We start from the raw sequence: 179,947 nt of genomic DNA, 5'->3' as shown, positions 1-179,947 counted from the left end.
AAGCGCTTGCACCCCTTGTCCGCGTTGTGTCGCTCGACACAACGATTGAACACAGCGCGTGGAAGACCCTTTAAAAGCGCCTGGAAAGTGGTTATCGTAGACATGGTTGCAGGTTTAGGTTGTGAGCATGAGAACTCAGGGTTTTAGTACCCTTAACCTTTACCTGCAACTCCTTTCCGATGGTCTACTACCAGCTCAACTGTCAATTATCTTGGACAGCAGTGCGCCTTCGCGGGAATGACGGCGGGGTTCACATCATTGCCGCATTCCGCACAGCCTCCCACGCCGCCCCGGCCAGCGCCGTCTCGACGCGGTTCCGCCCACCCTCCTTGGCCGCATACATGGCCCGGTCGGCGCACACGAACAGCTGCTCGATCTTGTCCAGCTGGGTCGGCACGATGGTCGCCACGCCCACCGAGACCGTGATCCACGGCGAGGTCGGCGAGCGCGGGTTCGGCAGCTGCAGGGCTTCCACCGTGGTGCGGATCGCTTCCGCCAGGCGGCTGGCGGCGATGCCCGGGGTCTCGCCGAACAGCAGCACGAATTCCTCGCCGCCGTAGCGCGCCGCCAGGTCGGTCGGGCGCAGCGCGTGCGCTTCGAGGGCCTGGGCCACCTTCTGCAGGCAGAGGTCGCCGGCGGCGTGGCCGAGGGTGTCGTTGTACAGCTTGAAGTGGTCGACGTCGAGCACCACCAGCGACAGCGGCTGGGCGTTGCGGATCGCGCGCTGCCATTCCTTTTCCATGAAGGCGTCGAAGTGGCGGCGGTTGGCGATGCGGGTCAGCGGATCCAGCATGGCGGCGCGCTGCAGCGCATCCTCGGACTGCTTGTGGTGGGTGATGTCATGCAGCAGGGCGACGAACTGGCCGTTGGCCGCGTGCATCGGCGTCATCGTCAGGTCCATCGCGCGCAGGCCGCCGTCGCGGTGGCGGATCAGCACTTCGCGGGTGCCGTTGCCGAACGCTTCCATCGCCGCGCAGCCGTCCTGGTGCGTGTCCTGGGCCACCAGCTCGGCCAGCGAGCGGCCCACCAGTTCATCGGTCGCGTAACCCAGGTAGCGGTCGCAGGCCGGGTTCGCGTACTGGATGCGGCCGCAGCGCTCGACGATCAGCAGGCCCTGGTCCATGCTGTCGACGATCATGCGCAGGCGGTCCGCCTGTTCCTTCTGGGCGTCGCTGCCGCTGGACAGGCGCAGCTGGGCGCGCACGCGGGCGCACACTTCCTCCATGCGCAGCGGCTTGGGGATGTAGTCGGCGGCGCCGATGTCGAAGCCGGCCACGATGTCGTCGGTCTCGCCGCGCGCGCTCATGAAGATCACGGGGATGCGCGCGGTCAGCGGGTGGGCCTTCATGCGGCGGCAGGTTTCCAGGCCGTCCAGGCCGGGCATGACGACGTCGAGCAGCACCAGGTCGGGCTGGATGCGCAGGGCGATCTCGAGGGCGCGTTCGCCGGAAGTGGCGACGAAAGTCTGATAACCCTGGCGCAGCATCATCGTGCGCAGCAGGGCAAGATTGTCCGGCGCGTCGTCGACGATCAGAATGGCAGGCTTGCGGGGCGCGGAAAGCCCCACGCTGGCTAGGTTGGTCATACTGTGCCTTATCAGGCTACGCAATGGGTACGTTCAAAATCATACCTTGTTGCGCACCATCAATGGGCAAGTATTGCTTGTTTGACAGAAAAATCTGTGACTTTGACGCAACTTCTGGTTGTCTAGGACAACCAGAAGTTACAGTGCAACCAGAGGATTACAGCTGGTCCTTGATCAGCTTGCCCAGCACGGCGATGCCTTCACGAATACGTTCCGGCGGCACGGTCACGAAGGACAGGCGTAGGGTATTGGTGGACGGATCGTTGGCGTAGAAGGGCGCGCCCGGCACGAAGGCGACGCGGGCGGCGATGGCCTGGTCGAGCAGCTTGGTGGCGTCGATGTGCTTCGGCAGGTCGACCCAGATGAACATGCCGCCTTCCGGACGGGTCCAGGTCACTTCTTTCGGGAACTGCTCGTCCATCGCGTCCAGCATTGCCTGGCACTGGTTGGCATACAGGGTGCGAATGGTCGGGATGTGCTCGTCCAGGAAGCCGTCCTTGACCACTTCGTGCACGACCATCTGGGTCAGCTGGGCGGTGTGGAGGTCGGCGGCCTGCTTGGCCAGCTCGAGGCGGCGCACCAGCGGCAGCGGGGCGCACACGTAGCCGAGGCGGATGCCCGGGGTCAGCACCTTCGAGAAGGAACCCATGTAGATCACGCCGTCCGGGTTCATGTTCAGCATGCGCGGCATCGGCTCGCCCTTGTACGACAGCGCGCCGTAAGGATCGTCTTCGATCAGCGGCAGGCCCAGGCGGGCGCAAGTTTCAACTAATTCGCGCCGACGTTCCAGCGACAGCGAGCGGCCAGTCGGGTTCTGGAAGTTCGGCAGCGCGTACAGCAGGCGCGCGCCCTCGGCCAGGCCTTCGAGCGAGGACGGCACCAGGCCGTGCTCGTCGGTCTCGACCGAGTGGAAATCGGGGCGGTAGACCGAGAACGCCTGCAGGGCGCCAAGGTAGCTCGGGGTCTCGACCAGCACTTTGCTGCCTTCGTCGATCAGCACCTTGCCCAGCAGGTCGAGCGCCTGCTGCGAGCCGGACACCATCAGGATCTGCTCGGGCAGGATCTTGCAGTCGGGCGTGGACAGGTATCCCGCAATCCAATCACGCAGCGGGGCGTAGCCGTCGGTCGGGCCGTATTGCAGGGCCTGTTTGCCGGTTTCCGACAATACCTTGTCGTAAGCGGCTTTCATGCGCTCGACCGGGAAGGTGGCGGGCGACGGCAGGCCGCCGGCGAAGGAGATGATCTCCGGACGCTGGGTAATCTTCAGGATTTCGCGGATCGCCGAGCTTTGCAGCTGCTGCGCGCGTTCCGAAAACTGCCACTGGATGGGATTGGGATTTTCGATTTTCATACTGATCTCACAGGAAGGACGGCGATTGGTGCGTCGGCCATTATAAAGCAGCTGGATGAGCCGCTTCGTTAAATGAGGCGTGCCTTGTGGGTTTGCCTCGGAACTTGCATTGGTGGGCACCCCGTGCCCACGTCATTGTTACGCGACTTCTACGATCATTTCGATTTCGACACAAGTGCCGCGCGGCAGCGAAGCCACGCCAAACGCCGAGCGCGCATGCTTGCCGGCATCGCCGAACACTTCGCCCAGCAGTTCCGAGCAGCCGTTCGTGACCAGGTGCTGTTCGTTGTATTCCGGGGTCGAAGCGACCAGGCTCATCACCTTGACGATGCGCTTCACGCGGCCCAGGTCGCCGCCTACAGCTTCCTGCAGGGTGCCCATCAGGTCGATCGCGACCGAGCGCGCGGCGGCCTGGCCTTCGGCGGTGGTCTTGTTCTTGCCCAGCAGGCCGGCGTTCGGCGAGCCGTCGGCGTTCTTGGCGATATGGCCGGAGATGAAGACCAGGTTGCCGGTCTGCACGTACATGACGTAGGCCGCGGCCGGGGCTGCCGGCGAGGCGAGGGTGATGTTCAGTTCTTTGAGTTTGTCGTAAACAGACATGGGGTCTCCAGGCTTACATAGATAAGAGCCGGTATTGTACGACTTGCCAATGCCTGAGGCTACCGCCGCACCTGCATCCGGCGCCCAAGGGCCACCACGGCAATCACCGCCAACGCAAAGCCGCAGTTCGCCACCGTGAGCGGCTCGCCCAGCAAGACCCAGGCCCCGCCCAGGGAAAGAAAAGGCTGCACCAGCTGCACCTGGCCGACCCGCGCCACCCCGCCCAGCGCCAGGCCGCGGTACCAGAAAAAGAAGCCGACGATGGTCGAGAACACGGTCGTGTAGCCCAGCCCCAGCCAGGCGCGCGGTCCGACCGCGCCGAGCCGTCCGAATTGTCCGGGGTCGAGTACGGCCAGCAGCAGGGCGCTGGGCAGCGCGGCCAGCACCAGCGCCCAGCTGATGGTCTCCTGGCCGCCCATGCTGCGCGCCAGCCTGCCGCCTTCTGCGTAACCGACCGCCGCCGACAGCACCGCTGCGAACATCAGGAAGTCGGCCGGCGCGAAATGGCCGCCGCCCTGGTCCAGCGCAAAGGCCACCACCAGGCTTGAACCGAGCAGGGCCAGGGCCCAGAAGCCGCGCGAGGGCCGCTCGTGGCCGCGCAGCGCCGAATACAGGGCCGTGCAGAGCGGCAGCGCGCCCACCAGCACCGCGCCGTGCGAGGCCGGCAGGGATTGCATGGCGATCGAGGTCAGCAGCGGAAAGCCGAGGATGCAGCCGAGGGCCACCATGGCCAGGGGCAGCAGCGCTGCACGCGGCGGCAAGGGCGCGCGGGACCAGCGCAGCCAGGCGCCGGCGATGACGGCCGCGCCCACCGCGCGCGCCAGGGCGACGAACAGCGGATCGAGTTCCGCCACCGCCATGCGCGTCATCGGCAGGGTCAGGCTGAACAGGGCGACCCCGGCCAGGCCGAGCAGCATGCCGCGCGATTCGCGCCGGCTGTCGGCTGGCGCCGCGGGCAGGGAAGAAGCGAGTGTCTGTGTCATGCGGGCTCCTGTGGTCTGGTCGTTGCGTCACTACTCCGTTGGCGCTATCCTAGCCCTCATTAGCAGTACAGTACCTATACACTTTTCCGCATAAACCCTCGCACTGTCATGGCGATATGACCAACACAGTTATCCAGGCGACGATTTCGCGCGATTCCGGCGAGCCGCTGGCCGACCAGATCGTGCGCGCGGTGGCCGCCCGCATCGACGACAAGCACCTGCGCGCCGGCGCGCGCATGCCCTCGATCCGCCAGTTCGCGGGCTTTCACGGCGTCTCGCCCTTCACGGTAGTGGCCAGCTACGACCGCCTGGTGGCCCAGGGCTACCTGGAGTCGCGGCGCGGCGCCGGCTTTTTCGTACGCGAGCGTTCGTCCCTGAACGCCGGCCTGCAGGCGAAACTTGCGCCCGATCCAGGCGAAGCGCCGAAGCTGGACGTGGTCTGGCTGATCCGCAACCTGTTCCGCCAGGCGCCAGGCCAGGCCAGTTCGGCGGCCGGCGTGCTGCCGGCGGAATGGCTGGATGGTCCCGGCATCGCCGGCGCACTGCGCGCGATCGGCCGCCAGCCGGGCGCCATGCTGCTCAACTACGGCAATCCCCACGGCTACCTGCCGCTGCGCCAGCAGCTGCAGCGCAAGCTGGCCGAGCTCGAGATCGAGGCGGCGCCGGAACAGATCGTGACCACGGTCGGCGTGACCCAGGCCCTGGACCTGGTGGCGCGCGAGCTGTGCCGCCCCGGCGACACGGTGTTCGTCGACGACCCGGCCTGGTTCCTGATGTTCGGCTCCTTCGCCGCCCTGGGCTTGAAGGTGGTCGGTATTCCGCGCCTGGCGGACGGGCCGGACCTGGCGCAGCTGGCCGACATGGCCGCGCTGCACAAGCCGCGGCTGTACGTCGTCAACTCGGTGCTGCACAACCCCAGTTCGACCTCGCTGTCGGCGGCCAAGGCCTTCCAGGTGCTGCGCATCGCCGGGGAGCACGACATCACCATCGTCGAGGACGATATCTATTGCGACCTGCATCCGGGACAGGCGGCGCAGCCGGCCACGCGCATGGCGCCGCTCGACCAGCTGCGCCGCGTGATCTACCTGGGGGGATTTTCGAAATCGCTGGCGGCCAGCCTGCGGGTCGGTTTCATCGCCGCCTCGCCCGAGCTGGCGCAGCGCCTCGCCGACCGCAAGATGCTGGGCACGCTCACCACCAGCGAGCTGGGGGAACGGGTAGTTTATAAAATTCTGTCGGAGGGCGTGTACCGCAAGCACCTGGAGCGCATCCGCGCGCGCCTGGATGGCGCCCGGCCGCAAGCCATCCGCCGTGTCGAGACGCTGGGACTGAGGCTGGAAAGCCTGCCCACGGCCGGCATGTTCCTGTGGGTCGACGCCGGCCGCGACACCAGCGTGCTGGCGGCGCAGGCGATGGAGCAGGGACTGCTGCTGGCGCCGGGCAGTTTGTTCTCCCCCAGCCAGTTGCCGTCCACGCGCATGCGGCTGAACGTGGCGGCTTTCGAGGATGCGCGGCTGTGGGACTTCCTGGCTAGCCTTCCCAGTTGAATTCCCCGTGCAGGGGCACGGCGCTGCCTTCGCAATATTGCTCGAAGCGTCCGTGCACCGCGCCCAGGCGGCCGTTGGTATAGCTGACCTTGTCGAGCACCATCCAGCCCAGCGAGCTGTTGCAGCCGAGCGCATAACTGCTGACCGACAGGCCGCCGAATGCGGTGTTGTGGGTGCCGTAGCGCAGCAGGTGGTCGTAGAAGCCCGGCTGCAGCTGGGCGAGCGAGCGCATGGCCTGGAAGTCGAACCTGAACTGGCCGCTGGCCCAGTTGCCCGAGTCGGCATCGAAGTTCAGATAGCCGCCGCTGCCCTGCGGGCCGGTGTCCGCAGACTGCAGTCGCAGCGCGGCATTGGCCGGCGTCAGCAGATACGTCTTGCCGCCGGCGATCGGTTCGCCGGCCGCCGCTTCCACATACAGGTAGTTGCCGCTGGCCGGCAGGGCGCCCGCCGGCGCCTTCCACAGCGTCGCCGGCACCGCCGTGCGCGGCCCCGCCGGCTGGCGCGTATCGCTGGCCAGCCAGTGGATCTCGCCGCGCAGGGCGCCCGGCGCGTCTTCGCAGTGCTGCTCGAAGCGCATCGTCAGCTCACTGAGCTGGCCGCCGGCATAGACCGCCTTGTCGACCACGACGCCCGAGCTGGAGGTATTACAGCCGCGTCCGTCGCCGAACCAGCTGAAGCCGCCGCGCGCGGGCCTCCATGAACCCTGGCCGAGGCCGGCGTAGTAGCCGGGCAGGATGGCGCCGGTATTGCTCATGGTCTGGAACGCGGCCTGCCAGCGGGTGTCGCCGTTGACCGTCAGGTCGAGCTTGCCGTCCTTTTCGGTCAGCGTGATCGCGGAATCGAGCGGGGTGAACAGGGCGTCGCCGTTGCCGATGAAATCGGAGCGGTCGCTGGACAGGTAGACGTAAGTGCCCGCCGGCATGGCTGTGCCTGGGCGCCAGAACAGTTCGGGCACGGCCGCCGGGCCCGGGAAGGCGGCGGGCTGGTCGGCGCGCCAATGCAGCTGACCGTGCAGCACTCCTTGCGGCGGGGAGATCCCATTCATGCAGATGATTTCGAAGCGCAGGTCGAGCGCAGCCAGCCTGCCGTCGGCGTAGCTGGCGTTGTCGACCGTGACCCAGCCCTGCTGCGTGCGGCAGGTGCCGTTGTCCACGCTGGCGTTGAGCACCGCTTCGGTGGGCGTGTTATTTGGCCAGGCCGTCACGTTTGTGTAGTTGCCCGCTACGATCCGGGAATAGACGGACGGCGCCTGGAAGCGGATGTCCCACAGGTGGTTGCCCTTGCCGCTGATGTCGAGGATATTGCCGAGGCTGGCGACCTCGATGGCGGCATTGGCGGAGGTCTGGAGCTCGGTCCGGCCGTGTGCCAGCACATCGCTCGCATTGCTCTCGATGTAAAGGAAATTGCCGGCAGCGGGCAGCGCGGCGGCAGGCGCGCGCCAGGAGCCGGGCGCGGACACGCTCACGCTGCCGGAATCGGCTGGCGTCCTGTCGTAGTGAATCGCGCCGTGCAGGGGCGCGGCGCGGCCTTCGCAATGCTGCTCGAAGCGCATGTCCAGACGTTTCACGAGGCCGCTGGTTTCGTATTCGATCGCATCGACGACGTACCAGCCCGTGGACGTGGAGCAGCCGCGGCCGGCGCCGGTCCAGCTCATGCCGCCCTTGACCGGATTGTGGAAGCGCGCGCCCTTGACGTCCGCGTAATAGCCCGGCGCCAGGCGGTTCATGGCGTCCACGCCTTCGATTTCCGCACGCCAGATGTCGTCGCCCGCGACCCGGATATTCAGGTGCGCGCCGGCGCCGTCCACCGTGACGAGCGCCGAGCGGCGGTCGAACAGCCAGGTCTTGCCCAGGCCGACATAGTCGCCGGGCGCGCTCTCGAAATAGGCGTAATTGCCGGCGCTGGCGGCCACCGATGCCGGCGGGCGCCACAGATCGCCGGTCGGGCTGGAGGGCAGGGGTGCGGTCGTCTTGTCGTTGACCGTATAGTTGACCGTGCCGCGCAGCGCGGCCGTGGCGCCGTTGCAGTTGCGCTGGAAACGCAGCGTAATGGCTTGCAGAAAGCCGTTAGCGTAGGCGACGTTGTCGATGATGATCGATCCCGTCGACGAAGTGCAGGTGCGGCCGTTGCCCCACCAGGTCAGGCCGCTCGCGCTGGCGTCCATGTTGTCGCGGTAGAGAGGGACGGCGGTGTATTCGCCGATCTTCAGTTCGGTCGCGTTGCCGCCGGTCTGGAACACGCCGGTCCATTGCTCGTCGCCCTTGACCTCGACCACCAGGCGGTTCTTGACGGCGGTGACCGTGATGACGGCATTGCTTGCCGAGTATTGGTAGGACTTGCCCTGGCCGATCGTGTCGCCTTGCTCGCTTTGCAGGGTGATCGACGTCGCGGTCGGCAGCGGGGGCGGCGCCACAGGGGGCGTTCCCACCGGCGGCGTGCTGCCGCCAACGGCCGCGCCACCGCTTCCGCCGCCCCCGCAGGCGGCAAGGAAAAGGAGGAAAACGGACAGCGGGAAGAGTCGGCGCAGGAAGGTAGTCATGGCAAGCCTGGAAAGGGTTTGCCGATTCTAGCTTCCTTTAAGACAACTATTTATTGAACTTAACAATCCGACTATTGAACTGTTGTGCTAACGCCGCAGTTTGCCCTGCGGCGCACGCACTACGCGCTCGATGAGTTCCGGCTCCAGCCGCATGCCCCTCATGAAAGCGCGCGCCGCGCCGGCACCCAGCAGGCGCAGGATGACTTGCGCCTTGTAGATGACGCGGGCCGTGACCGGGTCGCGGCGGATGTAGGACATCCCGTCCGTGCTGGCATGCCTGGGATGGTTCATTCGACCAGTCCGCGTGCGAGCGCCACCTGGCCGCGATAGGCGTCGAAGATGTGGCGCAGCGCGTCGGCCATGCTGGTGGTCGGCGCCCAGCCCAGATCGTTTTTCGTGTTCTCGATCTTCGGCACGCGGTTCTGCACATCCTGGTAGCCGGCGCCGTAGTAGGCGCCCGAGCTGGTCTCGACGATCTGCACCCTGGCGGCGCCGTCGGCGTATTCCGGATAGTCGGCGGCGAGCTTCAGCATCATGCCGGCCAGTTCGCGGATCGAATAGTTGTTGACCGGGTTGCCGATGTTGTAGATCTGGCCGCTGGCCTTGCCGTCCCTGTTCTCGATGATCTTCATGAGGGCCTCGATGCCGTCATCGATGTAGGTGAAGGCGCGCTTCTGATGGCCGCCGTCGACCAGGGAGATGGTCTCGCCGCGTACGATGTGGCCGAAGAACTGGGTCAGCACGCGCGAGCTGCCTTCCTTGGGCGTGTGGATCGAGTCCAGCCCGGCGCCGACCCAGTTGAAGGGGCGGAACAGGGTGAAGTTCAGGCCTTCCATGCCGTAGCCCCAGATCACACGGTCCATCAGCTGCTTGGAGCAGGCATAGATCCAGCGCGGCTTGTTGATCGGGCCGTAGACCAGTTCCGAGTTTTCCGGGTCGAATTCGTCGTCGTGGCTCATGCCGTAGACTTCCGAGGTCGACGGGAACACCAGGTGCTTCTTGTACTTGGCGGCCGAGCGGACGATAGGCAGATTCGCCTCGAAGTCCAGTTCGAACACCTTCAGCGGCTGCTGCACATAAGTCGACGGTGTCGCAATCGCCACCAGCGGCAGGATCACGTCGCACTTCTTGACGTGGTACTCGACCCATTCCTTGTTGATCGTGATATCGCCTTCGAAGAAGTGCATGCGCGGATGAGCCAGCAGGTCGGCGATGCGGTCCGTGCTCATGTCCATGCCATACACCTCCCAATCGGTGCTTTCGAGGATGCGCTTGGACAGGTGGTGGCCGATGAAGCCGTTGACGCCGAGGATGAGGACTTTTTTCATGTGCTAGCTTTCAGATTGTCGCGGTGGTGCGGTCATCCGGGGCGCCATTCAGGGCGGGCGCGCCGGGGCCGTCATGGTAGACAATCGGCCGTGAAGCCAGCGTCAAGAAAACGTGAAGTTTTCGTGAAGTGCCGGCTCAGTGCGGCGCCAGACCGAGCAGGATGCGGGTTCCCGCGCCGGCGCCGCTTTCGACGGCGATATGCCATCCATAGTGGTCGCAGATCCGCTTGACGATCGCCAGGCCGATGCCGAAGCCGTCCTCGCGGCCGCCCGGCGCCCGGTAAAAGCGTTCGAACACGCGCGGCAGGACGTCCGGCGCGATGCCCGAGCCGGTGTCTTCGATGGCGAGGATGCCGTCCTGCCAGCCGAAGCGGATCTCGCCGCCCTGGGTGTGGCGCAGCGCGTTGTCGACCAGGTTGGACAGGACGATGCCGAGTGCCGAGGCATTCGCCAGCACGCGCACGCCGGCGGGAATGTCGACCCTGGCCCGCACCGATTGCCGTTCCAGGCGGTCGGCGTAGCGTTCGACGATGGCGGCGACCGTCCCGCCCAGATCCGCAGGCATGGCTTCCGCCGCCGATTCCTCGCGCGCCAGCGCCAGCAGGCATTCGATCAGGGTGTGCATCTCCTCGGCCGACTGCTCGATCTGCAGCAGGCGCTGGCGCGACTTGGGGTCGAGCGCGGCGGCGGCCGGTTCCAGCAGCTCGCAGCTGGTGCGGATGCGGGTCAGCGGGGTGCGCAGTTCGTGGCTGACATTGGCGGTGAATTCCTTTTCGCGCTCGACCATGGCGGCCATGCGGACGTGGTAGTCGTTGACGGCGTTGGCCAGCTCGGCCACTTCGCGCTCGTCGTAGCGGCGCGGATCGATGGCGGAGGCGGCGCCCGAACGCAGGGCCCGGACCTGGCGCGCGAGGCCACGCACCTGGCGCACCAGCAGGCCTGAGAGCCAATACGCCAGCCAGATCGAGGGCAGCACGAAGATGGCGGTGACGATCAGGATGGTGTCCATGCCGTCCCGGAATTTCTTCTCGAAGGCGCTGTAATCGTAGCTGCGGTAGATCCGTTCGGCGCCGAAGCGCGCGACAGCCACATGCATCTCGCGGCCATCGATATCGACTTCATGCACGCCGACGGGCAGCCTGGCCAGCGAGGGCGGCAGCGCGAACCATTGACCGCCTTCCTGCGAGACGCGGGCGCCCATCACCGGGTCCATCGGCGGCAGGGTGTCCGGCTCCTCGCGCCAGGCCTGCAGCAGGTTGCGCATGTCGTCCTCGATGATGGCGCGGATCAGGCGTTCTTCCTGGGCTTCGGCCAGCGAGCGCACCCCGGCCGCCTGCGCGGCCAGCAGCACGATGGCGGCCACGAACAGGGCCAGCGCCGCCTTCAGGCGCAGGCTAGGGCGCATTGCTCAGTGCATTTATTCGGTAGCCGATCCCGTGCACGGTCTCGATCGGGTTGGCGCCGCCGTCCGCTGTGAGGGCGCGGCGCAGGGTGTGCATGTGCGAGCGCAGGGTGTCGCTGTCCGGCAGCGGCTCGCCCCAGACCGCGGTTTCGAGTTCGGCGCGGCGCAGCACCTGGCCGGGCGAAGACATCAGCAACTGCAGCAGGTGCAGGCATTTGCGCGGCAGGCGTATTACCTTGCCGGCACGGTCGACGTCCAGGGTGCGCGGGTCCATGCTGATGTCGCCGACGCGCAGGGCGCCCGGCACTACCTGGCCCTGGTGGCGCTTGATCAGGGCCGCGAGGCGCGCTCCGACTTCCTTGAGCGAGAACGGCTTGACCAGGTAATCGTCGGCGCCGTGGCCGAAGCCGGCCAGCTTGTCGTCCAGCGTGTCTTTCGCGGTCAGCATCAGGACCGGGGTGTCCTTGCGGGCTTCCTCGCGCAGCTTGCGGCACACCGTGAAGCCGTCCATGCCGGGCAGCGAGACGTCGAGCAGGATCGCGCTCCACTGCGCGCTGACCGCGCGGTGCAGGCCGGTGACGCCGTCGGCCGTGTGTTCCGGCACATAGCCGGCGGCTTCGAGGTAATCGTAGAGATTGGCCGCGATGGCGGGGTCGTCTTCAATGATAAGGATGCGCATGGAGGAATTATGCCAGCCGGCGCCCTTGAGCGCAGGCTTCGATCAGCTTCGCCAGGCGTGCCGCGCGCGTCTCCGGCTTTTTGGCGCTGGCGATCAGGTGCAGCGTGACGCGCCGGTAGCCGGGCGGGCAGGATTCGAACCAGGCCCAGGCGGCGGGCTGGGCCTGGAAGCGCGCCAGGTCTTCGGGCGCCAGCTCGGCCGGGACTTCGCGTTCGTGCGCATACACGCGCGAGCGCGCTTCGGTACGGCGCGCGTAAGCGGCTTCGCCGGCCGGCGTCATCAGGCCCTGTTCGCGCAGCGCCGCGATCTTTTCGATGTTCAGCGCGCTCCAGATCGAGCCGGTCTTGCGCGGCGTGAAGCGGATCGTGTAGCGCTCGTCGTCGACGCGCTTGCGCACACCGTCGATCCAGCCGTAGCACAGGGCCTGGTCGACCGACTCGGACCAGCTCATGGACGGGCGGCCGCTGCCGACTTTATGAAAGCCCACCAGCAGTTCGGTATCACTATGCGCATGCGCGGCCAGCCAGGCGCGGAAGGCGGCGGCATCCTCGAAGTAGGTCGGCTCAGCCATGCGTCAGGGCCTTCTGCTCATGCGCGCGCGCCAGCAGCAGGGTGCGTTCGCGTTCGTTCTGCGTGAGGCCGGCGGCGCGCTCGAACTCGGCCCGCGCCTCGGCGTGGCGGCCCAGCCTGGCCAGCAGGTCGCCGCGCACGCTGGGCAGCAGGTGATAATTGCGCAGCACCGGCAGGTCGAGCAGCTGGTCCACCAGCGCCAGGCCTTCGGCGGGGCCGTAGGCCATGCCCAGCGCCACCGCGCGGTTCAGTTCGACGATGGGCGAGGGCTTCAGCTGGGACAGGGCATCGTAGAGCGCGGCGATGCGCGCCCAGTCGGTTGCGCCGGGGTGGAGGGCGCGGGCATGGCAGGCGGCGATCGCGGCCTGCAGCGCGTAGGGGCCGAGGCTGCCGCAGCCGGCGGCGCGGTCGAGGGCGGCCAGTCCGCGCCGGATCAGCAGCTGGTCCCAGCGGCTGCGGTCCTGGTCCAGCAGCAGCACCGGTTCGCCATTCGGCCCGGTGCGGGCGCGCTCGCGCGAGGACTGGATTTCCATCAGCGCCACCAGGCCGTGCACCTCGCCTTCTTCCGGCGCCAGCTCGGCCAGCACGCGGCCCAGGCGCAAGGCCTCGCGGCACAGGCCGGGGCGCAGCCAGTCGGCGCCGGCGCTGGCGGAATAGCCTTCGTTGTAGATCAGGTAGATCACCTGCAGCACCGAGGCCAGGCGCGGCTTGCGTTCCTCGCCGCGCGGCACCTCGAAGGGCACCTTGGCCTCGGCCAGGGTGCGCTTGGCGCGCACGATGCGCTGGGCCACCGTGGCTTCCGGCACCAGGAAGGCGCGCGCGATCTCGGGCGTGGCCAGGCCGCCCACCAGTTTCAGGGTGAGCGCCGCGCGCGCCTCGTTCGAGAGCACCGGGTGGCAGGCCACGAACATCAGGCGCAGCACGTCGTCGTCGATGCCTCCCTCGGCCAGTTGCGCCAGCTCGGCCAGTTCGTCGGGCCGGCGCTGGCCGGATTGGTCCCGGAGCTGCTCGTCCATCTCCCAGGATAGCTCGCCTTCCTTGTTCGCATGCATGCTGGCGTGGCGCAGGTGATCCAGCGCCCTGTGCTTCGCCACCTGCATCAGCCAGGCGCCCGGGCGGTCCGGCACGCCGGTGTCGGGAAAAAGGCGGGGCCAGCTTTCCAGCGCCTGCAGCATGGCGTCCTGCGCCAGCTCCTCGGCGACGCCGACGTCGCGCAGCATGCGCGTCAAGGCGCCGGTGATGCGCGCGGACTCCATCCGCCAGACCGCTTCGACGGTCCGGCCGATGTCGCCTGCCTTGGCGGCTGCCGTCATGCCTCGACGTTCACCCGGCGCAGGGCCGCATCCAGCTGCTCGGCGCGCAGGCTGGCGTCGAGCTGGCGCTGGGCCGCGTCGATGGCGGGCTGCACATCGGCCATCGTCATCGCTTCGCGGATTTCGACTTCGACGCAGGGACCGGTCGGATAGGGCAGGGTGCGCGCCCACGAAACCGCGTCCGCCATCGAGCCGGCGCGGATCATCCAGAAGCCGGCGATCAGCTCCTTGGCCTCCGCGAAGGGGCCGTCGATCACGCTGGCCTCGCCGCCGGCCAGCTTCCTGACGCGCGCGCCGCGGGCGCTCGCCTTCAGGCCGTCGCCGGCCAGCAGCCTGCCTTGCGCCGCCTGCTCGGCGTTGAAGGCATTCAACGCATCCAGCATGGCTTGCGGCGGGATGCGGTCGGCTTCCGTGCCTTCGTCGGAACGCAGCAGGATCAGGTAGCGCGCATCCTCGCCGGCGGCGGCCGGCGGGACCTGGGCGCAGCCGCCCGGGCAGCCGGTCTCGCGCAGTTCGAGCACGGCTTCGCCGGTGGCATCCGCATCGCTGGCCGGCCACTGCTTCAGCAGCGCGATTGCATGTTCCTTCGAGTCCGCCTCGAAGACCGTGAAGCCGGCGATCAGCTCCTTGGCTTCCGCGAACGGGCCGTCGGTGAGGCTCTCGCCGCCCGGCCACAGCTTCAGGCGCACCGCGCGGCTGCTCGGGCGCAGGCCCAGGGCCAGGCCGACGCCCCCCGCTTCGGCCAGCTTTTCGTGGAACTGTCCCATGTCCTCGAACACGGCGGGCGCCGGCAGCCTGCCGGCTTCGGTGGCCTCGTCGGCCCTTCGCATGACCATGAATTGCATCGCCGTCTCCTTTACAGTGCGCCGGCCTGTGCGCGGCGGCGTTCTTCCTGTTCGCGCAGCTCGGGCGTGAGCGCGTCGCCGAAGTCTTCCGCGGCGAAGATCTGGCGGATCTCGATGTCGCCACGGCCGCCGTTGTAGGGATTCGGGCAGCGCCGCATCCATTCGATCGCTTCCTGCTTCGAGCTGACCTCGATGATCCAGAAGCCGGCAATCAGCTCCTTCGATTCGGTGAAGGGGCCGTCGACCACGCTGCGGCTGTCGCTGTCGAAGACGATGCGCGCGCCGCGGCTGGTCGGGTGCAGGCCTTCGCCGGCCAGCAGCACGCCGGCCTTGACCAGCTCCTCGTTGAACTGGCCCATCTCGGCAAGTTGCTGCTGGGTGGGCATGACGCCGGCTTCGGAGTCGGCAGTGGCTTTGACGATCATCATGAATTTCATTGCTGGCCTCCCGCGCAGTCCGGTTGCTGCTGCATCATCTGCTGCATGCCTTCCTGCATCTGCTCCATGGTCAGGTCGCGCTTGTGGGTGGCGATTGACCAGCGGTGCCCGAAGGGGTCTTCAACCTGGCCGTAGCGGTCGCCCCAGAACATGTCGGCCAGCGCCATGACGGGCTTGGCGCCGGCATCCACCGCCTGCTGGAAGACGGCGTCGGCATCCTCCACGTAGAGGTGGATGAACACCGGCGTGCCCTTCAGGGCCAGCGGACCGTTGCTGCCATAATCGGGGAAATCGTCGGCCAGCATGATCCGCGAGTCGCCGATGCGCATCTCGGCATGGCCGAGCTTGCCACCCGGCATGGGCATGCGGCCGACTTCGACGGCGCCGAAAGCCCTCTTGTAGAACTCGATGGCCTCGGCGGCGCCGGCGCACACGAGGTGCGGGGTGACGGTGTGGAAGCCTTCGGGGATGGCGCGTACCTGTTCCTGCATGATGATCTCCTTATCCGGTTGTTTTGGGGCTGCTATGGTGACGACGAACGGCGCATCCCGGTTTCGACATCGGCGCGCGTAAATATTTTTGGTTTTTCGTTACGGTATGACGGCTGTCGTGCGAAGTCGAGAAAAAGATGACTTTCTGCAAAAATAGTCTCTTGAAATCCCGCTTGCCACCCCTATATTCGCCCGGTCTGTTTAACCCTTGAACCTACACGAGGACTTAGAAATGGCTGTTGCCGAAAAAGAAACCCTTGGCTTCCAAGCAGAAGTAAAACAGCTGCTGCAACTGATGATCCACTCCTTGTACTCGAACAAGGAGATCTTCCTGCGCGAACTGATCTCGAACGCCTCCGACGCCGCCGACAAGATGCGCTTCGAAGCGATCAACAACGACGCCCTGTACGGCAACGACCATGAACTGAAGATCAAGGTCCTGTTCGACAAGGATGCGAAAACCATCACCATTTCCGACAACGGCATCGGCATGAGCCGCGACGAGGTGATCTCGCACCTGGGCACCATCGCCAAGTCGGGCACCAAGGAATTCTTCAGCAAGCTGTCCGGCGACCAGCAGGCCGACGCCGCCCTGATCGGCCAGTTCGGCGTGGGCTTCTACTCGGCCTTCATCGTCGCCGACCGCGTGACCGTCGAGACCCGCCGCGCAGGCAGCGAGCCATCGAGCGCCGTGCGCTGGGAGTCGACCGGCGAAGGCGACTACACCATCGAACCGATCGAGAAAGCCAGCCGCGGCACCGACATCATCCTGCACCTGCGCGAAGGCGAGGACGAGCTGCTGTCTTCGTGGAAGCTGAAGTCCATCATCCGCAAGTACTCCGACCACATCTCCCTGCCTATCGTGATGAAGAAGGAAGAGTGGGACGAGGAGAAGAAGGAAAACGTCGTCAAGGACGAACTCGAAACGGTCAACCAGGCATCCGCGCTCTGGGCCCGCTCGAAGTCGGACATCACGAAGGAACAGTACGAAGAGTTCTACAAGCACGTCTCGCACGACTTCCAGGCGCCGCTGGCCTACACCCACAACCGCGTGGAAGGCCGCAGCGAATACACCCAGCTGCTGTACGTGCCTGGCCACGCCCCGTTCGACCTGTGGGACCGCAACAAGCGCGGCGGGATCAAGTTATATGTAAAACGCGTCTTCATCATGGACGACGCCGAGCAGCTGATGCCGGTCTACCTGCGCTTCGTGAAGGGCGTGATCGACTCGAACGACCTGCCGCTGAACGTCTCGCGCGAAATCCTGCAGGAGTCGCGCGACGTGCGCGTGATCCGCGAAGGCTCGACCAAGCGCGTCCTGGGCATGCTGGAAGAGATGGCCAACTCGGACGAGCAGGAAGGCAAGGACAAGTACAGCACCTTCTGGAAGGAATTTGGCCAGGTGCTGAAGGAAGGCATCGGCGAGGACGCGACCAACAAGGACCGCATTGCCAAGCTGCTGCGCTTCGCCTCGACCCAGAACGATTCGGCCGAGCAGACCGTTTCCTTCGCCGACTACGTGGCGCGCATGAAGGAAGGCCAGGAGAAGATCTACTACGTCACGGCCGACAGTTACACCGCGGCCAAGAACAGCCCGCACCTGGAAATCTTCCGCAAGAAGGGCGTCGAAGTGCTGCTGCTGACCGACCGCGTCGACGAATGGATGCTGTCCTTCCTGAACGACTTCGACGGCAAGGAACTGGTGTCGGTGGCCAAGGGCGGCCTGGACTTGGGCAAGCTGGAAGACGAGGCCGAGAAGAAGGAGCACGAAGAGACCGAAGGCCAGTACAAGGACCTGGTCGAGAAGATGAAGGGCGCGCTGCTTGACAAAGCCAAGGACGTGCGCGTGACCTTCCGCCTGACCGATTCGCCGGCCTGCCTGGTGGCGGACGAGCATGAGCTGTCGGCCAACCTGGTGCGCATGCTGAAGGCGGCCGGTCAGGATGCGCCGGAATCCAAGCCCATCCTCGAGATCAACCCGAACCACCCGCTGGTGACGCGCCTGAAATACGAAGACGCGGACCAAGCGCGCTTCGGCGACTGGGCCAACATCCTGTTCGACCAGGCCATGCTGGCCGAGGGCGGCAGCCTGGCGGATCCGGCGGCTTTCGTGAAGCGCTTGAACGAGATGCTGCTGGCGACGGCGAAGTAAGCGCCGCGGCTTCAAATGAAACGGCCGGTGCAGCGATGCCCGGCCGTTTTCTTATCGGCGCAGCCGCCGCTGCAGGACTTCCGTGAACGGCTGCAGCACCGCGGCGGCCAGCATGATCGTTAGCGTGAGTCCCAGCAGGACGGCCGGGTCGCCGCGGCGGAAGGTAATCAGGGCCTGGCAGGCGCAGATCACGATGCTGTGCGAGAGATAGAGGGTAAACGTATGCGCGGACAGGACCCGGATCGGCCGCGCCGCGCGCAGCAAGAGGCCAAAGCCGGCATGGCGCGCGCAGGCGAAGTTGGCCAGCACCAGGATGGCGACGAGGTAGTCGGCCAGCACGCGGTCGGCGCTGCCCATGCGCATGCCACTGAAGGGCCAGGCGGCCAGCGCGAGCTTGCGCAGCGCCGGTTCCGGGTCGTACCAGGCCCAGATCGCCAGCAGCACCAGGGTCGCGGTCCAGCCGGCGCGGGCTGCGGACTGGCCGATGCGATGGGTCTTCTGCCAGCGGTACAGGAACACGCCCGACACCCACAGCGGCAGCAGCAGCCACAGCTTGGGTCCCATCAGGGCGAACACCGCCACGCCCAGCAGGCGCATGCGCCCCTTCAGGTAGCACACGGCGCCGAACAGCACGTAGTACCAGGCCTCGTAGTTCAGCGACCAGTAGGGCAGCAGCCAGGGCGGCGATTCAACGAAGCTCCACAGCTCCCCCAGGAACAGCAGATGGAAGGGAATGTAGAGCCAGGGCTTGTGCAACTGGTAGCCGTCGCTCACCTGCGTGCCGAGGGCGCCGGCCGCCAGGGCTGCCAGTACGAAGGCCAGCAGCAGCATCGGCAGCGCCACCGAATACAGGCGTGCGCAGCGCGCCGACACGTAGTCGCGCAGGGTGGGGTTGCGCTGCTCGGCGCTGTAGGCGATCACGAAGCCGGACAGCACGAAGAAGGCGATCACGGCTTCGCGCCCGAGGTCGGCGATGCGCGCGATCTGGCTGTCGTCGAAGATGCGGAAATAGCCGAAGTGCGCCATCACGACCGCGCAGGCGGCCGCGATGCGGACCAGGTCGAGGTAGAGCGAGAAGGGCTTGTCCAGCCCGGCCTTGGCGGCCGCCGGATTGGCCTCGACCGCGCTCAGGGCTGCAGTGTCGAGCAGAACGCCTCCAGCATCCGCTCGCCCTCCGGCCACGGACCGTAGCCGGTATCGGCGTTGATATGGCCGGCGTCGCCGATCTCGATCAGTTTGCTGCCCCAGGCCTGGGCGAAGGCGCGCGAGCGCCCGATCTCCGCGTAGGGATCGTCGGTGCTGGCCACCACCACCGAGGGGAAGGGCAGCTTCGCCATCGGCACCGGCCTGAAGCCGCCGGCATCGATAGGGTAGGAGGGCGCGTCGACGTCGCTCGGCGCCACCAGGAAGGCGCCCGCCACGTTCAGGTGCGAGCCGGCCTGCGCCCACTGCGCCACCAGCATGCAGCCGAGGCTGTGCGCGACCAGGATGGGCCGGCCATCGCAGGCGGCGATCGCTGCATCCAGTTCGGCCACCCATTCGTCGCGATCCGGCGCATGCCAGTCGCGGTGCGCCACCCTTTCCCACTTCGAGTACTTGGCTTCCCAGTGGGTCTGCCAGTGCTGCGGACCGGAGTTCCACAGGCCGGCCACGATCAGGATGTCGCATTTCATAACGCAGTCCTCAGGGCGAACAGTTCCGGGAACAGTACCACGTCCAGCATCTTGCGCAGGTAGCTGACGCCCGCGGTACCGCCGGTGCCGGTCTTGAAGCCGATGATGCGCTCCACCGTCGACACGTGGCGGAAGCGCCAGGTGCGGAAGGCGGTCTCCATGTCGACCAGCTTCTCGGCCAGCTCGTACAGCGCCCAATGGTGCTCGGGATCGCGGTAGACCTCGAGCCAGGCGGCCAGCACGGAATCGTCGTGGACGGTCGGCTTGGTCGGGTCGGCGTTCAGGCGTGCTTCGGAGACGGGCAGCCCCGAACGCGCCAGCAGGCGCACCGCCTCGTCGTACAGCGAGGGCGCGTGCAGCTCGCGTTCGAGCAGGGCGTGGTGCTCGGGCGTGACCTGGTGCACGGCCAGCATGTTGGCGTTCTTGTTCCCGAGGATGAATTCGAGCTCGCGGTACTGGAAGGACTGGAAGCCGGACGACGCGCCCAGGTAGGGGCGGATCGCCGTGTATTCGGGCGGGGTCATGGTCGCCAGCACGTCCCAGGCGTGCACCAGCTGGTCCATGATGCGGGCCACCCGGGCCAGCATCTTGAAGGCCGGCGGCAGCTCGTCCTTGCGGATCTGTTCACGCACCGCCTGCAGCTCGTGCAGCATCAGCTTGATCCACAGCTCGCTGGTCTGGTGCTGGATGATGAACAGCAGCTCGTTATGGTTCGGCGAGAGCGGGTGCTGGGCCGTCAGGATCTGGTCCAGGCCCAGGTAGTCGCCGTAGCTCATCGACTCCTTGAAGTCCATCTTGGCGCCGTGCCACTCGGCCGCTTTCTTTTCATCGTTCATATCGCCTCCTTCAGGTCACCGCGCTGCGCTCGGCATGCGCATCGTAGCTGCCGCTGTCGAGGATGTCGCGCAGGATCTCGACCGCGTCCCAGACGTCGGCAAAGCTGGTGTAGAGCGGCGTGAAGCCGAAGCGCATGATCTCGGGCTCGCGGTAGTCGCCGATCACGCCGCGTTCGATCAGGGCCTGCATCACCGCATAGCCGTGCGGGTGGGTGAAGCTGACCTGGCTGCCGCGCTGCGCATGCTCGCGCGGCGTGACCAGGCCCAGCGGATGCGCCTTGCAGCGCGCTTCGACCAGGGCGATGAAGAGGTCGGTCAGGGCCAGCGACTTGGTCCGGATCGCCTGCATGTCGGTCTCTTCGAAGATCTCCAGCCCGCATTCGACCATCGCCAGCGAGACCACCGGCTGGGTACCGCACAGGGCGCGGCCGATGCCGTCGGCCGCCTTGAAGCCGTGCGACATCGCAAACGGCGCTGCATGGCTCCACCAGCCGGTGAGCGGGTGGCTGAAGGCCGCCTGGTGCTTTTCCGGCACCCAGATGAAGGCCGGGGCGCCGGGGCCGCCGTTCAGGTATTTATAGGTGCAGCCGACGGCGAAGTCGGCGTCCGCCCCATGCAGGTCGAGCGGCACGGCGCCGGCCGAGTGGGCCAGGTCCCACAGCGCCAGCGCGCCGGCTTCGTGGGCGTGGCGGGTCAGCGCCGCCATGTCGTGCTGCCAGCCGGTGCGGTAGTTCACGTGGGTCAGCATCAGGACCGCGCAATCGGCGTCCACGGCGGCCGGCAGTTCCTCGACACTGTCGACCAGGCGAATCGAATAGCCGCGGTCGAGCCAGCGCGCCAGGCCGTCCGCCATATAGATATCGGTGGGGAAGTTGCTGCGCTCGGTGACGATCACCTTGCGTTCGGGCGCCTTGTGGCGCTGGATCTCCAGGGCGGCGGCCAGGGCCTTGAACAGGTTCAGGGAGGTAGTGTCGGTGACGACCACTTCGCCGGGACGGGCGCCGACGATGGGGGCGAGGCGGTCGCCAAGGCGCTTGGGCAACGCGAACCAGCCGGCCGTGTTCCAGCTCTTGATCAGGTCCTGGCCCCATTCCATGGCCACCACTTCATGGGCACGCGCCAGCGATGCGCGCGGGCGTGCGCCGAGCGAGTTCCCGTCCAGGTAGATCACGCCTTCGGGCAGTTCGAAGCGGTCGCGCAGCACGCTCAGCGGATCTTGTTCGTCGAGGGCGGCGCAATCGGCGCGCGAGGTGATGGTGACTTTGATACTCATAGTGCTTCCTTCGGCAGGGCGCGCAGGATCGCGCGGACCGGGCTGGCGTCCATGCCGGCCAGTTTCAGGGGCAGGGCGATCAGTTCGTAATCGCCGGGCGGAACTTCGTCCAGCACGATGCCTTCCAGGATCGCCAGGCCGTGGCGGCGCACCGCATGGTGGGCGTCCAGGGTTTTGGAATCCTGCGGGTCGAGCGAGGCGGCGTCGGTGCCGATCAGGATCACGCCTTTGGCCGCCAGCAGGGCGATGGTCTCGGCGGCGATGGCGGGAAAGGCCGGGTCCCAGGCCTGCTGTGGCGCGCGCGCGTAAGTACGCAGCAGGACCCGCGGCGGCGTGCATTCTATATAGGGTGCGATGTCCTCGGGGCGAACCGTGCCGGCGCCGACGCAGTGGATCACGCGGCAGGGCCCGAGGTAGGGCGCCAGGCCGACGGCGTCGATGGCGAGACCAGCCGGATCGTAGTGCGATGGGGCGTCGGTATGGGCGCCGAGGTGGGTGCTCATGGTCATGCGGCTGACATGGACCGGGCAGCCATCCTTGATCTCCCAGGTCGGACTGGCCTCGAACGGGGTGTCGCCGGGCCAGACCGGGATAGCGGCCGAGATCGTCGGGCTGATATCCCAGAGTGTTGGAGCGTGCATGCTGGTATGGATGAATGAAGGCGTGAAGCCGGCAGTGTAGCAAGAAATGCATGCCCAAAAAAATTTTTGCGGAAACCCTAAAGTTCCCGAAATCCCGTCCGATAACCCATCCAGATGACCGGGATTGGGTCAAAAATTTTTGCGAACAGCCCTAAAGTTTGCGAAAAGCGATCCGATAACGAGTCAGAAGGGCATGACAGGGGCAGCAAAAAAAATCGAAAAATATTTCGATTCGACCCTAAAGTTCCAAAATCGGTTGACGTTAACCAACACAGACGCAGATTCTTGTCGGCGTCGCCGGGCCCCAGAAGCCCCACAATTCGATCATCTCCTTCCGCCCGTTTTCATAGGGGCGCGACCACGATTCGGCAGGGTTTGTCAGACAAACTTCTACGGATCGACTTCGTCTTTGCCGGACGAAAAATACAGACACTCTCCAATAGTCCAAAAGTTTCCTCACAGTCAGAATCTATCTCATCGGCAACACACAAACGCCGCCGAACAGATCACAACGGAGAGATGGAAATGACTGCGAACGACATGATGGCTGAAATTCGTGATGCGAACCTGAGCTACCTGATGCTGGCTCAGCAGATGATTCGCGCCGACAAGGTCACCGCAATCTTCCGTCTCGGCATCTCGGCCGACATCGCCGACCTGATCGAAGGCATGAGCAACGCACAGATCCTGAAGCTCGCCGGCGGCAACATGATGCTGGCCCGCTTCCGCTTCGACGACACCGCCATCCTGTCGATGCTCACCAGCCACAGCAAGGACCGCGCCCTGGCGCAGTCGCACGCCGCCATCCTGATGGCCGGCCAGCCTGCAGAAGAAATCGCCTGATTCCAGATGGGGTCAGAGCCCACCCGGGAAATTCGGGCTCTGACCCCATGAAATGATTTTCAAAATTCGGGGTCAGACCCCGTTTTTGGGAACTTGTTTTTAGGGCATTGATCCCTAATTCAGAGATAGCGATCTCGACATCAGGTCTGTGGAGTGAAAAATGAGCAAGAAAAGCGTCGTCTCTGAAGCCCTGGAAATCCAGCTGGCCATCGAACTGATCCAGCTTGGCGCCCGCCTGCAGTTGCTGGAAAGCGAAGTCTCCCTGTCGCGCGAGCGCCTGCTCAAGCTGTACAAGGAGCTGAAGGGCGTGTCGCCGCCAAAGGGCATGCTGCCGTTCTCGACCGACTGGTTCCTGACCTGGCAGCCGAACATCCACTCCTCGCTGTATATCAATATCTATAAGTTCCTGGTCGAGCACGCCGGCGCCACCGGCATCCAGGCCGTCATGAAGGCCTACAAGCTCTACCTCGAGCAGATGCCGCCGGAGCCGGGCGAAGAGCCGCTGCTGTCGCTGACCCGCGCCTGGACCCTGGTGCGCTTCTTCCAGGGCGGCATGCTGCAGCTGGCGCCTTGCTCGAAATGCAAGGGCAAGTACGTCGTCAACGCGCTCGACCTGAACAACGATTATCAGTGCGGCCTTTGCCACATGCCTTCGCGCGCCGGCAAGACCCGCAAGGCCAAGGACGCTGCCGCACTCGCCGGCAACTGATCCTTGATCAGCGTGAGCGCCGCTGCCCCGCGCCGCATCTGGCGGGCGCCCGCCGTCCGTGCGCTGCTCCTGCAAATCCTCGCTTTTCCCCTGACCCTGGCCACGGTGTGGCTGCTGGCGCGCGCCGGCCTGCTGCAATCCTTGAATACCCGGTCCTGGCTGCTCGTGACCCTGGTGCAGGGCGCCTGGGCCGCGGGCCTGTCCTGGCGCGCCGGCCTGGCCAGCTGGTGGCGCGCGATCCAGTTCCTGTTCCCGCCGGTGCTGTTCCTGGCGCGCGAAAGCGCCGATGCCTTGTCCCTGCCGCCGGCCGCCTTCCTGGCCATCTTCCTGTTCCTCCTGCTCTTGTATTGGTCGACCTTCCGCACCCAGGTCCCGTACTACCCGTCCGGCCGCCGCGTCTGGGAAGAGGTCGCGCGCCAGCTGCCGCAGGACCGGCCGCTGCGCATCATTGACATCGGCAGCGGCCTGGGCGGCCTGGTGCTGGACCTGGCGCGGCGCCGTCCCGATTGCGAGGTCAGCGGCATCGAGCTCGCCCCCTTGCCCTGGCTGGCCAGCAGCCTGCGCGCCAGGCTGGCGGGAGGCCGCGCCCGTTTCCTGCGCGGCGATTATGAAAACCTCAATTTCGGTAATTACGAGGTGGTGTTCGCCTACCTCTCGCCGGCCGCAATGGGCGGGCTGTGGCGCAAGGCCGCGGCCGAGATGCGTCCCGGCAGTGTACTTCTCAGTTACGAATTTGCCATCGCAGAGCGTGAGCCCGATGAGCGCGTTGTAACTATCGATAGCAGGAAAATTCTCTACATTTGGCACTTTTGAGCCACATTCCGGGCAGTTTTACTTGCCCGTAGTCCATTCTCAAGCTAATCTAGTTCCCTACGTAAATATTTCAACCGGGTATGTTCCCGGTCTCATAGATCGGGAGTCCCGTGTTTGTCATTATTGGTTACATCGTCGTCGTTGCGTCCGTAATTGGCGGTTTCGTGCTGAGCGGTGGCCACGTGGCCGCGCTCATGCAGCCGCTGGAGGTGCTGATGATCGGCGGCGCCGCGGTCGGCGCCTTCTTTGTCGGCAATACGCCGAAGGCGGTCAAGGCGACCATCGGCGCGCTGCCGAGCCTGTTCAAGGGCTCGAAGTACACGCGCGAGATGTACATGGAGCTGATGTCGCTGATGTTCGACGTCCTGTCCAAGGTCCGCAAGGAGGGCCTGATGTCGATCGAGGGCGATATCGAAAGTCCGGAGCAGAGCCCGGTGTTCTCGAAATACCCGATGGTGCTGGCTGACCACCATGTGGTCGAATTCATCACCGATTACCTGCGTTTGATGGTTTCCGGCAACATGGATGCCTTCCAGATCGAAAACCTGATGGACAACGAGATCGAGACCCACCATCATGAGGGCCACGTCCCGGCGCAGTGCATCGCCAAGCTGGGCGATGGCCTGCCGGCATTCGGCATCGTGGCCGCGGTGATGGGCGTGGTGCACACCATGGAATCGGTCGGCGCGCCGCCGGCCGAGCTGGGCATGCTGATCGCGCACGCGCTGGTCGGTACCTTCCTCGGCATCCTGCTGGCCTACGGCTTCGTCGGCCCGCTGGCCAGCCTGCTGGAGCAGAAACTGGAGGAATCGACCAAGATGTTCCAGACCGTGAAAGTCACGCTGCTGGCAAGCCTGAACGGCTACGCGCCGGCGCTGGCGGTCGAATTCGGGCGCAAGGTCCTGTACTCGACCGAGCGCCCGACCTTCGCCGAACTCGAAGACCACATCAAGAAAGCGAAGAGCAAGTAATGGCTGATGAAGGCCAGCGGCCGATTATCGTCAAGAAGATCAAGAAGGGCGGCCATGGACACCATGGCGGCGCCTGGAAGATCGCGTATGCCGACTTCGTGACGGCGATGATGGCCTTCTTCCTGCTCATGTGGCTGCTCGGTTCGACCACCAAGGGCGACATGGAAGGCATCGCCAACTACTTCAAGACGCCGCTGAAGGTGGCCATGCAGGGCGGTTCGGGCAGCGGCGACAGCGCCTCGATCCTGCAGGGCGGCGGCCAGGACCTGACGCGCCGTAACGGCCAGGTCAAGAAGGGCGATACCCCGGCGGACAAGAAAACCTACGACCTGAAAGCGGCGCGCGCAGCCCTCGAGCACGAAGAAGCCGAGCGCCTGGCGAAGCTGAAGCAGAAGATCGAGTCGACCATCGAGGCCAATCCGCAGCTGAAGAAGTACAAGAACCAGCTGCTGCTCGACGTCACCAGCGAAGGCCTGCGCATCCAGATCGTCGACGAGAAGAACCGCCCGATGTTCGAGAGCGCCAGGGCCGAGCTGCAGCCCTATACCCGCGACATCCTCGACGTGCTGGCGCTGGTGCTGAACGACGTGCCGAACAAACTGAGCCTGTCGGGCCATACCGATTCGACGCCTTACATGACGGCGAGCGGCTACACCAACTGGGAACTGTCGGCCGACCGCGCCAACGCCTCGCGCCGCGAACTGGTGCGCGGCGGCCTGGCCGACGACAAGATCCTGCGCGTGGTGGGCCTGGCGGCCGCCAACCACCTGGACCGCAAGGATCCGTTCAATCCGGTCAACCGCCGCATCAGCATCCTGGTGATGAACAAGCGCACCGAGGAAGCGGTGCTGCGCGACGGCGGCAGCGGCAGCAATTCGCTCGACGTCCCGGCCGATGCCGACGGCGCGGTGAAAGCGGTGGCGGCTGCAACCGGTGGCGGCCTGGCCGCGCCGGAGCAGGAAGCGGCGAAGTAGGGCGTGCGATAGTTCTGGAGGACTCAATGACAAGAAAAAAGATTTTAGGGTCGCACGTGAAGCGCCTGCTGTCGGGCGTTTCCGACCACGGCCGGCGCCACCTGAACGAGGTCGAGACCGACCTGGTGCAGACCACGCTGCTGCTCGAGGAAGCCGTCGAAAAGCTGACCTCCAGTTTCATGGCGATCCACCAGGCGGTGGATGCGCGCCAGCAGAGCATCAACCGCCTGCTGGCGGGCGAGGCGCCGTCGGCCGAGGAAAGCGAGAAGCTGACCGGCATGTCGGGCGAGATCGGCCTGCACGTGAACACGGCCATCACCAGCATGCAGTTCCAGGACATGACCAGCCAGCTGCTCGACCGCACGCTGCGCCGGGTGAGCGGCCTGCGCGAATTCCTGACCACGCTCAGCGAGCACGGCGCCGACATCGCGCCGGACAGCCACAGCGAGGAAATCGTCGAGCGCCTGGGCAAGGTGAGCATGGCGCTGGCGATCCAGTCGCTGGAGCTGCGCAGCATGCTGAGGAAGTCGGTGGAGCAGCGGCATCTCGAGAGTGGTGATGTCGAGCTGTTCTGATTTCGTCTGACTAAATAAACGCTAACTAACTAAAACCGGGGTCAGAGCCCCTTTTAAAAGAAGAACCGGGCTCTGACCCCTCTGGAGCACACATAACATGGCTAAAACGATTCTTGCGGTTGACGATTCCAGTTCCCTGCGCCAGATGGTGGCGTTCAGCCTGAAGGCCGCCGGCTACCAGGTGATCGAGGCGGTCGATGGCCAGGATGGCCTCGACAAGGCCAAGCAGCAGGCCGTCGACCTGGTCCTGACCGACCAGAACATGCCGAAGATGGATGGACTCACCCTGATCAAGTCGCTGCGCGGCCTGCCGACCTATGCCAAGGTGCCGATCCTGATGCTCACCACCGAATCGTCGGACGAGATGAAATCGAAGGGCCGTGCCGCCGGCGCGAATGGCTGGCTGGTCAAGCCCTTCGATCCGCAGCGCCTGATCGAGGTGGTCAAGAAAGTCATCGGCTAAGCCGATCAGCGACAAGCGATAAGCGACAATCATGACCATCGACATCAGCCAGTTCTACCAGGTCTTTTTCGACGAGGCGGAAGAGCTCCTCGCCGAGAAGGAGCGTCTGCTGCTGGCCGTCGATATCGCCGCGCCGGACGCGGAAGACCTGAACGCGATCTTCCGCACCGCCCATTCCATCAAGGGCGGGGCGTCGACCTTCGGCCTGAACGACATGAGCGAAGTGACCCACGTGCTGGAGTCGCTGCTGGACCGCATCCGCAAGGGCGAGATGTCCCTGACGGCGCAGCACGTGGACGCCTTCCTGGCGGCCAAGGATATCCTCAAGATGCAGCTCGACGGCCACCGCAACGGCGCGACGGTCGACCAGGAAGCCGTGGCCAACGTGCGCATGATGCTGCACGATCTGTCCGAAGGCGTCATCGTGGCCACGCACCAGCCGACCGTGCCATCCTTCCTGCACGCCGAGCAGAAGCAGGAAGTGCAGGAGGGCGCGCACCGCTACAAGATCGAGTTGCCGGACATCCCGCAGCGCGACGTGAATGCGCTGGTCGACGAACTCGGCCTGCTGGGCCGCGTGTCGGTCACGCCGCTGGCCGGCGGCCGCAGCGCCCTGATCATCATGACCCACGAGGGCCTGGATGACATCGTCGCGATCTGCTCCTTCGTGCTGGATCCCGATGACCTGAAGATTTTCGAAGCGCCGCCGCTCACCCCCGAGCAGCGCGCCATCGAGGCCGCAGAGCGTGCCCGCATCGAGGACGAGCAGGGCTACGGCTTCTTTGACCCGAACGAACCGGCCGAGGGTGAACAAGCCGAGCAGTCCGACGACGAGCGCGGCTACGGCTTCTTCCAGCCGATCGAACAGATCCGCCGCGAGGCCGGCATCGTGGCCGAAACGGCGAAGCCGGTCGTGGTGGAGAACCGCCCGGAAGCGCTGGAAGTGACCGAGGTCGCTGCCGAGAAGAAGGCCGCCAGGAAAAACATCGAGGGGGCGCCTGCAGGCTCCGAATCGAGCTCGATCCGCGTCTCGATCGAGAAGGTCGACCAGCTGATCAACCTGGTCGGCGAACTGGTGATCACCCAGGCCATGATCGAGCAGCGCAGCGACGGCCTCGATCCGATGGTCCACCAGCGCCTGCTGGCGTCGGTGTCCCAGTTGACCCGCAATACCCGCGACCTGCAGGAAGCGGTGATGTCGATCCGCATGATGCCGATGGACTTCGTGTTCTCGCGCTTCCCGCGCATGGTGCGCGACCTGGCCTCCAAGCTGGGCAAGAAGGTCGACTTCATCACCAACGGCGCGGCGACGGAACTGGACAAGGGCCTGATCGAGCGCATTGTCGATCCGCTGACCCACCTGGTGCGCAATTCGATCGACCACGGCATCGAGATGCCGGCCGCCCGCGTGGCCGCCGGCAAGTCGGAGTCGGGCCGCCTGTTCCTGTCCGCAGCCCACCAGGGCGGCAATATCGTGATCGAAGTCGCCGACGACGGCGGTGGCCTGAATCGCGAGCGCATCCTGGCCAAGGCGAAGCAGAACGGCCTGCCGGTTTCCGAGAACATGAGCGACGCCGATGTCTGGCAGCTGATCTTCGCGCCTGGCTTTTCGACCGCGGAAATCGTCACCGACGTGTCCGGACGCGGGGTCGGCATGGACGTCGTCAAGCGTAACATCACGCAGATGGGCGGCACCATCGACATCCGCTCGGCCAAGGGCTTCGGCACCACCATCCTGATTTCGCTGCCGCTGACGCTGGCGATCCTGGACGGCATGTCGATCCGCTCCGGCGAGGAGATCTACATCCTGCCGCTCGGCTTCGTGGTCGAGTCGCTGCAGCCGGCGAGAAGCGACGTCAAGGAGATCGCCGGCCAGGGCCGCGTGGTCAAGGTGCGCGGCGAGTACCTGCCCCTGATTCCGCTGTACCAGATGTTCAACATCGAGCCGCGCATCGTCGATCCGGCCGAAGGCATCCTCGTGATCCTCGAAGCGGAAGGGCGCAAGGCCGCGCTGTTCGTCGACGAACTGGTGGGGCAGCAGCAGGTCGTGGTGAAGAACCTCGAATCGAACTACCGCAAGGTGGCCGGGATCTCCGGCGCCACCATCCTCGGCGATGGCGGCGTGGCGCTGATCCTCGACGTGGCGGCGCTGCTGCGCTCTTCGCGTCAGCTGACGGACGATACCGTCGTCTCATAACATTGAAATCAACCTGAACTTAGGAACCGCCATGTCCAATCAACAGACCACCAAGCCCGCCGACGCGCGCGACGGCAGCGGCAGCGAATACCTCGCCTTCACCCTCGGCTCCGAGGAATACGGCATCGACATCCTGAAGGTGCAGGAGATCCGCGGCTACGAAGCCGTGACCCGCATCGCCAATGCCCCCGAATTCATCAAGGGCGTGATCAATCTGCGTGGCATCATCATTCCGGTGGTCGACATGCGCATCAAGTTCAACCTCGGCACCCCGACCTACGACCAGTTCACCGTCGTGATCATCCTGAACATCGGCGGCCGCATCATGGGCATGGTCGTGGACAGCGTGTCGGACGTCACCACCCTGACGCCGGACCAGATCAAGCCGGCGCCGGAAATGGGCACCGCCTTCAATTCCGACTACCTGATGGGCCTCGGCACCGTCGACGAGCGCATGCTGATCCTGATCGACATCGACCGTCTGATGTCGTCCAGCGAGATGGGCCTGATCGACAAGATGGCAGCGTAAGAACCGGAATCGCGGCGCAGGGCTGGCTTCATTTTTCACACCCAAGGGTAATAACGTGCCGCTTCATACCAAGCAGGAAACCGGCAAGGAATTCGAGTTCACGCGCGGCGACTTCGAGCGCGTGCGCGGGCTGATCTACCAGCGCGCCGGCATTTCGCTCGCCGACAGCAAGCAGGAAATGGTCTACAGCCGTCTCGCGCGCCGCCTGCGCGCGACCGGCATCGAGTCCTTCGTGCGCTATCTGGACGGCCTCGAAGCCGGAAAGATGCCGGCCGAGTGGGAATCCTTCACGAATGCGCTGACCACCAACCTGACCTCGTTCTTCCGCGAGGCCCATCACTTCCCGCTGCTGGCCGAGCATGCGCTCAAGGCGCGCCGCCAGCATCCGGGCACGCCGCTGACGATCTGGTGTTCCGCCAGCTCGACCGGCGAGGAACCCTACTCGATCGCGATGACCCTGTGCGAGGCGTTCAATACGCTGACGCCCCCGGTCTCCATCATCGCGACCGACATCGACACCAATGTGCTGGCGACCGCCAGCGCCGGCGTCTATCCGATCGAACGCCTCGACAAGCTCGAGGTCGAGCGCAAGCGCCGCTTTTTCCTGAAGGGGAAGGGCGCCCAGGAGGGACTGGTGCGGATTCGCCCCGAGCTGCGCAGCCTGGTCACTTTCCGCCAGCTCAACCTGCTGGCCGACGGCTGGGACCTGAAAGGTCCGTTCGACACGATCTTCTGCCGCAACGTGATGATCTACTTCGACAAGGCCACCCAGCGCAAGATCCTGTCGCGCTTCGTGCCCCTGATGAAGCCGGACGCACTGCTGTTCGCGGGCCATTCCGAGAATTTCCTGTATGTGTCCGACTCGCTGCGCCTGCGCGGCAAGACCGTGTACGAATTAGGTTAAAAGAAGCACCGCCATGGATACGAACAGCCAATTCGCCACCAACGTCTACTACGACCGCACCTTCGACTGCGACGCCGCCAAGATCCTGCCGGGCGAGTACTACTACACGCCCAAGGACATGCTGATCGTGACCGTGCTGGGCTCCTGCGTCTCGGCCTGCATCCGCGACCGCGTGAAAGGCCTGGGCGGCATGAACCACTTCATGCTGCCGGACGGCGGCGACCCGAACAATCCGGTCTCGGCCTCGATGCGCTACGGGACCTATGCGATGGAAGTGCTGATCAACGATCTGCTGAAGGCCGGCGCGCGCCGCGAGCACCTGGAAGCGAAAGTGTTCGGCGGCGGCGCCGTGCTGCGCGGCTTCTCGGCCATGAACGTGGGCGAGCGCAATGCCGCCTTCGTGATGCAGTTCCTGAAGACGGAACGCATTCCGGTGCTGGCCGAAGACCTGAACGACATCTACCCGCGCAAGGTGTACTTCTTCCCGCGCACCGGCAAGGTGCTGGTCAAGAAGCTGATGCAAACCCATAACGACACGCTGGCGAAGCGCGAGCTCGATTACGCCAGCCGCCTCAAGGTCGCCCCGGTGGGCGGCGACATCGACCTGTTCTGACGAAAGGGCCCGCCATGTTGGCAACTACGAACAACAAGATCAAGGTCGTGATCGTCGACGATTCCGCCCTGATCCGCAGCGTGATGACCGAGATCGTCAACTCGCAGCCGGACATGGAAGTGGTCGGCGTCGCGCCCGATCCGCTGGTTGCGCGCGACCTGATCAAGCGCACCAATCCCGACGTGCTCACGCTCGACGTCGAGATGCCGAAGATGGACGGCCTCGACTTCCTCGAAAAGCTGATGCGCCTGCGCCCGATGCCGGTGCTGATGGTGTCCTCGCTGACCGAGCGCGGCTCCGAGATCACCATGCGCGCGCTGGAACTGGGCGCCGTCGACTTCGTGACCAAGCCGAAGATCTCGATCCAGACCGGGATGCGCGAGTACACGGAACTCATCGCCGACAAGATCCGCGGCGCCGCCCGCGCGCGCCTGAAGCCGCGCACCCTGCACGCGCCGGCGCCCAGCGCCCAGCTGCCGCAGCTGCGCAGCCCGCTGACTTCGTCGGAAAAACTGATCATCATCGGCGCCTCCACCGGCGGCACCGAGGCGATCCGCGAATTCCTGATGCAGATGCCGTCCGACTGCCCGGGCATCCTGATCGCCCAGCACATGCCGGAAGGGTTCACGAGCTCCTTCGCCAAGCGTCTCGATTCGCTGTGCAAGATCAGCGTCAGCGAAGCCCAGGGCAACGAGCGCGTCCTGCCGGGCCACGCCTACATCGCGCCCGGCCATTCGCATCTGCTGCTGACCCGCTCCGGCGCCAACTACATGACCCGGATCGAGCAGACCGACCCGGTCAACCGCCACCGTCCTTCGGTGGACGTGCTGTTCCGTTCGGCTGCGCAGGCAGCCGGTAAAAATGCGGTCGGGGTGATCCTGACGGGCATGGGAAAAGACGGCGCACAGGGTATGCTGGAGATGAAGGGGGCGGGGGCTTACAATTTCGCCCAGGACGAGGCGTCCTGCGTCGTGTTCGGCATGCCGCGCGAGGCGATTGCGGTCGGCGCCACGCACGAAGTAGGCGCGCTGACAGCCTTGCCGGGTATGGTCCTTGGCCATCTTGCAACACACGGCGGCCGCGCGTTGCGCGTTTGATCCGCGAATACCGCTTTACCCTCGGTTTTATCGCCGCAGAGCAACAAAAATGCTATGCTTAGGCCTGCTTTCGCAGTGTCGAAGTCCAACCAACATACAGATAAAGTAACACGGAGTTTTTCATGGCTGATCCAAAGATGCGTTTTTTAGTTGTTGACGATTTCTCGACGATGCGTCGCATCGTGCGGAATCTGTTGAAGGAACTGGGTTACGCCAACGTTGACGAAGCCGAAGACGGCGTGATGGCCCTGGCCAAGCTGCGCAGCGAGCAGTTCGACTTCGTGGTGTCGGACTGGAACATGCCGAACATGGACGGCCTGACCATGCTGCAGAACATCCGTGCCGATCCCGCGCTGGCCGGCCTGCCGGTGCTGATGGTGACCGCCGAAGCGAAGAAGGAAAACATCATCGCGGCCGCGCAAGCGGGCGCCAATGGCTATGTGGTGAAGCCCTTCACCGCCGCCACCCTCGACGAAAAGCTGAACAAGATTTTCGAAAAGATGGGGAAGTAAAATGACTGAGCACACGGCCGACTCGGGCTCGAACGACGAGGTCCTGAGCCGGATCGGGCACATGACCCGCGCGCTCCACGAGAGCCTGCGCGGACTGGGCCTGGACAAGCTGATCGAAAAGGCTGCCAGCGACATCCCGGATGCGCGCGACCGCCTCGACTACGTGGCGCGCCTGTCGGAAGATGCCGCCAAGCGGGTGCTGGACGCGACCGACGCCGCGTCGCCGCTGCAGGACGGGATCGATGCTTCGGCCGTGGAACTGTCGGCTTCCTGGCAGTCGCTGCTGGACAGCGGCGAGGGCAGCGCCGAGTGGCGCGCGCTGGCCGAACGCACCATTGCATCGCTGGACGAATCGCGCAGCGCGGTCGGCGCCACCAAGGGCCACCTGATGGACATCATGATGGCCCAGGACTTCCAGGATCTGACCGGCCAGGTGATCAAGCGTATCACCGGCATCGCCCAGAACCTGGAAAAGCAGCTGGTGCAGATGCTGGTCGATTTCGCGCCGGCCGAGGTCAAGCGCGAGTTCGACAACAGCCTGCTGAACGGCCCGCAGATCAACCCCGAAGGCAATACCGAAGTAGTGGCCGACCAGGGCCAGGTCGACGACCTGCTCGACAGCCTCGGGTTCTGAGTTCCCCTGATGCGCCAGCGGACGGCGCATCATCCCCTGTTTTACCGGCGATTGTTATCAAATGCATCAGACCAACTTCATCGTCCGTGAACCTCTGCTCGATCCCAAGCAGCGTGTAATTGGTTATGAACTCTGCTGGCAGCAGCAGAACGGCAGGGAAGTGGGCCCGGCCGACCTTGAATCGCTGGTCGGTTTCGTCGCCGAGCACCTGGTCGACGCAGACCAGAACTGGCTGCTGCGCGACAAGCTGCTGTTCATCGACGCCGTCCCGGCCATGCTCTCGACCGACGCCCTGCACGCGCTGCCGCCGGAGCGCACCGTGCTGTCGATGAGCACCCGCGAACTCGCGAACAACGACACCCGCGCCGCCGTGCAGGCCCTGCGCGCCGGCGGCGTCGGCATCTCCCTGCGCGGCGCCAACCTGGACCTGCTGGGCAAGAACCTGTCCCCCGTCGCCTCCTACGCCGAAGTGCGCTTCACCGGCGCCGACGTCGCCACCCAGGCCCGCACCTATGCCGCGGCCAAGGCCTCGACCCTGCGCATGGTGGGCCGGCCGGTGGCCACCTGGGCCGACTTCGACGCCTGCGCCGCGCTCGGCCTGGACGCCTTCGTCGGCAAGCTGCACCTGACCCCGCGCGACGGCGGCAATACCAAGGGCATGAACCCGGCCCAGGCCATCATCCTGCAGCTGATGCAGATGGTGCAGAACAACGAGGACGTGCCCAAGATCGAGGCCGTGCTCAAGCGCGACCCGGCGCTGATCTACAAGCTCCTGCGCTTCATCAATTCCGCCGGCTTCGGCGCCGGCCGCCAGATCGAGTCGCTGCGCCAGGCGATCGCCATGCTCGGCTACGCGCCGCTGTACCGCTGGCTGGTGCTGCTGCTGGCCACCGCCAGCTCGAGCGGCTACTCGCCGGTGCTGATGGAAACCGCGGTCGTGCGCGCCCGCCTGTGCGAACTGCTGGGCCAGAAATTCCTGCCGCGCGCCGAAGGCGAATACCTGTTCGTGGCCGGCATGTTCTCGCTGCTGGACCGCCTGCTGGGCCTGCCGATGAAGGAAGTGCTGGACACCATCCAGCTGCCGGACGAGGTGGTGCGCGCGCTGCTGACGCGGGGCGGGGTCTATGGGCCTTACCTGGCGCTGGCCGAGGCTTGCGAGCTGAATTCGCAGCTGGTGGCGTCGATGGCGGCGTCGCTGGATATCAGCCCGCTTGACGTGAACAAGGCGCATTTGAGTGCGCTTGCCTGGGCGCAGAATGTGACGACCTGACTACCCGGTTGAGGTAGCAGCGAACAAAAGGCCAGTCAGCTGAATCGACTGGCCTTTTGTTTTGGGACTGGCGCGCTTACTTCCCCACGCTTACATCCCAAGCATCCAGACAAGGGCATAGGTCAGGAGCCCCACGCCCAGCAGCGCCAGCACGAAGACCGCGGCCAGCTTGCCGGCAGCGCCCAGGACCGCGCGCTTCTCCTTCCCCTTCTTCATCTCCTGGTCGTAATGCCACTTGATAGCGAAGAACATGCCCGTGCCTAGCACGAGTGCCTTGAAGGTAACGAAGACTACAGGGATCCAGTCCATGAATTTGCCGAATGCAGATGAGTGAGGAGAAAAACCAGGCGACTGCCATGCAAGGATGGTGTTGCTGCAGCTTCTGAGGCATTCTACCTAGAAGCAATATCCATACATCGAGACAAAATGTCCCAGTTGAGAACCATACAAGATGATCTGTTGCCCATCTGGTTGCCGCGATTGGCCAGGAACAAAGGGCCTCGCTTCTTGCAGATTGCGGATGCCTTGCAGGCGGCGGTGGCGGACGGATCGCTGAAACCGGGCGACCGTCTGCCTCCGCAGCGTCAGTTGGCGGCGCAGTTGGACGTCGACCTGACGACGATCACGCGCGCCTACGACGAAGCCAGGCGCCGCAACTTGCTGGAGGGCCGCGGCGCTCGAGGCACCTATGTCGCGGCGCCGAAAGCCGAATTGACCGCTGTCCTCGACCTGAGCATGAATACTCCGCCACCGCCGGACGGCGTGGACTTCGACGACATGCTGAAACAAGGTTTGTCGCAGGTACTGATGAGGGCAGACAATGCCTCGCTGATGACTTATCACCTGGGCGGGGGCAGCGACACCGACCGTCAGGCAGGCGCCGAGTGGCTGGCGCCGATGTTTGGAAAGCTGGATGCCGCGCAACTACTTGTCTGTCCGGGCGCGCAAGCCGCGATCGCCGCCTTGATGCTCGCGCTGACGGCGCCCGGCGACGTGATTCTGGCGGAGCCCATGACTTATCCCGGCCTGCGCGCGGCAGCGGCCCAATTCGGCCGGCGCCTCGTTGCGGTGGAGACGGACAAACACGGGATGCTGCCCGGGATGCTCGAGGAGGCCTGCCGCCGGCACAGGCCCGGGCTGGTCTACCTCAATCCGACCTTGCAGAATCCGACCGCCGGCACCATGCCGGAACGGCGGCGCAAGGAGCTCGCCGGCATCGCGAAGCGCTGCAATGTGCGCATCGTCGAGGACGATCCCTACTGGCTGCTTGCCGATGCCCCGCCGCCGCCCATTGCCAGGTTTGCCCCGGAACAGGTGGTCTACATCTCGACCCTGTCGAAATGCCTGACGCCCGGCTTGCGGGTCGCCTTCGTGCTCCTACGCGACCCGCGCGAACGCGAACGCTTCCTGGTCGCGCTCCGGTCGTTTGCGCTGATAGCCGCGCCCTTGAGCGCCGCACTCGCCACGCAGTGGATCCTCGACGGTTCGGCCGAGGGATTACTGGCAGGCGTACGCAAGGAGGCGCGCCTGCGGCAGCGGATGGCGCGAGATATTCTGGCGGGGCGGTACAACGGCTCGAATGACGGGCTGCATGTATGGCTCGCGTTGCCGGCGTACTGGACCGCCCCGCAGCTCGCGCGTGCAGCCGATCTCGAGGGCATCGCAGTCACGCCGGCCGAGGCATTCGCCACCAGCAGCGGCGCCGTGAATGCAATCCGGATCTCCTTGGGCAGCATCCAGGACCGTGGTCGCTTGCAGGCCGGTCTTCAACGGCTGTCGCAGCTGCTTGCGCGGCGGCCCGAGCCGTTCGAAAAACTCAGCGCTTCATCTGCACCTTGCTGACGGCGCGCTCCAGCCGCTGCTTCATCTGCATCGAAATATTCGAAATCCGGCACCCGACCTGCACCTGCTTCCCGAGAAGGAAGGTGTGGAAGGGCCGCAGCAGGCGCACTTCGAGGTCGGCGGTGATCGTCAGCGACGGTCCCAGCTCCAGTTCCACGCCTTCGATCTTCTTGCCGACATAGAACTCGTAGGACTGGTCCACTGTGGCGCGCAGGCCGACGCCGCTCAGCGAAAAATCATACAGCGGCAGTTCGAAGGGCTTCCCGAGCAGGCTGAAGCGGGCGCCGTAGCTGCCGCCCAGTGGGGATTCCAGGCGCGCCTCCGCGCGGCGGTTCAGGACCTGGCAGACCTCCGGCAGCGGCAGCTCGACGACCTGGACGCGGTCCGGCACGATGCTCCAGTTGGCGTCGAGCTCGAACTGGATCTTGGCGTTGCCGCCCAGCGAGGCGGCGAACACGGTCTTGCCTTCGGCGAGGAGGACGTCATAGGCCAGTTCGAGCCGGAAGGAACGGCGATCCGGATCGACGGCATCGATGCGCGCCATCACGAAGTCCTGGCCCATCGGGTAGACGGTGATGGCCTCGCCGGTCTGCGCCAGGGTCGACAAGGTGTCGAAGATCTGGAAGGCATCGGTCATGGTGTGCGAAGCCGCATTCGCCGGAATGCGGGCAACGGCGTCGGACATCTTGGGCACACCCTTCCGGATCTGCGTCGTGGCCAGGTCGGTCAAAATACTACTCCTTGAATCTTTTTACGTGATTTGGGTAAAAAGGCTTGCCCGGTAGATTCTAGCAAAGCAAGTTGCCAATATCTACAAGACAATTTCAAAAAAGAAAGTAGTGTGGCTTAGTTGAGCTCAAATCTCCAGATTATCGATCAACCGGGTATTGCCCAGCTTGGCGGCGCTCAGGACTACCAGTTGCTCACCGGCAAGATACTCCTCGCGCGTCGGCGGCTGCAGGTTCATGCGCCTGCGGATCGACACGTAATCCGGCTTCCAGCCGCGCGCTGCGAGGCGGTCCATCGCGTCCTGTTCCAGCGCCAGCAGGTCGGCGTGGCCACCGCGGGTCTGCTCGGCCACGTAGTTGAGCGTCTGGTAGAGGAAAGGCGCCTCGGCGCGTTCTTCCGTCGACAGGTAGCCATTACGCGAGGACAGGGCCAGGCCGTCCTCGGCGCGGAAGGTCTCGGCGCCGATGATCTCGGTCGGCATCGCGAGCTGGCGCGCCATGTTACGGATGATCATGAGTTGCTGGTAATCCTTCTTGCCGAACACGGCCACGCGCGGCTGCACGCAGGAGAACAGCTTGGTCACCACCGTGCACACGCCCGGGAACATCGCGGGACGGAACTCGCCTTCGAGGATATTGCCGAGGTCGTCAGGCGGCAAGACGCGGTATTCCTGCGGCTCCGGATAAAGATCCTTTTCGGTCGGCGCGAACAGTACATAGACGCCTTCCTTTTCCAGCTTCTCGACGTCGGCCTGGAAGGTGCGCGGGTATTTGTCGAAGTCCTCGTTCGGGCCGAACTGCAGGCGGTTGACGAAGATCGAGGCGACCACCGGGTCGCCGTGGCGGCGCGCCAGGCGCATCAGCGAGAGGTGGCCTTCATGCAGGTTGCCCATGGTCGGAACGAAGGCGGTGCGCAGTTGTCCGCGCAGCTGGTCGCGCAGTTCGTCGATGGTGGAGATGATTTTCATGGTGTCTTTGTAAAGCTCAGGCCGGCGAATAGGCCAACCGGACATAGATGGGCGCGAATGGTTCGGCCTGGGTAATTTCGATCAGGGTTTCCTTGGCCAGCTCGAGCATGGCCACGAAGTGCACGACCACGACAGGCACGCTGGCTTGTCCATGGAACAGTTCCGAGAATTCAATGAAGCGGTTCGATTGCAGTGTACGCAGGATCGCCGACATGTGCTCGCGCACCGACAGTTCCTCGCGGCCGATCCGGTGATGCTGGGTCAGCTTCGCGCGGCGCAGCACGTCCATCCAGGCGCGCTGCAAATCGTGCGGGTTGACGTGCGGCCAGCTAGGGGCCAAACCCTGTTCGACCGGCAGCGAGGGACGCTGGAAGTCGCGGTCGAGCTGGGGCAGGGAGCCAACTTGCTGGGCCGCCAGCTTGATCTGCTCGTATTCCAGCAGGCGCCGCACCAGTTCCGCGCGCGGGTCCCCTGCGTCCTCGATCAGCTCGTCCTGGCGCTTGGGGAGCAGCATGCGCGACTTGATCTCGATGAGCATGGCCGCCATCAGCAGGTACTCGGCCGCCAGTTCCAGGTTGCTCTTGCGGATCTGCTCGACGTATTCCAGGTATTGCAGGGTCACCTGCGCCATCGGGATGTCGAGGATGTTGAAGTTCTGCTTGCGGATCAGGTAGAGCAGCAGGTCCAGCGGACCTTCGAAGGCGTCGAGGAAGACTTCGAGCGCGTCGGGCGGGATGTACAGGTCGTTCGGCAGGCGCAGCAGCGGCTCGCCGTAGAGACGGGCGATGGCGGCCTCGGCCGCATCATGCGCCTCGAGGGAGGACTGCAGCTCGGCGTCAAGGATGGCGCCGTCGTCCGGCGTGGGATCGGCGCCTCCCTCGGGAGACGCCTGCTCGGGCACCATCGTCGTCAGCCTCTGCCGCCTGCTTTGCTCAGACCTTGGTCTGGTACGGATAAGCCTGCTGGCGCAGGCGCGATTCGGCGATGCGGCGCTGCTCGTCCAGCGACAGCGGCGACTTGTCCCACAGCAGGGAACGGCCTTCCACCTGGCGCTGGTCCATGCCCGGGGTTTTCTCTTTCAGGTCCTTGATGAACTTGGTGTGGTCGGATTCGTAATTCGAGTGTTTCGTGAACAGGCCCATGGTGCTCTTTACTTAAAGGAATAGGTGCAAACCTGAAATTCTAACGCTTACTTGTGCAGCGCGTTCAGCTGGCGGGCGATGATGTCGTGGTTGAGCCACAGCACCGGCGCAATCTTCTCGGCCGCGCCGTGGAACATCAGCGGGCCGGTGCCTTCCAGCACCAGCGAGGACAGGTGGTCGGTGATCAAGGCCTTCTTGTCCTGGTGCAGCGAAGTGATTTCATCCGAGGTGCCGATCATGAGGTCGGCCAGCTCCGGCGAGTTGTCCATCGGCCAGGCTTCGAAGTTGCGGAAGCCGGCGCTGGTCTCGGTCTGCAGATAGCTTTCCAGCTTGTCCAGGATGCCCTGCACCGTCTCGCCCTCGTTCAGCAGGGCCTGGCAGGCATCCCACTGCTGCTGGGCCCATGCGCCGCCGCCTTCCTTCTTGAGTGCGGTCAGCAGCGGGAACAGCGACAGTTCCACGCCGACGAAGATGTCCGACGAATTGGTGCGGATTTCCGGGCAGTTGAACACGGTCGCGGCCACGCCCTGTTTCCAGGCGGCTTCTGCGATCGACTCCAGGCGCATCTTGGCGTAGCCCTGGGTGTAGTTGGTGTAGGTCTGCCATTTGTATTCGTCGCCGATCAGCACTTCGGTGCCGTGGTAGCCGTAGGCGGTGTAGCGGACCTGGCCGCCCTTCGACTCGACGCGGGCGCGGATCGAGCTCGATGCGTCGATCAGGTACTTCAGCGTATTCGCCGAGACTTCGTCGAAGTTCATCAGGATCAGCTTGCCCAGGTCGCTGTCCAGCAGGGCGCGCGAGGACATAAAGCGGTCGCCGCGGCCTTTGTAGATGCGGTTGGCAATGGCCAGGAAAGCCTTGATGCGCGGAATGCCGCCGGCCATGGTGTGAGCGAAGAAGACGTTGGCGCCGTCCGGGATCAGCTTGTCGATCTCGGCCATCGACTGGCGGGCCGATTCCGTGAAGCGGGCCACGCCGGCCTGGCGGCAGAGTTCGATCTTGTCCCAGTCCAGCTTGTCTTCCTGCCAGCTCTTGAGGGTAATGCCGGACAGCATCTCGGTCGGGTTCTGTTCGCCCGCCGGTGCATCCATGTCGAAACCGGCCATCAGCGGCACATTGATGATGCGGCCGCCCAGCTTGTCTTCCGCTTCCGCATGCTCTTCCGCCGTCAGGGCGCGCAGGGTGCCGTCGTCGTTGCGGCGGCCCACGGTGATGCCCACGATGGTCATGCCGGCCTTGCGCGCTTCGTCGATCAGGCCGTTCGCGTAGCCACGGCCGAACAGCTCGCCGAACAGCACGAAGACGTCGCCTTGGCGGAACAGGTTCGCTTGCGGGATGTGTCGAAGGGCTTTGTATTCGGTCATTTTATTTTTCTACCACTCAAAAGTAAGAAACAGCGCATTATATGCCAGCGCTGCGCCCAGATTAATAGTCGATTAACGAATACGCATGCCAGGCTTGGCACCCGACACCGGCTCCAGCACATACAGGCCCGGATCGGCCTTCTCATCCTTGGCCGAAGCGCACAGCACCATCCCTTCCGAGATACCGAACTTCATCTTGCGCGGCGCCAGGTTGGCGACCATCACGGTCAGCTTGCCGATCAATTGCTCTGGCTGGTAGGCCGACTTGATGCCCGAGAAGACATTACGGTAGCGGCCTTCACCCAGGTCGAGCGTGAGGCGCAGCAGCTTGCTCGAACCTTCGACGTGCTCACAATTGACGATTTTCGCCACGCGCAGATCGATCCTGGTGAAGTCGTCGATCGAGATTTCCGGGGCCAGTTCTTCGATATCGCCGGCTTCGGCTGCCGGCAGGTCGGCTGCGGGGGCCGCTGCGGCTGGCTTTTCGGCAGCGGCCGGGGCTGCTGCCGGAGCGGCAACGGCAGGCGTAGCGACGCCCGGCTTGTCGAACAGGTCCTCGACCATCTTCGCGTCCACGCGCTGCATCAGGTGGCTGTAGGCGCCGATGGTGCGGCCCAGCATGCTGTTGTAGACCTTCTCGCCCTGGGTGTCTTCCCAAGTGAAGGCGGCATCGCCCAGGAATTCCTGCACGCGCGCGGCAACGTGCGGCAGCACCGGCGACATCATGATGCTCAGCTGGCGGAACAGGATCAGGGCGGTGGTGCAGACTTCGTGCAGCTCTTCGACCCTGGATTCATCCTTGGCCAGCAGCCAGGGCTTGTTTTCGTCGACGTACTGGTTGGCCACGTCGGCGATGGCCATGATTTCGCGCAGCGCCTTGCCGAACTCGCGCGCTTCGTAGCTGGCGGCAATCGTCGCCTGGCGCTCGCCGTGTTCGCCGTTCAGGGCGCGGGCAATCCACTGCTGGGCGTTATCGGACAGCGAAGCGGCCAGCTTGCCGTCGAACTTCTTGGCGATGAAGCCGGCGCAGCGGCTGGCGATGTTCACGTACTTGCCGATCAGGTCGCTGTTCACGCGGGCGACGAAGTCTTCGCCGGTGAAGTCCAGGTCTTCGACCTTGCTGTTCAGCTTGAATGCCAGGTAGTAGCGCAGCCACTCCGGATTCATCTTCAGTTCCAGGTAGCGCAGCGGCGAAATGCCGGTGCCGCGCGACTTCGACATCTTTTCGTTGTTCACGGTCAGGTGGCCGTGGACATTGACCTTCAGCTTGTCGATGACCGGGTGCTGCGAGAAATTCAGCATCGCCGGCCAGAACAGCAGGTGGAAGGAGACGATGTCCTTGCCGATGAAGTGGACCTGCTCGGCGGCCGGATCGTTCAGGAAGGCTTCGTAGTCGAGGCCTTTCTTTTCGAAGTAATTCTTCAGCGAGGCCAGGTAGCCGACCGGCGCGTCCAGCCAGACGTAGAAGAACTTGCCCGGCGCATCGGGAATCGGGATGCCGAAGTAGGGCGCGTCGCGGGAGATGTCCCAGTCGGCCAGCTTTTCGCCGTTCTCGCCCAGCCACTCGGACACTTTATTGACCATTTCCGGCTGCAGGCGGCCCGGGGTGTTCAGCCACTCCTTGAGGAACTGGAAGCAGCGCGGGTCGGACAGCTTGAAGAAGTACTGCTCGGACGGCTTCAGGATCGGGGTCGAGCCGGTGAACACCGAGTACGGATTGATCAGTTCGGTCGGCTGGTAGGCGGCGCCGCAGACTTCGCAGTTGTCGCCGTACTGGTCCTTGGCGTGGCAGACCGGGCACTCGCCCTTGATGTTGCGGTCGGCCAGGAACATGCCCTTGGTCGGGTCGTAGAAACGGTCGACGGTCTTGGTATAGATGAGGCCGGCATCACGCAGTTTGCAGTAGATGCCCTGCGACAGCTCGACGTTTTCCGGCGAATCGGTCGAATACCAGTTGTCGAAGGCGATGTGGAAGCCGTCCAGGTACTGGGCGCGGCCGGCGGCGATGCGGGCCACGAATTCCTGCGGCGTCACGCCTTCCTTCTCGGCGGCGATCATGATCGGGGTGCCGTGGGTATCGTCGGCGCCGACGAAGTGCACCGTGCGCTGTTGGCCATCGTCCTTCTGCATTCGCTGGAAGCGGACCCAGATGTCGGCCTGGATGTATTCCATCATGTGGCCGATGTGGAAGGCGGCGTTGGCGTAGGGCAGGGCGGTGGTGACGAACAGCTTGCGTGTCATGGTCGGAGAAAGGGGACGTTATATGAAAAAAGGCATTTTACCAGCGGATGACCCTGAACGCGCAGGGGGTAATCATGCACTTTGCCACTTGTACAAGCGTCGTTGCCCTGATTTACGCTAAACTCTTGCGCATCACATCCGGAGAATTCCATGAGCATCACTGCAGAAGACGTCAAAGCCGCACTGGCCGCCGTCATCGACCCGAATACCAATAAAGATTACGTCAGCACCCGTTCCGTCAAGAATATCCAGCTCGACGGCGGCAATGTCTCCCTCGACATCGAACTCGGCTACCCGGGCAAGAGCCAGGTCGGCCTGGTCCGCAACGCCGTCATCGAGGCGCTGCGCCAGCTGCCGGGCGTGCAGAATGTCAGCGTCAACGTCAGCTCGAAGATCATCTCGCACACCGTGCAGCGTGGCCTGAAGGTGATGCCGAACGTGAAGAACATCATCGCGGTCGCCTCGGGCAAGGGCGGCGTCGGCAAGTCGACCACCGCCGTCAACCTGGCGCTGGCCCTGGCCGCCGAGGGCGCCAGCGTCGGCGTGCTGGATGCCGACATCTACGGCCCTTCGCAGCCAACCATGTTGGGCATCAATGGCCGCCCGCAAAGCCTGGACGGCAAGACCATGGAGCCGCTGGAGAACCACGGCGTGCAGGTGTCTTCGATCGGTTTCCTCATCGATCCGGACGAGCCCATGGTCTGGCGCGGCCCGATGGTCACCCAGGCCCTGCAGCAGCTGCTGGAGCAGACCAACTGGCGCGAGCTGGACTACCTGATCGTCGACATGCCCCCGGGCACCGGCGACATCCAGCTGACCCTGTCGCAGAAAGTGCCGGTCACGGGCGCCGTGATCGTCACCACCCCGCAGGACATCGCCCTGCTGGATGCGCGCAAAGGTTTGAAAATGTTCGAGAAGGTCGGAATTCCGATCCTCGGCGTGGTCGAGAACATGAGCATGCACATCTGCTCGAACTGCGGCCATCACGAGGCGATCTTCGGCGAAGGCGGCGGCGAAAAGATGTGCGCCGACTTCGGCGTCGATTTCCTGGGACGTCTGCCGCTGCAGCTGTCGATTCGCGAGCAGGCGGATTCGGGCACGCCGACCGTGGTGGCGGAGCCGGATGGCGCCGTGGCCAATATTTATAAGGCGATTGCGCGCAAGGTGGCGGTGAAGGTGGCGGAGAAGGCGAAGGATATGAGTGCCAAGTTTCCGACTATCGTCGTCAAGAACGACTGATTGGCCGAACCGTCATCCTCGCGAAAGCGGGGATCCATACTGAGGTGATGTTGCACGCGACGTATGGATTCCCGCTTCCGCGGGAATGACGTGCAACAAATGCGCATCGACTCCCTCCGCACCCAACTCCGCACCCTCGGCGCCCTCCCGCTCCACGAAGACCGCATCCTGCGCGACTGGGTCAGGAACAGCGGGCACGAGCACGGCCGCCGACGCCCCGGCGACTTCCTGCCGAAACCGCTGCGCCAAGCCCTTCCCGACATCGACGCCCAGCTCGACGGCCTCGCCCGCATCCTCAGCACCCACCCGGCCGAAGACGGCTCCGCCCGCCTGCTGGTCGGCCTGCAGGACGGCCAGACGGTGGAATCGGTGCTGCTGCCGCGCGACGGCGTCTGCGTGTCGAGCCAGGTCGGTTGCGCGGTCGGCTGCCAGTTCTGCATGACGGGGCAGGGCGGCCTGGTGCGGCAGGTGACGAGCGGCGAGATCGTCGCCCAGGTGGTGCTGGCGCGCCGGCAGCGGCCCGTGAAAAAAGTCGTCTTCATGGGTATGGGCGAGCCGGCGCACAATCTCGACAACGTGATGGAAGCGATCGAGCTGCTGGGCGTTGAGGGGAATATCGCGCACAAGAATCTGGTGTTCTCGACCGTCGGCGACCCGCGCGTGTTCGAGCGCCTGCCGGCGGGACGCGTGAAGCCGGCGCTGGCGCTGTCGCTGCACACGACCAAACCCGCGCTGCGCGAACGCCTGCTGCCGCGTGCGCCGCGCCTGACGCCACAAGAACTGGTGGACGAGGGCGAGCGCTATGCGCGCCTGACCGGCTACCCGATCCAGTACCAGTGGACTTTACTGGAAGGCGTGAACGACGGCCAGGACGAGCTGGAGGCCCTCGCCGAACTCCTGCGCGGCAAGTACGCCGTGCTCAACATGATTCCGTATAACGCCAACGAAGGCTTGCCTTTCCAGCGGCCCGGCTGGGACAAGGCGGAGCGGATCGCGGCCTGGCTGTTCGAGCGCGGCATCCTCACCAAGCTGCGCGATTCGGCGGGGCAGGATGTCGATGGCGGTTGCGGGCAGTTGCGGGCGCGGGCTGCGCAGCCGGTCAAAGTTCATCGGCCAGCGTAATTACGCCACCCGCCCCACCTTCTCGACCCGCTGCCCCAACTGCTTCGCCCGCACCTGGTTGCGTCCCGCGTGCTTGGCCTCGTACATCAACTGGTCGGCCAGCGCGATCATGCCTTGCGGCGTGACGGCATGGCTGCCGCCGAACTCGGCGCCGACCACGCCGAAGCTGGCCGTGGTGCCCAGCGAGAGTCCGCCCTCGAGCTCGACGCGCTGGGCGGCGAAGGCGGCGCGCACGCGCTCGGCCAGTTCGAGGGCGCCGTCCAGGCGCGTCTCCGGAAGGATGATCAGGAATTCCTCGCCGCCGTAGCGCACCACCGTGTCGATGGCATCGCGCGTCATCGCCTGCACCAAGGTCGCGAAGCTGCGCAGCAGTTCGTCGCCGGCGTGGTGGCCATGGGTGTCGTTGATCTTCTTGAAGCCGTCGAGGTCGCACATGATCAGCGACAGGCTGAGGCGGTAGCGGCGGGCGCGCGCGATCTCGCCGTCGAGGAGGCCGGCGTTCAGGTGGCGGCGGTTGTACGAGCCGGTGAGCGGGTCGCGGATCGACAGGTTGGTCAGCACCTGCTGCGCCCAGTACTGTTCGCGCCACATGCGCGCATGGCGCTGGGCCACGGTCAGGCCGAACACGTTGGCGCCCACCAGCAGCATGGTCAGCGAGCTCAGGGCGCGCGTCTCGACCGCGTGCTGGGTCCAGGCCAGGGCGATGAAGGCCAGGCTGGCGCTGACCGTGATCGCGGCCGCGTGCAGCAGCCGGTTCGGGATCAGCACATGGATCACCATCGCCATCACCGCCCAGGCCATGGCGTGCAGCAGGATGTCGGCGGGGCGGTACCAGATCACGAGGAAATAACTGGCGGCCCAGCACAGTGTGAAGGCGCTGGCCGCGTGGCCGGTGGCCCGCACGGAGGCCGTGGGGCGGCGTGCGTAGAACAGGCAGGCGGCCGCGACGAAGGGAATCGCCAGGCGTGACAGCAGCGGTACGATGGCCTTGTCCAAGCCCAGCGCCGCGATGTCGGTGGCGCCGAACACGAGATAGAACAGCGAGCACAGCAGCAGCCCGCGGCGCAGGTCGCGCAGGATCGTGGCCGCCTGCTGGTGCAGGAAACCGGCTTCCGTGGCGGCATCGGAGAATTCTCCGCGCAGGGGCGCGATGGGAGCGATGCTCGGGTCGTTCGACATGAAGGGGCTTACGTCAGGACCAAACCAGAAAGGGTAGCTAAAAACTTAATTTCTGTAAAGTAATTACATGCAGGATGCGTAGCGGGGGCGGCGACTACGCCGGCGTCATGGCAAGGCTGTAAAATAGTCCCTTTAGCACATCGACTTTTTCACACCATGACCGTTCGCACCCGTTTCGCTCCCAGCCCGACCGGCTATCTCCACCTCGGCGGCGCCCGCACCGCGCTGTATTCGTGGGCCTATGCCCGCCACTTCGGCGGCACCTTCATCCTGCGCATCGAAGACACCGACCTGGAGCGTTCGACCCCGGAGGCGGTGCAGGCGATCCTGGACGGCATGAAGTGGCTGGGCCTGGAGCACGACGAAGGCCCGTTCTACCAGATGCAGCGCATGGACCGCTACCGCGAGGTCATCAAGACCATGCTGGACGCCGGCACCGCCTACCTGTGCTACTGCACCCCGGAAGAAGTCGAGGCGATGCGCGAGCGCATGCGCGCGGCCGGCGAGAAGCCGCGCTACGACGGCACCTGGCGTCCGGAAGAGGGCAAGCAGCTCCCGGAAGTTCCGGCGGACATCAAGCCGGTGGTCCGTTTCAAGAACCCGGAGGGCGGCGAAGTCACCTGGCACGACGTGGTCAAGGGTCCCATCACCATCGGCAACAAGGAACTCGACGACCTGATCATCGCGCGCGGCGACGGCACCCCGACCTACAACTTCTGCGTTGCGGTGGATGACTGGGACATGAAGATCACCCACGTGCTGCGCGGCGACGATCACGTGAACAACACGCCGCGCCAGATCAACATCCTGCGCGCGCTGGGCGCGGAACTGCCGCAGTACGGCCACCTGCCGATGATTCTCGGTCCGGACGGCCAGAAACTGTCGAAGCGTCACGGCGCAGTCAGCGTGATGCAGTATCCGGAGCAGGGCTTCCTGCCGGAGGCGATGCTGAATTACCTGGCGCGCCTGGGCTGGAGCCACGGCGACGACGAGATCTTCTCGATGCAGCAGTTCACCGAGTGGTTCAACCTCGAGCACCTGACCGCGTCGGCGGCCCAGTTCAACCCGGAAAAGCTGGCCTGGCTGAACAGCCACTATATCAAGCAGTCCGACAACGAGCGTCTGGCCGCGCTGGCGCGTCCGATCATGGAGCGCGAGGGCGCCCAGTTCGACGGCGCGCCCGATCTGGGCACGGTGCTGGGCCTGATGAAGGAACGCACCAACACCATCAACGAACTCGCCGATGCGGCGATGCTGTTCTTCCGCACGCCGAATCCCGATGCTGCGCTGCTGGCCCAGCACCTGACCGACGCCGTGCGCCCGGCGCTGGCGCAGTTCGCGGAGAAGCTGCAGACGGTGGAGTGGAGCAAGCCGGCGCTGTCCGCGGCGATGAAGGAAGTGCTGGCGGCGCACGGCCTGAAGATGCCGCAGCTGGCCATGCCGCTGCGCCTGCTGGTGACCGGCCAGTTGCAGACCCCGGCCATCGACGCGGTGCTGGAACTGTTCGGCCGCGACACCGTGCTGGCACGCCTGCAAAAAGGTCTGTAATCACCCTTGTTGGCTATTTGCGAAATGCAAGTCCCTCCGCTATAATGCTCGCACTTCAGCACTGCGGGGGTATAGCTCAGCTGGGAGAGCGCTTGCATGGCATGCAAGAGGTCAGCGGTTCGATCCCGCTTACCTCCACCAAGTTCTGAAGTATAGTTAGACGAGGTCAGACCCCACCCGTGAAAATCGGGATCTGACCCCGTAGAACGAATAGTCCAGGGTCCCCATCGTCTAGAGGCCTAGGACATCACCCTTTCACGGTGAGTACCGGGGTTCGAATCCCCGTGGGGACGCCAAGGTTGTGGCAGTATCGCAAAAACGATGCTGTGAGAAGTAAACGCAGTGTGTTATGATGCTGCGTTCCCGAAACGGGGGTATAGCTCAGCTGGGAGAGCGCTTGCATGGCATGCAAGAGGTCAGCGGTTCGATCCCGCTTACCTCCACCAAGTTTCAGGAAACGGTAGTAAAGCAGTCCAGGGTCCCCATCGTCTAGAGGCCTAGGACATCACCCTTTCACGGTGAGTACCGGGGTTCGAATCCCCGTGGGGACGCCAAAGATAATTGGATGGGGTCAGATCCCACCCGAGAAATTCGGGATCTGACCCCATGAAATAAGATGGATGCACACCCAGCAGTGCGCCATCGAGGCAGTAAAAGTAGTACAAACAGTTTTAGGTCCCCATCGTCTAGAGGCCTAGGACATCACCCTTTCACGGTGAGTACCGGGGTTCGAATCCCCGTGGGGACGCCAGCATCGCAAGGAGCCGCCTTGAGCGGCTCTTTTGTTGAGTGAGGCAGTAGTAGCGCCGCACTTTTGGGGGGTATAGCTCAGCTGGGAGAGCGCTTGCATGGCATGCAAGAGGTCAGCGGTTCGATCCCGCTTACCTCCACCAAGAATTAGCAGGAAAATAGTTTTAGGTCCCCATCGTCTAGAGGCCTAGGACATCACCCTTTCACGGTGAGTACCGGGGTTCGAATCCCCGTGGGGACGCCAGTCAAAAAACCGGAGCAGACCGTCCGCGCATGCGGAAAGGTGCTCCGGTTTTTCTATTCGGCCGTATCCTTTTCAAACGATCATGCCCGCCCAATTCCCCCGCACTCTCGCGATCTTTTGCAAAGTCGTCGACAACTACGGCGACATCGGCATTTGCTGGCGCCTCGCGCGTCAATTCCACGCCGAGCATGGCATCGCGGTCACTTTATGGGTCGACGACCTCGCGAGCTTCCGCCGCATCTGGCCGCAAGTCGATACGACGGCCGAGCTGCAGGACATCGGCGGCGTCACGGTGCGCCACTGGGCCGGCCAGGACGGGCAATTCGTCCCCGCCGATATTCCGGACGTTGTGATCGAATTCTTCGGCGTCGATATCCCGCCCGGCTATATCGAGGCAATGGCCCAGTGCCAGCCGCGCCCGGTCTGGATCAATTACGAAGGCTTGAGCGCCGAGGAGTGGGTCGAAGGCTGCCACCGGCTGCCGTCCATGCATCCGCGGCTGAAACTGACGAAGCACTTCTTCTTCCCGGGTTTTAACAAGAAGACCGGCGGCCTGCTGCGCGAGCGCGGCCTGGTCGAGGAATGCGCGCGTTTCCAGGCGGATCCGGCGGCAATGGCGGCATTCCTCGGGCGTTTCGGCGTGACGGAAGAGGAAATGGCATCGCTTAAAGTCAGCCTGTTCTGTTATCCGCATGCGCCGGTCAGCGAATTGTTCACCGTGTGGGAGCAGGGCGGAACAAAGGTGACCTGCCTGGTGCCGGAAGGGGTGGCGCGCGACAAGGTGCAGGCTTTCATCGGCGCCGAGGCGCATGCCGGTGCCCGTGCGACCCGCGGCGCGCTGACGGTGCGCGTGATTCCCTTCATGCCGCAAACGGATTACGATCGCCTGCTTTGGGCCTGCGATGTCAATGTCGTGCGCGGCGAGGACTCCTGGGTGCGCGCCCAATGGGCGGCCGGGCCCTTTGTCTGGCACATTTATCCGCAAGACGAAAACTTGCATCATGTTAAACTCCGCGCGTTCCTGCAAAAGTATGCGGTGGACGCACAGAGCCTGGTCGACTTTTCCCTGCGCTGGAACGATGCGCGCGAAGGACACATGGACGGCCTGTGGACGTCCCTGCAAGCCGAACTGCCAAGCTTGACGCGCCGTGCCCGTGAGTGGGAAACGCAGATGTTGGCGAACGGCGATTTAGTGAGCAATCTGCTGAATTTCGCCCGGTCGCTAAGGGTGAGTACTTAGTTAGGCGGCCGGAAAATAACGTGGTATGATGCTCGGTTACTGCAACTCCTTTTTTGGTTAAATAATACCTATGAAACCCGCAAAAGAAATTCGTGTCGGCAACATCATCATGGTCGATGCCAAGCCTTTCATCGTGCTGCGCTCTGACGTCAACGGCTCGAGCCGCACGGGCTTCACCTACAAATGGAAGATGAAGAATCTTCTGACCAACGCTCCGCTGGAAAACGTGTTCCGCGGCGACGACAAGTTCGACGTGGTCGTGCTGGACAAGAAGCCGGTGACCTACTCGTACTTCGCCGACCCGCTGTACGTCTTCATGGACGAAGAGTACAACCAGTACGAAATCGAAGAAGAGAACCTGGGCGAGGCCATCAACTACCTGAAAGACGGTATGGAATGCGAAGCCGTGTTCTATGACGGCAAGGCGATCTCGGTCGAACTGCCGATCACCATCGCTCGCCAGATCGTCTACACCGAGCCGGCCGTCAAGGGCAACACCTCGGGTAACGTGATGAAGGAAGCCCGCCTGGAAAACGCCATCGAGTCGAAGCAGTTCACCATCCAGGTGCCGCTGTTCGTCAACCAGGACGACACCATCGAAATCGATACCCGTACCGCCGAGTACAAGAAAGTCGTGCGTAACTAAGCACTGCTTCTCGAAAAAAACGCTGCTTCGGCAGCGTTTTTTTTTGCCTGGTTTTTTTATTCAAGCGCGGCAGCGCAGGCCATCCACCAGCAGGCCCACCATCTTGCGCGTCAGGGCCGTGTCTTCGTCGGGATTCGCCTTGCACAGCGTGGCCGCCGCGCGCAGCAGTTCGTCCGCCTCGAAGCCGGGACGGATCACATTCTGCTCGACCGCCGCCTGCAGCAGGGAGGATAGGGCGGGGCGCAGGCGCGCATAGAAATAATCCGGCAGCGCCGCATAGGCCGCGTGGTCCGAATGCAGCGCATTCGACAGCCCGCGCTTGGTCAGGATGAAGTCGACGTAGCGCTGCATCCAGCGCGCCAGCGCCTCGCCAGGCTCGTGCTCGGCCGCGATACTGGCCGCGGCATCCGCGCAATCGTCGATCTGGGATTTCATCACGGCGACGATCAGGTCGGCGCGCTGCGGAAAGTGGCGGTAGACCGTGCCGACGCCGACCCCGGCCCGCTCGGCGATTTCGCGCACCGGGGCATCGACGCCCGATTGCGCGAACACTTCCATGGCTGCCTGCAGCAGCGAACGCAGATTGCGCTGGGCGTCGACCCGCTTGGCGCGCGGCGCCTCGTCCGCCGGCGATGCGGCTTCTTCCTCGTTTGACTTCGTATTCATAAAAAATATCTATCAACCGGAACGACGTTCCGGTTATAATTCGGAATCGTGTTCCGCTTTAAGGGGATGATACCATGAACCAACCGCAAGTATGCATGTTCTGCCGCTATAGAAGAAGCCGCGGCGCCGGCCAGGAGGCCTGCTGCCCGGGCGAGGAACTGTCGCGCCAGACCAAAGACGCCGCCCGCACGCCGCAAGGGATGGGCCGGGCGATTCCAGAACGCCTCCGCTCGCCGAACCTGCCGCAACATCCGGCGCGCTAGCGCTATCTAATGCCGTGTCACATGAGCAACTTTACTGTTATGCTCATGCATTATCTGACATGGAGGCTTGTATGAAGCGCAGGGATTTCGTTCGGCTGGGTGTAGGGGCGGGTGTGGCGGCAAGTGTTGCGCCGGTGGCGGGTGCGGCAAACAGCCGGGGCGGCGCGAATTCCAGTATCCTGGACGTCGGCGTCCAGGAGCAGCAGGCCCAGATGGCGTCCGGCAAGCTGAGCTCGAAATCCCTGGTGCAGCAATACCTGGCGCGCATCGCCGCCGTCGACAAGGCCGGTCCGCGCATCAACGCTGTCATCGAACTGAATCCCGACGCCCTCGCCATCGCCGAGGAACTCGACCGCGAACGCAAAGCCGGCAAGCTGCGCGGCCCGCTGCACGGTATCCCTGTCCTCATCAAGGACAATATCGCCACCGCGGACAAGATGAGCACCACGGCCGGCTCGCTCGCCCTGGCCGGGGTCCGCGCCGGCAAGGACGCCTTCGTCGCCCGGAAGCTGCGCGAAGCGGGCGCCGTCATCATCGGCAAGACCAATCTGTCCGAGTGGGCCAACATGCGCTCCACGCATTCGGTCAGCGGCTGGAGCGGCCGCGGCGGCCAGACCCGCAATCCCTATGCGCTGGACCGCAACACCAGCGGCTCCAGTTCGGGCTCGGGCGCGGCCATGGCCGCCGGGCTGGCGACGCTGGCGATCGGCACCGAGACCGACGGCTCCATCGTTTCGCCCTCGTCGACCTGCGGCATCGTCGGCATCAAGCCGACCCTGGGCCTGGTCAGCCGCAGCGGCATCATCCCGATCGCGCACTCGCAGGACACGGCAGGCCCGATGACGCGCAGCGTGGCGGATGCGGCGCTGCTGCTGGGCGCGATCGCCGGCGTCGACGCCGACGATGCGGCCACCGGCGACGGCCAGGGCAGGGCAGCCGACTACGCCGCCGCCTTGCGCGCCGATGGCTTGAAGGGCAAGCGCATCGGCGTGGCCCGCAACTTCTTCGGCAGTAGCCCGGCCATCGACGCCGTGATCGAGAAGGAGCTGGCGGTCCTGAAGGCGCAGGGCGCGATCCTGGTCGATGTGCAGGTGCCGAACGTCGACAAGTACGGCGACAGCGAGCTCGAAGTGCTGCTGGCCGAGTTCCGCCCGGACCTCGAAGCGTATTTGCGCGACTATGCGCCGCATGCGCCGGTGAAAACCATGGCAGACATCATCGCCTTCAACGAGAAGAACGCCGGCCGCGAGCTGCAGCACTTCGGCCAGGAGCACCTGGTGGCGGCGCAAAAGAAGCCCGGCCTCGACGACAAGGCCTACCGCGAAGCCCTGGCCAACAACCACCGCTATTCGCGCGAAGAGGGCATCGACAAGATCCTCAAGGACGAGAAGCTCGACGCCCTGGTCGCGCCCACCGGCGGCACCGCCTGGCTGACCGACTACATCAACGGCGACCATTACGGCGGCAGCTTCTCCTCGCCGGCCGCGGTGGCGGGCTACCCGCACGTGACGGTGCCGGCCGGTTATGTGGCCGGCCTGCCGGTCGGGATCTCCTTCGTCGGCACCGCCTGGACCGAGGCCAGCCTGATCGGCATGGCCTACGCTTACGAGCAGGCCAGCCAGCGCCGCCGCGCGCCAAGCTTCCCTGCGACGGTCAACGTCAAGGCCTGAATGGAGTGAACAATGACTGACACGAAACTAAAGCAAGCCGCCGTCGACTTCCTGCAAATGACCGCCGCCGGCCAGGTCGAGCAAGCCTTCGAGCGCCACGCCGGCCCGCAGTTCCGCCATCACAATCCCTATTTCGCGAGCGACGCGGCCTCGATCAAGGCCGGCATGCTGGAGAATGCGGGGCGCTTCCCGGAGATGGTGTTCGAGGTGCAGCGCGCCATCGCCGACGGCGCCCTGGTGGCCGTCCATTCGCGCGCGCGGATGACGCAGGACGGTCTTGATGTCGCCATCGTCCACATTCTGCGCTTCGAAGACGGACGCATCGCCGAGATGTGGGATATCGGCCAGGCCCAGCCTGAGACGATGCCCAACGAACTCGGGATGTTTTAGCTAGGGTGGGCTAGGCGCGGACCCGGCTCAGCTGCTTGCCGAGCCGCTTGCCCAGCGCCAGCAGGGTGAGCGTGGGCGGCAGGCCCCAGGGTTCCGGGATCACCGAAGCGTCGCAGACGTAGAGGCCGGGCGTGGATGTCGCCAGGCCGGCGTCCACCTGCTCGCCGATGCGCAGGCTGCCGCCCGGGTGGGCCGCGAAGTGATGGCTGGCGAAGACGTGGTGCGCGCCTGCGCGGTCGAGGATGCTGCGCGCGATCGCGATGCCACGGTCGAACTTTTCGCGGTCGGCCGGCTGCAGGGTCTTGTCGACCCAGCGCTGGCCCACGCTGCCGCCGATCCCGTCGCGGATCTTGACCATGATGCTGAGCGTGCGTCGATGCGCCAGCAGGCGGTCGACACGGCCGGCCTGCAGCGCGAAGGCCTGGTACATGGCTTGCGGCAGGGTCAGGTCGGCCAGCGCGATGCCGTCCGCGTGCCAGCTGGCGCCGGCCGCCATCGGCACTTCGGCGCCGCCGATTTCGTCTGCACTGAGGTCATCCACGCTGCCCATCACCGCCACCACGGGATCGCTGAAGAAGGCGGCCGGTTTCAAAAGCAAACCCGAAGCGCGCAGCAGGCGCGGGCTGCCGATGCCGCCGGCGGCCAGCACCACGCGGCCGGCGCGCAGTCGCTGCGTTTCGCCATCCACCACCGCTTCCACGCCGATCGCGCGGCCTTCCTCGACCAGCACCCGCGTCACGCGCGCACGCTCGCGCAGGACGGCGCCGTGGCGCAGGGCTTCGTCGACGAAATCCCGCGCCGTCCACTTGGCGCCGTAAGGGCAGCCGGTCACGCAGCGCCAGCAGCCGCTGCGGCAGGATTCGGGCCGGATAAGTTTATCGAGCCTGGCCCAGGGCAGGGCAAGGCCACGCGCGGCCGCCATGATGCGGGCCGCCATCGGGCCGACCAGATTGTCGGGCAGCGGCGCCATCGGCAGCTCGGCGCGCAATTCTGCCAGCGCCGGATCGAGGTCGATGCCATGGGCGGCGAACATCGCCTTCGGCGGCGGCGCCGCGGTGGCGAAATTGATGGTGGAGGTGCCGCCCAGCGTGATCGCGCGCACCAGCAGCGAGGCGTCGCGGTGGATGAAGGCGCCCTTGCCGGGCACGGCGGCCATTGCCGCCATCTGGCCCAGGCTGCCGCGCAGCGGGGCGGCGCTGCCCTGTTCGAGCATGGCCACCCTGGCGCCGCCGCGCGCCAGTTCACGCGCGACGCTGGCTCCGCCGGGGCCGGTGCCGACGACGATCGCATCGAAGGAAGAGCGGGGAGTGTTGGACATGCGGCATGCTAACACCGCCTATGGTCCTTGTGCGGGCAGTAACCGCCGGGTGTAAATACTGTAAATACCGACAGAAACATTTGCTTACAAATGAATTGCTAGATTTACATGTGGTCGTTCGTACCGGCTTTGTTCAGGATTTATGCTGAAGGGAATTTAACAAAAATTCTCCCATGCAATCCTCTCTCAGCTTTCGTCCCCTGAGCGCTCCGCTGCCCGACAAGGTCTTGCTGGCCTTCCGCAAGGATGCCGGCTGGAGCAACCGCGACACCTCCGCCACCAGGGACGCCGGCCAGCCGGGCAGCCTGGTCCAGTGGGTTACGGTCGAGTCGGGCAAGAAGCGCATCGCCATCGCCCGCCTGGAACTGGCGCCGCCGCAATTCTGTTTCGTTTCGGATTTGATCGTGCTGCGCGAGTGCCGTGGCCGCGGCGTCGGTGAATGGTTCATGAAGGAGATCGAGCATCACTGCCTCGACCGGGGCATCCCGCGCGTGCTGCTGCAGCCGATGGCGGACAACCGTGCTTTCTACGAAAAGCTCGACTTCGTCGCCGACCCGCTGGTCGCCGGCTTCCTGAAGAAGGAAATCCGCCCGCGCCAGCGCCGCATGCTGCCTTTCTGAGACGCCGGCTTCAGCGCTGTCCGGCAGCCTGCTTGGCCTTGGTGAAGACCGGGCCCCACAATGGGTGACCGTGTTCGCCGGGCGCCAGGTCGAAGGACGGATCGAGGCGCAGTGCGCGGTCGAAGGCCTGGCGGCAGGGCGCCGGGCGCGAAGTGACGCAATAGCTGAAGGCCAGGTACTTCAGGGCAGTCAGGCGGGTATTCATCGGCCCGCTGTTGACGTCGCGCGCGGACAGGCGCCGGATCGCGCCATTGAAATCGCCCTCGTTGTACAGGCGGATGCCTTCGCGCAGGCCGCTTTCCTTTTGCCCGTCGGGGATACCGTCTCCGTCGCGGTCGCGCGGACGGCTGGCGGCCTCGCGCGGCGGGGACACTTCGCGCTCGACCTGCGGCGCGGGCCGCGGCGCCGACGCCTTCGGATGCGAGGGCGTGCGCGGGGCCTTCTGGTCGAAAATGGGAAGCTCGGCGCAGCCGCCCAGCAGCAGGGCGCCGGCGGCGGCAAGGACAAGGATGTGGTTTCGCTGCTTGGTCATGGAATGTGGCGTGCTCACCGTCGTTCGTCGCTGAAATCGACGGCGATCTGGCCGCCGCCGCCGCTGGTGTCGACTTCGAGCACGCGGTCGTGGAAATTCGGATTGGCGATGCGGATCGTATGCTTGCCGGGCGCCAGCACGAGGCGCTTGACCGGCGGGCTGACGCCGCGGTCGACGCCGTCGACGTAGACGACGCCCCAGGGCTGGATCTGCAGGCGGTAGGTGGCGGACGGGGCGACGCCCCGACGCGTAGGCGCGGAGACGGGGCCGCGGACGGGCGCCCCCGGCATGGCGGCGGCTTGCGGGACGGCTTCCCCGGAGCCGGCTGAGGCCAGCGGTCCGGCGCTATTGCCTGGCAGCGCCGCAGCGGATGCGGACGCCTGTAGCTCGGCCTGGGCCAGCGGCGGCGGCGCCGATGCCGCGTCGCTTCTGGCCTGCTCGCCGGACTGCGGCAGGGTCAGCACGATATGGTCGTAGGAGCCGGAGTCGCGCAGCTCGGCGAACAGGGCCAGCGCGACGGCCAGCAGCAGCGCACCGCCGCCCGCCGCAATGGCCCAGCGCTGCCAGCGCGACAGGCCGCCGATGCGCGCGCTGGATGGGGCCGGCTCGCGCATGAAGGACGGCATGGCGTCGCCGGTGGCCGCGAAAGGCGAGGGCGCCTTGACGGGTATCGGCGTCGGCGTCGGCATAGACGTCGGCATTGGTGCCGGGACCGGCACCGGCATCGGGATCGACATGTCTGCACCGGCTGCCGGCACGGTCGCCGACATGACTTTTACGCCCTGTGCGGCGGTAGCGAACGGTGCGTCCAGCGGCACCGGCGTCGGGCTCGGGGCAGGCGGCGGAGTCCGAACCGGGGCCGGAATCGGCAGCGGTACGATGGCCGGCGCCACCGGCCCCAGCGACACGATGCCGAGGATGTCGCGCAGCTCGTCTATGGTCTGCGGGCGCTCGGCCGGATCGCCGGCCATGCAGCGGTCGACCGCGGTGACCAGGGAATCGCTGTAGCCTTCGAGCTTGCGGCCGCGCAGCGGGCCGGCCGGTATCAGTTCGCGGGTGATCGCAAAATGCACGACCCGCGCCAGCGCCGTCATGTCGGCCGCTTCGTCGTGCGCGCTGTCGGCGAGCTCGGTCGGCAGCATCTTGGGTTCGCCATTGCCGTGGAAGACCACGGTGTCCGGCGTGATGGCCTGGCGCGGCGCGTGCACCGCGTACTGCAGTTCGAGCGACTGCAGGATCTGGCGGAAAATCTTGCGGCACCAGACTTCGTTGACCTGCGCGGGATCGTGTTCGACGATGTCCCTGACTGTGCGGCCTTCGAGGCCCTGCTGCTCGGGTCCGATGATGAGTGTGCTGGTCATTTTGCTAACCTATATTTGTAGCAAATCATGCCAGATTTACGGGGCCGGTGCCCCGCAGTGGTCTCAACCGTGCGCGCCTGTTACGCACGGTTACAACTCAGCAGTATTAGACGTCAATAAAGCGCATCTTGAAGTTGCGGCCCTTGACCGTGCCGAACTCCGGACCGAGCGGATTGCCGCCGTTCAGGCGTTCGAAGGCCTGTTCCGCCACGCGCCGGTCCAGCGCCACGTAGCTGAAGAATTCGCCGATCTGGATCTTGCCGACCTGGTCCTTGTGCAGGCCGGCGTCGCCGGTGAGGGCGCCCAGCAGGTCGCCGGGGCGCAGCTTGTCTTTCTTGCCGCCGGCAATCGACAGGGTCATCATCGGCGCCGGGCCGTCGGGATAGCTGTCTTCGCCCAGTTCCGCCAGCGGATGCCATTCGGCCGGCGCCTGCTGGTAGTCCTCGATCAGCTTCACCCATTTCTTCTCGTTGGGCGCGGCAAGGGTCAGCGCCTGGCCACTCTCGCCGGCGCGCCCGGTGCGGCCGATGCGGTGAACGTGCACTTCCGGGTCCTTGGAAACGTCGACGTTGATCACGGCTTCCATGCCGGCGACGTCGATGCCGCGCGCGGCGACGTCGGTGGCGCACAGCACGGTGCAGCTGCGGTTGGCGAACAGGGCCAGGGTCTCGTCGCGGTCGCGCTGCTCCATCTCGCCGTACAGCGCGCGCGCCGACCAGCCGTGCTCGCGCAGGTAGTCGGCCAGTTCCTTGCAGCGTGCCTTGGTATTGCAGAACAGGATCGCGGAGGCGGGACGGAAGTGGACCAGCAGGCGCGCAGCGGCCTCGAAACGGTTGTCGAAGCCGATTTCATAGAACTGCTGGGCGATGCGGGTCGGCTCGTGACGGGTCTCGACCGCGACTTCTTCCGGATTGTTCAGGAAGCGCCCGGTGGCTTCGCGGATATCGTCCGGATAGGTGGCCGAGAACAGCAGGGTCTGGCGGTGCGAGGGGCATTCGCGCACGATGGCCGCGATGTCGTCGTAGAAGCCCATGTCGGTCATGCGGTCGGCTTCGTCCAGCACCAGGGTGCGCAGGCGCGCCAGGTCGAGGGTGCGCTTGCCGATGTGATCCTGGATGCGGCCCGGCGTGCCGACCACGATGTGGGCGCCGAATTCGAGCGAGGCGATCTGCGGGCGCATCGGCATGCCGCCGGTGAGGGTCACGATCTTGACGTTGCCGATCCCGCGCGCCAGGCGCCGCAGCTCGTTCGCCACCTGGTCGGCCAGTTCGCGCGTCGGACACAGCACCATGCCCTGCACCGCGAACAGCGCCTGGTTCAGGCGCAGCAGCATGCCGATGCCGAAAGCGGCGGTCTTGCCGCTGCCGGTCTTCGCCTGCGCAATCAGGTCGCGCCCGCCCAGTGCCAGCGGCAGGGTCGCGGCCTGGACCGGGGTCATGTCGTGGTAGCCGAGCTGGGTCAGGTTGGCGAGGAAGGGGGCGGGGAGCTGGAGGGTGGCGAAGGAGGTGTCGGACATAAGGAGACCGTGGAGTGAAGTGTGGACATAAGCACGTCGTCCCCGCGCAGGCGGGGACCCAAGTTGACTTTCGTGGCGACTCGCCGAACTTGGATTCCCGCCTGCGCGGGAACGACGATGTAGTGGTATAGCTTACGCCGCCGGCTTCCAAACCGGCAAGCCGGTCAAATCCAGATCCGGATCCGACTTCCATACCGGCAGGCCGGAGGCGTCGGTCTCGTTCAAATCCAGCAGAGGAATCTGTTCCTGCTTGAGGGTGCTGCGGCGGGTGCGCTGGGCGGGGCGCTTCGGTTCGGGAGCAAGCGCCTCGTCCGCTGCGGCCGGCTCGAAGCCCGGCAGGTCGAAGGTGGCGTTGTCTTTCTTGTCTCTCATGCGCTGCGCTGGCCCAGAAAACAAAAGCCCGGCTCAAGAGTCGGGCTTCTGTCGTACAGTATTTGGTTGCGGGGACAGGATTTGAACCTGTGACCTTCGGGTTATGAGCCCGACGAGCTGCCAGACTGCTCCACCCCGCGTCTGAGAACGCTATTGTATCGCGTCCGGGCCTGAAGTGCAAATCAGGCTATTTGTTCAGCCGATGCGGAGCCGCCACAGCGAGGTCACTTCCTGCATGCGCGCCGCCGCCAGCGGGTCGTCCGGATCGGACGCCTTCGGATGCACGGGGCGGATATCGTGGCGTCCCGCGACCGCCAGTCCGGCGCCGGCGATCCAGCCCAGCAGCTGCTCGCGCGACCGCAGGCCCAGGTGCTCGGCTAGGTCGGACAGGATCAGCCAGCCCTCGCCTCCAATCAGCAGGTGCTCCTTCAGGCCGGCCAGGAAGCCGCGCAGCATGCGGCTGTCCGGATCGTAGACCGCGTACTCGATGGCGGAACTCGGCTTGCCCGGCAGCCAGGGCGGATTGCAGACCACCAGCCCGGCGCGGCCTTCCGGGAACAGGTCGGCCTTCACCACCTCGACCTGGCCCTGCAGGCCCAGGCGCTCGATGTTCGCGCGTGCGCAGCCGAGCGCGCGCTCGTCCATATCGGTTGCAATGAGCTTTTCCACCCCGCGATGCGCCAGCACCGCCGACAACACACCGGTACCGGCGCCGATGTCGAAGGCCAGTTTGTTCGATGCGCCGGCGGGCAGGGGCGCCTGCGCGACCAGTTCCACGTATTCGCCGCGCACCGGCGAGAACACGCCGTACCACGGGTGGATGCGCTCATCCAGCACAGGAATGAAGACGCCCTTGCGGCGCCACTCGTGCGCGCCGATCACGCCCAGCAGTTCGCGCAGCGAGGCGACGAAGGTTTCCGCGCCGGGGCCATAGGCCTCAAGGCAGGCTTCGCCGACCTCGGGCGCACGGCGCAGCGGGATCGTGTAGTCGGCCTCGAAGGGAATCAGCAGCATCGCCAGCGTGCGGGCCCGCTGCAGCTGGGCCAGGCGGTGGCGGTGGAACTGTTCGGTCAGGGTCGCCGGCTTTGCCGCTGCCTTGGCGCGCCTGGCGCGTCCGCCCTTGTGCTCGATGCGGCGCACCAGCGCCTGCAGCAGCTGGCGCGCGTTCTGGAAGTCGCCGCGCCACAGCAGGCCGGTGCCTTCCAGCGCCAGGCGGTAGGCGGTGTCGGCATTCATGGTGTCGTCTGCCAGCACGACTTTCTTCGGCGCCGGCCAGCCGCTTTCCGAGCGCCAGGCCGCCGAGCGTTCCTCGCCGTTCTCGATCCAGTGGATGCGTTCGATGTTCACGGACGCCCGATCAATGGTGGTGGTGCCAGTGGAGCTCGTTCGACTCGACGTAGGACTTCACGGCCTCCGGATTGCCGGTGGCGTGACGCTTGATCTCGCCGCATTCGCAGATGCCCTGGTAGGGCTGGATGTGCGAGCAGGCTGAGACTTTCTGCAGGGTGACCTTGACCGGCTTGGTGCATTTGGCGCACTTGAAGGTCAGGAAACGGGCGGGTTTGTTCATGGTTGGATGTGATATTGGTTACGTCGTCCCCGCGGAGGCGGGGACCCAAGTTGCACGCACGTCGGTAACGCATGCAGAACTTGGGTTCCCGCCTGCGCGGGAACGACGGGAAGGCGGGCATTTTAGCACTGGGGATACTATTGAACCGTGATCGCGCTACTCCCCCCACCAGCCGGCCGCACCAAGACCTTGGTCGAAATCCGCTCCGTCATCTCCTGCACGTGCGAAATGACGCCGACCTTGCGGCCCAGCGATTGCAGCGCGTCCAGCGCATCCATGGCCACGCCCAGCGTGTCGCTATCGAGGCTGCCGAAGCCTTCGTCGATGAACAGCGACTCGACCTTGACCCGGTTCGAAGACAGCGACGCCAGGCCCAGCGCCAGGGCCAGCGAGACCAGGAAGGATTCGCCGCCCGACAGCGAGTTCACCGAGCGGATTTCGCCGCCCATGTCCTGGTCGCGCACCATCAGCGCCAGCGAGGGGCCGGCCTGGCTGGCCACGCGCTCCAGGCGGTAGCGGCGCGCCAGCTGGGCCAGGTGGATGTTGGCGTAGCCGAGCAGGACGTCCAGCGTGAACTGCTGGGCGTAGTTGCGGAATTTCTTGCCGTCGGCGGAACCGATCAGCTCCGCCATCCTGGCCCAGCGCTCCTCGATGGCGCGCTGGCGCTCGATCTCGTCCATCATCGAACGTGCGCGTTCGCGCCGCTGCTCGTCCTCGCGGATGCGCACGGCCAGGCTGGCGGCCGTCTCGTGCACCGTGCGGCGCTCGGCCTGCACGCTGTCGAGCAGGCGCGCGACGCTGTCGGCATTCGCCGGGGCCTCGGCCTCTTCTATCTCTGAAATAGCGGGCAGGGTAGCCTGCTGGCGCTCGTGCTGCTCACGCTGTCCGCGCCGCTCGGCCAGCACCGCGGACGCATGGCGCACGCGGCCGTCCAGTTCCAGCAAGGCTTCGCGCTCCTGGACGATGCGCGCCGCGCCCACCGCCAGCAGGCTGGCCAGCTGCTGCTCGTTCTCGACCGGTTCGAGCTCCGGGTCGCTGCCGGCAAAGTCCTCGATCCACTGCGCCAGGCGGGTCGCCGCATCGGCGGACGCGCCCTGCAGGTCGGCGATGCGGCCCAGCGCCTGGGCTTGCGCAGCGCGCACCCGCGCTTCCAGCTGGGCCGACTGCAGGCTCGCCGCCTGGCAGGCTGCCACCGACTGGCGCGCGGACGCCACCGCGGCGCCCAGCGCCTGCTCGACCTCGACCGCCTTGCGGCCCTCGAACAGGACGGCGCGTTCCTCGCGGCGTTCACGCAGGTCCGCATCGATGCGCTCGAAGTCCTGGCGGGCGGCATCACGCTGGCGCAGGGCTTGCGCAACACGCTCGTCCAGGGCCGACTGGCCGGCGGCCAGGGTGTCGATATTCGCGGCCAGGCGGGCCTGGAGCGCAGAGCGTTCCTGCCATTCGCGGGCCTGGGCTGCGCGTGCGCCGCGCCAGGCGGCCGGGTCCTGTTGCCAGGCGCGCTGCCAGCCGTCGCCACAGGCATCGCTCAGCACCGGGTCGAGTTCGGCCTGCAGCGCGGCCAGGCTGCCTGCCGCGGCATCACGGCGCGCGGACAGGCCGGCGATGTCGGCGTCCAGCTTCGCCAGCTGGCCCTGGGCGTTCTGCGCGCTTTGCAGCAGGCGCGCGTGTTCGGCGTTGACTTGGTCCCAGGCCTGCTGGGCGGCGTCGCGGGCCAGCCGGGCGCGGCCCAGGCCCTGGTCGCGCGCATCCAGCGCATCGAGGTCGGCGCGCAGGCGGGCGGCCTGGCCGGCGAACCAGGCCTGGCGTCCGGCTTCCGCGGGAGCATCCGCCGCCAGTTCACTGTCCTGCCATTCCTGTTCCAGCTGCTGAAGATCGGCGGCCAAGGCTTCGCGTTCGCGGCCGAGCTGCGCCAGCTTCTCGGCGGCGGTATCGAAAGCCGCGCGCTGTTCCGCCTGCAGGTTCAGGTTGTCGCGCTGCTCGCGGCGGCGCGCCGCCAGTTCCTCGGCCAGGCTCGCCAGCACCGCGTGCAGGCGTTCGTCCTGGTGGCGGTAGGGGTGGTCCTCGGCGCCGCAGACCGGGCAGGGATCGCCGTCGACCAGGGTCGCGCGCAGGCTTTCGACGCCGTCGGCGCAGGCCAGCTGGGCGCCCTTGAGCAGGCGCTCGGCCTGGACTGCCTGGGCGTCCAGCGCGATGCCGGCGGCGCGCGCGGCGTCCAGCGCTTCCTGCGCGGCCTTGCCGGCGGCAGTCGCCTGCTGCGCGCCGGCGTCCAGTTCTGCCAGGCGCTGGCGGGCGGTGCGCAAGACCTTCCAGGTCTGTTCCAGCGAAGCCAGGCGCTCGCGGCGCGCGTCCAGCTGGCGGCGTTCGCCGCGCAAGGCGTCGTCGTCGATCGCGGCCAGCGCTTCGCTCGCGGCGCGGCGGGCTTCGTCGCGGGTGGCCAGCAGCGCGGTTGCGGATTCGAGGGCCACGGCGGTGCGCTGGGCGGCATTGGCCGCCTGTTCGGCGCCGGCCCTGGCCTCGTTCAGGGCGGCCGCGGATCGGGCATCCTGGCGCGCTGCTTCCTCGGCCTGCACCAGGCGCTGTTCCCAGCGCGCCCACTGGCCGGCCAGGCCCTCGAGCGCGCGCTGGCGGTCCAGCCAGGCGATCGTGGCCTGCAGCGATTCGCGGGCGGCGGCCAGTTCACGGGCCTGGGCCTGCTGCGCCGCCTCCGCCTTCAGCGCTTCATCCAGGGCTTCGTCGCGCGCCGCACGCGCCTTGGCGTGCGCGGGCACCAAGGTGTCCAGGGTCGCATCCAGGGCCTTGGCGCGGTCCAGCTGCGGGCCGGCGGCGCGCAGGGATTCCTCGGCCGCTTCGAGCTTGCGCTCGGCCTCGATCTGGCCGCGCAGCGCTTCCTGCTGGGCAGCCAGCGCGCGCGCCAGTTCTTGCTCGCCGGCCGCCAGCTGGGACTGGGCCTGGCGCTGCTCGTCGGCCAGGCGCGCGAGGTCGGCCATCAGCGGCCGCGCCGGCTGCACGGCGTCCAAGGTCGCGAGGCGGCGGCGACGTTCGGCGGCGGCGTCCAGATCAGTCTTCGCGGCAGTCAGCGCAGCTTCGGCGCCGGTCTCCGCCGATTTCAGGCGCGCCAGCTCCTGGTGCCAGCGCAGGCGTTCTTCCAGCGCGGCGCGGCAGGCATCGACGGCCGCCAGCTGGGCGTTTGCCTGCGCATGCTGGGCTTCGAGTTCATCACGCTCGGCGGGCGACAGCGGCGCCTGGTCCTGCAGGCGCGAAGTCAGGCGCCGCATCGCTTCCTGTTCCTGGCGCCAGCGCTCGAAGGCGCGGCGCGAGATGTCGCTGTAGACCGCGCTGCCGGTCAGGGTCTCTAATAGTTCGCCGCGCTCGTTCTCGTCGGTGCGGAGAAAAGCCGAAAACTCGTTCTGCGCCAGCAGCACCGAGCGCGTGAACTGTTCGAAGGAGAGGCCGATGCGGCGCTCGATCTCGCCCAGCACCTCGGTCTTGGTCGCGCCGATCGGGTTCAGGTCCGGCAGGCGGTGCAGGCTCATGGTGACCGGCTGCAGGGCGCCGCCGGCGCGGTTGCGCGAGCGCCGCACGCTCCAGCGCGCGCGGTAGCGGCCCTCGTCGTTGCCGACGAAGTCGACTTCCGCATGGGCCTCGGCGGTGCCGCGCCGCAGCAGGGTGCGGCGGTCCTGCACCGACAGCATGTCGTCGCCGACGTCGGGCAGGAAGTTGCCGGCGCGCGGACCCTTGAGCAGGCGCGGGGTGGCGTCGTACAGGGCCAGGCAGAGGGCGTCGAGCAGGGTGCTCTTGCCGGCGCCGGTGGGGCCGCTGATGGCGAACAGGCCGCTCGACACCAGCGGCTCCTTCTCGAAGTCGACTTCGAACTCGCCGGCCAGCGAAGCCAGGTTTTTACCGCCGATGCGCAGGATCTTCACAGTTCCCCCCGCTCGCCTGCAATGAGCAATTCGGCAAAGGCGGCCAGCTGATCGTCCGGCGCATCCTCGCCGAAGCGCTGCTGCCACAGGCGGCGGAAGATGTCGTCCGGCTGCAGCTGGGCCAGCTGGTCGAGGCTCAGGGCGGTATCGACGCCCGGCATGGTGACGACTTTGCGGGTCGGCTCGATCTTCGCCAGGCGCACCGGCTTGCCCTCCAGCGCCGCCTCGACCTGGGCGCGCAGGCTGGGCTCGGGGCCGTCCAGCAGCACCCGCACTTCGAGATAGGGCTGTTCGTGCAACGGCGCTTCCGGCAGGTCCAGGCCCACCAGCTCGGCAATCACCTGTTTCAGGGGTGCCGGCTGGGCCGGCACGCGCAGCAGGTCGACCGCGCGCGGCACCTGCAGCGGCACGATCTCCTTCGCTTTGCCGCCGTCGAGGTCGATGCGCAGCACCTGGTGCTGGTAATTGATCTCGGCGAAGGACAGCGGCAGCGGGCTGCCGCAATAGCGCAGGTGCTCCTGCTTGCCGACCTTTTGCGCCAGGTGCAGGTGGCCCAGCGCGGCATAGGCGATGCCCGGATCGAACATCGACGAGGGCAGGGCTTCGGTGCCGCCGATCAGGATGCGGCGCTCGGAGTCCGGCGAGGCATCGCCGCCCACCATGTGGCAGTGGCCCATCGCGAGGATCGCTTCGCCATTCGCGCAGCGCGAGCGTGCCAGGTCATAGGCCTGCTGGTAGAGCAGGGCGATGCCGGACAGGTAGGCGTCGATAGCCGCATTTTCGGCCTCACTGCCCGCGTCGACGCGCGGCACGTCGCCGGGACGCAGGAAGGGAATCGCCACGCACCAGGCCTTCACCGCGCCGTCGCGGCCCGTCAGCGGCACCACCATGCGTTCGATGTCGATGGCGCCTTCCGCATCGCGCACCACGTGGCCGACCACACGGGTGCCGTGGGCTTCGAGCAGCGGCCCGGGCGCTTCCAGGCGGCCCGGCGAATCGTGGTTGCCGGCGACGATCACGATGTCCAGCTGCGGCATGCTTGCGCGCGCCTGCTGCAGGAAACGGTAGAGCTGGCGCTGCGAGGCCGCCGACGGGTTCGAGTTGTCGAAGATGTCACCCGCGATCAGCACGGCATCGGCCTGCTCGGCCACGATGGTCTCGAGCAGCCAGTCGAGGAAGCGCTGGTGTTCGTAGGTCCGGTCGAAATTGTGCAGGGTCTGGCCGAGATGCCAGTCGGAGGTGTGCAGCAGCCGCATGGGTTTCTTACAGGAGGTGGGATGAGTCAGGGCGCTCACTATAGCGCAGACCACAGGCCGCTGACAAAAGTTCTCGGACAGATGAGCAAGGTGGCAATACCTCTAATAAAATGAGCAAATGAGCGAACTCACCCTTAGCCTCGGCGCCGCGCGCGCCCTGCACCTGGCGGCCCAGGGCATGCTGCAGCCGCGCCGCGCCCGCGCTACCAAAGACGATGTGCTGGCCACGATCCAGCGCATGGGTGTGCTGCAGATCGACACCATCAGCGTGGTCGCGCGCAGCCCATACTTCGTGCTGTGGAGCCGGCTCGGCGATTACGAGCCGGCCTGGCTCGAGCAGCTGCTGGCCGAGGGCAGGCTGTTCGAATACTGGGCGCACGAGGCCTGCTTCGTCCCCGTCGAGGATTACGGCCTGTACCGCCACCGCATGCTGGACACCCACGCGATGGGCTGGAAGTCCGGCTCGTCCTGGATGAAGAGCCATGCCGGGCAGGTCGAGCGGGTGCTCGAGCACATCCGCGTGAATGGGCCGACCCGCGCGGCCGACTTCGAGCGCACCGATGGCAAGAGCGGCGGCTGGTGGGAGTGGAAGCCGGAGAAGCGCTCGCTGGAGGCGCTGTTTACGGCCGGCAAGGTCATGGTGGCGCGACGCCAGAATTTCCACCGCGTCTATGACCTGGCCGAGCGCGTGCTGCCCTGGGACGATGCGCAGACCCCATCCATGGACGAGGTCCGGCGCGAATTCGCACTGCGAGCGGTCAAGGCGCTGGGGCTGGCGAAGGCGGCCTGGATTCCGGATTACCACCGCACCCGGCCGCCGCATCTGCCGCTCGAAGCGCTGATCGAGGAAGGCCTGCTGCTGCGCGCCCGCGTCGAGGGCTGGAAAGAGCCGGTGTTCGTGCATGCCGACCATGCCGGCCTGCTGGAGCAGGCGGTAGAGGGGCGCCTGAATCCGACCGTGACCACGCTGCTGTCGCCCTTCGACCCCATCGTCTGGGACCGCCGCCGCGCGCTCGAGCTGTTCGGCTCCGATTACCGCCTGGAGTGCTACACCCCGGCCGAAAAGCGGCAGTATGGCTATTTCACGCTGCCGGTGCTGCGCCGCGGCCAGCTCATCGGACGGGTCGACGCCAAGGCGCACCGCGCGGCCGGGCTGTTCGAACTGAAATCCGTCGCTTTCGAGCCCGCGGTCCGGCGCTCCGGGGTGCGGCCCAGCGAGCGCCTGCTGCGCGACCTGGCGGCGGCGGTGGCGCGCTGCGCACGCTGGCACGGCTGCCCCGTGGTCGAGGTGGCGCGCACCGATCCCGCGGGCTTTGCCGCGCCTCTGCGAGACCTGCTTTCCATTCCGCAACAGGCTACCGCCTGATCGACATTCTCCACCCCCCACCCATGGGGGGAGGAGGCTTTGCGGTTTGTGCCAGATCAAACCCGCCCCCAGGACCCGTCCGTACACTAGGTGCTCTTTCAGGCCGATGACAACCACTACAGGGTCCCAGCCCTTCCTCAGGCCTGTTCAAAACATACGCCTCCCATCCAGGTTCCCGCCCCGACCATGCCGGTCAGGCTGAACTTTGTGTTGGCGAAAAACTGAGCGGAGACCGAATGCTGACGTCAACTTACACTCTCGTTGCCCTGTCCGTCGAACAGACCACCGTGCGCTCGGCGCTGCAGTCGCTGGTACACGCGCTGCATGCCCTGCCGGACGAGGATGGCGTCCTGGCGCCGGGCCAGGCGGCCCGGCTGTGCGCGGAACTGCGGCAAGTGGTCGACGATTGCCACTGGCGCAAGCTGGACAAGTTCCTGGTGCCGGCCCTGCGCCGCAATACCGAAGCGGCCGATGGCCTGCTGCACGATCTCGAACAGTTCAGCCGCGCCGCCGCCGATGCGCTGGCGGCGGCCGAGGCCTGCGTCGATGCAGGCCTGCGCGGCGTCGACCGCGACAGCTTCCAGGAGGCCATCGAGCGCTGCGCCGACGCCTTGCGCTGCCGTCTGGAGCGCGAGGAGCACGAGCTGTTTCCGCTGGCGCGCAGCCTGGTGCGCGGCGAAGCCTGGTTCGCGATCGCCAACCAGATGCTGGCCCACGACGCCGTGGCCCGCGAGCGGCGCGGGGCAGGGCGGCGCGGCTGCGTCGAGCCCATCGAGCCGCGCCGTGGACGCTTCGAGCCTCACGGCCATGGCCAGGGGCACGATCCGGCCGGCGCCGAATTCGGGCGGCGCTACGCCACGCTTTCCCTACTGCACTGATGCGCTGTCCGCACGCGCCAGTCCGGCGGCGCGAGGCCATCAGGTTTCTTGTTATGATGGCGATTTTGGAAGTGCGATTTCATCATGTTCGAGTTCCTATTCAAGCGGCCGGGCGACAACAAGCCCGGCGACAAGCAGCCGGCCGGACAGGAGGCGCAAGCGGAACAGGCCGCCTCCACGGGCGCAGCTGTTCCGGGCGCCGCCGCGACGCCGCAGCGCGCGCTGCAGGCCGAGAAGCTGAGCCAGATCCAGGGCGACGAGGCCGCCGCGGTGGAATTCGTCCTCCAATGCGAATTTTCCGAGCTGCGCCTGACCGCAGCCGAATTCATCCAGAGTCCCGAGCTGCTCGAGCGCGTCCATACCGCGATGCGCAATACCGACCGCCGCGTCGCCAAGCTGATGCAGTCGCGCCTGGACGCCCACCGGCACCGCGAAGCCGAGCGCCGGCGCGGCGAGACCATGCTCGAACAGGCGCGCTCGCTGCTCAAGGATGAGCTGCTGACGCCCAACCATGTTGCCGACCTCGACCGCAAGTGGGCGGTGATCGCCGCCCCTGAGCTGCAGGAAGAATTCGGTACCGTGCGGGCCGCGCTGGCCCAGCGCCTGGAAGCCCAGGTGCAGCTGCAGCGCGCCATGATCGACCGCCTGGCCGCGTTGCGCCGGCTGCCGTCCGAACCGCTGCCGGCCGCCGAGCTGGCGGCCAGGCTGGAGGCGCTCACGCAGGAACAGGCCCAGGCCCTGCAGGCCCCCGAGCACACCTCGCTGCCGCGCGGCCTGGTGGCCGAAGTCGGCCTGGAAGCCCAGAAGCTGCAGGCCAGCCTGCACGAAATCGAAGCCGGCCAGGCCGCGCTGGCGGCGCGCGAAGCCTTCCTTGCCGCCCAGCAGGAAAAACCCGCCGCCGAGCAGAACCCGGACGTGCTGCGCAAGGAATGGCAGCGCCTGCCGCAAGCCCGGCAGGGCGCGCAGGGGGAGGCCATGGCCGCGCTGCAGCAGCGCTTCGACGCCTTGCTGGCCAGCCTGCCGCAGCCGGAAGCGCGCAAGCCGCGCGAACCGAAAGAAACCCCGGCCGCCAAGCCGAAAGGCCAGGGCAAGGGCGAGGCCAGGAGCGAAGGCAGGGCGCGCGGCGCCGACCAGCATTTCCTCGACACCATGGATGCGATGGAAGCGGCCCTGCAGCAGGGTTCGCTGGGCACCGCCGCCGAACTCGACAAGGGGCTGAAGGAAGCGCGCGAGAAGAACATGCGGGGCATGCACCTGACGCCGGCCCAGTCCGACCGCCTGGCCCATGTGCGCGCCGAGCTCAAGCGCCTGTCCGACTGGGCGCGCTGGGGTGGCAACGTCTCGCGTGAGGAGCTGATCAAGAGCGTGGAAGCGCTGCCGACCCAGAACCTGACGATGAGCGAGCTGGCCAAGAAGGTCGGCACCATGCGCGAGCGCTGGAAGGCGCTCGACAGCCTGTCCGGCGCGGCCCCGAAAAGCCTGTGGGAGCGCTTCGACGCCGCATGCAGCGCGGCCTATGCGCCGGCGGCCGCCCACTTCCGCCACCTGGCCGACGAACGCCACGCCAACGCCGCGCGCGGCCAGGCCCTGATCGACGAAGCCAACGCCGAGATCGCGCGCCTGCAGTCCGGCGAAGCCGAATGGAAGCACGTGGCCGGCACCGTGCAGCGACTGCGCCTGGCCTGGAGCCACCTGGGCGCCATCGACCGCAAGGAAAAGAAACGTCTCGATTCGCTGTTCACCGACGCCCTGAACACCCTGCAAGGGCCGCTGGAAGAACAGCGCAAGGGCGAGATGGCGGAACGCGAGGAAATCATCGAGGCCGCCGCCGCGATCGACCCGCACGACCGCCACGCGCTCGACACCATGCGCGCCCTGCAGCAGCGCTGGCAGGAGCATGCGCGCGCGCTGCCGCTCGAGCGCAAGAGCGAACAGGCGCTGTGGCAGCGCTTCCGCGCAGTCTGTGACGAAGTGTTCCAGCGCCGCAAGGAAAGCATGCACGAGGCCGACATCGAGCGCCGCGCCCATGAAGCCGCCAAGGAAGCGATCAGCGCGCGACTCGAAGCCGCGGCCGCGGATGTGACCCCGGCCAGCGCCGGCAAGCTGCTGCGCGACGCCGCGGCCGAATGGCAGGCGATCGGCCCGGTGCCGCGCGCCCACGAGGCGCGGGTCGAGAAGCGCTACCACGCCGCGGTGGCCCAGATTCAGCACCAGCTGGAAGCCGCCCGGCGCGCCGCCAGCCTGGCCCAGGCCAGCCAGCTGCGCGACAAGCTGCGCCTGGTGCAGGCGCTGGAGCAGCAGGTTGCGAGCGGAGGCGGCGCCGGCGACGCCGATTGGGAAGCGCGCTGGAGCGCCTTGCCGCCGCTGGACGCCGACATGGAGCGCACCCTGCGTGCCCGCTTCGACGCGGCCTTGGGCGCGCTGCCGGAAGGCCGCGACGGCTATGCCCAGCTGCTGGAGCGCAACCGCGGCGCCTTGCTGAACGAGCTGCTGCGCGCAGAGATCCGCGCCGGCATCGACAGCGGCCCCGAGTTCGCGCGCGAGCGCCTGAAGCTGCAGGTCGAGGTGCTGCAGTCCTCGCTGAAGTCGGGTCACGGCGCGGGTCACGGCGCCGGCCACAGGGATGGCCAGAAGGGTGGGCAAGCGGGCGGCAGCGCCCAGCTGCGCGAACTGGCGGCGCTGCCGGCCCTGGTCGACGCCCGCACCGCGTCGCGCATCGAGCAGCTGTTCATGCGCCTGGCCCGGGAGGGCAAATGAGCGCGGGCTTTACGCAGTTCTTCAATGAAGTCAGGGTACAGCAGGACGATTTCGACCTCGGCGCGGAAGTGGCGCGGATGCGTGCGGGCGACCCGCGCATCGGCGCCGTCGTGTCCTTCATCGGCACGGTGCGCGACCTGAACGAGGGCGCCAGGGTCGCCGAGCTTGAGCTGGAGCACTATCCGAAAATGACGGAACGCGCGCTGCAGGACATCGTCGAACAGGCGCGCGCGCGCTGGCCCCTGTACGGCGCGCTGGTCGTGCACCGCGTCGGCCCGATGGCGCCGATGGAGCAGATCGTGCTGGTGGCGGTTAGCAGTGCCCACCGCGGCGAAGCCTTCGCGGCCTGCGAATTCATCATGGATTACCTGAAGACCGAGGCGCCGTTCTGGAAGAAGGAACAGACCCCGGCAGGCGCACGCTGGGTCGATGCCCGCGTCAGTGACGATGCCGCCCGGGCGAAGTGGGCTGCAGGTCGATCTGTGAAGCGTGCCGAACGATGAGCTGGCTTGCGGTTGGCGTTGGCGCCATGCTGGGCGCCTGGCTTCGGTGGGGCCTGAGCGTTGCACTTGGGCAATTGCACTCGCACATACAGCTTGGCACCCTGGTGGCCAATCTGGTCGGCGGCTACCTGATTGGACTGGCGCTGGGCTTCTTCGGTTCGTATCCCGGCCTGTCGCCCGAGTGGCGGCTGTTCGCGATCACCGGCTTCCTCGGCGGCCTGACCACCTTCTCCAGCTTTTCCGGTGAAGCCATGGTGCTGCTGCAACGGGGTGATTACGGCTGGGCGCTGGGGCATGCCGGCGCGCATTTGCTGGGCTCGATTGCCTGCTGCATCGCGGGATTCGCTACCTGGCGTGCCATCGCCTGATACCGAAAGGCTATTTACTCGCGCTCAAAGCGCGGCGATTGCAATCTGGCAAAGTCCATTTTTTCTTTGACCGGAGAACGCCATGCACCAGCACTCGACTGCTCGCCCCAGCAACGCTTTTGTCGGCGCCTCCTGGGGCGCCATGATCGTCGGCATGATCGCTTACCTGATCGGCCTGTGGAACGCGCAGATGCAGCTGAACGAGAAGGGTTATTACTTCACGATCCTGCTGTACGGCTGCTTTGCCGCCGTGTCCCTGCAGAAGACGCTGCGCGACCGTGCCGAAGGCCTGCCCGTGACCGGCATGTATGTCGGCATGTGCTGGGTGTCGCTGGGTGCGTCCGTCCTGCTGCTGAGCGTGGGCTTGTGGAACGCCACCCTGCTGCTGAGCGAAAAAGGCTTTTATGCCATGGCTTTCGTGTTGGTCCTGTTCGCTATCGTCGCGGTGCAGAAGAACGTTCGCGACCTGGCATTGACGGAACCGGCTCCGGCGCAGCTGAGGGAGTAAGGGCTTGGTTCATGGTTTTGTTGCGCACGCCGACACGTCCTGCTGCGTTTCCTTCAGCGACACGACCACGCCCTTTTCCACGACGAGCTCTTGGGTGACGGCATACAGGTCCTGCGTTTTTTGCGTATAGCAGCGGTAATCGAGCCTCGTCTTGAAGGTGCCGGTCAGCCATTCGGCAAGCACCGGCGCTTTCATGTCGGGATAAATCATTTGCAAAGGGATTTTGCCGCTGCACTTCATCAGGCCGGTCAGCCACAGCTTCCCGTGCTCGAGCTTGAACTCGCCGACCGGGCCGCCGATAGCGGAACAGCCGAACTCCTTTCGCCTGATTTCCCAGATCCTGTCGTTGGACGGCAGTTCGACCCAGCAGCAACTGGACGGAAAGATATGGCCGGTGCGCGCGCCATCGGCGTATTGATCGTGCAGCGGCTCAGTGGCCGCGGCGGGGGCAGCGGCCACCAGGCAGACAACAAGCAACAACAGGCGCCACATCCTTTCAAGGAAAGTTGGAATCTGCATCGGCGTGTCCGTTCTATTGAGTAGAACGCCGAGTCTAGCTGCAATCTTGCATTGACGACAAGCGCACATTCAAGGTGCATGAGGACAGCTCTCGATTCCGCATCTTGAAATATCGTTGCCGCATCCCTAACTTGGTTCCAACTCGAGAACCACCCAACCACTAAGGGATAAGAACATGCGGCAAGACAAATTGACGACCAAGCTCCAGGAAGCGCTGGCGGATGCCCAGAGCCTGGCGGTCGGCAACGACAACCAATACATCGAACCGGCGCACCTGCTGAGCGCCTTGCTGAACCAGGACGACGGCAGTGCGCGTTCGCTGCTGCAGCGCGCCGGCGTCAATGTCGGCGCGCTGTCGACCGCGCTGCGCAATGCGCTGGAGCGCCTGCCGAAGGTGTCCGGCACCGGCGGTGACGTCCAGGTCGGGCGCGAGCTGGTGCAGCTGCTGAACCTGGCCGACCGCGAGTCGCAGAAGCGCGGCGACCAGTTCCTGTCCAGCGAAATAATCCTGCTGGCGCTGCTGGAGGACAAGTCGGATGCCGGGCGCCTGGCGCGCGAGCATGGCCTGACGAAGAAGGCGCTGGAATCGGCCATCGCCGCCGTGCGCGGCAGCGACGCCTCGGTGAATTCCCAGGATGCCGAAGGCCAGCGTGAAGCGCTGAAAAAATACACCCTCGACCTGACCGAGCGCGCCCGCATGGGCAAGCTGGACCCGGTCATCGGCCGCGACGACGAGATCCGCCGCGCGATCCAGGTGCTGCAGCGCCGGACCAAGAACAACCCGGTGCTGATCGGCGAACCGGGCGTGGGCAAGACCGCGATCGTCGAGGGCCTGGCCCAGCGCATCGTGAATGGCGAAGTGCCCGATTCGCTGAAGGGCAAGCGCGTGCTCTCGCTCGACATGGCGGCGCTGCTGGCCGGCGCCAAGTTCCGCGGCGAGTTCGAGGAGCGCCTGAAGTCCGTGCTGAAGGAGCTCGCGCATGACGAAGGCATGACCATCGTCTTCATCGACGAGATCCACACCATGGTCGGCGCCGGCAAGGCCGAAGGCGCGATGGACGCGGGTAACATGCTCAAGCCGGCGCTGGCGCGCGGCGAGCTGCATTGCATCGGCGCGACCACCCTCGACGAGTACCGCAAGTACGTCGAGAAGGATGCCGCGCTGGAGCGCCGCTTCCAGAAGATCATGGTCGACGAGCCGAGCGTGGAGGCGACCATCGCCATCCTGCGCGGCTTGCAGGAGAAGTACGAGCTGCACCACAAGGTCGAGATAACCGACCCGGCGATCATCGCCGCGGCCGAGCTGTCGCACCGGTATATCACTGACCGCTTCCTGCCCGACAAGGCGATCGACCTGATCGACGAAGCGGCCTCGAAGATCAAGATCGAGATCGACTCCAAGCCGGAAGTGATGGACAAGCTGGACCGCCGCCTGATCCAGCTGAAGATCGAGCGTGAAGCCGTCAAGAAGGAAACCGACGAAGCATCGCAGCGCCGCCTCGAACTGATCAACGACGAGATCGCGCGCCTCGAGCGCGAGTACAACGACTTCGAAGAGATCCTGAAGGCCGAGAAGGCCGCGGTGCAGGGCACCACCCATATCAAGGAAGAGATCGAGCAGATCCGCCTGCAGATGGAGGAAGCCAAGCGCCAGTCCAACTGGCAGAAGGTCTCGGAGCTGCAGTACGGCCGCCTGCCGGAACTGGAGCGCCAGCTGAAGGATGCGGAAGCCGCGAGCGAGCAGGCCGACGGCGAAGCCGAGAAGCCGCGCCTGCTGCGCACCCAGGTCGGCGCCGAGGAGATCGCCGAAGTGGTCTCGCGCGCGACCGGCATTCCGGTGGCGCGCATGATGCAGGGCGAGCGCGACAAGCTGCTGCACATCGAGGAGAAGCTGCACGAGCGCGTGGTGGGCCAGGACGAGGCGATCGAAGCCGTGTCCGATGCGATCCGCCGTTCGCGCGCCGGCCTGGCCGATCCGAACCGTCCGTACGGCTCCTTCATGTTCCTGGGCCCGACCGGCGTCGGCAAGACGGAATTGTGCAAGGCGCTGGCCGCCTTCCTGTTCGATACCGAGGAGGCGCTGATCCGCATCGACATGAGCGAGTTCATGGAGAAGCATTCGGTGGCCAGGCTGATCGGCGCGCCGCCGGGCTATGTCGGCTATGAGGAGGGCGGCTACCTGACCGAAGCCGTGCGCCGCAAGCCCTACAGCGTGATCCTGCTCGACGAGATCGAGAAGGCCCACCCGGACGTCTTCAACGTCCTGCTGCAGGCGCTCGACGACGGCCGCATGACCGATGGCCAGGGCCGCACGGTGGACTTCAAGAACACGGTGATCGTCATGACCTCGAACCTGGGTTCGCACAAGATCCAGGCGATGGAGACCGACGAGCCGGCAGTGGTCAAGATGGCCGTGATGGCCGAGGTGCGCGGCCACTTCCGCCCCGAGTTCATCAACCGCATCGACGAGATCGTGGTCTTCCATGCGCTCGACGAGAAGAACATCGGCGACATCGCCCGCATCCAGCTGCGCAACCTGGAGCAGCGCCTCGAGAAGATGGAGATGAAGCTCGACCTGACCGACGCCGCCCTGCAGAAGATCGCGGAAGCCGGCTTCGACCCGGTCTACGGCGCCCGCCCGCTCAAGCGCGCGATTCAGCAGCAGATCGAGAATCCGCTGTCCAAGGCGATCCTGTCCGGGCGCTTCGGGCCGAAGGATACGATCCACGTGGGCGTCAATGGCAGCGAGCTGACGTTCGGCGCGGAGGCGGCGGTGGATCTGGCCAAGTAATATCTAGCGCAATATGTAGAAGCGCCCTGTCCGGGAAACCGGGCAGGGCGCTTTTTTGTTAACCCGTCGTCCCCGCGCAGGCGGGGATCCAAGTTGACTTTACTTCCGAGCCCGTGGCCGCTTCACCATACCACCCAACAGCGCCAACCCACCCAGCAACATCGCATAAGTCGACGGCTCCGGCACCGGCGCCAGCGGAATATTCTCCGACAGCAGGCTGCCGACCTTGCGTCCGCCGTCGCCGTCGAAGAAGTTGACCTTCAGGTGAGGCGAGGAGAAGTCGGTGGCGCCGCCGCCGAAGGTGAACTTGAAGACCATGTCGTCGGACAGCGCGATGTGCTGGCCCGAGAAGCACAGGCCGGAGCCGACATGGGCGCCGCCGCCGCAACCGTTCGCGTTCAGCTCATTGCTCGACAGCGTCCAGTTGGCCGCGCCGCCCGGCGCGGAGCTCAGGGTCACGTTGTCGAAGCTGCCGATGTCCTTCAGCTGCAGGGCGCCAATGGTGGTCGCCCCGGCCCAGTCTCCGGTGCGGTGGGCGGCGTCGATTTCGAGGGTCAGCACATTGCCCGTCCAGGACGATGTGAAGGTCACGCCCTGGAACTCCAGGGTGCCGGCCTGGGCCGAGGCCATGGCGCCGAGCGCCAGCAGCGATGCGAGCAAGGTCTTTCGGATCGTCGTTTTCACTTCCTTCTCCTTTTCTTTGAGTCTCGGGTGCCGGCCCTTCGCGTCCTGCGAACGGACCGGCGATACGGATGAGTCCGCGAACACAGGGTAGGGGTGGGAAGGCGATGCTCTCTGTTAAGTGGCTAACTCAGCCTTTGTAACAAATATATTGACGCCCGGAAGGAAGTTGAGGGCTCAAGGCACTGGGTCAAAGAAGGCAGGCTGCGTAGCGGCATGATGGGAAGGTTTCATGATGCGGAATAGAGTTCGCGGATATGAAAATTGCACAAAAAGGGCAGGCTCACCCATTTCCATTCTGAGAAATAATCTCCCGCATCATGAAAATGAGGGTGCAAGTCATTGAAAAAAAAGAAAATAAAAATAATCCTATGTCTTATATAAGAATATTTGTGCTGCGCACAACCCGGCTTAAGATATTCCCAAGGCCGCTTCCTTCCAACACAGCTTTCATCATTCATCATCAGGAGAATCAGCATGGCAACTCGTGAACAGCAAATCGCCGCCCTGCAGCAAGACTGGGACACCAATCCGCGCTGGAAGGGCGTGACCCGCAACTACACGGCGGAGGACGTCGTCCGCCTGCGCGGCTCGATCCAGGTCGAGCACACCATCGCCCGCCGCGGCGCCGAGAAGCTGTGGGACCTGGTCAATAACGAAGCCTACGTCAATGCCCTGGGCGCGCTGACCGGCAACCAGGCCATGCAGCAGGTGAAGGCCGGCCTGAAGGCGATCTACCTGTCGGGCTGGCAGGTCGCCGGCGACGCCAACCTGGCCGGCGAAATGTATCCGGACCAGTCGCTGTATCCGGCCAACTCGGTGCCGATGGTCGTCAAGCGCATCAACAATACCTTCCAGCGCGCCGACCAGATCCAGTGGTCAGAAGGCAAGGACGACGTCGACTTCTTCGCACCCATCGTGGCCGATGCGGAAGCCGGTTTCGGCGGCGTGCTGAACGCCTTCGAGCTGATGAAGTCCATGATCGATGCCGGCGCCGCCGGCGTCCACTTCGAAGACCAGCTGGCCTCCGTCAAGAAGTGCGGCCACATGGGCGGCAAGGTGCTGGTGCCGAGCCGCGAGCAGGTCGAGAAGCTGACCGCGGCCCGCCTGGCGGCCGACGTCATGGGCACGCCGACCCTGGTGATCGCCCGTACCGACGCTGAAGCGGCCGACCTGCTGACCTCGGACGTCGATCCGATCGACCAGCCTTTCTGCACCGGCGAGCGCACCGTCGAGGGCTTCTACCGGGTGCGTCCGGGCGTCGAGCAGGCGATTTCACGCGGCCTGGCCTATGCGCCTTTCGCTGACCTGGTCTGGTGCGAGACCGGCAAGCCGGACCTGGCCTTCGCCAAGCGCTTCGCCGAAGCCATCCACGAAAAATTCCCGGGCAAGATGCTGGCCTATAACTGCTCGCCTTCGTTCAACTGGAAGAAGAACCTGGACGACGCCACCATTGCCAGGTTCCAGAAGGAGTTGGGCGCGATGGGCTACAAGTTCCAGTTCATCACCCTGGCCGGCTTCCACTCCCTGAACTACGGCATGTTCAACCTGGCGCACGGCTATGCGCGCCGCGGCATGTCGGCCTTCGTCGAGCTGCAGGAAGCGGAATTCGCGGCCGCCGAGAAGGGCTTCACTGCGGTCAAGCACCAGCGCGAAGTCGGCACCGGCTACTTCGACGCCGTGACCCAGACCATCCAGCAGAACCAGAGCTCGACCACGGCGCTGCATGGCTCGACGGAAGATGAGCAATTCTTCGACGAGAAGAAGGTCGCGTAAGAAACGCTAGCTAAAAAGTTTTTCCCTCCGTTGTTCGCGGTGGCAGCCGCAGCGGTCAAAAGCCGCTGCGGCTTTTTTGTTGCCGGTTCATCTTTTCTTTTCGTAAGTAATTGATTTAATAAGGAAATTTTTTTTAAAAAAGATTGAACTAAGGAAGTTTCCTACGCTCAAAGGGGTACATTCTCTTTTTGCTGCTAGGAACTTTCTCATGAAAAAACTCGTTACTTTTGCTTCGGATATCCGTGTCAACGCCCTGCTGTGCGCCAGCGTCACCGTTCTCCTGACCGCCTGTGGCGGCGGCATGACCGACGCCGGCCAGCAAGCGCAGACTGCCGCTGCCGTCACCTCCAGCGCCGACACCACCGTCGCAAACAGTGCCGCCACCACGCCGAACGCTGCCGACGCAGCCGGCGCCCAGGCGACCGAAGCCGCTGCAGCCGGCAGCTTCGAACTGAGCGGTTACGATGGCAACCCGGCCTCGACCGGCGCCGCCTCGACTGAAGCGGCAGCACCGGCCGATGGCGCGCCGCGCCTGCTGGCGTCGATCTCGGCATCGAGCCCGACCATGAGCGCCGCGACCACCACCCCGGCCACCACCTATAACTATTATGTGTCGCCGACCGGCAACGACAGCGCCGCCGGCACCAAGGCAGCGCCGTTCAAGACCCTGGCGAAGGCAGCGAAGATGGCAACCAAGGCCGGCACCACCGTCTGGGTTGCTCCGGGCACCTACGCCGGCGGCATCAAGACCACCGCCAACGGCACCGCCGCGGCACGCATCTACTGGGTCTCGACCACCAAGTGGGGCGCGAAAGTCGTGCCGCCGTCGAGCTCCTCGAACAACAATGCCTGGGACAACCGCGGCAACTACGTCAGCATCATCGGCTTCGACGTCGACGGCACCAACTCGGGTTCGGGCACCAAGTGGACCCACGGCATCTACACCGGCGGTTCCTACGGCATGATCCAGGATAACCACATCCACCACCTGGCCCGCAGCGTCGCCTGCACCAGCGCCGGCGGCTCGGCCATCGGCGTGGACAGCTACTACCACGGCGTCAAGACCGACATCGTCAGCAACGTCGTCAACGACATCGGCCCGGCCGGCTGCACCTATGTCCAGGGTATCTACGTGAGCACCTCGGGCACGATCAAGAACAACCTGATCTATCGCGTGGGCGCGGTCGGTATCCACCTGTGGCACGACGCCACCGACGTGGTCATCACCAACAACACCGTGACGAGCTCGAACTTCGGCATGGTGGTGGGCGGCGGCGACTTCTATTACACGACGGCCGGCGCGAACAATGTCTATGTCGCCAACAACATCATTTACGACAACAAGTACGGTATTTCGGAACAGGGCAAGACCGGCACCGCCAACAAGTATGTCAACAACCTGGTGTTCCAGAACCCGACCTACGACATCTCGCTGCGCAACGGCTTGAAGGCCACCGGCACCGTCAGCTCGAACCCGCTGTTCAAGGCCTACTCGCGCACTGCGGCAACGCCGGACTATCACCTGACGACCAGTTCGCCGGCCATCGGCCGCGGCACCGCGACCAATGCCTACGCAACCGACCTGGACGGCAAGCCGCGTAACGCCTCGACCGGCTACGACATCGGCGCCTATCAGCATTAAACCCGAGCACTCACCGTCTCAGTTTTGCGCTCCCGGCCGGTTCTCTGGCTAGCCGGGTTTCAGCCCGCATGCCGCAAGGTGTGCGGGCTTTTTACATGAGCGCATGCATCTGGAGGATAATGGCGCCTTTCTTGCCTCATCCTTGGAATTACCATGTTCAGCTACCGCCACGCCTATCACGCGGGTAACCACGCCGATGTCCTGAAGCACTTCGTGCAGGTGCAATTGCACCAGTACATGAACCAGAAGGACGTGGCCTATACCTATATCGACACCCATTCCGGTGCCGGCGTGTACGCGCTCGACAGTGCGCAGGCGGTGAAGAGCGGGGAGTACCTGGAGGGCATTGCGCGCCTGTGGGAACGCGACGACCTGCCGGCGGCGCTGGCGGACTACGTCAAGCTGGTGCGCGGCATGAATCCTTCCGGCCGCCTGCGCTACTACCCGGGCTCGCCCTATGTTGCCGAGCAGGTGGCGCGTCCAGAAGACCGCCTGCGCCTGTTCGAGCTGCATCCGGCCGACACCAGGCTGCTGGTGGAGAATTTCCGCAAGCTGGAGGCGCACAAGGCGGAGCAGGGCGAGCGTGCGCGCGGACGGCGCATCCTCATTGATCATGCCGACGGTTTCCAGGGCCTGAAATCCCTGCTGCCGCCGCCTTCGCGCCGCGCGCTGGTGCTGATCGACCCGCCGTATGAAGTGAAACTCGACTACAAGCATGTGCGCGATGCGCTCGAGGAAGCGCTCGGTCGTTTCCCGTCGGGCATTTACGCGGTCTGGTATCCGGTGCTGCAGCGCATGGAGTCGCGCCAGTTTGCCGACCGCCTGAAGCGCCTGCCGGCCAAGGAGTGGCTGCACGTCACGCTGACGGTGGCGACGCCCGGCCCGGACGGCACCGGCATGCACAGCAGCGGCATGTTCATCCTGAATCCGCCTTACACGCTGGAAGCGACGCTGCGCGAAACCATGCCCTACCTGGTGCAGGTGCTGGGGCAGGATAGCGGCGCCACCTTCCGCATCGAAAAAGGCACCCAGGTCTCGGGGACGGCCAGCCCGCGCACCCTCGACACCGGCCCGCGCAAGCCGATCGGCAACGCGCGCCGCGCCAGCCCGCTGTCCGGCGCCGGCAGTCTGCGCCTGCCGGGCCAGCCCTTCGGCGACGGTCCGCGCAAGCGCCCGGGCCAGGGCGAGGCTGAAGGCTCCGCAGCGCCGGCCGCAGCACCGGCAAAGAAGCGTACCCCCGGTTTCCGCTACGCCGACCAGGCAAAACAGGCGACTGCCCCCGCACGCGGTCCCAAGCGCAAGGCGCCCGGCCGCGGCTGAACCATCCCGAACGTGGTCCCGGCGCAGCATCGTAACGATTTGATACGATGTCGAAATGTAAAGACTTCGAGTCTGTAGTATAGTCGAAGTGGTGCCAGGCCACGGTCTCGCCCCGGTTCGCACGTTTGCGGGCCGAAATTGTTTCTCAGGAGTTTTTACGATGCACGCGGATGCAACGGCAGTCACGTCCATGCCGTCCGAAGAATTTTTTCTGGCGCGCCAGCCCATACTCGGGCGCGACCAGAAGCTGGTGGCGTTCGAGCTGCTGTTTCGCGCCGCCCCGGAGCACGAGGACGCGCAACTGACCGACTACGCCGCCGCAACCGCCACCGTCATTTCCCACGCTTCGCAGCTGGGCATGGAACAGGTGGTGGGGGATCAGCTCGCCTTCGTCAATGTCGACGAAGTCGTGTTGATGAGCGATTTTGTCCGTTTCCTGCCGCCGGACCGGGTGATCCTCGAGATCCTGGAAACCGTGCTGCCGACCGAGGCCGTGCTGGCGCGTGTCCGGGAGCTGAAGGAGCTCGGCTTCAAGTTCGCCCTCGACGATGTTATAGGCCATTCCGAGCAGGTTAGCAAGCTGATCGACCTGGTGGATGTGATCAAGATCGACCTCAAGGGTGTCACTGTCGACGAGCTCACCCGCCTGGCCACCAGCCTGCGCGGCGCCCGCCAGAAACTGCTGGCGGAAAAGGTCGAGACGGTGGAGGAATTCCGCCTCTGCCTCGAGCTCGGCTTCGAATATTTCCAGGGCTATTATTTCGCGCGCCCGGCAATTTTGTCGGGCAAGAAGATCTCGCCCTCCGAACTGGTGGTGCTGCGCCTGCTCGAGCTGATCGGTTCGAACGCCGACAGTGCCGCCATCGAGGCTGCGGTCAAGCGCGATGCCTTGCTGAGCCTGAATCTGCTGCGCCTGGTGAACAGCCGCGCCGCCGGCCCCGACCGCCATATCGAATCGGTGTCGCAGGCTTTGGTGCAACTGGGGCGCAGCCAGCTGCAGCGCTGGCTGCAGATTCTGCTGTACAGCACGCCGGACGGCCGGGTCGAACTGAATTCGCCGCTGCTGCAGATGGCCACCACGCGCGGCCGCCTGCTCGAGCTGATGAGCCAGGCGCTGCGCCCGGGCGACATCGCCAGCGCCGAAACTGCCTTCACGATCGGCATGATGTCGCTGATGGATGCGCTGCTGGCGATCCCGATGGCGGCCATTCTCGACCGCGTCGACGTCTCGCAGGACGTGAAGGCCGCGCTGCTGGACCGCGCCGGCGATTACGGCGCGATGCTGAGCGTGGCCGAGGAGCTGGAAGGCAAGCAGGGCGGGCGCAGCCTGGCGCGCGCGCTGGACAAGCTGGGCCTGTCCGTCAAGCAGATCCGCGAGATCGAACTCGCGGCTTTCGATTGGGTGCGGGGCCTCGGCGCCGGTTCAAGGACGCATTAAGGGTTGAGGTGGGCACTTTGTGGCGCGGGCATTTAGCCCGCCCTACTGCCCACGCGCTCGTTATTGTCCCAGCAGCAGGAACACGGTCGGCTTCTTGTGGAAGTCCGGCCCCTTGTTCGCCGCCAGCGCCGCTTTCCACTTCGCCGCCGTCAGGGTGCGCACCGATTCGCTGGCCAGCGACAGGTCGGTGGCCACGCACATCAGCGTGCCCGGCTGGCAGGCGTTCACCAAGGCTTCCAGCATGGCCGCATTGCGGTAGGGCGTCTCGATCAGCAGCTGGGTTTGCTTCTCGGCGCGCGAGCGCTGTTCCAGTTGCTGGATGCGCTTGGTGCGCTGGGCCGGGTCGGTCGGCAGGTAGCCGTTGAAGGCGAAGCTCTGTCCGTTCAGGCCGCTTGCCATCACAGCCAGCAGCAGCGAGGACGGTCCGACCAGCGGTCGCACGGTAATGCCGTGCTGATGCGCCAGGCGCACCAGGTCGGCGCCCGGATCGGCTACCGCCGGCACCCCGGCTTCCGAGACCAGGCCGGCGTCATGTCCTTCCAGCAGCGGCGCCAGCAGGGCCGACAGGGCGGCGGGCGGCGTGTTCACGTTGAGTTCCGAGATCCTGATTTCCTGCAGAGGGCGCGCCAGCGGATGATCGACGGCGACCATTTTCAGGAAGGCGCGCGCAGTCTTGGCGTTCTCGGCCACGAAGTATTCCAGCTTCGAGGTGATTTCCTGCACCTGTGCCGGGAGGATGTTGGACAGGGCGTTCGGCGCCGCTTCGGTAGGGCCGAGGGTATTCGGGATCAGGTAGAGAGTGCCTGGCATGTTGTTGGTAGATTCTTGTTATTCGAAAAAGCGGACGCCCGCGCGGCGCAGCATGCCCGTCAGGGCGATCAGCGGCAGGCCGGTAAGGGCGGTCGGGTCGGTGCTATCGATGCGTTCGAGGATGGCGATGCCCAGTCCCTCGTTCTTGGCGCTGCCGGCGCAATCGTAGGGCTGCTCGATGCGCAGGTAGGCGTCGAGTTCCTGGTCGGACAGGTCACGGAAGGAAACGAAGGCCTGCACGTTCTCGACCTGGCAGGAGGCGTCGCGGCCGTCCCACAGGCATAGCGCCGTATGAAAAGTCACGCGGCGCCCGCGCATCTTCCGCAGCTGGGCCAGGGCCTTCGCATGGTCGCCGGGTTTGCCGATCTGTTCGCCGTCCAGCGTGGCGACCTGGTCCGAGCCGATCACGAGCGCGCCAGGGTGCTTGTCCGCGATCGCGGCGGCCTTTTCGCGCGCCAGGCGCAGGGCGGTCGCCTCGGGCGCTTCGCCGGGCAGCGGGGATTCGTCGATGTGGGGTGCGATCGCCTCGAAGGGCAGGCCAAGCCGGGACAGCAGTTCACGCCGGTAGGCGGAACTCGATGCCAGGATCAGGCGCAAGGATGTGCCGGCTGCGGCGGAACTTGGTATCATGTCGGCCAGTCCAATATTCATAAGCAAAACAAATAGATAGGCCTTCCCGGCAAGACAATCCGATGGTCCAGGCGGCCATGCCGGCGCCCGTGCGGACAGGAGGCCACAAAATACACGGATTCTTTGACTGAGCGGGAAGAAGCCTGTTATTATCGCAGGTTTTCCGGGGAAGCTTTTCCAAATGAGCGCTTTTGTCATCGACGCTTTTGAATTTTGTCGGAACAACGGCTATAAGGAAGGCGTCACGCCGGTGGCAGAGATGTCCCGCCTGGCAGCCGAGTGCGCCGACCCGTCCGGCCAGATCGCCTGGGCGATACAGGGAGGCCAGACCAGGCAGGGTTACCCGTCGATGACGCTGTCCGTCTCCGGCACCGTGCAGCTGGTCTGCCAGCGTTGCCTGGCTCCTTTCGGCTATGCGCTCGATTCGTCGACCATGCTGGTGCTGGGAAAGAACGACGAAGATGCGGACGAGATCGAGGAAATCCTCGACGATGAAAGTATCGACGTGATCGTCGGCAGCCAAAGCTGCGACGTCATGCAGTTGCTGGAAGATGAAGCCCTGCTGGCCCTGCCGCAGGCACCGAAGCATGAGGTGTGCCCCGATACCAAGCTGATGGACTCCCTCAAGTCCGAAAAGGTATCGCCGTTCGCGGCACTGAAGAGCCTCAAATCAGAATAAAATAGCGGAATTAACAGGATGTTGCGTCATGGGCACCGCAAGCGGGTCCCATGACGCTCAAAAAAACGTGTCAAACGCGTGCAGCAGTCGAGTATGACAGTGGCAGTGAGCAGTAAGCAGCGTTAAACATGTCGGCAATGAAGTAATTGCCGCTGGGATACTCGATAAGCATGGTATTGCAAGTCGATTGTGTTAGAATTTTAGAACTTATGTTTAGGAGTCATCATGGCAGTTCAGCAGAATAAGAAGTCCCCGTCGAAGCGCGGCATGCACCGTTCGCACGATTTCCTGGTTGCACCGAATCTGGCCGTCGAGCCGACCACCGGTGAAACCCACCTGCGTCACCACATCAGCCCGAACGGTTTCTACCGTGGTCGCAAAGTGATCAAGACCAAGAACGACGAATAATCGTCGCCTTGCTGTTTTGTTCGATGAAAGCGGTGCAACGTATGTACAGTGCGTGGCGCCGCTTTCTCTTTTGCGATATTGATACCGGTTGCACGTCCGTGTATGCCGTCGTTTTCGATTCCGCCAGGTCCGGCCGGCAACCCGCCGTGCGAGGACATGCCGCCGCCCAATCCTGAGGCAGCGCGGTTCATTCCGAAAAATGACAATTACAATCTCCATTGACTGCATGGGCGGCGATCACGGCCCCTCAGTTACCATTCCTGGTGCGCTCGCCTTCCTCAAGCAACAGCCACAAGCCCAGCTGATCCTCGTCGGACTGGAAGAGCAGGTGCGCGCCGAACTCAAGAAGCACCACGCCGACAACAATCCGCGCCTGAGCGTCAAGCACGCCAGCGAAGTGGTGGCGATGGACGATCCGATCGAAGTGGCCCTGCGCCGCAAGAAGGATTCGTCGATGCGCGTGGCGATCGAACTGGTCAAGGATGGCCAGGCCGATGTCTGCGTCTCCGCCGGCAATACCGGCGCGCTGATGGCGATCTCGCGCTACGTCCTCAAGACCATGGCCGACGTCGACCGCCCGGCAATCTGCTCGATCCTGCCGAACCAGAAGGGCGGCCCGACCTATATGCTGGACCTGGGCGCCAACGTCGATTGCGAACCCCATCACCTGCACCAGTTCGCGATCATGGGCGCCGTGCTGTTCCAGGCCATGGAAAGGCGTCGCCCGAGCATCGGCCTGCTGAACGTCGGCACCGAGGAAATCAAGGGCAATGAAGTCGTGAAGGCGACCGCGCCTCTGCTGCGCGCCGATCACGAGCGCGGCGTGCTGAATTTCCACGGCAACGTCGAGGGCAACGACATCTTCAAGGGCACGGTCGACGTCGTCGTTTGCGACGGTTTCGTCGGCAACGTGACCCTGAAGGCGATCGAGGGCCTGTCGCGCTTCGTCAAGCAGACCCTGACCGAAAACCTGCTGTCCAAGCTGGGGGCGCTGCTGGCGATCAAATCGCTGAAAAAGCTGAATCCGGAAGCCTATAACGGTGCCGGCCTGCTGGGCCTGAAAGGCCTGGTGTTCAAGAGCCACGGCGGTGCGAATGCATTCGCTTTCGAGTGGGCAATTAAACGCGCCTATAATGCGGCACAATACAATGTGCAGGAGCAGCTGTCGGCCATGATTACCGAGCTGATGCCCCGCACACCTGACCCGCAAGCGCCAGGCTCAACCATTCAGCAGGGCTAAGTAATGACTGTGTACAGCAAAATCATCGGCACCGGCAGCTATCTGCCGGCCCAGCGCGTGACCAACGCCGACCTCGCGGCCCAGCTCGCGGCCAAGGGCATCGAGACCTCGGACGAGTGGATCGTGACCCGCAGCGGCATCCAGGCCCGGCACTACGCCGCGTCCGACGAGAGCGCCTCCGACCTGGCCGTCAAGGCGGCCGACAAGGCGCTCGAGGCCGCCGGCCTGAGCGCCGAGCAGATCGACCTGATCATCGTCGCCACATCGACCCCCGATTTCTACGGCAACTTCCCGAGCACCGCCTGCATCGTGCAGAACAAGCTGGGCATCCGCAACAACGGCGCCGCCTTCGACGTGGCCGCCGTCTGCAGCGGCTTCGTCTACGCGCTGTCGACCGCCGACGCCTTTATTAAAGCCGGGAATGCGAAGAACGTGCTGGTGATCGGCACCGAAGTGTTCTCGCGCATCCTCGACTTCAACGATCGCGGCACCTGCGTGCTGTTCGGCGACGGCGCCGGCGCGGTGGTGATGAGCGCCTCGAACGAGCCGGGCGTGCTGGCAGTGAAACTGCACGCCGACGGCAGCCATGGCGACATCCTGTGCGGCCCGAGCAACCCGACCAATGCCGCCATCTCCGGCCAGAAATTCCTGTACATGGATGGCCAGGCGGTGTTCAAGCTCGCGGTGACGGTGCTGGAAAAGGTCGCCAACGAAGCCCTGGAGCATGCGAAGATGCCGGCTTCCGATATCGACTGGCTGATCCCGCACCAGGCGAATATCCGCATCATGAACGGCACCGCTAAAAAGCTCGGCCTGCCGCCCGAGAAGATGGTCGTGACCGTCAACGAACATGGCAATACCTCGGCCGCATCGATCCCGCTGGCGCTCGACCAGGCGGTGCGCGACGGCCGCATCAAGCCCGGCCAGAACATCCTGATGGAAGGCGTGGGCGGCGGCTTTACCTGGGGCGCAGTTTTGGCGCGCATGTAATCTGAAAGGGGGATCGCAAACCTACTGCGCGTCGAATTTTCGCCCTGCGATGCTCGCCGTACCGTAAGTACGGCTGCGCTTCTCGGACGAAACTTCTTCCGCTCGCTACGGTTTTCGATTCCCCCTGATACTGTAAGGAGTATAAAAACAATGAGCAAATTTGCATTTCTCTTTACCGGCCAGGGCGCCCAGGCCGTCGGCATGCTGAACGGCTTCGCCGGCAACCCGGTCGTCGCACAAACCGTGGCCGAAGCCTCGGAAGCGCTGGGCCAGGACCTCGGCAAGCTGATCGCCGAAGGTCCGAAGGAAGACCTGGACCTGACCACCAACACCCAGCCGGTGATGCTGACCGCGGCCGTGGCCGTGTACCGCGCCTGGATCGCCGCCGGCGGTCCCAAGCCCGCCGTCGTCGCCGGCCACAGCCTGGGCGAATATTCGGCCCTGGTCGCCGCCGGCGTGATCGACTTCAAGGACGCGGTGCCGCTGGTGCGCTTCCGCGCCCAGTCCATGCAGGACGCGGTGCCGGTCGGGCAGGGCGGCATGGCCGTCATCCTGGGCCTGCAGGCCGATGCCGTGCGCGAGGTCTGCCTTGAAGCCGCCCAGGGTGAGATCGTCGAAGCCGTCAACTTCAACGAGCCGACCCAGATCGTGATCGCCGGCCATACCGCCGCAGTCGAGCGCGCCTGCGAAGTCGCCAAGGCCAAGGGCGCCAAGCGCGCCATGAAGCTGGCGGTGTCGGCGCCTTTCCACTCCTCGCTGCTGAAGCCGGCGTCGGACCGCCTGCGCGACTACATGGCCGGCCTGACTTTCCACTCGCCGCAGATCGACTTGATCAATAACGTCGACGTCGCTATCCTGCACGATCCGGCCGCGATCAAGGACGCCCTGGTGCGCCAGGCCGCAGGCGCGGTGCGCTGGGTCGAGACCATGCAGAAGATGGCCGCGGATGGCGTCACCCAGGTGATCGAATGCGCGCCCAGCAAGACCCTGATCGGCATGGCCAAGCGCATCGACCCGGTGCTGGTCGGCGAAGCCCTGGTCGACCAGGAGTCGCTCGAGCGCGTGCTGGCCTCCCTTTCCATGGGGTCAGACACCGGTGTCCAGGGTGGGGTCTGACCTCATCTGACTATAATAACAACTAACGTCAAGGATTAGCATGAACCTGCAAAACCAAGTCGCCCTCGTCACCGGCGCATCGCGCGGCATCGGCAAGGCCATCGCGCTCGAACTGGCCCGCCAGGGCGCCAAAGTGGTCGGCACCGCCACCACCGACGCCGGCGCCGAAGCCATCACCGCCTACCTCGCCGAATTCGGCGGCAAGGGCATGGTGCTGAACGTGACCGACGCCGCCCAGTGCGCGGCCACCATCGACGGCATCACCAGGGACGTCGGCAGCATCGGCATCCTGGTCAACAATGCCGGTATCACCCAGGACCAGCTGGCGATGCGCATGAAGGACGAAGAGTGGGACAGCGTGATCGCCACCAACCTGAGCGCCGTCGGCCGCCTGTCGCGCGCCGTGCTGCGCGGGATGATGAAGGCGAAGCAGGGGCGTATCATCAACATCACCTCGGTGGTGGCCTCGAGCGGCAACCCGGGCCAGATGAACTACGCGGCCGCCAAGGCGGGCGTGGAGGGCATGGGCCGCGCGCTGGCGCGCGAGATCGGCAGCCGCAACATCACCGTCAACTCGGTGGCGCCGGGCTTCATCGATACCGACATGACCAAGGCCCTGGGCGACAGCCAGCACGAAGCACTGCTGGGCCAGATTCCGCTGGGCCGCCTGGGCAAACCGGAAGACATCGCCCATGCAGTGGCCTTCCTGGCCGGTCCGCAGGCCGCCTACATCACGGGCACGACGCTGCACGTGAACGGCGGCATGTACATGAATTAAACCAGATCTCAGCTTTTAGCAGTAGTTTCGGCAGAAATAGCGTCAAACGCTGAAAATAGTTTTTCAACGCGCAAACCCTGATAAAATGCGCGCACTTTCCGCAACACATACCTAATGGAGCCATAACATGTCGGATATCGAACAACGCGTTAAAAAAATCGTCGCTGAGCAACTGGGCGTTGCGGAAGCAGACATCAAAATCGATTCCTCGTTCGTTGACGACCTCGGCGCTGATTCGCTGGACACCGTTGAACTGGTGATGGCACTGGAAGACGAATTCGAAATGGAAATCCCGGACGAGCAGGCCGAGAAGATCACCACCGTTCGTCAAGCCATCGAGTACGCACAAGCGCACGTCAAGGCCTAAGCTTTTAGTAATTCAGGAGAAACGCTTGAGTTCACGCAACCGTCGTGTCGTCGTAACTGGCCTGGGTTGCATTTCCCCGATCGGTAACACCATTGCCGAAGCGTGGGAAAGCGCCCTGGCGGGTAAATCGGGTATCGCCAACATCACCCGTTTCGACGCCTCGCAATTTTCGACCCGTTTCGCTGGCGAAGTGAAGAACTTCGTCGTCGAGGACTACCTGCCCGGCAAGGAAGGCCGCCATATGGATACCTTTATCCATTTCGGCATGGCTGCGGGCATCCAGGCCTTGCAGGATTCGGCCATCGAAGTCACCGAACAGAATGCCGACCGTATCGGCGTGATGATCGGTTCCGGCATCGGCGGTCTGCCGATGATCGAAGCGACCAAGGAAGAGTACGACGGCCGCGGCCCGCGCCGCATTTCGCCGTTCTTCGTCCCGGCCTCGATCATCAACATGATCTCGGGCGACCTGTCGATCAAGTTCGGCCTGCGCGGACCGAACCTGGCGATCGTCACCGCCTGCACCACCGGCCTCCACTGCATCGGCGCGGCGGCGCGCCTGATCGAGTACGGCGATGCCGACGTGATGATCGCCGGCGGCGCCGAGTCGACCGTCTCGCCGCTGGGCCTGGGCGGCTTCGCTTCGGCGCGTGCGCTGTCCGCGCGCAACGACGATCCGGCCACGGCTTCGCGTCCCTGGGACCGCGACCGCGACGGCTTCGTGCTGGGCGAGGGCGCCGGTGTGATGGTGCTCGAAGAGTACGAACACGCCAAGGCGCGCGGCGCCAAGATCTATGCGGAAGTCGTCGGCTTCGGCATGAGCGCGGATGCCAACCACATCACCGCTCCGCTGGAAGACGGTAGCGGCGCCTCGCGCTGCATGGTGTCGGCAATGCAGTACGCCGGCATCAACCCGGACCAGGTGCACTACGTGAATGCGCACGGCACCTCGACCCCGGTCGGCGACGTCGCTGAAGTGAAGGGCATCAAGCGCACGTTCGGCGACCACGCCGGCAAGCTGGTGGTCAACTCGACCAAGTCGATGACCGGCCACCTGCTGGGCGGCGCCGGCGGCCTCGAGTCCGTGTTCACCGTGCTTGCGATCCACAACCAGGTGTCGCCGCCGACGATCAACATCTTCAACCAGGATCCGGAATGCGACCTGGACTTCTGCGCCAACACGGCGCGGGACATGAAGATCGATTACGCGGTGAAGAACTCCTTCGGTTTCGGTGGCACCAACGGGACGCTGGTCTTCGCAAAGGTCTGACAGACTCCATCGAGCCTGAACCAAAAACGCCCATCTCTGTCTAAGGAGGTGGGCGTTTTGTTTTTTAACTTCACTTCTTTCCGATAGCCCATGTCGATAGCGGTTTCCGCCATCGTCGGGCCGTCGCGCATCCATCGATGCCTGCTCGCCGGCGCCGGCCTGTCCTTGTTTGCCGCCGCGTTCGCGGTAGGCGTGTCCGCATTCGCGCGTTTCCATTTCGGCCTCTTGCAGGCCCTGTTTCTGGCCGCCGCCGGCGCCGCGCTGATGCATGCCGGGTCGGGCAGGGCAAAGACGCACCGGATTGATATTTCTGGAACCGGCGAGGTGGTCCTGACGGTACAACAAGGGCTGCGCGAACGAAGTGCGGCCGCCGTGACCCTGTTGCCGGGTTCCGTCGTCTGGCCGCCGCTGATGCTGCTGCGGCTGGGCGCTTCAGGGACGGGCGGACGCGGCGGACGCGTGCTGGTGCTGCCGGTGTGGCGCGACAGCGTGGCGTCCGGCGCCTGGCGGGCGCTGGCGGTCGCGGTGCTGGCGCTCGGGCGGCGGGACATGAATCAGGGTTAGCGGGCCAAATTCAAGCAACAAGGACGTTCAGTGACAACCGAGCGCGAGTGTGATCAACTGCTGGTAGAGCGCGTCCAGGCTGGCGATCGCCGGGCGTTCGACCTGCTGGTGTCGAAATATCAGCGCCGGCTGATGCGGCTGGTGTCGCGGCTCGTGCACGACCCGGCCGAGGCGGAAGACGTGGTGCAGGAAACCTTTATCAAGGCTTTTCGCGCCTTGCGCCATTTCCGCGGCGATTCCGCGTTCTATACCTGGCTGTACCGGATCGGCATCAACACGGCGAAGAATTTTCTCGTCACGCAAGGCCGGCGTGCGCCGACCTCGACGGAAGCCGATGCGGAGCGCGCGGAAGGATTTGACGACGCCGACAGCTTGCGAGACATTAATACGCCAGAGTCCGTTTTGGCGAGCAAGCAGATTGCGTTCACGGTCAACGCAGCAATGGAGGCGCTGCCGCTGGAATTGCGGACCGCGATCGTCCTGCGCGAAATAGAAGGCTTAAGCTACGAGGAAATCTCCGAGGTGATGGCGTGTCCAATCGGTACGGTGCGCAGCAGGATATTCCGGGCGCGCGAAGTGATTGCCGAGAAATTGAGGCCCTTGCTCGATATTCCGGCTGACAAACGTCGGTAGCTGACAAAATAGAAGAGCGCTCCAAATGTGGAATTTTGCACCGGCGTAGGAACCCCGATGGACACGAACAAAAAAAACCGCGAATACATCTCGCTCCTGTTGGATGGCGAGATACCCGATACCGACCTGGAGCTGGCCATGGCCGCGCTCGACGGCCCGGAAGGCCAGCAGGCCTGGGATGCCTTCCACCATATCGGCGACGTTTTGCGCGCCGAGGCCACCGCCGAGCTGTCGCCGGACTTCGGCGCGCGGCTGGCCGCCCGGCTGGCGGACGAGCCCATGCCGACCAAGCGCGCGGCCGGCGCCGCCGAGCCGGCGGCGAGTCCGGCCATCGCCGGGCCGCGCTAGGGCCGGCCCGGGGCGGCCCGCTTCACGGCCGCCTTCCACTGCGCCGATTTCGCCCGGTCCATACCGTGGCGACAACGTTGGTATTTTGGCTTACCATTACATTAATTCAAGCCCGAACGCCCATAACCCCCATGACCAGCAAAACCGGAAACGCGATCCTCTCGGCCCTCATGTTTGCGGGCGCGAGTCTGCTATTCTCTCCCGCGGCCTTCGCCGCTCCCGCCGCCGCTGCCGCCGCAGCCCCTGTCGTCACCGCGCCGGTGATGGGGCTGCCCGATTTTGCCGACCTGGTCGACAAGGCCGGTCCGGCCGTGGTCAACATCCGCACCACCGAGCGCGTGAAGCTGGGGCAGGGCGGCGGGGCGGACGAGGAGATGCAGGAATTCCTGCGCCGCTTCTTCGGCGGCCAGATGCCGCCGCGCGGCGGGCGTGGCGGCCGCGGCACGCCGCAGCAGCCGCAGGAAGAGCAGGTCCAGCGCGGCGTCGGCTCCGGCTTCATCATTTCCGACGACGGCTATGTGATGACCAATGCGCACGTGGTCGAGGGCGCCGACGAAGTCACCGTCACGCTCACCGACCGCCGCGAATTCAAGGCCAAGGTGCTGGGCGCGGATACCCGCAGCGACGTCGCCCTGCTGAAAGTCGAGGCGCGCAACCTGCCTTCGCTGCGCATCGGCGATTCGAACAAGATCCGCGTGGGCGAGTGGGTGATCGCGATCGGCTCGCCGTTCAACCTGGAAAACACCGTCACCGCCGGCATCATCTCGGCCAAGGCGCGCGATACCGGCGAGTACCTGCCCCTGATCCAGAGCGACGTGGCGGTCAATCCCGGCAACTCGGGCGGTCCGCTGATCAATATGCGCGGCGAAGTCATCGGCATCAACTCGCAGATCGCGACCCTGTCCGGCGCCTATAACGGCATCTCCTTTGCCGTGCCGATCGACGAGGTGATGCGGGTTGCCGACCAGATCAAGAAAACCGGCAAGGTCACGCGCGGGCGCCTGGGGGTGCAGATCAGCGAAGTCACGCGCGACGTCGCCGAATCCCTGGGCCTGGGCCGCGCGCGCGGCGCCGAGGTGGCCATGGTCGAGCCGGGCGGACCGGCGGAAAAGGCCGGCGTCAAGGTCGGCGACATCATCCTGAAATTCAACGGCAAGGACATCGAGAAGAGCTCGGACCTGCCGCGCCAGGTCGGCGGCACCGCGGTCGGCAGCCGCGCCACCGTCAGCGTCTGGCGCCGCGGCCAGCAGCTCGACCTGCCGGTCACCATCGTCGAGCTGCAGGACGAGCAGGCGGCCGGCGCCAAGCCGCAGCCGAAGAAGAAGGCGCCGGAGCAGAGCACCAATGCGCTGGGCCTGCAGGTGTCCGACCTGACCGCGGCCGAAAAGCGCGAGCTGAAGATCGAGTCCGGCGTGCAGGTCGACTTCGCCGACGGCCGCGCCGCCGGCGCCGGCATCCAGGCCGGCGACCTGATCCTGCAGATCGACAATACCGAGGTGAACAGCGCAGCCCAGTTCAACGGCCTGGTGGCCAAGCGCGATCCGAAAAAGCCGGTGGCCCTGCTGGTGCGGCGCGAGAACGTCACGCGCTATGTCGTGATCAAGCCGCGCCAGTAAGGTTTATCGATGAGCCAGGCGATCCGTTTTACCCTGTACTCGCGCAGCTGGTGCCACCTCTGCGAGGACATGCTGGCGGCTCTGCGCGCCTTCATGGCGCACGAAGGGCTGCCCTTCAGCGTGGACGTGATCGACATCGACGCCAGCCCCGATCCGAGCCTGGTGGCGCGTTTCGACGAGCTGGTGCCGGTGCTGTTCGGCGAGGACCTCGATGCGCCGGAGCTGTGCCACTACTTCCTGGATGAAGCGACGCTGCGCCGTCACTTGGGGCTGACGCAGCCGGCCTGAACGCCAATCAGGCGGCGAGGGCGGGCGCGCCGGCTTCCTCGACGCCCAGCATGCATTCCATGAAGCGCCGCTTCACGAGGCTGCGCGGGCCTTCCCAGAACCCCTCCAAGCGCGCCACCGCCTGGCCGCCGGCCAGCACATCCAACGCAAGCGGCTGGCCCAGCAGCTCGCGGTGCACATAACTCGCGAAGCACTCCGCAAAATCGTCGTAGGGATTGGTCGCGCCGTACAGGCTGGCGAAATCGCTCTGCTCGAGGTCGGCGCAGGCGGCGACCAGGGCGTCGCCGCCGAGCTTGCGCTGTCCATAGAAATCCACCACGCCGCGGTATTCGAAGTCCGATTCCGGATGCGGCAGAAAGCGGCCATCCAGAACGCGCCAGCTCAGGTCCAGCCAGGAAAAGGCCTGCGCCGGCACCGGCGCCCACCACGCCGGCAGGAAGGAATAGCCCGCCGTCAGCACATGGCCGAATTCATGCAGCAGCAGGTATTGCATGGCGCCGGCGCGGGTGTCGCGTGCGGGCGTGGCGATCGTCGCCGAGAGCGTATAGTCGCCGTCAGGCAGGAAGGGGAGATTCTCTTTCCAGCTGGCCCAGGAATTCGCGCCATGCGGCGCTAGCATGCCGATGTCGAGCAGCACCACGCAGCCCAGGATCCGGCCCTCGGCGTCGGCGACGATGTCGGTGATGCCGGAGGAGCCCAGGCCATGGCCCAGGCAGACGCCGAGCAGCAGCGGTTCGATCAGTTCCAGCACGCTGGCCGGCATGCCGCAGATCGCCTCGCCCAGCTCCCGGCGCAGCGAAGGCGTAACCACCGCCGGCACCGGCACCGCATCGAGGCCGGAAGCCAGGTTCACCTTGTGCACGAGTTCGCACACTTCCGGCGGCAGCGCCAGGATGCGTTCGTGCAGAGGCAGGCGCTGGCGCGCTTTCCAGGTCTGCGGGTCAGGGGCGATAATCATGGCCGGCGCCTCGGGCAAGTAGAAGTTAAGGGTCTTGCATGCTTAACGGCTGCGCCGATAAATACTTGATGGCAGGCAATCCGGGCTTTCTGACCTGAAATCCGGTAAAATGCAGGGTTCGCTTTTTTAGACTGCCGCAGCGCCTGTTCAAGAGGCCTCGCCGCACTTTTTGGTTCTGAGTTTTGTTAATGAAAAACATACGTAACTTTTCCATCATTGCCCACATCGATCACGGTAAATCGACGCTGGCGGACCGCATCATCCAGTTGTGCGGCGGCCTGTCGGACCGCGAGATGGATGCGCAGGTGCTCGACTCGATGGACCTGGAGCGCGAGCGCGGCATTACCATCAAGGCCCAGACCGCGGCGCTGCAATACAAGGCGCGCGACGGCCAGACCTACAACCTGAACCTGATCGACACCCCGGGTCACGTCGACTTCTCCTACGAAGTCTCGCGCTCGCTGTCGGCTTGCGAAGGCGCGCTGCTGGTGGTCGACGCCTCGCAGGGCGTGGAAGCCCAGACCGTGGCCAACTGCTACACCGCGCTCGACCTGGGCGTGGAAGTGGTGCCCATCCTGAACAAGATCGACCTGCCGCACGCCGATCCGGACAACGCCAAGAAAGAAATCGAGGACGTGATCGGCATCGATGCGTCCGACGCCACCGTGTGCTCGGCCAAGACCGGCCTGGGCGTGGAAGACGTGCTGGAAACCCTGATCGCCAAGGTCCCGCCGCCGCAAGGCGATCCGGACGCGCCGCTGCAGGCATTGATCGTCGACTCCTGGTACGACCCCTATGTGGGCGTGGTGATGCTGGTGCGCGTGGTCAACGGCACCCTGCGTCCGAAGGAAAAGATCCTCTTGATGGCGACCGAATCGGTGAACCTGGTCGAGAACATCGGTATCTTCACGCCGCGCTCGGTCTCGCTGCCGGAACTGTCGGCCGGCCAGGTGGGCTTCATCATTGCCGGCATCAAGGAACTGACCGCCGCCAAGGTGGGCGACACCGTCACCCACGCCGCCAAGCCGGCGCCAAGCCCGCTGCCCGGCTTCAAGGAAGTCCAGCCGCAGGTGTTCGCCGGCCTGTTCCCGGTCGAGGCCAACCAGTACGACGCGCTGCGCGACTCGCTGGAAAAGCTGAAGCTGAACGACGCTGCCCTGATGTACGAGCCGGAGGTATCGCAGGCGCTGGGCTTCGGCTTCCGCTGTGGCTTCCTCGGCCTGCTGCACATGGAGATCGTGCAGGAGCGCCTGGAGCGCGAATTCGACATGGACCTGATCACCACGGCGCCGACCGTGGTCTACGAGGTCGAGATGCGCGACGGCACCATCATCCGCGTCGATAACCCGTCGAAGATGCCGGAACCGTCCAAGATCAACGAAGTGCGCGAGCCGATCGTCGACGTCAACCTGTACATGCCGCAGGAGTATGTCGGTTCGGTGATGACCCTGTGTAACGGCAAGCGCGGCATCCAGATGGACATGGCCTACCACGGCCGCCAGGTCAAGCTGCACTACGAAATCCCGATGGCCGAGATCGTGCTGGACTTCTTCGACCGCCTGAAGTCGACCTCGCGCGGCTATGCCTCGATGGACTACGAGTTCAAGGAAAACCGCGCCGCCGACGTCGTGAAAGTCGATATGCTGATCAACAGCGAGAAGGTCGATGCGCTGGCAATCATCGTGCACCGCGCCAACGCGCCTTACCGCGGCCGCCAGGTTGCAGCAAAAATGCGCGAACTGATCCCGCGCCAGATGTTCGACGTGGCGATCCAGGCCGCGATCGGCGCGACCATCATCTCGCGCGAAAACGTCAAGGCGCTGCGCAAGAACGTGCTGGCCAAGTGCTACGGCGGCGACGTCTCGCGCAAGAAGAAGCTGCTGGAAAAACAGAAGGCCGGCAAGAAGCGCATGAAGCAGGTCGGCTCGGTGGAGATCCCGCAAGAGGCCTTCCTGGCCATCCTGCAGGTGGAAGACAAATAAGAATACGGGAAGAATAACTCGCGATGAATCTGCAACCGATCCTCGGTAATTTTGCGTTGATCCTGTTCGTGGCCATGGTGGTCACGGGCGTCATCTGGTTCCTCGATGTGTTCGTGCTGTCCAGGCAGCGCCGTGCGAAAGCCGACGCCGCCCTGGCCGAGTACGACGCCCACCGCTCCAAGCTGACCGCGGACGGCATCAAGGTCGACAGCGGCAACCGCGCGGCGCTGGAAGCCTCGATCCTGCGCCAGCCGACCTGGGTCGAGTACTCGGGCAGCTTCTTCCCGGTCATCGCCCTGGTCTTCTTCCTGCGCTCCTTCCTGTTCGAGCCTTTCAAGATCCCGTCCTCGTCGATGGTGCCGACCCTGCTGGTGGGCGACCTGATCCTGGTGAACAAGTTCGACTACGGCATCCGCCTGCCGGTGATCAACAAGAAGATCGTCGACGTCGGCAACCCGCAGCGCGGCGACGTCATGGTGTTCAAATACCCGAAGGACATGAGCCAGGACTACATCAAGCGCGTCATTGGCGTCCCCGGTGATAAAATCACCTACGAGAACAAGCGCCTGACCGTGAACGGGGTACCGGTCCAGTACGAAGCCATGGACGACTACCTCGACGACGAGCGCCCCGTGTACCACAAGCAGTTCGTGGAAAAGCTGGCGAACGCGCCGCACCGTATCCTGAACATGGAAGGGCAGCGCACGATCAACCTGGCTGCGGTCGATCCGGACTTCCCGCATCACGAAAATTGCACCTATTCCTACGATAAATTTACCTGTATCGTACCGGAGGGCAATTATTTCATGATGGGCGATAACCGCGACAACAGCGCAGACAGCCGCTACTGGGGCTTCGTGCCTGACAAGAACATCGTCGGCAAGGCTGTGTTTGTCTGGATGAACTTCGGTAACCTGAAGCGCATCGGCGGTATCCACTGATCTTTCGGGGGCGCAGATGCGACAAGTAAAGTTGGGTAAGGAGGCCGGGTTTTCGCTGTCCGGCCTGATCGTGGTGCTGGTAGTGCTGGGTTTCCTGGCGGTGCTGGCGATGAAGGTGTTCCCGGCCTGGGCCGAATACCGCTCGATCAAGAATGCCATCGCGGCGGCCAAGGCGGCCGGCGGCGGCACCCACGAGATCCAGCAGGCCTTCGCCCGCAATGCCGAGATCAACAACATCACGGCGATTTCGCCCAAGGACCTGGTGATCACCCGCGACAATGGCCAGGCGGAAGTCAGCTTCGCCTACGAGAAGCGGATTCCCGTGGCTGGCAACCTCAGCCTGCTGTTCGATTTCGCCGGCACCACCGACCCGAGCGGCGAGGTGGCCGCCAAGGCCGAACCGGCCGCCAAGTAACAAACCGGGCAGGGCCCGGCTACATGAAATGACAATGAATCTTCAGTTATTGCAAACTCGCCTCGGTTATACGTTCCGGGACCCCAGCCTGCTCCAGCAGGCGCTGACCCACCGTAGCCACAGCAGCCTGCATAACGAACGCCTGGAGTTCCTTGGAGATTCGATCCTCAACTGCGTGGTCGCCTCGATCCTGTACGAGCGCTTCAAGGACCTGGCCGAGGGCGACCTGTCGCGCCTGCGCGCCAACCTGGTCAAGCAGCAGTCGCTGTACGAGATCGCGCAAAAGCTCGAGCTCTCGCAATTCCTGCGCCTCGGCGAGGGCGAACTGAAATCCGGCGGCTTTCGCCGTCCCTCGATCCTGGCCGACACGCTGGAAGCCCTGCTGGGCGCGATCTTCCTGGACAGCGGCTTCGACAGCGCGCGCGACGTGATCCGCGCCTTCTACATCCCGCTGCTGGACTCGGTCGACCCGCGCACCCTGGGCAAGGATGCCAAGACCCTGCTGCAGGAATTCCTGCAGAGCAAAAAGATCTCGCTGCCGACCTATAACGTGGTCGCGACCCATGGCGCCGCCCACAGCCAGGAATTCGAGATCGAGTGCCTGGTGCCCAAGCTCGGCATCCAGGTCTTCGGCCGCGGCGGCAGCCGTCGCGCCGGCGAGCAGGCGGCAGCCAGGCTGGCGCTCGAAGTCGCCGAGCAGGCGATGCAGAAGGCCCCCGGCGGCGCCCGCAAGAGCCGTCCGCGCTCGGCCCAACTGAAGCTGGCCGGCATTGCCACCGACCAGAGCGCCGAGCAGGCCGGCGCCCGGGGCGAACGCCCGCATTGATCGAATCACTTAGGAAACAAGCAGCATGAACACCGAGACCCACACCCCGCCAGGCTTCCGTTGCGGCTACATTGCCATCGTCGGCCGCCCGAACGTGGGCAAGTCGACCCTGATGAACGTGCTGATCGGCGCCAAGGTGTCGATCACCTCGCGCAAGGCCCAGACCACGCGCCACCGCATCACCGGCATCCAGACGCATGACGACGCCCAGTTCATCTACGTGGATACGCCCGGTTTCCAGACCCGCCATGCCAACGCGCTGAACAAGACGCTCAACAAGACCGTCTCGAACACCCTGACGGCCTCCGACGTGGTCCTGTTCCTGGTCGAAGCCGGCACCTTCGGCCCGGCCGACCAGCAGGTGCTGGACCTGCTGCCGAAGAATGTCCCGGTGATCCTGGTGATCAATAAATCGGATCGCATGAAGGACAAGGCCGAGCTGATGCCTTTCGCCGCGAAAGTGGCCGGCCTGCGCGACTTCACCGCCATCGTGCCGGTGTCCGCGAAGCTGCGTTTCCAGGTCGACTCGCTGGAAAAAGAGATCCAGCGCCACCTGCCGGAAAACCCGCCGATCTTCGGCGCCGACGACATCACCGACCGCAGCGAGAAATTCCTGGCCGCCGAGATCGTGCGCGAAAAAGTGTTCCGCCTGGTGGGCGACGAATTGCCCTACACCAGCACGGTGCTGATCGAGAAGTTCGAGCAGGAAGGCAACCTGCGCCGCATCTTCGCCGCCATCCTGGTCGAACGCGATACCCACAAGGCCATGCTCATCGGTAACAAGGGCGCGCGCCTGAAAGAGATCTCGACCCAGTCGCGCCTGGACATGGAAAAGCTGTTCGACGGCCCCGTGTACCTGGAAATCTGGGTCAAGGTGAAGTCCGGCTGGGCCGACAACGAAGCCGGCCTGCGCGCCTACGGCTACGAGTAAGCCGGTTCCCCACCGCATGGCCGGCCAGGACGAGCAGAACGGCACCACCCCCGCCCAGGCGCAGGAGGCTGCGGCTGTTTATGTCGTGCCCGCCCCCAAGGCCGAACGCCGCCGCGCTCCGGCGCGCGACGCCCGCGTGCTGGGCCAGCCTGGCTTCGTGCTGCACAGCTATCCCTACAAGGAAACCAGCCTCATCGTCGACATGTTTACGCGCGACCATGGGCGCATCGGCGTGGTGGCGAAGGGCGCCAAGCGGCCGTTCTCGAAGCTGCGCGGCGTGCTGCAGACTTTCCAGCCGCTGTCGATTTCCTTTTCCGGCAAGTCCGAACTGCGCACCCTGATCGACGCCGACTGGGTCGGCGGCATGCTGCCGGTGGAGAAGACCGCGCTGCTGTGCGGGTTCTACCTGAACGAACTGCTGGTCAAGCTGCTGGCGCGCGACGACCCGCATCCGAAGCTGTTCGACCACTACGTGGCGACGCTCAACGAATTGGCGCACAATGAACCTGTGCAGATCGTCTTGCGAAAGTTCGAAAGGGCCTTACTTAAGGAGACCGGGGTTGCCGCCGACCTGACGCGCGACACCGGGACCCGCGCGCGGGTCGAGCCGGACGGCGCCTATGTCGTCGATCCGGAGCGCGGTGCGCGCCGGGCGCAGGCGGGAGATGCCTGGCCTGTGGTCGCGGGCAAGACCCTGCTCGACATGGAAAACGAACACTACGGCGACCCGCAGACCCAGGCGCAAAGCAAGCAGTTGATGCGCTTCCTGCTGGCCTACCACCTCGGTGGCGCGCCCTTGAACACGCGCCAGATCCTTATCGACTTGATGCAATTATAAAAAACATGAGCTTCCTGCACCCGACCGGCCAGGTCATCGACCTCGGCGTCAACATCGACCACGTCGCCACCGTCCGCAATGCGCGCGGCACCGTGTACCCGGACCCGCTGCGCGCGGCCCTGCTGGCCGAGCAGGCCGGCGCCGACCTGATCACGCTGCACCTGCGCGAAGACCGCCGCCACATCAAGGATGCCGACGTGCTGGCGATCCGCCCGCAGCTGCTGACGCGCATGAACCTGGAAGCGGCGGTGACCCAGGAGATGATCGACTTCGCCTGCCAGGTCAGGCCGCAGGACGTCTGCCTGGTGCCCGAGCGCCGCGAAGAGGTGACCACCGAGGGCGGCCTGGACGTGATCCGCTACTACAAGGACGTCGAAGCCGCGGTGAAGCAGCTGGCCGGCGAGGGCATCCGTGTCTCGCTGTTCATCGACGCCGACGAACAGCAGATCGCCGCCGCCGCCGCGGTGGGCGCGCCCGTCATCGAGCTGCACACCGGCCGCTATGCCGAGGCCGAAGAGGAAGAAGAAATCGCGCGCGAGATCGCCCGCATCAAGCTGGGCGTGCGCGCCGGCGTGAAACATGGCCTGCGCGTGAACGCCGGCCACGGCCTGCACTACACCAACGTGCAGCCGATCGCCGCCATCCCCGAGATCCACGAGCTGAACATCGGCCACGCGATCGTCGCGCATGCGCTGTTCGTCGGCTGGGAGCACGCGGTGCGCGAGATGAAGGCCATCATGGTCGACGCGCGTCTTGGCGTCGCGCTCGGCAATCCGTCGGCGGAGACCTGAAAAGGGAGACCGCATGATCTACGGGATCGGCACCGACATCGTCCAGATCTCGCGCATCGAGGCTGCCCTCGCGCGCAACGGCGAACGCTTCGCCGAGAAGATCCTCGGACCGCAGGAAATGCAAAAATACCTCGCCCGCCGCGCCAAGCACGAAGTGCGCGGGCTGCGCTTCCTGGCCACGCGCTTTTCGGCCAAGGAGGCGTTCTCGAAGGCGATCGGGCTGGGCATGCACATGCCCATGACCTGGCGCTCGGCCCAGATGCTGAATGCGCCCAGCGGTAAACCCGTCATCGTCTGCAGCGGCGCGCTCGAAGAATTCATGCGCGAGAACCGTCTCTCGGCCCAGGTGACGATCAGCGACGAAGCCGAATATGGCGTCGCCTTCGTGATCGTGACCCAGGCGCCGGAGCACAAGGACTGATACTCAAGTGACCAAGGAAGTTCGATCAGATGAGCAGCCGGACCTGCCGGCCGCTGACGAAGTACATGAAGCCCCCGACGTGCGCGAGGCGCACGTCGCGTATGTCGCCGCCGGCGGCGCCGCGATGCCGGTCCACCCGGCCGAGCCGGAAGCGCCCTCGAAGCGTGCCCGCGCCGTGAAGAACCGCGCGAAAGCCGAAGGCCAGCCAGAGGGCTCGCCGCGCGCCCGGCCGGATGGCTGGCAGGCGATGAAGGAAGAGCTGAATGCCACGATCAGCAAGGATGCCGTCAGCAGCAAACCGGGCGCGGAGGTTCGCGAGCAGGTGCTGGCCACGGTCTCGAAGCTGCCTGGCCTGCCGGGCGTGTACCGCTATTTCGACGCCGAGGACAAGGTCCTCTACGTCGGCAAGGCGCGCAACCTGAAGAACCGCGTGTCGAGTTACTTCCAGAAGAACCTGTCCAGCCCGCGCATCGCGATGATGGTCTCGCAGATCGCGCGCCTGGAGACCACCGTCACGCACAGCGAGGCCGAGGCCCTGATCCTGGAAAACAACCTGATCAAGACCCTCAAGCCGCGCTACAACATCCTGTTCAGGGACGATAAAAGCTATCCCTACCTGAAGATCACGGGCGGCGAGGCCCCGCGCATGGCCTATTACCGCGGCGCGCTCGACAAGAAGAACCAGTACTTCGGTCCCTTCCCGAGCGCCTGGGCGGTCAAGGAATCGATGCAGCTGCTGCAGAAGGTGTTCAAGCTGCGCACCTGCGAGGACAGCGTCTTCCACAACCGCACGCGTCCCTGCCTGCTGCACCAGATCGGCCGCTGCAGCGGCCCCTGCGTGGATCTGATCGCGCCCGAGGACTACAGGCGCGACGTCGACAACGCCGCCAAGTTCCTGCGCGGGCGCCAGACCGAGGTGCTGGAAGACCTGAACGCGAAGATGCTCAGCTTTGCCGAGAACCTGAAGTTCGAGCAGGCGGCCTCGGTGCGCAACCAGATCCAGGCGCTGTCGAAGGTGCTGCACGCCCAGAGCATGGAGACGGTGGGCGACGCCGACGTCGACATCATCGCCGTGGTGGTGCAGGGCGGCCGCGCCTGCGTCAACCTGGCGATGGTGCGCGGCGGCCGCCATCTCGGCGACCGCGCCTACTTCCCGACCCAGGTCGGCGAGGCGCTCGAAGAGAGTTCGATCGAAGTCGAAGTGCTGGCCGCCTTCCTGGCCCAGCACTACGGCGACAAGTTCATCCCCGGCACCTTCATCCTCAACACTTTCTTCGACATGCCGGAGCTGATCGCCGCGCTGACCGAGCAGTGCGGCCACCGCATCAACCTGGTGTTCCAGCCGCAGGGCCAGCGCCGCCAGTGGCTGGAGCTGGCGCAGAAGGGCGCCGAGATCTCGCTGGCGCGCCTGCTGTCCGAGCAGGGCTCGCAGCAGGCCCGCACGCGCGCGCTGGCGGACGCGCTGGGCCTGGAGTCCGACGACTTGGACGAGTTGCGCATCGAGTGCTTCGACATCAGCCACACGGCCGGCGAGGCGACCCAGGCCTCCTGCGTGGTCTTCCATCACCACCAGATGCAGAACGGCGAATACCGCCGCTACAACATCAACGACATCACGCCGGGCGACGATTACGCCGCCATGCGCCAGGTGCTGATGCGGCGCTACGAGAAGGTCGCGGGCGGCGAGGGCGTGATGCCGGACATCGCCCTGATCGACGGCGGCAAGGGCCAGGTCGAGATGGCGCGCCAGGTATTCTCGGAACTGGGGCTGGACGTCGGTAATATCGTCGGCGTTGCGAAAGGAGAAGGGCGTCGGGTCGGCCTCGAGACCCTGATCTTCGCCGACGGCCGCGACCCGCAGGAACTGGGCAAGGAGTCGGCGGCGCTGATGCTGGTGGCGATGATCCGCGACGAAGCCCACCGCTTCGCCATCACCGGCATGCGCGCCAAGCGCGCCAAGGCCCGCCAGGCCTCGCGCCTGGAGGAGATCGAGGGCATCGGCGCCAAGCGCCGCCAGAAGCTGCTGGCGCGCTTCGGCGGCCTGCGCGGGGTGATCGACGCAAGTGTCGAGGACCTGATGTCGGTCGAGGGGATTTCGAGTACCTTGGCGGAAGAGATTTATCGGCAGCTGCACTAATCGTCGTTCCCGCGCTTCCACCGTCGTTCCCGCGCTTCCACCGTCGTCCCCGCGCTTCCACCGTCGTTCCCGCGCTTCCACCGTCGTCCCCGCGCTTCCACCGTCATCCCCGCGCAGGCGGGGATCCAAGTTTGCACGCATTTCGATAGCTCACGCAGAACTTGGGTCCCCGCCTTCGCGGGAACGACGGTGGTTCTGCTGAGTTCAACTGGTTCAAAATGCAAGAGCCATGTAGACTAGCGGCGCCATCTCACCGACTGAGTTTTATGCCTTTTAACATCCCGATTCTCCTGACCTGGTTACGCGTCGCACTGATTCCCCTGGTCGTTGGCGTCTACTATCTTCCCGAACACTGGCTGCACGTCAGCGACCAGAACATGGCCGCGACCATCGTCTTCATCGTTGCCGCCGTCACCGACTGGTTCGACGGCTACCTGGCGCGGCGCTGGAACCAGACCTCGGCCTTCGGCGCCTTCCTCGACCCGGTCGCGGACAAGCTGATGGTCGCCGGCGCGCTGCTGGTGCTGGTACAACTGGGACGGGTCAACGCCGTCATCGCCTTCATCATCGTCGGTCGCGAGATCACCATCTCGGCGCTGCGCGAGTGGATGGCCGAGATCGGCGCCCGCAAGTCGGTGGCCGTCAGCTCGCTCGGCAAGATCAAGACCGCGGTGCAGATGGTCGCAATCCCGATGCTGCTGTTCCACGATCCGATCTTCACCGTGCTCGACATGCACATCGCGGGGGAGGTGCTGTTGTGGATCGCCGGCGTACTGACGGTCTGGTCGATGTTCTATTATCTGCGCCGCGCCTGGCCGCTGATCAAGGAAAAATCGGGCGCGCTGTAAGATTTCTACTGAGCCATCCTTGACACAGTGCTCAGCATCTCTATAATGCCTGCCTGTTGCGAGACATTGCAGCAAACGAAACGAAGCGGGAGTAGCTCAGTTGGTAGAGCGCAACCTTGCCAAGGTTGAGGTCGAGAGTTCGAGACTCTTCTCCCGCTCCAAAGTTTGCTAGTGATAGATGCAATAAGTTATAATCGCAAGTTCCAGCGACGCGGGAGTAGCTCAGTTGGTAGAGCGCAACCTTGCCAAGGTTGAGGTCGAGAGTTCGAGACTCTTCTCCCGCTCCAGTACTGCTGGTGGCGTAGTAAATAGTAAGACTCCATGCGGGAGTAGCTCAGTTGGTAGAGCGCAACCTTGCCAAGGTTGAGGTCGAGAGTTCGAGACTCTTCTCCCGCTCCAGTGTTTTACGCATGATGTGATGAACTCCTAAGCGGGAGTAGCTCAGTTGGTAGAGCGCAACCTTGCCAAGGTTGAGGTCGAGAGTTCGAGACTCTTCTCCCGCTCCAGTGTTTTACGCATGATGTGATGAACTCCTAAGCGGGAGTAGCTCAGTTGGTAGAGCGCAACCTTGCCAAGGTTGAGGTCGAGAGTTCGAGACTCTTCTCCCGCTCCAGTGTTTTACGCATGATGTGATGAACTCCTAAGCGGGAGTAGCTCAGTTGGTAGAGCGCAACCTTGCCAAGGTTGAGGTCGAGAGTTCGAGACTCTTCTCCCGCTCCAGAATTCAGGGAAGTTCTTCGCTTCCCGTGTTGATGTGGTAGATAACCCGCCAGGTCAGCATCGTCAAGTCTCCTCGGGCGAGGTAGCAAAGCGGTTATGCAGCGGCCTGCAAAGCCGTCTAGACGGGTTCGACTCCCGTCCTCGCCTCCAAATTCTCCCAGTAGGACAGCGTTTCACTCCCTGTTCAGCTCGTTTGGACACCACATGGAATTTGTGGTGCACCACACGCGTTGACGGCCAACTGGCCGTCTAGATCCCCGTTTTGCGCAGACGACCCGCGACGTAGATCAACTCTATGACGCTCTGTAAGGTACACGATGCGCGGGCCATGGCGACCATCGTTAAACGTCCAGACGGGTTTCAGCTCCGTATAGGCCAGGTAGGCGGCATGCTCATACCACAGGACGAACAGCCGTTCTGGCCAGGCTCCAGCGGCGCCGGGTGCCAGGGACCGCCATGACTGGACGTGCGCCATCCCGTATCACGCGCTCGGGAGGCCTGGCGTATTCGCAGCAACGGTCCTGTTAATGAACTTGATTCGATCGCTCGGACCGCGCCTTATCTTCCGCATGAAAGCGTGGTCCCTGGTTCATACGCACTGGTTCGCCCGCGCTGCCGGCTAGGACGCCACGAAAGGGAAAGGATTCCTGGTCATGGCGACGGACACGATGTAGGCGAAGACCCCCAGCGCCGCCAGTAGGGCAACAGCACGGAGCCACAGGCTCGGCCCGTATTTCAGGGCCACCGAGCCGAGCACAATATAGGCCACGAGCGCAAGAACTTTCGCCGTCAGCCAGGGGAACCGTCCCGGGTACTGGTGCGACCAGCCGACCAAGCCCAGGGCCGACACAAGGAGTAGCGTGTCGACGAGGTGCGGCAACGTCTTCACCCATCGCCGCGTCAGCATTGGCGAGCCCGTCAGCATCCAAGCTCCCCGCAGCAAAAAAAAGCTGCCCGACAGTGCTGCGCAGCTCATGTGGAAATGTTTCAGCAGTAAATAGTCCATGAAAGGAATTGTAGAGGTGCCCGTCCTTCGCCGCTGTCGGCACGACGGGTTAGAGGGCCTACGCATTCCGCACTATTTCGGACGAGGCTCTTCTGTAAGAGTCGTACCTTTTATCTGTGCCCAAAGATCCTTTCCAGGCACAATGTCGAGTTCGCGGAGCGAGCGCATCGTGATCCGCGCGAGCAGAGGTGTCGAACCGACGATCAGCTGCACCAGCACCTGGCCAGGGCTGTCGGCAGCCGTGATGGCGGTCACCTTGGCAGGCAGCAGGTTGATGATACTGCTGCCTTGCGGTCGTTCGGTTGCCAGGCTGACATCGCGCGCCAGGATGCGACAGCGCATGCGGGTGCCGACCGGTTCCGGACGTCGCCCGACCAGCAGGTGTCCCCCTGCGAAGCCGAGACGTGACAATGCGTCTGCTTCATGTCCGGCGACGACCGTGTCGAGAACGACGCCGGCGTCGCGTGCGAAAGCGGGCGGCAGGTCCGCGCGCGCCATCGCTTCGCTCAGCGGCCCACTGGCGGCCACCTTGCCTTCGTCCAGCAGCACGAGGTGATCGGCCAGGCGCGCCACCTCTTCAGGTGAATGGCTCACGTAGAGGATCGGAATCGCGAAAATGTCGTGCAGCCGTTCGAGATACGGGAGGATTTCCTGCTTACGACGGAAGTCGAGGGCAGCCAACGGTTCGTCCATCAGCAGGAGGCGCGGCGATGCCAGCAGGGCGCGCGCAACCGCGACCCGCTGGCGCTCGCCGCCGGACAGTGCGGCTGGAGAGCGGTCAAGTAGTCCGCTGATGCCGAGTACATCGGCGACCGGCGCCAGCTCGAAACGGCGCTCCCAGGCGGCGACGCGCTTCAGGCCGAATTCGAGGTTCCCGCGTACCGACAGGTGGGTGAACAGGCTGGCTTCCTGGAACACATAGCCAAGCCCACGCCGGTGCACCGGCAGGAACACACGGTGCGCATCGTCCTGCCAGACTTCGTCGCCGAAGGCCACGTAGGCGCCGGCAACCCTTTCCAGTCCTGCGATCACGCGCAGGCAGGTGGTCTTTCCCGACCCGGAATGACCGAACAGGGCGGTGACGCCTTTCCTTGGCAGGTCGAGATCGAGTTCCATGGCGAAGCCGGCGCTGCGGCCGCTTGCGCCCGGTCGGCGGTCCAGTTTGAACGCGACGCGCAGGCCCGCCATCAGCACCGCCCGCGGATCGACGGCGGATACAGGGTGTACAGCGCGAACAGGACCACGAAGCTGAACGCGAGCATGCCGCCCGCCAGCCAGTGCGCCTGGGTATATTCCATCGCTTCGACGTGGTCGTAGAGCTGGACCGAGACCACGCGCGTCCGGTCCGGGATATTCCCGCCTATCATCAGCACCACGCCGAATTCACCGACGGTATGCGCGAAGCCCAACAGGGCCCCGGATACGAAACCCGGGCGGGCGAGCGGCACCGCCACCGACCAGAACCGGTCCCAGGCGTTGGCGCCCAGAGTCGCCGCTGCTTCGAGCGGACGCTCGCCGATCGCCTCGAACGCGTTCTGCAGCGGCTGGACGGTAAATGGCAGCGAATACACGACCGACGCCAGTACCAGCCCATTGAAGGTAAAGGGCAGCGGTGCCAGGTTGAGCAGCGCGCACAAGCGTCCGAGCGGGCCCGCCGGACCCATGCCGAGCAGCAGGTAGAAACCCAGAACGCTGGGCGGCAGGACGATCGGTAGTGCGACGATGGCGCCGATTGCCGGCTTGCATCGCGATGCTGTACGCGCCAGCCACCAGGCCAGCGGCGTGGCGACCAGCAGGAGCAAGAGGGTGACGACGCTGGCCAGCCTGAGTGTGAGCCAGACTGCGGCAAGATCCGCTGAAATGCCTGCATTCCACAGCGATGCGCGATTGATCACGTGTTCCATGTCTCAGCGCTCGTAGCCGTAGGAACGGATGATGTCGACTGCCTTGCGCGATTTCAGGTAATCCATGAGCGCGCGGGCTGCAGGGTTGGCGGCGCCCGGGGCAAGCAGCATCGCGTCCTGGCGGATCGGCGCATGGAAGCTGGCCGGCACGATCCAGCCCGAACCGCCGATGAGGCGGCCATCGTGCCAGACCTGGGAAAGCGCGACGAACCCGAGCTCGGCGTTTCCTGTGGCGACGAACTGGTAAGCCTGGGCGATGTTCGCGCCCTGGACCAGCTTTGGCTGCAAGGACCTGCCCAGCTTCAGGTTCGCGATTGCCTCCATCGCGGCGGCGCCGTAGGGCGCCAGCTTCGGACTGGCGATCGCGAGATGGGAAAAACGCCCCTCGCTCAAGACCCGGCCCTGGCCGTCGACCACGCCGGGACGTGAGGACCACACGACCAGCCTGCCGGTCGCGTACGTGAGGCGGGTTCCCGGTACGGAGAGCTGGAGGGCTTCGAGCCTGGCCGGCGTCGCTTCATCGGCCGCCACCAGTACGTCGAACGGCGCGCCGTTGGCAATCTGGGTCTGGAAGGCGCCAGTCGCGCCGAACGCCATAATGGCTTTGTGGCGAGTATCCTTTTCGAATTCGGCGGCGATGCGCTGCATCGGCGCGGCAAAGTTGGCGGCAACGGCGGCCCGCACCTCGCCCGCATGCGCATAAGGCGCGAACAGGGCGGCAAGCGCCAGCGCGAGATACGGACGGAACGGCATCATGGGCCACAAGATACAGAAAGCGCGCGATCCGGCGCCGCTGCGGCCCACCTGGACAGCGCCGCTTCGTCCGATTCGCGCGCATCCACCCAGCGGTCGCCCTGCGCGGTGCTTTCCTTCTTCCAGAACGGTGCGCGGGTCTTCAGGTAATCCATCACGAATTCGCAGGCAGCGAAGGCTTCGCTGCGGTGGCGCGCGGCCACGGCCGCCAGCACGATCTGTTCGCAGCCGCGCAGCGGGCCGACACGGTGCACGACCAGCACGTCGACCAGTGCCCAGCGCTGGTGGGCTTGCGCCACAATATCCTCAAGCGCGGCTTCGGTCATGCCGGGGTAATGCTCGAGTTCCATGAGCGAGACTTGCCGGCCTTCGTTCATTTCCCTGACCGTGCCCACGAAGGCGACCGTGGCACCGGCGTCCGGATGGCCGGCACGCAGGCGCACCAGTTCTGTGGAGAGGTCGAAGTCCTCGTATTGCACCCGTACCGCCACCTCAGCCTCCGGTGACCGGTGGGAAGAAGGCCACTTCGGCGCCGGAGCGCACGGGGCTGGATGCATCGGCCATGCGCTGGTCGACCGCGATCCGGAAGGCCGCGCCGTCGGCAAGGGCCTCGGCCCAGATGCCGCCGCGCAGGCGCAGGGCCGCGAGAATGTCCTGCACGCAGCTGCAGGTAGCGGGAAGGGTGACCTGCTCGGCGGAGAGGCCCAGCACTTCGCGCAGGCCGGCAAAATAGCGCAGTTGGAGTTGCATGCTCAATGGGAGTAGATAAGCTGAGCATGCATTGTAGTCAGCGAACGCCGCAGGCGCCGTCGGCATGACGGCGTAGTGCCGCTAGTTCTTCCGGCATATTCCCTGCCTGCGCCGGTAGCGTCATCCTGTCGGCATTCCACATTCCCGCGATCCCGCCATGTACCCCGATCTCCAGCACCACCTGTCTGCGCGCCGCCATGTTTCCCTGCGGCGGCTGCAAGCGCCCGGGCCGGATTCCGAGACGCTGCATGCCATCGCCGAGGCGGCCGCGCATGCGCCGGATCACGGCCGGCTGCACCCCTGGCGCTTCATCCTGGTTCCGCCGCACCAGCGTGCCGGGCTGGGGGCTGCTTTCGTCGATGCGCTGGTGGTGCGCGACCCGGCCTGCGGCGACGAGGCGCGCGCCGCGGCCCATGCGAAAGCCTTCCATGCACCCTGCCTGGTCGTGGCCATCCTCGTGGACGATCCCGCCGCAAACGTGCCGCGCGAAGAGAAGCTGGTGTCGCTTGGCTGTGCGATCCAGAACATGCTGGTCGCGGCGCAGGCGCGCTGTTTCGCCAGCGGGCTGGCCAGCGGCGCCGGCATGCAGGCGTCAGCACTGCGCAGGCTGCTGGCGCTTGGCGCGCACGAGCAGGCCATCTGCTTCATCGGCTTTGGGAGTGCCGACGCGGTCGCGCCGGCGCGCCCGCGTCCGGGCCCCGAGCACTATTTTTCCAGTCTCTAGTCACGCGCTGCGCCCCGGCACGCCCTGCGGACGGCCGATGGATTGCGCCAGCAGCAGGTATTCGCCGCCGGCCATGCCGACACTTGCGGAAAGCAGGTTCCTCGCCAGCCATCCCCGCGCGGCCGCGACCAGCCCCTGCATCTTGCAGAAGCGGTCCACGTGCTCGCACAGGGCCGCCGTGTTCAGCGCCGACAGCACCGTCGTATCTTCCGCGCGCAGGCAGCCCCCCTGCGCGGTACAGGCGACATAGAGCAGGTTCAGCGGTGCCAGCGGCAGCTGATCCAGCGCCGACAATTGCACGCGGATGTCCAGTGGCGACACCATGGACAGCAGGCGCGTGCAGCGGTCGTAGCGATACGTGCCGCAGGCAAGGGCGACGTAGACGCCGATGCCCTCGGTACTGCTGCCAGACTGCTCGGGAGAGGTCTCCAGCGCTGCCCCACCCACTGCCGCATGCAATAGCCTGGCGACATCGCCGATCGGCAGCTCGATCGGTGAGATCCGGCGCGTCGCCGGAAACCGGCGCAAGATGTCGACCAGCACCTTGGCGGCAACCAGCTTCCTGTTGCGCAGGTTGAGCGGATCCGCCAGCAGGCCTGGAGATGGAGAGGTTTCCATGATCTCTATTGCACCAGCGGCGACTGGCTACCCTCGAGCGTGACGCCTTCAATATGCGCGCGCCCGACCAGTATCTGCAGGTACTGGTGCACGCCGCGCTGCCAGGCCGCGGTGGCCAGATAATCGGCAATCTGCGACCTGACCGCCTCGAAAGGCTGCAGCACGCCGTCGATGCGGCGCACCACTTCCACGATGTGCAGGCCGAAGCGGGTTTCCACCAGCTTGTTGGCCAGCTCCCCGGCGCCGAGCCGGAACAGCACATCGTCGAACTCCGGTACGCAGGCGCCGCGGGCCAGCTGGCCCAGGCTGCCGCCGAGCGCGCCGGACGAACAGTTCGAGTACTGCGCGGCCAGTTCGCCGAAGCGTCCCGGCTCGGCCTGGATGGCCGCCAGCACCTGCTCGGCGGTGTCGCGCACCAGCTCCAGCGGCACGCTGGGCGTGACCTGGAACAGGATGTGGCGGGCCTCGACCAGTTCGCCGCGGGTGAACTGGCGCGGGTGGTTGCGGTAATAGGTCAGGCAGGCCGCCAGGTCCGCTTCCGGCACCTTGACCTCCTGCGCGATCAGCGCTTCGATGCGCGCGTCGTCGTCCTCGCCCTGCACGCCCAGGCGTGCGGCCTCCTGCAACAGCACGGTGCGCAGCACGATTTCGTGCACCGACTGCTTGAGCGGGTTGGCGGCGCCCTGGTGATGCGGCAGTTCCTGTTCGATCAGGGCGTCGTCGATGTCGACGCCATTGACGGTGATACCCATGACGATCTCCTTGTAGCGCGTTCGATCAGCGCGGACGGACCAGCTGGAAGGCGCGGCCCAGGTAAGTCACGGCGCCGAAGCCGCTCCAGACGTGCACCAGGCGGGTGAACGGGAAGATCACGAACAGCGACATTCCCATGAACAGGTGCAGCTTGAACACCAGCGGCGCATCGACGATGAAGCCGGCGGCGTCGCCGCGGAGGGTGACGATGTGCTGCGCCCAGCTCATCAGCAGGACCATCATGTGGCCGTCGAGGTGGCCGGCAGAGACAAAGATCGACGACAGGCCCAGCAGCAGGGTGCCGAGGATCCACAGCAGCACGACCTTGTCCTTCAGCGTGGTGGCGGCGCGCAGGCGCTCGTTGCCGAGGCGGCGCGCCAGCAGCAGCAGGATGCCGATCAGGCACAGGCTGCCCATCAGGCCGCCGGCGGCCATGGCGAAGATCTGCTTGGCGCCGTGGCTGACGCCCAGGGTGTCCCAGACCCACACCGGAGTCAGCAGGCCGACGGCGTGGCCGCCCAGCAGGCCGATGATCCCGATGTGGAACAGGATGCTGCCGAGGCGCAGGTTGCCGCGGTGTAGCACCTGGGTCGATTCCGAACGCCAGGTGTACTGCTCGCGGTCGAAGCGGATCAGGCTGCCGAGCAGGAAGACCGCCAGGGCGATGTAGGGATAGATCCCGAATAAGAACTGATGCAGGTAATTCATGATGGTCTCCTGGTCCGCTCAGGCGCGGGCCGGCTGCGCCGGACGCGTGCCGCGGGGGTAGAAATTGATCGGCTGCGTGCCGTTGGCATTCGGCTTGAGCAGGGGTTCGACACCGTCGGCGCCCGGTCCGAAGGTTTCGAGCGCTTCGTCCATGTCCTTGATGGGCGGTTCGCTGAGCGCTTCGGCCGCTACCGGCGACAGGCTTTCCAGCACCGCGAACACATGGGCATACAGGCTGCCGTTGGCGGCCAGCTTCCTGCCGATATGGGCCAGCACGTGCACCGCGTCGCCCAGCAGGCGGCCGGCGGCTTCCTCGCCGCCGAGCTGCGACAGGAATTCGAGGAACAGCGGCACGAAGTCGGGCAGTTCGTCGCCCGTCATCTCCAGGCCGTGCTTCTTGTATTCTTCCATCAGGTCGACCATGGCCTGGCCGCGGTCGCGCGACTCGCCGTGGATGTGTTCGAACAGGTGCAGCGAATGGGTCGGCGTGCGGTCGAAGGTCTGCACGTATTCCTGCTGCAGCGCGATCAGTTCGCTGTCCGCCAGGTGCGCGAACAGCGGCGCCAGGCGCGCCTGGATCTGCGGCTGTCCGGCGAGCGCCACCTGCAGCTCGGGCAGGGCGGCCAGCAGTTCCGGCTCGGGGTAGGTCAGCAGCGCCGACATGATCCGGTAGTGTTGCATGTCAGTTTGCATGTCAGGCTCCTTCCGTTTCTTTCTTCTTGCGCGACTTCGGCATCGAGACGAAGAAGGTCGAACCCTGCTTCTTCTTGCCGAACAGCGAGGCGTCGCTGACGCCGTCCGAGCAGCCGTTACCGAAGGAGAAGCCGCACGAACCCTTTTCGTTGAAGCTGTCCTCGGCCATTTCCTTGTGGCTGCTGGGGATCACGAAGCGGTCTTCGTAGTTCGCGATCGCCATGATGTGGTACATGTCCTCGACCACCGGTTTGGTCAGGCCGACCTCGTCGAGCACTTCGAGGTCCTCGACGCTGTCCACCGACTTGGCGCGCATGTAGGCGCGCATCGCCAGCATGCGGTCCAGCGCGTGCACCACCGGTTCTTCCTTGCCCGCGGTGAGCAGGTTGGCCAGGTAGCGCACCGGAATGCGCAGGCTCTTCGTGTCCGGCAGGATGCCGTTCATGCCCATCTTGCCCGATTCGGCCGCGGCCTGGATCGGCGACAGCGGCGGGATGTACCACACCATCGGCAGCGTGCGGTATTCCGGGTGCAGCGGGAAGGCGATCTTCCATTCGACCGCCATCTTGTACACCGGCGAGCGCTTGGCCGATTCCAGCCAGGAGTCCGGAATGCCCTGGCGGCGGGCCTCTTCGATCACTTTCGGATCGTGCGGGTCGAGGAACAGGTCGAGCTGCGCTTCGTACAGGTCCTGCTCGTTCGGGACCGAGGCGGCGGCCTCGATCCTGTCGGCGTCGTACAGCAGCACGCCCAGGTAGCGGATGCGGCCCACGCAGGTTTCCGAGCACACCGTCGGCTGGCCCGCTTCGATGCGCGGGTAGCAGAAGGTGCACTTCTCGGCCTTGCCCGAAGACCAGTTGTAATAGATTTTCTTGTACGGGCAGCCGGAGATGCACATGCGCCAGCCGCGGCATTTGTCCTGGTCGATCAGCACGATGCCGTCGTCTTCGCGCTTGTACACCGAGCCGGACGGGCAGGACGCGACGCAGGCGGGGTTCAGGCAATGCTCGCACAGGCGCGGCAGGTACATCATGAAGGTGTTCTCGAAGGTCGAGTACATCTCTTTCTGCACGTTGTCGAACAGCTTGTCCTTGCTGCGCTTGGCGAATTCGCCGCCCAGGTCGTCCTCCCAGTTCGGGCCCCACTCGATCTTGTCCATCTTCTTGCCGGTCAGGATCGACACCGGGCGCGCGGTCGGCGGCGTTTCCGACAGCGGCGCATTCTGCAGGCGCTCGTAATCGTAGGTGAAGGGCTCGTAGTACTCGTCGATGGCCGGCAGGTTCGGGTTGGCGAAGATGTTCGCCAGGATCTTCAGGCGGCTGCCCTGGCGCGGCTCGATCCTGCCGTCGGCCTTGCGTTTCCAGCCGCCGTTCCACTTGTCCTGGTTCTCCCATTCCTTCGGGTAGCCGACGCCCGGCTTGGTCTCGACGTTGTTGAACCAGGCGTACTCGACGCCGTCGCGGCTGGTCCAGACGTTCTTGCAGGTCACCGAGCAGGTGTGGCAGCCGATGCATTTGTCCAGGTTCAGGACCATGCCGATTTGTGCTCTGATTTTCATTTCAATTCCTCGCTAATTCTTCACGCGCCGCATCAGGCGTTCTTCGGTGCCGGCATGCTCGCCAGCGCGGGTTCGCGCTCGTCCTCGCGTACCTTCTTCGGTGCCGGTTTCGTCGACGCGGGGGCCGGGCCGCGCGTGATCTCGTCGCTGTTCGGACGGGATTCGTCGCGGGCGCCTTCCATCCAGTCCACGTCGCGCATCTTGCGCACCACCACGAATTCGTCGCGGTTCGAGCCCACCGTGCCGTAGTAGTTGAAGCCGTAGGCCAGCTGGGCATAGCCGCCGATCATGTGGGTCGGCTTGGTCACCGCGCGGGTCACCGAGTTGTGGATGCCGCCGCGCTTCTTCGACATCTCGGCGCCCGGCACGTTGACGATCTTTTCCTGGGCGTGGTACATCAGCGTCATGCCTTCCGGGACGCGCTGGCTGACGACCGCGCGGGCGGTCAGGGTACCGTTGACGTTGAAGACCTCGATCCAGTCGTTGTCCTCGATGCCTGCGGCCTTGGCGTCGATCTCCGACAGCCACACGTGCGGGCCGCCGCGCGACAAGGTCAGCATGCGCATGTTGTCCGAGTAGGTCGAGTGGATGCCCCATTTCTGGTGCGGCGTGATGAAGTTCAGCGCCAGCTCCTTGTTACCGTTCGGACGGCGGTTCATGATCGCCTCGGTGGTCTTGGTATTGATGGCCGCCTTGTACACGCACAGTCCCTCGCCGAAGTCGCGCATCCACAGATGGTCCTGGTAGAACTGCTGGCGGCCGGTCAGGGTGCGGAACGGAATCAGCTCGTGCACGTTGGTGTAGCAGGCGTTGTAGCTGACTTCCTCGCTTTCCAGGCCCGACCAGGTAGGCGAGGAGATGATCTTGCGCGGTTGCGCCTGCACGTCGCGGAAGCGGATGCTGTCGTGCTCGCGCGGGATCGCCAGGTGGGTGTGATCGCGGCCGGTGATCTTCGACAGCGCATCCCAGGCTTTCACTGCCACGTGGCCATTGGTCTCGGGCGCCAGCGTCAGGATCATCTCGGCCGCGTCGATCGCGGTGTCGAGGCGCGGCTGGCCCTTGGACACGCCTTCTTCCAGCACGGTGCGGTTGATGCCGCGCAGAACGTCGACCTCATGCCCGGTCTTCCAGGCGATGCCCTTGCCGCCGTTGCCGACGTTCTCGAGCAGCGGACCGATCGAGGTGAATTTCTTGTGGATCTGGCGGTAGTCGCGCTCGATCACGGTCATGCTCGGCATGGTCTTGCCCGGCACCGGATCGCACTCGCCCAGGCGCCAGTCTTTCGGGTCGAAGGGCTGGCCCAGTTCACCCGGGGTATCGTGCAGCAGCGGGGTCAGGACCAGGTCCTTGCGGGTGCCCAGGTGCTGGCCGCCGATCTCGGAGAACTTGGCGGCGATGCCCTTGTAGATTTCCCAGTCCGACTTCGATTCCCACAGTGGCTGCACGGCTTCGGACAGCGGGTGGATGAAGGGGTGCATGTCGGAGGTGTTCAGGTCGTCCTTCTCGTACCAGGTGGCGGTCGGCAGCACGATGTCGCCGTACAGGCAGGTGGTCGACATGCGGAAGTCGAGCACCACCAGCAGGTCCAGCTTGCCTTCGGCGGCCGGGCGCACCTTGATGTCGCGCGGCTTGATGCAATCGTCCTCGTCGCTCATCAGGGCGTTCTGGGTGCCGAGCAGGTACTTCAGGAAGTACTCGTGGCCCTTGCCCGAGCTGCCCAGGATGTTGGAGCGCCACACGAACATATTGCGCGGGAAATTGGCGGGATTGTCCGGATCGTCGCAGGAGAAGTTCAGCTTGCCGTCCTTGATCTGGCTGACGGCATACTGCACCGGGTCCTGGCCGGCGCTTTCCGCGGCGCGCACCACTTCCACCGGGTTGGTTTCCAGCTGCGGCGCCGACGGCAGCCAGCCCATGCGCTCGGCCTTGGCGTTGTAGTCGATCAGCGCCATTTCTTCCAGCTTGCCGTCGGCGGTCGGGCACAGGATCTCGGCGGTGTGCAGCTTCTCGTGGCGCCACTGGCTGGTGTGGGCGTAGAAGAAGGAGGTCGAATTCATCTGGCGCATCGGACGGTTCCAGTCCTGCGCGAAGGCGAGCGGTGTCCAGCCGGTCTGCGGGCGCAGCTTTTCCTGGCCGACGTAGTGAGCCCAGCCGCCGCCGCTCTGGCCGATGCAGCCGCACATCATCAGCATGTTGATGATGCCGCGGTAGGTCATGTCCATGTGGTACCAGTGGTTCAGCGCCGCGCCGACGATCACCATCGACTTGCCGCGGGTGCGGTCGGCGTTGTCGGCGAACTCGCGCGCCACCGTGATCACGTCGGCAGCCTTGACGCCGGTGTGCTTGACCTGCCATGCCGGGGTATAGGGGACGTCGTCCTCGTAGCTCTTCGCCGCGTTCGGGCAGATGCCGCGGTCGACGCCGTAGTTGGCCATCGACAGGTCGAACACGGTGGTGACGAGGGCGGTGCTGCCGTCGGCCAGTTCGATTTTCTTGACGGGCACGTTACGCAGCAGCAGGTCGTCGGCGTCCTTGCCGCCGAAGTAGGGGAAGCCCACCGGCACGATGGCGTCGTTGGCGTCGTTGGCGCCGATCAGCGACAGCTGCGGGTCGATGTCCTCGCGGCTGGAGCCTTCCTTCTGCTCCAGGTTCCACTTGCCCGACTCACCCCAGCGGAAGCCGATCGAGCCGCTCGGGGCGACGATCCGGCCGCTGGCCTGGTCGATGACCAGGGTCTTCCATTCCGGGTTGTTGCTCTCGTCCAGGTGGTTGGCGAGGTGCGAGGCGCGCAGGAAGTAGTCCGGCACCAGGGTGCCGTCGCGTTCCTTGAGCATCACCAGCATCGGGAAGTCGGTGTACTGCTTGGCGTAGTCGCGGAAATAGGCCGACTTGCCGGTCGCATGGAATTCTTTCATGATGACGTGGCCCATGGCCATCGCCAGCGCGGCGTCGGTGCCCTGCTTGGGCGCCAGCCAGATGTCGCCGAACTTGGCCATTTCGCCGAAGTCGGAGGACACCGCCACCGTCTTGGTACCCTTGTAGCGCACTTCGGTGTAGAAGTGGGCGTCCGGGGTACGGGTCATCGGGACGTTCGAGCCCCACACCATCAGGTAGGTCGAGTTGTACCAGTCGGCCGATTCGGGCACGTCGGTCTGCTCGCCCCATACCTGCGGGCTGGCCGGCGGCAGGTCGCAGTACCAGTCGTAGAAGCTCATGGCGACGCCGCCGATCAGGCTCAGGTAGCGGGTACCGGCGGCGTAGCTGACCATGGACATCGCGGGAATCGGCGAGAAGCCGATGATGCGGTCCGGGCCGAACTTGTCGATGGTATAGGCGTTGGCGGCGGCGATGATCTCGTTGACTTCGTCCCACTTGGCGCGCACGAAGCCGCCCTGGCCGCGGATCGACTTGTAGCTGGCGGCGCGCACCGGGTCCTGGCTGATGTATTCCCAGGCGCCGACCGGATCGCGGGTGAGGCGCGCCTCGCGCCACATCTGCATCAGGCGGCCGCGCACCATCGGATGCTTGACGCGCTGGGCCGAGTACACGTACCAGGAGTAGCTGGCGCCGCGCGGGCAGCCGCGTGGCTCGTGGTTGGGCAGGTCGGGGCGGGTGCGCGGGTAGTCGGTCTGCTGGGTTTCCCAGGTGATCAAGCCGTTCTTGACGTAGACCTTCCAGCTGCACGAGCCGGTGCAGTTCACGCCGTGGGTCGAGCGCACGATCTTATCGTGCTGCCAGCGCTGGCGATAAGCTTTTTCCCAGGTGCGGTCTTCGTTGACCACTTCGCCGTGGCCGTTCGAGAAGGTTTGCTTGGGGCTGCCGAAAAATTTCAGTCGGTCCAGAAAGTGACTCATGATTCCTCCAATTGACTGAGGACAGTCTACGGTTGGGCAGAGGTATTGAATATTCGTAAGAAGGCGGTCGCGCGGCGGATTAGGGAGTAGTCCGACTAGTCCTTTGGAACTACGTGGCGCCTGAAACACGACGGCCGCCGCAGGTTGCCCTGGCGGCGGCCGTGTGCTCCGGGCGACTGGTCAGGCCGTCAGCAGGGCATGTCCGCACCCTTGCGGGCGTAGAACCACCAGGTCACGGCGATGCAGCTGACGTAGAAGCCGATGAAGCACCACAGCGCGGCGTCGGCGCTGCCGGTCAGGGCGATCGAGGTGCCGTAGCTCTTGGGGATGAAGAAGGCGCCGTAGGCGGCGATCGCCGAGGTGAAGCCCAGCACGGCGGCGGCTTCCTTGTTGGCGTTGACGACGGCCTGGGCCTTCACGGCTTCCGGCTGCTTGCTGGCGGCGCGCTGGTGCAGGGTCATGAAGATGACCGGGATCATGCGGAAGGTCGAGGCATTGCCGACCCCGGTGCAGGCGAACAGCAGCAGGAACATGCCGAAGAAGCCCATGAAGCTGCCCGGGTTCCCTGCATGCGGCAGGAAATGCAGCACGCCCAGCACGGCCGCGATCATCGCGGCGAAGGTCCAGACGGTTACACGGGCGCCGCCCAGCTTGTCGGAGACATAACCGCCGGCCACGCGCGCCAGGGCGCTGACCAGCGGGCCGACGAAGGCGTACTGCAGCGGATTCACCTGCGGGAACAGGGTGCTGGTCAGCAGCGGGAAGGCCGCCGAATAACCGATGAAGGAGCCGAAGGTGCCGACGTAGAGCCAGCACATCAGCCAGTTATGCTTGCGCTTGAAGATCACGGCCTGCTCGGCGAACGAGGCCTTGGCCGAGGCCAGGTCGTTCATGCCGAACCAGGCGGCCAGCGTCGACATGATAATGAAGGGCACCCAGACGAAGCCGGCGTTCTGCAGCCAGACCTGCTTGGTCTGGGCCGCCTTGACCCAGGTCTGCGGCTCGCCGCCGAACACGGCCGCGGTGATCACCAGTGGCACCACGAACTGCACGGCCGACACACCGAGGTTGCCAAGGCCGGCGTTCATGCCGAGGGCGTAGCCTTTCTGGGCCTTCGGGTAGAAGAAGCTGATGTTGGCCATCGAGGAGGCGAAGTTGCCGCCGCCGAAGCCGCACAGCAGGGACAGCACCAGCATGGTCGGGTAGCTGGTGTGCGGATCCTGCACGGCAAAGCCGATGCCCAGCGCCGGGACCAGCAGCGAGGCGGTCGAGATGGCGGTCCACTTGCGGCCGCCGAAGATCGGCACCATGAAGGAATAGAAGATGCGCAGGGTGGCGCCGGACAGTCCCGGCACCGCCGCCAGCCAGAACAGCTGGTTGGTGCTGTACTTGAAGCCGATGCTCGGCAGATTGACCACGACCACGCTCCACACCATCCAGATGGCGAAGGCCAGCATCAGGGCCGGGATCGAGATCCAGAGGTTGCGGTTGGCGGTCGGCTTGCCGCGGCTTTGCCAGAAACCGGGAACTTCGGGTTCCCAGGTCGATATCATGTATTTGCTCACGATTTCTCCTGTGTGAGGGTTGGTTGTCGTATCGGGTGGGGTCAAGCGGCCTTGCGCAGCGGCGCGGCCGGGGCGGCGTTGCCGGCGGCAGGCGTGCTGCGGCCGGGCTTGAACGAGAAATGCATCCAGACCAGCGAGACGCAGACGGTGCCGTACAGCAGCATGAAGGAGCTGGAGCGGATGCCGGTCAGGTCGACGATGGCGCCGAACATGATCGGCAGGATGAAGCCGCCCAGGCCGCCGGCCAGGCCGACCACGCCCGAGACGGCGCCGATGTTGTCGCTGAAATCATCGGCGATGAAGCGGAACACCGAGGCCTTGCCGATTGCCATCGCGACGCCGACCACGAACAGCAGAGCGGTGAAGGCGACCGGACCGAGGCCGATGTGCATGTCCATCGCGCCGCCCACGGTCTTGACGCTCATCGTGGTCTGCGGATAGGACAGGATGAAAAAGCAGACCCAGCACACCCACATGACGGCCCAGGTCACCTTGTAGGCGCCGTATTTGTCCGCGATCCAGCCGCCGAGCGCGCGCAGCACGCCGCCGGGCAGCGAGAAGCAGGCGGCCAGCAGGGCGGCCAGCTTGAGGTCGAAGCCATACTCGCCGACGTAGTACTTGGTCATCCACAAGGCCAGCGCCACGTAGCCGCCGAACACTACCGAGTAGTACTGGCAGTAGCGCCACACGCGTGGATCCTTCAGCACCCGCATCTGCCGGGCGAAGCTTTCGCCCGATGGCGCCTTGTGCGACGGGTCGGAATACGAACCGAACCAGAACAGCAGGGCGGTGGCGACCATCACAAGCGAGTACACCTTGGGCAGCGCCTGCCAGCCGGCGGCGGCAATGATCGCGGGCGCCACGAACTTGGTCAGGGCCGAGCCCGAGTTGCCGGCGCCGAATACGCCCATCGCGAAACCGCGGCGCTCCTTGCCGAACCAGCGCGCGACATACGGGGTGCCGACCGAGAACGAGCCGCCGGCCAGGCCGACGAACAGGCCCAGTACCAGGAAATGCCAGTACGCGGTGGCGTAGCTGATCAGCCAGATGGGCAGGGCGCAGGCCAGCATCAGCGCGAAGAACACGATGCGCCCGCCGAAGCGGTCGGTCCAGATGCCGAGCGGGACCCGCACCAGCGCGCCGCTCAGGACCGGGGTGGCGACCAGCAGGCCGAATTCGGTCTCGTTCAGGCCCAGCTTGGCCTTGATTGGAATGCCCAGGACCGCGAACATCATCCAGATCGCGAAACAGATCGTGAACGCGAACGTACTGCTGACCAGGACCGCAATCGGTCTTCTATCGGTGCTCATTTTTTCCTCCGTGGAATGCACTTCTCGATAGATGCAAGCTTACGCATGGCCCGCGCGCCCAACTATTGGCCGGAGGAGTGTTTTCGAGAGGGCAATAGACCTAGACAGGGCCAACGGATGGGCTAGCGAGCCTAGTCACAAAGGCGTAGGATGGCGGCTCTTCACCTTCGTACGGACCTGAGCGCATGCACCACCCCCTGAGCCCGGAACAGCTGAGCAGCATCATTGACATCGCCGAGAACGCGGTCGTGTGCACCGACGAGCAGCACCGCATCATCTTCTTCAACCAGGGCGCGGAGCGGGTGTTCGGCTGGAGCGCCGCCGAGGCGATCGGCAAGGACCTGGCGCTGCTGCTGCCGGCGCGCTTCCGCCCCGGCCACGACGAGCGCATGGCGTCGTTCGAGCATGGCCAGCGCACCGCCAGGCGCATGGGCGAGCGCGGCACCATCTATGCGCTGCGCAAGGACGGCACCGAGTTCCCGGCCGAGGCCACGATCTCGAAGTCTGCGGCCGGCGGCAGGCGGATCCTCACCGCGATCCTGCAGGACATTTCGGAGCGCAAGTCCTACGAGCGCGAACTCGAACTGGCCAAGGAAAAGGCGGAAGCGGCGATGCAGGCCAAGAGCATGTTCCTGGCCAACATGAGCCATGAAATCCGTACGCCGCTGAACGCCGTGATCGGCATGACCAGCCTGCTCCTGCACACCGGCATCGACGACGAGCAGCGCGACTACACGGAAACCATCCGCGCCAGCGGCGAGTCGCTGCTGGCCATCATCAACGACCTGCTCGACTATTCCAAGCTGGAGGTCGGGCGCCTCGATCTGGAACGCCATGCCTTCGAAGTGCGACGCTGCGTCGAGGAGGCGCTCGACCTGCTGGCCACCAGCGCCAGCGAAAAGAACCTGGACCTGGCCTACATGATCGAGCCGGGCGTGCCGGCCACCATCCTTGCCGACGCCACCCGGCTGCGCCAGGTGCTGGTCAACCTGCTGTCGAATGCGATCAAGTTCACCCACCACGGCGAGGTCGTGGTCACGGTGTCGGCGGAGGCGCAGGAGGGCGGCGGCTACCGGCTGGCCTTCGCGGTACGGGACACCGGCATCGGCATCCCGCCGCACCGGCAGGAGGACGTGTTCTCGTCCTTCACCCAGGTCGATGCCTCGACCACCCGCAAGTACGGCGGCACCGGCCTGGGCCTGACCATCAGCCGGCGCCTGGCCGAGATGATGGGCGGCAGCCTCACGCTCGAGAGCGAGGTCGGGCGCGGCTCGACCTTCACGCTCATGGTGCTGGCCGACGCCTTCGACGAGCAACTGGCCGAGAACGTGCTGCGCGATCGCGCGGCCACGGTGCGCGGGCGGCGTATTCTGATCGTCGACGACAACGCCACCAACCGCCGCATCCTGATGAAGCAGGCCCTGCTGTGGGGAATGGAACCGCTGGCCGCGGCCTCGGCGGTCGAGGCCATCGACCTGGTGCGCGACGGCCATCCCTTCGATGTCGCCGTGCTCGACATGCAGATGCCCGACATGGACGGCGCCCGCCTGGCGGCCGAGCTGCGCAAGCACCGCGACCGCGAGGCGCTGCCGCTGGTGCTGCTGACCTCGGTGGGCCAGCGCCAGCGCAAGGCCGGCGAGATGGGCGCGTTCTCGGCCTGGCTAAACAAGCCGATCAAGCCGGCGGCGCTGCTCGAGGCCCTGCAGCAGGTGCTGGGCGAGCGCAAGGTGGCGCCCCGTGCGCTGCCCGCGACGAAGGAGGCGGCCGCGCCGCGCGGGCCCCTGAGCATCCTGGTCGCAGAAGACAATACGATCAACCAGAAGGTGATCCGCCAGCTGCTGCGCCACCTCGGCTACCGCGCCGACGTGGTCGCCAACGGCCTGGAAGCCGTCGAGGCGCTCGAGCGCCAGGACTACCAGGTCATCCTGATGGACATGCAGATGCCGGAAATGGACGGGCTGGAAGCCACGCGCCGGCTGCGCCAACGTTTTCGCGGCGCGAACGCGCCCTGGATCATTGCCATGACCGCGAACGCCATGCCGGGCGACCGCGAACGCTGCCTGGATGCGGGCATGAACGACTACGTGCCGAAGCCGATCGAACTGGAGGTGCTGGAAACGGCGCTGGCCGCCGCCGCGGCGCACGTGGCTGCGCGCAGGCGCGACGAGGAGTTGCTCGATCCGGCCCGCATCGAGCAGCTGCGCGCGATCGACGACGAGGCCTCGCTGCTGGACGAAGTGATCGCGTCCTTCGTCGGCGAAGTGCCGCAGCTGCTGCACAAGCTCGCCCACGCGGTGCGCGAGCAGGACGGCCAGCTGCTGGCCTCGACCGCGCACTACCTGCGCTCGAGCATCGCCTTCGTCGGCGCCAACCGCATGCGGCTGCCGTGCACCAACCTCGAACTGATGGGCAAGGGACAGACCTTTGACGGCGCCGTGGAGCAGCTGGCGGACCTGACGCGCGCCTACGACGAAGCCAGGACCGCGCTGCTGGCGCTGCGATCCGCCTGACGCCTACCGCTCGGGACCGCTGGTCAGACCCTGCTCGACGGCAAACACGGCGGCCTGGACCCGGCTGGACAGGCCGAGCTTCTTGAGGATGTTCTGGACGTGGATCTTGACCGTGCTTTCGGCCAGGTCGAGCACGCGTGCAATCAGCTTGTTGCTTTCGCCACGCGCCAGGCAGGCCAGGATCTCGCGCTCGCGCGGGGTCAGCTTGTCGAGTTCCGACGGCGGGGCGGGCGCCTTGGGTTCGCGCTGCTTCTGCAGCTGGGCGACCAGCTTCGCCGCCATCGATTCCGCCAGCACCGATTCGCCGGCTGCGGCGCGCTCGATCGCGCGGACCAGGTAGTCGGCGTCGATATTCTTGATCAGGTAGCCGCGCGCGCCGGCCTGCAGCGCGCTGGCGAGGTCTTCTCCTTCCTCGGACACGGTCAGCATGATGACCGCGGCCTCCGGCCAGCCCTGCAGGATCAGCTGCAGGGTTTCGACGCCGGTCATGCCGGGCATGTGGAGGTCGAGCAGGATGACGTCCGGCTTGAGCTGCATGGCCCGCTTGACCCCATCCACGCCGTCCGAGGCCTCGCCGACCACGGTGAAACGGGGGTTGCGCTGCAGCAACGATCGCACGCCGCTGCGGAACAGCGTGTGGTCGTCGACCAGCAGGACACTGATCGTGTCGGTTGAGGCGCCCATGTCATACTCCAATCGTGCTCAGGCCGCCCGCCGCTGCTCGCGCGCGACATGCAGGCCGATGGTGGTGCCAGCGCCGGGGCGGGACTCGATAACCAGCTCGGCGTTGATGTGCTCGGCCCGCTCTTGCATGATGTGCAAGCCAACCCGGCGATCGCTTTCATCGGACCCGGCGCTGGAATCGAAGCCGACGCCATTATCGCTGATCGATAAGGAAAAGTCTTGTCCGTCGACCACATGCACGTCGACCCGGTCGGCCTGGGCATGCTTGCGGATGTTGGACAGCGCTTCCTGAACGATGAACAGGATCTGCAGCTGTTCTTCGCGCGCAAACGGCAGGCTGCCGGCGCCCTCGGCGGCAAAGCGCGCGTCGATGCCGGTCTGGTCGCGGAACTTGCGCACCGCCTTGCGCAGCGCGCTGTTGAGGTCGTCTTCTTCCAGGCGGCTGCGAAAATTCTGCAGCAGTTCGCGCACGTCCTCGTAGCTTTCCTTTACCCCGGCGCGCAGGGCCGGGACGATATCGGCCGCTTCCTGCTGCTGGCCGTGGCGCAGCGAGTCGTCCAGCATCTGCACCTGCAGGTTGAGGAAATTCAAGCCTTGGGCAATGCTGTCGTGCAGGCCGCGGGCGACCATGTTGCGCTCTTCCGAGATGGCCATCTCGCGCTCGCGCGCCGCCAGGCGCAGGTTCTCGATCGCCGTGCCCAGCAGCCGGCCCAGGGTGTCGAGCAGCGCCTGTTCCTGGTCGCGGAAGCGCCGTTCGGCGCGGAAGTGCAGGGTGAACACACCAAGATGCTGGTCCTGGTCGAATATCTGGAACACCGAGACCGTGCCGAAGCCATTGCGCGCGCATGGGGTGCCGGCAGCGTCCGGCATCGCGCGCAGCCAGTGCACCACGGGCTGCCGTTCGACCGCCGCCTCGCCGCACAGGCAATCGCCGAGCGGCATGCAGCGCTCGGCCTCGGCCATTGCCTCGGGCAGGCCCTGCTGGGCCACCAGGTGGACCTTCTCGTTGCCCGCTTCAACCAGGCGCACCGAACCGCCGTCCGCCCCGAAGTACTGGAGTATCCGTTCGAGGAAGCCTTCGCACATCGGCTCCAGCGTCTGGCGCGCCTGCAGGAAGGCGGCGCTGTCGTAGAGCAGGGCCAGTTCGCGGTTCTGGTTCTCCAGCGCGGCCGTCTTTTCCCTGACCTTGTCCTCCAGGCTGCCGTAGACGCGCTCGAGGCGGTCGGCCATCTGGTTGAAACCGGTCGCGAGCTGCCCGAACTCGTCCTTGCTGTCGGCTTCGAGCCGCACGCCGAAGTCGGCGTCGGCCATGCTGCGCATGCCGGCGTGCAGGCGTTCGACCGGCCGCACGATCAGGCTGAACATCAGGTAGACCAGCGCCACGGTGCCGCCCACGCCCAGCGCCATCAGCGCCAGCTGCGAGGAACGCAGCCAGAAAGTGCGCACTTCGTTGTCGCTTTCGATCAGGCGCACGATGCCGTCGATCTCGTCGACGTAGTCGTCGATCACGCCCAGGAAGCGCCGCAGCGTGAGCACGCGCTGCTCGCCGCGCGCCTCCAGCACCCGCAGGGCCAGCGGGCGGATCTCGCGCCGCCAGCGCTCGGACGCCCCGGCGAAGCTGTTGCGGACGGCGGCCGTGGGGGGCAGGCCGAGCGGCCGTTGCGGGTCGCCCTGGGCCACCAGCGCCAGGGTGGCGTCGATCGAGGCGATCTGGGCCAGAGCCGCCCCGCCGAAGCCGGCATCCGGGGTATGCACCTCCCGTCCCAGCAGCATGGCGAGCCGGTATTCCTGCTTGCGCAGGCTGCCGGTCTCGTTGATGGCGGCGCCGGCGCCTTCGAGCTGCCAGGACAGCCACAGGGTGGCGCCGATCGCCGCCAGCGCCAGCAGCAGGAAGCCGACCAGTGCGCCGGCGATCCGGGTCGACAGACGCAGGTGGCCGGGAATCGGCGGGTAGGCGGGCGTGGCGCCGGCAGCCGTGTCGCTCATGCGGCGGCTTCCAGCGGCTGCACCAGGTTCAGGAATTCCTGCTTGCGCGGCGAATAGGCGAGCAGGGAGCCGGTGTCGATGTCGAAATACCAGCCATGCAGGGCGAGCTTGCCGGCCTCCACGCGGCGGCGGATCCATGGGTAACCCATCAAGTTATCCAGTGAGTGCAGGATGCTGGCGAGTTCGGCGGCGCGGCAGCGGCCCGCCTCGTGCTTGTGCGGGAGCGCACGCAGCACCTCGGCGCGGACCGGCTCGGCCAGTTTCATCCAGCGCGCGACGAAATCGGTCTCCTCGGTGACGCGGCCACCCTGCATCAGGGCGCGGATGCCGCCGCAGCGCGCGTGGCCGAGCACCACGATGCGCGCCACGTCGAGGCCGCAGACCGCGAACTCGATGGCCGAGGTGACGCCGGGCGAAGCATCCGCCGAGAAAGGCGGGACCAGGTTGGCGATGTTGCGGACCACGAAGATGTCGCCCGGGTCGCAGCCCATCAGCAGGGCCGGATCGACGCGCGCGTCGCAGCAGCCGATCAGCAGCGTGGTTGGATGCTGGCCGCTGCGCAGGCTGTCGAGTGCCGCCGGTTCGCGCAGGTACTGCTGCTGGAAGCGGCCGAAGCCGCGGATGAAGCGTTCGATGTCCTCCATCTCAGCCTCCGGTCTGGGCCATGAAACGGACGATCTTTTCCGGCCGCGCCGTGAAATCGTGCTTTTGCGGCTTGAGTTCGATCGCCTGCCGGATCGCCGCGTCCAGCTCGGCGTCGCTGGCGCCGCCGCGCAGCAGCGGCCGGAACTCGAATTTTTCTTCCTGGCCCAGGCACAGGTAGAGGGTGCCGTCCACCGACAGGCGCACGCGGTTGCAGGTGGCGCAGAAATGCTGCGACATGGGGGTGATGAAGCCGATGCTGCTCTTGCCGTCGCGCGTGGCCAGGTAGCGCGCCGGACCGCCCCCGAGTTCCGCGGCCTGGGGCACCAGGTCGAACCTTTCCGTCAGGCGGGCCTGGACCTCGCGCAGGTCGAGGTAGGCGGTATTGCGTCCAGTTTCGCCCATCGGCATCACTTCGATCAGGCGCAGCACGAAGGCGTTGTCGATGCAGAACTGCGCCATGCGCTCGATCTCGCCGTCGTTGACGCCGCGCATGGCGACCATGTTGATCTTGATCGGGTCGAAACCGGCGTGCTTGCCGGCCATGATGCCGTCCATGATCTGCAGGTAGCTGTCGCGGCCGGTAATGCTGTGCATGCAAGCGCGGTCCAGGCTGTCGAGGCTGACGTTGATGCGGCCCACGCCGGCCGCGCGCAGGGCCGCGGCGTGGCGGCCCAGCTGCGTGGCATTGGTCGACATCGAGAGGTCGGCGATCCCCTCGATGGCCGCCAGGCGTCCGGCGAGCTGGGTCACGTGGCGGCGCAGCAGGGGCTCGCCGCCGGTCAGGCGCAGCCGGCGCGTGCCGAGCCGGGCGAAGGCCCGGACCAGGCGCTCGATCTCGTCGAAGCGCAGCCAGTGCTCGGGTTCCTCGAAACCCTTGAAGCCGGTCGGGATGCAATAACTGCAACGCAGGTCGCAACGGTCGGTCACGGACAGTCGCAGGTATTCGATCGATCGGCCAAAACGGTCGCGCAACATGCGTGCTCCAATGGGGTGTGAATGGCCTAGATTCTACGGGAGCGCCTGCCGCGTGAGAGTCGGCATGAGGTAGGAGCCGGCCTAGTCATTTCGGTCTATTTGCGCAGCCGGGACGTCTCGATGCCGACCACGGCCGTGCCCATGAGCAGTGCGGCGCCGCAGGCCGCCAGCCAGGCCAGCGGCCCGGAGGACGGAATCAGGCCCAGATCGCCGGCGAAGAACAGCGACAGCGTGACCGCCATCGGGATCGCCAGTTGGACTCCCTTGCGCGCGCGACGGCGCTGGCGCAGACCCGCGCCGTGCAGCCGCTCAGCTCCCACAGCAGCCTCCGCAGCAGCCGACAGTGGGCGCGCCCCGCATGTCGCCATAGCCGGCCTGCGCCGCGGCCGCCACGATGGCCTCCGGCGAAGTCAGGGTTTCGTCGAAGGCCACCTGGATCTGGCGGCTGCCCGGCGACATGTCGATGCCTTGCACGCCCGGCAGGACGCACAGCGAGTTGGTGATGCGCTCGACATCAGCAAAGGCGAGGGGTGTCGACAGTTGAAAGCGTTGTTGCATGATGTTTCCTTTCGTTGAAGTGGCGGGGCGCTCAGCCGCAGGCCCCGATGTAATGGCATTCGGCACAGCGGGTGCAGCCGTCGACCTTGGCAAGGGCGCGCGCGCCGCATTCCGGGCAGTTGCGCTCGAGCGGGCGTGGGGCCGCGGCGGGCGCCGCGTGGGCCTGGGCGGGCCGCGGCTGGTTCCCCGCGCGGTCTGCCAGTTCGCGGTCGAGCTGCTCGACCGGCACCTGGTTGCCGTAAGGGTCGAGGAAGCCGCGCTTGATCAGCATCCGCTGCAGCATGAAGGCGATTGCCGCGACTTCCGAATCGTGGTACACCGGCACCTGCACGCCGTCCTCGCGGGTCAGGTGGCCGCAGCGCACCGGGCCCTTTTCCCAGACGACTTCGCGCATGTCGGCCAGCGCCTTCGCGATCGAACTTCCGGCGCGCGCAGCCAGCGACAGCAGGCGCATGGTCGAGGTGATCCACTGGTGGCCTTCGTTGCGCTGGTTGGCCGGCATGAAGAATTCGAAGGGACGCTCGATTTCGACCTCGCGCCCGTCCAGCACGCCCTGCACGCGGATGAAGCTGACCGTCAGGTAGAGCGCCTTCTTGCCTTCCTGGGTGCCGTATTCGACCTTGGAGGTCACGGATTCGAGTTCTCCCAGTGGACGGCTGTCGAAGCGCTTGCGCAGCGGGTCGATGTCGGTCGGGCGCAGCGGGGCGGGATCCGGCGCCGGCCGCTGCTCCGGCGACAGGCTCAGCACGCTGCCGGTGACGGCGTTCGGGCGATAGGTCGCAAGGCCCTTGAGACCGGCGCGCCAGGCGTCGGTGTAGAGGTCCTGGAAATCCTCATAGGGGTAATCTGCGGGAACGTTGACGGTCTTCGAGATCGCGGTGTCGACGTAGGGCTGGACCGCTTCCATCATGCGCAGGTGGTCCTGCGCCGCCATCTGCAAAGCGGTGACGAACTGCGGCGGCAGCGCTGCGGGGTCGGAAACGTCGTGTCCGAGGTGACGGTACAGGCGCCAGGCGTGGTCGGCGACCTCGTACACGCGGGTGCTGTCGTCCGGCATGCGCTTCTTGCGCAGGTAGGTCCAGGAAAAGGCCGGCTCGATGCCGTTCGAGGCGTTGTCGGCGAACGCCAGCGAGATCGTGCCGGTCGGGGCGATCGACAGCAGGTGCGAGTTGCGGATGCCGTGGCGGGCGATCGCCTCGCGCAGTTCGTCCGGCAGGCGCTGCACGAACTGGCCGGCCAGGTAGGCGCCGGCATCGAACAGCGGGAATGCGCCTTTTTCCCTGGCCAGTGCGACCGAGGCGGCATAGGCCGTGTCGCGCAGCTCGCGCGCGACCTGCGCGGCCAGCGCGCGGCCGGCCTCGGCGTCGTAGCGCAGGCCGAGCATCACCAGTGCGCTGCCCAGGCCCAGGAAGCCGAGCCCGATGCGGCGCTTGCCGCGGCCTTCGGCAGCCTGCTGGGGCAGCGGCCACTCGGTGGCGTCGAGCGCGAGGTCGAGCATGCGCACGCCGATGGCGGCGACTTCGCGGAAGGTGGCGAAGTCGAAGCGCGCTTCCGGCGTGAAGGGATCGAGCACGAAGCGCGTGAGGTTGAGCGAGCCGAGGTCGCAGCAGCCGTAGGGCGGCAGCGGCTGTTCTCCGCAGGGATTGGTCGCGGCCAGGCGCTCGGCGTAGTACAGGTTGTTCTCGGCGTTGATGCGGTCGATGAACAGCACGCCCGGCTCGGCGTGATCGTAAGTCGAACGCATCACCTTGTCCCACAGGGTGCGCGCAGGCACCCGGCGGTAGACCCACCAGCCATCCTCGCGCAGGTAGCCGCCGGCGGCCCGGTCTTCGGGCGAGGGTTCGGCCGGATGCGCGAGCTCGACCTCGGCGTCTTCGAGCACCGCGTTCATGAACGCGTCGCTCACGCCGACCGACAGGTTGAAGTTGCTGAAAGCGCCGCCGTCCTTGGCGGCGATGAAGCGCTCGATGTCCGGATGGTCGATGCGCAGCACGCCCATCTGGGCGCCGCGCCGGGCGCCGGCCGATTCGACGGTCCGGCAGGAGGCGTCGAACACCTCCATGTAGGACACCGGGCCGGAAGCGCGCGACAGCGTCCCCTTGACCAGGCTGCCGGCGGGACGGATGGCGCTGAAGTCGTAGCCGACACCGCCGCCGCGGCGCATCGTCTCGGCGGCTTCCGCCACCGCGGCGTAGATGCCGGGCAGGCCGTCGTGCTCGCCGCTGATGGCGTCGCCGACCGGCTGCACGAAGCAGTTCATCAGGGTCGCTTTCATGCCCAGGCCGGCGGCGGAGTTGATGCGGCCCGCCGGCACGAAGCCGTGGTCCTGGGCCCACAGGAAGCGCTGTTCCATTTCGAGGCGCAAGGGTTCGGCCTCGTGGGCGGCAAGGGCGCGCGCGACGCGGGCGCGCACCTCGGCGACGGTGGTCTCGTCGCCCCGGGCGTATTTTTCGCGCAGGACGTCGACCGACACGTCCTGCGTCGGGAGGTGGGTGCTGAATAGTTTATCGTTCGCGTTCATGGTTGTCCGGGTTAGGGCGATCCGTGCGGATCGGGTGGCTGGTCTCGCTTGTCGTGCACTATCCGCCGGCTGCGCGTGACGCGCCTTGAACTGGTTGAAGCAAAGCGCAACTGCCCGGCATCGGATGCGCGGTCACCTCGTCCGCAAGCTGTTGCGCCAGCGCTGCCGCCTGCTCCGGGTCGTACTGGGCGTGGTAGCGTTTCCTGACGCCGTGTTCCGCCAGCTGCCAGTGCAGCGTCGGCGTCACGCCATGCCGGGCCAGGCAGTTGCGCGTGCATTCGAGCGGGCAGCCGTCGATCGCCAGCACCGGGCGGCCGGACTTGGCCAGCTTGACCAGCGAGGGCACGTCGCCGCCGACGCCGGCGATGCAGGACATCTCGGCGACTTCGCGGCGGTCCAGGTCGAGGGCAATATGGTTTGCCAGTTGCGCCGCGCTGGAACAGCCGGAGCAGGAATATACGAGGGGGAAAACGGTGCGGTCTTTGCCCATGATGGTTCTCCGGTTCAGGTTCAGGTTTGGGCGCGCCGCGGGCCGCGGGCGCGCCGGCGCAGGTGCGCGAGCAGGCGGCGGGGATGCAGCCGCGCCGGATCGAAGGGCGTGCCGTCGATCGCGTCGAGGGTGTTCTTGATCAGGAGGCCCAGCTCGGTGTCGCCTTCCATGACCAGGCGCCGGCTGAAGAACAGCGTGTCCGGGTCTTCCTTGCGCGCGGCCAGCAGGGCCAGGTCACGCAGAGTGGCGCTGATGACCAGGTCGGCTGCGCCACCGGGCGCGAGCGCCTCGAAGCGCGCGCCACGCCAGCGGAAGTCGAAGGACAGGCCGAGGTCTGTCACCGTCAGGCGCAGGCGCCGGCCGGCCAGCGCATCGCGGGTGTCAGGCTCGAGGTGCCTCGCCAGCGCGGCGTTCAGGCCCTGGGCGAAGAACCAGGAGCCGGGCAGCGGCGGCAGCAGGGAGAACAGGCGGATGGGGACAGGTTTGTTCATGCCGCATGCCGCTCCATGCCTGGTTTGCCATGCCAGAAACCGTTGCAGGAGCCGCCGGGCATCAGCGGCGCCATGCGCTCGTGCGCCTCGCGGCCGCCGATCTCGCCGGCTATCGCGGCCCGGAACAGGGCGGTAAGCTCGCCCATGTGGGCCGCCTGGGGGCTCAGGCGCACGACCCCGACGCCCAGGACGCGCATGGCGTCCAGTTCCTCGACCAGGTTGCAGACCTGGGCCGCCTGGGTCTGGATCCCGTTCAGCACCAGGAAGGGCTGGCCTTCCTGGGTCTGCATCAGCATGCCGTCCGGGTGGGCGATGCAGCTGAAGCGGCAGTCGTCCTTCGGCAGGTTCTGCTGGCGGGCGGTGAGGCAGCGCGCCGAAAAGGCGAGCGGCATGCGGCCGTAGGCGAACACCTCGGTTTCCAGGCCGGCGGAGAAGCCGGCGCGCATTGCCGCCAGGCCCTGGGCCGGCATCTCGAAGGGCACGACCCAGCGCACCGCGCCGGCATCGGCCATAAGCTTCAGGGACGGGTTGTTGTACATGTTCAGGTGCGGTCCGGCGACGAACGGCCGTCCTTCCATGTAGCCGACTGCGCCCATGTCGTTGGCCTCGACCAGGAAGCGGCCGTTGTCCGCGATCCGGCGCAGCGCGTTCAGGTCGGCGCCGGATTCGATCAGCACCTGGGTCGACAGCACGACCTGCTTGCCGGCGCCGGCCAGGCGCTCGGCCAGCGCCAGCCAGTACGCCAGGCGCAGCTCGTGGCGGCGCGAGCAGACGGTCTCGCCGAGGTAGACGATGTCGAGCGGCGCCCCGGCCATGCCGTCGTAGAAGTCGAAGACCGTCTCGCGCGGCCAGTAGTACTGCAGGGGTCCCAAAGCGATTTTCATGTTCATTTCCATGGGCGGTGGTAGGCGCCAAGGGTGTGCTGCTGGCCCTCGGCGACCTTGTTCAGCTCCGCCATCCAGGCCGGCTTGACGGAGTAGCGCTGGCGCTCGGCCAGGCAGTTGTCGATCGCCTCGCGCCAGACGCGTGTCACTTGAGCGACATAGGCCGGACTGCGCTGGCGGCCTTCGATCTTGACCGCGCGCGCGCCGAGCGCCGCCAGGCGGGGCAGGATCTCGAGCGTGTTCAGGCTGGTCGGTTCCTCGATCGCGTAATAGGTCTCGCCGGCGACGTCAAAGCGGCCCTTGCACAAGGTCGGATAGCCGGCCTGCTCGCCGTCGCCGTAGCGGTCGATCAGCACCTCGTTCAGGCGCGATTCCAGTCCCTTCGGGGTCTGCTGCCAGCGCACCGCCTTCGCCGGCGAGCAGACGCCGTGGGTATTCGGCGACTCGCCGGTCACATACGAGGACAGCTGGCAGCGGCCCTCGACCATGACGCACAGGCTGCCGAAGCCGAACACCTCGATCTCGACCGGCGTGTTGGCGATGACCTGTTCGACCTGGGGCAGGGACAGCACCCGCGGCAGCACCGCGCGCGCGATGCCGAAGTGGCGGTGGTAGAAGTTGATCGCCTCGTGGCTGGTGGCCGAGCCCTGCACGGAAAGATGCAGGCGCAACTGCGGATGGACGCGCGCGGCGTATTCCATGAGGCCGGGGTCGGCCAGGATCACGGCGTCGATGCCGTTGTCGGCCGCACGGTCGACCGCGCGGCGCCAGATGTCCCAGCCGTCCGGCTGTGGATAGGTGTTCAGGGCCAGGAAGATCTTGCGGCCGCGCGCCTGGGCGTAGCGGATGCCTTCGGCGATGGCGGCTTCGCTGAAATTCAGCCCGGCAAAGTTACGGGCGTTGGTGGCGTCGCGAAAGCCCAGGTAGACGCAATCGGCGCCGTGGTCGATGGCGGCTTTCAGGGCCGGCAGGCTGCCGGCCGGGCAGACGAGTTCGAGGTGTGGTCGTGGTTCGGAGTCGCTCATTGCTTGAAGGAGGGGCAGTTCATGATGGCCGGACTATAGGCCTGCCGCCTCCATCCGTCCTTAAACCGGTTCAAGGTTCAGGAAAACGCCAGGGCCTGGCCCTGCGCGTCGAACGCGAGGAAGCGCTCGACCGCGCCGCGGTGCACGCTGCCGATCATCGAGCGCAGCGCCAGCTCGACCTGTTGTTCCGACGGCGCCTGTCCTTCCGGGCCGGCCAGCGCGGTCGCGAACACGACGTCCCATGGCTGGCCGGTGACGCGTGACTCTTCGGCCAGGGCCGGGAAATCCGCCAGCTCGCCGATCTCCTTGTCGACGCACATGACCGGGGCCAGTGCGCCGCCCCTGCCTTCGCGGAAGCGCCGTTCCTGCCCCGGGCTGTGGGTGTGCGGGAGTTCGGCGACGCCGAACACGAACAGGAGGCGCTGGGCTTCCGGCTGGGCGCGCGCGGCGGCCAGGAAATCGTCGAAACAGGAAAGAGTGGTGGTGTTGTGCATGATTTGGGGGCAAGGAAGTGGCTCAGCGCGCGTTATAGCGGCCGGGACGGTGGTTGATGGCCAGGGTGAGGTTCAGGACCGCGGTGCCCAGCAGCGAATACAGCCAGGGGCGCGGCGCGATGATGCGCAGCGCAGTCAGCAGGATGAACGTATCGATCGCCAGCTGCACCAGCCCGGCGCGCCAGCCGCGCTTTTCCTGCAGCCACAGGCAGAGGACGTTGAAGCCGCCCAGGCTGGCCTGGTGGCGGAACAGCATCAGCAGGCCGGTGCCGATCAGGATGCCGCCCATGCAGGCCGCGTACCAGGGCTGGATGGATTCCAGGCCCAGCATGCGCGGCAGGTGGTCGGCGACGGTGGAAAACAGCAGCGCGGCGCCGAGCGTCTTGAGCGTGAAGGCCCAGCCCAGGCGGCTGATCGAAAACAGGTAGAACGGCAGGCTCAGTGCCGCGAACACCGCGCCGAAGGGCAGGCCGGTGGCGTGGTGCAGCAGCAGGCACAGGCCGGCGACGCCGCCGGTGACAAGGCCAGCCTTGGCCATCAGGGCCACGCCGAGCGAGGCCAGCATGCTCCCGGCGACCAGCGCCTGGGCATCGTCGAACAGCGTGTGGGCGGCCGCCGTGCGCACCGGCGCCGCCGCGGGAGGATGAATGCTTGCCATGTCTGGTGATCGTTCATGTGACAGTGCCCTCATTGTAGAAAGCGCCGCCGCGCCTGGCTGTCTGCACGAAGGCCTAAGCGGGCTAGTTATTCCTGCCTATCCCAATGCGCACCGGCCGGGAGGACAATGTCAGGACGATAACGAGAGGAGTAGCCCGTGCACGCCGTCGACCCCCGCAGGTTCCTGCGCCAGATGCCGCTGTTTTCCGACCTCCACGAGGAGGAACTGGGCGCCATCGCGGCCTCCGCCACCGAGCTGCATGTGCCGCGCGGAAGACCCATCTTCGAGCGCGGCGACCCTTGCGCCGGGTTTCATTCGGTGGTGTACGGCCAGGTCAAGCTGGGTTTCGTGTCGGCCCAGGGCCAGGAGAAGATCGTCGAGATCCTCGGACCGGGCCAGAGCTTCGGCGAAGCGGTGATGTTCATGGAGAAGCCCCATATCGTCAGTGCGACCGCGCTCGAGGACAGCATGCTGCTGCACGTCGGGAAGAGCGGCCTGTTCGAGCAGCTGGACCGCCATCCGGCGCTGGCGCGGCGCATGCTGGCCGGGATCAGCCGCCGCATGCACGGGCTGATCGCCGACGTCGAAGCCTATACGCTGCATACCGGCGGCCAGCGCGTGGTCGGCTACCTGCTCAAGGACGGTCCCGCCAGCGGCGAGCGGCTCACGCTCTCGGTGAGCAAGCGCTCGATCGCCTCGCGCCTGAACATCACGCCGGAATACTTCTCGCGCGTGCTGCACGAGCTTTCGGTGCGCGAGTTGATCCGCGTCGAGGGCCGCGACATCCATATCCTCGACGCCGACCGTCTGCGCAGCTACGAAGGCTGACGCAGCAGCCGGCGATGGCGCAGCAGCGGCCATCCCAGACCTAGCGCGAGCAGCAGGCAGTCGGCGGCCAGCAGGAGGCCCGCCGGACGCGCCAGCACGGGCCAGCGGCAGGCCAGCATGGCCAGCCCCACGGCGCCGGCATGGCAGCGGAACTGCAGGCGGATGCGCGGCGCCGGCGCCAGTTCCGCGGTCTTCGGAATCCGTGTGCCCGGCTGCGCCCGCTCCTGCATGTGGTACCAGAGCAGGAAGGGCACGATCTTGAACAGCATCGCGTCCACCAGCGTCATCGCGAAGCCGCCCAGGAAGGCGACGCCGGCGAACAGCGTACCGGCCTCCGGGGCCTCGCCGGGCCAGCCGAAGGCCGAGCCGGCGGCCGCCAGCGAAACCATGGCGAAACGCCAGTATGCGGTGGTAGGGTCCGGCGTACGGCGCCGCCGCGCCAGCAGCCGCCAGCTGGCCGCGATCCATAGTGCGGCGCCGGCGGCGAGGGCGGCTGCAAGCCAGCCGCGCCAGCCGGCCTCGAACCAGCGTGCGGCCGCCCATGCGGCCAGCGCCAGCGCGAACCCCGGCGCCAGCCAGCGCACCAGGCGCGCCGGATAGGGCGAGGTTCCCTGGAACATCGGCAGCACCTGGAAGGATACCGCCACCACCAGCAGGACGACCCAGCCGCCCAGGCCGAGCGCGGCATGGACGTCCGTCAGCCTCAATGCCGGCAGCGCCGGGCCCCCGGCCAGCCAGGCCGCCAGCGCCAGGCCGGCGCACACGGTTGCCGCCAGCGCGGCGGCGGCGGTGCGCATGCCGCGCAGGATGTGGGCGACGGCGGGGAGAACCGCCGCCCGCTGCCACAGGCTGGGAAGGACGCAGGCCAGCAGCAGCGCAAACGCGGCCGCCAGCGTTCCCGCGGCGGCCGCGAACAGCGCCGCCGCGCCGGTGGCGAAGGCCAGCGCCAGCAGCAGGGTGCCGGCGCCCAGCAGCGGACAGCTCCAGCGCGCCCATGCGGTCCGGCGCAAGGACAGCCCGGCCACCACCGGCAGCATCTGCAGCAGTGAGCCGGCCATCGTCATGGTCAGGAAGCCGAGCGTGAGCAGGTGCACGAGGGCCAGCGTGGCGCCGTGCCAGCGCGACGAAAGGGCGTCGGCGCCATGCCAGGCCAGAACCAGGCCTGCGGCCACGCCGAACCAGGGAGCGGCCAGCAGGAAGCCCAGCGGCAGCCCGGGGCCGGGCGACAGTTCAAGATCGAGCGCCCGTCTCACGCGCCGCTCTTCCGGATGGTGACGCGGCAGCCGTCCGGCTCCCAGCGCGCCGCCGCGGTGTAGCCGTTGCGGGCGAGGATGCGGTACAGCGGATGCGGTTCGCGCTCGAGGATCAGTTCCAGCGTGGCGCCGCCGTCGACGAGGTCGAGCGCTTCGAGCGCCCGCTCCATTGGCTCCGGCGGCTGCAGGCCGCGCAGGTCGAGGACGCGCGGGGCGTTCATGCCGCCGCTCCGGCCGGCTCGACCAGGCTGGACAGCGGCACCCGGTCGAGCACGTCGAGGAAGCTGAAGGTCGCCGCCCGGAAGACACGCTTCAGGCAGCAGCTCCCCGCCAGCGGGCAGGTGCTCGGCTCGCCGCCGAGGCAGCCCACCACGTGCAGGTCGGGCTCGGTGCAGCGCACCACATCGCCGACCATGATCTCGCAGGCGGGGCGCGCCAGGCGGATCCCGCCGGCCCGGCCGCGCACGGTCTGGACGAAGCCGGCGCGGCCGAGCTGGTTGACGACCTTGGTCAGGTGGTTGTGGGAGATCCCGTGCAGGGTCGCCACCTGGTCGGTGGTGGCCAGCCGGTCGTGGTGGGCGCCCAGGTACATCAGCACCCGCATGGCGTAGTCGGTGTGGTCGGTAAGGCGCATGCTGGCTCCTTGGTCGGAAATGGACGCCGGCCGCACGCGGCAGGCCGGCGTCCGTGGGTCAGGCCTTGGTGGTCGGGGCGCCGCTGGCGACCGCCACCTCGGCCAGCGCCGGCTTGCGGCGCGCCAGGCGCAGCACGAACAGGGCCAGGCACAGCACGCCGACGCTGAACACGATGTCGCCCGGGACGCGCAGCCACACCATGTTCTCCATGAAGGCCGAATGGATCACCTCGGGTGAGCGGGCGTACCACATGCCCTTGCTGATGCTGGCGGCGGCCTGGTAGATGCCGGCCGGGACCAGGGCCATGAAGACCATCATCGCCAGGCCGATATTCAGCAGCCAGAACATCGGCTTGAGCAGGGCATCGGACCAGGCCAGGCGCTCGGACAGGCCGCGCAGGCAGAACAGCATCAGGCCGATGCCGAGCATGCCGTAGACGCCGAACAGCGCGGCGTGGCCGTGGGCGGCGGTCATGTTCAGTCCCTGCATGTAATACAGCGCGATCGGCGTGTTGATGGCGAAGCCCAGCAGGCCGGCGCCGACCATGTTCCAGAAGCCGACCGCGATGAAGCACAGGATCGCCCATTTATAGCTCTTGACCCAGGGCGCGGCTTTGGAGCGCTGGTAGTTGCGGTAGGCTTCGACGCCGATCATCGACAGCGGCACCACTTCGAGGGCGGAGAACATGCCGCCGATCGCGATCACGGAAGTCGGGGTGCCGGTCCAGTACAGGTGGTGCAGGGTGCCGAGGATGCCGCCGAACAGGAACACGATGGTTTCGAGCACGATGGCGCTGTTGGCGGTGGCGGCGCGGATCAGGCCCAGGCGCGAGAACAGCAGGGCGATGACGGCGGTGGCGAACACTTCGAAGAAGCCTTCGACCCACAGGTGCACCAGCCACCATCTCCAGTACTCGATCATCGCGTAGTGGGTGTGCTGGCCCCAGGCCAGGGAGCTGGCGTAGAAGCCGCCGATGCACAGCGCGGCCAGGAACACCATGGCGATCAGGCCGCGGCTCTCCGACGGTTTTTTCAGCGCCGGCCACAGGCCGCGGCCCAGCAGGAAGGCCCAGAACAGCAGGCCGGCGAACAGCAGGTACTGCCAGATGCGGCCCATGCTGGTGAATTCCAGACCCTGGTTGCCGAGCCAGAAGCTGAAATCGACGCCGCGGTGCTGCAAGGTGCCGAGCCAGCCGGTGAGGGTGGAGCCGGCGACGATGAACAGCAGCGCGTAGAACAGCACGTCGGTGCCCAGCTTCTGGAACTTCGGCTCGCGGCCGGAGATGGCGGGGGCGATGTACAGGCCGGTGGCCAGCCAGGCGGTGGCGATCCACAGCACGGCGAACTGGGTGTGGACGGTGCGGCTGACGGTGTAGGGCAGCACGTCGGCCAGCGGGAAGCCGAAGAAGCTGTGGCCTTCGACCGAATAGTGCGCGGTGATGACGCCCATGCCGACCTGGGCCAGGATCAAGGCCACCACGACCATGAAGTATTTTTTGGTCGCCTTCATCGAAGGCGTGGCTTTCAGGCTGAACAGCGGGTCGGCTTTTGGCGGCGCCGGATCGTCCTCTTCCTTGTGCGCGGAATGGAACAGGATCATGGCGGCAATCGCGCCGATCATCAGGATCACGCTGGCGATCGACCAGATGCCGGTGCCGGCGCTGGGGGTATTGCCGACCAGCGGCTCATGCGGCCAGTTGCTGGTATAGGACAGGCCGGGTTCGCCCGGGCGGTCGGTGGCGGCGGCCCAGGCCGACCAGAAGAAGAAGCCGGTCAGCGCGGCGCGCTGGTCCGCTTCCGGCAGCGAGCCTGCGTTCATGGCGTACTGCTCGCGCAGCTTGTCCAGCTTCGGATCGGTGCCGAACAGGCTGGCGTAATGCGCCGCTACTTCCTGCACGGCGCGGGCGCGCTCGGCGCCGATCGTCAAGGCACCGCTGGCGGCGTCATAAGTGTTGTGGCGCAGCTCGCCGCGCACCAGGGCGTCGATGCGCGCGCGGGCGCCGGCGTCGAGCTGGGCATAGGCAGTATGGTGGTCGCGCTGCGCCAGGCCCTCCTGCAGGGCCAGGGCTTCGCGGTGCAGCCAGTCGGCCGACCAGTCTGGGGCCACGTAGCTGCCGTGGCCCCAGACGGTGCCGAGCTGCTGGCCGCCGGCCGACAGCCAGGCTTGCTGGCCGAGCCGAACCTGGTCGCCGGTGTACAGGGTATGGCCGCCGGTGTCGACGATGGATGCCGGGATGGGCGGGGCCTTCAGGTAGATCTCCCTTCCCACCATCAGCAGGGTGGCAAACGAGAGTACGCAGATGACCGCGAGCCAGCCCCAGAGTTTGCGTGTCGCATGCATAAACTAGATCCTTCACGGGTAATTGATCGGTGGCGCCGGACAGCGCCCACGGCATATTCTGCGTCCAGCTCTGCATTTGTTGCATATGGAATGCAGCTTTATTTGAATTCCTTGATCCAGTTTAGGAATGCCGGCGCGGCGGTGTCCGAAGGCGTGGCGGGCTAGTTCCTTTGGCGGATTGTGGGGCTGGCGCGGGCGGTCTAACATGCGTTGCAAATGCAGCTTTAGGAGAACACACATGGCGCTCATGAGCATCGAAGAAGCACGCCCCACACCGGCGCCGGGCCGCGCCCGGGCCCTGTTTGCACTTGGCTTCCGGCCCTTTTACCTGCTGGCAGCGGCTTTCGCGGCGCTCAGCGTGCCGCTGTGGATCGCGGCGCTCGCGGGATGGAAGGTCCCGGCCCGTATCGACGTGCTGTGGCACATGCATGAAATGGTGTACGGCTTCGCGGTCGCCGTCATCGTCGGCTTCCTCTATACCGCGGGCTACAACTGGACCAGGCTGTGGACGCCGCGCGGCCGGCAGCTGGCGGCAATCGCAGCGGTCTGGGTCGCCGGCCGGATCGCCATGCTGGCCGCGCCGCCGCTGATGGCAGCGTTCGTGGATGCCGCTTTCCTGCCGCTTGCCGCGCTTCCCCTCTACCGGGTGCTGAAGCAGTCCGGCAACCGCCGCAACATGTTCCTGGTGGTCCTGCTCGGCTTGCTGGCGCTGTCGAACGTCCTGTACCACGCCGCCGCGCTGGGCTGGCTGCATCTCGACCCGCTGGCGCCGGTCCACGGCGCCATCGTGCTGATCGTGGCGATCGAGGCGGTGATTGGCGGCCGCGTGATCCCCATGTTCACCGCCAACGCCGTGCCCGGGACCAAGCCGGTGCAGGATGCCCGGCGCGACAAGGCCGCGCTGGCGCTGACCGTGCTGGCGGGCGCCGCCTGGACCGCCGGCCTGCCGGCGCCGTTCACCGCGGCGCTGGCGCTGGCGGCAGCGGCAGCCCAGGCCCTGCGACTGGCCGGCTGGAAGCCATGGCGCACCTGGCGCAACCCGCTGCTGTGGATCCTCCACCTGTCGTATGCCTGGATTCCGCTCGGTTTCGTGGCGCTGGCGCTGGCCCAGTACGGTGTCGTCGCGCCGAGCGCCGCGCTGCACCTGCTGACCGTCGGCTCGCTGGCCGGCCTGGTGATCGGCATGATCACACGCACCGCCCTCGGCCACACCGGCCGGCCGCTGAAGGCAGGCCGCGCCGAGACGCTGATGTACGTGCTGGCGCAGGGCGCCGTGCTGGCCCGCTTCGCGGCCGCGGTGGCGCCGTCCTCGCGCATGCCCTGGCTGGTAGCGGCCGCCGTGTGCTGGAGCGCCTGCTTCCTGACTTACCTCGCGGCCTATCTGCCGCTGCTGATTGCCCCGCGCCCCGATGGCCGCGAAGGCTGAACCAACCACAGGCTTCATATGCATCCCACCGTCGATTTCGATCCCGAGCTGATTTCCCGCATGAGCCAGCGCGGGCCCCGCTACACCTCCTATCCCACCGCCGACCGCTTCAGCGCCGGCTTTTCCGCGATCGACTTCGCGGCGGCGGCCTGGGGCGGCATGCCCGGCCGCCCGCTCTCGCTTTACGTGCACGTGCCGTTCTGCGAGTCCCTGTGCTATTACTGCGCCTGCAACAAGATCATCACGCACGACCGCAGCAAGGCAGCGAAATACCTCGGCTACCTGGTGCGCGAGATCGACATGCAGGCCAGCCTGTTTGCCGCCTGCGGCCCGGTCGAACAGCTGCACTTCGGCGGCGGCACCCCGACTTACCTGAGTGACGCGCAGATGGGCGCGCTGATGGATTTCCTGCGCAGCCGCTTTGAATTCGCCGACGACGAAGCCGGCGAATACTCGATCGAGATCGATCCGCGCACGGTCGATGCCGGGCGCATCCACTCCCTGCGGCGCCAGGGTTTCAACCGCCTGAGCCTCGGCGTGCAGGACTTCGACGAGGACGTGCAGCGCGCCGTCAACCGCGTGCAGCCGGAAGCGATGACGCGCGACGCGATTGCGGCGGCGCGGGCGGCGGGCTTCCGTTCGGTCAGCATCGACCTGATCTACGGCCTGCCGCTGCAGAACCTGGCGACCATGTCGCGGACGCTGGACAAGGTCATCGACGCCGCGCCGGACCGGATCTCGGTGTACAACTACGCGCACATGCCTCAGATGTTCAAGTCCCAGAAGCTGATCCGCGACGAGGACCTGCCCGACGGCGCGACCAAGCTCGCGATGCTGGGCCTGTGCATCGAACGCCTGTGCGCGGCGGGCTACGTCTACATCGGCATGGACCATTTTGCGAGACCGGACGACGAGCTCGCGCTCGCGCAGCGCAATGGCACCCTGCACCGCAATTTCCAGGGCTATTCGACGCATGCGGCGATCGACACCGTCGCCTGCGGCGTGTCGGCGATCAGCGCCGTCAACGGCACCTACAGCCAGAACGAAAAATCCCTCGAGGCGTATTACGCGCGCCTGGACGAAGGCGTGCTGCCCGTCGCGCGCGGGTTCCGCCTGTCGGCCGACGATCTCGCGCGGCGCGACATCATCCAGCAGCTGATGTGCAATTTCGAGCTGGACTTCGGTGCATTGGAACAGCGCTGGGGAATCGACTTCAGCGCCGGATTCGCGGCCGAGCTGGCGCAGCTGGCGGCGCTCGGCGCCGAGGGCCTGCTCGAACTGCGGCCGGACGGGCTCCAGGTCAGCCGCAAGGGGCGGCTGCTGATCCGCAACGTGTGCATGGTGTTCGACAAGTACTTCGGCATGCCGGAAGCCGTGCCGCTGCAGCGCCTGCGTTATTCGAGGACGATCTGAAATCCGGTTGGGGCGCCTGGCTCCGCAAGCTTGGTCCCGGATTGATCACCGGCCCAGCGGACGACGATCCCAGCGGGAGAAATTGGAAGCGGTAGGTTTCGTGCGCCAGGTCCTGGATACAACGAGAATCTGATTCCCCGACTGTCGCTGCAAGTGGCGTCTCAAGGCATTCGTCGCGCATGCCTGAACCGGGCATAACGGTTCAGCAAGTCGTTGATCAGCTGTTCCTGCGTATACCCAGTGACGTCGTGTTGCTGATCGCCTTCGGAGCTGTAGGCCATTGCCCGGTAGTGCCGGGTATCGGGATTCCCGGCCTTTGACTCGGCCCAGGCGAAATTCGGTGCGAGAAAGCTGCGTGCGCGGATCGTGTAGCGGAAGGTCCCCCGGTCGCCGTGCGGCACATCGAGGTCGAGACGGCCGTCGCTTTCCGTGAGTGCGGGCGCCAGCCCGCTTTCATGCAACTGTGCGGCTACCGCCGCGAGCGCGGTGTGTCCGGGCCCGCCAAGAAAGGCTGCGATGTCGGACTGCTTGTAGAAGCTGGTGATGCTGGACAGGCGCTGCTGCCAGCTCAGGCTGACCTCCGGCGGTGTGTCGGCGGCGATCGACAGGTCGATCGCCGACCCCTCCGATTCCGTCTGCAGGGCGCGCAGCAAGCCGTAACACATGAGCAGCATCACCACCGCGAAAGGCAACGCACTCGCCAGGGCGGCGGTTTGCAGTGCCTGCAGACCGCCTGCCAGGAGCAGCACGGCCGCCACCAGCCCTGCGCAGACAGCCCAGAAGATGCGCTGCCAGACGGGCGGATTCGGCGCCGCGCCCGACGTGATCATGTCGATGACCAGGGCGCCCGAATCGGCCGAGGTGACAAAAAATGTAATGACCAGCATCGTTGCGAGTCCCGAAGCGATCGTCGACAGCGGCAGTTGCTCGAGCACTTCGAACAAGGCGACCGGGAGATTATCGGCGACGGTCTGGACGATGGGCGCCACACCGCCGAGGTCGAGCCGGATCGCGGTGTTGCCGAAAACCGTCATCCACAGGAAAGTGAAAAGGACCGGCACCAGCAGCACGCTGCCGACGAATTCGCGGATCGTGCGCCCGCGCGAGATCCGGGCGATGAACATGCCGACGAAAGGCGACCACGAAATCCACCAGCCCCAGTAGAACAGCGTCCACTTGCCGAGCCAGGCATTGGGCTCGTAGGCATACATGCGGAAAGTGCGCTGCACGACTTCGCCCAGGTAGGTGCCGATGTTCTGCACATAGGCTTCGAGCAGGAATACCGTCGAACCCACTGCGAGGACGAACAGGAGGAGCGCGATGGCCAGGATGATGTTGAGCTCCGACAGCCGCTTTACCCCCTTGTCCAGTCCCGTTCCTGCCGAGAGCGTGGCCATGCCGGTGATGACGGCGATCAGGATGATCTGCACCTGCGGATTGACCGGCAGCCCGAACAGATGGGCGAAGCCCGCGTTCACCTGCAGTACGCCGAAGCCCAGCGAGGTCGCCACGCCGAACATCGTGCCCAATACCGCGAAAATGTCGATCGCGTGGCCTGCCGGTCCGTGGATGTGTTTGCCGATCAGGGGAAAGAGGCTCGACCGCAAGGTAAGCGGCAGGCCGCGCCGGAAGGCGAAGTAGGCGAGCGCCAGGCCGACCACGATGTAGATCGCCCAGGCATGTAGTCCCCAGTGGAAGAAGGTCAGCACCATCGCCTGGCGCGCGGCGTCGATCGTGCGTCCTTGTCCCACCGGGGGTAAAGCATAGTGCTGGATCGGCTCTGCAACTCCGAAGAACAGCAGCCCGATGCCCATGCCGGCGCTGAACAGCATGGCGAGCCAGGACAGGTAGCTGTATTCGGGCTCGCTGTCATCGGGTCCGAGCTTGACGTCGCCGTAACGGCTCAACATCAGGAAAATCACGAAGATCAGGAAGAACGCAACGGACAGGATGTAGAACCAGCCGAAATCGCGCACGATACCGGCCTGGAGCGTATCGAACAGGCTGCCGATACGTCGCGGGAACAGCGCCGCGGCGGCGGCGAAAGCGAGGATCAGTACCGCCGACACGAAGAATACAGGCGGATTCACCTGGATCCAGCGACGTCCGCCTGTGGCTGCGGTTTCATTTGGCGAGGAGTCTGTCATTGTATGAATCTTCCGGTCAAGGTGCGGGCACCCGTTTTCGTACGGTATTCATGGCGCCTGATGGCTATCTTACTGGAGCGCCGTGCCAAATCCGTGTGCGCGGCCCCACCAATGAGCGAGAAACATTTGTGCAAATAAAGAATTTACGTGAAAATTCCCGGCGCTTGCCATGATTCCCGACCTCCCCAACCAATGAACGCACCTGATTCCCGACCCGATTCTCCTTCGCTGAAAGCAGCGATTGCCCACCGCTTCAGTCTGCTGGACGACAAGGCCGACGATGCCGACATCGACCGTGGCATCCGTGCCGGCGTGGAACTGCAGGGCGCCACGCCATGGATCCTGATGCTGGCGATCCTCATCGCGTCCATCGGCTTGAATACCAATTCGACTGCCGTGATCATCGGCGCCATGCTCGTGTCGCCGCTCATGGGGCCGATCGTCGGACTCGGCTACGGCATCGGCATCTTCGACTTTCCGCTGATCCGGCGTTCGCTGGTGAACCTGGCGATCGCGGCCGGTATCAGTCTGCTGACGTCGACCCTTTACTTCCTGGTCACGCCGCTGGCGGAAGCGCAGTCCGAACTGCTCGCACGCACCACGCCCTCGCTGTGGGACGTGTTGATCGCGCTGGCCGGCGGCCTGGCCGGGATCATTGGACAGACGCGGCGCGAGAAGTCGAATGTGATTCCGGGCGTGGCGATCGCCACCGCACTGATGCCGCCCCTGTGCACGGCAGGCTACGGCCTGGCGAATGGCCAATGGCCGGTCTTCGCCGGGGCCTTTTATCTGTTCTCGATTAACTGTGTGTTCATCGCATTCTCCTCGGTCATCGTGATCGACTTCTTGCGGTTGCCGCATCGCAAGTTCGTCGAGCCAGGCCGCGAGCGCAGGGTCAAACGCGCCTTGCTGGCCATCGTCCTGATCACGGGACTGCCCAGCATTTATCTCGCCGTGCGCCTGGTTGACAACGAAGTTTTCAGCAGCCGCGCGCGCGATTTCGTACGCAGGGAATTCAGGGGGGCGAAGGTACATGTGCTCGAGACGCGCATCGCGCCGGGGACGCGCGACGTCGAAGTGACGCTGATCGGCCCGCGACTTACGGAGCCAGCCATCAAGGCCATCGAGGGGCGCATGGCAAATGCGGGACTACGCGAAGCGAAACTGTTCGTCCACCAGGCCGAAGGAGCAGACAACAAGATCGACGTCGGGATGCTGAAGGCGGACATCCTGGCTGACATCGTTCGCAACAACCAGCAGGCGCTGCAGGAAAAGGAGGTGGCGCTCGCGACGCTCAAGGAGGAGCTCGACAGGGAGCGCGAATGGAAGGCGCAGGCGAATGCCGTGGCCCTGGAATTCGAGGCCCAGTATCCGCAATGCGGAAACACCCTGGTTGGGCGCGCCTGGTCCGCCGACGGCGGAGCGGCGAAGCCGGTTCCCTTCCTGAATGCGGACTGCCGCCGCATGCCGAAGAAGAGCGAGGTGGCGCGCGTCGGCGACTGGCTGAAGGTGCGAACCGGCAGCGGTGATGCCAAGGTGCTGATGGCGGCGAGCCGCCAGCGCATCGTTCGCAAGAACGACGAGCGCAGCGGCACATGAGCTTTGGCGTCCGGCGAAGTCGTGCTGTCGTCGATGGGATGGCAAATCGGCTATACTTTCGACGGGTGCTTACACAATGTCGTGTAGCAGGGATGCGTCAGGTCGGGCCGCCGCGCGTCATTCGCTCGCCCATGAAGAACCTCGATTTCCCATTCCCGAACACCTTCCCCGTATCGCAGGGGAGGGCCGCATGACCATCGTCCAGCGCGCTCTATCGCAGACATTCACCCGCTTCTTCGAATCGGAAAAGGCCGGCGGCATTGTATTGATCGCGTGCACGGCCATCTCGCTGTTGCTGGCAAATTCGCCGCTTGGCCAGGATTACCTGCACTTCTGGCACCTGCAAGTCGCTGGATTGAGCATGGAACTCTGGGTCAACGACGCATTGATGGCGATTTTCTTCCTGCTCATCGGACTGGAGCTGGAGCGCGAGTTGTACTGTGGCGAGTTGTCGAATTTCCGCAATGCGCTTCTGCCCATCCTGGCCGCAGCAGGAGGCATCGCCGCCCCCGCACTGATCCATTTCATGTGGAATCATGGCCTGCCCAGCCAGGCTGGGGTGGGAATTCCGATGGCCACCGACATCGCCTTCGCCCTTGGCGTGCTGGCGCTGCTCGGCAAGCGCGTGCCTGCCTCGCTCAAGGTCTTCCTGACTGCGCTCGCCGTCATGGACGACCTGGGCGCCATCGTCGTCATTGCATTGTTCTACACCAATGGGCTTTCGCTGGCCTACCTTGGCGGTGCGCTCGGCGTGTTCGCCGTGCTTCTCCTGATGAACAAACGGCTGCGCATTGTCGCGTTGGCGCCTTACCTTGCCGGCGGCGCGCTGATGTGGTTCCTGATGCTGAAGTCCGGTGTACACGCGACGATTGCGGGCGTGCTGCTGGCGTTCGCCATCCCGTTTTCCAGCACCCAGGACGATGCACGCTCGCCTTCGCACCGGCTCGAACATGTCCTGCACTTTCCGGTTGCCTTCCTCATCCTCCCGATCTTTGCGCTTGCCAATACCGGCATCGTGATCGGGACGGGCTGGGTGGAGGACCTGATGTCGCCCAACAGTCTTGGCATCATCGCCGGACTCGTGCTCGGCAAGCCGCTCGGCATCACGCTGACCTGCCTTGCCGCGGTCCTGCTCGGCCTGTGCCGACTCCCGCTCGACCTGAGCTGGCGTCATGTGGCCGGGGCGGGCATCCTGGGCGGTATCGGATTTACGATGTCGATCTTCATCACGAACCTGGCATTCACCGCCGACCCGGGCATTGTCAACGCGTCGAAGATGGCGATTCTGGTCGCGTCGCTTACAGCGGGTCTGGCCGGCTTTACCTGGCTCAAACTGTTCGGACAGCCCACTGCTGCTGACGTCGATACCGGCACCATGGACTTCGACGATACGGATCCGGGGACGCAGCGGCGTTAGGCCAATGCGACTGATAGGGCAGGGTGGGGACCTGTTCTGACGCTTTGTGAGGGGCTGAAAGAGCGAACTGACGCGGTGCAAACCGCGGTTCTGGGCTAACTCTTGTTTTGTAAAAGGAGAAAAACGGCTTGCAACGCCGTCTACACCATATGGCCAGCTCAGCTGGTAGTGCGCCCGGCTGACGCTTGACAGCGTCGGCATCGCGGATCATCGCCATATGGGCGAACCGTCCATCGCGTACCTCGTAGACCACATACCGACGACCTCAAAGGACGCTCCGCTGGGCTCGACGATTCATGGCGCACTCCCGGCGCCAGTATCCACCCTCCCGGCGCGTTGGCAATCCCCACACTTTTCGTCGCAATCTGCGGCCTGGACGCGCTTCTGCCACGCGTCGCGTGAATTGCCTTTTCGACACTTTTCCATTGGCCCGTTCGGACCAAGCATTCGTCATGATCTTGTCTTTTGAGGTAGGTAATATGCAACGCCAATAGGAATTCCTGTTTGCATTATTCACCTTGCCTTTGCACGGGGGTGTGGCGCCAGGGTTTCAAGATTGACAATTTTGTAAAACCTATTACTTTTTTTAGCACATTAAGTTTTGTCAAAGACTTCAACTTTCCACAAGGAAATGCGCCCTTTGGTCGCAAGCTCCCTGATAGATGAAGAAATTGTATTTGCATGAATAAATTTATTAATGCATCTTGCACAACGGGCACAAAAGTTTCAAAACGTATAACAACGAAGAGGCTCAGGTCATGAACGGAAAAAATCAGGTTGGCAAGCAAGGTTTGCCCCGTCGCGCACTGCTCGCGATGGCATTGGCGGCAATCAATTTTGGTGCCTTGGCGCAAGACTTCAAGCAGGATCATCGCGAATTCGAAGCCACGCTATACGCACCGTACGCGGGCGACACGCAAGGCAGCCGCAGCTTTACCCTCAGTTTTTCCTATCCCTTCGTTGAAAGCGCCCAGGACATTACCTGGCGCCTCGAACTGCTCGATGCGCGGGGCAACATCGTGCAGCGCTGGCAGGGCATCGAACGCCTGACCGGCGCGCCGCGCAAGGTCAACATCGACTGGGCCGCACGCAACGGCGACCCAAGCCTGGCCGATGGCGTCTACACGGTGCGCATGGCCGCGGTGGCCAGGCCGACGACCGACGAGGGCCCCGACACGAGCGCCGAGGGCATCGACGCCGTCCTCGCCGCCGCCGAAGACGCCGAAGTACAGACATGGGATATCGTCGTCGGCGAGCCGTCGGTGGCAGATACGTCCGGCATGTCGGCGCTCCGCGCGCGGACGACCAGCGCCGCCAGCACCAGCAGCACCAGCACCGTGAACGGCATGGTGCAGGAGACGAACACGCGCGCTTCGGTGGCAGCCATGACCTCGCTGCCCTTCACGGTCTATTACGGCAACCTGCACAGCCAGACCAACCACAGCGACGGCGGCGGCGCCCTGGCGAGCTGCTCGGGCGCCCAGAATCCCCAGGCGGGCACCGCCGGCGGCCCGGCCGAGGCCTACGCCTATGCGAAGAACAAGGGCCTGGACTTCCTGATGGCCTCCGAGCATAACCACATGTACGACGGCTCCGACGGCACCAATACCGGCGCCGACGCCGCCAAGGCGCGCGCGCTGTACCAGTCGGGCCTGAAGGCGGCCGCCGATTTCAATGCGGCCAACCCGAACTTCCTCGGCGTCTACGGCCTGGAATGGGGCGTGATCAATAACGGCGGTCACATGAACATCTTCAACTCGCCGGACCTGCTGGAGTGGGAATACAACAGCAGCGGCGCGCTGATCGGCGACACGTTCACGGCCAAGGGCGACTACGCCGGCCTGTACACGCTGATGGCCCAGCGCGGCTGGGTCGGCCAGTTCAATCACCCTTCCAGCAGCGGCCAGTTCCTCGTCAATGGCAAGGCGCTCGGCTATACGGCGGACGGCGACACCGCGATGGCCTTGTGCGAAGTGCTCAACACCTCGGCCTTCTCGGTCAACACGACGGAAACGGAAACGGGCCGCAGCAGCTACGAGGGCGCCTGCAACAAGGCGCTCGAGGCGGGTTTCCACATCGCGTTCACGAGCGACCAGGATAACCACTGCGCCAACTGGGGCGCGTCCTACACCAACCGCACCGGTATCCTGATCCCGGCCGGCGCCGCGTTCACCAACGCCAGCTTTATCGAGGCCATCAAGGCGCGCCGCGTGTTCGCGACCATGGACAAGGCTTCGCAACTGATCCTCACCAGCAAGGGCAACGGTGCGACGGTGGGCGAGACCCATATGATGGGCGAGCGCATCACCAATTACGGCTCGCTTGCCTTGACCGCGAACTATTCGAATACCAATGGCAAGTCGGCCTCGACGGTGACCTTCTACGAAGGCGTGCCGGGCCGCAATGGCACCGTCACCGTGCTGGGAACGGGCGCATCGCAGGCGTTCACCCCGACCCTTGGCGAGCATTTCTACTACGCCAAAGTGACCCAGAACGACGGCAACATCCTGTGGTCGGCGCCGATCTGGGTGACCCAGGTGGCGGGCAGCGGCGATCTGGTGCTCCCGACTGTCAGCGCCGGCGTCTCCGGCAGCAGTGGCAACATCACGCTGTCGGCCAACGCCAGCGACGACAAGGGCGTGACCGTGGTCGAGTTCTATGTCGACGGCAACCTGATCGCGGGCACCGGCGTGACCCCCTATTCGGCCACGCTCGATTCGACCAAACTGTCGAACGGCAGCCACACCCTGGTCGCCTGGGCTTACGACGCGTCCAATAATATCGGCAAGTCGGCCCCGGTCGCCTTCACGGTCAGCAATACGATCTTCGACCCGATTGCACCTAGCGTCTCCGCCAGCGTGACGGGTAGCGCTGGCCGCATCAGCCTCAACGCCACGGCCACCGACAACGTCGGCGTGACCAAGGTCGAGTTCTATCTCGACGGCAGCCTGGTCGGTTCCAGCACGGCGGCGCCGTACACGCTGGCCTACGACTCCACGCTGCTGACCAAAGGCAGCCACAGCCTCGTGACCAAGGCCTACGACGCCTCCAACAATATCGGCACGTCGAGTGCCTTTGCATTCACGGTCGACAATACGGCAGGCACGCCCGCCCCCGGTTCTGCCCACCTGGTGATCAGCCAGATTTATGGCGCCGGCGGTAATAACAACGCAGCGCTCAAGAACGATTACATCGAAATCTTCAACCCGACCTCGGCGCCGGTATCTTTGAGCGGCCTGAGCGTGCAATATGCCTCGTCGGGGGGCACGTCGTGGACCAATAACACGGCGCTACCGGCGAAGACACTGCAACCTGGGCAATATTTCCTGATTTCGGAATTTTCGGGCGGCGCCAACGGGTCCGCACTCCCTGCTGCGGATGCGACGGGCGCGATCAATATGTCCGGAACGGCCGGCAAGGTGGCCCTGGTCAAGGGCACGACTGCATTGCCCGCCTCCGCGACGCCGACGAGCGCGAACGTGATCGACTGGGTGGCATTCGGCAGCGGCGCAACGCCTGCCGAGGGTGGTGCGCCTACCGCGACGCTGTCGCCGGCGACGGCGGCCTTCCGCACCAATGCATGCGTCGATACCGACAACAACAGCAAGGATTTCACGGTCATGCCGGTGGCGCCGCGTAATACGTCGACGCCGCTCCATAGCTGCGTTACCGATGTCACTGCCAGCTTCGGGGTGACCAGCGTGGGTCCGGTCTACAACCGTGCCACCCAGAAGTTCAGCGTGACCTATACCTTGACCAACAAGACGGCGGCAAGCATCAGCGGCCCGGTCAGCGTTGAGTTCGACAACCTGACGACGGGCGTCTCGATCGACAACGCCTCGGGCACCCACAGCGGCGCGCCGTACGTGACCTTCCCCAATGGCGCGTTCGCGCCGGGTCAAGCCGCATCGGTCACGGTCATCTTCTCCAACCCTAGCAAAGGCTCGATCGGCTACAAGGCCGTCATCTACTCCGGCACTCTCTAAGGAAATCACATGTTCAACATTCAAAAACACCTGCGTCATGTCGTGCTGGCACTGGGCCTGGCTGCCGCGAGCCTGACGGCCGGCGCCACCGTGCTGCCGACTTACCACATCGGCATCGCCGATACCGCCACCGCGGACATCGCCTACATCGATCTCGTGTTTGGCAGCATCGACGGCGCCGCCCCTGTGACGGCGACGCTGTCTCACTTTACCGGCACGCCACTTGTCGAGCTCGACCGTCAGGGCGCGGTCGGCGGGACATCGGACAGTTTTGTTATCGGCAACGCCGGCGCCTACAACGATCTGTACCTCGCGGTCAGCGGTCCGTTTGCGTTCGACCTGAATTTCTCGGAAGAATTCCTCGGATTCGTCAGCGCTTTTGACAGCAATAGCTACTTCTCGATAGCGCTGTACGACTCGAACTCCGCCCCCATCGGCGATCCGAATGGCGTGCTGAACTTCTCGCTGTCGAAGACGGGCGTCGACCTTGCTTCGACCTCCTCGCTGCTGAGCCTGACCGAGGTGCCGGAACCGACCGACTGGATGCTGATGCTGACCGGCCTGGTCTTCGTGGTCACCATGACGCGCCGGAACGGCCGCGCCAGCGCGCGGGCGACAGCGTAAGCGTAACGGTAGGGCCGGCGGCGCCGACCCTTACCCATCTTCAGCGGCGCGGAGCAGGAATACCTGCTCCGCGTAATCCCCGCGCAGAACCAACATAGACCTCGCCAAGCTTCGCCTCATTGCACAGCGCCCGGGACAGGACGATTGCGCTGGAGAGCGTTTCGGCAGTCGTCCCGTTCCTGCATACGAATTGCCACGCAATGCATGCGCGCGAGGTGCCGGCGAAAAGCGCGTCCGGCACGGCATCGGGACGCCGTGTAAAGCCGGCAATATAACTGGCCTTGGGCTCCAGCGTCGTGGTCACCAGGATCGCGCCCGGCTTGGCGAATTCACCCAGCCGCTGGAACAGGTCGGCGCCTGCATCCTCCGAAACCTGCAGAATCAGATCGCAGTCTTTCAAGTGATGGAGCTCGAGGGTGCCGGACAGCAGGAACATGCGCTGGTCGCCGGCGCTCGCGATGCCCTCGTCGAGCAGGATGCGCTCGACTTCGAACAGCGTGACGGGAATGCCGGCGTTCAGAAAATTCACGGCCAGGCTGACGCCAGAGGTGCCGGCGCCGATGATCCCGACGCGTGCGGCAAGCGGCGGCTTGCCGCACCCTCGCGTGGCGCGTGCGACTATGTCGCAGGTTTCGTCGTTCATTTTGCGCATCGTTCTTCCTTGTTTCGCTCAGAACTGGTTCATCGTGTTGTGCTTGCCGGATGCCTTCAGCGCGGCCTCGCCGCTGAAGTATTCCTTGTGATCGTCGCCCAGGTCCGAGCCGGACATGTTCTGGTGCTTGACGCAGGCGATCCCCTGGCGGATCTCCTTGCGCTGCACGCCGGCCACATAGCCGAGCATCGCCTGGTCGCCAAAGTATTCCTTCGCCAGGTTATCGGTCGACAGCGCGGCGGTATGGTAGGTCGGCAGCGTGATCAGGTGGTGGAAGATCCCCGCTTCACGCGCGGCATCGGCCTGGAAGGTGCGGATGCGTTCGTCGGCAACGCGCGCCAGTTCCGAGGCGTCGTATTCGGCGCTCATCAGCTGCGAACGCTCGTAGGCGGACAGGTCGGCGCCCTCGGCCTTCATGCTGTCGAAGACCTGCTGGCGGAAATTCAGCGTCCAGTTGAAGGACGGGCTGTTGTTGTACACCAGCTTGGCGTTCGGGATGCGCTTGCGGATTTCCTTGACCATGCCGCCGATTTGCGCGATGTGCGGCTTTTCGGTTTCGATCCACAGCAGATCCGCGCCGTTCTGCAGCGAGGTAATGCAGTCGAGCACGCAGCGTGCCTCGCCGGTGCCTTCGCGGAACTGGAACAGGTTGCTCGGCAGGCGCTTCGGACGCAGCAGCTTGCCGTCGCGCTTGATGACCACGTCGCCGTTCGCCATGTCCTCGGTCGACACCTCCTCGACGTCCAGGAAGCTGTTGTACTGGTCGCCCAGGTCGCCCGGTTCCCGGGTATAGGCGATCTGCTTGGTGAGTCCGGCGCCCAGCGAGTCGGTGCGCGCCACGATGATGCCGTCGTCCACGCCCAGTTCGAGGAAGGCGTAGCGCACCGCGCGGATCTTCGCCAGGAAATCCTCATGCGGCACGGTGACCTTGCCGTCCTGGTGGCCGCACTGCTTCTCGTCCGACACCTGGTTTTCGATCTGGATGCAGCAGGCGCCGGCCTCGATCATCTGCTTGGCCATCAGGTAGGTTGCCTCGGCATTGCCAAAGCCGGCATCGATGTCGGCAATGATAGGCACCACGTGGGTGACGAAGTTGTCGATCTTGTCCTGGATCGCCTGGCGGGCCGCGCCTTCCGCGCTATCCAGCTGCCGGAACAATCCGCCGAGCTCGCGCGCATCCGCCTGGCGCAGGAAGGTGTACAGCTCCTTGATCAGCGCGGCCACCGCGGTCTTCTCATGCATCGACTGGTCAGGCAGGGGACCGAATTCGGAGCGCAGCGCGGCCACCATCCAGCCCGACAGATACAGGTAACGCCGGTCGGTATTGTTGAAGTGCTTCTTGATGGAGATGAGTTTTTGCTGGCCGATGAAGCCGTGCCAGCATCCCAGCGACTGGGTGTACATGGACGGATCGGCGTCGTAGTTCGCCATGTCGCGGCGCATGATGCCGGCCGTGTAGCGGGCGATATCGAGGCCGGTCTGGAAGCGGTTCTGCGCGCGCATGCGGGCCGCGGATTCCGGATTGATCGCATCCCATCCGCTGCCTTGCTGCTGTTTGAGACCGGTGATGGACTGGATATCGTTTTGGTACTGAGACATGATGAACTCCATGAAAAGTGATTCGAAACTGGTGGAAGCTGCATGGGTTCATCATAAGTGACTTAAGTACTTGCATCTTATGTCTTATATAAGAGTTGAAATAGAATATTAGCCATAAATATCAAAGGCTTATGAATGCCTTATCGCAATGTGGAACAATATTTTGCGGAATGGAATTGCGCTACGCTGAAGTTCTGCTCGTCATTTCATAATGTGGAGCCGGGTTCGACTGGATGAAAAGGCAACCCCTCGGATCAAGTTGTGCAAGGTGCCCGATCCGCTGCCGGTAAAGTGTATACTCGGCATTTTGCCGATGTCGTTCCATGGCTGCTGATCACCAAGACAGAATCTCCTCGCTGGCCGGCCGCGCGCGCAGCGCAACTTCCCGCCACGTGGCCGCGGCCCTGCTGTCGCTGGCCGCAATGCTGGCCGCCGATCCCGTGCTGGCGCAAACGGCCAGGCCGGCAGCGCCGGCGGCCCCAGCCGCACCGCTCAAGCTCGACACCGTCACCGTGCAGCGCAGCGACATCCAGCAGACGGTCGAGGCGGCAGGCAAACTCCAGCTCCGCAAATGGGCTGACGCCTACGCCCAGATCGGCGGACAGGTGAAGGACGTGTCGGTCGCCATCGGCGACACGGTCCAGGCCGACCAGCCCCTGCTCGAAATCAGCCCGATCCAGCAAGCCACCAAGGTCGAAAGCAACCGCGCCCAGATGGCCAGGCTGCAGGCCGAACTCGCCGACCAGCGCGCACAGCATGATTTCGCCCAGCTGCAGTTCAAGCGCCAGACCCAGCTGAAAGCGCAGAACGCGACGCGCGAGGAAGCCTTCGAATCGGCGCGGATGAACGCCTCGTCCGCCAGCGCGCGCCTCGACGCGATCACCGCCCAGATCCACGAACTCGAAGCGAGCTTGAAGATCGACGAGGAAGCGCGCCAGAAAACGCTGGTCAAGGCGCCGATCGGCGGGACCGTGGTGGCGCTGGCCGCGCGCAAGGGACAGATGCTCGGCGCCGCGCAGGTCGCCGCGCCGCTGCTCCGGATTGCCGACCTGTCGGAAATGACGGTGGCTGCGCGGGTGGCGGAAAGCGATGTGACGCGCTTGCGGCCGGGCATGGCGGCGAGTTTCACGACCCCCGGCTATCCCGGTAAGCACTGGTCGGGCAAGCTGCGCCAGGTCATTCCCGTTCCGGCCGATGACACGGGCGAACAGGGCAAGCAGGCCTTCTATATTGTCCTGTTCGAGGTAAAGAACCCTGATCACGAACTGATGAGCGGCATGAGCGCCCAGGTGCAGTTCGTGGTTGCGCAGGCGCGCGATGCCTTGCTGCTGCCGGCGAACTGCCTGGGCGCGCCGGACGAGAACGGCCAGGTCAAGGTCAACGTGGTGGACGCCGGCCAGCGCGTCAGCAGCCGCAAGGTGAAGGTCGGCCTGCAGAATGCGCAGCAGGCGCAGATCCTTTCCGGCCTGGCTGCCGGCGACAAGGTGCTGGTCGGTCCCGTGCCCGCCGGGCTGGCGGCGCCGGCCGCGTTCGAGGCCGGCACGAAGCCGGCCGTGGCATCGGGTTCCTGAGGCAGGCCATGACGTATCGCGCCTTGACCTCGTCTCTCCTGGCTTGCGCCGTGCTGGCAGGATGCGCCAGCCGCGCCCCGATCGCGGAGCCGCCGCCCAAGGTCGACCTGCCTGCCGGCTGGACGGCCGCTGGAACCCCGGACCATCCGGCGTGGCCCGACAAGAACTGGTGGCAGCGCTTCGGCAGCCCTGAACTGACGCAGCTGGTCGATGAGGGCCAGTCCAGCAACCTGGAACTCGCGGGCGCACTCGCGCGCGTGCGGCAGGCGGAGGCCGAGGCGCGCATTGCCGGCGTGTCGCTGCTGCCCAACGCAACGTTCTACAGCGACGCCAACCGCGCGGTGCCGCTCCGAAGCGGCAGCGCCAGCACCTCCGCCGACAGCGGCGTGCAGGTCTCCTACGAAGTCGATTTCTGGGGCAGGAACAAGGCGGGCGTGGCGTCGGCGGAAGCCTCGCTCGAGGCCAACCGCTTCGACCGCCAGACCGTGGCCCTGACGGTCACCAGCGGCATCGTCTCGACCTATCTGCAGGTGCTGTCGCTGCGTGACCGGCTTGCCGTCGCGCGCGGGCACGTCGCGAATGCCGAGCATGTCCTGACCCTGGTGGAAGCGCAGAAGAACGCCGGCGCAGCTTCCTCGCTCGACCTGGCGCGCCAGCGCTCCGCCGTGGCGCAGCAGAAATCGAAGATACCGGACCTGGTGCAGCAGGAGCGCGAAGCACAGGCGGCCCTGGCCATCCTGCTCGGCAAGACGCCGCAAACCTTCTCCGTCGGCCAGCAGGGACTGGACTCGATCAGGCTGCCGGAGGTGTCTCCTGGCTTGCCGTCCGAGCTGCTGTCGCGCCGGCCCGATATCCACCGTGCCGAAGCGAACCTGGCCGCCGCCAATGCCAACGTCGCCGTCGCGCGGGCCAACCTGCTCCCCAGCATTCGCCTGACCGGCGCGATGGGCACGCAGAGCAGCGCCTTGCTGTCGCTGCTGAACGCGCCGAATCTGCTCGCCAATGTCAGCGCCTCGCTGGTCGCGCCGATCTTCGACGGCGGGCGGCTGAAGCGGGAACGCGATCTCGCCGTCGCCCGCAAACAGGAACTGATCCAGGTGTATCGCGCGACCGTGATTGCCGCCTTGTCGGAAGTCGATACGGCGCTGGGCCAGATCCGCAGCCTGGACGAGCAGCGGCGCCTGATGACGGCGGAACTGGAGCAGGCGCGCCAGGCCTACGAACTGGCGGAAATCCGCTACAAGGCCGGGGCCGAGGACCTGATGACGGTCCTCGATACCCAGCGCGCCTTGTCGGACGTGCAGAACGATATCGGCATCCTGAAACTCAGGCGCCTGCAGGCGACGGTGTCCTTGTACAAGGCGCTGGGCGGTGGCTGGCAGGATGCAAAAACCTGAGCGGTTCCAGCGGGTCGCCCTCAGCAGACAGGAAACACCACCCGCGCACGCAGCCCTTGCGTGCCGTCGGGTTTCTCCATCAGCGAAATGGCGGCCCCGATCTGGTTCGCGATCGATAGAGTGATCGCCAGCCCCAGGCCGGATCCGATCTCGCCGCTGCCGAGCACGCGGTAGAACGGATCGAACACGCGGTCCCGTTCGTGCGCGGGGATGCCGGCGCCGGTGTCGTCGATGTCGAGAATGACGCCGTCTTCGCTGTCCGCCACGCTGATGTCGACTCTTCCGCCCTGCGGGGTATAGCGGATTGCGTTGTCGACCAGGTTCTTGACGAGAATGCGGATATCCATGGGGCGCCCGGCGACCAGCGGATCGGCATCGCCGACCATCCCGAGGTCGATCGCCTTGGCTTCCGCCAGCGGCACCAGGTCTTCGAGGCATTCCTGGATCGCCTTCTTCAGCGGCACCCGTGTCAGCTGCTTGTCTCCGGACTCCTGGGTGCGTGCCAGCGCCAGCAACTGGTCGAGCAGGATCCGGGTGCGCGACAGTCCCGCGGACAGCGCCTCCAGGCGTGCCCGCGCCTCGCCGGGCATCTCGCTTGCCGCCAGCCTTTCGGCCTGCAGCGACATGGCGGTCATGGGCGAGCGCAGCTCGTGCGCCGCATCGGCGATGAAGCGCCGTTGCAGCGTCAGCGCGCGGACCGTCCGCGCGATCAGCTTGTTGATCTCGGTGACGAAGGGCCAGACTTCCGACGGCAGCTCGGCGCGGTCGAGTTCCCCGAGGTCGTGTTCGCGCCGTGCGCCGAGCTGGGCGGCAAGCCGCTGCAGCGGCAGGAACATCGTGCGCACCAGCAGCGCCGCCATCAGCACCAGCACCACGCCCAGGAACAGGATAGGCATGACGGTCCGCAGGGCGCTCGAGCGGGCCGCGGCGTCGCGCACCGCCGTCTGCTGCGCGACCGCGACCCGCACCCCCTTGGCGTTGGTGCGCACGAACACGCGCCAGGTCTCGGTGCCGATGGTGACCGTCTGCAGGCCGTCGGGCAGGGAAGGGGAGAAGTTGGGCGGGCGCTCGGTGCGGGGCAAAGGACCGCCTGGCGCCGCGATGAAGCGCACCACGAGCCGGGCGTCGAAGTCGACGTCGCCCACCCGTTCTCGCGCCATCGGCGAAGTGGGGGCGGCGTCCAGCCTGCTGATCAGATAACCGACCTGGCGCAGCTGCGTGTCCTGGTTGCGGTGGGCGTCGTCGGTGGCGGCAATGTAGGAATAGACCCCGGCGACGGCCGCGCCGACCAGGATCGCCGTCGAGATCCACAGCGACAGCCTGAAGCGCAGCGATGCCTTCAGCGGTCCTTCGCGACCATCCATCCCACGCCCCGCACGTTCTTGATGATGTCGCTGCCCAGCTTCTTGCGCAGCGAGTGGATCAGGAATTCGATCGCGTTGCTTTCGACTTCCTCGTTCCAGCCGTAGACGCGATTCTCCAGGTCCGAACGGGAGAGGATGGCGCCGGGCCGTACCAGCAAGGCCTGCAGGAGCGGGAACTCGCGCGCCGTCAGGCGTACCGCCGCCGTGCCGATGCGCGCCTCGTGCGTTGCCGGATCGAGTTCGACGATGCCGTTGCCGAGGACCGTGCTGGTGCTGCCGTCCTTGCGCCGGGTCAGCGCGCGCATCCGCGCCAGCAGTTCGCTCATCGCGAACGGCTTCACCAGGTAATCGTCGGCGCCGCCGTCCAGGCCCGCCACGCGGTCTTCGGTGGCCTCGCGCGCCGTGAGCACCAGCACCGGTACGTCGTTGCGCGCCTTGCGGATCGCGTGCAGCACCGCCATGCCGTCGATGCGCGGCAGGTTCAGGTCGAGCAGGACCAGTTCGTACTCGAGGGTCCGCAGCGCCGTCAGCGCCGCCTCGCCGTCGCGCACCCAGTCCGCCGCGTAGCTGGCATCGCGCAGCGCATGCTGCACGACGCTGCCGATCATGGGGTCGTCTTCCACCAGCAGCACTCTCATCGCCCGGCTCCCGCACCGGTCGTCAGGGGACGGTCGAAGATCTCGGCGGCGACCCGCGCCAGGTCGTTCATGCCGGCGCCGGCAGCCATGTGCGAGGTCAGCCAGCGGGCCTGCCCGCCGTCGCGCAGCAGCTCGTCGATCAGCTTGCACGCCTCCGGAAAATCCGGATCGTCCGAACGCGCGGCCAGACGCGCCAGGTCGTCGCGCACCACCTGTTCGATGGTGTGCTCCGTGCCCGTGCATGGGTCGATCCACTTGCCCTGGACGCCCTCCTTGGCGGCGTTGAAGCGGTTCCAGTTATACAGCTCGCGCGCGTTCCCGCCCGGCCAGGCGCCGGGCTGCTGCGCCATTTCGATGCACAGCTCCCGCGCATAGCAGGCCAGCGCCGCGGCATAGCCCGGGTGGAGCGGGGTGTCGAGCACGCGCAATTCGATGGTGCCGTATTCCGGCTTGGGCCGGACGTCCCAATAGAAATCCTTGATGCTGTTGACGATGCCGTGCTGGGCGAGGCGATCGAAATGGTCCGAGAATTCCTGCCAGTTGCGCACGTCCGCCGGCATGATGCCGCTCATCGGGAAGGCCCCGACCACGTTGCTGCGGGCGCTGCAGAAGCCGGAATCCTCCCCCTGCCAGCACGGCGAGTTGGCCGACAGCGCGATGAACAGCGGCGCGCGCTGGGTCAGCCAGGCGCCCACCCGCACCGCTTCGTCGGCATTCGGCATCCCGATGTGGACGTGCATGCCGAACACCGTGAACAGCTTGGCCAGGTAGCCGTACTTCTTGGCCGACGCGCGGTAGCGGTCCTTCGGATAGATGCGCTGCTCGTTCCACTTCTGGAAGGGATGGGCGCCGCCGCCGGAAATCGCCGCGCCCACCGCAAAGGCGGCCCGCTGCACGCTGGTGCGGATTTCCTCGACCTGCTCGGCGGCCTCGCGATAGCTGCCCAGCACCGAGGTCGCGACTTCCAGCATCGAGGTCGTGATCTCGGGCGTCGCCACCCAGTCCTTTTTCTGCTTGTCGAGCAGGAGCAGGATATCGGGGGCGGCCGGCAGCAGGTCGTAAGTGAGGCGGTCGAGCACCATCAGCTCCAGCTCGATCCCCATGCTGCCGAGGCGCGAGTTGGCGAAGGGTGGCAGGAAGGCCGGGCCGGCGCCCGCCACCGCGCGTGCCTGCGCGGCTTCGCTGTCGGACATCGTCGTTGCTTCTGTCATTGTTCGCTCCCTTCATGTGTTTCGCCGGCCAGCCGCAGGCCGACCCAGGTAATCGCGGGCGCCACCAGCACGTTCAGGGCCAGCATCGCCTGCATCAGGCGCGTTGCGGTGTCGCTCAGGTAGGCGGCGTTGGACATCGAGCTGTCGACGACCAGGGTGCTGAAGCTTACCAGCGAGCAGGCACAAAGTGCGATCGCATTCTTCTTGCGTGTGCTCCAGGCCTGGCCGGGCACGAGCGCGACCCGCGTCACCGCGGCCCGCATCGCGAACAGGACCAGCGCCATCAGCAGCACTGTCCAGTGCAGCACCTGGTCGAACTGGACCAGCGCGGCCGACATCATGAACAGCAGCGCATAGCCGATATCCTGCACCGTCCTGAGCTGGGCCTGGAAGACGTTCTCGCGCTTTTCCGCGTTCCGCAGCAGTAAGCCCATCAGCAGCAGCGACAGCAGAGCGCTCGATGCCGTCACCGAGCACAGGCCCAGGTCCAGCATCAGGGTCGCCAGCAGGATGCCGGGGCGCAGGCCGGCCTCCGCCCGCGAAATCCTGGACGCCGCCTTGTACACGCCGTAGCACACCAGCGCGATCGCCGCGCCCAGCAGCAGCTTGCCGCCCTGGTGCAGCAGCTGGTCGGCGAACGGCACTTCGTCCGTCACCCCGTGGCTGCGGACCCAGGCCAGGGAAATCGACAGCGCCACCAGCGCCACCAGCTGGCTCAGGCCGACCGCATTGGCGGCGGCATAGGTCGCGACGCCGCTGGCGTTATGGTCGGCCACCATCGACGTAAACACCACCGGATTGATGGCGATGAGGATGGAGGCGATGAAGGCCGCTTCGCTCCAGCTGACGCCGAACGGGACCAGCAGCGCGACGGCGCAGGCTCCGCGCAGCACGCAGCCCAGCAGCAGCGACGCACCCTGGGCGCGGCTGCGCCACAGCCATACCAGGTCCATCTTGCGGCCGGCCTCGAACAGCACCAGGGCCGAGGCGGCATTCAGCAGCTCCTGGAAATAAGTCAGCAGCGCAGTGTCGACCAGGCCGAAGCCGCTGATGCCGAGGATCAGCCCGGCCGCGACGGCGCCGTACAGCCGGGGCACGCCGCGCCGTTGCAGCAGCACGCCGAACATCTGGGCCAGCAACAGGCCGGCGCCGATGATGGCCAGCGGCGAAAAGAAGAACAGCGGCAGGGTAGAGGTGTCATTCATAGGCCGCCGCCCACTGCATCGCGATCGCCTCGAGCTCGCGCTCGACGACCGGCTTGATCTTGCCCGCGGCGGCCATGCCGTCGCCCTGGTGCGGCGGCAAGGGCGTGGTGACCCGCAGCCGCACGGTCGTGGCGTCGCCTTTCAAAGGCATCCACAGCTGGCCGATCACCTGGCCGCCCTCGACCCAGCTGGCGAGGAACTTGGCGCCGCTGGGCAGGTTGGCCGGCATGTCCAGCATCTTGAACTGGGTCAGCCATTTCGCCTCCGGATATTGCCTGCTCAGTTGCAGGTGCATCGCGGCGCGCTGCTCCAGCCGGCTGTCGTTCGGGCTATAGGACAGGTGCAGCTTGGTCTGGCCCGGCAGCGGATTGCCCGCCTGGAGACACAGGCCGCCCGACTCGAGGGCGAGGCCCTGCGAACCGATCTCGCCGGGCCGCGTGCCGAGCAGCCGCGGCCAGATGGGCCGCATGCGGGCGGCGTCGGCGCTGTCCGCGGCGGCGCTCCTGAACTGCGGCTGCGACGCCGCTTCCAGCAGCAGCTTCCAGCGTCCCTCCTGCCAGCGGCGGGTCGCGGGGCGGGGGTTCGGATTCCAGCGCCATTCGGTCGCCTCCCAGCCGTCCTTGCCGTCGCGCCGCAGGATCAACAGGCGCTCCTCGCCGCCGGCGCGCATGTGCAGGGTCTGTGCGGTCCAGCGCCGGTCCCAGACGCTGCGGGGCACGGTCGGCTGCAAGCCCGCCTGGGCCCAATGCCACCAGCGCGCCTGGCTGCTGAGGCAGGACGGCGCGGCGCCGTCGCGCCAGCTCCAGCGCTGGATGTGCAAACGGTTTTGCCATGCGCAGGACGATTCGGCGCCGGGCCATGGCTTGCCGGCCCCGGCGCTCGCAAGCGGCTCGCAGGCCCATGGATTTTGCTGGGCCAGCGCGTGGAAGTCGCCGACGACGTCCGGCTGCGCTTTCGCTTTCGCGGCATGGCGGTGCTTCGGCGCGGCGATCGCTGGCAGGCTGCACGCCGCCGCAAGCAGGGCAAGCAGGCAGGCGAGCGGGATGGTCGGTCGTTTTGTCGATGTCATGAGAGTAAAAGTTAGGCCCGTTGAAACAACTGATGAGCGTGATTAACGCATGGTATGGACTGACACTTAGCGAAGACTTAGAGCGCCTAACAAAGCCTCCATGGCGGCGTTGCATCGTCTCGCCGTACTAGCGTACTGTCTTCGTGGTCCGCCACTGCGGCGATGCGCCTTGCCCTGAAGGTTTTGTTAGGCGCTCTTAGCGGCGGGCTGCGCCGCAAAAGTTTCCAGGCGCTAAGGGTTTGCTAAGTATGGCTGACTACGATGGCCGAGTTCGCTTGCCACCTCGACGACATGAAATTCTTTGCTTCCCTGTACCTGGCGCTGGCGCTATTGGCGGTGCCCCCATCCTCCGTCCAAGCCAGGGAAAAGCACGTTTCCACAGTAAAAAAGGCGAAAACCGCAAGGAAGCACCGGGCCGCCAAGCCGCCGCGGCGGCGCCCGGCAAGGACGCCGCATGCCGCGCGTCTGGCGGCGCTCAGGTCGAGCGCCGTCCTGATCCTCGATGCAAAGACGGGAAAGGTGCTGTACGGGAAGCATGCGGACGTGGCGATGCCGATCGCGTCGCTGACCAAGCTGATGACGGCGCTGGTCGTGCTGGAAGCCGGGCAGGACATGAGCGAAAAGCTGACCGTCACCGGCGCGGACGTCGACCGCCTGAAGTATTCCTCATCGAGGCTGCGGGTCGGCACCAGCCTGTCGCGCACGGCCATGCTGCACATCGCCCTGATGAGTTCCGAGAACCGGGCGGCCTCGGCCCTGGGCCGCAACTTCCCGGGCGGCACCGCCGGCTTTGTCGCGGCGATGAACGCGAAGGCGCGCCAGCTGGGCATGCGGAGCACCCGTTATGTGGAGCCGACCGGCCTGTCGAGCGCAAATGTCTCGAGCCCGCAGGATCTGGCGAAGCTGGTGATCGCCGCCGAACGGCACACGCTCATACGGCGCTATTCGACGGACCGCGAGCATACGATCAGGCAGGGCCGGCAGCAGACCGTGTACCACAACACCAACCGCCTGACGGCCAACCGCAGCTGGAGGATACGCCTGCAGAAGACCGGCTATATCTCGGAGGCCGGCCGCTGCATGGTCCTGCACGCCCTGGTCCGGGGGCGGCCGACCATCATGGTCTTCCTCGACGCGCAGGGCAAGTTTTCGCGTGCCGCGGACGCCAACCGGGTGCGCGCCTGGCTGGCAAGTTCCAGGTTTTCGGCGCACGGGTGAACGGACCCGGCGCCGGTTTTGCACAAGATACATTTGCACAAATGTATAAAAGTTGTTAAGATGTAAGCTTCTTCCAGGGAATCCTGCATCCCTGCCTGACGCGTCGGCATCGCCCGGCCGCGTCTTCACTTCCTGGCAATCGACGTGTGTGCGCAACTGCGCCGCCCGGTCCCGATTGTGTTCGCCTTGCGCCGGCATTGCCGGCACACCCACCAGGCCGGCGCCGCAGCGCCGGGCACATCGCTCTGAAAGGACGAAGACGATGACTATCGCTTTTCCGCAAAGACTGGCCGCGCGCCTGTCTCCTGATAATTTTGTACTTGCAACCGATCTCGACGGCACGCTGCTGGCCGGCGGCGTCGAAGGCAGGCGCCAGGTGCGCGAGCTGTTTTCCGCCGCACAGGCAGGCAGGCGCCTGGTGTTCGTGACCGGACGCGGCCTCGAATCCATCCTGCCGCTGTTGAGCGACCCGACGATTCCAGCGCCGGATTACATCATCGCCGACGTCGGCGCCACCATCGTGCATGGCGACCTGCGCCCGGTCGACGAACTGCAGCAGGAAACCGCCGCCCGCTGGCCGGGCTCGCAGGCGGTGCTGAAGGCGCTGGCCGGCTTCCCGGGCCTGCGGCGCCAGAGCGTGCCCCAGGAGCGCCGCTGCTCTTTCCTGGCCAGCGAGGAGAGCGTCACGCCCGCGCTGCGCGCCGCCGTCGATGCGCTCGGCTGCGACCTGCTGCTCTCGGCCGGCTGCTACCTCGACGTGCTGCCGCGCGGCGTCAGCAAGGGGGCGGCGGTGCTGCGCCTGGCCGAGGCGGCCGGCATCGATCCGGCGACCATCGTCGTTGCCGGCGATACCCTCAACGATCTGTCGATGTTCGAAACCGGCCTGCGCGGCATCGTCGTCGGCGGCGCCGAGCCGGCGCTGGCCGAGCGCGTGCGCAAACGTCCGCTGGTGCATATCGCCGGCGAAGTCGGCTGCGACGGCATCCTCGAGGGACTCGCGCACCATGGCGCGCTGGTGCCAAAGGCCGATCCGGCGCCGGCGATCCCGTCCGGAACGGCCGAGCTGGTCATGGTGTACCACCGCCTGCCGTATGACGAAGTAGTCGAGGATGGCGTGCTGCGCCATCGCCGTCCGCGCAGTCCGAACGGGATCATCCCGACCCTGCTGCGCTTCTTCGCCGGCGCGCGCGCGGGTTCCTGGGTCGCCTGGTCGCAACAGGCTTGCCGCGATCCCGAGGGCTTCGTCACCCATGTCCATGTCGACCGCGAACGCTATCCGAACCTGCAGGCGGCGCGCATCCCCTTGAGCGCCGACGATGTCGACGTGTTCTACAAGAAGTTTTCGAAGGAAGCCTTCTGGCCCATCATCTTCTCCTTCCCGGACAAGGCCGAGTTCAATCAGGCGCACTGGGAGCGCTTCCTGGAGGTGAACCGCCTGTTCGCCGAGCAGACCGCGCGCGAGGCGGGCGAGGGCGCCACCGTCTGGGTGCATGACTACAACCTGTGGATGGTGCCGGCTTTCCTGCGGCCGCTGCGTCCCGACCTGCGCATCGCCTTCTTCCACCATACCGCCTTCCCGGCCAGCGACGTCTTCAATATCCTGCCGTGGCGGCGCGACATCATCGGCAGCCTGCTCCAGTGCGACTACGTCGGCTTCCACATTCCGCGCTATGTGGAGAACTTCGTCGACGCCGTGCGCTCCTTCGCGCCGGTCGACGTCGTGGACACGGCGCCGTGCGCACCGCGCTTCCTGACCTATGGCTGCGCGCTCGGGGTCGACAGCATGACGACCGCCATCGACGTCGGCGGCCGCCGCGTGCACCTGGGCGCCCATCCGGTCGGCACCGATGCCGGCATGATCGAGCGCCTGGCCCTGGGCCCGGAGGTGGCCCGCCAGACCGCCGCCATCCGCGATTACCTTGGCGGTGCAACCGGCATCGTGTCGATCGAAAGGCTCGACTACGTGAAGGGAACGCTCGAAAAGCTGCAGGCCTTCGAACGGCTGCTCGAGCAGCACCCGGAACACATCGGCAAGGTCACGCTGCTGAACATCATCACGCCGGCCGCGCCGGGGATGGAAATCTATGAAAGCCTGCGCGTTGAGGTCGACCGCACGGTGGGACGGATCAACGGCCGCTTCTCGACGCTGAACTGGGTGCCGGTGCGCTACTTCTACCGCTCGCTGCCCTTCGACGAGGTGATCGCGCATTACGCGGCCTGCGAGGTGGCATGGATCACGCCGCTGCGCGACGGCCTGAACCTGGTCGCGAAGGAATTCGTCGCCGCGAAGAAGGCGACCGGCGGCTCGGGCGTGCTGATCCTGTCGGAATTCGCCGGCGCGGCGGTCGAGCTGCATGGTGCGGTGCTGACCAATCCCTACGATGGCAAGGCCATGACGGCGGCGCTGCACCAGGCCCTGACCATGGGAGAGGATGAGCGCGCCTACCGGACCGGACGCATGGCAATGATCGTCGCCGAGCATGACGTCACGCGCTGGGGCAACGATTTCCTCGCCGCGGTGGAGGGCGCCGGCGCCACGGCGGCGGTCGAAGCCAGGGCAGCATAAGGGCGGGAGACATGGATTACACGATACTCAACAACGACTTCACGGCGTGGGCAGTCGCCATCTGCATCGGCGTAGGCGTCAGCGCGGCGCTGCGCGTCGTCCTGGGACTGGTCGTGCGGCGCCTGGACAGGTTCGCGCAGACCACCGACACCTACCTGGATGACCTGGCGGTCAAGGTCCTGGGCGCCACCCATCCGCTGTTCATGCTGCTGATGGGGGCGTACGCGGGTGCGCAATGGCTGGCCTTGCCGGAAAAGACCGCGCTCCTGCTGGGGCGGCTGGCCATCGCCGTGCTCCTGCTCCAGGTCGCGCGCTGGGGCGACGTCGGCGTGCGCGACTGGATGCACCACTACCGCAACCGGCGCAGCTTCGACGACGCCGCCAGCACCACGTCCACCGCGGCGCTGGGCTTCGTCGCGCGCACCGCGCTGTGGCTGCTCATCGTGCTGATGATCCTCGATAACTTCGGGGTCAACATCACGACCCTGGTCGCCAGCCTCGGCATCGGCGGCATTGCCGTGGCGCTGGCCCTGCAGAACATCCTCGGCGACCTGTTCTCGTCGCTGTCGATCGTGCTGGACAAGCCCTTCGTGGTCGGCGACTTCATCATCGTCGACGATATCCTCGGCACGGTGGCCTACGTGGGCCTGAAAACCACCCGGATCCGCAGCCTGAGCGGCGAGCAGGTGGTGTTCTCGAACAGCGACCTGCTCAAGAGCCGGATCCGCAATTACAAACATATGGAGACGCGCCGCGCCGTGTTCGAAACCCGGGTAGCCTACGGAACGACCAGGCAGCAGCTGCTGGCGATTCCCGCCATCCTGCGCGAGGCCGTGGAGGCGCAGGCGCAGGCCAGCTTCGACCGCGCCCATTTCCGGTCCTACGGCGGCTTCTCGCTCGAGTTCGAAACCGTGTATTACGTGAAGACGCCGGACTACGGGGTCTACATGGACGTGCAGCAGGCGATCAATATCGCCCTGTTCGAACGCTTCGAGCAGGAAGGAATCGCCTTCGCGCTCCCGACCCAGAACGTGCTTTTTTCCAATGCAAATAGCGGCAAGGAAATGGAAGCCTCGTAGGGGGCGGCCGGCGCGCGGCGCGCGTGCGCAGCTTGTATTGACAAGTTATCCATGGCAGGATGGGCCATCCTGAGCTCGCACATATGCCAGACGAACCTGTCCCCGATCACGAACGGATCCTCGACGGCCCGGTAAGCGAAGCCTGCTATCGCGCAGTGTTCGAGCATTGTTCCGACGCCATGCTGCTGACGGAGCTGGATGGGCGCATCCTGTCCGCGAATGCGGCTGCCTGCCGGCTGTTCGGCTATACGAGGGCGGAATTGCTGGCGCTCGAGCTCAGCCGGGTGCTCGACAGCAGCGACCCCAGTGTGGCGCAGGCGCTTGCGCGGCGCGCCGCCGGCGGCGAGATGACGGCCGAGCTGGGCTTCGTGCGCAGCGGCGGCGAGCGCTTCCAGGCCCGTGTCGCCTCCAGGGTGTTCACGGACGATGGCGGCAAGGCCATGGCCAGCCTGGTCGTGCACGATATCAGCGACCGCAAGCATGCCGAAGCGCTGTTGCGCGAGAGCGAGCAGCGCTTCCGCCTTTTATACGAGAATGCGCCGATCGGGATCGGCCACATCGACCTGGGCGGCAAATGGACCTACGTCAACCAGGCCTTCGCGGCGATCGCCGGCTACGCGCCGCAGGAACTGGTCGGCCGCAGCAATCTCGAGCTGGCGCCGCCCGACGAGCGCGAGCGCAGCCGCCAGTTCACCGACCAGTTGCTCGCCGGCGCGATCGAAATCCAGCGCGACCGCCGGCTGCTGCGCAAGGACGGCAGCACGCGCTGGATCCGCCTGACGGCCAAGATGCTGCGCAACGAAGCCGGCCAGCCGCTGTACGGGATCGTCCTGTTCTTCGACATCACCGACGCCATGCATGCGGAGGAGGCATTGCGGCGCAGCGAGGAAAGGTTCCGGACCACCTTCGAGCATGCGCCGCTCGGGATTGCCGAATGCGCGGCGGACGGCCGCTTCGTCGCCGCCAATGCGACCCTGCAGGAAATGCTCGGCTATACCCTGGCCGAGCTGGAAAGCCTGGCGAACCAGGACATCACCCATCCGGCCGACCAGGAAACGGCCATCCAGAACTTCCACAAGCTGCTGACCGGCCGGCAGACGGTGACGGTGGCGGAGCAGCGCTACCTGCGCAAGGACCGTTCGCAACTGTGGGTGAACGTCACGGTCTCGCTGCGCGGCAGCGGCGATGGCCCGCGCCTGCTCGCCATCATCGAAGACGTCACCGCGCGCAAGAAGTCCGAGGAAGCCTTGCGCGGCGCCGTCGAGTATTCCTATCACCTGGCGAGCCACGACAACCTGACCGGGCTGGCCAACCGCGCGAGTTTCAACGAACGCCTGAAGGACGCGCTCAAGTACGCCCAGCGCGACCAGCACCTGGTGGCGGTGCACGTGCTCGACCTGGACCGCTTCAAGTCGATCAACGATACCCTCGGCCACCATGCCGGCGACCTGCTGCTGAAGGAGGTCGCGCGCCGCCTCAAGGCCAACATCCGCGAAACCGACCTTGCCGCGCGGCTTGGCGGCGACGAGTTCGTGATCGTCCAGACCCATTTGTCCGAAGCGGCCGCAGCCGAAGTGTTGGCGGACAAGATCCTCGTCGAGCTGAGCCATCCCTATCACCTGGACGGGCACGAGGTCTACAGCGGCACCAGCATGGGCATCGCGCTCTTTCCGGACGATGCGCAGGAGTCCGACGAGCTGTTGCGGCTGGCCGACCTGGCCCTGTACGAAGCCAAGAACCAGGGACGCCTGAACTACCAGATGTACCGCGAGGCGCTCGCCACGGTTGCCAAGGAGGCCAAGCGCTTCGAGCGCGAGCTGCAGCGCGCCTTGCGCGAGGACGAATTGTGCCTGCATTACCAGCCGCAATACGACCTCGACAGCGGCCGCATCGTCGGCATCGAAGCGCTGATCCGCTGGCTGCACCCGGAGCGGGGCCTGCTGAACGCGGCCAATTTTATCCAGGAAGTGGAAAGTGCCAACCTGATGCTGCCGGTCGGCGAATGGGCGCTGCGCACCGCCTGCACCGCCCAGGCCGGCTGGGTGCGGGCAGGGCTGGTGGTGCCGCTGACGCTGAACGTTTCGTCGAAGCAGGTGCGCCATCCGCGTTTCCTGGCGATCTTGAACAAGGTGCTTGACGACACCGGGCTGCCGCCCTCGCTGCTGCGCCTGGAATTGCGCGAAAGCGTGCTGCTGGACCCGAAATTTCCCGCCAATACGCTGCGCGACATGCGCAAACGCGGTGTGCGCCTGGGGCTGGACGACTTCGGCGCCGAGCTGGCGGCCTTGTCGTCGCTGCAGAAATTCCCGCTCGATATTGTCAAGCCCGGCCAGGAGCTGGTGCGCCGCCTGTCGCGCGACGACAATGAATCGGCCATCCTGACGGCGCTGGTCGGGGTGGCGCGCGACGCCAGGATCACGGTCTGCGCCGACGGCATCGAAACGCCCGACCAGCTGGCGGCCGTCAAGCACCTGGGCTTCAATTGCGGGCAGGGTTATCTGCTCAGTCCGCCGGTGGGCGTAAGCGAGATGGGGCGCCTGGTCGCCGCCGAACTGGGCGCTTGAACAACTCAGCCTTGGTACAATAATCCCACCATGACCAAGACCACCATCTCCCTCGTCCTCTGCGTGACCCTGTCCGCCGCGCTGTCCGCCTGCAACAGCAAGACCTCCGCCAACGAAAAGAACTTCGGCGTGACGGTCACCCAGTACTTCGACAAGAAAGGCGAGATGTGCCTCGACCCCGTCAAATGGCCGGTCGACGTCTACGAAGTCGATATACGCCAGCAGAAAATGTACCCGGACAACGTTGCCGGCCAGATGGCGGCGCTGGAAGCGGCGGGCCTGGCCAGGGCCGAAGACGTGGACCTGCCGGAGACGAAGACGAAGGTCAGGCGCTACACCATGGCCGACGCCGCGAAGCCTTTCCTGCGCGAGAAGGCCGGTCGGGCGCCGCGGCTGTGCTGGGGCCGCAAGTCCCTGGACAAGGTCGTGCGCTGGGCGGACCCGGTCAAGAAAAGCGGACAGGAAGAGTCGGCCGTGATCTACACCTACCAGCTGTCGGACGTGGCCGCCTGGGCCAGGCTGCCGAAGGTCAAGGAGGCTTTCCCCGAGCTCGGGCGCAACGTCGACGGCGAGCACAAGCAGAAGGAAAAGCTGTACGTCAAACTGACCGAAAAAGGCTGGGAAGCCTACGGCTTGAACGACTGAGTTCAGCAGCCCGCGCCATCCGCATAGTTGGCGCTGCTGGTCCCGCTCGCGGGCGCATACACCAGGCGGCAGGCGGGATGCTGCGGATCGGCGGCGATGACGCCGGCCACGCGGGTATCGTAGTGATCCGTGAGCCCCGCGGCGACGAGGATGCCGGCGCTGGTCGGGTAGCCCGCCCCGTTCATCTCGACCTCACCGAGCACGGTGGCCGCAGCCGGCGAGCCCGCCAGCATCCATTTCAGGTGATAAATCTGCGCCGATTCGTTGACGGCGTGGCGCGCCAGCTCCATCTTGGCGATGCGGGCGCTGCGCATCGTATCCATATACCTGGGCAAGGCGACCGCCGACAAGGCGCCGACGATGGTGATCACGGCGGTCAGTTCCACGAGCGTAAAGCCGCCCTGGGGTTTCGGCATGCGCACGATTTCGCTCCCCGATAAATGCATTATTTGCATGCATTTTAAATAACTATCGAGTCGCCTGGCGCGCGCTTGCCTGCCGGCGCGCTTACTGCGGCATCAGCACGGTATCGATCACGTTGATCACGCCGTTGGCCTGGGCGACGTCGTAGGTGCTGATGTTGGCAGCATGTCCGCCTTCGTCCATGACCTGAATGTTGCGGCTGCCGTTCATCGTGAAGCTCAGGCTGCCCCCGCTGGCGGTCGCCAGCTTCGCTTTCCCACCCTGTTTCACGATCTCTCTTTGCAGCGCCGCGAAGTCATACCTGCCCGGCACCACGTGGTAGCTCAGCACCCTGGTCAGCATCGCCTTGTTGTCCGGCTTGAGCAGGCCGTCGACCGTGCCCGCCGGCAGGCGCGCGAAGGCGCTGTCGGTCGGCGCGAAGACGGTGTACGGGCCATTGCCCTTGAGCGTGTCGACCAGGCCCGCCGCCTTCACCGCCGCGACGAGCGTCCTGTGGTCGGCCGAGTTCATGGCATTGTCGACGATGTCCTTGCTGGGGAACATCGGCTGGCCGCCCACCATGGTCGTGTTTTCGTGGGCGCTTGCGCCGAGCGGGATTGCCAGGACGGCAGAGGCGATGAGGGCGAGTACTGCTTTGTGGGTGTGATGCATGGCGTATCTCCTTGTTGTGCTTGGTGTTGCATATACGAACGATGATCTGCGTTCGGATTCAAAAAATTTTCTGAATCCGATTCGCTCGCGCCTGCGTATATGGACTGGGAACCACGAAACACAGGGCAACAATCTGCAGAACTCATCGATAATTTACTCAAATATTTTCGTAAATCTATCGTGCGCAGGCTGTTTTGGTGGGAATATCGTTCTATTGACCAAGAAGTATCATCAATAACATCAAATCAAGGAGATGAGAATGGCAACGAGTAAACAGCGAATGAAGGCTGCGGCCGCGCTTGCGGCCGGCGCGGCATTGATGGCGGCGGCGCTGCCGGCGGGCGCTTCCAGCCACCGCGAGGCGCCTTTCCTGACCAACGCGCCCAAGGTCGACGGCACCGACTTCTACATGTTCCGCAGCTACGCATCCGGCCGCCAGGACTACGTGACGCTGATCGCCAACTTCATCCCCTTCCAGGACCCGCAAGGCGGCCCGAACTTCTACCAGTTCGACCAGAATGCCCTGTATGAGATCCACGTCGACAACAACGGCGACGCCAAGGAAGACATCTCCTTCCAGTTCCGCTTCAAGAACACCTCCAAGCACACGGCCCTGACGATCGGCGGCAAGCAGGTGATGATCCCGCTGATCAATTCGTCGACAATTCAAGGAGTCAATCCGCCCTCGCTGAACGTGCGCGAGACCTATACGATCGACATGGTGAAGGGCGACCGCCGCGGCGGCACCCGTACCCGTCTGGCCGGCACCGGCGGCGCCAGCGAATTCGACAAACCGGTCGATAACATCGGCGAGAAGACCTTCGGCGGCGCGGGCGGCTACGAGACCTACGCCAACCAGCACATCTACGACCTCAATATTCCGGGCTGCGGTACCGGCCGCGTGTTCGTCGGCCAGCGCAAGGAACCCTTCTATATCGCAGTCGGCAAGATCTTCGACCTGTTCAACCTGAACCCGCTCGGCGCTGAAGTCAGCGGCAACAAGAACGACCTGGAAGGCAAGAACGTCAGCTCGATCGCCCTCGAAATCCCGATCGCCTGCCTGACCGCGGGCGGCGAGCCTGTCATCGGCGCCTACGCCACCGCCAGCATGCGCCAGGGCCGCTTGCTGAACCCAACCCCGGCTTCCGGCATCAACAATGCCGCGAAAGAGGGCGGGGCCTGGTCGCAGGTGTCGCGCGTCGGCATGCCGCTGGTGAACGAAGTCGTGATCGGCATGGACGACAAGGACCGCTTCAACACCTCGAAGCCGAAGGACGACGCACAGTTCATCAATTACGTGACCAACCCCGTGCTGCCGGCTGTCGTCGAGACCCTGTTCCCGTCGGCGAAGGCGCCCACCAACTTCCCGCGCAACGACCTGGTGACCGTGTTCCTGAAAGGCCTGCCGGGCGTGAACCAGCCGAAGAACGTGGTCGCTTCCGAGATGCTGCGCCTGAACACTAGCATCGCGCCGACCCCGCAGGCGTCGCAGAACCAGCTCGGCGTGGCAGGCGGCGACAATGCCGGCTTCCCGAACGGACGCCGCCCCGCCGACGACGTGGTCGACGCCTCGCTGCGCGTGGCGATGGGCGCGCTGTGCGTGCTGACCGGCGCCAACGACGCCCTGGGCGTCGGCTGCAAGCCGGGCGACGCGCCTGCCGGCGGCCTGAAACTGACCGACGGCGTACGCAAGACCGCGACCGACTTCAAGGCGGCCTTCCCCTACCTGAATGCCCCGCTGCCGGGTAATCAATAAGCCGAGGAGACCATTATGAAGAAGCTGCAAACGAAGCGGGGCCGCTTGCCGGTGCTGGCGCTGGCGCTCGCGCTGGCCGCCACACTCGGCGCCTGCCACCACAGCGACGACGACGACATGGGCTCGAAGCCGCCGGTGGCGGAAACGCCGAATCCGCCGCCGGCCATGACCGACGCCTTTTTCGCCTACGTCAGCCAGATCGTGGCGACCGCCAGCGATACGGCGGAACCGGCATCGACGGACGGCGTGACGGCCACGGCGCCGGAAAACACCGAGCCCCAGCCTTTGCCGGCGTCCTGAGGCCATGCGGCTGGACGCTTTGAGAAGGCTGTTGCCGCTGGCGCTGCTGCCGGCCTCCATGTGCTGCGGCGCCGCGCCCCACATTCCGGCCGACGGCGGCCAGGTGGTGGAGCGCCTGCCCAGCCGCACCGATCCGGTGCAGCGCGAATTGCTGCGCCTGCGCGCTGAGCTGAGCCGCCGGCCGGGCGACCTCGGACTGGCAGCCACGCTGGCGCGGCGCTACATCGAGCAGGCGCGCATCGAAGGCGATCCGCGCTATCTCGGTTACGCCGAGGCCGCGCTGGCGCCGTGGTGGAAGCAGAATCAGCCGCCCGAGCAGGTGCTGGTCCTGCGTGCGACCCTGCGCCAGAGCACCCACCAGTTCGGGGCGGCGCTGGCCGACCTCGATCTGGCGGTCAAGCGCGACAGCGACAACGTGCAGGCCTGGCTCACCCGCGCCACGGTGCAGATGGTGACCGGTGACCTGGCCGCGGCGCGCGGCAGCTGCATGCGCCTGTATTCGCGCGCGCCGGCGCTGGTGGTGCAGACCTGTTTGTCCAGCGTCGGCAGCATTTCCGGCGACGCTGCCGCCAGCTACCGGCGCCTGCTCGAGCTGCAGGCGCGCCGGCCGCCGGACACGCCGGATATTGGCATCTGGGTCCAGACCCTGCTGGCCGAAATGGCGGCGCGGGCCGGCGACGCCGCCGCCGCCGAAGGGCACTTCCGCAAGGCGCTGGCGCTCGGTAGGCCCGACAGCTACCTGCTGGGCGCCTGGGCCGATTTCCTGCTCGATCATGGGCGCGCCCCTGAAGTGGCGCGCCTGCTGAAGGACAAGACCAGGGTGGATGCGCTGCTGCTGCGCTACGCGCTGGCCTTGACAGCGATGAAGTCGCCCGAGGCGGCGGCGCAGACCGCGGCCCTGGGCGCCCGTTTCGATGCGGCGCAGCTGCGCGGCGATACCGTGCACCGGCGCGAGCAGGCACGCTTCGAGCTCGCCCTGCGCGGCAATGCGGCGGCGGCGGTGCGTCTGGCCAAGGCCAATTGGGCGGTACAGAAGGAACCGGCCGACCTGCGCATCCTGGCCGACTGCGCGCTCGCCAGCGGCGACCTTGATGCCGCGCGCCTGGTGCGCGACTGGCTGCGGACTTCCCGTATCGAAGACCGGCGCATCGCCGCCACCGCCGCACGCCTGCGGGTGCCGGCATGAGCGCCGTGCGCCGCGTTTTCCTGGGCTTGATGGCGCTTGCTATGCTGTTGCCGGCGGCGCCGGCCTGGGCGCACAAGCCGAGCGACAGCTACCTGACCCTGGACGTCGAACAGCGCCAGGTGAGGGGACAATGGGATATCGCGCTGCGCGACCTCGACATGGCCATCGGCCTGGACGGCGACGGCAACGGCGAACTGACCTGGAACGAGGTCCGCAGCCGCCAGGATGCGATCGCCGCCTATGCGCTGGCCCGGCTGAAGCTCGCCGCCGGCGGCGCGCCATGTCCGCTGCGTTCAAGCGCCATGCTGCTGGACGAGCATAGCGACGGCGCCTACGCGGTACTGCGCTTCACCGGCAGCTGCGCCGCCGATGTCGCCGATCTGGACGTGGATTACCGGCTGCTGTTCGACATCGACCCCCAGCACAAGGGCCTGCTCCAGCTGCGCCATGGCGGCCAGACTTCGACCGCGATCTTCGCGCCGGACAGCGCGCACCAGACGCTGCGCGTGAGCGATGCCTCGGCGCTGCGCCAGTTCGGCGACTACGTCCGGCACGGCATCTGGCATATCTGGATCGGCTTCGACCACATCCTGTTCCTGCTGTCGCTGCTGCTGCCGGCGGTGCTGGTCTACCGCGACGGCCGCTGGCAGGGCCGGGACACGTTCCGCGCCGCCGCCATCGACGTCCTCAGGATCGTCACGGCCTTCACGCTGGCCCACTCGATCACGCTGACGCTCGCGACCCTGGGCGTCGTAACCCTGCCTTCGCGCCTGGTCGAATCGGCGATCGCCGCCTCGGTCGTGCTGGCGGCGTTGAACAATATCTGGCCGCTGTTCCATGGACGGCGCGCGCTGGTGGCTTTCGGCTTCGGCCTGATCCACGGCTTCGGCTTCGCCAGCGTGCTGCTCGACCTCGGCTTGCCCAGGGCCTCGCTGCTGCTGTCGCTGGTCGGCTTCAACGCCGGGGTGGAGATCGGTCAGCTGACGATCGTCCTGCTGTTCCTGCCTTTGGCTTTCCTGGCGCGGAACACGGTGCTGTACCGCCGGGGCATGCTGGGCGCAGGGTCGTCGCTGATCCTTTTGCTTGCCTTGGTGTGGCTGGCGGAGCGGGGGCTGGACGTGAAACTGCTGGCGTGATCGCTCACGCCGCGCGGTTCACAGGCGCGTCCAGCTGCCCTTGTACAGCACCGGCCCGGTCGGCGCGTCCGGATTCGGCGAGCCGCCCTTCGGTTCCAGGCTGATCGCGAGGAGCATGACGTCCGGACCGATGGCGCGCTGGTCGAGCGCCAGCTCGGCGCTGCGGTTATCAGGCAGGATGCCGAGCGAACGCGGTTTGCCGTCGCGGGCGATCGCCCACAGCTGCAGCGTGCGGTCGTCCGGCACATGCACATCCTGCGCCACCCGGACATGCAGGCGCTTGCGCGCCGGGTCGGCGCTCACCACGAGGGCAGTGCGCGCCTGTTCGTCGGCCAGGGCGGCGACCTGCTGCGGCAGCGGCGCCTCGCCGCGTCCGGCCAGCAGTACGCCCAGCACCACGGCAATGGCGCCGGCGCCCAGCGCCATTCCGGCCCAGGGCCGCGCCGCGCCGAGGCGCCAGAACTGCCACCACGGCGCCGCCTGCGACGATGCCGACGACGGCTGCAGGCGGCGCTCGATGCCGGTCCAGACGCGCGCCGGCGGCGTGACCGGCCGGCCCATTTCGGCCAGGCCCGCAAGGCGGCCCTGCCAGGTGAAGACAAGGACGCGCAGCTCCGCATCCTCGCGCAGCCAGGTTTCGAAGCGCCGCCGCGCAGGGCCGCGCAAGGTGCCGAGCGTGTATTCGGCCGCCAGCCTTTCGCGCAGGACCGCGTTGTTCCGGATATTCATGCAGCCCCTCCTTTCGTCAGGCAGTCGCGCAGGCGTTCGAGGCCGCGGC

The 179,947-nt window shown here is 65.6% G+C and carries 168 protein-coding genes and 15 tRNA genes (1 of these 183 cut by a window edge); 95 read left to right on the top strand and 88 right to left on the bottom strand.

The window, feature by feature from the left end:
• Positions 1-250: 250 nt before the first annotated feature.
• The 4 genes from LQV39_RS06860 to LQV39_RS06845 all read right to left on the bottom strand — a co-directional run bounded on the left by LQV39_RS06860 (position 251) and on the right by LQV39_RS06845 (position 4,519).
• Positions 251-1,585, bottom strand: coding sequence for a diguanylate cyclase (locus LQV39_RS06860; RefSeq protein WP_230022187.1), 1,335 nt, complete (start codon positions 1,583-1,585; stop codon positions 251-253).
• Between the two features lie 157 nt (positions 1,586-1,742).
• Positions 1,743-2,936 (bottom strand): PLP-dependent aminotransferase family protein, encoded by a 1,194-nt coding sequence (locus LQV39_RS06855; RefSeq protein WP_230022178.1) that lies wholly within the window; start codon positions 2,934-2,936, stop codon positions 1,743-1,745.
• A gap of 138 nt (positions 2,937-3,074) precedes the next feature.
• Positions 3,075-3,536: a RidA family protein gene (locus LQV39_RS06850; RefSeq protein WP_230022170.1), complete on the bottom strand. Its 462-nt coding sequence runs from the start codon at positions 3,534-3,536 to the stop codon at positions 3,075-3,077.
• 59 nt (positions 3,537-3,595) lie between these two features.
• A complete protein-coding gene (locus LQV39_RS06845) occupies positions 3,596-4,519 on the bottom strand; it encodes a DMT family transporter (RefSeq protein WP_230022161.1) in 924 nt (307 codons plus the stop codon).
• A 116-nt stretch (positions 4,520-4,635) separates the two neighbouring features.
• Here LQV39_RS06845 and LQV39_RS06840 point away from each other — a divergent pair, with 116 nt between their 5' ends.
• Positions 4,636-6,066, top strand: coding sequence for a PLP-dependent aminotransferase family protein (locus tag LQV39_RS06840; protein WP_230022152.1), 1,431 nt, complete (start codon positions 4,636-4,638; stop codon positions 6,064-6,066).
• On the opposite strand, the gene LQV39_RS06835 is transcribed toward LQV39_RS06840, so the two are convergent.
• The 10 genes from LQV39_RS06835 to LQV39_RS06790 all read right to left on the bottom strand — a co-directional run bounded on the left by LQV39_RS06835 (position 6,050) and on the right by LQV39_RS06790 (position 15,670).
• Entirely contained in the window at positions 6,050-8,605 is a 2,556-nt protein-coding gene (locus LQV39_RS06835; protein WP_230022139.1) for a hypothetical protein, read from the bottom strand. The genes LQV39_RS06840 and LQV39_RS06835 overlap by 17 nt on opposite strands.
• Before the next feature lie 87 nt (positions 8,606-8,692).
• On the bottom strand, positions 8,693-8,896 hold the full coding sequence (locus LQV39_RS06830; protein WP_230022130.1) for a hypothetical protein: 204 nt from the start codon (positions 8,894-8,896) through the stop codon (positions 8,693-8,695).
• Positions 8,893-9,933 (bottom strand): bifunctional UDP-4-keto-pentose/UDP-xylose synthase, encoded by a 1,041-nt coding sequence (locus LQV39_RS06825; RefSeq protein WP_230022124.1) that lies wholly within the window; start codon positions 9,931-9,933, stop codon positions 8,893-8,895. Before LQV39_RS06825 ends, LQV39_RS06830 begins: the two co-directional genes overlap by 4 nt.
• Positions 9,934-10,069: 136 nt before the next feature.
• Positions 10,070-11,338 (bottom strand): HAMP domain-containing sensor histidine kinase, encoded by a 1,269-nt coding sequence (locus LQV39_RS06820; protein WP_230022118.1) that lies wholly within the window; start codon positions 11,336-11,338, stop codon positions 10,070-10,072.
• Positions 11,328-12,014, bottom strand: coding sequence for a response regulator transcription factor (locus tag LQV39_RS06815; RefSeq protein WP_230022107.1), 687 nt, complete (start codon positions 12,012-12,014; stop codon positions 11,328-11,330). The genes LQV39_RS06820 and LQV39_RS06815 overlap by 11 nt, the downstream gene beginning before the upstream one ends.
• A 7-nt stretch (positions 12,015-12,021) precedes the next feature.
• On the bottom strand, positions 12,022-12,585 hold the full coding sequence (locus LQV39_RS06810; protein ID WP_230022093.1) for a YdeI family protein: 564 nt from the start codon (positions 12,583-12,585) through the stop codon (positions 12,022-12,024).
• Positions 12,578-13,897: an RNA polymerase sigma factor gene (locus tag LQV39_RS06805; protein WP_230022090.1), complete on the bottom strand. Its 1,320-nt coding sequence runs from the start codon at positions 13,895-13,897 to the stop codon at positions 12,578-12,580. Before LQV39_RS06805 ends, LQV39_RS06810 begins: the two co-directional genes overlap by 8 nt.
• Positions 13,894-14,742, bottom strand: coding sequence for a YciI family protein (locus LQV39_RS06800; protein WP_230022087.1), 849 nt, complete (start codon positions 14,740-14,742; stop codon positions 13,894-13,896). The genes LQV39_RS06805 and LQV39_RS06800 overlap by 4 nt, the downstream gene beginning before the upstream one ends.
• Before the next feature lie 11 nt (positions 14,743-14,753).
• A complete protein-coding gene (locus LQV39_RS06795) occupies positions 14,754-15,179 on the bottom strand; it encodes a YciI family protein (RefSeq protein ID WP_230022084.1) in 426 nt (141 codons plus the stop codon).
• Positions 15,176-15,670 carry a VOC family protein gene (locus LQV39_RS06790; protein ID WP_230022081.1) on the bottom strand — a complete coding sequence of 165 codons (495 nt, stop codon included), beginning with the start codon at positions 15,668-15,670 and terminating at the stop codon, positions 15,176-15,178. The genes LQV39_RS06795 and LQV39_RS06790 overlap by 4 nt, the downstream gene beginning before the upstream one ends.
• 232 nt (positions 15,671-15,902) lie before the next feature.
• Here LQV39_RS06790 and htpG point away from each other — a divergent pair, with 232 nt between their 5' ends.
• Positions 15,903-17,822, top strand: coding sequence for a molecular chaperone HtpG (gene htpG, locus LQV39_RS06785; RefSeq protein ID WP_230022078.1), 1,920 nt, complete (start codon positions 15,903-15,905; stop codon positions 17,820-17,822).
• Positions 17,823-17,873: 51 nt separating this feature from the next.
• Here htpG and LQV39_RS06780 read toward each other — a convergent pair whose 3' ends face one another.
• Genes LQV39_RS06780 through kynB form a run of 5 tightly spaced genes read right to left on the bottom strand, consistent with a single transcriptional unit; the run spans position 17,874 to position 22,245 of the window.
• Complete coding sequence (locus LQV39_RS06780; RefSeq protein ID WP_230022075.1) at positions 17,874-19,004, bottom strand: acyltransferase; 1,131 nt, start codon at positions 19,002-19,004, stop codon at positions 17,874-17,876.
• Complete coding sequence (locus LQV39_RS06775; protein ID WP_230022067.1) at positions 18,950-19,495, bottom strand: alpha/beta hydrolase; 546 nt, start codon at positions 19,493-19,495, stop codon at positions 18,950-18,952. The genes LQV39_RS06780 and LQV39_RS06775 overlap by 55 nt, the downstream gene beginning before the upstream one ends.
• On the bottom strand, positions 19,492-20,331 hold the full coding sequence (gene kynA, locus LQV39_RS06770; RefSeq protein ID WP_230022062.1) for a tryptophan 2,3-dioxygenase: 840 nt from the start codon (positions 20,329-20,331) through the stop codon (positions 19,492-19,494). Before kynA ends, LQV39_RS06775 begins: the two co-directional genes overlap by 4 nt.
• 10 nt (positions 20,332-20,341) lie before the next feature.
• Positions 20,342-21,604, bottom strand: coding sequence for a kynureninase (gene kynU, locus LQV39_RS06765; protein WP_230022045.1), 1,263 nt, complete (start codon positions 21,602-21,604; stop codon positions 20,342-20,344).
• On the bottom strand, positions 21,601-22,245 hold the full coding sequence (gene kynB / locus LQV39_RS06760) for an arylformamidase (RefSeq protein ID WP_230022041.1): 645 nt from the start codon (positions 22,243-22,245) through the stop codon (positions 21,601-21,603). Before kynB ends, kynU begins: the two co-directional genes overlap by 4 nt.
• A 525-nt stretch (positions 22,246-22,770) precedes the next feature.
• On the opposite strand from kynB, the gene flhD reads away from it, so the two are divergent.
• The 15 genes from flhD (at position 22,771) to LQV39_RS06685 (ending at position 35,349) form a co-directional block, all read left to right on the top strand.
• Positions 22,771-23,088, top strand: coding sequence for a flagellar transcriptional regulator FlhD (flhD, locus tag LQV39_RS06755; RefSeq protein ID WP_047826184.1), 318 nt, complete (start codon positions 22,771-22,773; stop codon positions 23,086-23,088).
• Between the two features lie 160 nt (positions 23,089-23,248).
• Positions 23,249-23,797 (top strand): flagellar transcriptional regulator FlhC, encoded by a 549-nt coding sequence (flhC, locus tag LQV39_RS06750; protein WP_230022032.1) that lies wholly within the window; start codon positions 23,249-23,251, stop codon positions 23,795-23,797.
• A 12-nt stretch (positions 23,798-23,809) separates the two neighbouring features.
• On the top strand, positions 23,810-24,610 hold the full coding sequence (locus LQV39_RS06745) for a trans-aconitate 2-methyltransferase (RefSeq protein ID WP_230022029.1): 801 nt from the start codon (positions 23,810-23,812) through the stop codon (positions 24,608-24,610).
• A 110-nt stretch (positions 24,611-24,720) separates the two neighbouring features.
• Positions 24,721-25,581, top strand: coding sequence for a flagellar motor stator protein MotA (gene motA, locus LQV39_RS06740; protein ID WP_230022026.1), 861 nt, complete (start codon positions 24,721-24,723; stop codon positions 25,579-25,581).
• Complete coding sequence (gene motB, locus LQV39_RS06735) at positions 25,581-26,555, top strand: flagellar motor protein MotB (protein ID WP_230022017.1); 975 nt, start codon at positions 25,581-25,583, stop codon at positions 26,553-26,555. The genes motA and motB overlap by 1 nt, the downstream gene beginning before the upstream one ends.
• Before the next feature lie 26 nt (positions 26,556-26,581).
• Positions 26,582-27,130 (top strand): chemotaxis protein, encoded by a 549-nt coding sequence (locus tag LQV39_RS06730; RefSeq protein ID WP_230022006.1) that lies wholly within the window; start codon positions 26,582-26,584, stop codon positions 27,128-27,130.
• Positions 27,131-27,227: 97 nt separating this feature from the next.
• Entirely contained in the window at positions 27,228-27,593 is a 366-nt protein-coding gene (locus LQV39_RS06725; RefSeq protein WP_230021993.1) for a response regulator, read from the top strand.
• Positions 27,594-27,624: 31 nt separating this feature from the next.
• On the top strand, positions 27,625-29,790 hold the full coding sequence (cheA, locus tag LQV39_RS06720; protein WP_230021984.1) for a chemotaxis protein CheA: 2,166 nt from the start codon (positions 27,625-27,627) through the stop codon (positions 29,788-29,790).
• 31 nt (positions 29,791-29,821) lie between these two features.
• Entirely contained in the window at positions 29,822-30,319 is a 498-nt protein-coding gene (locus LQV39_RS06715; RefSeq protein WP_230021975.1) for a chemotaxis protein CheW, read from the top strand.
• A 55-nt stretch (positions 30,320-30,374) separates the two neighbouring features.
• On the top strand, positions 30,375-31,223 hold the full coding sequence (locus tag LQV39_RS06710) for a CheR family methyltransferase (protein ID WP_230021971.1): 849 nt from the start codon (positions 30,375-30,377) through the stop codon (positions 31,221-31,223).
• Positions 31,224-31,236: 13 nt separating this feature from the next.
• Positions 31,237-31,836 carry a chemoreceptor glutamine deamidase CheD gene (gene cheD, locus LQV39_RS06705; RefSeq protein WP_230021959.1) on the top strand — a complete coding sequence of 200 codons (600 nt, stop codon included), beginning with the start codon at positions 31,237-31,239 and terminating at the stop codon, positions 31,834-31,836.
• A gap of 14 nt (positions 31,837-31,850) precedes the next feature.
• Positions 31,851-32,933 carry a chemotaxis response regulator protein-glutamate methylesterase gene (locus tag LQV39_RS06700; RefSeq protein WP_230021956.1) on the top strand — a complete coding sequence of 361 codons (1,083 nt, stop codon included), beginning with the start codon at positions 31,851-31,853 and terminating at the stop codon, positions 32,931-32,933.
• Between the two features lie 122 nt (positions 32,934-33,055).
• The gene (gene cheY / locus LQV39_RS06695) at positions 33,056-33,445 is read left to right on the top strand and encodes a chemotaxis response regulator CheY (protein ID WP_230021946.1); all 390 of its coding nucleotides are present in this window, start codon (positions 33,056-33,058) and stop codon (positions 33,443-33,445) included.
• A 1-nt stretch (position 33,446) separates the two neighbouring features.
• A complete protein-coding gene (cheZ, locus tag LQV39_RS06690) occupies positions 33,447-34,079 on the top strand; it encodes a protein phosphatase CheZ (protein WP_230021940.1) in 633 nt (210 codons plus the stop codon).
• Positions 34,080-34,140: 61 nt separating this feature from the next.
• The gene (locus LQV39_RS06685; protein ID WP_230021926.1) at positions 34,141-35,349 is read left to right on the top strand and encodes an EAL and HDOD domain-containing protein; all 1,209 of its coding nucleotides are present in this window, start codon (positions 34,141-34,143) and stop codon (positions 35,347-35,349) included.
• 90 nt (positions 35,350-35,439) lie between these two features.
• Here LQV39_RS06685 and LQV39_RS06680 read toward each other — a convergent pair whose 3' ends face one another.
• The gene (locus tag LQV39_RS06680; RefSeq protein WP_230021924.1) at positions 35,440-35,658 is read right to left on the bottom strand and encodes a hypothetical protein; all 219 of its coding nucleotides are present in this window, start codon (positions 35,656-35,658) and stop codon (positions 35,440-35,442) included.
• Positions 35,659-35,775: 117 nt separating this feature from the next.
• Between LQV39_RS06680 and LQV39_RS06675 the strand changes: the two genes are divergently transcribed.
• Positions 35,776-37,191, top strand: a complete 1,416-nt coding sequence (locus tag LQV39_RS06675; protein ID WP_230021922.1) for a PLP-dependent aminotransferase family protein — start codon at positions 35,776-35,778, stop codon at positions 37,189-37,191.
• Here the strand turns inward: LQV39_RS06675 and LQV39_RS06670 are convergent.
• The 6 genes from LQV39_RS06670 to metG form a co-directional block, all read right to left on the bottom strand.
• The gene (locus tag LQV39_RS06670; RefSeq protein WP_230021920.1) at positions 37,166-37,921 is read right to left on the bottom strand and encodes a flagellar brake protein; all 756 of its coding nucleotides are present in this window, start codon (positions 37,919-37,921) and stop codon (positions 37,166-37,168) included. The two genes, LQV39_RS06675 and LQV39_RS06670, sit on opposite strands and share 26 nt — an antisense overlap.
• A gap of 126 nt (positions 37,922-38,047) precedes the next feature.
• Entirely contained in the window at positions 38,048-38,887 is an 840-nt protein-coding gene (gene panC, locus LQV39_RS06665) for a pantoate--beta-alanine ligase (protein ID WP_230021918.1), read from the bottom strand.
• Between the two features lie 16 nt (positions 38,888-38,903).
• Positions 38,904-39,791: a ScpA family protein gene (locus LQV39_RS06660; RefSeq protein ID WP_230021915.1), complete on the bottom strand. Its 888-nt coding sequence runs from the start codon at positions 39,789-39,791 to the stop codon at positions 38,904-38,906.
• 28 nt (positions 39,792-39,819) lie between these two features.
• Entirely contained in the window at positions 39,820-40,029 is a 210-nt protein-coding gene (locus tag LQV39_RS06655; protein ID WP_230021900.1) for a DUF3460 family protein, read from the bottom strand.
• Positions 40,030-40,076: 47 nt separating this feature from the next.
• Positions 40,077-41,393: a hypothetical protein gene (locus LQV39_RS06650; protein WP_230021886.1), complete on the bottom strand. Its 1,317-nt coding sequence runs from the start codon at positions 41,391-41,393 to the stop codon at positions 40,077-40,079.
• A gap of 72 nt (positions 41,394-41,465) precedes the next feature.
• Positions 41,466-43,634: a methionine--tRNA ligase gene (gene metG / locus LQV39_RS06645; RefSeq protein WP_230021881.1), complete on the bottom strand. Its 2,169-nt coding sequence runs from the start codon at positions 43,632-43,634 to the stop codon at positions 41,466-41,468.
• A gap of 150 nt (positions 43,635-43,784) precedes the next feature.
• Between metG and apbC the strand changes: the two genes are divergently transcribed.
• Positions 43,785-44,873 carry an iron-sulfur cluster carrier protein ApbC gene (gene apbC / locus LQV39_RS06640; protein ID WP_230021864.1) on the top strand — a complete coding sequence of 363 codons (1,089 nt, stop codon included), beginning with the start codon at positions 43,785-43,787 and terminating at the stop codon, positions 44,871-44,873.
• 99 nt (positions 44,874-44,972) lie between these two features.
• Complete coding sequence (locus LQV39_RS06635; RefSeq protein WP_230021856.1) at positions 44,973-45,995, top strand: RNA methyltransferase; 1,023 nt, start codon at positions 44,973-44,975, stop codon at positions 45,993-45,995.
• Here the strand turns inward: LQV39_RS06635 and LQV39_RS06630 are convergent, their stop codons facing one another.
• A complete protein-coding gene (locus tag LQV39_RS06630; protein WP_230021844.1) occupies positions 45,996-47,174 on the bottom strand; it encodes a GGDEF domain-containing protein in 1,179 nt (392 codons plus the stop codon).
• 156 nt (positions 47,175-47,330) lie between these two features.
• Between LQV39_RS06630 and gltX the strand changes: the two genes are divergently transcribed.
• The 10 genes from gltX (at position 47,331) to LQV39_RS06580 (ending at position 51,602) form a co-directional block, all read left to right on the top strand.
• The gene (gene gltX / locus LQV39_RS06625; RefSeq protein ID WP_230021835.1) at positions 47,331-48,722 is read left to right on the top strand and encodes a glutamate--tRNA ligase; all 1,392 of its coding nucleotides are present in this window, start codon (positions 47,331-47,333) and stop codon (positions 48,720-48,722) included.
• Between the two features lie 65 nt (positions 48,723-48,787).
• A tRNA-Ala gene (locus LQV39_RS06620) sits at positions 48,788-48,863 on the top strand.
• Between the two features lie 79 nt (positions 48,864-48,942).
• A tRNA-Glu gene (locus tag LQV39_RS06615) sits at positions 48,943-49,018 on the top strand.
• A gap of 74 nt (positions 49,019-49,092) precedes the next feature.
• Positions 49,093-49,168 (top strand) — tRNA-Ala (locus tag LQV39_RS06610).
• Between the two features lie 32 nt (positions 49,169-49,200).
• Positions 49,201-49,276 (top strand) — tRNA-Glu (locus LQV39_RS06605).
• Positions 49,277-49,397: 121 nt separating this feature from the next.
• Positions 49,398-49,473, top strand: a tRNA-Glu gene (locus LQV39_RS06600).
• 66 nt (positions 49,474-49,539) lie between these two features.
• Positions 49,540-49,615 (top strand) — tRNA-Ala (locus LQV39_RS06595).
• 25 nt (positions 49,616-49,640) lie between these two features.
• Positions 49,641-49,716, top strand: a tRNA-Glu gene (locus tag LQV39_RS06590).
• Positions 49,717-49,798: 82 nt separating this feature from the next.
• Positions 49,799-50,956, top strand: a complete 1,158-nt coding sequence (gene earP, locus LQV39_RS06585) for an elongation factor P maturation arginine rhamnosyltransferase EarP (protein ID WP_230021825.1) — start codon at positions 49,799-49,801, stop codon at positions 50,954-50,956.
• A 70-nt stretch (positions 50,957-51,026) separates the two neighbouring features.
• The gene (locus LQV39_RS06580) at positions 51,027-51,602 is read left to right on the top strand and encodes an elongation factor P (RefSeq protein ID WP_230021815.1); all 576 of its coding nucleotides are present in this window, start codon (positions 51,027-51,029) and stop codon (positions 51,600-51,602) included.
• Positions 51,603-51,662: 60 nt separating this feature from the next.
• Here LQV39_RS06580 and LQV39_RS06575 read toward each other — a convergent pair whose 3' ends face one another.
• On the bottom strand, positions 51,663-52,268 hold the full coding sequence (locus tag LQV39_RS06575; RefSeq protein WP_230021806.1) for a TetR/AcrR family transcriptional regulator: 606 nt from the start codon (positions 52,266-52,268) through the stop codon (positions 51,663-51,665).
• Between the two features lie 74 nt (positions 52,269-52,342).
• Between LQV39_RS06575 and LQV39_RS06570 the strand changes: the two genes are divergently transcribed.
• The 3 genes from LQV39_RS06570 to LQV39_RS06560 all read left to right on the top strand — a co-directional run bounded on the left by LQV39_RS06570 (position 52,343) and on the right by LQV39_RS06560 (position 54,591).
• Complete coding sequence (locus LQV39_RS06570) at positions 52,343-52,531, top strand: hypothetical protein (protein WP_230021804.1); 189 nt, start codon at positions 52,343-52,345, stop codon at positions 52,529-52,531.
• 71 nt (positions 52,532-52,602) lie between these two features.
• Positions 52,603-54,201 (top strand): amidase, encoded by a 1,599-nt coding sequence (locus LQV39_RS06565; RefSeq protein WP_230021801.1) that lies wholly within the window; start codon positions 52,603-52,605, stop codon positions 54,199-54,201.
• 12 nt (positions 54,202-54,213) lie between these two features.
• On the top strand, positions 54,214-54,591 hold the full coding sequence (locus tag LQV39_RS06560; RefSeq protein ID WP_230021798.1) for a nuclear transport factor 2 family protein: 378 nt from the start codon (positions 54,214-54,216) through the stop codon (positions 54,589-54,591).
• 10 nt (positions 54,592-54,601) lie between these two features.
• Here LQV39_RS06560 and LQV39_RS06555 read toward each other — a convergent pair whose 3' ends face one another.
• Positions 54,602-55,909, bottom strand: coding sequence for a GMC family oxidoreductase N-terminal domain-containing protein (locus tag LQV39_RS06555; protein ID WP_230021795.1), 1,308 nt, complete (start codon positions 55,907-55,909; stop codon positions 54,602-54,604).
• Between the two features lie 173 nt (positions 55,910-56,082).
• Here LQV39_RS06555 and LQV39_RS06550 point away from each other — a divergent pair, with 173 nt between their 5' ends.
• Positions 56,083-56,529 (top strand): GNAT family N-acetyltransferase, encoded by a 447-nt coding sequence (locus tag LQV39_RS06550; protein ID WP_230021792.1) that lies wholly within the window; start codon positions 56,083-56,085, stop codon positions 56,527-56,529.
• 10 nt (positions 56,530-56,539) lie between these two features.
• Here the strand turns inward: LQV39_RS06550 and LQV39_RS06545 are convergent, their stop codons facing one another.
• The 9 genes from LQV39_RS06545 to LQV39_RS06505 all read right to left on the bottom strand — a co-directional run bounded on the left by LQV39_RS06545 (position 56,540) and on the right by LQV39_RS06505 (position 67,062).
• On the bottom strand, positions 56,540-57,061 hold the full coding sequence (locus LQV39_RS06545; protein WP_230021789.1) for a TssQ family T6SS-associated lipoprotein: 522 nt from the start codon (positions 57,059-57,061) through the stop codon (positions 56,540-56,542).
• A 14-nt stretch (positions 57,062-57,075) separates the two neighbouring features.
• The gene (locus LQV39_RS06540) at positions 57,076-58,422 is read right to left on the bottom strand and encodes a hypothetical protein (protein ID WP_230021786.1); all 1,347 of its coding nucleotides are present in this window, start codon (positions 58,420-58,422) and stop codon (positions 57,076-57,078) included.
• 106 nt (positions 58,423-58,528) lie between these two features.
• Positions 58,529-59,938: an ATP-dependent RNA helicase DbpA gene (gene dbpA, locus LQV39_RS06535; RefSeq protein ID WP_230021784.1), complete on the bottom strand. Its 1,410-nt coding sequence runs from the start codon at positions 59,936-59,938 to the stop codon at positions 58,529-58,531.
• A 132-nt stretch (positions 59,939-60,070) separates the two neighbouring features.
• On the bottom strand, positions 60,071-60,310 hold the full coding sequence (locus tag LQV39_RS06530; protein WP_230021783.1) for a hypothetical protein: 240 nt from the start codon (positions 60,308-60,310) through the stop codon (positions 60,071-60,073).
• A gap of 63 nt (positions 60,311-60,373) precedes the next feature.
• Positions 60,374-60,450: transfer RNA gene (locus LQV39_RS06525), tRNA-Met, on the bottom strand.
• A 55-nt stretch (positions 60,451-60,505) separates the two neighbouring features.
• A complete protein-coding gene (locus LQV39_RS06520) occupies positions 60,506-61,657 on the bottom strand; it encodes a class I SAM-dependent methyltransferase (RefSeq protein WP_230021781.1) in 1,152 nt (383 codons plus the stop codon).
• 10 nt (positions 61,658-61,667) lie between these two features.
• Positions 61,668-61,880 (bottom strand): hypothetical protein, encoded by a 213-nt coding sequence (locus LQV39_RS06515; protein WP_230021779.1) that lies wholly within the window; start codon positions 61,878-61,880, stop codon positions 61,668-61,670.
• 137 nt (positions 61,881-62,017) lie between these two features.
• Positions 62,018-65,806: an AAA family ATPase gene (locus tag LQV39_RS06510; RefSeq protein ID WP_230021777.1), complete on the bottom strand. Its 3,789-nt coding sequence runs from the start codon at positions 65,804-65,806 to the stop codon at positions 62,018-62,020.
• Positions 65,803-67,062 carry an exonuclease SbcCD subunit D C-terminal domain-containing protein gene (locus LQV39_RS06505; RefSeq protein ID WP_230021775.1) on the bottom strand — a complete coding sequence of 420 codons (1,260 nt, stop codon included), beginning with the start codon at positions 67,060-67,062 and terminating at the stop codon, positions 65,803-65,805. The genes LQV39_RS06510 and LQV39_RS06505 overlap by 4 nt, the downstream gene beginning before the upstream one ends.
• Before the next feature lie 118 nt (positions 67,063-67,180).
• Between LQV39_RS06505 and LQV39_RS06500 the strand changes: the two genes are divergently transcribed.
• The 6 genes from LQV39_RS06500 (at position 67,181) to yiaA (ending at position 73,442) form a co-directional block, all read left to right on the top strand.
• The gene (locus tag LQV39_RS06500) at positions 67,181-68,428 is read left to right on the top strand and encodes a winged helix-turn-helix domain-containing protein (protein WP_230021773.1); all 1,248 of its coding nucleotides are present in this window, start codon (positions 67,181-67,183) and stop codon (positions 68,426-68,428) included.
• A gap of 236 nt (positions 68,429-68,664) precedes the next feature.
• A complete protein-coding gene (locus tag LQV39_RS06495; protein WP_230021763.1) occupies positions 68,665-69,306 on the top strand; it encodes a hemerythrin domain-containing protein in 642 nt (213 codons plus the stop codon).
• A gap of 84 nt (positions 69,307-69,390) precedes the next feature.
• Entirely contained in the window at positions 69,391-72,063 is a 2,673-nt protein-coding gene (locus LQV39_RS06490; RefSeq protein WP_230021758.1) for a DUF349 domain-containing protein, read from the top strand.
• Positions 72,060-72,566, top strand: a complete 507-nt coding sequence (gene moaE, locus LQV39_RS06485; protein WP_230021747.1) for a molybdopterin synthase catalytic subunit MoaE — start codon at positions 72,060-72,062, stop codon at positions 72,564-72,566. The genes LQV39_RS06490 and moaE (LQV39_RS06485) overlap by 4 nt, the downstream gene beginning before the upstream one ends.
• Positions 72,563-72,934, top strand: coding sequence for a fluoride efflux transporter CrcB (crcB, locus tag LQV39_RS06480; RefSeq protein ID WP_230021737.1), 372 nt, complete (start codon positions 72,563-72,565; stop codon positions 72,932-72,934). Before moaE (LQV39_RS06485) ends, crcB begins: the two co-directional genes overlap by 4 nt.
• 82 nt (positions 72,935-73,016) lie before the next feature.
• Complete coding sequence (yiaA, locus tag LQV39_RS06475; protein WP_230021732.1) at positions 73,017-73,442, top strand: inner membrane protein YiaA; 426 nt, start codon at positions 73,017-73,019, stop codon at positions 73,440-73,442.
• 9 nt (positions 73,443-73,451) lie between these two features.
• Here the strand turns inward: yiaA and LQV39_RS06470 are convergent, their stop codons facing one another.
• Positions 73,452-73,961 (bottom strand): hypothetical protein, encoded by a 510-nt coding sequence (locus LQV39_RS06470; protein ID WP_230021722.1) that lies wholly within the window; start codon positions 73,959-73,961, stop codon positions 73,452-73,454.
• A gap of 175 nt (positions 73,962-74,136) precedes the next feature.
• Here LQV39_RS06470 and clpB point away from each other — a divergent pair, with 175 nt between their 5' ends.
• Entirely contained in the window at positions 74,137-76,752 is a 2,616-nt protein-coding gene (gene clpB, locus LQV39_RS06465; RefSeq protein ID WP_230021716.1) for an ATP-dependent chaperone ClpB, read from the top strand.
• Positions 76,753-76,851: 99 nt separating this feature from the next.
• Here clpB and LQV39_RS06460 read toward each other — a convergent pair whose 3' ends face one another.
• Both LQV39_RS06460 and LQV39_RS06455 read right to left on the bottom strand, forming a co-directional pair.
• A complete protein-coding gene (locus tag LQV39_RS06460) occupies positions 76,852-77,436 on the bottom strand; it encodes a PEP-CTERM sorting domain-containing protein (protein WP_230021708.1) in 585 nt (194 codons plus the stop codon).
• Between the two features lie 227 nt (positions 77,437-77,663).
• Complete coding sequence (locus LQV39_RS06455) at positions 77,664-77,912, bottom strand: hypothetical protein (protein WP_230021700.1); 249 nt, start codon at positions 77,910-77,912, stop codon at positions 77,664-77,666.
• On the opposite strand from LQV39_RS06455, the gene aceA reads away from it, so the two are divergent.
• The 4 genes from aceA (at position 77,911) to LQV39_RS06435 (ending at position 83,609) form a co-directional block, all read left to right on the top strand.
• The gene (gene aceA / locus LQV39_RS06450) at positions 77,911-79,209 is read left to right on the top strand and encodes an isocitrate lyase (protein WP_230021689.1); all 1,299 of its coding nucleotides are present in this window, start codon (positions 77,911-77,913) and stop codon (positions 79,207-79,209) included. The two genes, LQV39_RS06455 and aceA, sit on opposite strands and share 2 nt — an antisense overlap.
• A gap of 208 nt (positions 79,210-79,417) precedes the next feature.
• A complete protein-coding gene (locus tag LQV39_RS06445) occupies positions 79,418-80,851 on the top strand; it encodes a right-handed parallel beta-helix repeat-containing protein (protein ID WP_230021678.1) in 1,434 nt (477 codons plus the stop codon).
• 153 nt (positions 80,852-81,004) lie between these two features.
• Complete coding sequence (locus LQV39_RS06440; protein WP_230021663.1) at positions 81,005-82,171, top strand: 23S rRNA (adenine(2030)-N(6))-methyltransferase RlmJ; 1,167 nt, start codon at positions 81,005-81,007, stop codon at positions 82,169-82,171.
• Between the two features lie 160 nt (positions 82,172-82,331).
• On the top strand, positions 82,332-83,609 hold the full coding sequence (locus LQV39_RS06435; protein ID WP_230021641.1) for an EAL and HDOD domain-containing protein: 1,278 nt from the start codon (positions 82,332-82,334) through the stop codon (positions 83,607-83,609).
• 60 nt (positions 83,610-83,669) lie between these two features.
• Here LQV39_RS06435 and LQV39_RS06430 read toward each other — a convergent pair whose 3' ends face one another.
• Together LQV39_RS06430 and LQV39_RS06425 are read right to left on the bottom strand one after the other, a co-directional pair.
• The gene (locus LQV39_RS06430) at positions 83,670-84,419 is read right to left on the bottom strand and encodes an SAM-dependent methyltransferase (protein WP_230021632.1); all 750 of its coding nucleotides are present in this window, start codon (positions 84,417-84,419) and stop codon (positions 83,670-83,672) included.
• An 18-nt stretch (positions 84,420-84,437) separates the two neighbouring features.
• Positions 84,438-85,049, bottom strand: coding sequence for a Maf-like protein (locus tag LQV39_RS06425; protein WP_230021625.1), 612 nt, complete (start codon positions 85,047-85,049; stop codon positions 84,438-84,440).
• Between the two features lie 181 nt (positions 85,050-85,230).
• Here LQV39_RS06425 and LQV39_RS06420 point away from each other — a divergent pair, with 181 nt between their 5' ends.
• The 13 genes from LQV39_RS06420 to LQV39_RS06360 all read left to right on the top strand — a co-directional run bounded on the left by LQV39_RS06420 (position 85,231) and on the right by LQV39_RS06360 (position 95,346).
• Positions 85,231-85,728: a DUF177 domain-containing protein gene (locus LQV39_RS06420; protein ID WP_230021617.1), complete on the top strand. Its 498-nt coding sequence runs from the start codon at positions 85,231-85,233 to the stop codon at positions 85,726-85,728.
• 225 nt (positions 85,729-85,953) lie between these two features.
• Positions 85,954-86,136: a 50S ribosomal protein L32 gene (gene rpmF, locus LQV39_RS06415; RefSeq protein WP_036168414.1), complete on the top strand. Its 183-nt coding sequence runs from the start codon at positions 85,954-85,956 to the stop codon at positions 86,134-86,136.
• Positions 86,137-86,335: 199 nt separating this feature from the next.
• Complete coding sequence (gene plsX / locus LQV39_RS06410) at positions 86,336-87,376, top strand: phosphate acyltransferase PlsX (protein WP_230021587.1); 1,041 nt, start codon at positions 86,336-86,338, stop codon at positions 87,374-87,376.
• Positions 87,377-87,379: 3 nt separating this feature from the next.
• Positions 87,380-88,366, top strand: coding sequence for a beta-ketoacyl-ACP synthase III (locus LQV39_RS06405; RefSeq protein WP_290368556.1), 987 nt, complete (start codon positions 87,380-87,382; stop codon positions 88,364-88,366).
• Positions 88,367-88,516: 150 nt separating this feature from the next.
• Entirely contained in the window at positions 88,517-89,482 is a 966-nt protein-coding gene (gene fabD / locus LQV39_RS06400; RefSeq protein WP_230021576.1) for an ACP S-malonyltransferase, read from the top strand.
• 40 nt (positions 89,483-89,522) lie between these two features.
• Positions 89,523-90,260, top strand: coding sequence for a 3-oxoacyl-ACP reductase FabG (gene fabG / locus LQV39_RS06395; RefSeq protein WP_230021569.1), 738 nt, complete (start codon positions 89,523-89,525; stop codon positions 90,258-90,260).
• A 127-nt stretch (positions 90,261-90,387) separates the two neighbouring features.
• On the top strand, positions 90,388-90,627 hold the full coding sequence (gene acpP / locus LQV39_RS06390) for an acyl carrier protein (RefSeq protein ID WP_036168404.1): 240 nt from the start codon (positions 90,388-90,390) through the stop codon (positions 90,625-90,627).
• Positions 90,628-90,652: 25 nt separating this feature from the next.
• Positions 90,653-91,897 (top strand): beta-ketoacyl-ACP synthase II, encoded by a 1,245-nt coding sequence (gene fabF, locus LQV39_RS06385; RefSeq protein WP_230021563.1) that lies wholly within the window; start codon positions 90,653-90,655, stop codon positions 91,895-91,897.
• 90 nt (positions 91,898-91,987) lie between these two features.
• Positions 91,988-92,461: a hypothetical protein gene (locus LQV39_RS06380; protein WP_230021556.1), complete on the top strand. Its 474-nt coding sequence runs from the start codon at positions 91,988-91,990 to the stop codon at positions 92,459-92,461.
• A 30-nt stretch (positions 92,462-92,491) separates the two neighbouring features.
• A complete protein-coding gene (gene rpoE, locus LQV39_RS06375) occupies positions 92,492-93,094 on the top strand; it encodes an RNA polymerase sigma factor RpoE (protein ID WP_047826430.1) in 603 nt (200 codons plus the stop codon).
• Between the two features lie 57 nt (positions 93,095-93,151).
• Entirely contained in the window at positions 93,152-93,442 is a 291-nt protein-coding gene (locus LQV39_RS06370; RefSeq protein ID WP_230021551.1) for a sigma-E factor negative regulatory protein, read from the top strand.
• Between the two features lie 131 nt (positions 93,443-93,573).
• Positions 93,574-95,058: a DegQ family serine endoprotease gene (locus LQV39_RS06365; protein ID WP_230021542.1), complete on the top strand. Its 1,485-nt coding sequence runs from the start codon at positions 93,574-93,576 to the stop codon at positions 95,056-95,058.
• 9 nt (positions 95,059-95,067) lie between these two features.
• Complete coding sequence (locus LQV39_RS06360; protein ID WP_230021532.1) at positions 95,068-95,346, top strand: glutaredoxin family protein; 279 nt, start codon at positions 95,068-95,070, stop codon at positions 95,344-95,346.
• A gap of 7 nt (positions 95,347-95,353) precedes the next feature.
• Here the strand turns inward: LQV39_RS06360 and LQV39_RS06355 are convergent, their stop codons facing one another.
• Complete coding sequence (locus tag LQV39_RS06355) at positions 95,354-96,304, bottom strand: hypothetical protein (protein WP_230021521.1); 951 nt, start codon at positions 96,302-96,304, stop codon at positions 95,354-95,356.
• A gap of 188 nt (positions 96,305-96,492) precedes the next feature.
• On the opposite strand from LQV39_RS06355, the gene lepA reads away from it, so the two are divergent.
• The 17 genes from lepA to LQV39_RS06270 all read left to right on the top strand — a co-directional run bounded on the left by lepA (position 96,493) and on the right by LQV39_RS06270 (position 107,304).
• Positions 96,493-98,286 (top strand): translation elongation factor 4, encoded by a 1,794-nt coding sequence (gene lepA / locus LQV39_RS06350; protein WP_230021515.1) that lies wholly within the window; start codon positions 96,493-96,495, stop codon positions 98,284-98,286.
• Between the two features lie 23 nt (positions 98,287-98,309).
• On the top strand, positions 98,310-99,227 hold the full coding sequence (gene lepB, locus LQV39_RS06345; protein WP_230021512.1) for a signal peptidase I: 918 nt from the start codon (positions 98,310-98,312) through the stop codon (positions 99,225-99,227).
• Between the two features lie 16 nt (positions 99,228-99,243).
• Positions 99,244-99,642 carry a DUF4845 domain-containing protein gene (locus LQV39_RS06340; protein WP_230021510.1) on the top strand — a complete coding sequence of 133 codons (399 nt, stop codon included), beginning with the start codon at positions 99,244-99,246 and terminating at the stop codon, positions 99,640-99,642.
• Positions 99,643-99,676: 34 nt separating this feature from the next.
• Positions 99,677-100,468: a ribonuclease III gene (gene rnc / locus LQV39_RS06335; protein ID WP_230021508.1), complete on the top strand. Its 792-nt coding sequence runs from the start codon at positions 99,677-99,679 to the stop codon at positions 100,466-100,468.
• 25 nt (positions 100,469-100,493) lie between these two features.
• On the top strand, positions 100,494-101,399 hold the full coding sequence (era, locus tag LQV39_RS06330; RefSeq protein ID WP_230021506.1) for a GTPase Era: 906 nt from the start codon (positions 100,494-100,496) through the stop codon (positions 101,397-101,399).
• Between the two features lie 16 nt (positions 101,400-101,415).
• A complete protein-coding gene (gene recO, locus LQV39_RS06325) occupies positions 101,416-102,237 on the top strand; it encodes a DNA repair protein RecO (protein WP_230021505.1) in 822 nt (273 codons plus the stop codon).
• Positions 102,238-102,242: 5 nt separating this feature from the next.
• Entirely contained in the window at positions 102,243-103,028 is a 786-nt protein-coding gene (gene pdxJ / locus LQV39_RS06320; RefSeq protein ID WP_230021503.1) for a pyridoxine 5'-phosphate synthase, read from the top strand.
• 13 nt (positions 103,029-103,041) lie between these two features.
• A complete protein-coding gene (gene acpS, locus LQV39_RS06315; protein WP_230021502.1) occupies positions 103,042-103,449 on the top strand; it encodes a holo-ACP synthase in 408 nt (135 codons plus the stop codon).
• Between the two features lie 247 nt (positions 103,450-103,696).
• Complete coding sequence (gene uvrC / locus LQV39_RS06310; RefSeq protein WP_230022257.1) at positions 103,697-105,586, top strand: excinuclease ABC subunit UvrC; 1,890 nt, start codon at positions 103,697-103,699, stop codon at positions 105,584-105,586.
• A gap of 266 nt (positions 105,587-105,852) precedes the next feature.
• Positions 105,853-106,434: a CDP-diacylglycerol--glycerol-3-phosphate 3-phosphatidyltransferase gene (gene pgsA / locus LQV39_RS06305; RefSeq protein WP_230021500.1), complete on the top strand. Its 582-nt coding sequence runs from the start codon at positions 105,853-105,855 to the stop codon at positions 106,432-106,434.
• Positions 106,435-106,519: 85 nt separating this feature from the next.
• Positions 106,520-106,595, top strand: a tRNA-Gly gene (locus LQV39_RS06300).
• A 50-nt stretch (positions 106,596-106,645) separates the two neighbouring features.
• Positions 106,646-106,721, top strand: a tRNA-Gly gene (locus LQV39_RS06295).
• Between the two features lie 36 nt (positions 106,722-106,757).
• A tRNA-Gly gene (locus LQV39_RS06290) sits at positions 106,758-106,833 on the top strand.
• A 31-nt stretch (positions 106,834-106,864) separates the two neighbouring features.
• Positions 106,865-106,940 (top strand) — tRNA-Gly (locus LQV39_RS06285).
• 31 nt (positions 106,941-106,971) lie between these two features.
• Positions 106,972-107,047, top strand: a tRNA-Gly gene (locus LQV39_RS06280).
• 31 nt (positions 107,048-107,078) lie between these two features.
• A tRNA-Gly gene (locus tag LQV39_RS06275) sits at positions 107,079-107,154 on the top strand.
• A gap of 76 nt (positions 107,155-107,230) precedes the next feature.
• Positions 107,231-107,304 (top strand) — tRNA-Cys (locus LQV39_RS06270).
• A 469-nt stretch (positions 107,305-107,773) separates the two neighbouring features.
• Here LQV39_RS06270 and LQV39_RS06265 read toward each other — a convergent pair.
• The 6 genes from LQV39_RS06265 to moaD form a co-directional block, all read right to left on the bottom strand.
• On the bottom strand, positions 107,774-108,160 hold the full coding sequence (locus LQV39_RS06265; protein WP_230021497.1) for a SirB2 family protein: 387 nt from the start codon (positions 108,158-108,160) through the stop codon (positions 107,774-107,776).
• A gap of 72 nt (positions 108,161-108,232) precedes the next feature.
• Positions 108,233-109,348 (bottom strand): molybdenum ABC transporter ATP-binding protein, encoded by a 1,116-nt coding sequence (gene modC / locus LQV39_RS06260; RefSeq protein ID WP_230021494.1) that lies wholly within the window; start codon positions 109,346-109,348, stop codon positions 108,233-108,235.
• On the bottom strand, positions 109,348-110,064 hold the full coding sequence (gene modB, locus LQV39_RS06255; RefSeq protein ID WP_230021484.1) for a molybdate ABC transporter permease subunit: 717 nt from the start codon (positions 110,062-110,064) through the stop codon (positions 109,348-109,350). Before modB ends, modC begins: the two co-directional genes overlap by 1 nt.
• Before the next feature lie 3 nt (positions 110,065-110,067).
• Entirely contained in the window at positions 110,068-110,817 is a 750-nt protein-coding gene (modA, locus tag LQV39_RS06250; RefSeq protein WP_230021466.1) for a molybdate ABC transporter substrate-binding protein, read from the bottom strand.
• A complete protein-coding gene (gene moaE, locus LQV39_RS06245; protein ID WP_230021459.1) occupies positions 110,817-111,308 on the bottom strand; it encodes a molybdopterin synthase catalytic subunit MoaE in 492 nt (163 codons plus the stop codon). Before moaE (LQV39_RS06245) ends, modA begins: the two co-directional genes overlap by 1 nt.
• Before the next feature lies 1 nt (position 111,309).
• The gene (moaD, locus tag LQV39_RS06240; protein ID WP_230021449.1) at positions 111,310-111,567 is read right to left on the bottom strand and encodes a molybdopterin converting factor subunit 1; all 258 of its coding nucleotides are present in this window, start codon (positions 111,565-111,567) and stop codon (positions 111,310-111,312) included.
• Between the two features lie 157 nt (positions 111,568-111,724).
• On the opposite strand from moaD, the gene LQV39_RS06235 reads away from it, so the two are divergent.
• Positions 111,725-112,291 (top strand): nitroreductase family protein, encoded by a 567-nt coding sequence (locus LQV39_RS06235; protein ID WP_230021437.1) that lies wholly within the window; start codon positions 111,725-111,727, stop codon positions 112,289-112,291.
• On the opposite strand, the gene LQV39_RS06230 is transcribed toward LQV39_RS06235, so the two are convergent.
• From LQV39_RS06230 to LQV39_RS06195, 8 genes are all read right to left on the bottom strand, one after another.
• Positions 112,292-112,909: a hypothetical protein gene (locus LQV39_RS06230; protein ID WP_230021431.1), complete on the bottom strand. Its 618-nt coding sequence runs from the start codon at positions 112,907-112,909 to the stop codon at positions 112,292-112,294.
• Between the two features lie 5 nt (positions 112,910-112,914).
• Positions 112,915-113,661, bottom strand: coding sequence for a peptidylprolyl isomerase (locus LQV39_RS06225; RefSeq protein WP_230021429.1), 747 nt, complete (start codon positions 113,659-113,661; stop codon positions 112,915-112,917).
• A gap of 25 nt (positions 113,662-113,686) precedes the next feature.
• The gene (gene narI / locus LQV39_RS06220) at positions 113,687-114,370 is read right to left on the bottom strand and encodes a respiratory nitrate reductase subunit gamma (RefSeq protein ID WP_230021421.1); all 684 of its coding nucleotides are present in this window, start codon (positions 114,368-114,370) and stop codon (positions 113,687-113,689) included.
• An 18-nt stretch (positions 114,371-114,388) separates the two neighbouring features.
• A complete protein-coding gene (narJ, locus tag LQV39_RS06215) occupies positions 114,389-115,051 on the bottom strand; it encodes a nitrate reductase molybdenum cofactor assembly chaperone (RefSeq protein WP_230022247.1) in 663 nt (220 codons plus the stop codon).
• A gap of 13 nt (positions 115,052-115,064) precedes the next feature.
• On the bottom strand, positions 115,065-116,621 hold the full coding sequence (gene narH / locus LQV39_RS06210) for a nitrate reductase subunit beta (protein WP_230021412.1): 1,557 nt from the start codon (positions 116,619-116,621) through the stop codon (positions 115,065-115,067).
• Between the two features lie 32 nt (positions 116,622-116,653).
• Positions 116,654-120,475, bottom strand: a complete 3,822-nt coding sequence (locus LQV39_RS06205; RefSeq protein ID WP_290368555.1) for a nitrate reductase subunit alpha — start codon at positions 120,473-120,475, stop codon at positions 116,654-116,656.
• A gap of 188 nt (positions 120,476-120,663) precedes the next feature.
• Positions 120,664-122,028 carry a NarK family nitrate/nitrite MFS transporter gene (locus tag LQV39_RS06200; protein ID WP_230022241.1) on the bottom strand — a complete coding sequence of 455 codons (1,365 nt, stop codon included), beginning with the start codon at positions 122,026-122,028 and terminating at the stop codon, positions 120,664-120,666.
• Positions 122,029-122,081: 53 nt separating this feature from the next.
• Entirely contained in the window at positions 122,082-123,350 is a 1,269-nt protein-coding gene (locus tag LQV39_RS06195; protein ID WP_230021406.1) for a nitrate/nitrite transporter, read from the bottom strand.
• A gap of 185 nt (positions 123,351-123,535) precedes the next feature.
• Between LQV39_RS06195 and LQV39_RS06190 the strand changes: the two genes are divergently transcribed.
• Positions 123,536-125,860, top strand: a complete 2,325-nt coding sequence (locus tag LQV39_RS06190; protein ID WP_230021398.1) for a response regulator — start codon at positions 123,536-123,538, stop codon at positions 125,858-125,860.
• A gap of 3 nt (positions 125,861-125,863) precedes the next feature.
• Here LQV39_RS06190 and LQV39_RS06185 read toward each other — a convergent pair whose 3' ends face one another.
• The 13 genes from LQV39_RS06185 to LQV39_RS06125 form a co-directional block, all read right to left on the bottom strand.
• On the bottom strand, positions 125,864-126,544 hold the full coding sequence (locus tag LQV39_RS06185; protein ID WP_230021390.1) for a response regulator: 681 nt from the start codon (positions 126,542-126,544) through the stop codon (positions 125,864-125,866).
• Between the two features lie 18 nt (positions 126,545-126,562).
• Positions 126,563-128,530, bottom strand: a complete 1,968-nt coding sequence (locus LQV39_RS06180) for a type IV pili methyl-accepting chemotaxis transducer N-terminal domain-containing protein (protein WP_230021387.1) — start codon at positions 128,528-128,530, stop codon at positions 126,563-126,565.
• Positions 128,527-129,174, bottom strand: coding sequence for a carbonic anhydrase (locus tag LQV39_RS06175; RefSeq protein ID WP_230021383.1), 648 nt, complete (start codon positions 129,172-129,174; stop codon positions 128,527-128,529). Before LQV39_RS06175 ends, LQV39_RS06180 begins: the two co-directional genes overlap by 4 nt.
• 1 nt (position 129,175) lies before the next feature.
• Positions 129,176-130,150 (bottom strand): GTP 3',8-cyclase MoaA, encoded by a 975-nt coding sequence (moaA, locus tag LQV39_RS06170; protein WP_230021376.1) that lies wholly within the window; start codon positions 130,148-130,150, stop codon positions 129,176-129,178.
• Positions 130,151-130,245: 95 nt separating this feature from the next.
• Positions 130,246-130,470 (bottom strand): hypothetical protein, encoded by a 225-nt coding sequence (locus LQV39_RS06165; RefSeq protein ID WP_230021372.1) that lies wholly within the window; start codon positions 130,468-130,470, stop codon positions 130,246-130,248.
• A complete protein-coding gene (locus LQV39_RS06160) occupies positions 130,460-130,708 on the bottom strand; it encodes a hypothetical protein (protein ID WP_230021369.1) in 249 nt (82 codons plus the stop codon). The genes LQV39_RS06165 and LQV39_RS06160 overlap by 11 nt, the downstream gene beginning before the upstream one ends.
• Positions 130,709-130,739: 31 nt before the next feature.
• A complete protein-coding gene (locus LQV39_RS06155; protein WP_230021366.1) occupies positions 130,740-133,229 on the bottom strand; it encodes an adenosylcobalamin-dependent ribonucleoside-diphosphate reductase in 2,490 nt (829 codons plus the stop codon).
• 58 nt (positions 133,230-133,287) lie between these two features.
• On the bottom strand, positions 133,288-133,719 hold the full coding sequence (locus LQV39_RS06150; RefSeq protein WP_230021364.1) for a putative zinc-binding protein: 432 nt from the start codon (positions 133,717-133,719) through the stop codon (positions 133,288-133,290).
• 20 nt (positions 133,720-133,739) lie between these two features.
• Positions 133,740-134,210, bottom strand: coding sequence for an SCP2 domain-containing protein (locus LQV39_RS26345; protein WP_290368553.1), 471 nt, complete (start codon positions 134,208-134,210; stop codon positions 133,740-133,742).
• The gene (locus tag LQV39_RS06140) at positions 134,207-135,094 is read right to left on the bottom strand and encodes a U32 family peptidase (protein ID WP_230021362.1); all 888 of its coding nucleotides are present in this window, start codon (positions 135,092-135,094) and stop codon (positions 134,207-134,209) included. The genes LQV39_RS26345 and LQV39_RS06140 overlap by 4 nt, the downstream gene beginning before the upstream one ends.
• Positions 135,095-135,096: 2 nt before the next feature.
• On the bottom strand, positions 135,097-136,119 hold the full coding sequence (locus tag LQV39_RS06135; RefSeq protein WP_230021361.1) for a peptidase U32 family protein: 1,023 nt from the start codon (positions 136,117-136,119) through the stop codon (positions 135,097-135,099).
• Between the two features lie 77 nt (positions 136,120-136,196).
• Complete coding sequence (locus tag LQV39_RS06130) at positions 136,197-136,613, bottom strand: ribonucleotide reductase subunit alpha (protein ID WP_230021360.1); 417 nt, start codon at positions 136,611-136,613, stop codon at positions 136,197-136,199.
• Between the two features lie 22 nt (positions 136,614-136,635).
• Entirely contained in the window at positions 136,636-137,271 is a 636-nt protein-coding gene (locus LQV39_RS06125; protein WP_230021358.1) for a YitT family protein, read from the bottom strand.
• Between the two features lie 192 nt (positions 137,272-137,463).
• Between LQV39_RS06125 and LQV39_RS06120 the strand changes: the two genes are divergently transcribed.
• Positions 137,464-138,099: a Crp/Fnr family transcriptional regulator gene (locus tag LQV39_RS06120; protein WP_230022231.1), complete on the top strand. Its 636-nt coding sequence runs from the start codon at positions 137,464-137,466 to the stop codon at positions 138,097-138,099.
• Here LQV39_RS06120 and LQV39_RS06115 read toward each other — a convergent pair.
• Genes LQV39_RS06115 through LQV39_RS06100 form a run of 4 tightly spaced genes read right to left on the bottom strand, consistent with a single transcriptional unit; the run spans position 138,087 to position 142,327 of the window.
• Positions 138,087-139,352: a permease gene (locus LQV39_RS06115; protein WP_230021355.1), complete on the bottom strand. Its 1,266-nt coding sequence runs from the start codon at positions 139,350-139,352 to the stop codon at positions 138,087-138,089. The genes LQV39_RS06120 and LQV39_RS06115 overlap by 13 nt on opposite strands.
• Positions 139,349-139,573, bottom strand: coding sequence for a DUF2249 domain-containing protein (locus LQV39_RS06110; protein WP_230021352.1), 225 nt, complete (start codon positions 139,571-139,573; stop codon positions 139,349-139,351). Before LQV39_RS06110 ends, LQV39_RS06115 begins: the two co-directional genes overlap by 4 nt.
• Positions 139,570-139,986, bottom strand: a complete 417-nt coding sequence (locus LQV39_RS06105) for an Rrf2 family transcriptional regulator (protein WP_230021349.1) — start codon at positions 139,984-139,986, stop codon at positions 139,570-139,572. Before LQV39_RS06105 ends, LQV39_RS06110 begins: the two co-directional genes overlap by 4 nt.
• Positions 139,987-140,044: 58 nt before the next feature.
• Complete coding sequence (locus LQV39_RS06100) at positions 140,045-142,327, bottom strand: nitric-oxide reductase large subunit (RefSeq protein WP_230021345.1); 2,283 nt, start codon at positions 142,325-142,327, stop codon at positions 140,045-140,047.
• Between the two features lie 238 nt (positions 142,328-142,565).
• On the opposite strand from LQV39_RS06100, the gene LQV39_RS06095 reads away from it, so the two are divergent.
• Entirely contained in the window at positions 142,566-143,753 is a 1,188-nt protein-coding gene (locus LQV39_RS06095) for an NnrS family protein (protein WP_230021342.1), read from the top strand.
• An 18-nt stretch (positions 143,754-143,771) separates the two neighbouring features.
• The gene (hemN, locus tag LQV39_RS06090) at positions 143,772-145,166 is read left to right on the top strand and encodes an oxygen-independent coproporphyrinogen III oxidase (protein WP_230021339.1); all 1,395 of its coding nucleotides are present in this window, start codon (positions 143,772-143,774) and stop codon (positions 145,164-145,166) included.
• Positions 145,167-145,327: 161 nt separating this feature from the next.
• On the opposite strand, the gene LQV39_RS06085 is transcribed toward hemN, so the two are convergent.
• Complete coding sequence (locus LQV39_RS06085) at positions 145,328-147,313, bottom strand: BCCT family transporter (protein WP_230021337.1); 1,986 nt, start codon at positions 147,311-147,313, stop codon at positions 145,328-145,330.
• A gap of 192 nt (positions 147,314-147,505) precedes the next feature.
• Here LQV39_RS06085 and LQV39_RS06080 point away from each other — a divergent pair, with 192 nt between their 5' ends.
• Both LQV39_RS06080 and nhaA read left to right on the top strand, forming a co-directional pair.
• Positions 147,506-148,912 carry a TIGR00341 family protein gene (locus tag LQV39_RS06080; RefSeq protein ID WP_230021335.1) on the top strand — a complete coding sequence of 469 codons (1,407 nt, stop codon included), beginning with the start codon at positions 147,506-147,508 and terminating at the stop codon, positions 148,910-148,912.
• Between the two features lie 190 nt (positions 148,913-149,102).
• Entirely contained in the window at positions 149,103-150,329 is a 1,227-nt protein-coding gene (gene nhaA / locus LQV39_RS06075; protein ID WP_230021331.1) for a Na+/H+ antiporter NhaA, read from the top strand.
• A 509-nt stretch (positions 150,330-150,838) separates the two neighbouring features.
• On the opposite strand, the gene LQV39_RS06070 is transcribed toward nhaA, so the two are convergent.
• Entirely contained in the window at positions 150,839-151,201 is a 363-nt protein-coding gene (locus tag LQV39_RS06070) for a hypothetical protein (protein ID WP_230021322.1), read from the bottom strand.
• On the opposite strand from LQV39_RS06070, the gene LQV39_RS06065 reads away from it, so the two are divergent.
• Complete coding sequence (locus LQV39_RS06065) at positions 151,175-154,315, top strand: Ig-like domain-containing protein (RefSeq protein ID WP_230021316.1); 3,141 nt, start codon at positions 151,175-151,177, stop codon at positions 154,313-154,315. The genes LQV39_RS06070 and LQV39_RS06065 overlap by 27 nt on opposite strands.
• A 9-nt stretch (positions 154,316-154,324) precedes the next feature.
• Positions 154,325-154,939: an NF038129 family PEP-CTERM protein gene (locus LQV39_RS06060; protein ID WP_230021303.1), complete on the top strand. Its 615-nt coding sequence runs from the start codon at positions 154,325-154,327 to the stop codon at positions 154,937-154,939.
• A gap of 40 nt (positions 154,940-154,979) precedes the next feature.
• On the opposite strand, the gene LQV39_RS06055 is transcribed toward LQV39_RS06060, so the two are convergent.
• Both LQV39_RS06055 and LQV39_RS06050 read right to left on the bottom strand, forming a co-directional pair.
• Positions 154,980-155,582 carry a 3-hydroxyacyl-CoA dehydrogenase NAD-binding domain-containing protein gene (locus tag LQV39_RS06055; RefSeq protein ID WP_230021296.1) on the bottom strand — a complete coding sequence of 201 codons (603 nt, stop codon included), beginning with the start codon at positions 155,580-155,582 and terminating at the stop codon, positions 154,980-154,982.
• 27 nt (positions 155,583-155,609) lie between these two features.
• Positions 155,610-157,190, bottom strand: coding sequence for an isocitrate lyase (locus tag LQV39_RS06050; protein ID WP_230021292.1), 1,581 nt, complete (start codon positions 157,188-157,190; stop codon positions 155,610-155,612).
• A 323-nt stretch (positions 157,191-157,513) separates the two neighbouring features.
• Between LQV39_RS06050 and LQV39_RS06045 the strand changes: the two genes are divergently transcribed.
• Both LQV39_RS06045 and LQV39_RS06040 read left to right on the top strand, forming a co-directional pair.
• Positions 157,514-158,761, top strand: coding sequence for an efflux RND transporter periplasmic adaptor subunit (locus tag LQV39_RS06045; protein WP_230021282.1), 1,248 nt, complete (start codon positions 157,514-157,516; stop codon positions 158,759-158,761).
• Between the two features lie 8 nt (positions 158,762-158,769).
• Entirely contained in the window at positions 158,770-160,158 is a 1,389-nt protein-coding gene (locus LQV39_RS06040; protein WP_230021275.1) for an efflux transporter outer membrane subunit, read from the top strand.
• Positions 160,159-160,178: 20 nt separating this feature from the next.
• Here LQV39_RS06040 and LQV39_RS06035 read toward each other — a convergent pair whose 3' ends face one another.
• Genes LQV39_RS06035 through LQV39_RS06015 form a run of 5 tightly spaced genes read right to left on the bottom strand, consistent with a single transcriptional unit; the run spans position 160,179 to position 165,645 of the window.
• Positions 160,179-161,522 carry an ATP-binding protein gene (locus LQV39_RS06035; RefSeq protein WP_230021269.1) on the bottom strand — a complete coding sequence of 448 codons (1,344 nt, stop codon included), beginning with the start codon at positions 161,520-161,522 and terminating at the stop codon, positions 160,179-160,181.
• Positions 161,498-162,160, bottom strand: a complete 663-nt coding sequence (locus LQV39_RS06030; protein WP_230021266.1) for a response regulator transcription factor — start codon at positions 162,158-162,160, stop codon at positions 161,498-161,500. Before LQV39_RS06030 ends, LQV39_RS06035 begins: the two co-directional genes overlap by 25 nt.
• On the bottom strand, positions 162,157-163,371 hold the full coding sequence (locus LQV39_RS06025; RefSeq protein WP_230021263.1) for a YbdK family carboxylate-amine ligase: 1,215 nt from the start codon (positions 163,369-163,371) through the stop codon (positions 162,157-162,159). The genes LQV39_RS06030 and LQV39_RS06025 overlap by 4 nt, the downstream gene beginning before the upstream one ends.
• Positions 163,368-164,576: a cation:proton antiporter gene (locus LQV39_RS06020; protein ID WP_230021260.1), complete on the bottom strand. Its 1,209-nt coding sequence runs from the start codon at positions 164,574-164,576 to the stop codon at positions 163,368-163,370. Before LQV39_RS06020 ends, LQV39_RS06025 begins: the two co-directional genes overlap by 4 nt.
• Positions 164,569-165,645 carry a hypothetical protein gene (locus tag LQV39_RS06015; RefSeq protein ID WP_230021257.1) on the bottom strand — a complete coding sequence of 359 codons (1,077 nt, stop codon included), beginning with the start codon at positions 165,643-165,645 and terminating at the stop codon, positions 164,569-164,571. The genes LQV39_RS06020 and LQV39_RS06015 overlap by 8 nt, the downstream gene beginning before the upstream one ends.
• Positions 165,646-165,906: 261 nt before the next feature.
• On the opposite strand from LQV39_RS06015, the gene LQV39_RS06010 reads away from it, so the two are divergent.
• The 5 genes from LQV39_RS06010 to LQV39_RS05990 all read left to right on the top strand — a co-directional run bounded on the left by LQV39_RS06010 (position 165,907) and on the right by LQV39_RS05990 (position 173,717).
• On the top strand, positions 165,907-166,863 hold the full coding sequence (locus LQV39_RS06010; protein ID WP_230021254.1) for a serine hydrolase: 957 nt from the start codon (positions 165,907-165,909) through the stop codon (positions 166,861-166,863).
• 262 nt (positions 166,864-167,125) lie between these two features.
• Positions 167,126-169,429 carry a glucosylglycerol-phosphate synthase gene (gene ggpS / locus LQV39_RS06005; RefSeq protein WP_230021251.1) on the top strand — a complete coding sequence of 768 codons (2,304 nt, stop codon included), beginning with the start codon at positions 167,126-167,128 and terminating at the stop codon, positions 169,427-169,429.
• A gap of 11 nt (positions 169,430-169,440) precedes the next feature.
• Entirely contained in the window at positions 169,441-170,508 is a 1,068-nt protein-coding gene (locus LQV39_RS06000) for a mechanosensitive ion channel family protein (protein WP_230021249.1), read from the top strand.
• Between the two features lie 83 nt (positions 170,509-170,591).
• The gene (locus LQV39_RS05995; protein WP_230021248.1) at positions 170,592-173,072 is read left to right on the top strand and encodes a PAS domain S-box protein; all 2,481 of its coding nucleotides are present in this window, start codon (positions 170,592-170,594) and stop codon (positions 173,070-173,072) included.
• Between the two features lie 30 nt (positions 173,073-173,102).
• Entirely contained in the window at positions 173,103-173,717 is a 615-nt protein-coding gene (locus LQV39_RS05990; protein WP_230021247.1) for a hypothetical protein, read from the top strand.
• A gap of 2 nt (positions 173,718-173,719) precedes the next feature.
• On the opposite strand, the gene LQV39_RS05985 is transcribed toward LQV39_RS05990, so the two are convergent.
• Positions 173,720-174,133: a type II secretion system protein gene (locus tag LQV39_RS05985; protein WP_230021245.1), complete on the bottom strand. Its 414-nt coding sequence runs from the start codon at positions 174,131-174,133 to the stop codon at positions 173,720-173,722.
• Between the two features lie 91 nt (positions 174,134-174,224).
• Positions 174,225-174,791 (bottom strand): fasciclin domain-containing protein, encoded by a 567-nt coding sequence (locus LQV39_RS05980; protein WP_374199408.1) that lies wholly within the window; start codon positions 174,789-174,791, stop codon positions 174,225-174,227.
• Positions 174,792-175,050: 259 nt separating this feature from the next.
• Here LQV39_RS05980 and LQV39_RS05975 point away from each other — a divergent pair, with 259 nt between their 5' ends.
• The 4 genes from LQV39_RS05975 to LQV39_RS05960 are packed head-to-tail and all read left to right on the top strand — an operon-like array spanning position 175,051 to position 179,169.
• Positions 175,051-176,547: a DUF4331 domain-containing protein gene (locus tag LQV39_RS05975; RefSeq protein WP_230021243.1), complete on the top strand. Its 1,497-nt coding sequence runs from the start codon at positions 175,051-175,053 to the stop codon at positions 176,545-176,547.
• A gap of 15 nt (positions 176,548-176,562) precedes the next feature.
• Positions 176,563-176,847 carry a hypothetical protein gene (locus LQV39_RS05970; RefSeq protein ID WP_230021241.1) on the top strand — a complete coding sequence of 95 codons (285 nt, stop codon included), beginning with the start codon at positions 176,563-176,565 and terminating at the stop codon, positions 176,845-176,847.
• Between the two features lie 4 nt (positions 176,848-176,851).
• On the top strand, positions 176,852-178,033 hold the full coding sequence (locus LQV39_RS05965) for a hypothetical protein (RefSeq protein ID WP_230021239.1): 1,182 nt from the start codon (positions 176,852-176,854) through the stop codon (positions 178,031-178,033).
• Complete coding sequence (locus tag LQV39_RS05960; RefSeq protein WP_230021235.1) at positions 178,030-179,169, top strand: HupE/UreJ family protein; 1,140 nt, start codon at positions 178,030-178,032, stop codon at positions 179,167-179,169. The genes LQV39_RS05965 and LQV39_RS05960 overlap by 4 nt, the downstream gene beginning before the upstream one ends.
• Before the next feature lie 18 nt (positions 179,170-179,187).
• Here LQV39_RS05960 and LQV39_RS05955 read toward each other — a convergent pair whose 3' ends face one another.
• Both LQV39_RS05955 and LQV39_RS05950 read right to left on the bottom strand, forming a co-directional pair.
• Positions 179,188-179,898 (bottom strand): anti-sigma factor domain-containing protein, encoded by a 711-nt coding sequence (locus LQV39_RS05955; protein ID WP_230021232.1) that lies wholly within the window; start codon positions 179,896-179,898, stop codon positions 179,188-179,190.
• A protein-coding gene (locus tag LQV39_RS05950) for a sigma-70 family RNA polymerase sigma factor (RefSeq protein WP_230021229.1) crosses the window boundary here: on the bottom strand, positions 179,895-179,947 show its final stretch. Its footprint extends 532 nt past the window's final position; the window shows 53 of its 585 coding nt (coding positions 533-585); its start codon lies off the right edge, out of view; the stop codon is at positions 179,895-179,897. Before LQV39_RS05950 ends, LQV39_RS05955 begins: the two co-directional genes overlap by 4 nt.

The organism is Massilia sp. Bi118, assembly GCF_918697865.1.
Classification (GTDB): domain Bacteria; phylum Pseudomonadota; class Gammaproteobacteria; order Burkholderiales; family Burkholderiaceae_D; genus Telluria.
The sequence above is the reverse complement of the archived record's forward strand: the minus strand, read 5'-3'. Positions and strand labels throughout refer to the sequence as shown.

Excerpts from the sequence above, each read along its gene's own strand:
- LQV39_RS06580 (WP_230021815.1), top strand. The coding sequence starts at position 51,027 with ATGAAACCCGCAAAAGAAATTCGTGTCGGCAACATCATCATGGTCGAT.
- LQV39_RS06715 (WP_230021975.1), top strand. The coding sequence starts at position 29,822 with ATGTCCAATCAACAGACCACCAAGCCCGCCGACGCGCGCGACGGCAGC.
- LQV39_RS06840 (WP_230022152.1), top strand. The coding sequence starts at position 4,636 with ATGACCAACACAGTTATCCAGGCGACGATTTCGCGCGATTCCGGCGAG.
- moaE (WP_230021747.1), top strand. The coding sequence starts at position 72,060 with ATGAGCGCGGGCTTTACGCAGTTCTTCAATGAAGTCAGGGTACAGCAG.
- LQV39_RS06185 (WP_230021390.1), bottom strand. The coding sequence starts at position 126,544 with ATGGGCGCCTCAACCGACACGATCAGTGTCCTGCTGGTCGACGACCAC.
- LQV39_RS06060 (WP_230021303.1), top strand. The coding sequence starts at position 154,325 with ATGTTCAACATTCAAAAACACCTGCGTCATGTCGTGCTGGCACTGGGC.
- LQV39_RS06850 (WP_230022170.1), bottom strand. The coding sequence starts at position 3,536 with ATGTCTGTTTACGACAAACTCAAAGAACTGAACATCACCCTCGCCTCG.
- LQV39_RS06055 (WP_230021296.1), bottom strand. The coding sequence starts at position 155,582 with ATGAACGACGAAACCTGCGACATAGTCGCACGCGCCACGCGAGGGTGC.
- yiaA (WP_230021732.1), top strand. The coding sequence starts at position 73,017 with ATGCACCAGCACTCGACTGCTCGCCCCAGCAACGCTTTTGTCGGCGCC.
- LQV39_RS06135 (WP_230021361.1), bottom strand. The coding sequence starts at position 136,119 with ATGAGCGACTCCGAACCACGACCACACCTCGAACTCGTCTGCCCGGCC.
- LQV39_RS06425 (WP_230021625.1), bottom strand. The coding sequence starts at position 85,049 with ATGATACCAAGTTCCGCCGCAGCCGGCACATCCTTGCGCCTGATCCTG.
- LQV39_RS06010 (WP_230021254.1), top strand. The coding sequence starts at position 165,907 with ATGGCCGAGTTCGCTTGCCACCTCGACGACATGAAATTCTTTGCTTCC.
- LQV39_RS06820 (WP_230022118.1), bottom strand. The coding sequence starts at position 11,338 with ATGCGCCCTAGCCTGCGCCTGAAGGCGGCGCTGGCCCTGTTCGTGGCC.
- clpB (WP_230021716.1), top strand. The coding sequence starts at position 74,137 with ATGCGGCAAGACAAATTGACGACCAAGCTCCAGGAAGCGCTGGCGGAT.
- metG (WP_230021881.1), bottom strand. The coding sequence starts at position 43,634 with ATGACACGCAAGCTGTTCGTCACCACCGCCCTGCCCTACGCCAACGCC.
- LQV39_RS06700 (WP_230021956.1), top strand. The coding sequence starts at position 31,851 with ATGTTGGCAACTACGAACAACAAGATCAAGGTCGTGATCGTCGACGAT.
- apbC (WP_230021864.1), top strand. The coding sequence starts at position 43,785 with ATGAGCATCACTGCAGAAGACGTCAAAGCCGCACTGGCCGCCGTCATC.
- nhaA (WP_230021331.1), top strand. The coding sequence starts at position 149,103 with ATGACCATCGTCCAGCGCGCTCTATCGCAGACATTCACCCGCTTCTTC.
- LQV39_RS06815 (WP_230022107.1), bottom strand. The coding sequence starts at position 12,014 with ATGCGCATCCTTATCATTGAAGACGACCCCGCCATCGCGGCCAATCTC.
- LQV39_RS06155 (WP_230021366.1), bottom strand. The coding sequence starts at position 133,229 with ATGAACGCGAACGATAAACTATTCAGCACCCACCTCCCGACGCAGGAC.
- htpG (WP_230022078.1), top strand. The coding sequence starts at position 15,903 with ATGGCTGTTGCCGAAAAAGAAACCCTTGGCTTCCAAGCAGAAGTAAAA.
- LQV39_RS06180 (WP_230021387.1), bottom strand. The coding sequence starts at position 128,530 with ATGAGCGACACGGCTGCCGGCGCCACGCCCGCCTACCCGCCGATTCCC.
- LQV39_RS06150 (WP_230021364.1), bottom strand. The coding sequence starts at position 133,719 with ATGGGCAAAGACCGCACCGTTTTCCCCCTCGTATATTCCTGCTCCGGC.
- LQV39_RS06800 (WP_230022087.1), bottom strand. The coding sequence starts at position 14,742 with ATGCAATTCATGGTCATGCGAAGGGCCGACGAGGCCACCGAAGCCGGC.
- rnc (WP_230021508.1), top strand. The coding sequence starts at position 99,677 with ATGAATCTTCAGTTATTGCAAACTCGCCTCGGTTATACGTTCCGGGAC.
- kynB (WP_230022041.1), bottom strand. The coding sequence starts at position 22,245 with ATGCACGCTCCAACACTCTGGGATATCAGCCCGACGATCTCGGCCGCT.
- panC (WP_230021918.1), bottom strand. The coding sequence starts at position 38,887 with ATGAAAATCATCTCCACCATCGACGAACTGCGCGACCAGCTGCGCGGA.
- LQV39_RS26345 (WP_290368553.1), bottom strand. The coding sequence starts at position 134,210 with ATGAACAAACCTGTCCCCATCCGCCTGTTCTCCCTGCTGCCGCCGCTG.
- LQV39_RS06265 (WP_230021497.1), bottom strand. The coding sequence starts at position 108,160 with ATGGACTATTTACTGCTGAAACATTTCCACATGAGCTGCGCAGCACTG.
- LQV39_RS06570 (WP_230021804.1), top strand. The coding sequence starts at position 52,343 with ATGAACCAACCGCAAGTATGCATGTTCTGCCGCTATAGAAGAAGCCGC.
- LQV39_RS06110 (WP_230021352.1), bottom strand. The coding sequence starts at position 139,573 with ATGAACGCCCCGCGCGTCCTCGACCTGCGCGGCCTGCAGCCGCCGGAG.
- moaA (WP_230021376.1), bottom strand. The coding sequence starts at position 130,150 with ATGTTGCGCGACCGTTTTGGCCGATCGATCGAATACCTGCGACTGTCC.
- lepB (WP_230021512.1), top strand. The coding sequence starts at position 98,310 with ATGAATCTGCAACCGATCCTCGGTAATTTTGCGTTGATCCTGTTCGTG.
- LQV39_RS06555 (WP_230021795.1), bottom strand. The coding sequence starts at position 55,909 with ATGTCCAACACTCCCCGCTCTTCCTTCGATGCGATCGTCGTCGGCACC.
- LQV39_RS06835 (WP_230022139.1), bottom strand. The coding sequence starts at position 8,605 with ATGACTACCTTCCTGCGCCGACTCTTCCCGCTGTCCGTTTTCCTCCTT.
- LQV39_RS06565 (WP_230021801.1), top strand. The coding sequence starts at position 52,603 with ATGAAGCGCAGGGATTTCGTTCGGCTGGGTGTAGGGGCGGGTGTGGCG.
- LQV39_RS06030 (WP_230021266.1), bottom strand. The coding sequence starts at position 162,160 with ATGAGAGTGCTGCTGGTGGAAGACGACCCCATGATCGGCAGCGTCGTG.
- LQV39_RS06040 (WP_230021275.1), top strand. The coding sequence starts at position 158,770 with ATGACGTATCGCGCCTTGACCTCGTCTCTCCTGGCTTGCGCCGTGCTG.
- LQV39_RS06630 (WP_230021844.1), bottom strand. The coding sequence starts at position 47,174 with ATGTCGAACGACCCGAGCATCGCTCCCATCGCGCCCCTGCGCGGAGAA.
- LQV39_RS05980 (WP_374199408.1), bottom strand. The coding sequence starts at position 174,791 with ATGCATCACACCCACAAAGCAGTACTCGCCCTCATCGCCTCTGCCGTC.
- crcB (WP_230021737.1), top strand. The coding sequence starts at position 72,563 with ATGAGCTGGCTTGCGGTTGGCGTTGGCGCCATGCTGGGCGCCTGGCTT.
- LQV39_RS06000 (WP_230021249.1), top strand. The coding sequence starts at position 169,441 with ATGGATTACACGATACTCAACAACGACTTCACGGCGTGGGCAGTCGCC.
- LQV39_RS05960 (WP_230021235.1), top strand. The coding sequence starts at position 178,030 with ATGAGCGCCGTGCGCCGCGTTTTCCTGGGCTTGATGGCGCTTGCTATG.
- LQV39_RS06225 (WP_230021429.1), bottom strand. The coding sequence starts at position 113,661 with ATGGGTATCACCGTCAATGGCGTCGACATCGACGACGCCCTGATCGAA.
- LQV39_RS06020 (WP_230021260.1), bottom strand. The coding sequence starts at position 164,576 with ATGAATGACACCTCTACCCTGCCGCTGTTCTTCTTTTCGCCGCTGGCC.
- LQV39_RS06195 (WP_230021406.1), bottom strand. The coding sequence starts at position 123,350 with ATGAGCACCGATAGAAGACCGATTGCGGTCCTGGTCAGCAGTACGTTC.
- LQV39_RS06505 (WP_230021775.1), bottom strand. The coding sequence starts at position 67,062 with ATGCGGCTGCTGCACACCTCCGACTGGCATCTCGGCCAGACCCTGCAC.
- LQV39_RS06675 (WP_230021922.1), top strand. The coding sequence starts at position 35,776 with ATGTCCCAGTTGAGAACCATACAAGATGATCTGTTGCCCATCTGGTTG.
- LQV39_RS05995 (WP_230021248.1), top strand. The coding sequence starts at position 170,592 with ATGCCAGACGAACCTGTCCCCGATCACGAACGGATCCTCGACGGCCCG.
- narH (WP_230021412.1), bottom strand. The coding sequence starts at position 116,621 with ATGAAAATCAGAGCACAAATCGGCATGGTCCTGAACCTGGACAAATGC.
- gltX (WP_230021835.1), top strand. The coding sequence starts at position 47,331 with ATGACCGTTCGCACCCGTTTCGCTCCCAGCCCGACCGGCTATCTCCAC.
- LQV39_RS06430 (WP_230021632.1), bottom strand. The coding sequence starts at position 84,419 with ATGCCAGGCACTCTCTACCTGATCCCGAATACCCTCGGCCCTACCGAA.
- LQV39_RS06685 (WP_230021926.1), top strand. The coding sequence starts at position 34,141 with ATGCATCAGACCAACTTCATCGTCCGTGAACCTCTGCTCGATCCCAAG.
- LQV39_RS06080 (WP_230021335.1), top strand. The coding sequence starts at position 147,506 with ATGAACGCACCTGATTCCCGACCCGATTCTCCTTCGCTGAAAGCAGCG.
- LQV39_RS06515 (WP_230021779.1), bottom strand. The coding sequence starts at position 61,880 with ATGAACAAACCCGCCCGTTTCCTGACCTTCAAGTGCGCCAAATGCACC.
- fabG (WP_230021569.1), top strand. The coding sequence starts at position 89,523 with ATGAACCTGCAAAACCAAGTCGCCCTCGTCACCGGCGCATCGCGCGGC.
- LQV39_RS06160 (WP_230021369.1), bottom strand. The coding sequence starts at position 130,708 with ATGCAACAACGCTTTCAACTGTCGACACCCCTCGCCTTTGCTGATGTC.
- LQV39_RS06725 (WP_230021993.1), top strand. The coding sequence starts at position 27,228 with ATGGCTAAAACGATTCTTGCGGTTGACGATTCCAGTTCCCTGCGCCAG.
- LQV39_RS06015 (WP_230021257.1), bottom strand. The coding sequence starts at position 165,645 with ATGACATCGACAAAACGACCGACCATCCCGCTCGCCTGCCTGCTTGCC.
- LQV39_RS06575 (WP_230021806.1), bottom strand. The coding sequence starts at position 52,268 with ATGAATACGAAGTCAAACGAGGAAGAAGCCGCATCGCCGGCGGACGAG.
- narI (WP_230021421.1), bottom strand. The coding sequence starts at position 114,370 with ATGAATTACCTGCATCAGTTCTTATTCGGGATCTATCCCTACATCGCC.
- LQV39_RS05965 (WP_230021239.1), top strand. The coding sequence starts at position 176,852 with ATGCGGCTGGACGCTTTGAGAAGGCTGTTGCCGCTGGCGCTGCTGCCG.
- LQV39_RS06230 (WP_230021431.1), bottom strand. The coding sequence starts at position 112,909 with ATGGAAACCTCTCCATCTCCAGGCCTGCTGGCGGATCCGCTCAACCTG.
- LQV39_RS06470 (WP_230021722.1), bottom strand. The coding sequence starts at position 73,961 with ATGCAGATTCCAACTTTCCTTGAAAGGATGTGGCGCCTGTTGTTGCTT.
- flhD (WP_047826184.1), top strand. The coding sequence starts at position 22,771 with ATGACTGCGAACGACATGATGGCTGAAATTCGTGATGCGAACCTGAGC.
- LQV39_RS06495 (WP_230021763.1), top strand. The coding sequence starts at position 68,665 with ATGCTGACGTCAACTTACACTCTCGTTGCCCTGTCCGTCGAACAGACC.
- fabD (WP_230021576.1), top strand. The coding sequence starts at position 88,517 with ATGAGCAAATTTGCATTTCTCTTTACCGGCCAGGGCGCCCAGGCCGTC.
- LQV39_RS06125 (WP_230021358.1), bottom strand. The coding sequence starts at position 137,271 with ATGGCAAGCATTCATCCTCCCGCGGCGGCGCCGGTGCGCACGGCGGCC.
- LQV39_RS06360 (WP_230021532.1), top strand. The coding sequence starts at position 95,068 with ATGAGCCAGGCGATCCGTTTTACCCTGTACTCGCGCAGCTGGTGCCAC.
- flhC (WP_230022032.1), top strand. The coding sequence starts at position 23,249 with ATGAGCAAGAAAAGCGTCGTCTCTGAAGCCCTGGAAATCCAGCTGGCC.
- kynA (WP_230022062.1), bottom strand. The coding sequence starts at position 20,331 with ATGAACGATGAAAAGAAAGCGGCCGAGTGGCACGGCGCCAAGATGGAC.
- cheZ (WP_230021940.1), top strand. The coding sequence starts at position 33,447 with ATGACTGAGCACACGGCCGACTCGGGCTCGAACGACGAGGTCCTGAGC.
- LQV39_RS06025 (WP_230021263.1), bottom strand. The coding sequence starts at position 163,371 with ATGACAGAAGCAACGACGATGTCCGACAGCGAAGCCGCGCAGGCACGC.
- LQV39_RS06635 (WP_230021856.1), top strand. The coding sequence starts at position 44,973 with ATGCGCATCGACTCCCTCCGCACCCAACTCCGCACCCTCGGCGCCCTC.
- LQV39_RS06140 (WP_230021362.1), bottom strand. The coding sequence starts at position 135,094 with ATGAAAATCGCTTTGGGACCCCTGCAGTACTACTGGCCGCGCGAGACG.
- LQV39_RS06435 (WP_230021641.1), top strand. The coding sequence starts at position 82,332 with ATGCACGCGGATGCAACGGCAGTCACGTCCATGCCGTCCGAAGAATTT.
- LQV39_RS06730 (WP_230022006.1), top strand. The coding sequence starts at position 26,582 with ATGACAAGAAAAAAGATTTTAGGGTCGCACGTGAAGCGCCTGCTGTCG.
- hemN (WP_230021339.1), top strand. The coding sequence starts at position 143,772 with ATGCATCCCACCGTCGATTTCGATCCCGAGCTGATTTCCCGCATGAGC.
- LQV39_RS06175 (WP_230021383.1), bottom strand. The coding sequence starts at position 129,174 with ATGGAGGACATCGAACGCTTCATCCGCGGCTTCGGCCGCTTCCAGCAG.
- LQV39_RS06100 (WP_230021345.1), bottom strand. The coding sequence starts at position 142,327 with ATGCATGCGACACGCAAACTCTGGGGCTGGCTCGCGGTCATCTGCGTA.
- LQV39_RS06490 (WP_230021758.1), top strand. The coding sequence starts at position 69,391 with ATGTTCGAGTTCCTATTCAAGCGGCCGGGCGACAACAAGCCCGGCGAC.
- aceA (WP_230021689.1), top strand. The coding sequence starts at position 77,911 with ATGGCAACTCGTGAACAGCAAATCGCCGCCCTGCAGCAAGACTGGGAC.
- LQV39_RS06790 (WP_230022081.1), bottom strand. The coding sequence starts at position 15,670 with ATGCAGGAACAGGTACGCGCCATCCCCGAAGGCTTCCACACCGTCACC.
- LQV39_RS06560 (WP_230021798.1), top strand. The coding sequence starts at position 54,214 with ATGACTGACACGAAACTAAAGCAAGCCGCCGTCGACTTCCTGCAAATG.
- LQV39_RS05975 (WP_230021243.1), top strand. The coding sequence starts at position 175,051 with ATGGCAACGAGTAAACAGCGAATGAAGGCTGCGGCCGCGCTTGCGGCC.
- LQV39_RS05970 (WP_230021241.1), top strand. The coding sequence starts at position 176,563 with ATGAAGAAGCTGCAAACGAAGCGGGGCCGCTTGCCGGTGCTGGCGCTG.
- LQV39_RS06805 (WP_230022090.1), bottom strand. The coding sequence starts at position 13,897 with ATGACGGCAGCCGCCAAGGCAGGCGACATCGGCCGGACCGTCGAAGCG.
- lepA (WP_230021515.1), top strand. The coding sequence starts at position 96,493 with ATGAAAAACATACGTAACTTTTCCATCATTGCCCACATCGATCACGGT.
- moaD (WP_230021449.1), bottom strand. The coding sequence starts at position 111,567 with ATGCAACTCCAACTGCGCTATTTTGCCGGCCTGCGCGAAGTGCTGGGC.
- earP (WP_230021825.1), top strand. The coding sequence starts at position 49,799 with ATGCCCGCCCAATTCCCCCGCACTCTCGCGATCTTTTGCAAAGTCGTC.
- LQV39_RS06655 (WP_230021900.1), bottom strand. The coding sequence starts at position 40,029 with ATGGGCCTGTTCACGAAACACTCGAATTACGAATCCGACCACACCAAG.
- LQV39_RS06085 (WP_230021337.1), bottom strand. The coding sequence starts at position 147,313 with ATGACAGACTCCTCGCCAAATGAAACCGCAGCCACAGGCGGACGTCGC.
- acpP (WP_036168404.1), top strand. The coding sequence starts at position 90,388 with ATGTCGGATATCGAACAACGCGTTAAAAAAATCGTCGCTGAGCAACTG.
- pgsA (WP_230021500.1), top strand. The coding sequence starts at position 105,853 with ATGCCTTTTAACATCCCGATTCTCCTGACCTGGTTACGCGTCGCACTG.
- LQV39_RS06205 (WP_290368555.1), bottom strand. The coding sequence starts at position 120,475 with ATGAGTCACTTTCTGGACCGACTGAAATTTTTCGGCAGCCCCAAGCAA.
- LQV39_RS06200 (WP_230022241.1), bottom strand. The coding sequence starts at position 122,028 with ATGATATCGACCTGGGAACCCGAAGTTCCCGGTTTCTGGCAAAGCCGC.
- LQV39_RS05985 (WP_230021245.1), bottom strand. The coding sequence starts at position 174,133 with ATGCCGAAACCCCAGGGCGGCTTTACGCTCGTGGAACTGACCGCCGTG.
- motB (WP_230022017.1), top strand. The coding sequence starts at position 25,581 with ATGGCTGATGAAGGCCAGCGGCCGATTATCGTCAAGAAGATCAAGAAG.
- LQV39_RS06660 (WP_230021915.1), bottom strand. The coding sequence starts at position 39,791 with ATGGTGCCCGAGCAGGCGTCTCCCGAGGGAGGCGCCGATCCCACGCCG.
- LQV39_RS06540 (WP_230021786.1), bottom strand. The coding sequence starts at position 58,422 with ATGACCAGCACACTCATCATCGGACCCGAGCAGCAGGGCCTCGAAGGC.
- LQV39_RS06355 (WP_230021521.1), bottom strand. The coding sequence starts at position 96,304 with ATGATTATCGCCCCTGACCCGCAGACCTGGAAAGCGCGCCAGCGCCTG.
- LQV39_RS06190 (WP_230021398.1), top strand. The coding sequence starts at position 123,536 with ATGCACCACCCCCTGAGCCCGGAACAGCTGAGCAGCATCATTGACATC.
- LQV39_RS06795 (WP_230022084.1), bottom strand. The coding sequence starts at position 15,179 with ATGAAATTCATGATGATCGTCAAAGCCACTGCCGACTCCGAAGCCGGC.
- LQV39_RS06500 (WP_230021773.1), top strand. The coding sequence starts at position 67,181 with ATGAGCGAACTCACCCTTAGCCTCGGCGCCGCGCGCGCCCTGCACCTG.
- LQV39_RS06420 (WP_230021617.1), top strand. The coding sequence starts at position 85,231 with ATGAGCGCTTTTGTCATCGACGCTTTTGAATTTTGTCGGAACAACGGC.
- ggpS (WP_230021251.1), top strand. The coding sequence starts at position 167,126 with ATGACTATCGCTTTTCCGCAAAGACTGGCCGCGCGCCTGTCTCCTGAT.
- uvrC (WP_230022257.1), top strand. The coding sequence starts at position 103,697 with ATGAAGGAAGAGCTGAATGCCACGATCAGCAAGGATGCCGTCAGCAGC.
- plsX (WP_230021587.1), top strand. The coding sequence starts at position 86,336 with ATGACAATTACAATCTCCATTGACTGCATGGGCGGCGATCACGGCCCC.
- LQV39_RS06775 (WP_230022067.1), bottom strand. The coding sequence starts at position 19,495 with ATGAAATGCGACATCCTGATCGTGGCCGGCCTGTGGAACTCCGGTCCG.
- LQV39_RS06095 (WP_230021342.1), top strand. The coding sequence starts at position 142,566 with ATGGCGCTCATGAGCATCGAAGAAGCACGCCCCACACCGGCGCCGGGC.
- LQV39_RS06035 (WP_230021269.1), bottom strand. The coding sequence starts at position 161,522 with ATGGATGGTCGCGAAGGACCGCTGAAGGCATCGCTGCGCTTCAGGCTG.
- LQV39_RS06405 (WP_290368556.1), top strand. The coding sequence starts at position 87,380 with ATGACTGTGTACAGCAAAATCATCGGCACCGGCAGCTATCTGCCGGCC.
- modB (WP_230021484.1), bottom strand. The coding sequence starts at position 110,064 with ATGGAACACGTGATCAATCGCGCATCGCTGTGGAATGCAGGCATTTCA.
- LQV39_RS06365 (WP_230021542.1), top strand. The coding sequence starts at position 93,574 with ATGACCAGCAAAACCGGAAACGCGATCCTCTCGGCCCTCATGTTTGCG.
- LQV39_RS06380 (WP_230021556.1), top strand. The coding sequence starts at position 91,988 with ATGTCGATAGCGGTTTCCGCCATCGTCGGGCCGTCGCGCATCCATCGA.
- LQV39_RS06845 (WP_230022161.1), bottom strand. The coding sequence starts at position 4,519 with ATGACACAGACACTCGCTTCTTCCCTGCCCGCGGCGCCAGCCGACAGC.
- LQV39_RS06830 (WP_230022130.1), bottom strand. The coding sequence starts at position 8,896 with ATGAACCATCCCAGGCATGCCAGCACGGACGGGATGTCCTACATCCGC.
- LQV39_RS06545 (WP_230021789.1), bottom strand. The coding sequence starts at position 57,061 with ATGACCAAGCAGCGAAACCACATCCTTGTCCTTGCCGCCGCCGGCGCC.
- LQV39_RS06105 (WP_230021349.1), bottom strand. The coding sequence starts at position 139,986 with ATGCGCCTTACCGACCACACCGACTACGCCATGCGGGTGCTGATGTAC.
- LQV39_RS06860 (WP_230022187.1), bottom strand. The coding sequence starts at position 1,585 with ATGACCAACCTAGCCAGCGTGGGGCTTTCCGCGCCCCGCAAGCCTGCC.
- LQV39_RS06680 (WP_230021924.1), bottom strand. The coding sequence starts at position 35,658 with ATGGACTGGATCCCTGTAGTCTTCGTTACCTTCAAGGCACTCGTGCTA.
- recO (WP_230021505.1), top strand. The coding sequence starts at position 101,416 with ATGGCCGGCCAGGACGAGCAGAACGGCACCACCCCCGCCCAGGCGCAG.
- LQV39_RS06130 (WP_230021360.1), bottom strand. The coding sequence starts at position 136,613 with ATGCACAACACCACCACTCTTTCCTGTTTCGACGATTTCCTGGCCGCC.
- rpmF (WP_036168414.1), top strand. The coding sequence starts at position 85,954 with ATGGCAGTTCAGCAGAATAAGAAGTCCCCGTCGAAGCGCGGCATGCAC.
- acpS (WP_230021502.1), top strand. The coding sequence starts at position 103,042 with ATGATCTACGGGATCGGCACCGACATCGTCCAGATCTCGCGCATCGAG.
- cheY (WP_230021946.1), top strand. The coding sequence starts at position 33,056 with ATGGCTGATCCAAAGATGCGTTTTTTAGTTGTTGACGATTTCTCGACG.
- LQV39_RS06340 (WP_230021510.1), top strand. The coding sequence starts at position 99,244 with ATGCGACAAGTAAAGTTGGGTAAGGAGGCCGGGTTTTCGCTGTCCGGC.
- LQV39_RS06440 (WP_230021663.1), top strand. The coding sequence starts at position 81,005 with ATGTTCAGCTACCGCCACGCCTATCACGCGGGTAACCACGCCGATGTC.
- LQV39_RS06070 (WP_230021322.1), bottom strand. The coding sequence starts at position 151,201 with ATGATCCTGCTTGAAGTCTTGCGCCAAGGCACCAAAATTGATTGCCGC.
- LQV39_RS06650 (WP_230021886.1), bottom strand. The coding sequence starts at position 41,393 with ATGACCGAATACAAAGCCCTTCGACACATCCCGCAAGCGAACCTGTTC.
- LQV39_RS06550 (WP_230021792.1), top strand. The coding sequence starts at position 56,083 with ATGCAATCCTCTCTCAGCTTTCGTCCCCTGAGCGCTCCGCTGCCCGAC.
- cheA (WP_230021984.1), top strand. The coding sequence starts at position 27,625 with ATGACCATCGACATCAGCCAGTTCTACCAGGTCTTTTTCGACGAGGCG.
- cheD (WP_230021959.1), top strand. The coding sequence starts at position 31,237 with ATGGATACGAACAGCCAATTCGCCACCAACGTCTACTACGACCGCACC.
- LQV39_RS06120 (WP_230022231.1), top strand. The coding sequence starts at position 137,464 with ATGCCGCTGTTTTCCGACCTCCACGAGGAGGAACTGGGCGCCATCGCG.
- modC (WP_230021494.1), bottom strand. The coding sequence starts at position 109,348 with ATGGCGGGCCTGCGCGTCGCGTTCAAACTGGACCGCCGACCGGGCGCA.
- narJ (WP_230022247.1), bottom strand. The coding sequence starts at position 115,051 with ATGCAACACTACCGGATCATGTCGGCGCTGCTGACCTACCCCGAGCCG.
- LQV39_RS06855 (WP_230022178.1), bottom strand. The coding sequence starts at position 2,936 with ATGAAAATCGAAAATCCCAATCCCATCCAGTGGCAGTTTTCGGAACGC.
- LQV39_RS06235 (WP_230021437.1), top strand. The coding sequence starts at position 111,725 with ATGTACCCCGATCTCCAGCACCACCTGTCTGCGCGCCGCCATGTTTCC.
- modA (WP_230021466.1), bottom strand. The coding sequence starts at position 110,817 with ATGCCGTTCCGTCCGTATCTCGCGCTGGCGCTTGCCGCCCTGTTCGCG.
- LQV39_RS05955 (WP_230021232.1), bottom strand. The coding sequence starts at position 179,898 with ATGAATATCCGGAACAACGCGGTCCTGCGCGAAAGGCTGGCGGCCGAA.
- LQV39_RS06530 (WP_230021783.1), bottom strand. The coding sequence starts at position 60,310 with ATGAGAGACAAGAAAGACAACGCCACCTTCGACCTGCCGGGCTTCGAG.
- LQV39_RS06810 (WP_230022093.1), bottom strand. The coding sequence starts at position 12,585 with ATGGCTGAGCCGACCTACTTCGAGGATGCCGCCGCCTTCCGCGCCTGG.
- LQV39_RS06050 (WP_230021292.1), bottom strand. The coding sequence starts at position 157,190 with ATGTCTCAGTACCAAAACGATATCCAGTCCATCACCGGTCTCAAACAG.
- LQV39_RS06825 (WP_230022124.1), bottom strand. The coding sequence starts at position 9,933 with ATGAAAAAAGTCCTCATCCTCGGCGTCAACGGCTTCATCGGCCACCAC.
- dbpA (WP_230021784.1), bottom strand. The coding sequence starts at position 59,938 with ATGTCCGACACCTCCTTCGCCACCCTCCAGCTCCCCGCCCCCTTCCTC.
- era (WP_230021506.1), top strand. The coding sequence starts at position 100,494 with ATGAACACCGAGACCCACACCCCGCCAGGCTTCCGTTGCGGCTACATT.
- LQV39_RS05990 (WP_230021247.1), top strand. The coding sequence starts at position 173,103 with ATGACCAAGACCACCATCTCCCTCGTCCTCTGCGTGACCCTGTCCGCC.
- LQV39_RS06045 (WP_230021282.1), top strand. The coding sequence starts at position 157,514 with ATGGCTGCTGATCACCAAGACAGAATCTCCTCGCTGGCCGGCCGCGCG.
- pdxJ (WP_230021503.1), top strand. The coding sequence starts at position 102,243 with ATGAGCTTCCTGCACCCGACCGGCCAGGTCATCGACCTCGGCGTCAAC.
- LQV39_RS06455 (WP_230021700.1), bottom strand. The coding sequence starts at position 77,912 with ATGCTGATTCTCCTGATGATGAATGATGAAAGCTGTGTTGGAAGGAAG.
- LQV39_RS06370 (WP_230021551.1), top strand. The coding sequence starts at position 93,152 with ATGGACACGAACAAAAAAAACCGCGAATACATCTCGCTCCTGTTGGAT.
- kynU (WP_230022045.1), bottom strand. The coding sequence starts at position 21,604 with ATGAGTATCAAAGTCACCATCACCTCGCGCGCCGATTGCGCCGCCCTC.
- LQV39_RS06445 (WP_230021678.1), top strand. The coding sequence starts at position 79,418 with ATGAAAAAACTCGTTACTTTTGCTTCGGATATCCGTGTCAACGCCCTG.